At 40.4% G+C, this 230,686-nt stretch carries 170 protein-coding genes, 3 tRNA genes and 1 other RNA gene (2 of these 174 cut by a window edge); 105 read left to right on the top strand and 69 right to left on the bottom strand.

Going from position 1 to position 230,686, the window contains the following annotated elements; all coding sequences use genetic code 11:
- Both EHW67_RS11875 and EHW67_RS11870 read left to right on the top strand, forming a co-directional pair.
- A protein-coding gene (locus EHW67_RS11875; protein ID WP_238389910.1) for a glycoside hydrolase family 117 protein crosses the window boundary here: on the top strand, positions 1-552 show its final stretch. It extends 585 nt beyond the left edge of the window; the window shows 552 of its 1,137 coding nt (coding positions 586-1,137); the start codon falls outside the window, past its left edge; it ends in the stop codon at positions 550-552.
- A gap of 340 nt (positions 553-892) precedes the next feature.
- Positions 893-2,710 (top strand): DUF5060 domain-containing protein, encoded by a 1,818-nt coding sequence (locus EHW67_RS11870; RefSeq protein WP_126162582.1) that lies wholly within the window; start codon positions 893-895, stop codon positions 2,708-2,710.
- Between the two features lie 565 nt (positions 2,711-3,275).
- Here the strand turns inward: EHW67_RS11870 and EHW67_RS11865 are convergent.
- From EHW67_RS11865 to mutS, 4 genes are all read right to left on the bottom strand, one after another.
- Positions 3,276-3,713, bottom strand: coding sequence for a GNAT family N-acetyltransferase (locus tag EHW67_RS11865; RefSeq protein WP_126162581.1), 438 nt, complete (start codon positions 3,711-3,713; stop codon positions 3,276-3,278).
- A gap of 483 nt (positions 3,714-4,196) precedes the next feature.
- Positions 4,197-4,281: transfer RNA gene (locus EHW67_RS11860), tRNA-Leu, on the bottom strand.
- 31 nt (positions 4,282-4,312) lie between these two features.
- A tRNA-Gly gene (locus tag EHW67_RS11855) sits at positions 4,313-4,388 on the bottom strand.
- Positions 4,389-4,555: 167 nt separating this feature from the next.
- On the bottom strand, positions 4,556-7,132 hold the full coding sequence (mutS, locus tag EHW67_RS11850; protein ID WP_126162580.1) for a DNA mismatch repair protein MutS: 2,577 nt from the start codon (positions 7,130-7,132) through the stop codon (positions 4,556-4,558).
- A 208-nt stretch (positions 7,133-7,340) separates the two neighbouring features.
- On the opposite strand from mutS, the gene EHW67_RS11845 reads away from it, so the two are divergent.
- Entirely contained in the window at positions 7,341-7,871 is a 531-nt protein-coding gene (locus EHW67_RS11845) for an RNA methyltransferase (protein WP_126162579.1), read from the top strand.
- Between the two features lie 196 nt (positions 7,872-8,067).
- On the opposite strand, the gene folK is transcribed toward EHW67_RS11845, so the two are convergent.
- Positions 8,068-9,213, bottom strand: coding sequence for a 2-amino-4-hydroxy-6-hydroxymethyldihydropteridine diphosphokinase (gene folK, locus EHW67_RS11840; RefSeq protein ID WP_126162578.1), 1,146 nt, complete (start codon positions 9,211-9,213; stop codon positions 8,068-8,070).
- Positions 9,214-9,451: 238 nt separating this feature from the next.
- Between folK and sppA the strand changes: the two genes are divergently transcribed.
- Positions 9,452-11,212, top strand: a complete 1,761-nt coding sequence (sppA, locus tag EHW67_RS11835) for a signal peptide peptidase SppA (RefSeq protein ID WP_126162577.1) — start codon at positions 9,452-9,454, stop codon at positions 11,210-11,212.
- A 67-nt stretch (positions 11,213-11,279) separates the two neighbouring features.
- Here the strand turns inward: sppA and EHW67_RS11830 are convergent, their stop codons facing one another.
- Positions 11,280-13,358 (bottom strand): DUF5723 family protein, encoded by a 2,079-nt coding sequence (locus tag EHW67_RS11830; RefSeq protein ID WP_126162576.1) that lies wholly within the window; start codon positions 13,356-13,358, stop codon positions 11,280-11,282.
- A 135-nt stretch (positions 13,359-13,493) separates the two neighbouring features.
- Between EHW67_RS11830 and EHW67_RS11825 the strand changes: the two genes are divergently transcribed.
- Both EHW67_RS11825 and EHW67_RS11820 read left to right on the top strand, forming a co-directional pair.
- Entirely contained in the window at positions 13,494-14,216 is a 723-nt protein-coding gene (locus tag EHW67_RS11825; protein ID WP_126162624.1) for a queuosine precursor transporter, read from the top strand.
- Between the two features lie 383 nt (positions 14,217-14,599).
- Positions 14,600-17,347 carry an AsmA family protein gene (locus EHW67_RS11820; protein ID WP_126162575.1) on the top strand — a complete coding sequence of 916 codons (2,748 nt, stop codon included), beginning with the start codon at positions 14,600-14,602 and terminating at the stop codon, positions 17,345-17,347.
- A 169-nt stretch (positions 17,348-17,516) separates the two neighbouring features.
- Here EHW67_RS11820 and EHW67_RS11815 read toward each other — a convergent pair whose 3' ends face one another.
- A complete protein-coding gene (locus EHW67_RS11815) occupies positions 17,517-18,392 on the bottom strand; it encodes a MerR family transcriptional regulator (RefSeq protein WP_126162574.1) in 876 nt (291 codons plus the stop codon).
- Positions 18,393-18,544: 152 nt separating this feature from the next.
- On the opposite strand from EHW67_RS11815, the gene EHW67_RS11810 reads away from it, so the two are divergent.
- Positions 18,545-20,575, top strand: a complete 2,031-nt coding sequence (locus EHW67_RS11810; RefSeq protein ID WP_126162573.1) for a fasciclin domain-containing protein — start codon at positions 18,545-18,547, stop codon at positions 20,573-20,575.
- Positions 20,576-20,696: 121 nt separating this feature from the next.
- Complete coding sequence (locus EHW67_RS11805; protein ID WP_126162572.1) at positions 20,697-21,533, top strand: phytoene/squalene synthase family protein; 837 nt, start codon at positions 20,697-20,699, stop codon at positions 21,531-21,533.
- Positions 21,534-21,568: 35 nt separating this feature from the next.
- Here EHW67_RS11805 and EHW67_RS11800 read toward each other — a convergent pair whose 3' ends face one another.
- Complete coding sequence (locus EHW67_RS11800; RefSeq protein WP_126162571.1) at positions 21,569-22,897, bottom strand: cryptochrome/photolyase family protein; 1,329 nt, start codon at positions 22,895-22,897, stop codon at positions 21,569-21,571.
- A 46-nt stretch (positions 22,898-22,943) separates the two neighbouring features.
- On the bottom strand, positions 22,944-23,738 hold the full coding sequence (locus tag EHW67_RS11795) for a DUF2797 domain-containing protein (protein ID WP_126162570.1): 795 nt from the start codon (positions 23,736-23,738) through the stop codon (positions 22,944-22,946).
- A 113-nt stretch (positions 23,739-23,851) separates the two neighbouring features.
- Here EHW67_RS11795 and EHW67_RS11790 point away from each other — a divergent pair, with 113 nt between their 5' ends.
- Positions 23,852-25,366: a GH3 auxin-responsive promoter family protein gene (locus tag EHW67_RS11790; RefSeq protein WP_126162569.1), complete on the top strand. Its 1,515-nt coding sequence runs from the start codon at positions 23,852-23,854 to the stop codon at positions 25,364-25,366.
- Positions 25,367-25,440: 74 nt separating this feature from the next.
- Entirely contained in the window at positions 25,441-25,989 is a 549-nt protein-coding gene (locus EHW67_RS11785; RefSeq protein WP_126162568.1) for a hypothetical protein, read from the top strand.
- 74 nt (positions 25,990-26,063) lie between these two features.
- On the opposite strand, the gene clpX is transcribed toward EHW67_RS11785, so the two are convergent.
- The 6 genes from clpX to EHW67_RS11755 form a co-directional block, all read right to left on the bottom strand.
- A complete protein-coding gene (clpX, locus tag EHW67_RS11780; protein WP_126162567.1) occupies positions 26,064-27,299 on the bottom strand; it encodes an ATP-dependent Clp protease ATP-binding subunit ClpX in 1,236 nt (411 codons plus the stop codon).
- Between the two features lie 98 nt (positions 27,300-27,397).
- The gene (gene clpP / locus EHW67_RS11775) at positions 27,398-28,078 is read right to left on the bottom strand and encodes an ATP-dependent Clp endopeptidase proteolytic subunit ClpP (RefSeq protein WP_126162566.1); all 681 of its coding nucleotides are present in this window, start codon (positions 28,076-28,078) and stop codon (positions 27,398-27,400) included.
- Between the two features lie 140 nt (positions 28,079-28,218).
- The gene (gene tig / locus EHW67_RS11770; RefSeq protein ID WP_126162565.1) at positions 28,219-29,544 is read right to left on the bottom strand and encodes a trigger factor; all 1,326 of its coding nucleotides are present in this window, start codon (positions 29,542-29,544) and stop codon (positions 28,219-28,221) included.
- Between the two features lie 104 nt (positions 29,545-29,648).
- Complete coding sequence (locus EHW67_RS11765) at positions 29,649-29,993, bottom strand: phage holin family protein (RefSeq protein ID WP_126162564.1); 345 nt, start codon at positions 29,991-29,993, stop codon at positions 29,649-29,651.
- Positions 29,994-30,123: 130 nt separating this feature from the next.
- The gene (locus EHW67_RS11760) at positions 30,124-30,891 is read right to left on the bottom strand and encodes an alpha/beta fold hydrolase (protein WP_126162563.1); all 768 of its coding nucleotides are present in this window, start codon (positions 30,889-30,891) and stop codon (positions 30,124-30,126) included.
- On the bottom strand, positions 30,891-31,604 hold the full coding sequence (locus EHW67_RS11755) for a pyridoxine 5'-phosphate synthase (RefSeq protein WP_126162562.1): 714 nt from the start codon (positions 31,602-31,604) through the stop codon (positions 30,891-30,893). The genes EHW67_RS11760 and EHW67_RS11755 overlap by 1 nt, the downstream gene beginning before the upstream one ends.
- A gap of 279 nt (positions 31,605-31,883) precedes the next feature.
- On the opposite strand from EHW67_RS11755, the gene EHW67_RS11750 reads away from it, so the two are divergent.
- From EHW67_RS11750 to EHW67_RS11690, 13 genes are all read left to right on the top strand, one after another.
- Positions 31,884-32,540, top strand: a complete 657-nt coding sequence (locus tag EHW67_RS11750; protein WP_126162561.1) for a CBS domain-containing protein — start codon at positions 31,884-31,886, stop codon at positions 32,538-32,540.
- 5 nt (positions 32,541-32,545) lie between these two features.
- Complete coding sequence (locus EHW67_RS11745; RefSeq protein WP_126162560.1) at positions 32,546-33,427, top strand: NAD kinase; 882 nt, start codon at positions 32,546-32,548, stop codon at positions 33,425-33,427.
- Between the two features lie 118 nt (positions 33,428-33,545).
- Positions 33,546-34,232, top strand: coding sequence for a type IX secretion system protein PorG (gene porG, locus EHW67_RS11740; RefSeq protein WP_126162559.1), 687 nt, complete (start codon positions 33,546-33,548; stop codon positions 34,230-34,232).
- A gap of 31 nt (positions 34,233-34,263) precedes the next feature.
- On the top strand, positions 34,264-34,980 hold the full coding sequence (locus EHW67_RS11735) for an isoprenyl transferase (protein WP_238389909.1): 717 nt from the start codon (positions 34,264-34,266) through the stop codon (positions 34,978-34,980).
- A 4-nt stretch (positions 34,981-34,984) separates the two neighbouring features.
- Entirely contained in the window at positions 34,985-37,564 is a 2,580-nt protein-coding gene (locus tag EHW67_RS11730) for a BamA/OMP85 family outer membrane protein (protein ID WP_126162558.1), read from the top strand.
- A gap of 99 nt (positions 37,565-37,663) precedes the next feature.
- On the top strand, positions 37,664-38,494 hold the full coding sequence (locus EHW67_RS11725; protein WP_126162557.1) for an OmpH family outer membrane protein: 831 nt from the start codon (positions 37,664-37,666) through the stop codon (positions 38,492-38,494).
- A gap of 92 nt (positions 38,495-38,586) precedes the next feature.
- Complete coding sequence (locus EHW67_RS11720) at positions 38,587-39,096, top strand: OmpH family outer membrane protein (RefSeq protein ID WP_126162556.1); 510 nt, start codon at positions 38,587-38,589, stop codon at positions 39,094-39,096.
- Between the two features lie 355 nt (positions 39,097-39,451).
- Complete coding sequence (locus EHW67_RS11715; protein ID WP_126162555.1) at positions 39,452-40,615, top strand: alpha/beta hydrolase family protein; 1,164 nt, start codon at positions 39,452-39,454, stop codon at positions 40,613-40,615.
- Positions 40,616-40,716: 101 nt separating this feature from the next.
- Positions 40,717-41,145 carry a BLUF domain-containing protein gene (locus EHW67_RS11710; protein ID WP_126162554.1) on the top strand — a complete coding sequence of 143 codons (429 nt, stop codon included), beginning with the start codon at positions 40,717-40,719 and terminating at the stop codon, positions 41,143-41,145.
- A 58-nt stretch (positions 41,146-41,203) separates the two neighbouring features.
- Complete coding sequence (gene modA, locus EHW67_RS11705) at positions 41,204-41,977, top strand: molybdate ABC transporter substrate-binding protein (RefSeq protein ID WP_126162553.1); 774 nt, start codon at positions 41,204-41,206, stop codon at positions 41,975-41,977.
- Complete coding sequence (locus EHW67_RS11700) at positions 41,970-42,377, top strand: TOBE domain-containing protein (protein ID WP_126162552.1); 408 nt, start codon at positions 41,970-41,972, stop codon at positions 42,375-42,377. Before modA ends, EHW67_RS11700 begins: the two co-directional genes overlap by 8 nt.
- Positions 42,377-43,048 carry a molybdate ABC transporter permease subunit gene (gene modB, locus EHW67_RS11695; protein WP_126162622.1) on the top strand — a complete coding sequence of 224 codons (672 nt, stop codon included), beginning with the start codon at positions 42,377-42,379 and terminating at the stop codon, positions 43,046-43,048. Before EHW67_RS11700 ends, modB begins: the two co-directional genes overlap by 1 nt.
- The gene (locus tag EHW67_RS11690) at positions 43,045-43,917 is read left to right on the top strand and encodes an ATP-binding cassette domain-containing protein (protein ID WP_126162551.1); all 873 of its coding nucleotides are present in this window, start codon (positions 43,045-43,047) and stop codon (positions 43,915-43,917) included. Before modB ends, EHW67_RS11690 begins: the two co-directional genes overlap by 4 nt.
- Before the next feature lie 29 nt (positions 43,918-43,946).
- Here the strand turns inward: EHW67_RS11690 and gldA are convergent, their stop codons facing one another.
- Positions 43,947-44,840, bottom strand: coding sequence for a gliding motility-associated ABC transporter ATP-binding subunit GldA (gene gldA / locus EHW67_RS11685; RefSeq protein WP_126162550.1), 894 nt, complete (start codon positions 44,838-44,840; stop codon positions 43,947-43,949).
- A 470-nt stretch (positions 44,841-45,310) separates the two neighbouring features.
- On the opposite strand from gldA, the gene EHW67_RS11680 reads away from it, so the two are divergent.
- From EHW67_RS11680 to EHW67_RS11660, 5 genes are all read left to right on the top strand, one after another.
- On the top strand, positions 45,311-46,141 hold the full coding sequence (locus tag EHW67_RS11680; protein ID WP_126162549.1) for a prephenate dehydratase: 831 nt from the start codon (positions 45,311-45,313) through the stop codon (positions 46,139-46,141).
- Positions 46,138-47,280, top strand: coding sequence for a pyridoxal phosphate-dependent aminotransferase (locus EHW67_RS11675; RefSeq protein ID WP_126162548.1), 1,143 nt, complete (start codon positions 46,138-46,140; stop codon positions 47,278-47,280). Before EHW67_RS11680 ends, EHW67_RS11675 begins: the two co-directional genes overlap by 4 nt.
- 81 nt (positions 47,281-47,361) lie before the next feature.
- A complete protein-coding gene (locus tag EHW67_RS11670) occupies positions 47,362-48,222 on the top strand; it encodes a prephenate dehydrogenase (protein WP_126162547.1) in 861 nt (286 codons plus the stop codon).
- 7 nt (positions 48,223-48,229) lie between these two features.
- Positions 48,230-49,312, top strand: a complete 1,083-nt coding sequence (locus EHW67_RS11665; RefSeq protein WP_126162546.1) for a bifunctional 3-deoxy-7-phosphoheptulonate synthase/chorismate mutase type II — start codon at positions 48,230-48,232, stop codon at positions 49,310-49,312.
- A gap of 226 nt (positions 49,313-49,538) precedes the next feature.
- Positions 49,539-50,213 carry a head GIN domain-containing protein gene (locus EHW67_RS11660; protein WP_126162545.1) on the top strand — a complete coding sequence of 225 codons (675 nt, stop codon included), beginning with the start codon at positions 49,539-49,541 and terminating at the stop codon, positions 50,211-50,213.
- A gap of 101 nt (positions 50,214-50,314) precedes the next feature.
- Here the strand turns inward: EHW67_RS11660 and EHW67_RS11655 are convergent, their stop codons facing one another.
- Entirely contained in the window at positions 50,315-50,755 is a 441-nt protein-coding gene (locus EHW67_RS11655; protein WP_126162544.1) for a hypothetical protein, read from the bottom strand.
- A gap of 105 nt (positions 50,756-50,860) precedes the next feature.
- On the opposite strand from EHW67_RS11655, the gene rsgA reads away from it, so the two are divergent.
- The 12 genes from rsgA to EHW67_RS11595 all read left to right on the top strand — a co-directional run bounded on the left by rsgA (position 50,861) and on the right by EHW67_RS11595 (position 63,980).
- Positions 50,861-51,811, top strand: coding sequence for a ribosome small subunit-dependent GTPase A (gene rsgA / locus EHW67_RS11650; RefSeq protein WP_126162543.1), 951 nt, complete (start codon positions 50,861-50,863; stop codon positions 51,809-51,811).
- Positions 51,811-52,263 (top strand): D-aminoacyl-tRNA deacylase, encoded by a 453-nt coding sequence (gene dtd / locus EHW67_RS11645; protein WP_126162542.1) that lies wholly within the window; start codon positions 51,811-51,813, stop codon positions 52,261-52,263. Before rsgA ends, dtd begins: the two co-directional genes overlap by 1 nt.
- A gap of 82 nt (positions 52,264-52,345) precedes the next feature.
- Positions 52,346-54,262, top strand: coding sequence for a DUF3857 domain-containing protein (locus tag EHW67_RS11640; RefSeq protein ID WP_126162541.1), 1,917 nt, complete (start codon positions 52,346-52,348; stop codon positions 54,260-54,262).
- A 4-nt stretch (positions 54,263-54,266) separates the two neighbouring features.
- Entirely contained in the window at positions 54,267-56,285 is a 2,019-nt protein-coding gene (locus EHW67_RS11635) for a DUF3857 domain-containing protein (protein WP_126162540.1), read from the top strand.
- Positions 56,285-56,611 (top strand): nucleotide pyrophosphohydrolase, encoded by a 327-nt coding sequence (locus tag EHW67_RS11630; RefSeq protein WP_126162539.1) that lies wholly within the window; start codon positions 56,285-56,287, stop codon positions 56,609-56,611. The genes EHW67_RS11635 and EHW67_RS11630 overlap by 1 nt, the downstream gene beginning before the upstream one ends.
- Positions 56,612-56,686: 75 nt before the next feature.
- Positions 56,687-57,916, top strand: a complete 1,230-nt coding sequence (locus EHW67_RS11625) for a 3-phosphoshikimate 1-carboxyvinyltransferase (protein ID WP_126162538.1) — start codon at positions 56,687-56,689, stop codon at positions 57,914-57,916.
- Between the two features lie 95 nt (positions 57,917-58,011).
- On the top strand, positions 58,012-59,061 hold the full coding sequence (gene queA, locus EHW67_RS11620) for a tRNA preQ1(34) S-adenosylmethionine ribosyltransferase-isomerase QueA (protein ID WP_126162537.1): 1,050 nt from the start codon (positions 58,012-58,014) through the stop codon (positions 59,059-59,061).
- 89 nt (positions 59,062-59,150) lie between these two features.
- Positions 59,151-60,197 carry a 23S rRNA (adenine(2503)-C(2))-methyltransferase RlmN gene (gene rlmN, locus EHW67_RS11615; RefSeq protein WP_126162536.1) on the top strand — a complete coding sequence of 349 codons (1,047 nt, stop codon included), beginning with the start codon at positions 59,151-59,153 and terminating at the stop codon, positions 60,195-60,197.
- Between the two features lie 157 nt (positions 60,198-60,354).
- Positions 60,355-61,332 carry a polyprenyl synthetase family protein gene (locus EHW67_RS11610; protein WP_126162535.1) on the top strand — a complete coding sequence of 326 codons (978 nt, stop codon included), beginning with the start codon at positions 60,355-60,357 and terminating at the stop codon, positions 61,330-61,332.
- Positions 61,333-61,448: 116 nt separating this feature from the next.
- Entirely contained in the window at positions 61,449-62,021 is a 573-nt protein-coding gene (locus tag EHW67_RS11605) for an RNA polymerase sigma factor (RefSeq protein ID WP_126162534.1), read from the top strand.
- Positions 62,022-62,052: 31 nt separating this feature from the next.
- The gene (locus EHW67_RS11600; protein ID WP_126162533.1) at positions 62,053-62,835 is read left to right on the top strand and encodes a hypothetical protein; all 783 of its coding nucleotides are present in this window, start codon (positions 62,053-62,055) and stop codon (positions 62,833-62,835) included.
- A gap of 86 nt (positions 62,836-62,921) precedes the next feature.
- Positions 62,922-63,980, top strand: coding sequence for a hypothetical protein (locus EHW67_RS11595; protein ID WP_126162532.1), 1,059 nt, complete (start codon positions 62,922-62,924; stop codon positions 63,978-63,980).
- Between the two features lie 60 nt (positions 63,981-64,040).
- Here EHW67_RS11595 and EHW67_RS11590 read toward each other — a convergent pair whose 3' ends face one another.
- Positions 64,041-64,310, bottom strand: coding sequence for a zinc-ribbon domain-containing protein (locus EHW67_RS11590; protein ID WP_126162531.1), 270 nt, complete (start codon positions 64,308-64,310; stop codon positions 64,041-64,043).
- A 128-nt stretch (positions 64,311-64,438) separates the two neighbouring features.
- On the opposite strand from EHW67_RS11590, the gene dnaG reads away from it, so the two are divergent.
- Positions 64,439-66,418, top strand: coding sequence for a DNA primase (gene dnaG / locus EHW67_RS11585; RefSeq protein ID WP_126162530.1), 1,980 nt, complete (start codon positions 64,439-64,441; stop codon positions 66,416-66,418).
- Between the two features lie 83 nt (positions 66,419-66,501).
- Here the strand turns inward: dnaG and EHW67_RS11580 are convergent, their stop codons facing one another.
- Positions 66,502-67,131: a response regulator gene (locus EHW67_RS11580; protein WP_126162529.1), complete on the bottom strand. Its 630-nt coding sequence runs from the start codon at positions 67,129-67,131 to the stop codon at positions 66,502-66,504.
- 168 nt (positions 67,132-67,299) lie between these two features.
- Entirely contained in the window at positions 67,300-68,088 is a 789-nt protein-coding gene (nadE, locus tag EHW67_RS11575; RefSeq protein WP_126162528.1) for an NAD(+) synthase, read from the bottom strand.
- Between the two features lie 93 nt (positions 68,089-68,181).
- Between nadE and gldB the strand changes: the two genes are divergently transcribed.
- From gldB to EHW67_RS11560, 3 genes are all read left to right on the top strand, one after another.
- Positions 68,182-69,147 (top strand): gliding motility lipoprotein GldB, encoded by a 966-nt coding sequence (gene gldB, locus EHW67_RS11570; protein ID WP_126162527.1) that lies wholly within the window; start codon positions 68,182-68,184, stop codon positions 69,145-69,147.
- A 29-nt stretch (positions 69,148-69,176) separates the two neighbouring features.
- Entirely contained in the window at positions 69,177-69,512 is a 336-nt protein-coding gene (gene gldC, locus EHW67_RS11565; protein WP_126162526.1) for a gliding motility protein GldC, read from the top strand.
- Between the two features lie 106 nt (positions 69,513-69,618).
- Positions 69,619-70,026, top strand: a complete 408-nt coding sequence (locus EHW67_RS11560; RefSeq protein WP_126162525.1) for a GTPase — start codon at positions 69,619-69,621, stop codon at positions 70,024-70,026.
- A 25-nt stretch (positions 70,027-70,051) separates the two neighbouring features.
- On the opposite strand, the gene yihA is transcribed toward EHW67_RS11560, so the two are convergent.
- Positions 70,052-70,666: a ribosome biogenesis GTP-binding protein YihA/YsxC gene (gene yihA / locus EHW67_RS11555; RefSeq protein WP_126162524.1), complete on the bottom strand. Its 615-nt coding sequence runs from the start codon at positions 70,664-70,666 to the stop codon at positions 70,052-70,054.
- A 37-nt stretch (positions 70,667-70,703) separates the two neighbouring features.
- Positions 70,704-71,468, bottom strand: a complete 765-nt coding sequence (locus EHW67_RS11550) for an alpha/beta fold hydrolase (RefSeq protein WP_126162523.1) — start codon at positions 71,466-71,468, stop codon at positions 70,704-70,706.
- A gap of 265 nt (positions 71,469-71,733) precedes the next feature.
- Between EHW67_RS11550 and mraZ the strand changes: the two genes are divergently transcribed.
- From mraZ to EHW67_RS11470, 16 genes are all read left to right on the top strand, one after another.
- Positions 71,734-72,198, top strand: coding sequence for a division/cell wall cluster transcriptional repressor MraZ (mraZ, locus tag EHW67_RS11545; RefSeq protein ID WP_126162522.1), 465 nt, complete (start codon positions 71,734-71,736; stop codon positions 72,196-72,198).
- Entirely contained in the window at positions 72,185-73,081 is an 897-nt protein-coding gene (gene rsmH / locus EHW67_RS11540; RefSeq protein ID WP_126162521.1) for a 16S rRNA (cytosine(1402)-N(4))-methyltransferase RsmH, read from the top strand. The genes mraZ and rsmH overlap by 14 nt, the downstream gene beginning before the upstream one ends.
- Before the next feature lie 61 nt (positions 73,082-73,142).
- Positions 73,143-73,457, top strand: coding sequence for an FtsL-like putative cell division protein (locus EHW67_RS11535; RefSeq protein WP_126162520.1), 315 nt, complete (start codon positions 73,143-73,145; stop codon positions 73,455-73,457).
- Between the two features lie 7 nt (positions 73,458-73,464).
- On the top strand, positions 73,465-75,471 hold the full coding sequence (locus EHW67_RS11530) for a penicillin-binding protein (protein ID WP_126162519.1): 2,007 nt from the start codon (positions 73,465-73,467) through the stop codon (positions 75,469-75,471).
- Positions 75,468-76,931 (top strand): UDP-N-acetylmuramoyl-L-alanyl-D-glutamate--2,6-diaminopimelate ligase, encoded by a 1,464-nt coding sequence (locus EHW67_RS11525; RefSeq protein WP_126162518.1) that lies wholly within the window; start codon positions 75,468-75,470, stop codon positions 76,929-76,931. Before EHW67_RS11530 ends, EHW67_RS11525 begins: the two co-directional genes overlap by 4 nt.
- Before the next feature lie 51 nt (positions 76,932-76,982).
- Complete coding sequence (mraY, locus tag EHW67_RS11520; protein WP_126162517.1) at positions 76,983-78,206, top strand: phospho-N-acetylmuramoyl-pentapeptide-transferase; 1,224 nt, start codon at positions 76,983-76,985, stop codon at positions 78,204-78,206.
- A gap of 1 nt (position 78,207) precedes the next feature.
- Positions 78,208-79,542 (top strand): UDP-N-acetylmuramoyl-L-alanine--D-glutamate ligase, encoded by a 1,335-nt coding sequence (gene murD / locus EHW67_RS11515; RefSeq protein ID WP_126162516.1) that lies wholly within the window; start codon positions 78,208-78,210, stop codon positions 79,540-79,542.
- A gap of 3 nt (positions 79,543-79,545) precedes the next feature.
- Positions 79,546-80,739 (top strand): FtsW/RodA/SpoVE family cell cycle protein, encoded by a 1,194-nt coding sequence (locus EHW67_RS11510; RefSeq protein ID WP_126162515.1) that lies wholly within the window; start codon positions 79,546-79,548, stop codon positions 80,737-80,739.
- Entirely contained in the window at positions 80,726-81,814 is a 1,089-nt protein-coding gene (murG, locus tag EHW67_RS11505) for an undecaprenyldiphospho-muramoylpentapeptide beta-N-acetylglucosaminyltransferase (RefSeq protein ID WP_126162514.1), read from the top strand. Before EHW67_RS11510 ends, murG begins: the two co-directional genes overlap by 14 nt.
- Positions 81,815-81,824: 10 nt before the next feature.
- On the top strand, positions 81,825-83,168 hold the full coding sequence (murC, locus tag EHW67_RS11500) for a UDP-N-acetylmuramate--L-alanine ligase (protein WP_126162513.1): 1,344 nt from the start codon (positions 81,825-81,827) through the stop codon (positions 83,166-83,168).
- A gap of 81 nt (positions 83,169-83,249) precedes the next feature.
- Positions 83,250-83,969 carry a cell division protein FtsQ/DivIB gene (locus tag EHW67_RS11495; protein WP_126162512.1) on the top strand — a complete coding sequence of 240 codons (720 nt, stop codon included), beginning with the start codon at positions 83,250-83,252 and terminating at the stop codon, positions 83,967-83,969.
- Positions 83,970-83,972: 3 nt separating this feature from the next.
- Positions 83,973-85,301 carry a cell division protein FtsA gene (gene ftsA, locus EHW67_RS11490; RefSeq protein ID WP_126162511.1) on the top strand — a complete coding sequence of 443 codons (1,329 nt, stop codon included), beginning with the start codon at positions 83,973-83,975 and terminating at the stop codon, positions 85,299-85,301.
- Positions 85,302-85,347: 46 nt separating this feature from the next.
- Positions 85,348-87,273, top strand: a complete 1,926-nt coding sequence (ftsZ, locus tag EHW67_RS11485; protein WP_126162510.1) for a cell division protein FtsZ — start codon at positions 85,348-85,350, stop codon at positions 87,271-87,273.
- 92 nt (positions 87,274-87,365) lie between these two features.
- Positions 87,366-87,818: a GatB/YqeY domain-containing protein gene (locus EHW67_RS11480; protein WP_126162509.1), complete on the top strand. Its 453-nt coding sequence runs from the start codon at positions 87,366-87,368 to the stop codon at positions 87,816-87,818.
- Positions 87,819-87,851: 33 nt separating this feature from the next.
- Positions 87,852-87,925 (top strand) — tRNA-Arg (locus EHW67_RS11475).
- 339 nt (positions 87,926-88,264) lie between these two features.
- Entirely contained in the window at positions 88,265-90,061 is a 1,797-nt protein-coding gene (locus EHW67_RS11470) for an arylsulfatase (protein WP_126162508.1), read from the top strand.
- A gap of 250 nt (positions 90,062-90,311) precedes the next feature.
- On the opposite strand, the gene EHW67_RS11465 is transcribed toward EHW67_RS11470, so the two are convergent.
- The 3 genes from EHW67_RS11465 to EHW67_RS11455 all read right to left on the bottom strand — a co-directional run bounded on the left by EHW67_RS11465 (position 90,312) and on the right by EHW67_RS11455 (position 92,738).
- Entirely contained in the window at positions 90,312-90,776 is a 465-nt protein-coding gene (locus EHW67_RS11465; RefSeq protein WP_126162507.1) for a hypothetical protein, read from the bottom strand.
- Positions 90,777-91,001: 225 nt separating this feature from the next.
- Positions 91,002-92,207, bottom strand: coding sequence for a DUF3089 domain-containing protein (locus EHW67_RS11460; protein ID WP_126162506.1), 1,206 nt, complete (start codon positions 92,205-92,207; stop codon positions 91,002-91,004).
- Positions 92,208-92,309: 102 nt separating this feature from the next.
- Positions 92,310-92,738: a hypothetical protein gene (locus tag EHW67_RS11455; protein WP_126162505.1), complete on the bottom strand. Its 429-nt coding sequence runs from the start codon at positions 92,736-92,738 to the stop codon at positions 92,310-92,312.
- Positions 92,739-93,143: 405 nt separating this feature from the next.
- Between EHW67_RS11455 and EHW67_RS11450 the strand changes: the two genes are divergently transcribed.
- Complete coding sequence (locus tag EHW67_RS11450; RefSeq protein ID WP_126162504.1) at positions 93,144-94,370, top strand: APC family permease; 1,227 nt, start codon at positions 93,144-93,146, stop codon at positions 94,368-94,370.
- Positions 94,371-94,461: 91 nt separating this feature from the next.
- Here the strand turns inward: EHW67_RS11450 and EHW67_RS11445 are convergent, their stop codons facing one another.
- From EHW67_RS11445 to EHW67_RS11420, 6 genes are all read right to left on the bottom strand, one after another.
- Positions 94,462-95,118, bottom strand: coding sequence for a hypothetical protein (locus tag EHW67_RS11445; protein WP_126162503.1), 657 nt, complete (start codon positions 95,116-95,118; stop codon positions 94,462-94,464).
- A complete protein-coding gene (locus EHW67_RS11440; RefSeq protein ID WP_238389905.1) occupies positions 95,105-96,196 on the bottom strand; it encodes a YHYH protein in 1,092 nt (363 codons plus the stop codon). Before EHW67_RS11440 ends, EHW67_RS11445 begins: the two co-directional genes overlap by 14 nt.
- A 193-nt stretch (positions 96,197-96,389) precedes the next feature.
- Positions 96,390-97,928 carry a pyruvate kinase gene (locus EHW67_RS11435; RefSeq protein ID WP_126162502.1) on the bottom strand — a complete coding sequence of 513 codons (1,539 nt, stop codon included), beginning with the start codon at positions 97,926-97,928 and terminating at the stop codon, positions 96,390-96,392.
- A gap of 275 nt (positions 97,929-98,203) precedes the next feature.
- Complete coding sequence (locus EHW67_RS11430) at positions 98,204-99,196, bottom strand: YpdA family putative bacillithiol disulfide reductase (protein WP_126162501.1); 993 nt, start codon at positions 99,194-99,196, stop codon at positions 98,204-98,206.
- Complete coding sequence (gene rpe / locus EHW67_RS11425) at positions 99,196-99,855, bottom strand: ribulose-phosphate 3-epimerase (RefSeq protein WP_126162500.1); 660 nt, start codon at positions 99,853-99,855, stop codon at positions 99,196-99,198. The genes EHW67_RS11430 and rpe overlap by 1 nt, the downstream gene beginning before the upstream one ends.
- Positions 99,856-99,964: 109 nt before the next feature.
- The gene (locus EHW67_RS11420) at positions 99,965-101,200 is read right to left on the bottom strand and encodes a DEAD/DEAH box helicase (protein ID WP_126162620.1); all 1,236 of its coding nucleotides are present in this window, start codon (positions 101,198-101,200) and stop codon (positions 99,965-99,967) included.
- A gap of 512 nt (positions 101,201-101,712) precedes the next feature.
- Between EHW67_RS11420 and EHW67_RS11415 the strand changes: the two genes are divergently transcribed.
- On the top strand, positions 101,713-102,687 hold the full coding sequence (locus EHW67_RS11415; protein WP_126162499.1) for an NmrA/HSCARG family protein: 975 nt from the start codon (positions 101,713-101,715) through the stop codon (positions 102,685-102,687).
- Between the two features lie 68 nt (positions 102,688-102,755).
- Here EHW67_RS11415 and EHW67_RS11410 read toward each other — a convergent pair whose 3' ends face one another.
- From EHW67_RS11410 to rpsO, 4 genes are all read right to left on the bottom strand, one after another.
- Positions 102,756-104,957 (bottom strand): B12-binding domain-containing radical SAM protein, encoded by a 2,202-nt coding sequence (locus tag EHW67_RS11410; protein WP_126162498.1) that lies wholly within the window; start codon positions 104,955-104,957, stop codon positions 102,756-102,758.
- A 360-nt stretch (positions 104,958-105,317) separates the two neighbouring features.
- Positions 105,318-106,181, bottom strand: coding sequence for a sigma-70 family RNA polymerase sigma factor (locus EHW67_RS11405; protein WP_126162497.1), 864 nt, complete (start codon positions 106,179-106,181; stop codon positions 105,318-105,320).
- Positions 106,182-106,369: 188 nt separating this feature from the next.
- The gene (locus tag EHW67_RS11400; RefSeq protein ID WP_126162496.1) at positions 106,370-108,592 is read right to left on the bottom strand and encodes a polyribonucleotide nucleotidyltransferase; all 2,223 of its coding nucleotides are present in this window, start codon (positions 108,590-108,592) and stop codon (positions 106,370-106,372) included.
- Positions 108,593-108,825: 233 nt separating this feature from the next.
- Positions 108,826-109,095 carry a 30S ribosomal protein S15 gene (gene rpsO / locus EHW67_RS11395; RefSeq protein WP_126162495.1) on the bottom strand — a complete coding sequence of 90 codons (270 nt, stop codon included), beginning with the start codon at positions 109,093-109,095 and terminating at the stop codon, positions 108,826-108,828.
- Between the two features lie 254 nt (positions 109,096-109,349).
- On the opposite strand from rpsO, the gene EHW67_RS11390 reads away from it, so the two are divergent.
- Entirely contained in the window at positions 109,350-110,210 is an 861-nt protein-coding gene (locus EHW67_RS11390; protein ID WP_126162494.1) for a hypothetical protein, read from the top strand.
- A gap of 43 nt (positions 110,211-110,253) precedes the next feature.
- On the opposite strand, the gene accD is transcribed toward EHW67_RS11390, so the two are convergent.
- Genes accD through tamL form a run of 3 tightly spaced genes read right to left on the bottom strand, consistent with a single transcriptional unit; the run spans position 110,254 to position 114,807 of the window.
- Complete coding sequence (accD, locus tag EHW67_RS11385) at positions 110,254-111,114, bottom strand: acetyl-CoA carboxylase, carboxyltransferase subunit beta (protein WP_126162493.1); 861 nt, start codon at positions 111,112-111,114, stop codon at positions 110,254-110,256.
- Between the two features lie 24 nt (positions 111,115-111,138).
- Positions 111,139-112,206, bottom strand: a complete 1,068-nt coding sequence (gene fbaA, locus EHW67_RS11380) for a class II fructose-bisphosphate aldolase (protein ID WP_126162492.1) — start codon at positions 112,204-112,206, stop codon at positions 111,139-111,141.
- Between the two features lie 57 nt (positions 112,207-112,263).
- The gene (gene tamL, locus EHW67_RS11375) at positions 112,264-114,807 is read right to left on the bottom strand and encodes a translocation and assembly module lipoprotein TamL (protein ID WP_317126869.1); all 2,544 of its coding nucleotides are present in this window, start codon (positions 114,805-114,807) and stop codon (positions 112,264-112,266) included.
- Positions 114,808-114,882: 75 nt separating this feature from the next.
- Between tamL and EHW67_RS11370 the strand changes: the two genes are divergently transcribed.
- Positions 114,883-115,605, top strand: a complete 723-nt coding sequence (locus tag EHW67_RS11370) for a TrmH family RNA methyltransferase (protein WP_126162491.1) — start codon at positions 114,883-114,885, stop codon at positions 115,603-115,605.
- A 4-nt stretch (positions 115,606-115,609) separates the two neighbouring features.
- On the opposite strand, the gene porT is transcribed toward EHW67_RS11370, so the two are convergent.
- Both porT and ubiE read right to left on the bottom strand, forming a co-directional pair.
- Entirely contained in the window at positions 115,610-116,305 is a 696-nt protein-coding gene (gene porT / locus EHW67_RS11365) for a type IX secretion/gliding motility protein PorT/SprT (RefSeq protein ID WP_126162490.1), read from the bottom strand.
- Between the two features lie 3 nt (positions 116,306-116,308).
- Positions 116,309-117,037: a bifunctional demethylmenaquinone methyltransferase/2-methoxy-6-polyprenyl-1,4-benzoquinol methylase UbiE gene (gene ubiE / locus EHW67_RS11360; RefSeq protein WP_126162489.1), complete on the bottom strand. Its 729-nt coding sequence runs from the start codon at positions 117,035-117,037 to the stop codon at positions 116,309-116,311.
- 356 nt (positions 117,038-117,393) lie between these two features.
- Here ubiE and trkA point away from each other — a divergent pair, with 356 nt between their 5' ends.
- The gene (gene trkA, locus EHW67_RS11355) at positions 117,394-118,743 is read left to right on the top strand and encodes a Trk system potassium transporter TrkA (protein ID WP_126162488.1); all 1,350 of its coding nucleotides are present in this window, start codon (positions 117,394-117,396) and stop codon (positions 118,741-118,743) included.
- A 1-nt stretch (position 118,744) separates the two neighbouring features.
- Complete coding sequence (locus EHW67_RS11350) at positions 118,745-120,235, top strand: TrkH family potassium uptake protein (protein WP_126162487.1); 1,491 nt, start codon at positions 118,745-118,747, stop codon at positions 120,233-120,235.
- Positions 120,236-120,361: 126 nt separating this feature from the next.
- On the opposite strand, the gene EHW67_RS11345 is transcribed toward EHW67_RS11350, so the two are convergent.
- Together EHW67_RS11345 and EHW67_RS11340 are read right to left on the bottom strand one after the other, a co-directional pair.
- Positions 120,362-121,546 carry a pyridoxal phosphate-dependent aminotransferase gene (locus tag EHW67_RS11345; protein WP_126162486.1) on the bottom strand — a complete coding sequence of 395 codons (1,185 nt, stop codon included), beginning with the start codon at positions 121,544-121,546 and terminating at the stop codon, positions 120,362-120,364.
- Positions 121,547-121,560: 14 nt separating this feature from the next.
- Positions 121,561-122,664: a fatty acid desaturase family protein gene (locus EHW67_RS11340; RefSeq protein ID WP_126162485.1), complete on the bottom strand. Its 1,104-nt coding sequence runs from the start codon at positions 122,662-122,664 to the stop codon at positions 121,561-121,563.
- A 126-nt stretch (positions 122,665-122,790) separates the two neighbouring features.
- On the opposite strand from EHW67_RS11340, the gene rsmG reads away from it, so the two are divergent.
- A complete protein-coding gene (gene rsmG / locus EHW67_RS11335; RefSeq protein ID WP_126162484.1) occupies positions 122,791-123,426 on the top strand; it encodes a 16S rRNA (guanine(527)-N(7))-methyltransferase RsmG in 636 nt (211 codons plus the stop codon).
- A gap of 3 nt (positions 123,427-123,429) precedes the next feature.
- Here the strand turns inward: rsmG and EHW67_RS20860 are convergent, their stop codons facing one another.
- From EHW67_RS20860 to apaG, 3 genes are all read right to left on the bottom strand, one after another.
- Positions 123,430-123,558, bottom strand: a complete 129-nt coding sequence (locus EHW67_RS20860) for a hypothetical protein (protein WP_262707165.1) — start codon at positions 123,556-123,558, stop codon at positions 123,430-123,432.
- Between the two features lie 401 nt (positions 123,559-123,959).
- Positions 123,960-125,588: an L-glutamate gamma-semialdehyde dehydrogenase gene (gene pruA, locus EHW67_RS11330; protein WP_126162483.1), complete on the bottom strand. Its 1,629-nt coding sequence runs from the start codon at positions 125,586-125,588 to the stop codon at positions 123,960-123,962.
- 446 nt (positions 125,589-126,034) lie between these two features.
- Positions 126,035-126,421 (bottom strand): Co2+/Mg2+ efflux protein ApaG, encoded by a 387-nt coding sequence (gene apaG, locus EHW67_RS11325; protein WP_126162482.1) that lies wholly within the window; start codon positions 126,419-126,421, stop codon positions 126,035-126,037.
- A gap of 547 nt (positions 126,422-126,968) precedes the next feature.
- Here apaG and EHW67_RS11320 point away from each other — a divergent pair.
- Positions 126,969-129,350 carry a transglycosylase domain-containing protein gene (locus EHW67_RS11320; protein WP_126162481.1) on the top strand — a complete coding sequence of 794 codons (2,382 nt, stop codon included), beginning with the start codon at positions 126,969-126,971 and terminating at the stop codon, positions 129,348-129,350.
- A gap of 338 nt (positions 129,351-129,688) precedes the next feature.
- The gene (locus EHW67_RS11315) at positions 129,689-130,114 is read left to right on the top strand and encodes a response regulator (RefSeq protein WP_126162480.1); all 426 of its coding nucleotides are present in this window, start codon (positions 129,689-129,691) and stop codon (positions 130,112-130,114) included.
- Between the two features lie 174 nt (positions 130,115-130,288).
- Here EHW67_RS11315 and EHW67_RS11310 read toward each other — a convergent pair whose 3' ends face one another.
- Genes EHW67_RS11310 through EHW67_RS11300 form a run of 3 tightly spaced genes read right to left on the bottom strand, consistent with a single transcriptional unit; the run spans position 130,289 to position 136,121 of the window.
- A complete protein-coding gene (locus EHW67_RS11310; protein ID WP_126162479.1) occupies positions 130,289-133,462 on the bottom strand; it encodes an efflux RND transporter permease subunit in 3,174 nt (1,057 codons plus the stop codon).
- A 7-nt stretch (positions 133,463-133,469) separates the two neighbouring features.
- The gene (locus tag EHW67_RS11305; RefSeq protein ID WP_126162478.1) at positions 133,470-134,678 is read right to left on the bottom strand and encodes an efflux RND transporter periplasmic adaptor subunit; all 1,209 of its coding nucleotides are present in this window, start codon (positions 134,676-134,678) and stop codon (positions 133,470-133,472) included.
- A 12-nt stretch (positions 134,679-134,690) separates the two neighbouring features.
- Positions 134,691-136,121, bottom strand: a complete 1,431-nt coding sequence (locus tag EHW67_RS11300) for an efflux transporter outer membrane subunit (protein ID WP_238389904.1) — start codon at positions 136,119-136,121, stop codon at positions 134,691-134,693.
- A gap of 462 nt (positions 136,122-136,583) precedes the next feature.
- Here EHW67_RS11300 and EHW67_RS11295 point away from each other — a divergent pair, with 462 nt between their 5' ends.
- The 3 genes from EHW67_RS11295 to EHW67_RS11285 all read left to right on the top strand — a co-directional run bounded on the left by EHW67_RS11295 (position 136,584) and on the right by EHW67_RS11285 (position 141,274).
- Positions 136,584-137,444 carry a phosphoenolpyruvate hydrolase family protein gene (locus EHW67_RS11295; protein ID WP_126162477.1) on the top strand — a complete coding sequence of 287 codons (861 nt, stop codon included), beginning with the start codon at positions 136,584-136,586 and terminating at the stop codon, positions 137,442-137,444.
- 7 nt (positions 137,445-137,451) lie between these two features.
- The gene (locus EHW67_RS11290) at positions 137,452-137,862 is read left to right on the top strand and encodes a cupin domain-containing protein (RefSeq protein WP_126162476.1); all 411 of its coding nucleotides are present in this window, start codon (positions 137,452-137,454) and stop codon (positions 137,860-137,862) included.
- A 79-nt stretch (positions 137,863-137,941) separates the two neighbouring features.
- The gene (locus EHW67_RS11285; protein ID WP_126162475.1) at positions 137,942-141,274 is read left to right on the top strand and encodes a PVC-type heme-binding CxxCH protein; all 3,333 of its coding nucleotides are present in this window, start codon (positions 137,942-137,944) and stop codon (positions 141,272-141,274) included.
- Positions 141,275-141,322: 48 nt separating this feature from the next.
- On the opposite strand, the gene EHW67_RS11280 is transcribed toward EHW67_RS11285, so the two are convergent.
- The 3 genes from EHW67_RS11280 to EHW67_RS11270 form a co-directional block, all read right to left on the bottom strand.
- Positions 141,323-142,192 (bottom strand): AraC family transcriptional regulator, encoded by an 870-nt coding sequence (locus EHW67_RS11280; protein WP_126162474.1) that lies wholly within the window; start codon positions 142,190-142,192, stop codon positions 141,323-141,325.
- A gap of 440 nt (positions 142,193-142,632) precedes the next feature.
- Entirely contained in the window at positions 142,633-144,204 is a 1,572-nt protein-coding gene (locus tag EHW67_RS11275; RefSeq protein WP_238389902.1) for a M81 family metallopeptidase, read from the bottom strand.
- 394 nt (positions 144,205-144,598) lie between these two features.
- Positions 144,599-144,883: a DUF2188 domain-containing protein gene (locus EHW67_RS11270; RefSeq protein ID WP_126162472.1), complete on the bottom strand. Its 285-nt coding sequence runs from the start codon at positions 144,881-144,883 to the stop codon at positions 144,599-144,601.
- Between the two features lie 73 nt (positions 144,884-144,956).
- On the opposite strand from EHW67_RS11270, the gene EHW67_RS20380 reads away from it, so the two are divergent.
- A complete protein-coding gene (locus EHW67_RS20380) occupies positions 144,957-145,100 on the top strand; it encodes a hypothetical protein (RefSeq protein ID WP_158285121.1) in 144 nt (47 codons plus the stop codon).
- A gap of 163 nt (positions 145,101-145,263) precedes the next feature.
- Here EHW67_RS20380 and EHW67_RS11265 read toward each other — a convergent pair whose 3' ends face one another.
- Entirely contained in the window at positions 145,264-149,352 is a 4,089-nt protein-coding gene (locus tag EHW67_RS11265; protein ID WP_126162471.1) for a hybrid sensor histidine kinase/response regulator transcription factor, read from the bottom strand.
- Positions 149,353-149,692: 340 nt separating this feature from the next.
- On the opposite strand from EHW67_RS11265, the gene EHW67_RS11260 reads away from it, so the two are divergent.
- From EHW67_RS11260 to EHW67_RS11165, 21 genes are all read left to right on the top strand, one after another.
- On the top strand, positions 149,693-152,704 hold the full coding sequence (locus EHW67_RS11260; protein ID WP_202911963.1) for a SusC/RagA family TonB-linked outer membrane protein: 3,012 nt from the start codon (positions 149,693-149,695) through the stop codon (positions 152,702-152,704).
- A gap of 36 nt (positions 152,705-152,740) precedes the next feature.
- Positions 152,741-154,351, top strand: a complete 1,611-nt coding sequence (locus EHW67_RS11255) for a RagB/SusD family nutrient uptake outer membrane protein (RefSeq protein ID WP_126162470.1) — start codon at positions 152,741-152,743, stop codon at positions 154,349-154,351.
- 202 nt (positions 154,352-154,553) lie between these two features.
- Positions 154,554-156,650, top strand: coding sequence for an alpha-L-fucosidase (locus EHW67_RS11250; RefSeq protein ID WP_126162469.1), 2,097 nt, complete (start codon positions 154,554-154,556; stop codon positions 156,648-156,650).
- A gap of 137 nt (positions 156,651-156,787) precedes the next feature.
- A complete protein-coding gene (locus tag EHW67_RS11245; protein WP_126162468.1) occupies positions 156,788-159,091 on the top strand; it encodes a beta-N-acetylhexosaminidase in 2,304 nt (767 codons plus the stop codon).
- Positions 159,092-159,246: 155 nt separating this feature from the next.
- Positions 159,247-160,128, top strand: coding sequence for an endonuclease/exonuclease/phosphatase family protein (locus tag EHW67_RS11240; protein WP_126162467.1), 882 nt, complete (start codon positions 159,247-159,249; stop codon positions 160,126-160,128).
- Between the two features lie 72 nt (positions 160,129-160,200).
- On the top strand, positions 160,201-161,895 hold the full coding sequence (locus tag EHW67_RS11235; RefSeq protein ID WP_126162466.1) for a beta-N-acetylhexosaminidase: 1,695 nt from the start codon (positions 160,201-160,203) through the stop codon (positions 161,893-161,895).
- A gap of 67 nt (positions 161,896-161,962) precedes the next feature.
- Positions 161,963-162,256, top strand: coding sequence for a hypothetical protein (locus EHW67_RS20500; RefSeq protein WP_202911962.1), 294 nt, complete (start codon positions 161,963-161,965; stop codon positions 162,254-162,256).
- Positions 162,234-162,896 (top strand): metallophosphoesterase family protein, encoded by a 663-nt coding sequence (locus EHW67_RS11230; protein WP_202911961.1) that lies wholly within the window; start codon positions 162,234-162,236, stop codon positions 162,894-162,896. Before EHW67_RS20500 ends, EHW67_RS11230 begins: the two co-directional genes overlap by 23 nt.
- Before the next feature lie 98 nt (positions 162,897-162,994).
- Positions 162,995-163,981, top strand: a complete 987-nt coding sequence (locus tag EHW67_RS11225; RefSeq protein ID WP_126162465.1) for a metallophosphoesterase family protein — start codon at positions 162,995-162,997, stop codon at positions 163,979-163,981.
- A gap of 419 nt (positions 163,982-164,400) precedes the next feature.
- Positions 164,401-167,202, top strand: a complete 2,802-nt coding sequence (locus EHW67_RS11220; protein WP_202911960.1) for an NPCBM/NEW2 domain-containing protein — start codon at positions 164,401-164,403, stop codon at positions 167,200-167,202.
- 136 nt (positions 167,203-167,338) lie between these two features.
- A complete protein-coding gene (locus tag EHW67_RS11215) occupies positions 167,339-170,218 on the top strand; it encodes a two-component regulator propeller domain-containing protein (protein ID WP_158285120.1) in 2,880 nt (959 codons plus the stop codon).
- A 197-nt stretch (positions 170,219-170,415) separates the two neighbouring features.
- Complete coding sequence (locus tag EHW67_RS11210) at positions 170,416-173,343, top strand: hypothetical protein (RefSeq protein WP_126162463.1); 2,928 nt, start codon at positions 170,416-170,418, stop codon at positions 173,341-173,343.
- 208 nt (positions 173,344-173,551) lie between these two features.
- On the top strand, positions 173,552-174,166 hold the full coding sequence (locus tag EHW67_RS11205) for a hypothetical protein (RefSeq protein WP_126162462.1): 615 nt from the start codon (positions 173,552-173,554) through the stop codon (positions 174,164-174,166).
- A 2-nt stretch (positions 174,167-174,168) separates the two neighbouring features.
- Positions 174,169-174,363: a hypothetical protein gene (locus tag EHW67_RS11200; protein ID WP_126162461.1), complete on the top strand. Its 195-nt coding sequence runs from the start codon at positions 174,169-174,171 to the stop codon at positions 174,361-174,363.
- A 943-nt stretch (positions 174,364-175,306) separates the two neighbouring features.
- The gene (locus EHW67_RS11195) at positions 175,307-178,513 is read left to right on the top strand and encodes a SusC/RagA family TonB-linked outer membrane protein (RefSeq protein ID WP_126162460.1); all 3,207 of its coding nucleotides are present in this window, start codon (positions 175,307-175,309) and stop codon (positions 178,511-178,513) included.
- Between the two features lie 8 nt (positions 178,514-178,521).
- On the top strand, positions 178,522-180,336 hold the full coding sequence (locus EHW67_RS11190) for a RagB/SusD family nutrient uptake outer membrane protein (RefSeq protein ID WP_126162459.1): 1,815 nt from the start codon (positions 178,522-178,524) through the stop codon (positions 180,334-180,336).
- A gap of 273 nt (positions 180,337-180,609) precedes the next feature.
- The gene (locus tag EHW67_RS11185; protein WP_126162458.1) at positions 180,610-183,069 is read left to right on the top strand and encodes a hypothetical protein; all 2,460 of its coding nucleotides are present in this window, start codon (positions 180,610-180,612) and stop codon (positions 183,067-183,069) included.
- A 300-nt stretch (positions 183,070-183,369) separates the two neighbouring features.
- Positions 183,370-186,726, top strand: a complete 3,357-nt coding sequence (locus tag EHW67_RS11180) for a VCBS repeat-containing protein (protein ID WP_126162457.1) — start codon at positions 183,370-183,372, stop codon at positions 186,724-186,726.
- A 312-nt stretch (positions 186,727-187,038) separates the two neighbouring features.
- Positions 187,039-189,135, top strand: coding sequence for a glycoside hydrolase family 172 protein (locus tag EHW67_RS11175; RefSeq protein WP_126162456.1), 2,097 nt, complete (start codon positions 187,039-187,041; stop codon positions 189,133-189,135).
- A gap of 18 nt (positions 189,136-189,153) precedes the next feature.
- A complete protein-coding gene (locus EHW67_RS11170) occupies positions 189,154-191,226 on the top strand; it encodes an alpha-galactosidase (RefSeq protein ID WP_126162455.1) in 2,073 nt (690 codons plus the stop codon).
- A gap of 28 nt (positions 191,227-191,254) precedes the next feature.
- The gene (locus tag EHW67_RS11165) at positions 191,255-193,690 is read left to right on the top strand and encodes a hypothetical protein (protein ID WP_126162454.1); all 2,436 of its coding nucleotides are present in this window, start codon (positions 191,255-191,257) and stop codon (positions 193,688-193,690) included.
- 493 nt (positions 193,691-194,183) lie between these two features.
- On the opposite strand, the gene ssrA is transcribed toward EHW67_RS11165, so the two are convergent.
- Positions 194,184-194,582, bottom strand: a transfer-messenger RNA (tmRNA) gene (ssrA, locus tag EHW67_RS11160).
- Positions 194,583-194,967: 385 nt separating this feature from the next.
- Between ssrA and EHW67_RS11155 the strand changes: the two genes are divergently transcribed.
- On the top strand, positions 194,968-196,191 hold the full coding sequence (locus tag EHW67_RS11155; protein ID WP_126162453.1) for an NAD(P)-dependent oxidoreductase: 1,224 nt from the start codon (positions 194,968-194,970) through the stop codon (positions 196,189-196,191).
- Between the two features lie 45 nt (positions 196,192-196,236).
- Here EHW67_RS11155 and EHW67_RS11150 read toward each other — a convergent pair whose 3' ends face one another.
- The 3 genes from EHW67_RS11150 to kdsA all read right to left on the bottom strand — a co-directional run bounded on the left by EHW67_RS11150 (position 196,237) and on the right by kdsA (position 200,334).
- Positions 196,237-197,841, bottom strand: coding sequence for a sulfatase family protein (locus EHW67_RS11150; RefSeq protein WP_126162452.1), 1,605 nt, complete (start codon positions 197,839-197,841; stop codon positions 196,237-196,239).
- 73 nt (positions 197,842-197,914) lie between these two features.
- Positions 197,915-199,228, bottom strand: coding sequence for a sulfatase-like hydrolase/transferase (locus EHW67_RS11145; RefSeq protein ID WP_126162451.1), 1,314 nt, complete (start codon positions 199,226-199,228; stop codon positions 197,915-197,917).
- A gap of 287 nt (positions 199,229-199,515) precedes the next feature.
- Positions 199,516-200,334 carry a 3-deoxy-8-phosphooctulonate synthase gene (kdsA, locus tag EHW67_RS11140; RefSeq protein ID WP_126162450.1) on the bottom strand — a complete coding sequence of 273 codons (819 nt, stop codon included), beginning with the start codon at positions 200,332-200,334 and terminating at the stop codon, positions 199,516-199,518.
- Positions 200,335-200,509: 175 nt separating this feature from the next.
- On the opposite strand from kdsA, the gene EHW67_RS11135 reads away from it, so the two are divergent.
- From EHW67_RS11135 to EHW67_RS11125, 3 genes are all read left to right on the top strand, one after another.
- On the top strand, positions 200,510-200,998 hold the full coding sequence (locus tag EHW67_RS11135) for a DinB family protein (protein WP_126162449.1): 489 nt from the start codon (positions 200,510-200,512) through the stop codon (positions 200,996-200,998).
- 193 nt (positions 200,999-201,191) lie between these two features.
- A complete protein-coding gene (typA, locus tag EHW67_RS11130; RefSeq protein ID WP_126162448.1) occupies positions 201,192-202,991 on the top strand; it encodes a translational GTPase TypA in 1,800 nt (599 codons plus the stop codon).
- Positions 202,992-203,111: 120 nt separating this feature from the next.
- Positions 203,112-204,017: a hypothetical protein gene (locus tag EHW67_RS11125; RefSeq protein WP_126162447.1), complete on the top strand. Its 906-nt coding sequence runs from the start codon at positions 203,112-203,114 to the stop codon at positions 204,015-204,017.
- Positions 204,018-204,138: 121 nt separating this feature from the next.
- On the opposite strand, the gene ppgK is transcribed toward EHW67_RS11125, so the two are convergent.
- The 3 genes from ppgK to EHW67_RS11110 all read right to left on the bottom strand — a co-directional run bounded on the left by ppgK (position 204,139) and on the right by EHW67_RS11110 (position 207,384).
- The gene (gene ppgK / locus EHW67_RS11120; RefSeq protein WP_126162446.1) at positions 204,139-204,891 is read right to left on the bottom strand and encodes a polyphosphate--glucose phosphotransferase; all 753 of its coding nucleotides are present in this window, start codon (positions 204,889-204,891) and stop codon (positions 204,139-204,141) included.
- 135 nt (positions 204,892-205,026) lie between these two features.
- The gene (locus EHW67_RS11115; protein WP_126162445.1) at positions 205,027-206,514 is read right to left on the bottom strand and encodes a sulfatase; all 1,488 of its coding nucleotides are present in this window, start codon (positions 206,512-206,514) and stop codon (positions 205,027-205,029) included.
- A gap of 54 nt (positions 206,515-206,568) precedes the next feature.
- Entirely contained in the window at positions 206,569-207,384 is an 816-nt protein-coding gene (locus EHW67_RS11110; protein ID WP_126162444.1) for an NUDIX hydrolase, read from the bottom strand.
- 273 nt (positions 207,385-207,657) lie between these two features.
- Between EHW67_RS11110 and EHW67_RS11105 the strand changes: the two genes are divergently transcribed.
- Positions 207,658-210,681 carry a ThuA domain-containing protein gene (locus EHW67_RS11105; RefSeq protein WP_126162443.1) on the top strand — a complete coding sequence of 1,008 codons (3,024 nt, stop codon included), beginning with the start codon at positions 207,658-207,660 and terminating at the stop codon, positions 210,679-210,681.
- A 168-nt stretch (positions 210,682-210,849) separates the two neighbouring features.
- Here EHW67_RS11105 and EHW67_RS11100 read toward each other — a convergent pair whose 3' ends face one another.
- Positions 210,850-211,533 carry a cell division ATP-binding protein FtsE gene (locus EHW67_RS11100; protein ID WP_126162442.1) on the bottom strand — a complete coding sequence of 228 codons (684 nt, stop codon included), beginning with the start codon at positions 211,531-211,533 and terminating at the stop codon, positions 210,850-210,852.
- A gap of 147 nt (positions 211,534-211,680) precedes the next feature.
- On the opposite strand from EHW67_RS11100, the gene EHW67_RS11095 reads away from it, so the two are divergent.
- The 5 genes from EHW67_RS11095 to EHW67_RS11075 all read left to right on the top strand — a co-directional run bounded on the left by EHW67_RS11095 (position 211,681) and on the right by EHW67_RS11075 (position 219,222).
- Entirely contained in the window at positions 211,681-214,704 is a 3,024-nt protein-coding gene (locus EHW67_RS11095; RefSeq protein WP_126162441.1) for a tetratricopeptide repeat protein, read from the top strand.
- Between the two features lie 25 nt (positions 214,705-214,729).
- Positions 214,730-216,481 (top strand): TonB-dependent receptor domain-containing protein, encoded by a 1,752-nt coding sequence (locus EHW67_RS11090; protein ID WP_126162440.1) that lies wholly within the window; start codon positions 214,730-214,732, stop codon positions 216,479-216,481.
- Between the two features lie 217 nt (positions 216,482-216,698).
- Positions 216,699-217,781, top strand: a complete 1,083-nt coding sequence (locus EHW67_RS11085; protein ID WP_238389900.1) for an OmpA family protein — start codon at positions 216,699-216,701, stop codon at positions 217,779-217,781.
- A gap of 109 nt (positions 217,782-217,890) precedes the next feature.
- Positions 217,891-218,082 carry a cold-shock protein gene (locus EHW67_RS11080; RefSeq protein ID WP_126162439.1) on the top strand — a complete coding sequence of 64 codons (192 nt, stop codon included), beginning with the start codon at positions 217,891-217,893 and terminating at the stop codon, positions 218,080-218,082.
- Positions 218,083-218,505: 423 nt separating this feature from the next.
- On the top strand, positions 218,506-219,222 hold the full coding sequence (locus EHW67_RS11075) for a sugar isomerase domain-containing protein (protein WP_126162438.1): 717 nt from the start codon (positions 218,506-218,508) through the stop codon (positions 219,220-219,222).
- A gap of 11 nt (positions 219,223-219,233) precedes the next feature.
- On the opposite strand, the gene EHW67_RS11070 is transcribed toward EHW67_RS11075, so the two are convergent.
- The 7 genes from EHW67_RS11070 to EHW67_RS21005 all read right to left on the bottom strand — a co-directional run bounded on the left by EHW67_RS11070 (position 219,234) and on the right by EHW67_RS21005 (position 229,286).
- On the bottom strand, positions 219,234-220,511 hold the full coding sequence (locus tag EHW67_RS11070) for an Nramp family divalent metal transporter (RefSeq protein ID WP_126162437.1): 1,278 nt from the start codon (positions 220,509-220,511) through the stop codon (positions 219,234-219,236).
- A 470-nt stretch (positions 220,512-220,981) separates the two neighbouring features.
- Positions 220,982-221,746, bottom strand: a complete 765-nt coding sequence (locus tag EHW67_RS11065) for an SDR family NAD(P)-dependent oxidoreductase (RefSeq protein WP_126162436.1) — start codon at positions 221,744-221,746, stop codon at positions 220,982-220,984.
- Between the two features lie 30 nt (positions 221,747-221,776).
- Positions 221,777-223,060, bottom strand: a complete 1,284-nt coding sequence (locus EHW67_RS11060) for an MFS transporter (protein ID WP_126162435.1) — start codon at positions 223,058-223,060, stop codon at positions 221,777-221,779.
- Positions 223,061-223,301: 241 nt separating this feature from the next.
- On the bottom strand, positions 223,302-224,009 hold the full coding sequence (locus EHW67_RS11055) for a FadR/GntR family transcriptional regulator (RefSeq protein WP_126162434.1): 708 nt from the start codon (positions 224,007-224,009) through the stop codon (positions 223,302-223,304).
- A 206-nt stretch (positions 224,010-224,215) separates the two neighbouring features.
- Entirely contained in the window at positions 224,216-225,541 is a 1,326-nt protein-coding gene (locus tag EHW67_RS11050) for a RagB/SusD family nutrient uptake outer membrane protein (RefSeq protein ID WP_126162614.1), read from the bottom strand.
- Positions 225,542-225,560: 19 nt separating this feature from the next.
- Positions 225,561-228,743, bottom strand: a complete 3,183-nt coding sequence (locus tag EHW67_RS11045) for a SusC/RagA family TonB-linked outer membrane protein (RefSeq protein ID WP_126162433.1) — start codon at positions 228,741-228,743, stop codon at positions 225,561-225,563.
- Between the two features lie 465 nt (positions 228,744-229,208).
- Positions 229,209-229,286, bottom strand: a complete 78-nt coding sequence (locus tag EHW67_RS21005) for a hypothetical protein (protein ID WP_394343590.1) — start codon at positions 229,284-229,286, stop codon at positions 229,209-229,211.
- On the opposite strand from EHW67_RS21005, the gene EHW67_RS20490 reads away from it, so the two are divergent.
- Positions 229,255-229,719: a hypothetical protein gene (locus EHW67_RS20490; protein ID WP_238389899.1), complete on the top strand. Its 465-nt coding sequence runs from the start codon at positions 229,255-229,257 to the stop codon at positions 229,717-229,719. The two genes, EHW67_RS21005 and EHW67_RS20490, sit on opposite strands and share 32 nt — an antisense overlap.
- 168 nt (positions 229,720-229,887) lie before the next feature.
- On the opposite strand, the gene EHW67_RS11035 is transcribed toward EHW67_RS20490, so the two are convergent.
- Positions 229,888-230,262 (bottom strand): cupin domain-containing protein, encoded by a 375-nt coding sequence (locus EHW67_RS11035; RefSeq protein WP_126162432.1) that lies wholly within the window; start codon positions 230,260-230,262, stop codon positions 229,888-229,890.
- A gap of 71 nt (positions 230,263-230,333) precedes the next feature.
- Positions 230,334-230,686 carry the 3' portion of a polysaccharide lyase family 7 protein gene (locus tag EHW67_RS20900; protein WP_126162431.1) on the bottom strand. The gene runs 1,702 nt beyond the window's last position, so the window shows 353 of its 2,055 coding nt (coding positions 1,703-2,055); its start codon lies off the right edge, out of view; the stop codon is at positions 230,334-230,336.

Raw genomic sequence — 230,686 nt, 5'->3', positions numbered from 1 at the left:
GATAACGGTGTCTGGAAAGGGGAGGAGCAGAACCGTTTCCTAGTAGAGAAGAAAGGTGATTTTGACAGTCATAAAGTCCATGATCCCTGTATACTTCCTTATAATGGAAAATTCTATCTGTATTACAAAGGAGAGCAGATGGGCGAGGAGATTACCTTTGGAGGGCGTCAAATTAGACATGGGGTCGCCATTGCGGACAACCCCAAAGGGCCTTATGTAAAATCGCCATATAACCCTATAAGTAATAGTGGGCATGAAATATGCGTATGGCCGTACAACGGTGGTATTGCTTCTTTGATCACTACAGACGGACCGGAGAAAAATACCATCCAATGGGCGGCAGACGGTATTAATTTTGAAATTATGTCGGTCATTCCCGGAGTAAGGGCCCATGCCATAGGACTTAATAGGGATGCCGATACCGAAAAGGAACCTACAGAAATCCTAAGATGGGGACTTTCCCATATCTATAACAACGGAGATTATCAGAGTATTATGCGCTTCTCTTCCAGAAGAAAAACAACGCATACGGCAAAAGGGGAATCAAAATAAAAAAGAAATCAAAAAAAACTAAGGCAACAGTATAGCAAGAAAATAAGACTTTATGCTGTGGTTGCAAAAAAATAGTGCAGCCGGCAGCGAAGTGGCAGTGTATTAAAATAGACTATTTAGGCATCTTTAGCACACCCATTGCTCATTTTCAGGGGATAAAGGGCAAAGGGGACAAAATCCCCCAAATAATTGGTCTTGGGATGTATGGTACTATGGACAGTGTTGGTAAGGGGTTGCTGATCAACGTTTTTTAAACCAAAAATTTTATTGCGGACAATGAATCCTATAGCAGTTTTATCCCTATATTCAATACCTAAACCAAAAACCACCAATCTGTTTTATGAAACTTAAGAGATCCTTCCTTATTTTAACTACAGTTCTAATTTTCTTATTCCAAAATATAGCTATCGGACAAAAAGTTTCCGGAGAGCTAAAAAAATGGCACAAGCTAAGTCTTCAATTTGAAGGGCCCAATACCTCCGAAGGGGCAGCGTACAACCCTTTTCTGAATTATCGTTTAAATGTAGTGTTTAAGCATACTAGTACTGGGAAAACATACCTTATTCCCGGGTATTATGCTTCTGATGGCAATGCAGGGAACAGCGGGGCTACGGCAGGGAATATTTGGAAAGTACATTTTGCCCCTGATGAAATTGGGGAATGGACCTATGAGGTGGACTTTAAGAAAGGGAAATGGGCGGCCGTAAGAAATTCTACCAAATTGCACAGTGCAGAATATATGGACGGAGCAAGGGGTACCATTAGAATAGCCGAGTCCGATAAGAGCGGTCGCGATTTTAGGGGAAAGGGCCGATTGCAATATGTAGGTGAGCGCTATCTTAAATTTGCCGGAACGGGGGAATACTTTCTAAAATGTGGTTCCGATGCCCCGGAAAACCTATTGGCCTATGATCAGTTTGATGGAACCTTCCACAACGACGGGCATAAGGATGATTTGGTAAAAACATGGGAGGCCCATCGGCAAGATTGGAAAGAAGGCGACCCTAGCTGGAAAGGAGGAAAGGGCAAGGAGTTGGTAGGAGCCATCAACTACTTGGCGTCAAAGGGCATGAATGCATTTTCCTTTCTTACCATGAACATTGCAGGCGATGATCAGAACGTATTCCCCTATGTAGATTATGATACCTATGATCGCTTTGATACCTCAAAATTGGATCAGTGGGAAATCCTTTTTGAACATGCCGATAAATTGGGGATGTTCCTGCATTTTAAAACTTTGGAACACGAAAATCAAGGCTTGTTGGACAATGGTGGTACCGGTTTATATACCAAGCTCTACTATAGGGAGCTTATTGCACGTTTTGGCCATCACCTTGCACTTAACTGGAATCTGGCCGAGGAAACGGGTGATTGGACCGCAACGCCACCTACTTTTCCCCTTGATTTGGAGGAACGTATACGTCTCGCCGAATATGTAAGTTCTGTTGATGCGTATAAACATCACATCGTAATACATAATGGAGAATGGTTTGATGGGCTGTACGGTCCCGATTCCAAATTTACCGGAGCTTCCTTGCAAACGAACAAGGCCGATTTTAGCAATGTTCATAAATCGGTCCTTAGAATTTTACATGCTTCCAAGGAAGCAGGAAAAGTTTGGGCGGTGGCCTGTGATGAACCGGGAGATGCCCAGCATTCCCTCATTACGGATGAGGAGGATCCAGAACACAATGATGCAAGAAAAAATGGTCTATGGGGAGCCATGATGGCCGGGGCCTGGGGAACGGAGTGGTATTTTGGATATAAACACCCTCATTCAGATCTCAGTTGTCAGGACTTTCGTTCCCGAGACCTTTTTTGGGACCAAGGTCGTTTTTGTTTGGAATTCTTTATAAACAATAAGATTCCGGTTTGGGAAATGCAATCCAACGATTCCCTTATTTCCTCTGAGGGCGACTATGTACTGGCTAATTCAGGAAATACCTATGTAGTATATCTTAAAAATGGAGGGGAATCCACTTTGGACTTGGGCCAGAACGGGGTGACCTATGAGCTTAAATGGTATAACCCTAGAAAAGGAGGAAAGCTGAAACAGACCAAGATAAAGACTATCTCAGGGAATGGGAAACAATCCTTGGGGCTGCCACCAAAAGAAAAAAGCCAAGACTGGGTGGCGCTTTTGACGAAGAAGATCTAGGGTGAGCGCTGAATTTTAAGCACTTGGGTGTTTAGTTGATAGTAATATAAATTACTGCAAAACCAGTTGTTAGATAAGATTTTTTTACTTGGGGCGGCAATTAATTCACTACGTTTGGTGAGTCCCCATCTAACATTTCGATAGTGGAAAAGCTTGTCAAACACTCCGCTTAGATTTTGACTGGCAAAGGCTAAATATCTGTGGTTTATCCCTGCAATCTAAGTGCAAGGTATTGATACAACTTTTATCTTTAGCCTAAGCTGCCATAATATTTGGTACCATGAAAAATGCAAAACCTAAAATGAGCAGGATGGAAAGACTAAAACTCCAAGCGTTCAAAAACCACTTGGAGAAAAAGAACAATAGCGTAGAATTAAATTCAGTACCACCCACAGGGATGGCACCAAAGCCTTAGAGAAGTTATTTTTTGTTGTTACCTTAGGTAGTATAGAAATAATTAGACCGTAAAAGTGGGAAGACGATTACTGAAATATAAAGTCCACTTAGAGTTTTTTTTGTTTAATAAGTTCTCAAGTGTATCTCTATGTTTTAGCCTAACCAAATATCATTTTTTCAATCGCATTTCCAAATAGGGATTGGTAAATCCCAATTTTTCATAAAGTTGCCTCGCCGGATTCCCAGCTTCTACATGTAAGGAAATATCCCCTGAGGCATAATCAATTACTTTTTGCGTCAGTTTTTTACCCAGTCCTTGACCTCTGTAGTCTTTGTGCGTGGCTAAGTATACCAGTATATTTTCAGGGATATAGCCTTGCATACCTGTTTTATTGACAACGGTAGCCCCAATGATTTTTTTATTTTCTGTGATTAACATAGTAAAGCCTCCAAATGAAATAAAGTCTTTGACGGAATATTCAATTGCTTTCTCAATATCCTTCTTAGGGTCTCCATACTCCTCGAGGTGGGTATGGAGGAAATCTACAATCTCTTTTTTTTCGGTATCCAATGGTTTGTTATGGGGGTCGAATATTTTTATATTCATTATAAATTAATTATTCTGTTATTGATTTAAAGATGGATGGGGACCCATCCAGTACCATAGTCTTTTCGCATGAAACACTTAGAATACTAGACCACCAAACTAAGCCTCTTAAGGGTTTTATGCAATTGTATACGAGGCTACATTTACCTCACTTCATTCAATGAATCATAACTGAAGCTGTTCATAGTGGAAAAGTAGGCATATTATGCTGCATTTTTGTTTTGCCTCTTATGCTCATATAAATTTGGCTCAGCGCTGAAAACAAAAAAGCCCCGATCTAAGGATCAGGGCTCTTCCACTCATTTGTACTCGAGGCGGGAATTACCTCACTTCGTTCGGTGTGTCCCATTCGAAAATTTTGATAAGAAAAGACCAGTCCTTATAGGACTACAATTTTTGTTCCTTGCATTTTTACTCATATAATTTTGGCAAAAATTAAGGCACAAAAAAACCAAAGCTTTCACTTTGGTCTTTCTTCATTTGTACTCGAGGCGGGACTTGAACCCGCACGGCCATAATGGCCATTGGATTTTAAGTCCAACGTGTCTACCAATTCCACCACTCGAGCCTAGCTGCTCAAGGCAGTAGACATGTTACCATGGAGCGAAAAACGGGATTCGAACCCGCGACCTCCACCTTGGCAAGGTGGCGCTCTACCAACTGAGCTATTTTCGCATTATTTGTAATGAACATAACATCCTTTTCAGATGCGGGAGCAAATTTAATATAATTCTATAAAAAGCAAAGAACTTTTTTCTAAAAAGAATTAAAATAATTCTAATGTGCGCAAAGTGAATAATTTAGGGGACGCCTTTTATGATTCATTTGATATGGTGACTGCCCTAGGCATTTTTCTTTTTTGAGAGCAATCGCTTTATTTCATTCAGTTTCATTAATGCCTCTACTGGGGTTAAGGTGTTGATATCCAAATGGATAATTTCTTCCTTTATCTGTTCCAATAGTGGGTCGTCCAAATTAAAAAAGCTGAGTTGCATTTCGTTTTGTACCAATTGCAATTTATCGGACAACTCTTCGCTAGAATGCGATTTTTCCAGTTTCTTAAGGATTTTGTTCGCCTTGAGTATTACCTGTTGTGGCATGCCGGCCATTTTGGCTACATGTATACCAAAACTGTGCTCACTGCCCCCAGGGGTCAATTTTCGCAAAAAGAGCACATTGTCCTTAAGCTCCCTGACCGATACATTAAAGTTTTTAATACGCTCAAAAGTGCTGGTCATCTCATTTAGTTCATGATAATGCGTAGCAAACAGCGTCTTGGCCTTGGCAGGGTGCTCATGCAGGTATTCTGATATGGCCCAGGCAATGGATATGCCGTCATAGGTGCTGGTACCTCGACCAATTTCATCCAACAACACCAAACTCCTGTCTGAAAGGTTATTGAGGATAGAGGCCGTTTCATTCATCTCCACCATAAAGGTAGATTCGCCCATGGAAATATTGTCACTGGCACCTACACGTGTGAAAATTTTGTCTACATAACCAATTTTGGCCGAACTGGCCGGTACAAAACTGCCCATTTGGGCCAGTAGTACAATCAAGGCTGTTTGTCTTAATATGGCCGATTTACCACTCATGTTGGGTCCGGTGATCATAATGATCTGTTGCTCGTCCCTGTTTAGGGTAACGTCATTTGCTATATAGGCCTCGCCCAATGGCAATTGTTTTTCTATTACGGGATGCCTGCCCCCTATAATTGAAATTTCAGTGGAATCGTCCAACTCTGGGGAAGTATAATTGTTGTCCTCAGCCAGTTGGGTAAAGCCACAAAGGCAGTCTAGTTGGGCTATTTGATTGGCATTGTTTTGGACAGGGGCTATGTACTCCTGCATCCATACCACTAGTTGGGAGAAGAGCTGCTGCTCCAAGATTAGAATGCGCTCCTCGGCACCCAATATTTTGGATTCGTACTCCTTAAGCTCTTCGGTGATATAGCGCTCTGCATTCACCAAAGTCTGCTTTCGTATCCATTCTTCCGGAACCTTGTCCCTATGGGTGTTCCTAACCTCTATATAATAGCCAAATACGTTGTTGGAAGCAATCTTTAGGGAGCTGATACCTGTACGTTGCATCTCACGCTCCAGCATTTTGTCCAAATAATCCTTGCCCGAAAAGGCAAGTTTGCGTAGTTCGTCCAGTTCCTCAGAATAACCATCAGCAATTGTTTTGCCCTTTAGAATGTTTACAGGGGCCTCTTCGCAGAGCATCTCCTTGATCTTGGTACGGAGCATGTCGCAGGTATGCAATTGATCGCCGAGAAGGTTAAGGGCTTCATTCTTGCTTTTTATGGTAATTTGTTTAATGGGAACGATGGCCTCTAGGGAATTTTTGAGCTGCACTACCTCTTTGGGATTGATCTTTCCAGTGGCTACCTTGGAGATCAATCGCTCCAGATCACCCATCATTTTTATATTGTGCTGTAATTTTTGCAGTACCTGTTTATTCTGGGATAAATGGGAAATGACCTGATGCCTTCTTTTTATCTTTTCTACGTTTTTTAAAGGAAGGGCCAGCCACCTTTTTAGCATCCTCCCACCCATAGGTGAAATGGTCTTGTCTATTACATCCAATAGCGTAACAGCATTCTGATTGGTGCTGTGGTACAGTTCCAGGTTTCTTATGGTAAACCTGTCCATCCAGATGTATTCTTCCTCGGCTATGCGTTGTAACGTATTAATGTGCTGTAATTGCCGGTGTTGGGTATCCGAAAGGTAATGCAATACCACCCCTGAGGCTACAATTCCGTAGCTTAAATGGTCTACCCCAAACCCTTTAAGGCTTTTGGTCTTAAAATGGCCGGTAAGCGTCTCTAGGGCATAGTCATCCTGAAAAATCCAATCTTCGGTAAAAAAAGTGTGGTAATTTTGGCCAAAAACCCTTAAAAACTCCTTTTTTTGGGTTTTGGATACCAATACCTCGTTGGGGGAGAAATTTTGGAGCAATTTATCTATCTGTTCCTCGTTGCCTTCTGAAGTAAGGAATTCCCCGGTTGAGATATCAACAAAGGAGATGCCCAGTCTTTTACGTCCAAAATGGACGGCACATAAAAAATTGTTGGTCTTGGCAGATAAAATATCGTCATTCATGGCAACCCCAGGGGTTACCAATTCTGTAACGCCACGCTTTACTATGGTTTTGGTAAGTTTGGGGTCCTCTAGCTGATCGCAGATGGCGACCCGTTGCCCGGCTTTTACCAACTTTGGCAAATAGGTGTTTAAGGAATGGTGCGGAAAACCTGCCAATTCCGTACGGTCGCCCCCATTGTTACGATGGGTAAGTATAATACCCAAGATCTTGGAGGTCTTAACGGCATCTTCCCCGAAGGTTTCATAAAAATCCCCAACACGGAACAATAACAAGGCATCAGGATATTTCACCTTAATGGTATTGTACTGTTTCATTAAAGGGGTTACCTTTTTTGTTTTTCCTTTGTCAGCCAAAAGCGATTATATTAACTTATTTTTGCAATCCTTTGTAAAACAACGAAAGTAAGGTTTATCTACTGGAAAGTACAGTATTGTTGATATTTTGGGGATAACTTTATATGTCTCTCGCCTTATTTTGAAGGGCTTTGTAACTGTTGTGGAAATAAAAATTAATTGGTATCAAATGCGTAAATTAGAGAATAGTGAATTGGGACGTCTCAATGTGGAAGAGTTTAAGCAGGTAGAGAAAACGCCTATTTGTATTGTGTTGGACAATGTACGGAGTCTAAACAATATAGGGTCTGTGTTTAGAACGGCAGATGCCTTTTTAATAAAGCGCATTTATTTGTGTGGTATAACAGCGACACCTCCCCATAAAGATATTCATAAGACGGCTTTGGGCGCAACAGAGAGTGTGGAATGGGAGTATAGGGAGGATACGGTACAATTGCTAAAAGAATTAAAAGAATCGGGATATATCGCCCTGTCCGTTGAACAGGCCGAAAATGCCCATATGTTAAACGATTTTCGGGTAGAATCAAACGCAAAATACGCTCTGGTCTTTGGCAATGAGGTAAAAGGAGTTTCACAGAACGTAGTGTCTATGAGTGATGGGGTTTTGGAAATTCCCCAATACGGTACTAAACACTCCCTGAATATTTCGGTAAGCGTTGGGGTGGTGGTCTGGGATCTATGGGCCAAAATGCAATCCTAAATTGCGGATAGAGTACTTCAACGAATAAACCCAACCGTTGTGGTTGGGTTTGGCAAATATAGTTTGAGTTAGTTAGTTGAAACTATAAAGTCCTTTGTGTGTAATTTCTAATTCTAGATATAACTCAAAAGGACTTTGTTGCATGCGCAAGTAAATAAAATGATTTGTTCTGTGCAAATAAAATGTGAAAATTATCTTAAAATGAAAGCCCAACGGCAAACTCCTGAATCTTGTGCAGTATTACTTCATAATCGTCACTGCTGGCCACAAAATCCAGTTCGCTAATATCTAGAACCAGGTTGTTTTGTTGGGGGAAACTCTTAATGTAATCCAAATACCCCTTATTAATGTTTTCCAGATATTTGGTTTCTATGTTCTGCTCGTAACTTCTTCCTCTTTTCTTTATATTTTGCAGTAAACGCTCTGTATTTTGGTATAGGTAGACATACATCTTTGGTTTTTTTACCTCTTTGTACATAAGGCCAAAAAGCTTTCGATATAATCTAAATTCCTCTTCCTGCAAGGTTACTTTGGCAAATATCAAGGATTTGTTGATATCGTAATCGCTCACCATAAAATTCTTGAAAAGGTCAAATTGTGAGGTGTCGTCCATAAATTGCTGGTATCTATCAGCTAAAAAGGACATTTCCAAAGGAAAGGCATAGCGGTTTTTATCTTCATAAAATTTTGGCAGGAAGGGGTTATCGGCAAAGCGTTCCAAAACCAATTTTGCATTAAAATCCTGCCCTATTTTATGGGCCAAGGTTGTCTTTCCTGCACCTATGTTCCCTTCTATGGCGATATAATGTAATTGGGAAAAGAGTTGTAGTCTTGTAGCGTATAATTTATATTTGGTCCGCGTAATAGCGCTAGTGTCCTTGCATTCTTGTAGTAGATTTCTCGTGTCTTTGTTTAGGATTGGATGATAGAACTGTGGTGCTATGTCTGCCAAGGGCCTTAGAACAAATCTCCGCAATTGTAAATGCGGATGGGGTAGGGTAAGTGAATCGGTATTTAATACTTCCCTATCGTAGTACAATATGTCAATGTCCACTGTACGGGAGGCATAACCTTTTGAAGTGTTGCGTTCCCGGCCCAAAGTTGTTTCCAGTTCCAGCAATTTTTCCAATAGGGCCTCTGGTGAAAGGGATGTTTTTACTGCTATACAGGCATTGTAAAAATCCTCGCCATCAAATCCCCAAGCCGGGGTTTCATAGATATGTGATATCTTCTCCACCCGTCCAATTTTGGATTGTATTAAAAATACAACCTCCTGTAGGTGGTTAAGTTTATCCCCAAGATTACTTCCTAGGGAAAGATATGTGGTTACCGTCTTATTCATAAGAGCGGGCAAAGTAAATAAAAGAAATCAAATACATAAAGGAAAAACTTAAAACACTGGCCAATTAATATTAACTGTAGTTTGGCTTGTAGTAAAGCTTATATGTTAGCCGTTTTGAAGGGGGAATTCTTGTTCTTCCCTATAGTGGCCAGTTAAGGACAGTATATTAATAAATAATTACGAGTTCATGACTTGGACAATCCTTATCTTTGTGAGTTATAAGTAATATGTATTTGGAATGAAATTTTTAAGAAATTTATTGGCGGCAATTATAGGTTGTCTAATTGCCTTTGGGATCATGTTTGTGATGTTTCTCATATTTGCTGCCCTGATCGGAAGTGGTGAGGAGACTGTGGTGGTGAAGGATAATACTGTTTTGGAGCTGCAGTTGCAAACGCCTATCCAAGATTATATGGGAATGGATGATTCCAATCCGTTTGCCGGACTTTTTAATGTAAATCAAGGATTGGACGATATTCTACATGCTATAAGGATTGCTAAGGAGGATGACAGAATAAAAGGGATAAGTCTAAAAAACAATATTCTTATGGCCGGTTTATCCCAAACGCAGGCTATTCGTGAAGCATTGTTGGAATTTGCCGAAAGCGGTAAATTTATTTACGCTTTTGGGGATTATTATACCCAAAAAGATTATTATCTGGCCAGTGTGGCCAATAAGGTATTCCTTAACCCTGTTGGTGCCCTGGATTTTAAGGGGCTTTCTACCGAAGTCCTTTTCTTTAAAGACCTACAGGAGAAGTCGGGAATTAAGATGGAGGTAATACGTCATGGTAAATATAAGAGTGCGGTAGAACCGTTTTTGGCCAATGAAATGAGTGACGCCAACAGGGAGCAGATTAAGGAATTATTGGAGAATTTATGGGGTTCCATGCTCACCGATATTTCTAAAAGCAGGGACATCCCTGTTGATAATTTGAACCAAATAGCCGATACCTTGGGTACTAGAACCAGTAAATACGCAACCTTGTCCGGTTTGGTGGATGAAGCTCTATATTTTGATGAATATGAAGCCTTGATAAAGGAAACCCTTGGGGTAGAACAGGATCAGGAAATAAACTATGTGCCTATTTTAGATTATATAGGGACTTCCAAAAGAAAGAAGGTCTATAGTGGAAGGGATAAGATTGCCGTAATCTATGCTCAGGGGGAGATATGGTACGGTGAAGGCGGCCCCAATATTATTGGTCAGGGAATAATTAATAATGCCCTAAAAAAAGCGAGGGAGGATGAGGAGGTAAAGGCTATTGTGGTCAGGGTAAATTCCCCGGGGGGCAGTGCCTTGACTTCGGATATTATTTGGCGTGAAATAGAAATTACAAAAAAGAGTAAACCAGTGGTGGTTTCCATGGGCGATGTAGCGGCTTCGGGAGGCTATTACATTGCGGCGGGAGCCGATAAGATTTTTGCAGAGCCCACTACCATTACCGGATCTATTGGGGTTTTTGGAACCATTCCCAATATTAGCCAATTGGCGGAGAATATAGGAATCAATGCAGAACAGGTGGGGACCAATAAGAATGCCGTGGAATATTCACTTTTTGAGCCTATGAAGGATAACTTTAGAACTAATGTAAAGGAAGGAATAGAGGAGACCTATCGTATCTTTTTGGAAAGGGTAGCCCAAGGAAGAGGAATAACCATGGTCCAGGCCGACAGCCTTGCCCAAGGTAGGGTATGGAGTGGGGTAGACGCCAAGCGTTTGGGCTTGGTAGATGAGTTGGGTGGCTTGGATGACGCCATTGCTGGGGCAGCTAATTTGGCAGGCTTGGAGAATTACGGACTTAAAAAATTGCCCAAATATAAGTCAGATTTTGAGCAGCTGATGGAAGATCTGGGTGGGGCTAGCGCCAAAAGTAAGCAGGCCATTATTGAGCAGGAGATTGGTTTTGAGGCCTATACAATTTTAAAAGAGATTAAAACCGCTATGGAAAACAAAGGGGTTCAGGCCAGAATGCCCTTTACGCTAAGAATCAAATAAAACTTGGACATAAAAAAAGAGACTGCCCAAAATAGCAGTCTCTTTTTTTATCCAGAACTTAGGATGTTTACTTCACCAAGTTGATCTCTACCCTTCTGTTTTGGGCGCGACCATCTTTATACATATTGGTGGCAATTGGTTTACTTTCCCCGTAGCCAATAGATGTTAACCTTTCGGGGTCTATCCCTTTTTTAATAAGGAAATTCTTTACGGCCAAGGCTCTTTCCTCGGATAGCTTCTGATTTGCAGGAACGCTACCTATACTATCTGTATGTCCTTCTACGGTGAATTTGGCATTGGGATATTCGTTAAGTATGCTAATGATATCTACCAATACATTTGTGGAAGCAGTTTGTATGGTGGACTTTCCAAAATTGAACAAAATGGTTTTGGCGTATTCGTTCAATGTTTTTTGAACCTCTATGGTCACCTCGGGGCAACCGTTGTTGGCAACTGTTCCTACAATTTCTACACATTCATCCTCCTTGTCCAAAACTCCGTCACCATCTGTATCGGGCCAGGGGCAGCCATTGTTTTCTACCGCTCCGGCTTCTTCAGGGCAGTTGTCATCCTTGTCCAGGATACTGTCCTTGTCCGTATCTTCCCAAGGACATCCTTTATTTTCTATAACACCAGCTTCCTCTGGGCAATTGTCGTCCTTGTCCAAAACCTGATCCCCATCGGTATCGGGCCATGGGCAGCCATTGTTTTCGGCAGGACCCACAACATCCGGGCAGGCATCTACCTTGTCCATAACACCATCACCATCCTTGTCTTTGGGCCTGTTCTGGTAAATAGGGATTTTTAATCCGGCATATACATCCGCCCCTTTAGATTCATCACTGGTCAATACCGTAATAATGGATCCTGAACCTATGTATAACGGTCCGGCCCTAAGGCCTGCGCCCCATTGTACACCTATGTTTTCAATGTAGCTAATTGGAGAATAGAAACTAAACCATTTGCTCTCGAACCTTGGGGTAAGAGAAACAATATTGGCTATGCTGTTGGTGTTGGTCTTACTTTTGGAAGTTAGTGAAAGGTCAGTGTTGAGGTTGGCATAAAAATGATTGTTAATATTCCAATCCGCATTAAAATGCAAGGCTGTTGGCAATACCGCCTTGGCCGAGTTGCCAGACCTGATCTGAGTATACAAGTTGTTTAGCTTGTCCTCAAAACCCTCTTCGTTTTCAAAATCGTCCTGGTTTATGGAATTGGTTATGTCATATGCTTCCTCAGAGCCGTTTTTATAGTTAAGACTGCCCAAGTCGGTCAAGGATAGGCCAAACTTAAGTTTATATTTGTTAATGTCCTTTGGGGCATAAGTGTTGCCATCTGCATCGGTTGTGGTATAATCTGCATAATTAGGACGCCACTCGTATACAAAACCTAGATCGGCTCCAAAGCCATCCGCACTTTTTTCAAACTCATAGTTCTCAAAATCATTGGTTATATTGGAGCTGTTACCATAGGATATTTCCCCTGTAGATTCAATACTACCTGTGGTTCCGGAACCATCGGCATCGTAATCTATAGTAATGTTTTTTCCGCTAGAGTAGGCATTGCCATACCCCATAAGGTATTTAAGGGTAAGTCCTCCCTTTATAAAGTGCTGATCTTTGTTCAAAAGAACGGTAGCAAAGGTAATTCCCGTTTCGGCCCAAGCGTGACTACTAAGTTCATAGTCGCCCTCGTTTACATTAAAATCCACATTCTCGTCAAACTCGTCCGATATATTCTCATAGGTTTCCCCATTAATGTCATTGGCATTAAAAAACACCCTTGCCCTTGTAAAAACTGCCAGGGAGCTGCGGGGGCTAACATTGAACATAAAAGACGGACCAAGGATATCGGCGTTTCCATAAGCGTTATTGGAATTCTTGGGCGATTTTAAACCGTCATCGTCAAAACTAAAATCTTCTTCAAAGATATCCTCTAATTTAGCTCCGTAATAGTCGTTGCCAATGATGGCACTGGCCCCAATAAGGTTTATGTCGGTTTTAAATCTGGAATCCGCAATGTTGGCCGGATTGTATAGTAGTCCGTGAACCCCGTTGTAGTTGTCGCTATGGTACCCTATATAGGATTGGGCATTAACGGCGGCGGCCATTAAAATTAGAAATGCTGCTAAAGTAGTTTTCTTCATTTTTAAGTTAAGTTTTCAATTTTGTTGTTATTCAATTCTTGTTCCCTAAATTTGATGCCTTTTAAACGCATGCGTTTAAGAAACGATATAAAAGAGTTTAAAGTATACAATGTTAAAATTTTTAATGAAAAATTAATGTACAAGGTTTTAAAGGAAGAGGATAAAAAGTTGGCGTTTAAAATCTATCTCTATTTGGGCGGACTTTTTATTACCTCCTTGGTGGTGTCCAACCTTATTTTTCAAAAATTTTTCTATTGGAAACCTTTCGGGGATATTGAAGTTTTTGGAGCTCCATTATTCGAAATTTCCGTGGGTATTTTGCCCTACCCTCTTACCTTCCTTATCACAGACCTTATATCGGAGATCTTTGGGAGGAAAAAGGCAAACCAAATTGTAACCGCTGGAATATTTGCTTCATTTTTTTCTATGGGAATAGTATTGTTGGCCAATGAAGTGCCTGCAATACCTACTTCGCCAGTCAATGATGAGGTGTTTAACCATGTTTTTGCGCTTTCGCCCATTGCCGTTTTTGCTTCTATGTTGGCCTATCTTTTTGCCCAGTACGTAGATATTGGGATTTACCATTTTTGGAAAAAACTGACCAATGGGAAACAACTGTGGTTGCGTAATAATTTCTCTACCTTCCTTTCACAGTTTATAGATACGTTTACTGTTGTAGGGCTACTATGTATTTTTCAAATTTTGCCCTGGGAGATGTTCTATGGTTTGGTTATAAGCGGATTTGTCTTTAAAGTGATTGTGGCGTTTTTGGATACCCCCTTGCTCTATTTTTTCGTATATCTTTTTAGAAGGCGATTTAATTTAAAAGTGAATCAGGAAATTGATCTTGTGGCATAATAATACATTTTTTACTGTTCTTTTTCAAGAAGCCAAGCGCTATGCTGAATTTTAAAGTTATTGGGTTAGGCACCAGCTGTTAAGCAATACTTGTCTACTGTGTTAAATATTGTTTAAACTCGGTGTGAATTTTATTTTGGCTAGCCTATTTATCGTAGAATTGCGTCAAGATTTTAATGTATAAGTTCAATAAACATAGCTGGTTTTAAGTATTATTGGGCAAATAGTGGTCACCCCAGAATTATTGACTTGGGGAATGACCAGGGTTAATGGCCAATGATCAAGTGGAATGTATAAAAAAGTTTGGGAGCAAAATACGGATATGTGGTGTCCCTATAAGGTTAATTTGGCCGGTGGGAATTAAAACATTTAAATAATAAGAGATGAAAAAAAGAATTCTAAAGATTTTTGGCGGTGTTTTTTTAGTAATAGTATTGGTATTGATTGCTGCCCCTTTTTTTCTAAAAGGTAAGATATCGGACATTATCAAGAACAAGGTGAATAGTAGTATTAAAGCCGAATTCGATTTTTCCGAGGCCAGTCTTGGCTTTTTCAGCAGTTTTCCAAATGCAACGGTTACCCTGGAGGGGATAAGCTTAATAAACAAGGCCCCCTTTGAAGGGGATACTCTTTTTGCAGCAGATAAGATAGCTCTAAACATGTCTGTAATGGAACTTTTTAAGGATGCTTCCCAACCCATAGCTATTAAAAGTTTGGAGGTAGACAGACCACTTGTAAATATAACTGTGGATAAAGAGGGCAATGCCAATTATGATATTGCTGCGGAAGGGGATAGTGCTACTTCGGAAAACACCGATACAGCCTCTTCACAAGGGGAGTTTACCCTTTCTATGGAATCCTATGGTATAGTTGATGGAAGTGTTGTTTATGACGACCTTTCAACTGGTATGTCTTTCACTCTTGCCGAAATGAACCACATGGGAAAAGGTGACCTGTCCTTGGAAAACTCTGAATTGGATACTGAGACTTCTGCTTTGGTATCCTTTGTAATGGACAGTACGGATTATCTGAAAAGGAACCCGGTGAAATTGAAGGCCCTTATAGGGGTGGACCTAAAGGAAAATAAATATTCTTTTTTAAAGAACGAGGCCATGGTAAACCAACTGGCGTTGGTTTTTGATGGGTTTGTAAAAATAAATGAGGATAATCAAGAGGTAAACATTAGCTTTAAGACGCCTTCATCCGACTTCAAGAATTTCTTGGCGGTAATCCCGGAAACCTATTCCAAAAATATAGAGCAGGTAAGTACAACGGGTAATTTCACCGTTTCAGGGGAGTTTTCCGGTATTGTGGATGATACCCATATTCCTAAATTTAAAATAGATATCAATTCCGATAATGCTTCTTTTAAATACCCAGACCTGCCAAAGTCGGTTAGAAACGTATTTATAGATACTGAAATCTCCAATAATACGGGTATTACGGAGGATACTTATGTAGATATTCGTAAGCTGTCTTTTATGATAGAGGAGGACAAGTTTAATATGGTTGCAAAAATAACCGAGCTCCTAGGCAATACCAAGGTCGTGGCCGAAGTGGATGGACAGATGAACCTAGCCAATATCTCCCAGGCCTATCCAGTGCCTGCCGATTTGGATTTAAAGGGATTATTGAGTGCGGATATTAGTAGTAGCTTTGATATGGCCTCCATAGAAAATAAAAGATATGAAAATACCAAGACCAGTGGTACGTTAAACCTAAGGGAATTTGAATACAAAACCGATGAAATTCCCAATCCTGTTATTTTAAAATCCACTGCAGTAACCTTTAATCCTACAACGGTGACCTTAAGCCAACTTCAGGGTGCTACGGGTGAAACGGATTTTGATGCCAAAGGAACTATAAACAATCTCCTAGGGTTTATGTTCAACGATGAAAAAATAGAGGGGAACTTTAATTTAAATTCCAACACTTTTGCCGTGAATGATTTTATGGTGGCAGAAGAAACACCCGAGGAGGGAACAGCTAATAAAGAGCAAGACAATGGGGGGGCTGTAGCGGAAAAAATTAAGATTCCATCCTTTTTGGACTGTACCATAAATGCTTATGCCAATACGGTAATCTATGACAACCTTACCCTTAAGGACGTTAAGGGAAGCCTGCGTATTAAGGATGAAAAGGCAATTTTGTCCAATATGACATCTTCTATCTTTGACGGTAAATTGGCATTTAATGGGGAAGTGTCCACTAAAGAGGCCAGCCCTACCTTTGCCATGAAGTTGGGGATGGAAAGTTTAAAGATTGCTGAGACCTTTCAGGCTTTGGAAATGTTCCGGACATTGGCTCCTATTGCTAAAATTTTGCAAGGTACCTTAAATTCCGATGTGGTGGTGTCAGGGAATTTGAATGATGACTTTACCCCAGATTTAAATACTATTTCAGGGAATATATTGGCCCAACTCTTAACAAATAAAATTGATGTAAACAGTGCTCCCTTACTATCTGAATTGGACAGTAAATTAAATTTTTTGGATTTGGAGAAATTAAGCCTAAAAGACTTGCAGACGGTGTTGGCCTTTGAAAATGGTATGGTCCAGGTTAAACCATTTACCGTGAACTATCAGGATATTGCTATAAATGTGGCGGGTAGCCATACCTTTGATCAGAAACTGAATTATACCGCTACCATAGAAGTTCCTGCCAAATATCTGGGCTCTGATGTAAATAATTTAATTGCCAGAATAGATGAGCAATCCTTGGAGAACTTAACTATTCCGGTAACCGCCAACATTGGAGGGGCATATACCAGTCCTACCGTTACTACCGACCTAACATCAGGTATTAAAAATGTAACGGCAGAGCTAGTGGAAATTGAAAAGCAGAAGCTTCTCAATAAAGGCAAGGATAAGGCTAAGGACTTCATTGGGGAACTGATTACCAAAAACCAAAAGGCTACTGACTCTACCAAACAAGAGAACCAAGAAACTACTAAAGGTGTTATTGGCGGTTTGCTTGGAGGAGGAAGCAAAAAAATGGACTCAACAGGGGGAGCAGATTCTGCCGATCTAAGTAAAAAAGAAACACAGAAAGAAGTGGCCAAGAAAATTTTGGGTGGATTGTTTGGGAAAAAACAAGAGGAAGAGACAACAAAAGAAGATAGTATTCAATAAAAGTAGCTGCTAAATTTTATAGCGAAACTGGAATTAAGGGGAGTATTTTGTGGTTCTTCCTATATAACTTTAGGGGATAAGATATAATTAAAGTTCCCATATTTACCACCGGCTGTACGAAAGCAATGAGATGACCAAATTAGGGAGGTCTTTAATATATGGCGTACAGTTAATTGTTTGTATTTTCTAATATCGAGATCAAATCCTTTGGGGTCTCTAGCTGGGTCACACGCTTTTGTAGTTCTTTTAAATCAATGCTGCTGCTACTTCCCGAGAATAGAAGATGTGCATCGGATTGAGAAATTATTTTGTTTATTCTTTCTTTTACAGAGGAGGAGGTTGTGGTGATAAAGAAAGTTAAGATATATGTAGGTCTTAGTAACTCTACCATGGTATGCAAATTGTCATGCGGTACATTTTGCCCTAAGTAAAATACCCTCCATCCTAGTTTTTTTGCAATAAAAGAAGCTAATAGCAGTCCAATTTCATGATTTTCCCCTTCACTTAAAAACATTATAATTTTAGGAGCATCCTTTGGGGCTATGGGTAATAGATCAATGGCGCTGCATATTTTTTGCCGTATAAGGTTGGAGACAAAATGCTCCTGTGCCGGCATAATCTTGTTTATACCCCATAGTACCCCCACTTTGTGAAGAAATGGATAGACAACCTCTGTAAAGGTTGTTAGAATGCCATTCTTGATTATGTGTGATTTTAGAATGTCGTCAAATTCCTGCTCATCTAAATTTATCATACTTATAACCAAGGCCTTAATTTCGCTTTCTTGATCAGAATTGGTCAAAACCTGGGAAACCAGCTGATGGATTTCTTTGTCCGACATTTTGTCAATGGCCGATAAACGATGTCCTTGTTCTCTTAAAATACTAATGTTCAATAGCTTTTTAAGTTGACTGTCCGTATAAAATCTAATGTTGGTTTCGGTTCTTTCTGGAACCAAAAAGTCATACCTGCTCTCCCATTTTCTTAGGGTGTGGGAACTGATACCGGTTAAGGAAACAATTTGTGCCATACTATATCTGCTCATGGTCTACGTCTAATTAATTATGGTTTAAAGTTATACAAAAATATGTAAATCTGTAGTGTGTAAATTTATTTTGTCCAACTTTAACATACTAAAAGTTGGACGAAATAAAATATTGTCTATATTTGTCTAAGAATTAATTTAAAAACTTAGACATGGGAAAAATTGGCATTTATTTTTTAGCACTAATTAGTACTCTGTTATTTATGGTATCATGTAATAATGATGATGATAACATTGTAATTGACGAACCCACTTTATCTACTATTGTGGAGACGGCTCAGAGTAATGATCTATTAAGTAGCTTAGTCGCTGCTTTGACCAAGGCGGATGAGAACGAGAACTCGGATTTGATAGGAGCCTTGAATGGTGAGGGCACCTTCACTGTATTTGCTCCCACCAACTCCGCTTTTACGGCCTTATTGGCTAGTTTGGATGGTTTTGACGATTTGGATGATTTTGATACCCCTGAAAAACGGGAAATTCTGGCCGACATACTCAAATATCATGTTGTAGTGGGAGCGGCGGCCACTTCCAGTGACCTGTCGGATGGGGATGAATTTACTACCCTACAGGGTGAAAAGATTGCAATTAAGATTGATGCTGATGTTTATGTTCAGGATGCTACGGAGGAAGATGCCAAAGTGGGTCCGGCAGATATTAGGGCATCAAACGGAATTGTACACGTAATAGATAAGGTGTTGTTGCCGCAGGCGGTTATTGATGCCCTAACACCAGAACCTACCCCCAACATTGTGGAACTGGCCACGGACACGGAAATTTTGTCCACCTTGGTGAGTGCTTTGGTGCAGGTTGATGCCGAGGCTGGGTTTGTAGCTTTATTGCAAACTGAAGGTCCATTTACGGTATTTGCACCAACCAATCAGGCCTTTGCCGATTTATTGGATACATTGGGACCTGATTATACTGGCTTGGATAGTTTTGATACCGCTGAGGAACAGGCTATGCTGATCAAGATTTTGAGTTATCATGTTGTGAGCGGCACAGCTGCCTACTCCACTGATTTGAGTGATGGTCAGGAAGTACCCACGGCACTGGAAGGTGAGTCGGTAACGGTAAGCATAAATGGTGGTGTCTTTATTCAGGATGATACGGATGTGGATGCACAGGTAGACCCGGCCGATATAGCCGCCAGTAACGGTGTAGTTCACGTAATAGATAAGGTATTGTTGCCTCAGGAGGCATTGGACTTTTTCTTCCCTCAGCCTAATATTGTAGAATTGGCTATGGCTACCGAAACCTTATCTGTTCTGGTAGATGCTTTGGTAGCAGTTGATGCTGAAGCTGGATTTGTAGCATTATTGCAGACCGATGGTCCTTTCACGGTATTTGCGCCTACTAACCAGGCATTTCTTGATCTGTTGGACGTTCTAGGTCCAGATTATACAGGTTTGGATAGTTTTGATACCGCTGAGGAACAGGCTATGCTGATCAAGATATTAAGTTACCACGTGGTGAGCGGCACAGCTGCCTACTCCACTGATTTGAGTGACGGTCAGGAAGTGCCCACGGCACTGGAAGGGGAGTCGGTTACGGTGAGCCTTAATGGAGGTGTCTTTATACAGGATGATACCGATGTGGATGCAGCAGTAGGACCTGCTGATGTTGCTGCCAGTAATGGTGTAGTCCACGTTGTAGATAAAGTATTGTTGCCTCAGGAGGCGCTGGACTTTTTCTTCCCGCAACCTAATATTGTTGAGTTGGCATCGGATACCGAAACCTTATCTGTGCTGGTAGAGGCATTGGTGGCGGTAGAGGCCGAGGCCGGATTTGTGGCCTTGTTGCAAACAGAAGGTCCATTCACGGTTTTTGCTCCAACCAATCAAGCTTTTGTTGAGTTGTTGGAAGCATTGGGGCCAGATTATACGGGAGTAGATAGTTTTGATACTCCAGAAGAAAAAGCCTTGTTGATCAAGATATTAAGTTATCACGTGGTGAGTGGTACAGCTGCCTACTCCACTGATTTGAGTGATGGTCAGGAAGTGCCAACGGCTCTTGAGGGGGAATCCCTGACTATTAGTATAAATGAGGGAGTCTTTATTCAGGATGATACCGATGTGGATGCCCAAGTGGGGCCAGCTGATGTTGCTGCCAGTAATGGAGTGGTACATGTTATAGACAAGGTATTGCTGCCGCAGGAGGTACTAGATGCCCTTGGGCACTGATATGAAACCATTGATTGTGTTTTAATATGTTTTTTCTGGGAAACTGACGGCCAACTAGTGGCCGTTGGTTTTCTCAGTTTTATCCTTCTCGTTTCATTCCCTAATTTCTCAACAACATATAATGAAAGCGCTTTTTGACTCCTCTAGCTTAAAATGCAGTAAATTGGTAACCCATTCCTATAGTACTTCATTTTCTTTGGGGATAAGACTATTTGGACCTAAGATTAGACCCGCAATATATGCTATCTACGGCTTTGTAAGATACGCTGATGAGATTGTGGATTCCTTTGGTGAATATGATCAGGAGATACTTCTTAATGAATTTGAACGGGATTATAAACTATCACTTAAAAGGCAGATCAGTCTAAATCCTATTATTAATTCCTTTCAGGAAGTGGTGCACAAGTATGTACTTTATGACTATGTTGATGATTTTCTGGAACGCATGCGTTATGATTTGAAGGTATCGGATTATAAAACCAAAGAAGCCTATGAAAATTATATTTATGGTTCGGCTGATGTGGTTGGGTTAATGTGCCTGAGGGTATTTGTAAATAATGATGAGGAAAAATTCAAAGCTCTAAAGCCTTCGGCGACCAGTTTGGGTTCTGCATTCCAAAAAGTAAACTTTTTAAGGGATATAAGGCAGGATTTTGACACCTTGGGCAGATCGTATTTTCCAAAGGTACATAAGCGCGAATTGACCCAAGAAGTAAGGAATGAGATCGTAAGGGAAATTGAAGAAGATTTTTTAAAAGCCTATAAGGGTTTGGTGCAATTGCCTGTAGAAAGTAGACTTGGCGTCTACGTTGCTTATAAATATTACCTTAAACTGTTGAAGAAACTTAAGAAGTGCAAGCCGGAAAGTATTCTTCAAGAAAGAATACGCATTTCCAATCCCATGAAAATATTTATTCTGGTAAAAGGATATCTAAGGATTAAACTGAATGCTTATTAGATTTTAACTTCAGAAACGAGCTTCCCGTATAAATATTAGTCGTTTTGGATGCCACTTTTATAGGCTTCTAAAGCTCTTTCCCTAGCCATTTTGTGGTCTACCATTGGGGCCGGATATTCCAATGAATCAAACTCTGGGATCCATTTTCTTATATAATGGAAGTCTTTGTCAAATTTTTTAAGCTGTGAGTGCGGATTAAAGATTCTGAAATAAGGGGCTGCATCGCAGCCGGTTCCAGCCGCCCACTGCCAATTGCCATTATTGGAAGATAATTCGTAGTCCAGTAATTTTTCGGCAAAATAGGTTTCGCCCCAGCGCCAATCTATCAATAAATGTTTACACAAAAACCCTGCAGTGACCATCCTTACCCGATTGTGCATATAACCTGTTTTGTTAAGTTGCCGCATACCCGCATCTACCATGGGGTAGCCAGTTTTTCCCTGGCACCATAGGTTAAAATCCTCCTTATTGTTCCGCCACTGAATGCCATTGTATTTGGGTCTGAAATTTTCCGTCACTACATGCGGAAAATGATACAGTATTTGCATAAAAAACTCCCTCCATATCAATTCACTTAGAAACACCGCATCCTCTTCTTTAGTCTCTTGGATCAACTGTCTAATCCCTATGGTCCCAAATCGCAAATGTGGCCCTAAATAACTTCCCACGTCTGCAGAAGGAAAATCCCTTTTGGATCCATACTGTGATAATTGGGAAAGATTATAATCCTTTACCGCTATGCTAGATTCCTTAAAACCAATATCTTCTAGGGAAAGGGATGGAAATGTAAGTTTTATTAGGTTGTTTAAATTGGGGTTGGCAATTGTTAGCGGTGCCAAATCTTTAAAAGTGTCCAGCCATTTGTTTTTGTAGGGAGTGAATACCGTATAGGGCTCTTTATTCCCTTTCAGAATATCGTTTTCCTCAAAGATTACCTGATCTTTGTAGCCATGGAACGCTATATTGTTCTCCTTTAACAGTTCCTTTATTTTTCGGTCTCTGTCAATAGCGTAGGGTTCGTAATCCTTATTGGTAAAAACCGATTTAATTGTGTAGTGTTCCATCAACTTGGGCCAAATTACAAGGGGGTCGCCTTTAATGCACAAAATATCCGAACCACTATCCATAAGACTCTTTTTAAGCTGTAAAATGGTCTTGTGGATAAAACTTACCCTAGCATCGTTTTCAGGGAGTTCGTTCAGAATACAGCTGTCAAATATGAATATAGGAAGTATGGTTTGCTTGCTGCGCAATGCCTCGGTAAAAGCTGTGTTGTCTTCTATTCGCAAATCCCTTCTGAACCAAAAAATTGAAATATCCCCGGAGTACTTAGGTATTTCACTAAAATCTGTTTCTATGTCCATTTTTATAGGTTTTATGATTTGCAAATTGGGGCTTACCGGTCATTACTTATTGTACTTCCAGTCCAACCACATATCCTTCATTTCCGCGTACATTAAATACGGTATTGTCTTCAAAAATGAGGTATTGCCCTTTAATGCCTTTTAGTCTGCCTTTGTAATGTGGTGTTTTGTCCAAATTTAAGCTTTTCACCTTTTCAGGGTATTGTATTACCGGAAAGATCATATGGGTTTCCTCATTGTTTTCAATGTAGTAGTCCAAGGCTTCGTTAGGGATATAGTTTTTTAATTTGTTTCTGTAAGCTATTAGATCCTCGTCATCCACATCATTGGTGAGCATTTTGCGCCAATTGGTCTTATCGCCAATATGATCCTTTAGGGCTACCTCGGTAATACCGGCCAAATATCGATTGGGTACTTCAACAATTTCAATGGCTTCATGGGCACCTTGATCTATCCACCTTGTAGGGACTTGCGACTTTCGGGTTACGCCTACCTTTATATTGCTAGAATTGGCAAGGTATACGATATGGGGCTGTAATTGTACCTTTTTTTCGTATTCAAGATCACGGTCTTCCTTATCCAAATGGGCCGTACTTAGCTCGGGCCTCATAATCCAATCTCCAGCCGTGGGGATCTCGTAAAAGCAGCTTCGGCAAAAGCCTTGCCTGAAAATAGGACGTTCTTCCCCACAATTTAGACATTGGAACTTAATAAAGGTTATGGATAGCTCCTTGTTGAGAACCTGGTTGAGGTTTAAAAAATCCCCGTCAAAGAGGAGGTAATATTGAATGGGGTCACCAATTTCAGTTTGCATTTTTCTTAAAACACCTTGATACTGCATAAATTTTATTTCTTGTAGTAAATTCTATTTGAATATGAATTCAATTAAAGTTATTTTTAGCTTATTTAACTAAACCCAAGCCCAATACTATATTGGGATAAAGATACCTAAAAATGCCAATACCATTATTTAATTCCATAGCTTCTTGGTTGCTTAAAAAGCGTTATCATCAGATAGAGCTTTTTTTAAAATATCCGGAGGAGGTACAGGATGAGGTATTACACCAATTGTTGTCCATAGCGGAAGATACCGAAATAGGAAGGAAGTATGATTTTGAATCTATAAACAGTTATGAAACCTTTGTAGAAAGGGTGCCCATAGTATGCTATGAAGAAATAGAGCCTATGATAGAGCGCTCTAGAAGAGGGGAGCAGAATATATATTGGCCAACCACTATTAAATGGTTTGCCAAAAGCAGCGGTACCACAAATGCCAAAAGCAAGTTTATTCCGGTAAGTTCAGAGGCTCTGGAAGATTGCCATTACAAATCCAGTAAGGATTTATTGTGCTTATATCTCAATAATAATGAAAACTCCCAATTGTTTACCGGTAAGAGTTTGCGGTTGGGAGGGAGCAAGGAACTGTATCAAGATAACGGTACTTTCTTTGGGGACCTGTCCGCAATATTGATAGACAATATGCCCTTTTGGGCCGAGTTGAGCAGCACGCCCAGTAATAAGGTGTCTTTGATGAGCGAATGGGAATCCAAGTTGCAGGCCATTATAAAGGAGAGCGTTCAGGAGAACGTAACCAGTCTTGCCGGGGTCCCCTCCTGGATGTTGGTGTTGTTGAACAAGGTCCTGGAAGAAACAGGAAAGGAGCATCTTTTTCAAATTTGGGAGAATTTGGAAGTGTACTTTCACGGAGGGGTGAATTTTAGTCCCTACAAGGATCAATATGCCCATTTACTGCCTAGGAAAAATTTTAATTATTACGAAATATATAATGCCTCCGAAGGTTTTTTTGCCATTCAGGATAGGAATAATGAGGAGGATTTATTGTTGATGTTGGACTACGGTATTTTTTATGAGTTTATACCTATGGAAACCTATGGCACGACAGAGCAGATAACCCTGCCTCTGTGGAAGGTGAAGGTTAATAAAAATTATGCCGTGGTGATCACTACCAATGCCGGTTTATGGCGGTATAGGATAGGGGATACGGTCCGATTTACCTCTGTAGACCCCTATAGGATAAAAATTACAGGACGAACCAAGCACCATATCAATGTCTTCGGGGAGGAATTGATAATAGAAAATGCCGAAGAGGCCCTAAAATCTATTTGTAAAAAAACAGGTTCGGAGATTATGGATTATACGGTGGCACCTATTTTTATGGAGGGTAAGGAAAAAGGTGCCCATGAATGGATAATAGAATTTAGAAAGCCCCCCCAAGAACTGGCCTATTTTACCGAATTTCTTGACAATGCCCTAAAATCCCTGAACTCGGATTATGAGGCCAAACGCTATAATAACATCACCTTAAAGCCACCTAAAGTGCACATTGCTAGGGAAAACCTTTTCTATGATTGGCTAAAATCCAAGGATAAATTAGGCGGACAACACAAAATACCGAGATTGTCCAATAAAAGGGACTACATCGAAGAATTGCTTCACATGAACAAATAAATATGGAGATTTAGGATATTATTTCCAATTTGCTATTAATAAATGACCCCCTTTAACTTTAAAACTTGAAGATTATGGCAAATAGATTAGTAATAATTTCGGATATGTGGGGGGCTAAAAAAGGTCAGTGGATTACTTCGTATTTAGGGTATTTACAGCAGTACTATAAAATTACATTTTATGACTGTCAGCAACTGGCCGATTTAAATTTAACCGTTGAAAGCCCAGAAAATTTGCAAAAAGCATTTATGGAAGAGGGTGTAGATACAGCGGTGGCCCATCTACTAAAAAAAGAACATAAACGCAGTCATTATTTAGCTTTTGGTATTGGCGGTACCATTGCCTGGAAAGCGGCCCAAAAGGGGTTGCCAGTGAAATCGCTTTATGCTATTTCCAGTGCCGGACTGCGAGGAGAGGACCAAAGACCTAAAAAAGTTGATATTAAATTGCTTTACGGTAGTAATGATGAATTTAAGCCTTCTGAAAATTGGTCACACGAAATTGGTGTGGAAATGGAAACGGTCAAAAATTTTGGGCATAGCCTCTATACCGATGAGAAAATAATTGGTAAGGTTAGCCTGGAGCTGTTAGGTAAGATAATGAAAAAGAAATCTGTAGCCTAAAAGACCGAAACTAATAATGCGCCTTGGCGTGAAATTAAAAATTAACATAAGGGATTAAAAAACTAAAAGCAGTCTTAAGAGACTGCTTTTAGTTTTTTAATGGTTTCGAAAGACAATTTCTCTTCCGCATAAGGCTTGGTAACCTTAAATTCTGTTTGTCCTGAACTGGGGAACTCAAACATGGCATCGGTAAAAATAGCCTCGCACAAAGATCTTAGTCCCCTTGCGCCCAATTTATATTCTATGGCCTTATCAACTATATAGTCCAATGCCTGATCCGTTATCTTAAAAGTGATATCGTCCATTTTAAACAATTTCTCGTATTGCTTTATGATGGCATTTTTGGGTTCGGTTAAAATGGCCCTTAAAGTCTTTTTGTCCAAAGGATTCATATGGGTTAGCACAGGAAGCCTACCAATAATCTCTGGGATTAATCCAAACTCCTTTAAGTCCTTGGGTACAATGTATTGTAAAATATTTTCGTTGTCTACCTTTTCCTCGGCTTTGGATGCGCTATAGCCTACGGCCTGCATGTTTAGCCTTTTGGTAATGTGTCTTTCAATTCCGTCAAAGGCTCCTCCTGCGATAAACAGTATATTCTCTGTATTCACTTCAATGAACTTTTGATCGGGATGCTTACGGCCTCCTTTGGGCGGCACATTTACAACCGTACCTTCCAATAGTTTCAATAACCCCTGCTGTACCCCTTCGCCAGAAACGTCTCTGGTAATGGAAGGGTTATCGCTCTTACGGGCAATTTTATCAATCTCATCAATAAAAACAATACCGCGTTCCGCCTTTTCCAAATTATAGTCAGCGGCCTGAAGTAGACGGGTTAGTATGCTTTCTACGTCCTCACCAACATAACCGGCTTCGGTAAGTACCGTGGCATCAACAATGGCCAAAGGCACGTTTAGCATTTTTGCTATGGTTTTTGCCATCAAGGTTTTACCTGTCCCTGTTTGGCCTACCATTACAATATTACTCTTTTGGATTTCTATATCATCTTCCTTTCCCTTTGGTTGAAGAAGCCTTTTATAGTGGTTGTATACCGCTACGGACATTACTTTCTTTGTGCGGTCCTGACCAATGATAAAGGTATCCAGGAAGTCCTTTATTTCCAATGGTTTTTTTAGGGTAAGTTCAGAGGAAAGGTCGTTGTTTTTTGTTTGTTTGGATTCCTCTGCCACAATTCCATGGGCCTGCTCTATACAACGGTCACATATATGTGCATCAAGGCCGGCGATCAATAAATTGGTCTCCGGTTTCTTTCTTCCACAAAAAGAGCATTCTAAATTTTCTTTTGCCATATCATTTTATCACTTTCAATAATTCTTATGAAATAATCCACTATATGGTCTCTTTATAGAGGTAGCAAACAGGAATATTTCAAATCTTTTAGTCGGGCTTAGTCTCTTTCCCTTACTAGGATTTCGTCTATCATTCCATAATCCTTGGCTTCGTTGGCCCTCATCCAATAATCCCTATCACTGTCCTCGCTAACTTTTTCAATAGTCTGTTCGGAGTGTTTTGCAATTATCTGGTAAAGCTCGTCCTTCAGTTTAAGGATTTCCCTTGCGGTTATCTCTATATCACTGGCCTGTCCTTGGGCACCCCCCAAAGGCTGATGGATCATTACCCTGGAGTGGGTAAGGCCACTGCGCTTTCCTTTTTCACCAGCACACAATAAAACAGCTCCCATTGAGGCTGCAATCCCTGTACATATTGTGGCTACATCGGGCTTAATGAACTGCATGGTGTCATAGATCCCCAAGCCTGCATAAACACTACCACCAGGGGAATTAATGTATATTTGAATGTCTTTGGAGGCATCCGTGCTTTCCAAAAACAACAGCTGTGCCTGTACTATATTGGCCACCTGATCATTGATTCCTGTTCCCAGAAAAATAATTCTATCCATCATTAGTCGGGAAAAAACATCCATTGCTACAGCATTGAGTTGTCTTTCTTCAATAATGTTCGGAGTAAGGTTGGTAGGGTACATACTACTTAATATGTTATCGTAATACATGCTATTGATACCCTGGTCTTTAATAGCGAAGTTTTTGAATTCTTTCCCGTAATCCATATTTTAAATCAATGTTTTTATAAGATAAAAAAAGTGTCGAAAGAAAATCGATCGACACTGTAAATATACTTATTTTTGGTGAAACAACGTTTTTATAGCTGCATAGGAAGCTTAATTAAAAAGTATTGTTTTACTGTTTTTTACGAGCCGTATACTTCTTTTACGAAGTCTTCGTATGTAACTTCCTTCTCTTTTAAATTGGCTTTTTCCTTATAAAGGGTCAATAGCTTCTGGCTCATCAATTGCTCGGACAATCTTTTAACCTCGTCTTGGTTAGAAAGTACCCTTGCTGCAATACTGTCCAATTCTTCCTCCTTAGGGTCTAATTGTCCAAACTGGGCCATTTGCTGCTTTATGAAACCTTTTGCAAAGTCTTTAAGCTCCTCAAATTGAATCTCAATACCGTTTTCCTGTATGATCTTACCTTCTATTAACTGGTAGCGCAAACCTTTTTCAGATTTTTCAAATTCTTCATTGGCCTCTTCGTCGGTCAATGGCTTTTCACCTGTGGTTTGAATCCATTTTGTAAGGAACTCGGTAGGTAGTTCAAACTTGGTGTTCTCAATAAAATGCTCGGTTACGTCATTTAATAGCTTCTGATCGGATTGTTGTTCAAATTGTTTTTCAGAGTCCTCCTTAATCCTTTCTTTGAGCTCTTTTTCGGAAGTAACCACGTCTGCTCCAAAAAGTTTGTCATAAAGCTCTTGGTTTAATTCAGCAGGCTCTTTTTCGTTTATCTCCTCAATAGTGAAAGTAACCTCTATATCCAGCTTATCCGATTTCTCGGAATCAATGCCCAAGGCACTGCCCAATAAGTGATCTTCTTTAAAAAGACCTTTGGTGTTAAGGGTTACTTCGTCACCAACCTTTTTGCCCAATAGGCTATCCAAAGCTTTCTTGCTCTTGATTTTTTCAATCTCGATAACGGTCTTGTTGTCTATTTCCTCAGCCTCATTCTTGAAGACACCGTTAACTTCGTCTTTTTTGCTAACCTCAGTTTTACTGATAAGTTTTCCGTACTGCTTTTGAATACGCTCCACTTGCTCATCAATCATTTTGTCATCGGCAACGATCTTGTAGTGGGTTATAGCTTTTTTAGACTTGAGGTCTACCGTAAAACTAGGGGCAAGTCCCAATTCGAACTCAAAGGAAAATTCCTCTGAATCCCAATCAAAGTTATCCTGTTGTTTAGGTAGTGGATTCCCTAGAACATCTAACTTTTCTTCTGTAAGATATTTGTTGAGATTGTCCTGTAAAAGTTTATTGACCTCATCGACCAAAACAGCTTTTCCGTATTGCTTCTTTATCAATCCCATAGGAACCTGTCCTTTTCTGAAACCTGGGATGTTAGCTTGTTTTCTGTAGTCCTTTAAGATAGTCTCTACCTTATCTTGGTAATCCTCTTTGGTAACCGCAACTTTTACTACTGCATTTAATTCGTCAATCTGCTCTTTAGTGATGTTCATTTCTATATCTAATTTTACTAAAATAAAATGGGATGCAAAAGTACTACATTTTCTTATCCCCAACAAGTTTTTAAATTACTGAATGTCAAAAAGGTAACTTGGTTTTATTTGTCGTCATTTAGAAATGAATACAATATGGATTGTAGAAACGACAGCAATAGGCTAAAAAGGAGTGCCCACCAAATGTTGGTGACCTGAAAACCATCTACCAAGCTGTCTGCTAAAAGTATTATTATAGCGTTGATAATCAGTAGGAACAGTCCTAGGGTGAGAATAGTGACCGGTAAGGTAAGGATAACCAGTATAGGTTTAACAATAAAATTCAATAAGCTTAGAACCATGGCTACGATGATGGCGGTGGTGTAGGAGTCTACCCCAACGCCGGGTAAAATTTTTGCCAGTACAACCACCGCTAAGGCGCTGAGGAGTATTCGTAAAATTAAATTCATAGGATTAAATTTAAGGGTTATAATCGTTAAGGGATTGATCTTCCTACTTTAAAAGTAAACAAATATTTTATGCCCTAAAAGGCATTTTTATGCAAGCACTTTTCGTAGTGGTCTGTAGCTAGTTTTTTTCTCACCGTATAAACTCAGCCGATTTTTCAAAAAATTGCACCGGGTTTTCTGCGTGCAACCAGTGTCCTGCATTGTCAATGGTTTCAATGGAGGCAAGAGGGAAATGCCGCTTTATGGCCGGAAAGTCCTCGGCAGTGATATATTCCGATTTATCTCCCCTCAAAAAAAGAGTAGGGCCATTGTAGCTGTCCGTTGATCCAATATTCTCGCCTACTTCCTCCATTTTTTCACTTAATACAGCAAGATTAAATCTAAAATCGAGCACCCCTTTTTCTTTCCAGTAAAGGTTTTTTAGTAAAAACTGCCGTATACCCAGATTGGGAAGGTAGCGGGATAACTGTTTGTCCGCTTCAGATCTACTTTTAATGGTGTCTATGTCTATGGCGTTAAGTCCATTTATAATATCTTGATGGTGTGGGGGGTAGAATTTTGGGGCGATATCGGCCACCAGGAGTTTATGCGTCAGATGGGGGTAGCGACAGGCAAAGAGCATGGCTGTTTTTCCGCCCATGGAGTGCCCTAGGATTGTTGCTGCTGGCAGTTGATGCTCCTCTAAGTAATGTTTTAGGTCCTCTGACAAAAGTTCGTAATTGAAATTGGTAGAATGGAAGCTTTTGCCGTGGTTTCGGAGATCAAGCATGTGTACCTGAAAACCGAGGTCCGCATATTTAAGCCCCATGGATTTCCAATTATCGGACATCCCCAAAAAACCATGTAAAATTATCAAGGGCTTGCCTTCCCCTATAATATTGGAGTGTAGTTGCTGCATTACTTTAATTTGTTTAGATACATGTTTATGACATTTTCCAAACCTAAATAAAGCGACTCGCAAATAAGGGCGTGTCCAATGGAGACCTCCAATAAGTGGGGAACATTCTCTTTGAAAAATTTTATGTTTTCCAGGCTAAGGTCGTGGCCTGCGTTAAGGCCCAGTCCCAATTTATGGGCTGCTTCGGCGGCATCCGTGAAGGCTTTTACCCCTTCTTTGTTTCCTTTTGCAAATTCCATGGCATAGCTTTCCGTGTAGAGCTCTACTCTATCGGTACCGGTCTGTGCGGCTCCTTCTATCATCTTGATGTCGGCATCCACAAAAATAGACGTTCTAATGCCATTGCTTTGGAAAGTGCTTATTACTTCCTGTAAAAATGATTTGTTGTTTATGGTGTCCCAACCGGCATTGGAAGTTATGGCATCAATGGCATCGGGTACAAGGGTGACCTGGGTGGGTCTTACCTCCAATACTAGATCCATGAATTTTTTTATGGGGTTTCCCTCTATGTTGAATTCGGTTTTTACAATCCTTTTTAAATCCCTTGCGTCTTGGTACCTTATGTGTCTTTCATCTGGTCTGGGGTGTATGGTTATGCCCTGTGCTCCAAAATCCTCAATGTCTTTGGCTGTTTTTAACAGGTCCGGAACGTTACCTCCACGCGAATTTCTTAATGTTGCAATTTTATTTACATTAACGCTAAGCTTTGTCATAGGACTTTAATATGTTTATAAGGGCAAAAATACAAATTAGGCATGCCTTTTGCAGTTTTTATAGTAAAGAATTCATTTTTCAGCCCCTGTTTTGTTTTTGGGATGGTAAAAAGAAATTAGCCTGTTGGTGTTATGGATCCAAAATGGGTTTTAGAGTATTGATAAATTAGCTGGACAGATTTTTGGCAGACCGTAAAAGATGCCGCCTTTGGTAATAATACTTTGGAAGATTGGGGTTCTTAGAAATTTTTATTAGTATTTTGCGTTATAATTAAAGTTATGAATATTCAAAACAACATAATAAGCACATTGCCGATTTTTAAAGTGGAGGATTCTTTGGGAAAAGTGGTCCAATTCTTTGAGGGCTCTACCTATTCTCATATAGCAGTTGTGGAGAAGGGGGTTTTTGTTGGTGTTTTGGGTAAGGATGACCTGGATAATTTTGAGACGGATAAGAAAATTGAGGACCTCCGCTATAGCTTGGATACTTTTTTTGTGCTCAGGGAAACATCATGGTTAGATGTGTTGGAGGTGTTTTCCAGTAACGATGCCAATCTTTTGCCTGTACTGGGCGATGAGGGTAGAGTACTGGGTTATTATGATTTGATTGATATTGTAGATCGATTTATAGACACCCCATTTTTCACGGAACCTGGAGGTATCTTGGTTTTGGCCAAAGGGGTGAAGGATTACTCCTTTAGTGAGATCGCTCAAATTGTGGAGAGTAATAATGTGAAATTGTTAGGAGGTTTTATTACCGATATGAGAAATGATTTGGTTCAGGTTACCATTAAGATAGGGACTTCCCACTTAAACGAGATAGTACAGTCTTTTAGGAGGTACAACTACACTATATTGTTCGGAAACAACGATGATCAGTTTTTGGAGGATTTGAAGCAGAGGTCCGATTATTTGGATAAATACCTAAACGTATAACTCCTATGAAGGTTGCCATTTACGGATTAACTTGCCAGAACAACACGCTGGAATACATTCTGGAACTACTGGATGAACTGCACAAGGAAAGGGCAGAAATATACTTCGAAAAGGATTTTTACCAACTTATTTTAGACGAACAGAATGTGGGAGATTTTCCTACTTTTACGGAGTCCAGTGGTCTGGATACCTCTTTTGATATGTTCGTTAGTTTCGGGGGTGATGGTACTATCTTAAGGGCCACTACCTTTGTTAGGGATTTAAATATTCCTATAGTAGGGGTGAACACCGGAAGGCTAGGATTCTTGTCTACTTTTAAAAAGGAAGATGTCAGGAAGGTGGTGAAGGAATTTGTTGCCGGGGCTTATGCCATTGTAGAAAGGAGTTTAGTGGAGGTGAGCTCGGATTCCCATATTCCTGAATTTGAAACTTTAAATTTTGCTCTTAACGAGATTACCGTAAGTAGAAAGGATACCACTTCCATGATTACGGTGGAGACCCATCTAAACGGCGAGTATCTTACTTCTTATTGGGCAGATGGCTTAATTGTGGCCACGCCAACTGGCTCTACTGGCTACTCCCTTAGTTGCGGGGGGCCTGTTATAGCACCGTTGGCCAAGTCATTGATACTTACTCCAATAGCGCCACATAACCTCAACGCCAGACCCTTGGTGATTTCGGATGAAACGGTAATTAAACTCAAAGTATCGGGTAGGGAGGATAACCATTTGGTGTCCTTGGATTCAAGGATTGCTACGGTGGAAAATGGTAAGGAAATTTTTGTTAGAAAAGCTCCCTTTACCATTAAGATGATAGAATATACTTCTGAAAGTTTTCTAAAAACGCTTCGCAATAAATTATTATGGGGCGAAGATAGGCGCAATTGATAGTTTTTCAATAAAACAATAAAAGGGAACAAAAGCTGTTTATCAATTGGAAACATGAATGTAATAATTATTTAGTCTAAACTATTGAAATTGTTATATTTGCAAACTTTTATAAATAATGAGGTTATTTTTCGCGGCAATTCTTATTTTCATGTTTGGTGAAATAAAGGCTCAAACTTATGAAGTTGGGCTTTTTGCAGGAGGTGCCAATAATATTGGGGATGTTGGAAGAACCAATTTTATCTTGCCTTCCGGTCCGGCATTCGGTGGATTGTTTAAGTGGAATAAGAGTAAGCGATATGCGTGGAGGGGTAGTATAATTTATGGTGAGTTTACGGCAGATGATGCCAAATCCGACATTCCTTCCAGGCAAAAGCGAAATCTAATAATGGATAACAGTGTGTTGGAGGTGTCCGCTGGATTGGAATTTAATTTTGTGGAGTATAACCTGCATCAATTGGGACCTGCATTTACACCGTATTTATATACGGGGTTTACCTATTTTAGGTTTGGGTATCATTATTTTGATGCAGCACAGTTGCAGGATGTGGGGCAAAAGGACGGTTCTTTTTCCATACCTATGACGGTAGGGGCAAAATTAAGGCTTAACCAGTTCCTTATTGTTGGTGCCGAGATTGGGGCCAGATATACCTTTACGGATAATTTGGATGCCAGTAATCCGGAAGGGTCAAATTATGAGGAATTTAGGTTTGGAAATATTTTTAGTGATGATTGGTACGTGTTTTCTGGTATTACATTAACGTATACTTTTGGTAGAAAACCGTGTCAAGACTGCTTTCAGTAGTGTAAAAATAGATAGTTTGGAAGATGTAAAAATGAAGGCCTTGCCAAAGCACACCGCTATTATTATGGATGGCAATGGGCGATGGGCAAAAGAGAAAGGTAAATTAAGGGTTTTTGGCCATGAGCAAGGGGTCAAGACCGTAAGAAGAACGGTGGAAGACTGTGCTAGGTTGGGATTGGAATACCTAACACTGTATACTTTTTCTACAGAAAATTGGAATAGGCCCAAATTTGAGGTGGAGACCCTAATGCGTTTGTTAATGTCCTCCCTTAAAAAGGAATTGGTGACCTTGAACCAGAACAATATAAAACTCAATACCATTGGTGACATTGCTTCCCTGCCCAAAACGGCACATAAGGAATTGTTGGATGTGATGGATAAAACAAAGAACAATACGGGGATGACCCTGACCTTGGCACTGAGTTATGGGGCTCGGGACGAGATTAAAAATGCTGTTCAACAGATAAGTGCCAAAGTTAAAAATAATATAATTTCTCCCGAAAATATTGACGAAACCATTATTAATAACCATCTTTACACGCATAATTTGCCAGATGTGGACCTGCTGATAAGAACAAGTGGGGAGCATAGAATAAGTAATTTTTTACTTTGGCAGATAGCATATGCGGAATTATATTTTATTGATGTATTTTGGCCCGATTTTTCGGAGCATCATTTATTGGAAGCCATTAAAAATTACCAGAACAGAGAACGACGATTTGGAAAAACTAGCGAACAACTCACCTAGCGGCATGAAAAAGTTCATGTCACTTGAACTTTTTATCACACTTTTATTCTTAATTTTTACTACCCTGGCCAATGCTCAGGACACTTCCTATGAGGATGGTAAACAATATATACTTGGGGGGCTGGAGGTTACTGGTCTGCAGAGTTATAATGAACAGACCGTTAAGACCTACACCGGTCTAAGGGTAGGTCAGCCCATTACGGTTCCAGGAGATGAAATAAGTGCAGTCATCAATAAGTTATGGGGGCTGGAGCTTTTTACCGACATAAGCTTTTACATTACCAATATAGAAGGGGAGAATGTTTTTCTGGAACTTAATATTCTGGAACGTCCCACCTTGGCCAATGTTAAGGTTTATGGTGTTAAGAAGAACAAAGTAGATGAGATTCTTAAGGATACCGATCTAAAAAAGGGCAAAAAGATAACAGAGAGTCTAATTGCCAATACAAAGAATTACCTTCAGAACAAATACAAGAAGAAAGGGTATCTAAATACCAAGGTCACCATTGCAACGGCAAAAGATACTACGGCTGCCAATACCCAGAGTATGGTAATCAATGTTAAAAAAGGGGATAAGGTAAAGATCAACAATATTGTTTTTGAAGGCAATGAGCAGTTGTCCGATAAAAAACTGGCCAAGGCCCTTAAAAAGACCAAGAAGAAAAAGTTTTACCGATTTTGGAAGAAGTCCAAGTATATAGAAGAGGATTATAAGGAGGATCTTGTATCTCTGGTAGATAAATACGCCGAAAAAGGATTTAGGGATGCACGGGTAATATCGGATACCTTTGTCAAGGTTTCCGATGATTTGATCGATTTAAAAATAAAGGTCGAGGAAGGAAACAAGTATTATTTTGGGGATATAGACTTTGTGGGCAATACAGTATATACAGATCGCCAGCTTTCCCAGGTATTAGGGGTTAAGACCGGAGATACGTATAATGGGGTACTGCTAAGAAAACGTATTGCGGATGATACCAAGCCAGACGGAGAGGATCTTACCAACTTGTACCAAAACAACGGATATTTATTTTCAAGTATCAATCCGGTTGAGATCTCTGCAGAGAACGATACCATTGATTTTGAGATTAGGATCATAGAAGGTAAGGAGACCTTTTTGGACCATGTTACGGTAGTGGGCAACGATAAGACCAATGACCATGTAATTTTTAGGGAGTTGCGTACCCGGCCAGGTCAGCGATATAACAAATCGGATATTATACGTAGTATTAGGGAGTTGGGTCAATTGGGCTTCTTTGATGCGGAGCAGATAACCCCGGATATCCAAAACCCGGATCCCAACGCAGGGACAGTGGACATTGCCTATAGCCTGGTGGAAGCCGGTTCTAGCCAAATTGAGCTCCAAGGGGGCTACGGAGGAGGTGGTTTTATTGGAACCCTAGGGTTGTCTTTTAGTAACTTCTCCATGAAAAACTTGTTTAACGGAGAAGCCTATAAGCCGGTGCCCATGGGTGACGGACAAACCTTTGCACTGCGTTTGCAGGCAAGTAGAACCTATAGGGTATACAGTCTTAACTTTTCAGAACCTTGGTTGGGGGGTAAAAAGCCTGTACGCTTTAATATGTCCTTGTCCAGAACTCAGCAATTTTATTACAACCCCTATGTAAGTAGCAAACCTGACAAGAGCAAGCAGTTTTCCATTACAGGGATAACTGCAGGTTTGGCCAAAAGGGTGCAGTGGCCCGATGATTTCTTTACAGTATCCCACTCTTTGGGCTACCAATTGTACAACTTTCAAGACTACAACCTAGGACTATTTAATTTTGGAAACGGAAAATCCAATTCCATAGCATATACCTTGGGTATTTCAAGAAATGCAACCGGTGGGGGGCGTATTTACCCTAGGAATGGATCTAATTTTGAGCTTACTGCCAAGTTTACACCCCCATTTTCCTTGTTTAATAATATAGATTATGAGCAGTTGAACGAGGATATGGAAACTGCCGTTGAAGAGCAGGATAGTGAAGAGGTAGAGCGTATAGATCAGGAGCGCTTCAAATGGCTTGAATTTTATAAGGTAAACTTTAAGGGTGATTGGTATACTACCCTTGTAGATAAGTTGGTTTTAAGGACCAATGCAGAATTTGGATTTTTGGGCAGCTATAATGAAGAGGTAGGTAAGGTTCCATTTGAGAGATTTTATGTAGGTGGTGATGGTATGGGGACCTATACATTGGATGGTAGGGACGTAATAGCCTTAAGAGGTTACGAAAACCAATCCTTAACACCTTATAGCACAGATCTTTTAAGTGGAGGTCAGGTGCAGGACGGTGGTATTGTTTATAATAAATACTCTTTAGAGCTCAGATATCCTCTTACTTTGAAACCATCGGCTTCCATCTACGGACAAGTATTTTTGGAGGCGGGGAATGCCTTCAACAATTTTCAGGACTTTAATCCGTTTGAATTAAAAAGATCGGCCGGGGTGGGACTGCGAATTTTTATGCCGGCATTCGGATTGCTGGGAATCGATTTTGGATATGGGTTTGATCAAGATTACAATCCTAATTCTGTCGGACCTAGTGGTTGGCAGACCCACTTCATCATTGGACAGCAGTTTTAATGTATAGAATTTTGCAATAGTTTTATGTGTTGAACAGTTCATTCTAAAATATTTGGTTATTTTGGCACGATATTTTCTATACAATAAAAAGAAGATAGCATGAGAGTAAAAGTAAAAGTACTTATGTTGCTGGCGATGGCCTTATTTGCAACGAGTATTTCGGCCCAAAGAAGTATTAGGATTGGCTATGTGGACATGGAGTATATCCTTGAGAATGTAGAGGAGTACAGGGAAGCTAATGAGCAGTTGGCCAATAAGGTGCAGAAATGGAAGCTGGAATTGGAGCAGGAGAAAGCCGAAATAGATCGGATGAAAAAGGATTTGATGGCCGAGAAGGTGCTGTTGACCGAGGAGTTGATTTCTGAACGCGAGGAGGAAATTCAAATTCTGGAAAAGGAAATGTTCGATTATCAACAGGATAGATTTGGTCCGGAGGGCGATTTGGTATTGCAAAAAAGAAGGCTGATACAGCCAATACAGGATCAGGTCTTTAATGAGGTGCAGAAAATAGGGGCCAATAAAAAATATGATTTTATTTTTGATAAATCTGCAGATGTTGTAATGTTGTATTCCGAGAAAAGGCACGATATTAGCGACTTGGTCTTAAGGGGTATATCCAGAACAAGGAGGATCAGTGCTCCCAAGAAGAGGCAGGAGGGTAGAAGTAGCTTGAACAACTTTGAGGATGCTGAGGCAGAAGAAGAAGTGAGCGATGCCATCATAGAAAGAAAGGAAAGAGCCAAACAGGCAGAGGAAGCCAGGGCCAAGACGGCAGAGGAAAAAAGGGCGGCTCAGCTAAAGATTCGAGAAGAACGCAAAAAGGCGTATGAGGAGAGAAGAAGAAAATTATTGGAAGAAAGAGAAGCCAAAAGAAAGAAGGAACTAGAAGAAAGAAATGGTGGGGAAGACAATGAGGAAAAGGAAGAGTAACACTCAAATAGAAGGACAATAAATAATTATAGAACCAAATTAAATTTATTTAACTAAATCTTTAAATTAACACTCAAATATTAATTAGAATCATGAAGCAGATTAAAAAAATAGCAGTAGCCATAGTTTTGTTCGTAGCAGCAAGTAGTTTTGTAAATGCACAGGCGAAGATTGCACACATAGACGTACAAAAACTATTATCTGAAATGCCGGAGATGAAAGCAGCAGATGCCGAACTTAAAAAATTACAGGAAACATATAGGGCCGATATAGAGAGTTCTATGACAGAGCTTAAGAACAAATATACCCAATACTCCAATGAGTCTGCTTCCAAGTCGGAAGAAGAAAATCAGAAAAGGGCTTTGGAACTACAAGGGTTTGAAAAGAACATAGGGGAGGCCCAGCAGACTGCACAGCAGGAATTGCAGAAAAAACAAGCCGAACTATTGGGGCCTATTACGGCCAAGGCCAAGAAAGCCATAGAATCTGTAGCCGCAGCACAAGGAATAGATTACGTAATGGATGCTACACAAGGTGGCGGATTAATAGTTGCTAAGGGTAAGGATCTATTGCCAGATGTTAAGAAGGAATTGGGTTTCTAATCTAACGAACAAGATATATTAGGTAAAAGCCATGCGAAAGCATGGCTTTTTTTGTTGGTGAAATATTGTTTTTAAAAGTTGCTGTACAGCTTATTTAAAATCCTAGGTTTAACTAATTCCACTTTTCAGCGGAATAGACTTGAGTGCAAAACTGTAAATGCAGTATTTTAGATTATGGAACTGTTTGATGGCTACGAAAATTTTTAATTTTTAATACATGTTAGGTTACAAACAGTAACAATGGGTAATATAAGTTTTTACGAATAAAGACTGGAAGTTGGTCTTCTGTAGGGACAGATTGCTTTTTTTGGTAAATTGTTCCAAGTTTCCGATACAGAGATTAAAATCCACACTTATGAAAAATATTTGCTGTTTTGTTATTGTTGCCCTTTACGGGTTAGTAGTGCATTCCCAAGACCCTATGTTATGTGTAGGTAGCTATTGGACCGAGGACCAGGCCAATACTGTTATGAAGCAATTTGCCAATGAATGGAGTGATTTGGAATCCTGGGAAGAAAGGGCGTTGACCATTAAGAAAGGTATTATAGAGGGAATGCAGCTGGATAAGATGCCCAAAATAAAGGGTAATTTTAATCCTATAATAAGAAAGACTAGGGTTATGGATGGGTATATTGTTGAAAATATAGCTATAGAAAGTTTTCCTGGCTTTTATATTACCGGAAACCTGTATAGACCTGTGGAAACAGAGGGCTCTTATGCGGCCATCTTAAGTCCGCACGGTCATATGACGGATAAGCGGTATACCAATTATATTCAATGGCGGTGTGCAACATTGGCGCGAATGGGTGCAGTGGTTTTTGCCTATGATATGATAGGCTATGCAGAAAGTAATCAGGTAAACCATAAAATGCCAATAGCCCTACTATTGCAAACGTGGAACAGTAGGCGGGTATTGGACTACCTTTTGTCCAGACCGGATGTGGATCCTGAGCGTATTGGGATGACCGGGGCTTCTGGCGGGGGTACCCAGACCTTTTTGTTGACAGCGATTGATAATAGGGTGAAAGTAGCGGCTCCTGTGGTACAAGTGTCTGCCCATTTTTTTGGGGGATGTGTATGTGAGAGCGGAATGCCAATACATAAAAGTAAGGAGCATCAGACCAACAATGTGGAGATTGCCGCCCTCTGTGCGCCAAGGCCTTTGCTGTTAATATCGGATGGGGCAGATTGGACCAGAAATACCCCTAGGGTGGAGTATCCCTATATACAAAAAGTATATAGTCTTTATAATGCCGAACACAAAGTAGAAAATGTACACCTGCCGTCTGAACGACATGATTACGGATATTCCAAAAGAACGGCAGCCTATAATTTTTTTGATCACTATCTGGATTTGGATTCCGGTAATATTCCCTATGAGGAAGGCTATGAGGAGCATTTTGTCACCATTTTGTCTCCCGGCGACTTGAAGGTATTTGATGAGGAAAATCCTAGGCCTGATAATGCTTTAAAGGGAGACGAGGCTGTGATGGCGTATCTAAAGATCCCGTACAAATAGAAATTACGGTATTTAATTTACTTCATTGGCCACAGGCTAGGGGCGGCACACAATATACCCTTAGGAGTGATTATTTTTGTACTTTGGTCTAAATTATTTCTATGTACCAACTTACGTATTGCTCCAAGGCTTCCATTGATGTAAATGAGGAGGCTATTGAAGACATTTTAGAAACGGCGCGCAAGCGCAATGAGACCTTGGGGGTTACAGGTTGTCTGGTTTTTCACAAGCAGGCCTTTGTTCAAATAATAGAGGGCGAAAAAGAACACATCCAATTATTATATCAACATATAAAACAGGATGCACGGCATCGTGAGGTGGTATTGCTGTGGGAAGGGGTAAATGATTCCCGGAATTTTAATGATTGGAATATGGCATTTTACTCCGCTGTTGACAGCCAAGGGAAAAGTGGAGGATTACTGAATTTTGAGAGAAATTTATTATTGTTGGCCGAGCTGGCCAACAGTACTACCTCCGCCATGAATATGTTCTGGATTAGTGTACGCAAACTGCTTACGGAGGAGCATTGAGAATATGTAATACTTTGGTGTTTGGAAAATGTTTTAAGAAGAAATAAACCGTAAAGAAATGGTTGGGGTAAGGCAGGTTTTGTGTTTGTGTATATTTATAGGCTTTGTCTGCCTTTTTGGGGGCTGCCGTGGGGACGGTTCAAAAAAAGTTACCATTGCTACTGCCGCCAATATGCGCACTGCCATGCAAGCCTTGGTAGAGGCCTATGAGGAAAAATCAGGGGTAGCTTGCCAAGTAATCCTGGGATCCTCCGGAAAGTTGACAGCCCAGATATTGGAGGGGGCGCCTTTTGACGTTTTTGTAGCGGCCAATATGAGCTATCCTGAGGAGGTTTATAGATCGGGAAAGGCCTTGGGGCGCCCTAAGGAATACGCTTACGGGAAATTGGTGTTGTGGACCATGGAGGAACAAGTGCCGGTATCTATTGGGGCCTTGTCCCAAGATAGGGTAAGGCATATAGCCATGGCAAATCCTAAAACAGCACCATATGGCGTTGCTGCCAAAGAAGTGCTACAGCACTACGGATTGTACGAAACTTTGTCCAATAAACTGGTGTATGGGGAAAGTGTGGCGCAGACCGATCAATTTATAACTACCCGCTCTGCACAAATTGGTTTTACGGCCCTTTCTTCGGTATTTTCCGGGGCGATGAAGGATAAGGGACATTGGATGACCATTGATACTACCTTATACTCCAATATTGGTCAAGGGGTGGTTCTTGTTAAACACAAAGAGGGAAGTAGGAGTGAGGCGCAAGACTTCTATGATTTTCTTTTTACCTTCAAAGCCAAGCAGATATTAAAAGAATTTGGATATTTGATAAATGAATAGTTTTCCAGGTAGTATTGTGGATATCCAAACCAGTGGAAGTATTTCCATAGTGGGCGTTAGGGTTGGAGGGTGTGCCGATTTTTTTTCCGTGGTAATCGATACCCCGGAGACCGCTCCTTACTTAGTGGTAGGGAGGCAGGTGCAGCTGTTGTTCAAGGAGACAGAAGTGGTATTGGCCACGGATAAAGAAGGTGTCAGTAACATTAGTATTGAAAATAGAATTTTGGGCACAATTTTGATCATAAAGAGAGGGGTGTTGCTATCTAGGCTTGTCCTTTCTACCCAACTGGGCGAGGTAGTGGCCATACTAAGTGAAAAAAGTGTTGCCCAGCTTGGGCTTAAGGAAAATATGGAAGTTGCTGTTTTAATTAAATTGAATGAGATAATATTGGCACCGTGATGGATTGGGAACCCTTGGTACTTACTTTTAAACTTGCTTTGATTACCACGGCAATATTGTTGGTGGTCGCTATCCCTATCGCCAATTGGCTAGCACATTCCCGATCTAAATTAAAACCGGTTGTGGAAACCTTGGTCAGTATGCCGCTAGTGCTACCACCAACAGTGCTTGGCTTTTATATGTTGGTAGCCTTCAGTCCTGAAAATGCTTTTGGGGGTTGGTTGAACCAGCACCTTGGAATTAAACTGATATTTTCTTTTGGAGGCCTAGTAGTGGCGTCGGTTATATATAGCCTACCTTTTATGGTGCAGCCTATCCAGGCCGGATTGTCATCACTTGCAACCACCCTTAGGGAGGCGTCCTATAGCATGGGAAAATCAAAGATCACCACCCTTTTTAAAGTGTTGCTGCCTAATATTAAGCCATCCTTGTTAACCGGGGTAGTGCTTTCTTTTGCCCATACCGTAGGAGAGTTTGGGGTTGTGTTAATGATAGGGGGCAATATGCCCGGTAAAACAAAAGTGGCATCCATAGCCATTTATGACGAAGTGGAAGCATTGAATTATGGGGCGGCCAATTCCTATTCCCTCATCCTATTTGCCATAACCTTTGCGATACTTCTTTTGGTGTATATGGCCAATGGGGGGTATTTAAAACGACTTAACCGATGATATCTTTGGACGTACATAAAAAACTGGGATCGGAAGGGGGGTGTATGTCCTTGGATGTGCAACTAAGTGTGGACAAGAGGCAATTTGTGAGCTTTTATGGAGAATCTGGCGCTGGAAAGACATCTACCCTTAGAATGTTGGGCGGCATGTTGAAACCGGATAGCGGAAGGATAGTGGTGAACGGGGAAACTTGGTTTGATAGCGAAAAGAGAATAAATCTAAGGCCACAACAACGTAAGTTGGGGTATGTTTTTCAGGATTATGCGCTTTTTCCAAATATGACCGTTGAACAAAACTTGGAGTTTGCCCTTTTTAAAAATCAGGATAAAAAAGTAATACATGAGTTAATTGATTTTATGGCTCTAGGAGAGTTGCGGTATAGAAAGCCCGAGTCTTTGTCCGGCGGGCAAAAGCAACGAGTGGCTTTGGCCAGGGCCATGGTACCACGACCTGATATATTGGTATTGGATGAGCCTTTGTCTGCGTTGGATGTGCGTATGCGAACAAAATTACAGGAATATTTGCTGCTCATACACAAGGAATTTAAGCTTACAACACTTCTGGTAAGTCATGATATTGGAGAAATAGTAAGGCTCTCGGATATGGTTTTTGAACTTCATAATGGGCAGGTTGTTAGAAAAGGTGCAACAGACGAATTCTTTGGTCTTAATAAAACCAGTGCCAAGTTTAGGTTTTCAGGGGAAGTTTTAAAGATACAACAAGAAGATGTTTTTAATGTGGTCTCGGTCTTAATAGGTAATGATATTATTAGGGTGGTGGTTGATCCCAATGAGGCCAATAATTTAAGGGTGGGCGATAGGGTTCTGGTGGCATCCAAAGCCTTTAATCCAATTGTTCAAAAACTCTAAAAGTTGTGGAAATCTGGGCGTAATAGAGGTTAGAGGGTTAATTCGCTAAACAGACTTTCCAAGTTTTTGTTCTTTCGGCTCAGTTGCAGTGTTTTTAGTTTGTTGTCATGGGCAAAATCAAATACGGCCGGCCGCATATCCTTTGTAGTGTTAAAGGTAATCTCGTAAACAAAACCACCGGTGTTTTGTACCTGTGTAACCTCGGGCAGTTTTTTTAGAAAGGCTTCCTCTACCCTGAAATCAAATTCTACTATTAATACTTGATCTTCTTCTTCCCGCAATTCGGAGAGTTTTTTATCGGCTACAAGTCTTCCCTTGTTAATAATGAGAACCCGGTCGCATACCGCTTCTACCTCTTTCATTATATGGGTAGACAAAAGAATGGTTTTTTCCTTTCCTATCTCCTTTATCAATTTTCTAATTTCCAACAATTGGTTGGGGTCCAGTCCAGTTGTGGGTTCATCCAAAATTAGTACTTCAGGGTCGTGCAACAAGGCTGCAGCTAAGCCTACCCTTTGTCTATATCCCTTGGAGAGTTGCCCTATTTTTTTGTTGGCTTCAGGGCTTAGTCCGGTCTGTTCAATAACCAGTTTTATCCTATCCTTGTTTACTTGGTATACATTGGCATTGAACCCAAGGTATTCCTTAACATACATGTCCAGATATAAGGGGTTGTGTTCAGGAAGGTAGCCAATGCTCTTTTGTACATTTTTCTTTTCCTCCAAAACGTCAAACATATTTACCACAGCCTGTCCCTCATCTGCAGTGTGATAGGTGGTAAGTATTTTCATCATTGTTGACTTTCCGGCACCATTGGGGCCTAGGAAACCTACAATTTCACCTTTTTCTATGGAGAAAGAAACATCCTGTAGTGCTGTCTGCGTCCCAAAGGTTTTGGTAATGTTTTTTACGATAATGGACATGCGTATTCTTTTTTATCAAAAATAAGGTAAATAAGTGAATGCTTGATTTAAAAGGAAGCTGTTTGAAATAATGAATGTAAATACCAAATTGTATTTGAAGGAATAGAATTAACTTTTGCTTAGCTATTTATAATTCTCAAATTTTGGTTGCATTAAGGAGTTTATCCCTAATTTTTTGGCTTTTAACCAAAATAAATAAAAAAATATCGTCATAAGGGTAGAGTTATGAATTTAATTGTTACTTTAGCGCAAGATTTACAAAAAAATGACAAAGCAATATTTCTGGAATGGTTTTTACTTTTACTTCTTTTTTAAGGGAGGAAGGGGACTATTCTAGTATATTACAAGATGTATATATTTAAAAGTCCCGTGAAAACTGGGACTTTTTTTTTGGGTTCAACTTTCTAGGTAAGAGGGGTTTAAAATGGATTGGGCATTGATTGTCATAGTTTGGAGGAAATAATATTAGAGTGGAATTAAAAATTGCAATACAGGGTATAAAGGGGTCTAATCACCATCAGGTGGCCAAGGATTATTTTGGGGACAATGTTACGTTTGTAGAATGCTCATCTTTTGATATTTTGGTGGAGCATTTACTAAATAAGACAGCAGACAAAGCGGTAATGGCCATAGAGAATTCTATCGCCGGATCCATAATTCCAAATTACGCACTGGTCTTTCACAAGAACCTTCATATAATAGGTGAACAGTATTTAAGTATTCATCACAACCTAATGGCTTTGAGAGGGCAGACTATAAATGATATAAAGGAGGTGCGTTCCCATCCTATGGCGCTGTTGCAGTGCAACGAGTTTTTTAAGGAATACCGGCACATTAAATTGGTAGAGGATGTTGATACGGCGGAGACGGCAAAAAGAATTCAGGAAAACCAATTAAAGGGTATTGCGGCCATAGCGCCTAAAGTAGCTGCGGAATTGTACGATTTGGAAATTATTCAGTCGGAAATACAGACCATAAAGGAAAATTCCACTAGGTTTATCATTGTTAAGACGAAGAATAAGGTCTTGCCGGAGCATGAAATAAATAAGGCGTCCGTGCGTTTTATCACTGACCATAAGCGGGGTAGCTTGGCTACAATATTGAATGTGATGAGCGATTGTAACCTTAACCTTACAAAGATCCAGTCGCTACCGGTTATAGAGATGCCGTGGAAATATTCATTTTTTGTGGATGTTACCTTTGAAAAATATGAACACTTTGTAAAAGCGAAAGCTTTATTGGAAATAATGTCTGAAGAATTTAGAGTCTTGGGCGAATATAAAAATGCCAGAACAATATGATTACGGCGAATAGGTTAAATACGGTTGAGGAATACTACTTCTCCAAAAAATTGCGGGAAGTCAGGGGATTAATGGCCCAAGGCAGGCCAATTATAAATATGGGTATTGGGAGTCCGGATTTGGAGCCCTCTGCCGAGGTGGTGAACGCCATTAAGGATGCCGTGGCACATGATGGGGCGCATCAGTACCAGAGCTATCAGGGTTTGCCCGAATTACGGGAATCCTTTGCTTCTTTTTATAAGAAGAGGTTTGGTGTTGCCGTAGATCCTCAGTCCCAGGTATTGCCTTTAATGGGGTCTAAAGAAGGGATAATGCATATTAGTCTTGCCTTTTTGAACCCAGGTGATGAAGTGTTGATTCCCAATCCAGGGTACCCTACCTATACCTCTGTGACCAATTTGGTTGGAGCTAAACCACTATATTATGATTTAACGGATAATAATGGCTGGTTTCCGGATTTGGACGTCCTGGGAGAAAGGGACCTGTCCAAGGTAAAGGTGATGTGGACCAGTTATCCGCATATGCCTACCGGGGCTATTGCGAGTAGGGAACAGTTGCAAAGGCTGGTGGATTTTGCCAAAGAAAATGATATTTTATTGGTGAATGACAACCCGTATAGCTTTGTCTTGAACGAGGAACCTATTAGTATTTTGGAATTGGAAGGAGCACAGGAGGTAGCTTTGGAATTAAACTCCTTGAGTAAGACCTTTAACATGGCGGGCTGGCGTGTAGGATTGGTTTTAGGGAGTAGTGAACATATCAATGCTGTTCTTAAGGTGAAAAGCAATATGGATTCCGGAATGTTTTATGGTATTCAGAAAGGTGCCATTGCCGCCCTTAATAGTAGTGATGCTTGGTTTAAGCAATTGAATACCGTATATAATGAACGTCGGGAATTGGTTTATGAACTGGCCAACAAACTCAACTGTACCTATGATAAAAAATCGGTGGGTATGTTCGTATGGGCAAAGTTGCCATCGGGAATACCATCTGCCGAAGAATTTATAGATAAGGTACTCTATGATAAGAATATTTTTATTACCCCGGGAACCATATTTGGGTCTAACGGAGAGGGTTATATTAGATTTTCACTATGTGTTTCTGCAGCTAAGATAGCAGAAGCCATAAGTAGGTTTTAAAGTAAAAAATGAATAAGGGCAATCTGTAGGGTGATTGGGGTTGCCGGTATTGTTCTTCTTAGGAACTAATGCAGAATTAATATGAATGTATTTGTAATCGGTATCGGACTAATTGGAGGGTCTTTGGCCAGGGATATCAAGCGTTCCCGGCCCGATACAAGAATTTTTGGAATTGACGCCAATGAGCTTCATTTGGACGAGGCCTTGGCCCTGTCCTTGATTGATGAAAAGGCAGATTACGGAAAGCTCCATGAGGCCGATATGGTCATTGTTAGTATACCTGTAGATGTTATGGTGCGGGAATTGCCCATAATTTTGGATGCTGTTAATGACGATGCAGTGGTGTTTGATGCAGGCTCTACCAAGGCACTAATATGTAAAACCTTGGAAGACCACCCCAAAAGAAGAAATTTTTTGGCCTGTCACCCAATTGCAGGAACGGAGTTTTCAGGGCCTTCCGCGGCTATTGAGGGCTTGTATATAGGGAAGACCAATATTATTTGTGAAATAGAAAAAACAGCCTTTAAGCTACAGGAAAGGGCATTGCAGTTATTTCATGAATTGGGGATGCGGATCAGATATATGAATCCGGAAGCTCATGATAAGCATATTGCCTATGTTTCACACCTGTCCCATATAAGTTCTTTTATGTTGGGGAAGACGGTGATAGAAAAGGAAAAAAATGAAAGGGATATATTTGATATGGCAGGCAGTGGATTTGAGAGCACCGTGCGTTTGGCCAAAAGTTCACCAGCCATGTGGACCCCCATTTTTGAACAAAATAAGGCCAATGTTGTGGAAACCTTAGGGGAATATATAGAAAACCTAAAGGAATTTGAAAAAATGTTGATCAGTGATGATTATGAGGGCATTTATAACGAAATGAATAATACGAATAAAATAAAGGAAATATTAAACGGAATACCACTTAACAAAAAATAGAGTAAAAATGGAAAATTCAAAACAAATGAGAACATGGTTGGACGATATGAAATTGGACCATCCACTAGTAATTGCCGGGCCTTGTAGTGCGGAAACAGAAGAGCAAGTGCTCCAAATTGCCAATGAGTTAAAAGATACCGATGTAAACTATTTTCGTGCTGGTATCTGGAAGCCAAGAACACGTCCCGGAATGTTTGAAGGGGTAGGAGCTTTAGGTTTAAAGTGGTTGCAGAAAGTGAAGGCAGAGACCGGTATGAAAACTTGTACCGAAGTGGCTAATGCCGCCCATGTTAAGTTGGCATTGGAGCATGACATTGATTTGTTGTGGATAGGGGCCCGTTCAACAGTGAGTCCGTTTATCATGCAGGAGATTGCTGATGCCTTGGAGGGGACAGATAAAATAGTATTGGTGAAGAATCCGGTAAATCCAGATTTGGCTTTATGGCTTGGTGGTATTGAAAGGTTGCATTCTGCCGGGATTAAAAATTTAGGTGCCATACACAGAGGGTTCTCTACCTACGAGAAAACTAAATATAGGAATATTCCGGAATGGCAATTGGCGATAGAATTTCAAAATAAATTCCCTGATTTGCCTTTGATCAACGATCCTTCCCACATTACTGGGAATAGGGAAATGATCTTTGATGTCTCCCAGACTGCCTTGGACCTTAATTTTGATGGCTTAATGATTGAAACCCATTTTGATCCTGAGAATGCATGGAGTGATGCCGCACAACAGGTGACGCCTACCAAATTGATCCAGATCATGAGAGATTTGAAAATCAGAAAAGAGTCAGATCCGGAAGCAGCATATAACAGTGAGCTAAGTGGTCTAAGGGCACAAATAGATGTTCTGGATAACCAGTTGATAGACATGCTTGGAAAAAGAATGAAAGTTTCCGATAGCATCGGTGCTTTGAAAAAGCAGAAAAACGTTGCGGTATTGCAAAGCAACCGTTGGAACGCTATTTTAGGTAATATGATCTTGGAAGGTGAGTCAAAAGGATTGAGCGAGGAGTTTGTTTTGAAAATGTTCAAGGCCATTCATCAGGAATCCATAAATCACCAGGAAAAAATAATCAACTCTTAGATTATTTTTTTGGTAAACCGTTTAAACCCGCTTTTTGCGGGTTTTTTTGTTTGTAAGGATTTCTTAAACATGGCGTTCGTTTCAATGTTTCAAAAAATGTTAATTGTTTCTTTAAACAAGTGTAACAAATTCTATTTTGTTTCATCTTTACACAGAATAATAGAAGGCAAAAATCTTTGGGACCGCTTGGGTCCTAGAATAAAACCTATGAATAAAAATGATAAAAATGAGTAAGTTGTTGGTTTTGGGGTGTTTATTGGTGTCCTTTATAGGGGTCTCACAGCGGACTGTGGAAAAATCGGTGGGCGATTTTAAAACCATAAAGGTGTACGATCTAATTGCTGTAAACCTTATTGAATCCAATGAAAATAAAGTTCTGGTAAAAGGAGACAATGTAGATGACATCCAAATTGTAAACAAAAACGGAACCTTAAAGATTAGAATGGCCTTGGATAAAATTTTCCATGGAGAGGATACTTTTGTTGAGGTGTATTATAAAGATATAGCGGTTATAGACGGTAATGAAGGGGCCAAGATTACGGTAAGCCAAACCTTGGATCAGGATAAAATTGAATTAAGGACGCAAGAAGGGGCTAAGATTAAGGTTGGTTTGGCAGTGCAGGATGTGGTGGTGAGATGTGTTACCGGAGGCATTGTAGAGGCTGCAGGGAAGACCAACACCCAAGAGGTGGTGTTAAATACAGGAGGCGTCTTTGTGGGAAAACCTTTGGTGAGTAAGCGCGGCACTGTTAAGATAACAGCCGGAGGGGAGGCTGAGATGCATACATCGGACGCGATTGATATCACTATTAGGGCAGGTGGAGATGTCGTGGTTTATGGCAACCCCAAGGAAGTGAACAAGAATACTTTTGCCGGTGGTCGGGTTCAAATAAAGGACTAGGGCAAGATTTTTCTGTAGGCTGCTTTAAGCCCATATGGAGACTGACTAAAACAAAAAAACCGGCCATAGGACCGGGTTTTTTGTTTTGTATTCTTGGATCGTTATTTTTTAAAAATGTATCGGGTAATAAAAATGCCCTGTCCGTCTCCCTTGCCACCTTCACTTTCAACCGCACTGGTTACAAAGGCCAATTCCCATCCCTCAGCTACCATAGCGTTGATCTTTGAGGTGATTAGGGCATCATTGGCTGCAATATTTTGAAACCGGATGCCTCCAATATTATAGAAGTTTAAAAGTTTGGTCTCTTCAAAATTCTTTACCCTTATCTCGTCGCGCTTCGATTTGTTTCTGCTGTTGTCGTCCTCTGTTTGTACGCTGGTAAACTCTTTGTAGTCCTTGTCTTCATTGGCGCTTATTATTCTAGAGCGACCAAGTCCATTGGGAACAATAGATTCTACACTGGTTATCACTTTAAATTGTTGGGCATTTAGCTCTAGTGATCCGGCCATTACAATAAAGGCAATGAATAATAGTTTTTTCATGTTTTGGTTGTTTATATGTTGATACAGCATTATCAACGCTCAATTTTAAAGGCTAGTATAAAACTAAAGTTGTTTCTTTGTAAATAAATATGTTAGAACACCTTAATGGAAGGAACTGTATATAAATCTACCGGTAGTTGGTATACCGTTAAAACGGAGGAGGGTATTTTTTACGAATGCAGGATAAAAGGAAAATTTCGCCTTAAGGGGATAAAGAGTACCAATCCTGTTTCCGTAGGAGATGTGGTGGTCTTTGAACAGGATAGTTCTGAAGATACGCCTCAAGGTATCATCACCGAAATTAAGGACAGGAAAAACTATATCATTAGAAAATCGGTCAACCTGTCCAAACAAACACATATCATCGCGGCCAATTTGGATCAGGTATTTTTATTGGTAACCTTGAACAATCCGCCAACCTTTACCAGTTTTATCGACCGGTTTTTGGTGACTTCCGAAGCCTATGGTATTCCTGCTATTTTGCTTTTTAATAAGATCGACACCTATACTGAAGAGGAGTTGGATGAAATTAGATATTTGGCAGAATTGTATAGGGAGATAGGGTATACCTGTATAGGGATCTCTGCCAAAACCACTAAGAATGTAGATAAGGTTAAGGAGTTGATGATGGGGAAAACAAGTATGTTTTCCGGACATTCGGGAGTGGGGAAATCTACCTTGGTAAATGCCATTGAGCCCCAACTGGACCTAAAGACCAAAAGCATATCCTCACAACATATGCAGGGACAGCACACCACTACTTTTGCGGAAATGTTCGACCTGGATTTCGGAGCCAAAATAATAGATACGCCCGGGATAAAAGGATTTGGGATAGTGGATATGGAAAAGGAGGAGATAGGAGATTATTTTCCTGAATTCTTTAAGTTGAAATCCGATTGTAAGTTCAATAATTGTTTGCATGTAGATGAGCCGCATTGCGCAGTAAAACAAGCCCTGGACAATAATGAAGTGGCCTGGAGCAGGTATAAAAGTTATGTGCAGATGTTAAATGGGGAACAAGAGAATTATAGAATTGATATCTACGGGGAAAAATAATGCGAGTAACCATACAAAGAGTAACCACCGCAAGTGTAACGGTAGAACAGCGGGTTGTTTCGGAAATTTCTAACGGACTGCTTTTGTTTTTGGGTATAGAGGAAGCGGATACGGAGGAAGATATAAAATGGCTTTGCAAAAAGGTGGCCAATCTAAGGATTTTTAATGACGCCCAGGGGGTCATGAATCTATCACTGCTTCAGATTAATGGGGAAGCCTTGGTAATTAGTCAGTTTACGCTTCACGCCTCAACCAAGAAAGGCAATAGACCCAGTTATATAAAAGCGGCAAGACCAGAGGTGGCCGTTCCGCTCTACGAGCAATTTGTGTCCCAATTGGAAAAAGACCTTGGAAAGAAGGTAGGCACTGGAATATTTGGAGCCGATATGAAAGTGGCGCTTCTGAATGACGGACCGGTAACAATACAAATAGATTCCAAAAACAGGGAATAATGACGTTAAACGATTTTTTTTGAAGCAGTCGTACGAATAGTACTATATTTCATCGCTATAAATATTTACATTTTTATTGTTGATGCGATTTTATTTTTCTCTCCTATTTTGTGTATTCTTCTTTGTAGTAAAGGCACAAAAAAAAGAATACCAAGCCATATTACTTGATGCTAAATTAGTCGCAAACGCTGATGCCGTTGTAAGGTTAAATGCGACCACTATTGAAATTGCAGGTCTGGAAAGTCTAAAGCAAACCCATAAGAGAGTGGTGACCATTTTAAACAGTAAGGGAAATGACCATTTAGACCTTAAAGTTTATTACGACGATAAAATTAAGGTGAAAAACTTGGGCGCCATTGCTTATGACAAATTTGGCAAGCAACTAAAAAAGTTTAAAAGTGGTGATTTTAAGGATATGGCGGCGGTTAGCAGCTTTTCTTTATATGAAGACAGTAGGGTAAAATACCTTAGCTACATTCCTAATAGCTATCCCTATACCATTGAGTTTTATTACGAAACTACGACCTCCAATACCACTTGGATTCCCTTTTGGCGACCTTTACAAGGTTACAACATAAGCACGGAAAAAAGTACTTATGATATTGTTTACGATAGTGCTCTCGGATTAAGCAAAAAAGAGAAGAATTTTACGGGATATAACATATTGGACCAAAGTAAAAATGGAGTTGTAAGTTATATAGCAGAAAACTTAGAGGCTATTGAACCCGAAGAACTAAGTCCAGATTTTAGGAGTATTGCCCCCGTACTTCTAATTGCTCCCCTACGCTCGCATTATGAGGGCTTCGAAATTGAAGCTGGGGATTGGGAGACCATGGGTAAATGGATTTACGATAATTTGTTGAGCGGGAGTACGGACCTTTCTGAGGAAACCAAGAAAAAAGTGCTTGGGCTCGTTGAAGGAATAAATAGCCCCCTGGAAAAGGCCCGAGTAATATATAATTATGTACAGAACAACACTAGATATGTTAGTGTGCAAGTAGGTATTGGCGGGATTAGGCCAATACCTGCATCGGAAGTGGACAGGGTTAAATACGGTGATTGTAAGGGGTTGACCAACTATACCAGGGCCTTGCTGGAAGTGGTAGGGGTAACATCATACTATACAGAAGTGTATGCGTCTGCCAACAATCAGATTGATATGGATAAAAGTTTCCCTTCCTTGTTAGGTCAGGCTAATCACGTTATATTAAACATTCCGATCCAAAATAATAAATCTGTCTGGTTAGAGTGTACAAGTCAATCTTTGCCCTTTAATTTTTTGGGAGATTTTACCGATAATAGAAATGTTTTGGCTATTTCTCCGGAGGGTGGCAAAATAATACGCACTCCAAAATATGATCCTTTAGAAAATAGTCAGGTAGTAAAGGCCAATTTAAAAATACTGGATGATAGGAGTGTCGTTGTCAATGCTAAGGTTATATCTGAAGGGCTGCGATATAATAAAAGGTATTACCTAGAGAAGGAGACGCTGCTAGAAAAGGAAAAGTTTATAAAAAGTCAATGGGGCCATATGGGTGACATGGATATAGATCGTATGGATTTCCATAATGATAAAGAGTCGGTATCATTTACCCAGGAGATAGACTTTAGAGCGGGCAATTTTTCTTCTGTGTCGGGCTCCTTATTGCTTATCCCTGTCAATACGCTAAACAAAACTATTCATCTACCGCAAAGGTACCGAAACCGCAAAATGCCATTGGAAATAGAAAGGGGTTTTTCTGATAATGCTGAATATGACATCCATTTGCCAAAGGGATATAAATTGGAATCAACTCCCGATAACCTATTCATTGAGAATAAATTCGGAAAATATAGTGCAGACATTGAGAAGGTGTCGGAGAGCAGACTAAAATATACCCGACAATTCGTGGTTTACGAAGGGGTATATCCTAAGGAGGAATATGCAGACTATAGAAGTTTTATAAAAGAAGTTTCCAAGAACGATAACGCTAAAATTATATTGACGAAAAATAACTAACCACATGAAAAAATTAATGCTTGTCTGCATCCTACTCAATCTTCAATTTGTTATAGCCCAAAATTTTAACTTTGGTAAGGTATCCAAAGAAGAGTTGAAAGAGCGCTTCAATGTGGCGGATTCCTCCGCTTCAGCTTCCTATTTATATAAATATAGGAAAACATCTGTAGAGTATTTTGAAAATGAAGGTTTTCAATTGATCACAGAAGTCCATGAGAGAATAAAATTGTACAATAAGGACGGCTTTGAATATGCTACCAAAAAGATAAATCTCTATAAGGATGCTAGAAAGAGGGAAAAAGTAAGTGAGTTAAAAGCTTATACTTATAACTTGGTAGATGATAAGATAGAGGATAGCAAACTTAAGGGCGATGGTGAGTTTGATATTGAACTATCCCAGTATTATAATCAAAAGACATTTACTATGCCAAATGTCAAGGAAGGGTCTGTAATTGAGTATAAGTACAAGGTGAAATCTCCTTTTGTATCTATCGTTGACGAATTTAAGTTGCAGCATAGTATCCCTGTTAAAAAGTTGATCGCAATCTTTATGTCCCCCGAGTATTTTAACTACAAATTGAATATGAAGGGTTTTTTACCAATATCCGCTAAGCAGGAAGTAATTGCTGGTGATATAAATTTTCATACCAAAACCAGGAGTTCTGGGTCTGGGTTTTCTTCAGTCAAGACAAATTTTAACACTTCAAAACTAAGGTTTGATATAAATAAGAATTCTTATGAATTAACAGATGTACCAGCCTTAAAAAATGAGCCCTATGTGAACAATATAGATAACTACAGGTCTTGCGTAAAGTACGAATTATCCTTTACTAAGTTTCCCAATAGTATTTTGGAGCATTATTCAACCACATGGGAAGACGTGGTGAAAACAATATATAAAAGACCTGAATTTGGAGGTGAGTTGAATAGGACAGGGTACTATCAAAAGGATTTGGACGCTCTTTTGACAGATAGTACTGATCCCTTAGAGAAAATTGCAAAAATTTTTGATAAAGTAAAATCTCAGGTTAAATGGAATGGGTATTATGGTAAATATGCAACAAATGGGGTAAGGCAAGCATATAAGGAGCGTACCGGGAATGTTGGAGATATTAACCTCATGCTTACTTCCATGCTGAGAAGTGCGGGATTTAATTCCAATCCAATACTGGTAAGCACTCGTGATAATGGTATTCCAGTATTTCCAACACGTGAAGGTTATAATTATGTAATTTCGGGAGTTGTGGTGGATAATGATACCATTTTGCTGGATGCTACCAATACCTACAGTTCCTTAAATGTATTACCTTTAAGGGCTTTGAATTGGGAAGGTAGGATGGTTAATAAAGACGGTAGTTCCGTGATGGTTGATTTGTATCCTAAGAATATTGCCCAGGAAACAGTCTACCTTAATGTGGGATTAGGGAAAAATGGTGATATAGAGGGAATGATTAGGAGGACTAAGACCGGTCATGATGCAATGGGTTACCGTAAGCAATTTAATAGTGAAAAAGAAGATGTTTATATTGAAAAATTGGAGAATAAATATGGAGAGATGATGGTTTCGGATTTTGAAGTGAAGAACAATGTAGACTTGGCCCATCCGGTCATGGAATCTTATAAGTTCGTTACAGAGAATCACATGGAAATGATTGGTGATCGTATCTATTTTTCTCCCATGTTTTTTTTAGGGACAAAAGAAAATCCTTTTAAATTGGAAAAGAGGGAGTTTCCTGTAGATTTTGGGTATCCTTCCAGTACAAAGTATAGAATTGGTATAGCTATCCCTGAAGGTTATATTGTAGAGTCCTTGCCCGAGTCTACACGTTTGAAGTTGCCAGATGAATTGGGAAGCTTTTTATTTAATGTTGCAGCCCAATCAAATCAGATCAATGTCTTGGTCAATACAAGAGTAAACCAATCTGTAATAGCGCCATTATATTATAGTGCATTGAGGGAGTACTTTAAGCTGGTGGTAGATAAAATGAGCGAAAAAATAGTTTTGACTAAAAGTAAAGAATAATGAATATAGAAAATGCACAGCAAGCTGTAGATGAATGGATCAATAACCATGGAGTGCGTTATTTTAACGAGCTTACCAATATGGCCCAACTTACCGAAGAAGTAGGGGAAGTGGCCCGTATAATTGCCAGAAGGTACGGGGAGCAGAGTGAAAAGGAATCGGACAAAAACAAAGACTTGGGAGAGGAATTGGCCGATGTACTCTTTGTGGTCCTCTGTCTGGCAAACCAAACGGGAATAAACCTACAGCAGGCCTTTGATAAGAAGCTTGATTTAAAGGCTCAACGCGATCATGACCGACATCATAACAATAAAAAGTTGAAATAGTAGTATATTTGTCGTTTTGCAAATTGTAAGATTGCGTAAAAAACAACGCAATACACCTTAAAAATTCCATAGAAATTGAAGCTACATTTATCTGCCCCATCGGAGACCCTAATTAAATCTGACATAGCGATTACGGGATCCAAAAGTGAAACCAATAGGCTGTTGTTGTTACAAGCCTTGTTTCCAGCCATTAAAATTGAAAATCTGTCCAATTCGGATGATGCCCAAGTAATGCAAGAAGGACTGCAGATCAGCAGTGGAACGGTAGATATTCACCACGCAGGTACAGCCATGCGCTTTTTAACTGCCTATTTTGCTTCACAGGAAAATAAGGAGGTTACCCTAACTGGTTCTAAAAGGATGACCGAAAGACCTATAAAAGTACTGGTAGATGCATTGCGGAGCCTAGGTGCGGAAATAAGCTACAAAAAGGACGAAGGATACCCGCCTATTGCCATAAAGGGTAAAAAGCTGACCAAGACCCAGGTGAGCCTGCCCGCCAATATCAGTAGCCAATATATATCCGCACTGCTTTTGATAGCGCCAAGTTTACAGAACGGTCTGGAATTGGAGTTGGTGGGTAAAATCACTTCTGTGCCCTATATTAAAATGACCTTGGGCCTACTCTCCCAAATAGGGGTAGAGAGTTCTTTTGAAGGCAATACAATCAGAGTTTCTCCAAAATCCGAGGTTGTAGCCAGTACTCAGGTGGTAGAATCCGATTGGAGCTCTGCCTCATACTTTTACAGTATTGTGTCACTATGTGAGGTGGGTACGGAGATATCCCTATCGGCCTATCACAAAGACAGCCTTCAGGGAGATAGCGTACTCCAGGAAATTTATACCCATTTTGGGGTAGAAACTACCTTTGAGGGGCATCGTATAGTACTAAAAAAAGTAGGCAACCCCAAAGACAGTAGTTTTACTTTTGATTTGGCCAATGCGCCAGATATAGCACAAACTATAGCGGTTAGTTGTTATGGCCTGGGCGTGGCCTGTTATATGACCGGATTGCATACCCTAAAAATAAAGGAGACCGATAGATTGGAAGCCCTAAAAGCTGAATTGACCAAATTGGGGGCGTCTATTTCCGTAACCGATAAAACCTTGACATTGGAGGCGTCACAGGATTTTGTTAAGGATGTGGCAATTGATACCTATAACGATCATAGAATGGCCATGGCTTTTGCCCCACTGGCCCTAAAAACGTCTCTTTATTTTAACGATGCCGAGGTGGTGTCCAAGTCTTATCCCGATTTTTGGCGGGATATGGAAAAATTAAAATTTCAGGTTAAAACCGTCTGATTTTGATTTAAATGCGGATTTACTTGACATCGCCCCATGCATCATCGTATATTTGCAGCCGCAAAACATTAATCTAATATTAAGGAATATACTAAATGAAATTATCGCACTTCAATTTTGAACTTCCAAAGGAGTTATTGGCAGAGTATCCAGCAGAGAATAGGGATGAGTCCAAATTAATGGTAGTTCATAGGGACACTGGCAAAATTGAGCACAGAATGTTTAAGGATCTTATCGATTATTTTGATGAGGGCGATGTTATGGTGCTTAACAATACCAAAGTGTTTCCTGCTAGGTTGTACGGTAACAAAGAAAAGACGGGGGCAAGAATTGAGGTCTTTTTGTTGAGGGAGTTAAATGAGGAACAACGTCTATGGGATGTTTTGGTAGATCCGGCACGTAAGATACGAATTGGAAACAAGCTATATTTTGGGGATGATGAAACCCTGGTGGCTGAGGTAATAGACAATACTACATCCAGAGGAAGGACTTTACGTTTCTTATACGATGGGTCTTATACCGATTTTAGAAGAAAATTAAAAGAATTAGGTGAAACACCCTTGCCCAAATATATTAAGCGTGATGTAGAGGCCGAGGATGAAAAAAGATACCAGACTATTTATGCCAAGCACGAAGGAGCCGTGGCTGCACCAACTGCAGGCCTCCACTTTTCCAAGCATTTGTTGAAAAGGTTGGAGATTAAAGGTATAGATTTTGCAGAGGTAACCTTGCACGTTGGACTGGGGACCTTTAATCCTGTTGAGGTAGAGGACCTTTCTAAGCACAAAATGGATAGCGAGGAGCTGATCATTGATGAGAAAGCAACAGATATTGTGAACACGGCCAAGCTTAATAAGCGCAAGGTGTGTGCTGTAGGTACCACTGCCATGAGAGCTTTGGAAAGTGCGGTGTCTTCACAACAAACCTTGAATACCTTTGAGGGTTGGACCAACAAATTTGTCTTTCCTCCATATGACTTTAGTATTGCCAATGCCATGGTAACTAATTTTCACCTTCCAAAATCTACCCTGTTAATGATGGTATCTGCGTTTATGGGGCATGACCTAATGAAGAAGGCCTATAAGGAGGCAATTTTGGAACAGTATAAGTTTTATTCTTACGGTGATGCTATGTTGATATTGTAAGCATCCAAATTAATATTAAAATCCCGTCAGAATCAGAGATATATCTGGGTTGACGGGATTTTTTTTATAGAATCATTTATCTTTAAGAAGTGGAAGTCGCAAAAAAGAAAAGAGATATTAGGGCATTTACCAAGGAACAACTACGGTCGTTCTTTGAATCGCAGGGAGACAAGGCCTTTAGGGGAAACCAGGTCTATGAATGGCTGTGGCAAAAATCGGCCCATAGCTTTGAGGATATGACCAATATTTCTAAGGCAACCAGAAAAATGCTGGAGGAAAATTTTGTGATCAACCATATCAAAGTAGATCAGATGCAACGCAGTAGCGATGGAACCATAAAGAATGCGGTTCGGCTACATGACGACCTTATTGTGGAATCGGTCCTGATTCCTACCAAAACCAGAACTACAGCCTGTGTATCCAGCCAGGTAGGCTGTAGTTTGGATTGTAAATTTTGCGCTACGGCGCGACTTAAACGGATGCGGAATTTAAATCCTGATGAGATTTACGATCAGGTGGTGGCAATTGACAATGAGAGTAGGTTGTATTTTGATAGGCCTTTGAGCAATATTGTTTTTATGGGAATGGGAGAACCTCTCATGAACTACAACAACGTACTCAAGGCAATAGACAAGATAACCTCTGAAGAAGGATTGGGGATGTCGCCAAGACGAATTACCGTTTCTACCTCCGGTGTTCCCAAAATGATTCGTAAGATGGCAGATGAGGCCGTTAAATTTAAATTGGCAGTATCCCTGCATTCGGCCATTGATGAGACGCGTACCTCTATAATGCCGTTTAACGCCACATTTACCTTGGCAGACTTAAGGGAAGCCCTTGAGTATTGGTATCAAAAAACAAAAAGTAGGATCACCTATGAATATGTGGTATGGGACGGTATCAACGATACCCAAAAAGATGTGAATGCCTTGGTAGATTTTTGTAGGTTTGCCCCTTCCAAAGTAAACCTTATAGAATACAACCCCATAGATGACGGTGAATTTCAACAGGCCAATAGAGCAGCTATAGACATGTATGTGGATACTTTGGAAAAAAATGGCATTACGGTAACCGTAAGACGGTCCAGGGGTAAAGATATTGATGCGGCTTGTGGGCAATTGGCCAACAAATCCTAGAAAGGAAAAGGGCTTTTATGGAATTATTGGACCCTATTTTGCTGAAAAGGACAAATAACTTTCACATTACCGTTATGGGCGGGGTATTACTATATTTTTTTGCCTAATTTTACACCAAGGATCAAACCGACAAAATAAAACAGTCTAGACTTACCGCTTGAAAATTGTATCCCAAATAAAGGAGCCCATTAATAAGGAAATGGAACTTTTTGAGAAAAAGTTCTACGAGTCCATGTCCTCCAAAGTAGCCCTGTTAAATAGGATTACCTACTATATTGTAAATAGAAAAGGGAAGCAAATGCGGCCCATGTTCGTTTTTCTTACCGCAAAGTTATTGAACAATGGGGAAGTGAATGAGCGAACCTATAGAGGAGCTTCGGTCATAGAATTGATACATACCGCTACCTTGGTCCATGATGATGTAGTTGATGATAGTAATAAGCGGAGAGGTTTTTTTTCTGTAAACGCACTGTGGAAAAATAAGATAGCTGTCCTGGTTGGGGATTATTTACTGTCCAAAGGCTTGCTGTTGTCCATAGATCATGGAGATTTTGACCTGCTCAAGATTATTTCGGTGGCAGTGCGGGAAATGAGTGAAGGAGAGCTGTTACAGATAGAGAAGGCAAGGCGTTTGGATATTACCGAAGAGGTATACTACGACATTATACGACAAAAGACGGCAACCTTGATTGCTGCTTGTTGTAGCCTAGGTGCCTGTTCTGTTAAGCCCGATTCTGAGGATGTGGAAAAGTTTAGAAAATTTGGGGAACTTATTGGAATGGCTTTTCAGATTAAGGACGATTTATTTGATTACGGTGAAGAGCGAATCGGGAAACCTACCGGTATTGATATAAAGGAACAGAAAATGACCCTGCCACTTATATTTGTACTGAACAAGTGTACCAAAGCCGAAAGAAAATGGCTGATCAATTCCATTAAAAATCACAACAAGGACAAAAAACGGGTAAAAGAGGTTATTGCTTTTGTTAAGAATAACGGTGGATTGGACTATGCCGTAAAAAAGATGCTTGCCTACAAGGAAGAAGCATTGTCCTTATTGGATACCTACCCTGATTCCGATTATAAAAGTTCACTGAAACTTATGGTGAACTACGTGGTGGACAGAAAAAAATAACGTCTATTGTTCTGTTTTTCAGTGTAATAATCTACATTCATTAATATTTTTATGCTTCCAGGCAACCTTTTGCCCGGCTATGTCGTCTATCTTTATAGCAAACAAACTTAAGGCAGTTGAAAATTATTTCTTTGTACCATAACGAAAAGTTACTTGTAAAGAAAGCCACGGCTGGAAACAGAGAGGCCCAAAAGTTTTTGTATGACAAATACTCTCCTAAGATGTTAAGTGTTTGCAGGCAATACATAAAGGACCTTCACTTTGCCGAAGATGTTATGGTCAGTGGTTTTGTCAAGGTGTTTAAAAATATGGGCCACTTTAGGCATGAGGGTAGCTTTGAAGGGTGGATAAGAAAAATAATGGTCAGGGAGTGTATTACCTACCTAAGAAAATCCAAACCAGTGATTTTTGATGATGAGGTGTGTGAAAGGGCAAGCATTCATGTAAATACAGATATTTCCCTACTGGATATGGAGGAAATACAATTGCTTATAGATGCATTACCGTCAGGGTATAAAATGGTCTTTGTTTTATATGCTTTGGAAGGGTACAAACATAATGAGATTGGTAGCATGTTGGGTATATCTGAAAGTACCTCCAAATCACAATTGTTTAAGGCTCGTAAAATGTTGCAACAGCAGTTACAGCTGTTGGGCATAAGCAAAGGGGCAAAAATAGGCATGAAGTAAAAGTAGGCTTACGTAGTAAATAACAATGGATATGGCACCAATGAAATTTGAGGAATATATAAAGGAGACCCTGGATAAGCGCGAAATTATCCCTTCGGACAGGGCTTGGGATAGCTTATCCCGGCAATTGGGTCCTAATAAGAAGAAGGGGAAAGGAGCTTTCTTTTGGTGGGCAGTAGCTGCCTGCTTGGGGCTGTTGGTGGCTTCTACGTTTTATGTTGGTACCAATGATAAACAGCCAGCGGGTGAACCTGGTATTGTGGCGGTTCCCAGTGTTGAAACAGCTGGGGCATTAGCAAAAGACAAAATAGTATTGCCTGGCCAAGAAAAGATAATAAAGTCTATAGAAGCCAAATCTACCGAAATAGTGACAATTGATGATAATGAGGAACCCCGCAAAGGTAATGCGGAAACCCTGGGGCAAATACAGGAAAAACAATTCTTGGACAACCAAATAGCGGCTATTAATGGGGAGGTTATGGATACTTCTGAGGTTGTAAGCGCGGATAAGCCCCTAGTTGCATCTACAGCGGATATAGAGACAAAAATAGTGGAGGTAGTAGCCCAAATAGGGATAATGGAGCAAAATCAACAAACCCTTACCGAGGCCGAAGTGGACTCCCTTTTGTGGCAGGCCCAAAGGGAATTGTTTTCGGAAAAAATAAAGGGTGATGGCTACAAAGTAGATGCCAAAGCCTTATTGGCAGATGTAGAAGGGGAACTGGACAAATCATACCGACAACAATTGTTCCAAGCCCTTAAAGAAGGATATCTAAAAGTTAAGACGGCCGTCGTCGCCTCAAGAAATAACTAATAAAATTCATCAATCATTAATTAAATCTCTTGGCCCTGCTCCTTCGTGGAGCGATAGGGCAGGGGATTGCTAAATCAACATTTATTATGGGAAAAGTGGTCAATTATCTTATGTTTTTCATACTGTGTCTTATTGCAGAGGATATATGTGCACAGGAACAGCTGGCCAAGGAACAACAAATAGCATGGTTGGAAAAAAGTAGGGAAAATGTTAAAACTTCTGAGCGGGAAGGACTTAAAAAAGAAGTGATGCGCATAAATGCCCGGGAAGAAAGGGGTGAGATAACCCACTTGCAAGCTGAAGAGCTTAAGAAATTGGCTGCAGAAAAGCACGCAAGAAATATCGAGAACAGGTTGGCAATAATAGAAAATAGAATAGCGCTGTTACACCGTAACAACTATGAGCTGGTGAATGATACCCTTATGGAAAACAGGTTTTCTGTACTAATAGGAGCCGGAAAAAAAGGTATAAAAATAAAGGGTAAAAATGAGCCTGTTAAATATGATAGACGAACGGGTAATCAAATGTTGTTTGCTTTTGGCTTTAATAATGCTATTAGGGAGGAGGGTAGTTTAGAGGATACACCTTATAAGGTTGGGGGGTCTGGCTTTATTGAGCTGGGCTGGAATTGGAATACGCGGCTATTAAAGAATTCAAATTTCTGGAGGCTCAAGTACGGCTTTTCCATGCAATGGAATAAGTTAAATCTGAAGGATAATCAGTATTTTGTGAAAGATGGGGCTACCGTTGCCTTGGAGCAATTCCCATTTTCCCTAAAGAAGGCGAATTTTAGGACAACCTATTTGGTCTTGCCTGTATATCTGGAATTTGGTCCTTCCAAAAGGATGGAAAAAGATGACAGGATAAGATATTTGAACAATGACCAATTTAAAATGGGTATAGGTGGCTTTGCCGGGGTAAATTTAGGGACTATGCAAAAGCTAAAATATAAGGAGGATGGAAAAAAAGTAAAGGATAAGTCCAAACAAGACTTTGGGACCAACGATTTTGTTTATGGTCTGGGGGCTTATGTTGGGATTGGAGATATAAGTGTTTATGCTAAATACAATTTGTCTACTATTTTCAAAAATCAGTATCCAAAACAGAATAATATTTCCTTGGGGCTACGGTTAGACTTGGATTGATCTATTAATTCATAGTCCTTTTGTTTCTAGTGGTCTCCGGGTTTGTTTAATTCTTATCCGTTAAAACTGTTCATCTTTTTTGTTTTGGGCAGACAGTAGTTCTTGTTGCATTTCCTCGGTAAATTCATCCTTAAAATAGGTTCTTTTGCAATGGGAACAGCTTATAACGGTATGGCTGCCTACCCTAAAGAGGGATATCCAGAACAAGTGAAAATAGGTTGTGCTACTCACCGCGGTGAGGGTTCCTTTGTTCTCACAATAGGGGCAGGCAAGATTGGGGAGCAATTGCGAAATGGTTTTGCCGGGTTTGGTCCCTAAGAATAAAATCATTGTATAACTGTTTTTTGTCCTTGAATGGTATTGGGAAGGACTAATTTATAAATTATATGAATGCCTTTTCTTTTTTTCAACTTTCATGAATGTAGTATCTTTAGCCTTCCAAAAAAAGAAAGAAAAAATTGATTTCAAAATCCACAATAGACAAAGTATATGAGACGGCCCGTTTAGAGGAGGTGATAGGGGATTTTGTACAATTAAAAAAATCCGGATCCAACTTTAAGGGCTTAAGTCCGTTTACCGATGAGCGCAGCCCCAGTTTTATGGTCTCGCCGGTAAAACAGATCTGGAAAGACTTTAGTAGCGGCAAGGGCGGCAACGTTGTGGCCTTTTTAATGGAGCACGAACATTTCTCCTATCCCGAGGCTATAAAATACCTGGCCCGGAAATACAATATTGAAATAGAAGAAACAGAGCAGAGCAATGAGCAAAAGGAACAATCCAATGAGCGCGAGAGCATGTACCTGGTTTCTGAATATGCCCAGAAGTATTTTTCTGAGATTTTGTGGGAACGGGAGCAGGGAAAAGCCATTGGGCTGAGTTATTTTAAGGAGCGCGGCTTCACCGATGAAACCATTAAAAAGTTTGAACTGGGCTATTGCTTGGATCAATGGGATGCCTTTACCAAGGCGGCCCTGGATAAAAAGTACCAATTAAGCTACCTAGAGAAAACGGGGCTTAGCATTGTTAAGCAGGATCAGTCCAACCCCGAAAAAAAACGGACATTTGACCGGTTTAAGGGTCGGGTTATGTTTCCAATTCATAGCATGAGTGGCCGGGTTTTGGGTTTTGGGGGTAGGATCCTTACCAATGATAAAAAAGCGGCCAAATACCTAAACTCCCCAGAGAGCGATATTTACCATAAGAGTAAGGTGCTGTATGGTATTTATTTTGCCAAGCAGGCGATTGCCAAGGAGGATAATTGTTATCTGGTAGAGGGGTATACCGATGTGATACAGTTTTATCAGAGGGGAATTCAAAATGTGGTAGCCTCCAGTGGAACCGCCTTGACCTCGGATCAAATACGGTTGATAAACCGTCTTACCAAGAATATTACCGTCTTGTTTGATGGGGATGCTGCCGGTTTACGGGCATCTTTGCGCGGTATAGATCTTATACTGGAACAAGGAATGAACGTTAAGGTATGTACTTTTCCGGAAGGGGAGGACCCTGATAGCTTTGCCAAGAACAACGATTATGAGGAGGTGGTACGGTACCTCAAAGAGAATTCCAAAGATTTTATCCAGTTTAAAGCGTCCTTATTAATGAAGGAGGCGGCCAATGATCCTATAAAAAGGGCAGATACGGTACGGGACATTGTTAATAGTATTGGAAAAATCCCCGATCGTATCAAAAAGGAGATATATATTCAGGAGTGTGCCCAGATCATGAATGTTTCAGAATCCGTTCTGTTCAATACCTTGGCGCAGATTGGTAAAAAAGATGCTGCCGAGGCCAATAAAAAAAGTAAACCCGATCAGCAGGCTTTTAATGTGGTGAAAAATGAGCCACAGCAACAAAAGGTAGACGTGCAGTATGAATTGGAACGGCAAATTATAGAGTTATTACTGCTTTATGGGGATAAGGACGAGGAGTTTGAGGATCTGGTACTCAAGGAAAATGAGAAGGGGGACCTGGAATTAGAGCCCGAGTCTATGGAGGCGAAAGTGTTTGAAAAGATTTATTTAGACCTTCAGGAAGACGAAATAGAACTTACACATAACCTGTTTCGGGATATCTATTATAGGATAATGGAGGAGCTAAATGAGAAGGAGAATTTTTCCATCAACAGATTTATTGCCGATTTGGACCAGGATCTGGCCATAGAAATATCTTCCATATTAATGGATGAAGAGAAATATATGCTACATCAATGGGAGAGAAAGGATATTTATCCAAAAGACAAGAAAATAGGGATCTCACAATTGGTTAGCGAGACTATTTTGACGCTTAGGTGCTACCTGATTAAAAAGAGAATAGGATCGCTGCAGGAGCGTACACTGGAATCTGAGGGGGGGAACTCGGAGACTTTGGAAGAAATCATGAATTACATTCAGCTTAATATGCTGCTGAATAAAAAATTGAACAGGGTGCTATCCTAATGTACTGTTGGTTCAAATTTTAATAAGAGACCGCATTCCTAAATAAGACCAGGAACGCGGTCTTTTTTTTGTTTTGGCGTAGTTTAATACAGTTCCAAGGCCTTGGCCTGCTGTAAAAGATCTACAAGGTTGTCTACGTTTAACTTACGCATTAATCGTGCTTTGTAGGTACTAACTGTTTTTTCGTTCAGATTTAGTCCTTGGGCCACTTCTTTGTTTCGCTTGCCACTTGCCAAGAGCTTAAGGACCTCTACTTCCCTAGTGGAAAGCTTTCTAAAGAACCTTCTTGGTTTTTGTGTTCCTTCGTCAAAAGCAAGGCGTTGTGCCAATTCGTTGGTGATAAACATGTTACCTTCACTTACCTTTCTAATGGCACTGATTATGTAATCAATTTCAGAAGTTTTGGATAGGTAACCAAAAGCTCCGGCACGGATGGTGCTCAAAGCGTACACGTCTTCAGATTGCCCGCTGTAGATTAATACCCGAATATTGGGGTACTGTTTTTTCATTTTTCTCAAGGTGGCAATACCATTGATTTCAGGAATGTCCATTTCCAGAAGAATAACGTCCGGGGTAAAGATTTCCAACTTGTCAAATAATTCCGTTGTAGTAGATGCATCGGCAATCACCTGAATATCCGAAACAGGCTCTAACACTTGTTTTACACCCATTCGAACAATAGGATGATTGTCAGCAATTAAAATTTTGATCATTTCGAGTTATTTTTCTAGATTTCAACATCAATAACCATGTCTAATAATACTGACATGCAATGTAGGGTTAAATTATCTAATTCGTTAGGCAAAGCTTCATTTTTTTATCTAAAATTAAAAATTTTAACCTGTTTTTTCGATTTAATCACTTGGTTCTTAGGTGAGAGGTTATTTTAGGTCACTGGGAATCTCACAAATGGGTATAGGAACCATCTTATGTTTGTTGGCGATATTGAATCTTTGGTATATAAGGAATACCTCTTTTTCTCTATCGGAAAAATCCTTGGAGGTTTTGCCTTCGTCGGCCATTTGCATGGCCCATTCCAATTCCGGATAGGAGGCACCTATCTGGTCTTCATCGGTTCTGTCATCTCCCCAAAGACCATCTGTTGGCGCTGCTTTTATGATCTCCTCGTTGATGCCCAAAACCTTGGCAATCTCATATACCTCTGTTTTTAGTAGGTCGGCAATGGGGCTAAGGTCTACCCCGCCGTCACCGTACTTGGTGTAAAAACCTACTCCGAAATCTTCTACCTTATTGCCGGTTCCGGCAACCAATAGCCCGTCTAAGGCTGCAAAGTAGTACAAAGTGGTCATTCTCAATCTGGCCCTGGTATTGGCCAAGGACATAAATCGGTCTTCCTCCTTTTCAACGGCAGGAAGGGCCTGTACCAAACTGTCAAAAGTAGGGGTGAGGTTCACAAGCTGCCTGTTTACAGCCTTGTATTGGCCCATGAGCCAATCTATATGGTTGGAAGCCCTAGTGATCTGATTTTCGGCCTGATGTATGGGCATTTCCAAACACAATAACTGCAACCCTGTCCTAGCACATAAGGTGGAGGTTACGGCAGAATCTATACCTCCGGAAATTCCTATTACATATCCTTTGATGTTGGCTTTGTTGGCATAGTCCTTTAACCAGTCCACAATATGGTCTATTACTTTTTCGGTTTGCATCAGAATGATTTATATGGTTTAAAAACTTAACTTTGCATGGTAAAAATAAAGCCTACAAGTTAAAATTTAAAACAATAATAGAATTACTTTAGAATGTACAAGGCCTTTTTCCTGATTTTTCTTCCGATTGTTACATTATGTAGTTGTGCCCGCACCGGTAAGGTGGCCGAAGAGGTGGCCAAAATAGGGGTAGATCTGGAAGTTGCCAGGTTTGATCGTGAATTTGCAGGGGCACAGCCATTGAATATCCCTGTCTTAAAGAAGGCGTATCCCTATCTTTTTCCGGCCAGTTATGCAGATAGTGTCTGGGTGGCCAAACTGCAGGATAGCCTACAGATAGAGGTGTTTAATGAGGTTGAAAAATCTTTTCCCAGCTTTGAAACGGAAGAGGAAGATCTGGAATTGTTGTTTAAACACATTAAATATTATTTTCCCAACTATAAAGTGCCTAAGGTGGTTACGGTTACCACCGATGTGGACTATAATAATAGGGTTATCCTAACTGATAGTTTGCTGCTCATAGGTCTGGATAATTACTTGGGGGCTTCGCATAAATTCTATCAGGGTATTTCAAAATATATTGCCAACGACCTGGATCCACGGTATTTGACCCGGGATGTGGCAAGTGCCTTTGCTAAAAGGGTGGTTCCTTCGCCCAGAGATCGTACCTTCCTGTCCCAACTTGTTTATTACGGTAAGGAATTGTATCTCATGGAGCGTTTAATGCCCTTAAAAGAGGAAGCTACCATTTTGGGCTATCTTCCGGAAAAATTGGATTGGGCAGTTGCCAATGAAGAACAGATATGGCGGTATTTTATAGAAAGGGAACTGCTTTATAGTACCAACAGTAAATTGGGACCGCGGTTTTTGGATCCTGCCCCCTTTTCTAAATTTGAGTTGGAATTGGACAATGAATCGCCGGGAAAAATTGGGAGGTATATGGGCTATCGCATAGTTAAGGCCTTTATGGAAAACAATAAGATTACTTTGCAGGAAATGTTGACCGTGCCTGGGGGGGAGTTGTTTAAGAAATCTAAATATAAACCAAAGAAGTTCTAAGAGGTCACAAATTATCAAAAAGTGAAATTATGGCAAAAGTGCATACATCGGAAATTACGTTAAAGGTTGGATTGGATGAAAATAGGGTTCCAGAGGAGCTTTCATGGTCAGCCCAAGACGGAGGTATAAACAATGAAGAGGCCAAGGCAATGTTATTGTCTGTTTGGGACAGCAAGAATCAGGAGTCCTTAAAAATCGATTTATGGACCAAGGATATGCCCGTAGATGAGATGAAGGTGTTCTTTCATCAGACCTTGGTGTCCTTGTCGGATACTTTTATGAAGGCTACGCAAGATGAAAAAATGACGGCAACCATGAAGGATTTTTGCGATTATTTTGCAGAAAAACTGGAGTTGAAGAAATAGTCCTAAATTTAGCGATAGGCGGGGGCTAAGAAAACTATTGTACCCCTTTTTGTTTAGTTTTGCCAAGGGTTCCGACTAAAATAGGGTAGAACTTACAAACGGACTATTGGATAATACAGTGGTAGAAGGTTTGGTATTTGTGTACAATGCCCAGTCTGGCATTGCCAATGCCTTGTTGGACAGTGCCCATAAAATGTTAAGTCCCAAAACCTATGATTGTGGGTTATGTGCCATTACCCATGGGGTGATGGGCGAAAATAGGAAATGGAAAGACTTTAGGAGATCCTGGGGTGTTTCCATGGAATTCTTGCATAGTGACGAGTTTTCCAAGAAATACCCGGATTATATAGCAAGCCAAAACAAATGGCCCAAGGTCTTTGTGTCTATGAATGGTGCATTGTTCAGTTTTTTGGATAGGGATGAGATAGTCCAAATGCAGGGTCAGGAAGATCTTATTCTGGCCATACGTCAAAAATACCAAGTCATCACGGCAGAAGGCGGTCCAACTGTTTAACTTAAATAAAATGGGTAAGATGCTGCTACTTTATTTCTTTAAAGTAGTTGATATTGATGTCCTCAATAAACGCCAGTAATTCTTCTTTGCCCAGTCCGTTGGAGGAGGAGGTTACAAAATATTTGGGAGCTTCTTCCCAAACGCCTTCCAATAAGGCTTTAAGGTATGTGTTTACGTGGTTTTCTATGGCTTTGGGCTTTAATTTGTCTGCTTTGGTGAAAATAAGACAGAAGGGTATCTGGTTTTCGCCCATCCATTCCATAAATTCCAGATCTACCTTTTGTGGTTCGTGCCTAATATCGACCAAAACAAAGGCGCATACCAGTTGTTGACGTTCCAGAAAGTAGTCAGTGATATATTTCTGAAAGGTCTTTTTGTCTTTTTTGGATACACGGGCATAGCCGTAGCCCGGTAAATCTACCAAGAACCAATTTTCGTTTATTTTAAAGTGGTTTATTAACTGAGTTTTACCTGGTCTGCCCGAGGTTTTGGCCAGACTTTTCCGTTGGGTAAGCATATTGATCAATGAAGATTTTCCTACATTGGAGCGCCCAATAAAGGCATATTCGGGCAGGAGTTCCTTTGGGCATTTTGCCACATTGGAGTTGCTCATAACAAAGTTGGCCGACTTTATTTTCATAAGGCGAAATAAACGTTTTATTGCTTCTGACTAATAATTAAAAATTACGCTTCTGCAACCAAGCGTCAAGGACCTTATTAAACTCCTCCGGATGCTCCATCATAGGAGCATGGCCACATTTGTCTATCCAAAATAAATCGGAATCGGGAAGGAGTTCGTGGAACTCTTTGGCTACATTGGGAGGGGTGACCGTATCGTTTTTGCCCCATATGATGCATGTGGGAGTCAACATATGTGGTAAATCCTTGGACATATTGTGTCTTATGGCACTCTTGGCAATGGACAAGGTTTTTACCAATTTCATCCTATCGTTCACCGTCGCAAAAACTTCGTCAACAATTTCTTTGGTAGCTACCTCTGGATCGTGAAAAACATCTTGGGCCTTTTTCTTTATAAACTCATAATCGCCCCTTTTGGGGTAGCCGTCGCCCATGGCGCTTTCATATAGTCCGGAACTGCCGGTTATAACCAGTGCCTTAACCATTTTTGGGTAAAGTTTGGTGTGTAATAGACCTATGTGACCGCCTAAGGAATTTCCTAAAAGAATTACATCTTTAAGACCCTTGTGCTCTATAAACTGCTCTAGGAAAGTGGCAAAGCTCTTAACGTTGGTTTTTAGCAGGGGCATATCGTAAATAGGAAGTTCGGGGACCAATACTTTGTAGCCCTTAGGCGGGAAATGTTCCATGACACCCCGGAAATTGCTCAATCCTCCCATAAGACCGTGCAATATGATAATGGGTGTTCCCTCACCAATTTCAATATATCGGAATTTCCCCTCGCTAATTATCTTTTTTTCCATTAAGGATTGCTTGTATTCTTAGTTGGCAAATATAGGCATTTCATTATTATACAAGTATAATCAAGTTTTCGGAACCCTAATATTTAAATTATTTTTTTTATATAAAAAATTTTTTTGGCCCTGAATGAGAAACTCTTTTTAAGGTTGTCATTGGTGTATTTGGTCGATAAAGTGTGGAATTTATTAACAAAGTGGTATTTTGTGGTAAATTGTGGTAATAATTTCTATATCTTTGAGTTATCAAATTAAAAACCAGCTACTTTAAGTGATAAATTTCATTGGAACATATGATTGTAAGGCTGATAGCAAAGGAAGGGTAATGCTTCCTGTGGCGCTTAAGAATCAAATGTCCCCGGTGATCAATGAAGGCTTTGTAATAAAGCGATCTGTTTTTCAGCCGTGTTTGGAACTGTATCCCATGGCAGAGTGGAATTTGTTGATGCAGAAAATGAACAAAAAGAACCGGTTTAAGAAGAAAAACAACGATTTCATAAGAAGGTTTTCCGCTGGTGTAAAGGTAGTAGAAATAGATGCCACGGGACGATTGTTGATTCCAAAAAATTTGGTGGAAGTAGCGGGGATTGCCAAGGAGGTTGTCTTGAGTTCGGCTATAAATATTGTAGAGATTTGGGACAAAGGGAATTACGAAAAAGTATTGGAAGAAACGGCCGAGGACTTTGCGAGCTTGGCAGAAGAAGTAATGGGGGGTGACGAAGATGAGTTATCATAATCCGGTATTGTTGAAGGAGTCTGTTGATGGGCTCAATATTAGGCCAGATGGCATTTATGTGGATGTGACCTTTGGTGGTGGTGGCCACTCCCGGGAGATTATGAAGCGGTTGGGGGATGATGGTAGGTTGTTGGCTTTTGATCAGGATGAGGATGCGCTACAAAATGTAATTGAGGATGATCGCTTTCAGTTGATCAATGAGAATTTTAGATATATAAAGCAGTTTTTAAAGTTCTATGGCATTAAGAAGGTAGATGGGATTTTGGCCGATTTTGGTGTGTCGTCCCATCAATTCGATCAGGCGGAACGAGGATTTTCTACTCGGTTCGATGCTGATCTGGATATGAGGATGAGCAAAAAAAATGCGATCTCTGCCTTTGATGTGGTTAATGAATATGATTATGATGCCTTAAGACGGGTGTTGTTTCAGTATGGCGATTTGCGCAACGCCAATGCCATGGCCAATGCTATTATAGCGCATAGGACTGCTGGACCTATAAAGACCACAGATCAATTAAAAGAGGTTTTGGGGAGTTTTCTTCCAAAGCATAGGGAGCATAAGATATTGGCGCAGATTTATCAAGCCATACGGATAGAGGTGAACCAAGAGATACAGGTGATCAGGGAGTTCTTGGAGCAGGTGCCGGAGTTGTTGGATGTAGGAGGGAGATTGAGTGTGATAAGTTATCATTCCTTGGAAGATAGATTGGTGAAGCGGTTTATAAGAGCAGGGCAGTTTGAAGGGGAGCCGGAAAAGGATTTTTATGGTAACATAGAGGTGCCTTTAAAGAAGGTAGGGGGCTTGATTGTTCCTTCAAAGGAAGAGATAAAGATCAATAATAGGGCTAGAAGTGCCAAATTAAGGATAGCGGAGCGGATTTAGAGCGAAAGCTGTTTAATATTTTATAAGTGTATATATAAGGTAGGTTTTTTTTGTGATGGTTATGAGAAAGGGATTGTTGAACATACTAAGAGGGAAGTTTTTGGTTAGTGGTGGAGCCCCCAAGAATTGGATGTTTATCATTTATGTGTCCTTTTTGGCTACGGTAATGATAGCCAGTTCGCACAGTGCCGATGGCAAGGTGCATAGAATAGCTGCCCTGGACGAGGAGGTAAGGGAGTTGAGGAGTGAGTTTGTGGATATGCGTTCCGATATGCAGGAATTGAGGTTGGAGTCTACTGTAATGGGTATTGTGGAAAAAGAAGGCTTGTTTCCGTCAGAAACACCACCAAAAAAAATAAAGGTTAAAAACAAGTAAGGTAATAGTGCCAATAACAGAGAAAAACATATTGACCAGGTTGTACGTTGTGGCGGGATTTCTATTCCTGTTTGCGATGGCCGTGTTGGTTAAGCTGGTGAGCATACAGCTGGTTGAAGGGGATAAGTACCGGAAGCTGGCCATGGCCCGCACAGAGAAGATGTTTACCATAGCCCCCAAGAGGGGCAATTTGTATTCTGATGATGGAAGTTTGTTGGCTACTTCGGTTTCGCGCTATACTATTCGCTTTGATGCGGAAACGGTTTCCAACAAGGATTTTGAGGAAAATGTAAAGGCTCTGTCCGATTCCTTGGCGAAATTATTTGGGAAGACAACTTCCCATTATCAGCAATTATTGAGAAAGGCAAAGGTAAATAAGAATAGATATGCCTTGGTGGCACGTAATTTGGATTATTCCGATTATATAGCAGTAAAACAATTTCCTCTTTTTAATAAAGGTCCCTACAAGGGAGGTTTAATTATTGAGCAAAAGATTGTACGTGAGCATCCCTTAGGGAAAATTGCAGAGCGCAGTGTAGGTTATGAAAGGGTAGATGAGAATGGGTACTATACCAGGGTTGGTCTGGAAGGGGCCTTCGGGGAATATTTGAGAGGGGTTGAAGGAAAGAGGCTGAAGCAAAAAATAGCTAAAGGTCAGTGGAAGCCCATAGGATGGGATAATATAGTTGAGCCTAAAGATGGCTATGATGTGGTATCTACCATTGATATCAATATTCAGGATATAGCCCATCATGCCTTATTGCGGCAGTTGGAAAAATACAATGCAGAACACGGTTGTGTAATTGTGATGGAGACCAAGACCGGAGAGGTAAAGGCAATTTCCAATTTAGGGAGAACCACGGGGGGCAAATATTACGAAAGGTTAAATTATGCCATTGGGGAGTCACATGAACCGGGTTCTACCTTTAAGCTTATGTCCATGGTGGTGGCCTTGGAAGATAAGGTTATAGATACCAGTACCGTAGTGGATACGGAAAAGGGTACTTATAAGGTATACAATAGGACAGTAAGGGATTCTAAATATGGGGGCTATGGTAAAATTACAGCCGCCAAGGCATTCGAGGTTTCTTCCAATACGGCCTTTGCTAAGATTATAAACACCAATTATAAGGATAAGCCAGAAAAATTTGTGAACCGCTTAATGAATATGGGATTGCATAGAGAGCTGGGGCTGCCTATAAAAGGAGAGGGGAAACCGGTAATTCGCTATCCAGGGGATAAGGGTTGGTCTGGGGTTTCCCTAGCGTGGATGTCCTACGGGTACGAGGTCTCATTAACCCCTTTGCAGACCTTAACGTTTTACAATGCCATTGCCAATGACGGTGAAATGTTAAGGCCAAGGTTGATAAAAGAGGTTAAGGAGTGGGATAAGACTATCATAAAATTTGAAAAGGAGGTAATAAACCCATCCATATGTTCCAAGGAAACTGCAGCCAAGGCAAAACAGCTGTTGAAGAATGTGGTGGAAAAGAAGCATGGAACTGGCCATCGCTTGTATTCTCCCAACTTCTCCATGGCAGGTAAAACGGGGACTACCCAAAAAAATTACGTTTCCAAAGATCCTGAGGTGATGAAGTATATATCAACTTTTGCGGGATACTTCCCAGCTGAAAATCCTAAATATTCCTGTATCGTCGTAATACATGAGCCAGATAAAAGTGTGGGGTATTACGGGGCCGATGTGTCGGGGCCGGTGTTTAAGTCCGTGGCGCAAAAGATTTATGCCAGTTCTCCCAAGATAGATGAAGTGGATGTGGATGAGGTGGACAGTAAAGAGTTGGATGAGGCATATCAGCGTTATTATGCGGATGCCAATAAAAAATATAAACAGGTGCCCAATGTGGAAGGTATGAGTGGTATGGATGCCATTTCTATCTTGGAAAATTTAGGAATAGAGGTAGAGGTAAAGGGCAACGGAAAAGTTAGGAAACAATCTATTTCCAAGGGAACTGATTTAAAAAAGGTAAATAAAATAGTATTGGAGCTATCATGAAGTCGCTAAAAGACATATTGTACGGGGTTAGCCTATCGGCGGTAAGTGGAACTACTTCGGTGATGGTGAACAATATCTGTTTCGATTCCAGAAAGGTGGGGACAGACGATGTTTTTGTGGCCATTAAAGGGCTGGTTGCAGATGGCCATCAATTTATAGAACAGACGGTAGCTTCGGGTGCCAGGGCTGTAATATGTGAGGAGTTACCACGGCAAATGGAGGATGAGGTAACCTATGTGGCGGTAGATAACGCAAATAGTGCCTTGGCTATTATGGCTTCCAATTTCTATGATAACCCCTCGAAGAATTTAAAATTGGTGGGTATTACAGGGACCAATGGAAAGACAACGATAAGTAGTTTGTTGTATCAGCTGTTTACGAAGGCTGGGTACAAGGTGGGGCTCATTTCTACTATTAAAATAATGGTGGATAAAGTGGAGTACGCTACTACGCATACCACCCCAGATGCACTGACTATTAATAAATATTTGGGGTTGATGAGCGAAGCAGGAGTGGAGTACTGCTTTATGGAAGTGAGTTCGCATGGTATTAGCCAGAAAAGAACCGAAGGTCTAACCTTTGAAGGGGCTATTTTTACGAATCTTTCCCATGACCATTTGGATTACCATAAAACTTTTGCAGAGTACAGGGATACCAAGAAGATATTGTTCGATGCACTTTCTAAACGGGCCTTTGCGCTGACTAATGTGGACGATAAAAACGGCTTGGTGATGCTGCAAAATACCAAGGCGAGGAAATATACCTATGCCCTGAAGTCCTATGCGGATTACAGGGGGCAAATTCTAGAAAAACAGTTTAACGGACAGTTGTTGAAAATTGATGACAATGAGGTGTGGTCCAAGTTGATCGGGGATTTTAATGCATATAATATGTTGGCCATTTTTGGGGCGGCTGATTTGCTGGGATTGGAAAAACTGGAAACCTTACGTCTTCTAAGTGAATTGGAAAATGTGGACGGAAGGTTTCAATATTATATATCAAAAGAAAATATTACAGCTATTGTTGATTATGCCCATACACCGGATGCCTTGAAAAATGTACTTGAAACTATCGGTACATTGAGGACTGGAAATGAAAACGTCATCACCGTCGTGGGGTGTGGTGGTGACAGAGACAAGTCTAAGCGTCCGGTTATGGGTCATATCGCATCCTCCTTAAGCAATAAAGTTATTTTCACCTCGGATAACCCTAGGTCCGAGTCGCCCACGGTAATTATGGAGGAGATGGAGGCCGGTGTGGAGCCTCAGCATGTTCAGAAAATTTTGTCCATAGAAAATAGGAAACAGGCCATTAAAACGGCCTGCCAATTGGCTGCGGCCAAGGATATCATTTTAGTAGCAGGGAAAGGTCATGAAACCTATCAGGAGACTAAAGGGATACGAGAGGATTTTGATGATTATAAAATGGTGAAGGAGCTGTTGGAGAGCTTGGGAAAATAGTTCTAATGCCAATAGCAGATTAAAAAAAACGATAAACACAAAAAACCAGGAATGTTTTACTACCTATTCGAATATTTGGAAAATCAATACCAACTGCCAGGGGCGGGGCTTTTTCAGTTTATTACGTTTAGGGCAGCTCTGGCGGTGATGTTATCACTTCTCTTGGCTACGGTCTATGGAAAGCGGATAATACTCTTCCTTCAGCGCCAACAAATAGGGGAAACCGTAAGGGATCTTGGCCTGGAAGGGCAATCGCAGAAGGCAGGAACCCCAACCATGGGCGGTTTGATCATTATACTGTCTACAATGATTCCAGTATTGTTGTTTGCCCGCTTCCTGGATAATATTTATATCATTCTTTTGATCGTTACTACCATTTGGATGGGGATTATAGGTTTTGTGGATGATTATATAAAAATATTTAAAAAGGACAAGGAGGGACTAAAGGGCCGATTTAAGGTAATGGGACAGGTAGTACTTGGCCTAATGGTGGGGGCGGTGCTGTATTTTCACCCTGATGTTACCATGAAGGAGCACGGAAAAACCGTGATTACCCAGAGTTATACCCTTGAGGAGGTTCCTGGGAAAGAAATTAAGTCTACCATGACCACTCTGCCATTTATTAAAAATAATGAGTTGGATTACGCCCGATTTATAAGTTGGATGGGAGATGGAATGGAAAATTATGCCTGGTTGGTGTTTATTCCGATCATCATAATAATTGTAACGGCAGTTTCCAATGGGGCCAACCTTACAGATGGTATAGACGGATTGGCCGCAGGGACTTCGGCAATCATAGTGTTTACCCTTGGGATTTTCACCCTTGTTTCCGGGAATATTATTTTTTCCGATTACTTGGATATCATGTTTATTCCCAGGGTAGGTGAAGTGGTGGTCTTTATTGCTGCATTTGTAGGTGCCTTGGTAGGTTTTCTCTGGTATAATGCTTATCCCGCAACAGTCTTTATGGGCGATACGGGAAGCCTGACCATAGGAGGGATCATTGCTGTAATTGCAATTATCATTAGAAAGGAATTGTTGATTCCGGTTTTATGCGGAATCTTTTTTGCGGAGTCCATCTCTGTAATGTTGCAGGTTGGTTACTTTAAATATAGCAAGAAGAGGTTTGGAGAGGGAAAACGAATTTTCTTAATGGCCCCCTTGCATCACCATTACCAGAAAAAAGGGTATCACGAGAGTAAGATAGTAACCAGGTTTTGGGTGGTAGGAATACTATTGGCCGTGATTACAATCGTAACCTTAAAGGTGAGATAGTATGAAGCGTTTGGTGGTTCTCGGTGGAGGTGAAAGTGGCGTAGGTACTGCCATTTTGGGTATAAAGGAAGGTTTTCAGGTTTTTGTAAGTGACAAAGGCCCTGTAAAGGAAGAATATAAAGAAGTTCTTAAACATTATAAGATAGAGTGGGAGGAGTTGCAACATACCGAGGATAAGATTTTAAATGCGGATGTGGTAATGAAAAGTCCAGGAATCCCGGATTCGGTTCCTTTGGTGGTAACCTTGAAAGAGACTGGAGTGCCCGTTATTTCGGAAATTGAATTTGCTTCGCGTTATACCAAGGCTATAATTATTGGGATAACCGGTAGCAACGGAAAAACAACCACTACCATGCTAACCGGCCACATTTTTAAAGAGGCTGGCTTAGGGGTGGGGATAGCAGGGAATATTGGTGATAGTTACGCCAAAATGGTGGCAGAAAGGGATCATGATTACTACGTGCTGGAGATAAGTAGTTTTCAGTTGGATGGCATAGTGGACTTTAAACCGCACATAGCCGTGCTAACGAATATTACTCCGGACCATCTGGATAGATATGATTACGAATTTGACAAGTATATAGCGTCCAAGTTTAGGATTGCAATGAATCAGACCAAGGATGATTATTTAATATATGACGCAGATGATGAAGTAATTGTTGACTGGTTGAAGAAGAACCCTGTGAGATCAAAATTACTGCCCTTTTCGTTAGAAAGGAAATTGGAAGAAGGGGCATTTATAGAAGACGATAAAATTATTATTAAAATAGAAAATAACACTACGGAAATGAGTAGAGATGCTTTGGCTTTGGAAGGTAAACACAATGTGAAAAATACTATGGCGGCTACCACTGCGGCCAAATTGATCAGTATTAGAAAAGAAACTATACGGAGAAGTATAGAGAGTTTTCAAGGTGCGGAACACAGGTTGGAAAAGGTGTTGAAAATACATCATGTTCAATATGTGAACGATTCCAAGGCTACCAATGTTAACGCTACCTATTACGCCTTGGACAGTATGAAAACGCCAACAGTTTGGATCGTAGGGGGCGTGGACAAAGGGAATGACTATAGGGAGTTGATGCCTTTGGTACGTGAGAAAGTGAAGGCTATTATTTGTTTGGGCAAGGATAATTCAAAGATTATAGATGCTTTTGGTAATGTGGTAGATCTAATGGTGGAAACATTTGCCATGGACCAGGCAGTGAAGGTAGCCTATAAGATTGCAGAACGGGGAGATACTGTATTGTTGTCTCCGGCTTGTGCCAGTTTTGACCTGTTTGAGAATTACATGGATAGAGGAAATCAATTTAAGGCAGCAATAAAAAAATTATAATCTGTGTTTGGATTTTTAAACAAAATAAATGGAGATAAGGCTATTTGGGCAGTGGTTGCCCTTTTGGCATTGTTCTCCTTTTTGCCTGTTTATAGTGCAAGTAGTAACCTGGTGTACGTGGTGGGTAACGGGACTACCATTGGCTATCTTCTTAAGCATGCCATATTACTGCTCATGGGGTTTGGAATTATTTACGGGGTGCACCGTATCCCTACCCACTTCTTTAAGGGATTGTCCTTGATAGCAATGCCTGTGGTGTTGCTTTTGTTGCTTTATACCTTGGCTCAAGGGCAGGTTATAGATGGTGCCAATGCCAGTAGATGGATCAGAATTCCTATTGTTGGGTTTACTTTTCAGACCTCTAACCTAGCCTCGGTCGTATTAATGATATATGTGGCGAGGTATCTGACCAAGATCAAGGATAAGACCATTACCTTCAAGGAGAGTATCCTTCCCTTGTGGTTGCCGGTGTTTTTGGTGGTGATCTTAATCTTGCCGGCAAACTTTTCAACGGCAGGTATAATATTCTCTATGGTGTTGCTGCTCTGCTTTTTAGGGGGTTACCCTTTTAAATATTTGTTGGGGATAGTAGGTGCCGGTCTGTTAGGGTTGACCTTATTTATTTTAACGGCCAAGGCAGTACCGGATTTGTTTCCCAATCGGGTAGATACCTGGATGAGTAGGATAGAAAGCTTTGCCAACCCAGAAGATACTGAGGCCGATTATCAAATTGAAAAGGCCAAGATTGCTATTGCTTCTGGTGGAATTGTAGGTAATGGAGCGGGAAAAAGTGTTATGAAGAATTTCCTTCCACAAAGTTCCTCAGATTTTATCTACGCCATAATAGTAGAGGAATACGGATTATTGGGAGGCTTTATTTTAATGTTCTTCTATTTGCTGTTGCTTTTTAGAATAGTAGTGGTTGCCAATGGCAATGAAACCATATTTGGAAAATTATTGGTATTGGGCGTAGGGCTGCCCATTGTATTTCAGGCCTTGATAAATATGGCGGTGGCCGTAGAGCTTTTTCCGGTAACAGGACAGACCCTTCCTTTGATAAGTAGTGGAGGGACCTCTAGTTGGATGACCTGTTTGGCCATAGGGATAATCCTAAGTGCAAGTAATAAGAAAGTGCAGGAAGTACCAGAGGAAATAGATGAAAATAACCCTTTAGAAGTGTTAAGTGGGCAGTTATAGATTTATATTATCAGGAGGAGGAACAGGGGGGCATATTTACCCTGCCATTGCTATAGCCAATGAGTTAAAGCAGAGGTATCCTGATGCCGAATTTTTATTTGTAGGGGCCAAGGACAGAATGGAAATGGAGAAGGTGCCCCAGGCTGGATATAGGATAGAGGGACTATGGATAAGCGGATTGCAGCGAAAACTGACCCTGAAAAATTTAATGTTTCCATTTAAGGTAATCAGCAGCTTGATAAAATCGGTAAAAATAGTGAGAAGGTTTAAGCCCCATGCAGTAGTGGGTACTGGTGGGTTTGCCAGTGGGCCTTTGTTGAAGGTAGCTTCAAGGAAGGGGATTCCCTGTGTGCTGCAGGAGCAAAACTCCTACGCTGGGATAACCAATAAGCTTTTGGCCAATAAGGTTGCCAAAATTTGTGTGGCCTATGACGGAATGGAGAAATTTTTTCCGGAATCAAAAATCGTAAAAACGGGCAATCCGGTACGTGGAGATCTGGTAGCCTTGACCAGTGATAAGGCAAGTGCCTTAAAATTCTTTGGGCTGCAGCCAAATAAACCTACTCTGCTGGTTTTGGGCGGTAGCTTGGGGGCAAGAAGGGTGAATGAACTATTAGAGGAAAAATTGTCCTTTTTTAAAACGTTTGGGATTCAGATAATCTGGCAATGTGGTAAACTGTATCATGAAGAGTACAAAAAATATGAAAACGAAGAGGTAAAGGTATTTGCTTTTATAAATCGGATGGATTTGGCGTATAGGGCCGCGGATATAATTATTTCAAGGGCAGGAGCAGGTTCCGTATCGGAATTGTGTATAGTGGGAAAACCTGTGATTTTTATTCCTTCCCCCAATGTGGCGGAAGACCATCAAACCAAAAATGCGATGGCCCTTGTTGAAAAGGAGGCGGCTATCATGGTAAGGGAAGCAGATTTGGACACCGAGTTTGAATCGTCTTTTTCTGATGTGATGCTGACCAAAAGTTTGCAGGAAAAATTAGGTAGCAATATTAAAAAGCTTGCCTTGCCCAATGCAACAAAGGAAATTGTGGACGAAATAGAAAATTTATTGCGGTAGTTGTTGAATAATGAATAGTAAAGATATACATAACGTCTATTTTATAGGTATCGGAGGTATAGGTATGTCTGCGCTTGCCCGATATTTTAATTTTATTGGCAAGAAGGTGTCTGGCTATGATAAGACTCCAACTCCACTTACAAGGGAGTTGGAGTCGGTGGGGATTACTGTGCATAATGAGGATGATGTAGATTTAATAGAGGAGGCGTATAAGAACCCTAAAACCACTTTGGTGGTTTACACCCCAGCGGTACCTTCTAGTCACTTGGAATATAATTATTTTAAGGATCAGGGATTTCAGATTAAAAAACGTTCTGAAGTTTTGGGGCTTATAACGGAGGATACCTTCTGCTTTGCTGTGGCGGGAACCCATGGTAAGACCACTACTTCCTGTATTTTGGCACATTTGTTAAGAGAGACAGGGACTCTGATAACTGCATTTTTAGGAGGTATTTCAGAGGATTTTAATAGCAATTTTTTATTGGAAGGAACCAACTACTCCGTGGTGGAGGCCGATGAGTTTGATCGCTCATTTCTTAGGCTCTCCCCCAATGTGGCTTGCATTACCTCAATGGATGCAGATCATTTGGATATTTACGGATCTGGAGAGGAGCTCAATAGATCCTTTGAAGAGTTCACAGGACGAATTAAGCCCAATGGAAAGCTGTTTGTGCGCAAAGGTCTGCCTATAGAGGGTATAACCTATGGTATTGAGGATGATGCTGACTACTGTATAAAGAATGTTAGAGTGGAGCAAGGTGCATATGTTTTTGATATAGCGTCGCCTGAAGCCAATTTAAAGGGGGTGAGATTCCATAAACCGGGAAGGCATAATTTGTTAAACGGATTGGTAGCTTATGCCATGGCTGTTCAGGCCGGTTCTGCACCAGAAAGTTTGGCAGGGGCATTAGCCTCTTTCAAGGGGGTGCAGCGGCGCTTTTCCTATCAATTGAGGAGGGACGATTTTGTCTTTATAGACGATTATGCCCACCATCCGACGGAAATTGATGCGGCATATCAGGCTGTATCGGAAATGCATCCTGGGAAACGTGTTTTGGCAGTATTTCAACCACATTTATATTCCAGGACAAGGGATTTTGTAGATGATTTTGCACGTAGTCTCTCTAATTTTCCAAATCTGTTGATGCTGGATATATATCCAGCACGGGAAGAGCCCATAGAAGGAGTGAGTTCTCAGTGGTTGTTGGATAAGGTTGAAAGTCCCTATAAAAAGCTGGTCAATAAATCGGACTTAATACCACAAATAAAGGCTTGTGATCCTCAGGTATTGATAACCATGGGTGCAGGAGATATAGGATTGGAAGTGTTGAAAATAAGAAAGGAATTGGAATAATCTTTACCTGGTGTTGGGCCATGGGGCCAGGGATTATGACAGGAAATTTATAAAGTATATAATAGTAGAAAAAGGAAAAAAATGAAGGTGAATTGGAATTTCATAAAATTAGGCGGCCTGTTGCTTTTGGTGACCGGACTCTATGCATTTTCCAATAGCAGGAATAAGCAAAAAGGAATAGAAAAAATAGATATAAAGTTCGTAGGGGATCAAAATCTATACGTAACCCATGAAGCGGTTAATAAATTGTTAATACAAAATTTGGGCGACCTTAAAAACGTGCCCAAAGAAGATATAGTTTTGAATACTATAGAAAAAGCTATAGTAGCTAATGAAATGGTGAAAAATGCCCAAGTTTATCTCACGGTAGACGGGGGCTTAGAGGCAAAAGTTGTGCAGCGTAAACCTATCGGTAGAGTAGAAGGAGGTGCAAAGTTTTATATTGATGAAGATGGAAAACGCATGCCATTTTCCAAATATCATTCTGCAAGGGTACCAATTATTACCGGAGTAATAACCAAAATAACCATTAAGGAAGTGCATGAGATTTTAACTTATATAAATTCGGACGAATTTTTAAGGAAGAATATCATAGGGGTTCATGTTACCGATGATCAGAAATATCAATTAAAGTTTAGGATGGAGAACTTTGTTGTGGACTTGGGTAATAAGGAAGAATTGGAGAAAAAGTTCAGCAATTTCAAAGCATTTTATACCAAAGCAAATAAAGACGAAACGTTGGACGATTATAGTAAAGTGAGCTTAGAATTTAGTAACCAAGTAGTGTGCACCAAAATATAAGATATGGAACAAGGTAATTATTCGGTTGGGTTGGATATAGGGACCACCAAGATTGTAGCCATCATTGGTAAGGAAAATGAATATGGTAAGATTGAGGTTTTGGGTATTGGTAGGTCCAAGAGTTTAGGTGTGCATCGTGGTGTGGTAAATAATATTACGCAAACCATTAAGTCTATTCAACAGGCTGTTGAACAGGCAGAAGCCAATTCCGGACTAAAGATAGGTTCGGTGGTTGTAGGTATTGCAGGACAGCATATAAGAAGTTTGCAACATAGTGATTATATAACCAGGGCTAAATCGGAAGAGGTAATCAACGAGGACGATGTAGATAAGCTTTGTAACCAGGTGTACAAACTAGTGATGCTTCCAGGTGAAGAGATTATTCATGTATTGCCACAGGAATTTAAAATAGATGGGCAAGGAGAGATTAAACAGCCCATGGGAATGTACGGTGGTAGATTGGAGGCCAACTTTCATGTGGTGGTAGGACAGGTGTCCTCAATACGTAATGTGGGAAGATGTATTAAGAGTGCCGGTTTGGATTTGGGTAATATAACCTTAGAACCATTGGCTTCCGCGAATGCAGTATTGAGCCAGGAGGAAAAAGAGGCCGGTGTGGCGCTGATTGACATAGGAGGGGGTACAACCGATCTGGCCATTTTCAAAGACGGTATTATAAGGCATACAGCTGTTATTCCTTTTGGAGGAAATGTTATCACCGAGGATATCAAAGAAGGATGCTCCATTATTGAAAAACAGGCCGAGCTTTTAAAGATAAAATTTGGTTCGGCATGGCCGGGAGAAAACAAGGATAATGAAATAGTTTCCATTCCTGGCTTAAGGGGAAGGGAACCAAAGGAAATTACCTTGAAAAATCTTTCCAAGATAATCCATGCGCGGGTAGTGGAAATTGTAGAACAGGTGTATGTAGAGATCAAGAACTACGGACATGAGGAGCAGAAGAAAAAGTTAATAGCAGGTATAGTTCTTACCGGTGGAGGAAGCCAATTAAAGCATTTAAAGCAGTTGGTAGAGTACATCACAGGAATGGATACCAGGATAGGATATCCCAATGAACATTTGGCCGGTGATTCGGATGAGGAGATTGCCAGTCCCTTATATGCAACTGCGGTAGGATTGTTGATGAATGCCGTACAGAACAAGCCAAAGATTAAGGAGGTGCCCCAAGACGCCGTAGAAAAGGAAGGTGGGCAAGATAGCTATGGGATGGAGGGCAGTTCCCAAGCCCAAACGGCCCTTAAAAAAGAACGGAAATCTATTTTTGATAAGTGGTCCGAAAAGTTGAAAGATTTTTTGGATAACGCAGAATAGATTATAGAATAAGAACACAGTATAGTAAACCAGTAAATTAGAAAATATGAGCAAGAACACGGAATTTGAAAGTATATCCTTTGATTTGCCCAAAAATCAAAGTAATGTCATTAAAGTCATAGGTGTTGGCGGAGGAGGTAGCAACGCAATAAATCACATGTTCCAGGCCGGAATTAATGGGGTGGATTTTGTGATTTGTAATACCGATTCGCAAGCCCTGCAAAACAGTCCTGTACCCAACAAGATTCAATTGGGTGTATCGTTAACCGAAGGGTTGGGTGCTGGTGCCAATCCAGAAATTGGGGAACAGGCGGCTATTGAAAGTATGGAGGATATCAAGCAGATGCTCGATACAACTACTAAAATGATATTTATTACTGCTGGAATGGGTGGGGGAACAGGTACTGGTGCTGCTCCCGTTATTGCTAAAATGGCAAAGGAAATGGATGTTCTTACCGTTGGGATCGTTACCATGCCTTTTCAGTTTGAGGGTAAAATGCGTTGCCAACAGGCTCAGTTGGGAATTGAAAAATTACGCGCAAATGTAGATTCCTTAATTGTTATCAATAATAACAAATTAAGGGAAGTGTATGGTAATTTGGGTTTTAAAGCTGGTTTTTCCAAAGCGGATGAAGTTTTGGCCACTGCAGCTCGTGGTATTGCAGAGGTTATAACACATCACTATACACAGAATATAGATTTAAGGGACGCTAAAACGGTATTGAGTAGTAGTGGGACAGCCATAATGGGATCGGCAATTTCCTCTGGTTCCTCTAGGGCACATGAGGCTATTATGAAGGCCTTGGACTCTCCCTTGCTCAATGATAATAAAATTACCGGGGCCAAGAATGTTCTTTTGTTGATCGTTTCTGGTTCACAGGAAATAACCATAGACGAAATAGGTGAAATTAATGACCATATCCAAAATGAGGCCGGTTTTGGTGCCAATATCATTATGGGGGTCGGTGAAGATGAGGGACTGGGCGAGGCTATCGCAGTTACGGTTATTGCCACGGGTTTTAATGTAGATCAACAGGATGATATTGTAAATACCGAATCCAAAAAAATCATTCATACGTTAGAAGATGAACAGCGTGCGGAGCAGAATTTGACTCCTAAAAATGTTGTTCACCAGTTGGTCGAAGAAGAAGAGGAAACGGCACCAACACCTGCCAAAAGCCCTCAGGCGAAACAGGAGCCAGAAATGGATTTGATTCCTACAAATAATTACATAAAGAACTTTAATGTGTTCTATGAGGAGGTGGTTGCGGATCAGGTGAAGGACGATTTCATCATAGTAAATGCCTCGGACGAAATTAAGGATATGGAGGTGGTAGAGCCTAAGGTAGTGTCTAGCAAGGCCCCTGAAGAGGATCAATTTGAATTTAGTTTTGATATGCCCCTGGCCAAAAAGCCGGTAGAAGAAGAGGAGGTTCAGAATACCATCACCTTTGATTTGGATGAAGAGGTACGGGACCTGGAGGTAAAAGACCATGTAGAGGTGGTACCAGTGTTGGAATACAACAAGAATGGAGAAAAGCGATATAGTCTGGATGATTATATGGATCTGGAAAAGAAACTTACCGGTGCCAAGTCCAAGGCAGAGGAGTTTGATCCCCGCATTGTTGAGGACGAATTGGTATTTGAGAAAAGGACAGTTGAAAATAAGGAAGAAAAGCCAAATAGAGTGGTGGTAGAGGAAGAGGACCCCATCAATACACCAATAGAAGTGCTCTTAAAGGAAAGAGCCGATGAACGCCGTAGGAAGTTGAAGGATTTTAATTATAAATTCCAGAACAGCCTTAGCAACCTGGATGAAATTTCAAAACAGCCAGCCTATAAAAGACAGGGGGTAGATTTAAATGATAGCCCAAGGGAAAACAAAATTTCCAGGACTACACTTAGTGAGGATGGCAATGATGATATTCAACTGCGTTCCAATAACTCCTATTTGCATGACAATGTAGATTAATCCTTGTTAGGAATTTTTATCATAAAGTTTAGACCCGAAAATAGCATATATTTTCGGGTTTATTTTTATCTTCGCAGGGCTAAAATAGAGATATGGGTTTACAGCAAAGAGTAATGGAAGAAATGAAGGCGGCAATGAGGGCTAAGGATAGCGTTGCATTGGAGTCGTTACGGGCCATAAAATCTGCTTTATTATTGGCACAGACCGAGACAGGTACAGGAAAGGAATTGTCCGAGGAAGATGAGGTTAAGCTGGTTCAAAAGTTGGTAAAACAGCGCAAGGATAGTGCTGCCATATATCAGGAGCAAGGCCGTGATGATCTTGCCCAACCGGAATTGGCCCAGGTTGCAGTTATAGAAAAGTTCTTGCCAGAGCAATTAACGGAAGAAGAGATAGAGAAGGTGGTGGTACAGACCATTGATGCCGTTGGGGCTTCTGGGATGAAGGATATGGGAAAAGTTATGGGGATGGTGTCCAAAGAATTGGCCGGACAGGCTGATGGCAAGACCATTTCCAATATAGTAAAGGCAAAATTGGCAAATTAGAAAATATTAGCTGACCTTGATAGGTCATCTTACGGCCACGTAGCTCAGCTGAATAGAGCACTGGATTTCGGCTCCAGCGGTCGGGGGTTTGAATCCCTCCGTGGTCACGAATAAACCACAAAAAAGTGGTTGTACAAGCGAGCTTCAAAAATGAAGCTCGCTTCTTTTTTGGAGTATAGTGCAGTACAACTTTTTGTGGTTTTCAAAGCGGAGCTTTGTAGGGATGGGCGGAGCCAATCCCTAAGATCAGCTCTGTTTGGAATTGCTTCTTGAGGGTATAGCTTATGCGGAGCTTTGTAGGGATGGGCGGAGCCAATCCCTAAGATCAGTTCTGATTGGAGATGGTTCATGGAGCCTAGATAACTCAGGTAGCTGATAAAAGGCACAGGAGTTAATATATTTCTTATCTTAAACTTCTAAATACCATACTTTTAAATAACTATCCAATGAGGTGCTTCTTTTTTAAGTGCGCAGTTATCTCCCTTCTGGGAATACAGTTTTCCTGTGGGGAAAAGCTGAAATCAGAACCCACGACCCATTCACAGTACAATGAAAAGCCCAACATAGTGCTTATCTTGGCTGATGATCAGGGTTGGGGCGATTTGGGGATCACTGGTAATACCAACCTTAGTACCCCCAACATAGATGCCTTGGCCAAGAAAGGAGTGAGTTTTGATCATTTTTATGTAAGTCCGGTATGCTCACCCACTAGGGCAGAACTTTTGACAGGTAGATATTTTCCCAGAGTAGGGGTATATTCCACCTCTTCGGGAGGAGAGCGCCTAAATCTTGACGAAACTACCATAGCCCAAGTCTTTAAGGAAGTGGGATATGCTACAGCTGCTTATGGTAAATGGCACAACGGTATGCAAGCTCCCTATCATCCCAATGCTCGTGGTTTTGATGATTTTTATGGGTTCGCTTCCGGACATTGGGGCAATTATTTTAGTCCCATGTTGGAACATAATGGGGCAATAGTGAAGGGAGACGGATTTATTATTGACGATCTTACCAATAAGGGATTGGAGTTTATGGCCCGAAACAGCAACACCCCTTTCTTTTTATACTTGCCTTATAATACCCCCCATAGCCCTATGCAGGTACCCAATAAATATTGGAATAGGTTTAAGGATAAGGAACTGCTGCTCAAGTATCATGGTGAAGAAGTTGAGAATGATAATTTTAGCAGAGCCGCATTGGCTATGGTAGAGAATATTGATTATAATGTTGGGCGTGTAATGCAGCGGTTGACAGATCTTGAGTTGGAAGATAATACCATTGTATTGTACCTATCGGACAACGGCCCCAATGGATGGCGATGGAATGGGGGAATGCGTGGTAAAAAGGGATCTACAGACGAGGGAGGGGTGCGTTCACCATTGATCATACAATGGAAGAATAAGTTGCCAGAGGGAAAACGGATTGCAGAGATAGCAAGTACCATAGATCTATTGCCCACCTTGACCGATTTGGCAAAAATACCCCTCAATACCCTTAAACCCTTGGATGGAAAAAGCCTAAAACCCTTGTTATTCGAAGAAGATATCAATTGGCAGCCAAGAGTGGTCTATAACCATTGGCGTAGTAGTACCAGTATCAGAACTCAGGAATACCGATTGGATAGTGAGGATAGACTTTATGATATGACCAAGGATATTGGGCAGACCAAAGATCTATCCAGTCAATTTCCACAGCTTGCAGATTCTTTGAAACAGTTGAAAAGAGATTGGTTGCAAGAAGTAATGCCAAAATCCAAAGGGGCAGAGGACCGTCCCTTTACCTTGGGCCATCCTGATTATGTGTACACCCAGATTCCAGCTAGGGATGGAGTGGCACATGGTAATATTGTAAGGAGCAACAAACACCCAAACTGTACTTTCTTTACTAACTGGATAAGTACATCGGATTATATTAGTTGGGATGTGGAGGTCTTGGCCGATGGTGAATTTGAGGTTGAATTGTATTATACGGCCAAGGAACAGAATCTAGGAGCTGAAATTGAATTGCGTTTTGGAGAAAGTACCCTAGTAGGTGTTCTGGATAAAGCCCATGACCCACCTTTGGTAGGGGCTGAAAGAGATCGTGATCCCAGGATTGAATCCTATACTAAGGATTTTATTCCCATGCACTTGGGTCGCATAAGCTTAAAGAAGGCTAAGGGAGATCTAACACTAAGGGCGCTTAATATCCCTGGGGATGAGGTTATGGACTTTCGTTTGCTGTTGTTTAAAAGAGTAAACTAAAGTTTTGGAAAATAGCATTGACTGTTACCAACTTTCAATTTTGTTCAATATACAAAGGGTAATCGTCTTGATAGCCTTGTTTTGCAGCAGCAGGACTCCCTCGGGGGGAATGGTCAGGTATAGAACTGGGTATTCAGGTTTTTAATTTTTTAATTGCCACCAAATTGATCCAAAGGATTACCGATAATTTAGCCCTTATGCGCCTTTTTGAAAGTTTAAATATGTCATATCCCTTTTTTAAAATTTGCAACTAAAATGCTCTAAAATAGGGGCGACTTGTTAACGGGGAAAATTGCCAGGGAATAGAACTTAATATTATGAGTAGTCCGGCTGTAAACCAGATTGCCATGGTCTTAAATTTTTCGGTGTCGGTTGATTTACGTTTGGCCTTGACCGAGCCAATAGTGATCACAACGATTGCGATAAACATCATCAGGCTGTGCTCCATGCCAAAAAAACGTATTTCCCTAAGGTGGACAGCTTCTTGGGGGTTATTCATAAAGTAGTCTGTTATAGGGCTAACAAAATATAACCAAAGGCCAATAACTAGCTGTATATGTGCTATGGTAGCTGTCCAATGTCGGACCATATTATCAAATCCTAGAAATTCCTTGTTGGAAAACCAGCCATTATAAGAACGGTAAATAGCAAAAAGTAAACTTATCAATACCATCCAACGTACTAAAGAATGCAGGGGTAAAAGGGTTGAATACATTATTTGCTCTCAGTTTAATAGGGGGTGAAATCAATATTACCCTTACCAATTATTTTACACTGTAAAGAAACTGTTTTATTGACTTTTTACCAATTAATGTCATCTAGAATATAGGCTATGCAAGGCAAAATAGATGGTCATGGGTACAGTTGTGGGTATGATATATGGTAGCTTATATTACTGACTTTATGACCCTATGAAGAATCACTTTAGCGATTGACCGTATTATTTGCAATTTTGAAGTTTTAAATCAATCTGTTCCAATAATGCCCATAAATATATGTTATAGTCTTTTCTGTGATAGCCCCAGTAGTCATAATTGGGGTGGTTTAATTCATCAGCTAAATCATTCGGCCTTTGATCATTTGTACTTGGAGTTAATTCAACATTTAGTCCTACTTTAAAAGGCCCCTCTCTTGCGAACCTTACGTTGTAAAGCTTGTCGAAGGCAATAAAATTGGCATCTTCACTAAGGTTGTATTGTTGGTTTGGAACAATATAGTACCGCAAAGGCTGTACATCAGAGCCGTAGTATTCAGAATCCTGCACAAACCAATCCTGATTTTGATCAACGGTTCTGTATATTAAACCCTGGTCTATTAAATGAGGGTTGAATTCTGGCAGGCCTGTATTTATTTCCGGTAGTGATTGCCCCTCATCAAAACTCCTCCAATTGTGAATGCATCCGCATTGCTCCATGGCAGTACATAAAGGTATGTTTTTCCACCACCCCCCTTCATAACTATCTTGGGCTGCATAGACATATCCTATCCCGCCCAATGCGGCGGTGACCAATTTACTTTTTAAGTCTTCATTATTGTCAAAAACATCCCTTAACAGCATGGCCAATAAGAATGATCCCTGTGAATGACCGGCCAATATAATTTTATTGCCGTTATTGTAGTTGGTTAGATAATTTATAAAAGCTGCTTTGACGTCATTATAGGAAACCGTGATTATTGATGCTTGTAATTCCTTGGAAGTAGTAGTTCTATAGGTGGTACCGGTTGATTGTCTATATCTAGGGGCGAAAAACCTGCCATATTTGGCCATTAGCCCAGCTTGGGCCAAGATTGTTGCAGAAACCATAAACTCCGATTGCTCTTCTAGGACAATGTTTTGTGGCGGGTCGTTAATTTGGGATAAAACGGTGGGGTGAACAAAGAATACGTCTACCCCAGTGTCTGTTGATGAGTTGTTGGGTATGGATATTATGCTATCGGTTTGTAGGTTTTCATTTATTACCGCTACGTCTAGATTGTAATGGTTCAATAAGGTTCCATTTTTTTCAGGGTGAAAAGCCCAATTTTCCATATTGGAATAGTTGAGGTGATCCGATACGGTTACTGGGTCTTTTGTTGTCTCATTGTTTTTTGAACAGCTATATGAAGTCCATATTAGTGCAATTGTCAGGGTATATAGATATTTCATGGTGATGAAAGGTTCATATTAAACAACAATATAGTATACATCGGCCCTCTTATGGGTTAAAGTTAGATAATGTCATATGGCCAATTTTGTGTAAGATCCCAACTAATCCCCTTCACTTAAAGAAAAGCTGCCATCTCCATTAAATTCAGTCAAGATTATGGTTACTGTCCAAGTGCCAGCTGTTCCGGAAGATGTTACACCTGAAAAACTATCCGGTTCCTTATTCCCAGATAGGGAGCGATCCAAAACTGTGTTCTCATCGGCGTCCCTGATTATCATTTGGAATATCCCTCCATTTGATGCTGTTATATCTGCATTATATTCCGCCCGAGAAAGGCTATTTTGATATTCAAAGGTTTCGGAGGTGTTGCCTCCATTTCCTATAAAATCGCCTCCGATATCACCAATCGGCCCCTCATTTATAGTTACCTCCGCATATTTGTTATCATCGTTGTCTGTACTGCAGCTAATTAATAAAGCTGCGGTTGAAAATATTGTTAGGACGATTATTCTAGAAAATAGTTTCCTCATGAAGATCAAAAATATAGAGTTATGTTTCTGGTTATATTATACTTATAACGTCTAATTTTTGATTATTATTACCGCAATAGTTCGGATATTTTAATTGGACATATTTTTTCTCACTCTTGAGATTGGCAATTCTTTTATAAAAATAAAAGACATTTCATAAGGGGTCACCTTATCTTTTTTTTTGTAGTGCAAGGGTATATTAAATGGGAGGTTTGTAGGAGACAGCTGGGGTTGTCGAAGGCGCTTTCTTTGCATCTGGGTATTAATAAGAGTGGATGGTAGACAGCTAGCACATTCTGTAAAAGTAATTAGAACTGCAGTGGGGCTATTGCCATATGGAAAAAAAATGTCCCTTTTGTATTCTAAGTGTTTCAATCCCTTAACTTTATAAGAAATCTTTAAGGTATGAAGGATGAACAGGAAGTATTAGGGCTAAAGAAGCAACTGGGGACCATTCAAATTTTATTGTATGGTGTGGGAACCATGTTGGGTGCAGGCATTTATGTATTGGTGGGCAAGGTAGCGGGCTATTCTGGAACCTTGGCTCCACTTTCATTTCTACTTGCTGGGGTTTTGGCAGGTTTAACCGCTTACTCCTATTCTTTACTAACCCCTCGATTTCCGAAAAGTGGGGGTGAAATAGTCTATGTAAATAAGGCTTTCAATTCAAAACAATTGGCTTCCTTGGTTGGGTGGGGCGTAATTTTTACAGGCTTCATTTCCGCCGCGGCAATTCTCAAAGGTTTTGTTGGGTATTTGGACGTGTTTGTTGAAATAACCGATGCATGGGTAATCATAGTGAGTATGACACTTTTGTGTTTATTGGCCATATGGGGTATAGGTGAATCCTTAAATGTTATTGGATTGGTAACCCTAATTGAAGTTGGAGGGCTCATTTTTGTGATCTTTGTAGCTGGCATCGATATGGAGAAATTTACTGCCCAATTTTCGCAAATGTTCCTTAAGGCACCTGGCTATGATATATTTGCGGTGTTTCAAGGGGCCTTCTTGGCATTCTATGCCTTTGTAGGCTTTGAAGATTTGGCAAATGTGGCCGAAGAGGCCAAAAACCCTAAAAAGAGCATGCCTATTGCTATTATGGGGAGTTTGTTCATCGCTTTATTTCTTTATATCGCCGTAGCTGTGGTGGCGGTGGTGTCCTTGCCCCTGGATGAACTGTCTTCCACCAATGCTCCAATGGCCGACATAGTGGCAAGTAAAGGGCAACAATATGCTTATAGTATAAGCCTTATTAGTTTGGTAGCTGTTTTAAACGGGGTGTTGGCACAGCTTATCATGGGATCTAGGGTCCTATATGGAATGGCCGGGCAGAACAATGCCCCAAAATTATTTCATAAAGTACACAAAAAATACCGTACCCCTATACTGGCCACCCTCACCATAGCCTTGGGGATTACGGTCCTAGCTATTTTTGTACCTATTGTGCAACTGGCCAATACTACCAGTTACGTCATTATAAGTGTTTTTACCTTGGTTAATCTGTCGCAGTCGAAGTTGGCAGTTAAAGATTATGGTAAGAAATGTTGGGGGAACAGAAAGTTTTTACTTCCATTGATCGCGGCCTTTCTGTGTATTGTATTTCTGTCTTATAAGGTACTGTCCGTAATTTAGAGGCACTTCATAAATCTCCCATGGGGGAGGGTTTTTGCTGCTTTAAACTTATGCTTGAAAAAAGTTGATAGATCGTTGAGAAACATTGAATTTAGCTGCCATTAGTTGTATAGTTTGTAGGCTTCAGCTTTTTTTTATACCCAAGGACCACAATGATCAATAATATGACCGTTAGACCAGCAACAAACCATGCATATTTGATTTTAGATTCTTGAGTAGGCCCAAAGATTCTATAATTGTTTCCATCGGCCACTAATCGAATTTCGAAATTATTGTGCCGGTTCAGTGTAAACTGGTTTTTATCTATCCCTTTTTTTACAACAAATAAAACGTTCTTACTATTGGCAATATTTCTGAACGATTCATTTCTAAAAATAAAGCTGTCTAGTTGTTCAGGGCCTTTAAATTGGTATACCACAAGGGTTTCGTGTCCGAGCTTTATTTGCGGTTTTTTTAAGGCTATGTGGGGGGAGTTTTCAAAGGATAAGGATAGGTCCTTTTGTAATATTTCGGCTACCAGGTTTTTAAATTCCTCAGGTGTTTTGTAGCTGTCCGCTGAAAATCTGGTATGGACCTCTTGTTCCAAAGCGGTGAGTGCCGACCGTATTTGCAGCATCCACATTCCGTTTTCTCCTTCAATCAGCAGCGAGCTGGAGTTGGAAGGGGAGTGGGCAAAAACAAAGGAATAGGATATTATGGCTAAAATGCATGGGATCAGTTTTTTTGCCAAGCCATTAATCCACTGCATAAGCACCTTTTAAACCGTTAATGAAGTTGTTGTTTCCCGAAGCGTCTACGTGGTAATGGTAACCTCTAGTCTTATCATAATGACCTCTTGCTTCGTCCAAATCGGCAGGTTCAATGTTGTTTTTGTCCAATCGTTCGTATATACCATGTCCATCCATTGCGTATCCAATCAAGCCGCTATGACCATCATTTTGAGCAATGGTCCTGTTCATTCCAGTGGTAGTGTGGTAATGGTATCCTTGGTGTACATTTATATGTCCACCGGCATCGTCAAAAGGGGCCAGGGTGTAGGCGCTCAAAATATTGTTGACCGGGGCGGGAGCGGAAAATTCCACACCATTCAATGCAATTCCCCTGGTGGAAGGAATTGGATTTTGGTTGCCATTTGGTCTGCCGGGAGGGCCATCATCACCACGACCTCCAGGTCTATCACCGCCATTATGATCTCCAGGACCCCTTGGCGGACCTGCGCCATCCGGAGGGCTGGGTCCATCAGCACCGGGACCACCTCCTCTGGGCCCTCTGGAAAATAAGGTAAGTTCATCTTGCGGTACTGGTCTTATTGGGATTAAATAACTTTGCGTTACATTGGTGATATATGCCGGAATACATTCCACACAAAAATTTTTGTACTCCTCACCTACATTTGGATTGGCAGCATTATTGCAATCTTCTTTGGTATCCGTGATGTAAATATTTCCTTCTTCATCATACATTTCCCAGGTGGTGTCATTATAGAATTCAGCAAGGTTTTGTACAAAAGCACCATCAACGTCGTATACCTCACCGTCACTGAGCCATATACCCCCTTCCTTCGCACTGTCGGTTATGTGGTCTGGACACCATGGACCCATTTGATGGTCTGTTGGGGTACTGTTGGTTGCTATTTGGTAGCATTCGGTTTTTGTGCCATCGGAAAGTGTACAGGGAACCTTTGTTATGGTAACATCATCATTAAAATTTGCTTTAGAAACATTAACCGTAACCAGATCATTGCGGTTGGTTTTTTGACTGTTGCGGCAGGAAGTTGATAAGGAAATTGTTGTGAATAAAACCAAGTAAAATTGCAAATATTTCATTTTATATGGATTAAAAGGGGGACTATAATGGCTAACTAAGCAATTTGGGCTATTGGTAATTTTCTTTATATAATTTCTAATAGAACAAAACTTTTTTGTTTGTGGTATTGTAAGATAAAGCCGTTAGCTAAATTAGATTAACAGGACCTGGGTGTAAGGTATGCGTGGCCTTTCCAGTATAGACGGTTTTTTGTTATACAGCATATTCCTTGTGAATATTTTTTAAGCCTGTTTTTGCTACTTTCAGGGCACGCAGGGTGTTCTTGGATTTTTGGGAATGCGCTTCCATACGCCTTAACACATTTCTTAGGGTTTTAGTAGCTTCCAAAATATAACGTCCTTTATTGAGCATTACACATTCGGCTTGTGCGCTAATAGTGGCATCTGAAATTTCGGCCCTGGTGGCCATGCCCTTTTTGGCTAGGCTGTCTAATACTTGGGTGGCCCATATAACGGGGATTTGTGCAGCCTCACATAGCCAAAGTATCTCGTTCTGAACCTCGGAGATACGCTCAAAACCAACCTCTACCGCTAAGTCGCCCCTAGCAATCATCACCCCAACCTTTGGTCTTTGCATGGCTTTTAACAAGATGGAGGGCAAATTTTCAAAAGCCTTACTGTTTTCGATCTTGAAAATGACCCCTGTATCCTGATCTCCAATTTTATTTAGCTCCTCATACAATTGCGCAACGTCTTCTGCGGTCTGTACAAATGAATACCCCATTAATTGGGCGTTGGCTTTTATAAAGGGAAGGAGTTCCAAATCCTCCTTTGTTAGGGAGGGAAGCTCTAGATTGGTTTGTGGTAAATTAATGCCTTTACTGGGGCGTAACTTCTTTTTGCGAGATTTTTTAACTAACAGCAATGCGGCAACATTGGAGGAGGAAACCACTTCGGCTTCAATAGCTCCATCATCAAAGAATACTGAGTGCCCTTCTTGTAAGCCCTTAATAATTTGTGGTAGTGAGACCTCAACTAAAATTTGGGCAACACTAAGTTGTGGGTTTTTGTCCTCTAGGGACATTGCTACAGAGGGGTGTTTAATCAGCAGTATATGGGTGCCCTTGCCAATTTTTACATACGGAAGGGTCTCTAAATCTGTCCCTTTGCCCGTTTTATGATAAATGGTGTCTATCCTAATTTTTGGACCTGGGAGATCCATATAAACTTGGGTGGGCCGGTATCCTGCTGGGGTGGCAACATGGATTTTGTGGAGTATCTTTTTCCAGATCTTTGGGTCTCCGTGACTAAGGTTTATTCTGGCAATACCCATACCGGCCATAGCTAATTTTCTGATTTGTTTCTTGCTATTGTTCAGTTCGTCCTGCATGGTAACCATGATTTCCGTGTCGCGGACGAGGCTTTCTGTATTGAAAAGTAAATTGGCATGTCGTACTAAAAGTGCCTTGCTATCACTAAAACTTAAAGTTTCTATCTGCTTATTGGCTTTCCATCTCTTGCCATTTATTAGCTTTACAAGCTTTAGGGCGGCAAATACATTTGAGTATACATACCCGGCCCCAGTCCCTAGAGAAGATATGCCCAACTCGGATAGGGCATTCTGGGTTTTTCTTATGTCCTTGCTCCGTAAAAGTAAATAACGATATAGGTTTTTGGCACTGTTGATATATAGTGGATGTACGGATGCACCAATCCTAACGGCAACCGACTCCTTCTTTATCAATGTTGCGTGAATTTTTTCCAACTCTCTTTCCAGTTTTTCAGTTTCCATAAGAATCTCTTGAACTGTTATTATGAGGTTGGCCTTCCAATATTAAAAATACGAATATATTGGATGGTTAAAGATGATGTAATAGAAGAAGTTAGTTAATATTTGTTAAAGAGGTATCAACCCTGGAGGGGAATTGGTCAATACATTATCATATAAAAGAAAGCGGGATGCCAATACCTACTTTTAATTTTTACTGTCCCAATACAATTGGGGTATTGCCCGCTATTTCATTCTTTTTATTTCCATATTAGGCACGCCTCACCAACTTTTTCATTTTAACTATTGGAAAAACTGAGCTTGGAGGACAACTTCTTTTTAATATTATCCATAATCATAGAGGCATGGATACGCGAATTTTCAATAAACCATTTATGGGTTTCCATTCCGCCACATATTACCCCTGCCAAATATAAATTCTCAATATTGGTCTCCATAGTCTCAGGATTATATTGCGGGAGTTTTTTTTCATCCTGGGACAAGTGGATGCCCATTTTTTCCAAAAATCCAAAATTGGGCATATATCCCGTTAGGGCCAGTACATAATCGTTTTCAAGGCTGGTTGTTCCTTGGGGCGATTTTATTGTAATATGATTCTCTGTAATCTCCTTAACAGTACTATTGTAGTAGGCTTTAATACTGCCTTCCTCAATCCTGTTGATTATATCGGGTCTTACCCAGTATTTTACCCGTTTCCCAACCTCAGGACCTCTAATTATTAGGGATACTTCGGCACCTTTACGGTAGCACTCCAAAGCAGCATCTATGGCAGAATTACTAGCCCCGATAACGGCCAATTTTTGACTGGAATAAAAATGTGGATCCTTGTAATAATGGGATACCTTTTTTAAATCCTCACCAGGGACGTTCATCTTATTGGGTAGGTCATAAAAGCCCGTAGCTACAATTACGTTCTTGGCAAGGTACTTATTCTTATCCGATGTGATTTGGAAATTTCCATCTGTTTTGGTAACGGAGTTTACTTTTTCAAATAGGGATATGTTGAGGTCATTGGAAGTAACAATGCGTCTATAATACTCCAAGGCTTCGTTTCTTTTTGGTTTAGCCTCAATACTGATAAAGGGAATACCATCTATTTCCAGTTTTTCGGACGATGAAAAGAACTGCATGTTTTGAGGGTAGTTATAGAGAGAATTAACAATACATCCCTTTTCCAGGATAATATAAGACAATCCCAGTTTTTTGGCTTCCAGGCCACAGGCAATACCAATGGGTCCTCCACCTACTATCACTATATCCCAAATCTTCATTATGCTATTAAGTTTTTAAGTTCTTTTATGGTCTGCGCAGGTTGCTCACTTTTAAATATAAAACTTCCGGCTACCAGTACGTTGGCTCCAGCGTCTACCAGTTGCCTGGCATTTTCCGAGCTAACCCCGCCGTCTATTTCAATAAGGGTCTTGGCTCCTTTCCTTTCTATTAGGGCTTTTAGGGCTTTAACCTTGTCATAGGTGTTGTCTATAAACGATTGCCCTCCAAAGCCTGGGTTAACGCTCATTACACATACCAGATCTATGTCGTTGATAGTATCCTCAAGGAGACTCACATTGGTGTGTGGGTTTAAAGCTACTCCGGCCATCATTCCTTCTGCTTTAATGGCTTGCAAGGTACGGTGCAGGTGGGGACAGGCTTCATAGTGTACGGTAAGCCTGTCAGCTCCCAGTTTGGCAAAGGTTTTTATATAGCGATCTGGATCAACGATCATTAGATGCACATCCAAAGTTTTGTTGGCGTGTGCAGAAATTGCCTTGAGGACAGGCATACCAAAGGAAATATTAGGAACAAAAACACCATCCATAATATCAATATGGTGCCAGTCCGCCTCGCTCTGGTTCACCATTTCTATGTCGCGCTGTAAGTTGGCAAAGTCGGCTGCCAGTAGGGAAGGGGCAATAATCTTTTTATCCATATGTATCTACTAGTATTGATTTGCAAAGGTAATGAATTGATGTGGTTTCAAATAATGGGGCCCTGCCCGATAATGGGCGACACAATATTTTTCTAGCGCACTTTTTAATTTAATACCAGCGTTTCTTTTTCTTTTTGGAAGCTGCAGATTTCCTGCCTTTTTTGTATTTGCTGCCTTTTCTTTTGTGTACCTGGGGCTTGGCCTTTGGGTCTAAAGGGTAGGGGTGGTCTTCTATCACCTCCAATTGTTTTTGCATCAGTTTTTGTATACTGGCCAAATACCCCTTTTCGTCTGCCGAGCACAGCGCATAGGCTGTTCCTGTGTTGCCGGCCCTTCCCGTTCTTCCAATACGGTGTACATAGGTTTCAGGAATGTTGGGCAGGTCAAAGTTTATAACCGCGTCCAATTCATCTATATCCAGTCCTCGTGCGGCCACATCCGTGGCTACAAGAATATTGGTTTCCTTATTCTTAAATTTCCGCAAGGCTTCCTGTCGCTCTGCCTGGGATTTATCACCGTGTAAGGTTTCAACCTTAAAATTATTTTTAAGCAGCGTTTTTTCCAATTTGTCTACCCCGTATTTGGTACGCCTAAAGATGAGAATATTACCTTTAATGGTATTTCTGAGTAGGTATAGACATAATTCAATTTTGTTGGGTTTGGGTGTATAGCACAGGAATTGCATCACTGTGGCCGCAGCAGAGGAGGTGGGTGATACGGCTACTTTTTCCGGATCTTTCAAAATAGTGTCTGCCAACTGTACTACCTTGAAGGGCATGGTGGCGGAAAAGAGCAGGGTTTGTTTTTCCGATGGGCACAAACGTTCTATTTTTTTTACATCGTCTATAAACCCCATATCCAACATTAAATCGGCTTCATCCAATACCAATGTTTCCACATGGTCCAAGTGAACCATATCCTGCTTATGAAGGTCCAATAGCCTGCCTGGCGTGGCGACCAAGATATCGATCCCTTTTTTGAGCATGGTTAGCTGTGGTTCTATGCCCGTTCCTCCGTATACCACACCCGATTTTAGGGGGGTAAATTGCCCGTATGCCGTAAAGCTTTCATGTATTTGTTGGGCCAGTTCCCTGGTGGGACTAACTATAAGGGCCCTTATCCTTTTTTTCTTCGCCGAAGCCCCTTGTTTATTCAACAACAGTTGAAGTATTGGAAGGGAAAAGGCCGCAGTTTTACCGGTTCCGGTTTCGGCAGAGGCAATTACATCCCTATTTTTTAGTACCAAGGGAATGGCCATTTCCTGTATTGGGGTGGGGGATTCGTAATTTCTTTTGGCAATAGCTTTTAATAGCTGTGTGCTTAGCTTTAGTTCATTGAAACTCATATGGGTACTGATTTTGTCAGTCTTCATTGCAAAGGTACGCTAAATTCGCTGTCAACGGTATAAATTGGTCAAGTCAGGGGACAAGGCCAAATACAAATGGCATTGAACCCTAAACCATGGTCTGTTCCAAGCCATTAACATAATTATTCAAAATTGGCTTAACCTTAACTCTGAATCCTTTATGGACTTGATAAATTTATTTAAATTTAATATCCGTTTTGATCTTCGTATCCTATAAATAAGGGTATGACTGCCGCAATTCGGAACACAATACTCTCCCCAGTACCTTGGTTATGGTAATAACCAGGTGTCCCATAGCGGTTATGAACCCGCTAGCTATATGAGCTATTAAAAACTTATCGGATATAAAAAGACAGGCAAAGGTCCCTTCTGGACTATGGCAATTGCCCATGGTGATGTTGTTGGAAACCTCTTTCCAATGCTGTTAAAAATGGTATGATCTATGGTTTTTAATAGATTGGATGAATTGGTTAATCAAAATAGTTAATATCATGGAAAAGAGAAAAATTATTGCTGTTGTAGGTGCCACTGGTGCCCAGGGTGGCGGACTGGTCCGTGCAATTTTAAACGACGGTAAAGGTGAATTTGGGGTAAGGGCCATTACCAGAAATCCGAATTCCAAAAAAGCAATGGAGTTAGAGCAATTGGGGGCGAAGGTGGTCTATGCAGACTTGGATGATAGGGTAAGTGTTGTAAAAGCTTTTAAAGGGGCCTATGGGGCCTATTGTGTTACATTTTTTTGGGAGCACTTTTCTCCAGGGAAAGAGATGGAACATGCTAAAAATATGGCAGAAGCTGCTAAAGAAGCGGGGTTGAAGCATGTTATTTGGTCTACCTTGGAGGATACCCGTAAATGGGTGCCCTTGGACGATCAACGAATGCCTACATTGATGGAGCATTATAAAGTACCACATTTTGATGCCAAAGGAGCTTCCAATGTTTATTTTAAAGAGAGCGGGATTCCTTATACCTTGTTGCTTACATCATTTTATTGGGAGAACTTTATTTATTTTGGATCCGGACCCGCTAGGGGTGCTGATGGAAAATGGGCTATAACCATGCCCATGGGGAACAAAAAACTTCCGGGAATTGCCGTAGGGGATATTGGTAAATGTGCCCTGAATATTTTTAAGGCGGGAACCAAATATTGGAACAAAACCGTTGGAATAGCAGGGGAGCAGCTGACAGGTGAGCAAATGGCCAATGCCTTTAGCAAATTGTTGGATATGGAAATAGGATATAAGGATGTTTCGGCAGATGCTTATAGAAAATTTGATTTCCCTGGGGCAGAAGACCTAGGGAATATGTTTCAGTTTAAGAAAGAATTTGAGGACTATTACTGCATGGCAAGGGATGTACAATTTACCAAGGAATTATATCCGGAATTGATGGACTTTAGTACCTGGTTAGCCAAAAACAAGGGGCTTTTAGAATCGGGAATACACGGTGAGGCGGCCATGGCCTAAAAGATACAGGGAACAACCACTACTTAATTTAGGAAAAGAGCATTGGAAAATCAATGTTCTTTTCTGTGTTAAAGGGTCAACAGACCTTTTGTGCGTATTATCTGCATGGGCTTGGAATACCAAAATAATTCAAAATCTTGAAAATGGGATTCAAAATCGGTTTTAAGCTGTGTAAAGGTAAGGGGAGTCCTGGGGTGTATAGATAGCTTGTTCAAAAGATCTACTAGCCATTCCCCTTCCTGCTTATTAAGGGTGGCCGTTACACTGTCTGCTATATCGTGAAATCCTAACTTAAGCATTTCCCAGCTTTGTCCCTTTTTGGTTTTTTTTATTGTAGTCACTGTTGGTTGCCCCCCTAGCCATAGTATTTTGGCATTTGGTTTAGTAGTTAGGGGAGGTGGTTCGTTCAGCGCATTTTGAATAAAATTGGGTGATATGGTAGTATTGGGTATCTTAAAATCGAACCATTCTTGTAAGGGAAAATCCAAACAGATACCATGCATAAAATTATAGATCGATTTTTTTAACCCAAATCGGAACTGCTCGTGGTCTATTCCTGTGGTATCCTTAAATTGGATGTCGTTATTGGCAAAAGTTATGGGTTGATACTCAGGTATAATATGGTAGTCATCCGGATTGCGTCCTACCGGACTATGGGCCGTAAGGGCAAATTGATGCCAAAAGCCAGATTGAAGGATTCCTGCTTGGAACATTTGACGTACCATTTCCAGACTATCTATGGTCTCTTGTACTGTTTGGGTGGGATAGCCGTACATTAGGTAGCAGTGTACCAATATGCCTGCTTCGGTAAAATTTCGGGTTACCCTTGCAACCTGTTCTACGCTTACCCCTTTTTGGATAAGTTGCAACAAGCGGTCCGAGGCCACCTCTAGCCCACCGGAAACGGCAATACAGCCTGATGCCTTTAGCAACTTGCACAGGTCAAGGCCAAAGCTCTTTTCAAATCTAATATTGGTCCACCAGCTTACAGTAATTCCACGGTTGATGATTTCTAGGGCCAGGGCTCGCATTAACGCGGGTGGGGCGGCCTCATCAACAAAATGAAACCCACTTTCGCCGGTCTCTTCCATAAGCTCCTCCATGCGGTCTACCAAAAGTTTGGCAGCTATTGGCTCATACACCTTAATATAGTCTAGGGAAATATCGCAAAAAGTGCACCTGCCCCAATAGCAGCCGTGGGCCATAGTAAGTTTGTTCCATCTACCATCACTCCATAAGCTGTGCATAGGATTGGCAATTTCTATGACCGATATGTATTGGCTTAGCGGTAGATCTTTATAGCTAGGGGTACCCAATTCACTTTGTTTATAATCTTGTCGGGAACATAGGTTGTTGTAAAATACGGCGCCATCCTTGAGTAAAAACGTTCTTTTTAGTTGTACATTGTTATCGTTCTTATTGGGATTAGTGCAATGTTGTGCCAGTAATTCCATGGGTAGCTCCCCATCATCCAAGGTAATGTAGTCAAAATAGTCAAAGACACGGGGGTCCGATACGGACCGCAATTCGGTGTTGGGAAAGCCTCCACCCATGGCTATTTTTATGTCAGGGTATTTGGCTTTGATATGTTGGGCACTTCTAAAGGCACTGTAAAGATTTCCCGGAAAGGGAACAGAAAAACAAACCAGCTTAGGCTGTACCTTTTTTATGCTATCATCTAATAGTTCTAGGGTCAACTGGTCTATATAGGTGGTTTTGTCTTGCAAGTGGGCATGTAATTCATCAAAGGAATTGGCACTCCTGCCAAGTCGCTCCGCATAACGACTAAAACCAAAATTTTCATCAATGCATTCCACTATAAAGTCGGATAAATCTTCTAGGTAAAGGGTAGCCAAATGTTTGGCCATATCTTGATTGCCCATGGAGCCAAAGGCCCATTCCAAATCTTCCAATTGGTCAAATCTGGAAGCCTGTGGGAGAAAGTTAAAAGTACATATTTGTCGGGCAAGAGTTGGGTTTTGTCCCTGTAAAAAAAGAATGACCGAATCAATTGTGCGTATATAATGGTCCTTTAAAGCGTATATCCGTGAACTATTATCAGTGGCAATTGTTTTATTGCTATGCGCATGGTCAAAGATATTTTGTAAGCCATCTTTGGAGAAGAGCCTTAAGATGACTTCAATTCCTAAATCCATTTGAAAGTCGCTAATGTCCTTTGTGTTCAAAAAGCCCTTTAAATAGGCCGTGGCCGGGTAAGGAGTGTTTAATTGAGTGAAAGGCGGGGTAATTAGTAAAAGGTCTTTCGACATGGCAATAGTATATATAATTGCAAAGATAGGAGTGTTTGGGGTAAAAGGTACCTTAAACCCCTATTGCAAAATGGAAATTTCTGTTTAGAGTAGGGCTAATTGAACACCCCTGATTAGGAAAATAATGTCAAGAAGTGTATTAACTGCCTATGAATTTAATTAAAACACTGGAATTGAAGGATTAAATGGTGGTTAACGGGCCGTAAAAATGGAAAAACTCCGGTAATCAGCCGGAGTTTATTCATCAATCAAAAAACGAACAGTCATGATAACTGTTGTTATTGTTTACAAATTACAATTTTAAATACAGCTTTCCAATGCGGGAAAGGATTGCGTTAAAATTTTAATTGTATGGATCAACTATCCAAGATATGTTTTAAGAATCTTACTTCTTGAAGTGTGTTTTAGTCTTCTGATAGCCTTTTCCTTTATCTGACGGACCCTTTCCCTGGTGAGGTCAAAAGTTTCTCCTATCTCTTCCAAGGTCATGGAGTGTTGTCCTGCCAAGCCAAAGTACAAACGGATGACATCTGCTTCCCTAGGTGTTAAGGTCTCAAGGGCTCTTTCTATTTCTGTTCTAAGGGATTCGTGCAATAGCTCCTTATCCGGGTTAGGAGATTCACCACTACGCAGTACATCGTAAAGGTTAGAATCTTCACCGTCTATCAATGGGGCATCCATGGATACATGGCGACCAGAATTTTTAAGGGACTGCTTAACATCTTCAACAGTCATGTCCAATTCCTTGGCAATTTCCTCTGCTGAAGGTTGTCTTTCATGCGCTTGCTCCAAAAAGGCAAAGGTCTTATTTATTTTGTTGATGGAACCAATCTTGTTAAGGGGCAATCTTACAATACGCGACTGTTCTGCCAAAGCCTGTAAGATAGACTGGCGAATCCACCAAACCGCATAGGAGATAAATTTAAATCCACGGGTTTCGTCAAAACGCTGTGCCGCTTTAATAAGACCAAGATTACCTTCGTTGATCAAATCAGGTAGGGTAAGTCCTTGGTTTTGGTATTGCTTGGCAACAGATACCACAAATCTAAGGTTGGCTTTGGTCAGCTTCTCAAGGGCAATTTGGTCTCCGGCCTTGATGCGCTGTGCCAATTCTACTTCCTCATCGGCGGTAATCAAATCAACCTTGCCTATTTCTTGTAAGTATTTATCCAAGGAAGCGGTTTCCCTATTGGTAACCTGTTTTGTTATTTTAAGCTGTCTCATCGAAATATTTTCTTTCTAAAGTTAAGTTCACTAAGCATAAGCTGTATAAGGTTATACGTAAATAAATATGAAATGTTACAACAAGTCTGCTTTATTTTACTTTTTTGGATAAAATGCATAAAAAAAGGCCGCCTTATTACCATTTTTTGGTAAAGGCGGCCTTGAGTATTAAGAGTTGTAGTTACAAACTAATCCCTTCTGGGCTTGCGGTCCCTGTCTCTACCTCTATCGTTTCTTCCTCTGTCATTGCGTCCACGATCTTCTCTTGGAGGTCTTTCTTTAAAACCTTCAGGTTTTGGCAATAAAGCCTTACGTGAAACTTTTTCCTTTCTTGTTCTTGGGTCTGTGCCAAAATACTTAACATCAAAAACATCGCCCATGTTTACAACATCGGAAACATTTTCTGTACGTTCCCAAGCCAATTCGGATACGTGAAGCAACACTTCGTTACCTGGAGCCTCGGTATATTCTACCACAGCACCAAAATCCAACATTTTAATAACCTTCACTTCGTAGACACTACCTACTTCTGGCTTAAACAATAATGAATCTATTTTAGCAAGAACCATATCAATCCCTTCTTGAGAGGTCCCAAGAATTTCTACGATACCTTCTTCAGTAACAGGGTCTTCATTGATAACGATGGTAGTGTTGGTAGCTTTTTGTAATTCTTGGATTACTTTGCCACCAGGTCCTATCAAGGCTCCAATAAATTCGCCAGGAATAACTCTGGTAACCATTTTCGGTGCATGTGCTTTTACATCTGCATTTGGTGTAGCTATGGTTTCAACCAATTTATCCAAAATGTGCAAACGACCAGCAGAGGCTTGTTTAAGGGCATTTACCAATATTTCATAGGATAGTCCCTTTACCTTAATATCCATTTGACAGGCCGTAATACCATCTGCGGTACCCGTTACTTTAAAGTCCATATCCCCTAAGTGGTCTTCATCTCCCAAGATATCGGACAATACTGCATAGTTTCCAGATTCGCTATCGGAAATCAATCCCATGGCAATACCTGAAACCGGCTTTTTTAATTGTACACCGGCATCCATCAAGGCCATAGTACCGGAACATACGGTAGCCATGGAAGAGGAACCGTTAGATTCCAATACCTCGGATACTACACGAACGGTATAAGGGCAATCCTCAGGAACCATACCTTTTAAGGCACGTTGTGCTAAGTTACCGTGTCCTACTTCCCTACGTGAAGTTCCTCTGATAGGCCTTGCTTCCCCAGTTGAGAATGGAGGGAAGTTATAGTGTAAATAGAAAGTTTCCTCTCCTTCATAAGAAGGCATATCTATTTGGTTGGCTTCCCTGGAGGTACCTAAGGTAACCGTTGCCAAGGCCTGGGTTTCCCCACGGGTAAAAATTGCGGAACCATGGGTAGAAGGCAAGTAGTCAACTTCACACCATATAGGTCTGATCTCATCGGTTTTTCTACCATCAAGACGAAGCCCTTCATTTAAGGTTAGGTCTCTTACGGCTGCTTTTTCAGCCTTGTAATAGTATTTGGAAATCAAGTCTCCTATATCGGCCAATTCCTCTTCGGAAAAAGTAGCCTTTATTTCTTCTTTTATTGCGTCAAATGCCGCACTTCTTTCATGTTTGGAAGATCCGGCTTTGGCAATGGCATAAACCTTATCATAGGCCATGTCATGGATTTTTTTGGCCAATTCCTCATCTTCTCTTTCCGGCTCGTATTCACGAACTTCTTTCTTGCCAAATGCTTCGGCAAGTTTTATCTGTGCCGCACACTGTACTTTAATGGCTTCATGGGCAAATTTAATGGCTTCTACCATCTCCTCTTCAGAAATCTCTTTCATCTCCCCTTCTACCATCATTACAGAATCGGCAGAAGCACCAATAACCATATCAATATCGGATACCGCTAATTGTGCCCTGGTTGGGTTAATGATAAATTTACCATCAACACGTCCCACACGTACCTCTGAAATGGCACATTCAAATGGGAAGTCAGATAATTGGATAGCAGCAGATGCGGCCAATCCTGCCATGGCATCTGGCATAACATCCTCGTCATGGGACATCAACTGTATCATTACCTGTGTCTCAGCATGGTAATCCTTTGGGAAAAGAGGACGTAAAACACGGTCTACCAATCTCATGGTCAATACTTCGCCATCACTTGGTCTTGCTTCTCTTTTAAAGAAACCTCCAGGGTAACGCCCGGAAGCTGCAAATTTCTCACGGTAATCTACCGTCAATGGAAGGAAATCCACATCACTTTGTTTGTAATTGGAAACTACTGTACATAACAACATACATTTTCCTGATTGTACAACAACAGAACCATGGGCCTGTTTTGCCAATTTTCCGGTTTCGATAGAAATCTCCCTACCGTCACCAAGGTCAATGACCTCTTTAAATACTTTTGGTATCATAAATACGAATTAAAACCTGCCTTATTACAGGTTTGTTAAACAATGGTCTTTCGTCTAGTAAAGACGACGTTGTTGTGTTGTAGTTGTGTGTTGCGGACCAATGAAAAACTATGTGCAAGCTTTTTGATTGTGCCCAAAGGTAAGCCTTTGGGGCTTTGCGGTAAAATTAAAAAAAAATTGTACCGGTATTGTAAAAAAAAAGGGAAAGTTAGACTTCCCCCTTTTTTGATAAATTATTTTCTAATTCCTAATTCTTTAATGATTTCACGATATCTAACGATATCTTTCTTTATTAAATAATCAAGAAGAGATCTTCTTTTTCCTACCAATTTAACCAATGAACGCTCAGTGTTGAAATCTTTACGATTGTTCTTTAAGTGTTCTGTCAAGTGGTTGATTCTGTGAGTAAACAAAGCGATCTGCCCTTCAGCGGAACCTGTGTTTTTTGCTTCTCCGCCGTGTTTTTTGAAAATCTCGGCTTTTACTTCTTTAGTTAAATACATTCCAATATTACTTTAATGATTTTTATGTACATGATTGATTTTCAATCAGGCCGCAAAGATAGACTATTTTTTAGAATCCCCGTCCAATCCGGCTTTTTTTTATCATGGATTAAACTTTTTTATTTAAACGCGGTCATATATTAAACGTTAAAAAAATGTTATAATGCAGTAGGCGGTAAACGATCGTAATGTTAGGCTAGCCATATACCCGCTAATTGCTTGTAACAATTGTTCAACAATTAAATCTAAAAAAGATGAAAGAGAAATTTAAAATAACAAACGGAACGGGGTGGTTGCTTATTGTATTATTGGTAATGGGTTCCTGTAGTAATGAGGATTCCACGGTCAATGAAGAAGATTCTGCTTTTGAAGTGGCCCAGTTAGTGTCCAGTGATGAGGCAGAATCAATATCTGAGGAAATTGCCACCATTGGTGAGGATGTTATGGCCACCGAGGCTATCAATGCTACCGGCAAGTCCTTATACAGATCCAATTATTTGCCAGATTGTGTCACCATTACTAAGGTTGTTACGGATACCACTAGGGAAACCACTATAGATTTTGGGGAAGGCTGTGAGCTGCCCAATGGAAATCTACTGAGCGGAATACTTTTTTTAAGTCGCTCCAGAGACGCCGATGCGGCGACGGCAACAGTGAATTTTTCATTGGAAAATTTCAGCTTTAATGGGGTGGCCGTGGAAGGCGGGGGTACCTTGGTAAGGACTGCTTCCAATGAAAATGGCAATCCCCAATCAGACGCTGTGGCCAGTTATAATGGCGTATGGCCCGATGGAAGCACTGCTAGTTTTGAAGGCAATAGGACCCGTGAATGGATAGAGGGATATGGCAGTGGTTATTGGGCAGACAATGTGTTCCTTATAACAGGAAAGGGTACGTATAATGGGAAACTGGGAAATGTGCACAGCAGGGAAATCACAACTCCTTTGCGTCGTGAGCTTTCCTGTAGGTTTATTGTTAGTGGAGTTGTGGAGGTAAGCAGAAACGATGCCTCTGTAAGCCTCGATTTTGGTGATGGCAGTTGTGATGCCAAAGGGGAACTAACGTATCCCGACGGATCCACGGAAGAAATTTTCCTGAGAAGGTTCAACAAATAAGAGTAAAAAAAAGGCCCTGATCTAATTTCAGGGCCTTTTGTCTTTATTGTCTAACCGGATTGTTTTCTATCAAATCTATATAGAGGTTGATTTTCTTTTTAAGGTCCCTTCTATGGACTATAAAATCTAAAAATCCGTGTTCCTGTAAAAATTCGGCTGTCTGGAATCCTTCCGGAAGCTCCTTGCCCGTAGCCTCCTTAACTACACGGGGCCCGGCGAAACCTATCAATGCCCCTGGTTCGGAAATATTGATATCCCCCAACATGGCGTACGAGGCGGTTGTACCTCCTGTAGTAGGATCTGTACACAAAGAGATATAGGGAATTCCGGCTTCTGCCAACTGTGCTAGTTTGGCCGATGTTTTGGCCAGTTGCATTAGTGATAGCGCAGCTTCCATCATACGCGCTCCCCCAGATTTGGAAATCATCACAAAAGGAAGCTTCTTTTTAATGGCATGGTCTATTCCCCTCGCTATTTTCTCACCAACAACACTTCCCATAGAGCCTCCTATAAAGCTAAAATCCATACAGCAAATAACTACGTTCTTGCCCATAGATTTTCCCACAGCAGTCCTTACCGCATCCTTTAATCCGGTTTTGGCCTCAGCTGCCTTTAAGCGGTCTACATACTTTTTGGTGTCCTCAAATTTTAAAGGGTCCTTGGAGGAAAGTTTAACATCCAGTTCGGTAAACTTGTTATCATCAAAAAGAATCTCAAAATACTCTTTACTGCCTATTCTTACATGATAATCATCCTCTGGGCTAACATAAAAATTCTTTGCCAATTCATCAGATTCAACAATTTTCCCGGTTGGGGACTTGTACCAGAGCCCTTTTGGGGTGTCTTTTTTCTGATCCGTGGCGGTCTGTATTCCTTTTTCCTTTCTTTTAAACCAAGATGACATACGTTTTCTTTTAGGGTTTGAGGATTATAGGGTATTCACGTTATTAAGATCTTCAAAAGCCTTTTTTAGACGTGTTATAAATGTTTTTTCTCCTTCTCTTAACCAAACACGTGGGTCGTAGTGTTTTTTATTGGGTTCGTCCGCTCCGTTAGGGTTTCCGATCTGGGACTGAAGATAGTCTTTTTTACCTTGTACATAATCCCTTATCCCTTCTAGGAAGGCATACTGTAGGTCTGTGTCTATATTCATTTTAATAACCCCGTACCCAATTGCTTCGCGAATTTCTTCTACGGTTGAACCAGATCCACCGTGAAAAACGAAATCTATATGGTTGTGTTCTACCCCGTATTTTTCAGAGATAAATTCTTGTGAATTCTTCAAGATCTTAGGGGTCAATTTTACATTTCCAGGTTTGTATACCCCATGTACATTTCCAAATGCCGCAGCAATGGTAAACCTATGGCTTACTTTGGAAAGTTCCTCATAGGCATAAGCAACTTCCTCTGGCTGGGTATATAATTTGGAATCGTCTACATCTGTGTTGTCCACACCATCTTCTTCCCCTCCTGTGATTCCCAATTCAATTTCCAAGGTCATGCCCATTTTGCTCATTCTGGCAAGGTATTGCTTGCATATTTCAATGTTCTCCTCCAAAGGTTCTTCGGAAAGGTCTATCATATGTGAGCTGTACAATGGTTTACCGGTTTCAGCAAAATGTTTCTCACTGGCATCCAAAAGTCCGTCTATCCAAGGCAATAGTTTCTTGGCACAGTGGTCTGTATGTAGAATTACAGTGGCGCCGTAGGCCTCAGCCATTTGGTGTATATGCTTTGCTCCTGCAGTAGCCCCTAAGATAGCAGCTTGTTGTCCTTCATTGGACAAGCCTTTTCCTGCATTGAATTGAGCACCTCCATTGGAAAATTGTATAATTACGGGAGCATTTAAACTGGCAGCAGTTTCCAAAACTCCGTTCATAGTATTTGATCCTATAACATTAACGGCTGGAAGAGCAAAACCCTTTTCTTTGGCATAATTGAAAATTTCCTGAACTTCATCACCGGTAGCAACTCCTGGTTTAATATTGTGAGCCATAATCTTACTTTATTGAGTTAATTAAAAGATGGGACAAAAGTAATAAAATATTTAGCTCTAAAAAGGATAATTTATACCTATGTTAAATACTCCATTGGATAAATTGTAGTCCCGAAACCATCTTTTAGAGGATTCTTCGGCCGGATTATAGGTTTTAAACCCCATATCTAGCCTAAAAACAAAATAGGTAAAATCATAACGCAATCCAAATCCTGTTCCCAAGGCTATGTCCCCAAGGTCCGCTAAACTGTCAAAGGTGGCATTCTCATCTTTAACATTGTCCAATACGTTCCAAATATTACCGGCATCGGCAAAAAGAGCCCCTTTTATATCCCCTACAATAGGAAACCTGTATTCCAGGTTAAAGGCCAATTTTAGATTGGCTTCGTTAAAATCGTTCACATCTTCGGTCTTTCCAGGGCCTAGGGAATACGGTAGCCAAGCCCGGTTGTCGTTGGATCCACCGGCAAAATAACTTCTCACAAATGGTATGTTGTCCGAATTGCCGTAAGGTACCGCAATTCCAAAGAAACTTCTAAAGGCCAATACATTGGTTCCGGAGAAACTCCAGTGTTTTATAAAATCGAACTCGGTTTTTACGTATTGGGAAAAGGGAACGTTAAAGACCAATAGCTTATCGTCCTCGTTTTTGTTGAAGGGGATAAAGGAGGATATACCGCTGAGCAGGTTTCCGGCACTTTCCAGTTTCCACCTAAACTTATAAAAACTATTGTCGGTAATACCTTGTTTGTTGTTTTTGTTGAAGGTAAAATTACTGGCAAAAATCAAATTGTTTTCCGTTAGCCTTTTTCGTCTTTCCTCAATACTACTTATGTCGTCATAATCATCTTCGGAAGCGGATACTTCCTCATTAAGAATGGCATTGATAAATCCTGTGGTACCCTCAGGGATAATCAATGTGGGGTCTGTTTCATCCGATGTGGTCTCGTAGTAATCGGCCAGGGAAGCTTCGGTCTCGTAATTATCGGCTATTTCGTCCAGGTTTTCAAAGGTGTTCTCGTATACCGAGAAAAACCTATCGGGATTTACATTGCGCACAAATTGTACGTTGATCAGTTCGGCAGTGAGCTTTTTGAAATCTGTGGGTGACCAATTGTAACCCAATACTGTATTGAAGGTTTGCTTGTCCAAGCCAATATTTTGCTGAAAGCTGGTTCCAATAGATATATTGGTCTTGGGGAGCATATAGTTGGGAATGATCCTGGAGGTGTTCACAAATGGAAACCATAAACGAGGGAGGTTCAGGTTGATGTCACCTCCAAATTCCAGCAAATTAAAAAAACGGTTGTCTACAATATCCGGATCCTTGGAAGCACCTAGGTTTATTCTTCCCGATATGCTTAGGTTTTCTGCTCCCTTGAATAAATTTCTTGCTTGTAAGGAAGGGCTAAATGCCAAACCCAGGAATTGGATGTTGGAATGGGTTACATCAAAATCGGTTCCCAATGAATATCTTGGTTTAGGGGAAAGGTAGATGTTGGTAGTCAATTCTGACTGGGTACTATCTTCCACAAATTCTATATTGGGATACTTAAAAGTGTTTAAGTTGGTGATTTGCCTATAGGTGCGTATTCTGTCAATTTCCCTATAAATACTGTCCTTACTAAGGAAAACGGCGTCGGTAAGCGTTTTTGGCTTGAACCGTAATTTACGGTGGTAGTAGATGGTATAGTCTTTATAATCTACCTTTTTTAGGCTATCCTGTCCATTGTTGAACAGGTAGTTTGTGTAAATATTAATTTTTTTAAAGGTATGTACCTTGTATTCGGAGGTTGTAAGGTTGTTGTCGGTTCTTTTTTTAAGGTTTTCAATATTTAAAAGAATATCCAACTTTTGATTGTTCCCTATTTTGGTAGTGTCCCCAATTAAATCATAGGAAATGGAGCTTTCTTGAAAATTATGGATACCGTTGTTTCTAAAGAGGTTGGTCAGTCTTTCCCGTTCGCTATTGAAATTTTCCAGATCAATTCGTTGCCCTGGTTTGATAAAGGTGTTGTCATTGTTCTTTTTTTGGATGGAATCCAAAGCTGGGGAGGCTATCTGGGTAGATATGGAGTCTATTAAATAAGGCTTGCCCAAGTCTAGCCTGTAGTTCATAATAGCCCGTTTACTTCTGGCGCTACTGTCTAGTTCGTAGGTGGTGGAATTGTTAAAATAGCCCTTGCTCTTATAGTAGGCATTCAAGCGCTGTAGCGACCTTCTTGCCTTAGTGGTATCTACTATGGTTGGTGCTTCTCCTATATTTTTTAACCAAACGCTGGCGCCCTTTACCAAGAAGGATTCGCCCAATCGGTCCACCTGCTTTTTAGAGAGTATACTTGTAAGTCGTTTTTCCCTTTTTTCTTTCTTGTGGAGCCATGCCTGGAAAGAGGAGTCGGGGTTTTTCTTGGCCAGGTTATAGAGGTTTAATCGTAGCGGGTATCCCAATAAGGTACTATTGGGTTTTTGAAAGATAAGGCTGTGGATATCTTCATTGGTAACCTTTACACTATCCGCGTAAATAAAGTTTTTGGTAAGTAGTAGCTCATCTTCACCAACTCTTTTTACGGCATTACATGAGGTAATTGCAATAACTAGCAATAATAATCTTACTTTCGTACTGTTTAAATCCATAAACGATCGCATCCTCATAGAGGTCAAAAATACGTTATTTGTATGGTTGTTAAAAGCCAAATAAAATTTATAAAAAATTTACAGCAGAAAAAGTATCGAAGCCAAAATAGGCTCTTTGTTGTAGAAGGGGTAAAGACTGTTAAAGAGCTTTTGGATTCCAATTTGAAGGTCTATAAAATCTATGTAACGGACAGCAGTGTACTTGGGGATGACCATGATTTTTTGGAATTGGTCACCCAGCAAGAATTGAAAAAGATGAGTGGTTTGGCAACTCCCAATAAGGTCTTGGGGGTTTTTCATATGCCGGAGCCTGGGCCAATAGATTTTTCTGACTGGGTCATTGCATTGGACGATGTTCGTGATCCGGGGAATCTGGGTACTATTGTCCGCTTGTGTGATTGGTTTGGAATTTCCTCTTTAATTTGCTCGCCCAATACGGTAGATTGTTATAACCCGAAGACTTTGCAGGCTACCATGGGGTCTATTAGTAGGGTCAATATTGTCTATGCCGATCTGATACAGCTATTGGGGGAATTGGAACTTCCTATATATGGGGCATTTATGGATGGAAAGGTGGTCTATACAGAGCAAATGCCCAAAAAAGGGGTGTTGGTGATGGGGAATGAGGCTAATGGTGTCTCTACGGCTATAGCGGATTTAGTTGATAAAAAAATTAGTATCCCCCAATTTGGCGATAAGACTGCCGAAAGTTTAAACGTGGCGACAGCTACTGCCATTCTGCTGAATGAGGTAAGAAGAGGGTAGTTTTTTACTCAAAGGTGAAATTGATGAACAGGCCCCTTGTCATCATGGCTTCAATATTGCCGGTCCACGGACTGTTGGGGTCATTGTCCCTCACCAATTCATCATTAATAGCAAATACCCCGCGGATAGAAGGGGTAAACTTAAAGTATTCCAAATAAAAATCAATTCCAAAACCCATTTCGTAATAATAGGTTCTCTTTTTCATTCGGAATGTAGCGCTACTATTGTCATCCAGACTCTGTTCATTACTACCCAAGTTTAGGGAGGTTGAGGCACCACCGATAAGGAACGGTTTCCAGTTTCCCAGTCTTTTTGTACTGACTTTAAGGAGGAGGGGAAAGTTGATGTAGGTTGATTTTACCTCCCTTATGGCGTCTCTTTCATTGTCAAAACCGGGAAAACCCAAATTTCTTTGGTTGTAATGTAGTCCTGGTTCAAAACGTAAATCCAAAAAATTGTTTAGACGTAATTCACCTATTAGCCCCACATTGAAGCCAAACGTTTTTTCTACCAATATGTCCGGAAGGTCTTCTTTGTATCCAAATTTAAAGTCGTATTGATTAAGGCCTAAAAAATACCCCCAATTTAGAAGTGGTTTGTCCTCGTTTTCCAGGTTTATGACGGGATTTTCATTAAACTGGGCGCTAGTGGTCTTGCACAGTAGTAAAAAGCCAATAAAAAGAATAAGGATGTTTTTCATACTTTACTTTGTAGCGATGTAAATAGAGGCCACACCAAATGTTTGGGGTTTATTCTCTATACCTATAAACCCAATTTTATCCAAAATATTGTTGAACTGTTCCCCGTGGGGGAAAGCTGCTGCCGATTCGGATAAGTAAGCATAGGCGCTACGGTCTTTGGAGAAAAGCTTCCCTATGGCAGGAAGAATGTATTTTGTGTAGAATGTATATCCTTGTTTAAAAGGGGTTCGGGTGGGTACAGAGGTTTCCAATACAACAAAAGTCCCTCCCGGTTTTAGGACCCTGTAAATTTCCTTTAGTCCTTTTTTAAGATCTTCAAAGTTTCTTACACCAAATGCAACCGTAATGGCATCAAATGTATTGTCTTCAAAGGGGAGGTTCTCACTATCGCCTACTACCATTTTGATGATATTCCCCAGTTTTTTGTCCTCAATTTTTTTCTGGCCTACTTCCAGCATGCCAGGGGAAATGTCCAGTCCAATGATTTCCTTGGCTCCGGTAGTAGCCATATTTATGGCCAGGTCTCCTGTACCTGTGGCAATGTCCAGAATTTTGGTAGGTTTGTTTTTGGAGACTATGGATACAACTCTTTTTCTCCACTTTATATCAATGCCAAAAGAGATGACCCTGTTTAGACCGTCATAGTTTTCTGATATGGTATTGAACATTTTTGTTACCTGCTCCTTTTTTCCAAGGTTTGAATCTTTGTATGGGGTAACCTTCTTATCCATTGTCTTCAAATTTTTGGTAAATATACTATATCGTATAAAGTTATAGTTCTAAATTTTCACAATAAACAGTAGGGCCTATATGTTTTAACTTCAATATTTTGGAACACAACCCAATTTAATTATGTAATTTTGTGGCGCTCTATATTCAAAGTTTAAAAGAAAAGGACATAGGGAATCCCCTTGTTCTTATGGGGCTAATATAAATTCCCTTACTGAACTGGGCCTGCCCATAACAAGGTATGGCAAAAAAATAAATGGTGTTTTGGGCAGGGGTAACGAAATTCATAATGCCGATGAGGTATACAGCTAATGGTTTTGAATACTCATAGGTCAATGATAAAGATTTTACAATACAGATGAAAATTATTATTGCAGGAGCAGGTGAAGTAGGTTTTCATTTAGCCAAATTATTGTCCTATGAATCTCAGGATATTACGTTAATAGATTGTAATAAAGATAGTCTGTCCTACGCCGATACACATTTGGATATTAGGGTGCTACGTGGTGATGCTACCTCTATCTCGGTTCTAAAGGATGCACAGGTTGAAAAATCGGATTTGGTTATTGGGGTTACGGCTTCAGAGACCACCAATATAACATTGTGTATGTTGGCGAAGCAATTGGGCTGTAAAAGAACCATTGCCCGTATTTCCAATGCGGAATTTATCCGTAATAAGGAGGCTATAAAGTTTTCGGATTTGGGGATAGATGAACTTATTTCCCCTGAGGCACTCGCAGCTACCGAAATACAACTTCTATTAAATCAATCCGCTTTTAACAATACCTATGAGTTTGAGGAGGGATTACTGATCATGGTGGGGGTTTCCCTTCCCAAATCGGCCCCATTTGTTGGAAAGTCGGTAAAGGAAGCTGCCAAAGTATTTCCTGAACTTCATTTTATGCCCATTGCTATACAGCGGATGGGAACCCAATATACCATAGTTCCCAGAGGAGATACGGTTTTTAAGGAAAATGATCAAGTGTACTTTATTACCTCAAGGGAGGGCTTGGATGAATTGTATAAACTTACGGGGAAAGAGAAAAAGGAGATAAAAAGTGTGATGATTTTAGGGGGTAGTAAGGTTGGCTTTAAGACTGCCCGTGACCTTTGTAAGAAAAAGTTCAACGTTAAACTTATAGAGAAAAATAAGGAAAAGGCCTTTGATCTTGCCGATGAATTGCCCAGTGCTCTTATAATAAATGGCGATGGGCGCAATGTGGAATTGTTGGAGGAGGAAAACATGGAGGCCATGGATGCTTTTGTAGCGGTTACCGGTAATTCTGAAACCAATATCATGTCCTGTTTGGTAGCTAAGTCCAAAAACGTTAAGAAAACAATTGCCTTGGTGGAGAATATGGATTATTTTCAACTATCGCATTCCATTGGTATTGATACCTTGCTGAACAAGAAACTTTTGGCCGCCAATAATATTTTTAGGCATATTAGAAAGGGTGAGATCGTGGCCATGACAAGATTGAACAACCTCAATGCCGAGATATTGGAATTTATAGTAAAACCTACATCCCAGGTGAACGGGCAAATTGTTAGGGAGCTTAATTTTCCGAGGGAGGCTACCATAGGAGGGGTAATCCGTGATGATGAGGGAATAATTGCCTTAGGGGGATTTAAAATTACTGAAGGGGATAGGGTAGTGGTATGTTGTTTGCCCAGCGCTATACCAAAAATTGAAAAGCTTTTCCTATAGTATGGGTCTAAATTCCAAAATAATCTTTCACTTAATGGGATTGCTGTTACTGTGTAATGGCTTTTTTATGATATTGGCAGCAGTGGTCAGCGGTATTTATGACGATGGTGCCACCTTGGATATTACCCTGGCGGCTATCGTTACTATGTTGGTAGGCGTTTTGGGCATGTTCTATACCAGAAACCATAAGAAACAGGTAAAACGAAAGGAGGGGTATATTATTGTTACTTTCGGATGGTTGGTAATGTCAGCCTCCGGTATGTTGCCTTACCTCTTTTCCGGAACCATACCCGATCTTACCAATGCGTTTTTTGAAACCATTTCTGGCTATACTACCACCGGAGCTTCCGTGGTAGATGATATAGAGGCCTTGCCCGAAGGTATTCTTCTTTGGAGGAGTCTTACCCATTGGATTGGTGGAATGGGGATTATAGTCCTTGCCATAGCTATTTTGCCATTATTGGGGATAGGGGGAATGCAGTTGTTTGCGGCAGAGGCCCCGGGGCCCAGTAGTGATAAATTGCACCCTAGGATTACCGATACGGCGAAGAGGTTGTGGTTAATATATTTTAGTTATACGGTTGCGGAAACTATTTTGTTAAAACTGGCAGGAATGAGCTTTTTTGATGCTGTGAATCATTCCTTGGCAACTCTTTCTACTGGCGGGTTCTCTACCAAAAACGCTAGTATGGCCTATTGGAACGATGAGCCGTTAATACAATATATCGTTATACTGTTTATGTTTTTGGCAGGTAGTAATTTTGTACTTAGCTACTACGCCTTTAAGGGAAAGGTGCAGAAAGTGATTATGGATGAGGAATTTAAATTCTATTCTATTTTTGTGCTCTGTTTTACTGTTGTGGCTGGCTTGGTGGTTTATTTTCAAGGAAATGTACCTGTTTCGGATTTTCATCCCATGATTTTTGGTGAGGCAGAAAGTACCTTTAGGCATACCTTGTTCCAGGTAATTTCTGTAATTACTACTACTGGGTTTGTGACAGCAGATTTTACTTCTTGGACGCCCTTTTTAACAGTATTCTTTTTTGGACTTATGTTTTTGGGAGGGTCTGCAGGTTCTACCGCTGGAGGTATCAAAGTAATGAGGCATTTGATTATTATCAAAAATGGTTTGTTGGAGTTTAAACGTACCCTGCATACCAATGCTATTATACCCGTGAGATATAACAACAAAACGGTGCAAGAAAATATAGTTTACAATATAATTGCATTTTTTGTACTCTATATGTTGTTGTTTATAATTGGATCCTTGGTGTTGGGAGGCCTGGGTTTGGATTTTGAAAGTGCTATTGGCGGAGCAGCCTCTTCCCTGGGCAATGTAGGTCCGGCTTTGGGATCCTTGTACCCATTGACCAATTTTAACAGCCTTCCAGCCTTGGGAAAATGGTGGTGTGGGTTTTTAATGCTATTGGGAAGGTTGGAGCTTTTTACAGTTCTTATATTGCTTTCACCTTATTTTTGGAAACGCATTTAAAGATCCTAACTAAACTTACTGGTTGCAGTATTTTTTGATTTGTATATGGAGGGATTGTATTGATATAAAAAAAAATGGACATCGGTGAGGATGTCCATTTTTTTTATGTTGAGCTTGTAGTAATTGTTATACTACCGCTTTTATTCTAGAAATAGCTTCCCTCAACTCCTTTTCTGATGCAGCGTAGGAAATACGTATGCAATTGGGGTTTCCAAAAGCTTCTCCGGTAACAGTGGCTACATTGGCGTTTTCCAATAGGTACAAAGCAAAATCCGAGGCATTGTTGATCAATGTGCCTTTAAGGGTTTTGCCAAAGAAGCTGGAAATGTCTGGGAATACATAAAATGCACCCTCTGGTACGTTAAGGTTAAATCCTTCAATTTCACCCAACAATTCCAAGATAAGATCACGTCTTTTGTGAAATTCATCTATCATGAATTTGATGGAGGATACAGGAGCTTCCAGGGCAGCGATAGTGGAGCGTTGGGCTATGGCGTTGGCACCACTGGTGATCTGTCCTTGGAATTTGGTACATGCCTTGGCAATCCATTCCGGTCCACCAATATATCCTATACGCCATCCGGTCATGGCAAATGCCTTGGAAACACCATTTACCGTGATGGTACGGTCATACATACCTTCAACATTGGCAATACTTACATGTCCGCCCCTAAAATTAATATGCTCATAGATCTCGTCTGATACCACAAATATATTAGGGTGATTTTTTAGAACTGCTGCCAAGCCTTCCAATTCCTCTTTGTTGTATACGGATCCACTGGGGTTACAAGGAGAACTGAACCACATCATTTTGGTTTTTGGTGTTATCGCCTTTTCCAATTGGTCCGGTGTCATTTTAAAATCCGTATCAATGCTTGTAGGCACTTCAACGGGAACACCTCCGGCCAATTTTACAATATCGCTATAACTCACCCAATACGGAGCTGGTAAAATAACTTCATCTCCGGCGTTTAACATGATCATGGCGATATTGGCCAAAGACTGTTTTGCACCTGTAGAGACCACAATCTGGTTAAGACCGTAGGTTAGTCCGTTGTCTCTCTTAAATTTATTGGCAATGGCCTGCTTTAGGTCGGCATATCCATCAACTGGGGAATAGCTGCTGTAATTTTGGTCTATAGCCTCTTTTGCAGCGTCTTTTATAAAATCGGGAATATTAAAGTCTGGTTCCCCTAAACTGAGGCCTATAATGTCTTTGCCCTCGCTTTTTAATTCCCTTGCTTTGGCGGCCATGGCCAATGTGGCCGAAGTGGACATGGAATTGATCCTATCGGATAAATGGTTTTTCATTGTATTATTATAATTTACTGATACTGAAAATTGGGTTTCTTGCCCAGTTCTTTTAGATGTTTGAAATGCGAAATTATAGCTTTTCTTGTAGTTTTATATTCGTTGTAGGGTAAATTAAATTCATTAGCGGTCTCTTTAACAATTTTGGCAATTTTTGTGTAATGAATATGGCTAATGTTAGGGAATATATGATGCTCTACCTGATGGTTTAAGCCACCTGTAAACCAATTGACGATACGGTTTTTGGTGCCAAAATTAACCGTAGTAAACAATTGATGTATGGCCCAGGTATTTTTCATAGTTCCATCTGTTTCCGGAAGTGGTGTTTCTGCCTCATCTACCACATGTGCCAATTGAAATACCACACTTAGAATAACCCCGGCAACATAATGCATAATAAAAAAGCCCAAAAGGATTTTCCACCAAGCAATGTCCAAGAACAACATAGGCAATATGATCCATATTGTTAAATAGATCATTTTAGTGATCACCAACATACTCCAGTTCATAATAGGGTTTGGAAATTTTCCATAGGCCAATTTTCTTTTTGTGTAGCGATACATTTGTTGAAAATCGGTGGTGATGGCCCAGTTAAAGGTCAGTAGTCCGTAAAGAAATATGGAATAATAATGCTGAAACTTATGGAACCTGTGCCATTTGGCATGTTTTGAAAACCTTAAGATTCTTCCTGCCTCAAGATCCTCGTCATGTTCATGGATATTGGTATAGGTATGGTGAAGTACATTGTGCTGTACCTGCCAGTTGTAAACATTCCCAGCAAGTATGTAAATACTGCCCCCCATAATTTTATTTACCCACTTTTTATTGGAGTAGGAGCCGTGATTGCCATCGTGCATAACGTTCATGCCCACACCTGCCATACCAACGCCCATGGTTATGGTCAATAATAAATTGGCCCAATTAGGTAGGCCAAGGGTTAATATCAGAAAATACGGGGCCAGAAACAGCGCAAACATTACAGCTGTCTTGAGGTGCAATTTCCAATTGCCGGTTTTTTTTAGGTTGTTTTCCTTAAAATAGTCATTAACCCGCTTGTTGAGGGTTTTGAAAAATTGTGCAGAGTCTTTTCGAGAAAATCGAATGGGATTCTTGTCCATGATTTAATTTTTTGTAAATATACGGTAATTCGTGCCCAAATTAAATATAACTGATTTATTAAAACTTAGGCGATGGCCATTAATATACTATTTTTGCCATTAATTTAATAAACTTACGGACTTAAAATGGACTTAAAAATCATATATAAATATTTTCCCGATCTAACAGCATCCCAGAAACATCAGTTTGAATTATTACAAGATTTGTACAAAGATTGGAATATGAAAATTAACGTAGTATCCCGCAAGGACATAGATGAGTTGTATGTGCGCCACGTGCTGCATTCCTTGGGAATTGCTAAAATTCAGCAGTTTAATCCGGGGGCTGCTGTGTTGGATGTTGGTACTGGAGGTGGATTTCCAGGAATTCCACTGGCCATATTGTTTCCGGATACCCATTTTACCTTGGTAGATGCCATAGGAAAAAAAATTAAAGTGGTGCAAGAGGTGGTCGATGGCTTACAAATTAAAAACGTTTCGGCCATACATTCCAGAGTGGAGGATATTGAAGGGCAATTTGATTTTATTGTGAGCAGGGCAGTGGCAGCCATGCCAACCTTTGTGCACTGGGTGAAAGGGAAAATAAAAAAGAATTCCGATCACTCGCGCAAAAATGGCATCCTATACTTAAAAGGTGGGGATCTGGAAGAAGAATTAAAGGAATACCGTACCGTACAGATTTATAATCTTGCGGAAATATTTGAAGAGGAATTCTTTGAAACCAAAAAAATGGTCTATTTGCCCATGAAATATAAGGGCTAATTACTACAGGCTTAACATGTGATAATAAGATTCCCTGCAGGTTTTTGCGTAATCCTTAATAAACTTGGGGATATTTCTCAAAGAGAACCCTTTTGTCTTTTCTGTAGCGTTTTTTTCTAGTCTTTCTTTCATGACATTCTATTTTAGTTAACACTATATTTATGGTAAGTTTACAATTACTTAACGTTAAATTTACATTAATATTGTGAAATACGTATGTAAAGGAATGTTAAAACTGTTGATAGGCAGTAATTTGCCAAGGCTGTCTTTTAAATTTTTTCAACGATATGCATGAATTTCTGGAGTAGAAGTCCTCTTGAAGTAGAGGGGATGAACAGTAGTAAAACAAGCTGTTTGGATATATTGCTAAACTGTTAAGATCCTTGTTGCGACTCTAAATTTTAATTGTTAAGCTCATTACAAACCCAATGTTCCTGTTGTGTAATACCAGCTGTATATTTAGGTTGGTTAAAAAAAAGAGCCCGTATAGCAATTGCATATACGGGCTTAATTTATCTTATATAAATTGGGTGTTATCCTAAAAAGGGATAACGATAATCCACTGGTGTTACAAAGGTTTCTTTGATCAATCTAGGGGAAACCCACCTAAGTAGGTTTTGGGCAGATCCGGCCTTGTCATTGGTTCCAGACGCTCGGGCTCCACCAAAAGGTTGCTGGCCTACTACGGCTCCAGTTGGTTTGTCATTGATATAAAAGTTACCGGCACAGTTCTCCAATACTTTGGTGGCTTCGTCAATGGCATAGCGATCCCCAGAAATTACAGCTCCTGTAAGGGCATATTCAGAGGTGCTGTCTATCAATTCAAGAGTTTGGGACCAATCCTGGTCATCATATACATAGATAGTGACTACTGGGCCAAAAAGCTCGGTTTCCATGGTGGTGTATTTTGGGTCCGTGGTTACAATCACGGTAGGCTCTACAAAATACCCCTTGGATTTGTCATAGTTTCCTCCTGCATAAATGGTAGCATCATGGTCCTTTTTAGCCTGATCTATATATTTTGCCAATTTGTCAAATGAGGCTTCATGAATAACGGCAGTGATAAAATTGCTCATGTCTTCTGGAGATCCTGGCTTGTTAAAAGACTGCAGATCAGTTTTAACATGTTCCAATATTTCCTCGGAAATAGATTTGGGTAGGTATACCCTGGATGCGGCACTACATTTTTGACCTTGGAATTCAAAGGCACCTCTAACTATAGCTGTGGCCACTTGTTTTGGGTTGGCTGTTGGGTGTGCTACTATAAAATCCTTTCCTCCTGTTTCACCTACAATTCTAGGGTAGGTTTTGTACTTATGGATGTTGTTGCCGATCTGTTTCCATAAATCCTTAAAAACCTGAGTGGATCCCGTATAGTGGATACCTGTAAAATCTGGGTTTTCCAAAGCTATTTTAGTAATCATGACGGGGTCTCCGTACACTACATTGATTACTCCATCAGGGAGTCCGGCTTCCTTAAAGATATCAATAATTACTTTGGCCGAATAGATCTGATGGTCACTTGGTTTCCAAAGTACCACATTTCCCATCATAGCGGCACTAGCTGGCAAGTTGCCGGCGATAGCGGTAAAATTAAAGGGGGTTATGGCATAGACAAATCCTTCCAATGGGCGGTACTCTACCCGGTTCCAAAGGCCTTCGGCAGAATCTGGTTGTTCTTCATAGATTTGGGACATGTACTCAACGTTGAAACGAAGGAAATCTATGAGTTCGCAGGCCGAATCAATTTCTGCCTGATGTATTGTTTTGGATTGGGCCATCATGGTAGCTGCATTGATCTTGGCCCGGTAAGGCCCGGAAATAAGATCGGCGGCCTTTAGGAAGACTGCGGCACGCTGCTCCCATGGTAATTCTGCCCATTTTTTTCTTGCTGCCAAGGCGTTGGATATGGCATCGGATACCAATTCTTCATTGGCTAAATGGTACTGCCCTACAATATGCTGGTGATCATGTGGTGGTGAAATGGATCTGGTATTGGCTGTTCTTATATCCTTTCCACCAATAAACATTGGAATGTCTATTGTGCTATTGTAATAAGCCTTGTATTGTTCCAATACTTCTGCCCGCTCTGCTGAGCCTGGGGCATAACTTTTAATTGGTTCGTTAATCGCCGTAGGGACTTGAAAAAATCCTTTGCCCATAATAGTTAGTTTTTAAAGTTAAAATACTAACAAAGGTACTAAATGCATGTTCCATTAAAAAACGAATTAACAGCTGAATTAACAGTTAAAAGTTAAAGGGGCGGATGGAGAAAAATGCAGGATGAAGCCGTCAATAAAAGGCCCGTACTATAGAGGGTGACAGCGGTTTAATGGTCTTTTAAAGCTCTTCATTGTATTTTATCCAACAGAGTGTAATACTGGTTAGTCTTGGCTGTAGATATTTTAAGGCAGTTTAGGAAAGATAAGAGGCACTTGGATCCAAAAAGAAAAACCATCTTAAACAACAAGTTGTTATCCTATTAGCACCGGTGGATTGTTTGGTGCACATGCAACTCTGGTAATTTTTGAGACTTTCCTTTCGGAAATGTAAAATTGTGCTCCCTGTTTAAAATATGGCTATTGGCACAGCCCTATTTTTGGAAGGCTTAGTTTAGAGTGAACGGGGCACTGAATTTAAACGTTGGGATGTATACCCTGAATTTCTCGGAATTATTGATACTAACCATATTGTAATGGCCTTTCATGGCCCCAACGGTAGATGCCAATAAACATCCCGAGCTGTAGGTATGCGATTCACCAGGTAAAATAACAGGTTTTTTCCCAATTACACCTTCGCCATCCAAAACTTCCAACTCGTTCAGGGAATCATAGATTCGCCAATGCCTGGAAGTCAATTGTACCGAATCCTTGCTCTGGTTTTCTATGGTAATGGTATAACCAAAAGCAAAGTGCATTTTGTAGTTCTTAAAGAATGTTCCTTCAAAACTTGTATTTACCGAAATCTTTATTCCTCTTGTTACCTGTGTGATCATAAAATTGGATTCAATAAAATGTACATAAACTTCTTTGTCCTATCAGTTCGGTCGCCTGTGCCTAAACTAAAAATACATTGCCAAAATAGCTGTTTCTAGCTTTCTATCAGGCCACTTTATCTGCCAAAGTTTTTACTGGGATATTGCAAAGATAAACATCAAAAATCAAAATTATCTTAAAATTCCAGTAGGTTTGGTTGCCAACGGGATGATCTCTAATTGGCAATTAATCAGCAAGATAAAGAACAAGAACGAAATTTTGAATTTAAGGACACCAATTTCGTTGTAATTATACATTTTTCTGATGTATATCATGGAAGGCATAATTAGAGGTATTCAGGATGGGTGAAAATCTATGTTTGATATTCAATATTCCTATCATTCCCTTAAAATTTCAATTGTTGGCAGTATGATTTTTTGATCTTGTTGTGTTCAATACTTATGTAGTTTAGGATTGTGGCTATTTCAATTAAAAAAATGGTCGTTTGTTGTTGCAATAGTATTTATTTTTATTTTATTCTATTATGGAAATATGTAAAACAGCCTGATGACAGTCAAAGTTTTAGGGGCCATATGGACTGGACTAAGAAATTGGTCGAGAAAGCTACTTGCTTTTATATGGAATCATCCATATAAGGCTATTTTGTATGTTTTTGTGGCAGGTATCTTTGGTTTGTTTTTACTGTTTCTTAGCATTTACCTAGGTGCCTTTGGGAAATTGCCTTCAAGCTCGTATTTAAAAAAATTGAAAAATCCTGTTACCTCCACTATATATGCCAGCAATAATGAGCCTGTAGGGTATTATTATCTCCAAAATAGGTCTAATGTAGATAGTTCACAAATTACCCCAACTTTAAGAAACGCCTTGGTGGCCACGGAGGATTCCCGTTTTTATGATCATGATGGTATAGACTATAGGAGTTATTTACGGGTTTTGGTCAAATCTATTATTTTACAACAGAATGCCGGTGGAGGAAGTACTATTACCCAACAAGTGGCGAAGAATTTATTTGGTAGGGAAAAACAGTTTTTTCTGTCGACCCCGATCAATAAAATAAGGGAATTGTTCATTGCAAAAAGGTTAGAGGCTATTTATGACAAATCGGAAATAATACTACTATACTTCAATACGGTTTCCTTTGGGGAGAATCTATACGGAATTGAAAAGGCTGCCCATCGGTTTTTTAATAAGTTGCCAGAGGAATTATCCCTACAGGAAAGTGCAACCTTGGTAGGCTTGCTCAAGGCTCCTTCCTATTATAACCCGAGGAGAAACCCGGAGCGGGCCGAACATAGAAGGAATGTGGTGCTGTCGCAAATGAGAAAGTACAACTATATTGGAAAAGATACCTATGATGCAGCTAAATCCCCTTTGAAGATCAACTATCAACCCCCAAGAAAAATATCTTCCCTCTCCACCTATTTTAAAGATTATGTGGCAACTGAATTTTCAAAATGGGCCGGTAATAACCCTGCTCCGGACGGACATATTTACGATCTGGAATCTGATGGGCTGAGTATTTATACCACCCTGAATGCCAATATCCAAAAATATGCGGAATCGGCATTGCAAAATCAGTTGGAGGGACTTCAAAAACTAATGCATGACCATTGGGCGGCCCTCACCACAGAGGGAGGAAAACAAGCCTTATTGAGAAAAATTGTTGACGGCAGTAAGGAAGTGGTTCAAATGCGTCAAAACGGGAGGTCGGAGGCAGAAATTGATTCCTTTGTACAAGAAAGGCGCAATAGGGAATACTGGGTCATCGGCAAAGGGTATGAAGATCGTATGCTAAGCCTCGAGGATTCTATCGCACAGAGTATTAATAGGCTTCATGCCGGAGTTGTAGTGTTAAGTAGTAGGTCTGGAGGAATTTTGGGTTATGTTGGGGGAATCGACTATGGATTTAGTCAGATAGACAATATTAGAAGCCAAAGACAAGTAGGCTCTACTTTTAAGCCTATTACCTATTTGGCAGCCCTAGAATCTGGAGAGGACCCCTGTGACTATTATAATAATAAACAACTTACTTATAAGGAGTATGACAATTGGAGTCCCCGTAATTCCAATAATAACTATGGTGGTAGCTATAGTATGCACGGGGCTTTGGCGCATTCTATAAATACGGTGTCCGTGGCCTTACAATTTAAAACAGGTATGGAAAAAGTGTTGGACCAGGCAAAATTAATGGGGATAAAATCTGAATTACCAGCTGTTCCCTCCTTGGTCCTGGGAACCGCGGATATAAGTTTGTTGGAAATGGCAACCGCATACGCCAGTATTTCCAATGGGGGCAATGGGGTGCAACCATACGCTATAGAGCGAATTGAAGATGAAATGGGTAACCTTCTCTATGAGGCTAAACCTAAGTATACAGCAAGGGTGGCCACTGTAGAAAACATTAAAACCCTTCAAAAAATGATGGAAGAGGTGGTTGAGGAAGGGACAGGCGCTAGGCTAAAGAGCTACGAAATTCCTTATAATTTAATAGGTAAGACGGGTACCACACAAAATAATGGGGATGGCTGGTTCATAGGTTGTTCCCCTGAGCTAGTTGTTGGTTCATGGGTGGGAACCTTAGATAAAAGGGTTCAGTTTGCAACAACAAGACTGGGCTCTGGGGCCAATACGGCCCTGCCTATTGTAGCTTCCATATTTAAGAATTTAAGTTATTGGAAAAGGCCGCTGCTAACTAATTTTGAGTATAATTTTGACTATTTCCCATGTATGCCCTATAGTGAATTAAGTGCCAAAGAGGCCTATGAATTTGCAAAACAGGATACCACATATCTCATGCAATTGCGGATAAGGGATACATTGGAGCAGTTAATAGATAAGCCTATTGGCATTGATAGCGTGCAAGGGATTGTGCCTGGGTCAATTAGCTTGGATTCTATAGTAATGGATAGCTTAAACCTAAATTTATAACGTTTTCCACTGTCGTTTCCGTGTCAGGATGTTTGTTGTTTTTTAACTAATTGACTTCTAGAAGGGCAAGTAAATTAACCTTCTTTTTTGGTTAAGAATCATTGTAGCGATAACATCTATATGGCATCACTTCGTTTTACGATTATTTTCTTACATTTGTAAAAAAAAATTGATATAGGAAAAATAGTACTTTGTTATCCACATAAACTTACCCAAATTAGGACCACTGGAATTATAATGTTGTTACGTTCGCTAATATAGTTTATGCGTCAATTTTATTGCGCTATTCATAAATAGTTGAGGGTGGTTAACTTGTTTTATTTTACAATTTTTAGCGTATGAAGATCCAGACAATATGTATTATTGATGATGACCCCATTTTTGTTTATGGCACTAAGGTGTTATTGAACTACAATTGTAGCTTTGGTTCTACCATAATGGTCCATGAAGACGGAAAAGAAGCATTGGACAGTTTGGTCGCCATGGTGAACTCTGGGGAAGAGCTGCCAGATATTCTGTTTTTGGATTTAAATATGCCCGTAATGGATGGATGGCAATTTTTGGATGAATTTACCAAGTTGTCCTTAGACAAATATCCCATGATTTATATTGTTAGTTCCTCAATAGATTCCAACGATTTAGAAAAGGCCAGTGAGTATTCTATGGTAAAGGATTTTATAGCCAAACCTTTATCAGACAAAGTACTCGTTGATTTGTTTGCGGAAATTGAGGCGGAAGATGCCAGTAATTCTTCTGCTAAATAAACAGCCTGGGCATGTACTGTTTAAGGGAGATCTAGGGTTAAGAGTATGGTACGGACTTTTTCTTTTAAAATGGCTTAAGGGGCTATATTCACCGTGTAGAATTAATATAGGCCCTATTGTATTTTTTTATTAAGGGGTTTAAGTTTTTCTTTGGTATTTTACCCACATTTTGTTCTATTTATCAACAAGTACCGGATCCTCATTTTTTGGAGTTTTGGATACATCCATTTGTTTTACGGTCCTACCTTTATTTACCAGTAGCTTTATATCTTCCAAGGCAAGGTATAGACAGGGAACAATAACCAATATAATGGCTGTAGCAAATACAATTCCAAATCCCAAGGAAATGGCCATGGGAATTAAATAATAGGCCTGACTGGAAGTTTCCAGGATAATAGGTGCTAGGCCACCAAAGGTTGTCATAGTCGTTAGGATAATTGGGCGAAACCTTCTTATTCCCGCCTCATGGATGGAAGTATAAATAGGATTTCCTTCCTTCCTTCGTTTATTGGCATAATCTATCATAATCAAAGAATCGTTCACAACAACACCGGATAGGGCTATTACGCCCATTAAACTTACCAGGGACAGGTCGTATCCCAACAAGATATGTCCTATTACGGCCCCAACTATGCCAAAAGGAATGGCGGTCATGACAATCAAGGGTTGTGTATAACTGCTAAAGGCTATGGCCAGTAAGACATATATAAGGCCCATGGCTATGGTAAAGCCAGCCCTAAGGGTGTTGGTGCTTTCTCTCATATCGGCCTGACTGCCTTCAAAGCTCCATGTAATACCCGGAAAATCGGCACGTAATTGGGGGAGGGTTTCTTCCTGTACCATGTTGATGACCCTGGTAACCGTATTGGCGGGTTCTACATCCATACCAACATTGACAATTCTCCTGCCATCCCTCCGGTTGATGCTGGTGAAGGCTTCCCGTTGGGTTACTTCAACAACATCCATTAAGGGAACTTCAATTCCATCAGGGGTACGAATAAGAAAATTTTCCAAATTTTGTATGTCCTTACGTTCATCAAGTGGCAATTTTACCCGAACTTCTATTTCGTTCATTCCCCTTAGTTGTCTCATTGCCAGGGCCCCAAAAAAACCATCACGTACCTGTCGGCCCACCTCGTCTGAGGTGAGCCCCAAATTTCTGCCTTGGGGCAACAATGTAAAGTCGAACTGCATTTTTCCCTTGTTGTAATTATCGGTTACATCCCGGGTGTTGGAAAAAGCCTTCATTCGTTCTACGAAGGCCGAGCTGGCCTTTTCCAGTACATTGATGTCCGAATGGCTGAGGTCAATGCTTATAGCCTGTCTAGCACCACCAGGTCCTCTTTCTGCCTCAAATGTAATTTGATCCACTCCTTCAATATCCCCAATATTATCACGCCACAAAGCGATAACTTCTCCAGCTGTGATGTCTCGTTGATCTGGGGGCAACATCACAATTTCGACGTCTATAAAGTTCTGTCCCCGTACGTTGGTTTTGATTCCTTCGGCAACTTCATAAAGATTGTGCTCCTCGAACATACGTTGTGTAGAACTGGAAATGGCATGTGCTACCTTGGCAGCCTGATCTGGTGTAGTGCCTACCGGAAGACGTACACCGGCCTCTATTTCGTCCGCCGCTACTTCTGGCATCATGATCATTCCCATATGGCCACTATAGCCAAAGCCCCCAACAATGAGCAAAAGTGCCACCGCCGCACTGAGGGTTATATATCGGTATTGTAAACACAAGTCGAGCAGTGGGCGATAATGATTTTCAACAAAACGATCAAAACTTTTGGCAAAAGAACGTTGCCAACCCTCAAGTTTAAGGACCCATTTATTTTTATTTGTTTCTTTTTTAAGATGTGCCAAATGGGAGGGAAGAATAAATAAGGCTTCCAAAAGGGAGACAGCCAAAATAACAATTACAACTGCCGGCAAGGGCTGCCAGAATTTACCTGTTTCCCCGGGCATAAATAGCAGGGGTACAAAAGCTATGATGGTAGTCATGATACTAAAGACCACCGGTAGGGAAACGTCTTTTGTGCCTGCAATAGCAGCTTTTATGGGGCTTAACCCCTTTTGACGGTATTCGTACACATTCTCTCCCACCACAATGGCATCATCAACTACAATACCCAATACCACCAAAAAACCAAACATGGAAATCATATTTACACTTATTCCGATAATTGGCAGCAATATCATTCCTCCAACAAAGGAGACCGTCATACCCATCATTACCCAAAAGGCCAAACGGTACTCCAAGAAAAGCGTTAGGATGATGAGTACAATAATAATGGCCAGAATACCATTTTCGGTCAATAGCGATAGTCGTTCACGATAATCTGCGGCTCTATTACTGTCTGTACGGTAATTGATGCCTGGCGGAAGTTGGAAATCTTCCATAATATGCTCCACGGCATCTGCAATCTCCAAAGGGGATTGGTCCCCTATACGGAAGATCCTCAATTCCACATAGTTTTCTTGATTAAATTGCCCGTGAAATCCGGTTTCTTCAAAACCATCGGTTATGGTAGCAATATCCTTTAAGGCTAGGTTGGCACCTGATGGTGAGGAGACAACGGTGATATTTCCATATTCATCTGCCCATTGTTTACGCTCCTGCATCCGGAGTAATATTTCCCCGCTTTGGGTTTGTACTGCCCCTGCCGGCACGTCATTGCTGCTCTGTTCAATAATATCTGCCACCTGTCCCAGTGTAAGATTGTATTTTTGCAGGGTGTGGCGCGGAATCTCAATACGGGTTTCATAATCCGGAACATTTCCTAATTCCACCTGTGTAATTTTAGGGTTGTTTAGCAGTATAGTGCGCAACCTTTCGGCAAGTTGACGTAAGGTCCAAATGTCAGCCTTGCCATAAAGCCCTATTTGAAGTACATCTCGCTGGCGCGATTGAAGGCTTACAACGGGTTGTTCAATATCGTCGGGGAAGGTACGTATGCGATTAATGGCCTGATCTATATCCTGAAAGGCTTTCATGCGCTCTGATCCTGCAACAAGTTCAATGCTGATCTGTCCCGATCCCTCGTTGGCCTCGGAAACAATTTCCTTAATGCCTTGTACGGCCCGGACAGCCTCCTCCACGGGTTGCAGAATACCCTGTTCCACTTCAGCAGGGGAAGCACCAGGGTAGGCCACGGAAACCTCTACAAAATCCAGTTGAAATTCCGGAAAGACTTCCTTCTGTATGTTGAACATTGTAAAAATACCACCGCCCAAAAGAACCAACATTAGGAGATTGGTAGCTATGGAGTTTTTGGCCATATAGGCTATAGCCCCGTCCCTTCTAGGTTTATTATTGTCTTTTATTTTCCTCTGTTCCATGGCTTTGCTATTCTTTCATTTCGTTCTCGGTTCCCGCAGAACGGGTCCTAAGCCCAATGCCATTGCTCACCGTACTCAAATCTGTGATAACGACCTGTTCACCTTCATTTAGGCCACTCTGAATATAAGCGTACTCATTATCGGTCAACTCAATATCTACATTGCGAATTTCCAATTTCCCATCTTTCATTACCCAAACTGTGTTATTGCTTCGCACATAATCTCTTTTAAGTCGCACTACATTTTTTATGGGGTTTGCTTGGATGTTGACCTCTACAAAAGTGCCTATCATAAGCTTTGGTTTTTCTTTAAGAGGGGTGCTTTTGGAGAGGGGGTCCGCTACTTTGATCAGTATACGTGCCAAGCGTGTTTGTCCGTCCAACGCCCCTATCTGTTTGTCCAGATAGCCTTCTCGATAAAGACCTTGCGGCCAATCTGTACTATTGGTAATATGGACCATTGCTCCCTTTTCCGTGTCATTATTGGGAAAACGTAACCATTGCAGTTTGGAGACCGGTACCGTTGCAGTAACCCAGTAATAGTCCGTTCCCACAAGTCGGCCCAAATTATCCCCTTGGCCAACTTGTGATCCCCGGGTAACATTTTGACTCAGGATATGGGCATCAAAAGGAGCGCGAATGGTAGTTCGTTCCAAATTTAGTTGAGCTTGTTCCATTGAGGCCTTGGCACCTAGGATGGTAGCCTTAACAGCATTGAGTTGTGGCTGCCTCAACACCAGTTGACGCTCACTTTCAGATAGCGGGTCGCTTCCAAAAAGGGAATCGTTCGTTATAAGTTTTAAGTCTTGTTCCGCAATTTGTTGACGGCCCATTTCAGTGTCCAAGGTAGTCTGTGATTGCAGTAATTCACTCTTTCTTAGTTCTAGGGTGTTTTTGTAATCGGAGGGGTCTATCTGTAAGAGTACTTGGTTTTTTCTTACAAAACCACCTGGGCTAAAGGCAGGATCCCTTCTGATAATCTGTCCAGAAACCAACGGACTTAATATAACATCTTCCACGGGCTGTACATTGCCTGTAGCCACTATTATTGGTTTGTAAGTGCCACTTTGTACCCTTATTACGTCTACTAACATTGCCGTTTCAATACTTGCCCCTTCGGTTTGTGCTTCAGGTTCTGTAGAGAAAATTAAGGTGGTAATGGCAATGCCTCCAAGTAGAATTGCCAAACATATCCACAGTATTTTTTTATTGCTCATAAAGTCGTTTTTCTATTGGTTGCTAAATTCCCTTTCGGTTTCAAAACTTCCCGCCAAAGCCCTGTATAGCCCAATCCGTATCTGAATGCGTTGCCTTTGGGCCTGTATATAATCCCTTCGTAATTGCTGTTCCGCATCCAAACCGATGAGTACATCCAAATAGGGACTAAAACCATTTAAAAATTCTATTCGCAACTGCCGGTTGCTTTTTTCGGCAAGCTGTAATTGCCGGGCAATATTTTCTACCCGTTGCTTTTGCATTACATCCTGTACCAAACCATTTTCAACTTCCTGAAATGCCTCCAAAGTGATCTGTCCGTACTCCAAAAGGCGCTGTTGTTTTAGAGCTTTGGTTCTATTTACCTCCGCACTTAGCTGTCCGCCATAAAACAGAGGGGCCAAAATATTTCCGGCCAGGGTATAGGCCCAATTATCAAAGAGGTTTTTAAAACTATTGGATCGTAATTGCCCCCTTCCGCTTACCGATAATCTTGGGTATTTACTGCGTACGGCCGAAGCCATATCCCTATCAGTAGCCAATAATTGGGCATAGGATTGTTGTATGTCCGGTCTACGCCTAATAAGTTCCAAGGGCATACCGGTTGCCGGTAATGCTGGAAGAACGGGTAATTGGGTGGTTTTGAACACTATACTGGACTGCGGCTGCTTACCTATAAGTACAGCCAATTGATTTTCCAGAAGAGCCACATTGGTTTCAAAGATTATTTCCTGTTCTTTGGTACTTTCCAAGAGTTGGGCTTGCCTTAGAATATCTACGGCCCTAATTTGGCCGCCCACAAACCGGGACCTTATTAGTTTTATAATGTCCTCGTTCGTGGCAATTTGGTCCCTCGTAATCTGCAATTGCTTTTTTGCAGCTATGAGTTGGTACCAAGTTGAAGCAATTTCAGCAGAGAGGGAAATAGCTGCAGTACGGTAATCATACAGGCTTGCATCTGCTCTTAATTTCTCGGCTTGCACAGCAGTGCCTATGCGGCCCCATAAATCAATTTCATAATTGGCGGAGAGACCCAATTGCGTATTTTCACCACCCACAAAATCGGGTTCCGGTAAATTTATGGCCGATTGCGCCGAGGCTTCTATCTGCGGCCATTTATTGGAGGCTTCCCGGGCCACTACGGCCTTGGCCGATAAAAATTGCTGCCAGGTAGCGGCTAAGTTTAGGTTGGACTGTAATGCTGAATCAATTAGGATATTCAGTTGTTCATCATTAAAGGCAGTCCACCACTTATCTTCCAAAATACCATTACCACTATTTGAAAATTCTTTTATTACTCCAATGGGCGGGGTTATGTGGGATAATTTGGGGGAACAGCCAAAAAAGGCCAGAGCGGTTATGGAAAAACAAATTAGAAGGGACTTATATATTCCTTTTAGTTTGAATTGCGGTTTTAACTTTAAGGAAGTGTTTGAAATCTGCAATGGTGGGTGGTGTTTAGGTTTTTTCTAAAGTACCGTTTTTAGGGCTAATTTTATATTAACGAAATCTTAATTGTTAAAAATCCCTAAAGTAATAGGTAGGATTCTAGTCCTTTCAATACAAGCAGTAGGCTTGATTAGTTCTAAACCACTCTTGATTATGCTGTTTATATACTTGTTTTATGAATAATATGGTTTTAAACAGTCAGTTTTGGGTGAAATGCAGATTTCTTTTATAGAGATTAATTACAACATTTGTTATGGAATTGGCAGTTAATCGGTCAATATGTAAAATCGTGTCCTTTTGGTGGCAATAAGTTTTGATTGCCTCAAAACAATAGACGGTTTTAATATGGTGCGCGAAATTGGGAGTAAAGGTCCATTTCAAATTACTTCAATTGCAAATAAAACAACTGCTAGAAATCAATTTTAACCAAAAATCAGTTAATCATAAAATAAAAGAATATGCCGAATCCATGGACAGGGAAAGGAAACCCTTATACGAAAAAGGAGGTGAGAGACAGGTTGCAAAAAGTGATAGATCAAAAAAAAGCAATTATTGCCGCAGGTGCAGGAACGGGAATTAGCGCTAAATTTATAGAAAAGGGAGGTGCGGATTTGATCATTATTTACAATTCTGGTAGGTTTAGAATGTCCGGGCACGGTTCTACGGCCGGTATGATGGCCTATGGCGATGCCAATGCGGTGGCCATGGAGATTGGAGAGTTTGAAGTGCTTCCGGTGGTAGAGGAGGTTCCGGTGATATGTGGTGTACACGGTAGCGACCCAAGGAGAAGGATGTGGCATTTCCTTGGAAAAGTAAAGGACATGGGGTTCTCCGGGGTAAATAATTTTCCTACCCATTCCATTATTGATGGTCACTTTAGAAACGTATTGGAAGAGACAGGAATGAGCTTTCAAAAAGAAGTGCAAATGGTAGATCTGGCCACCAAAATGGACCTCTTCTCAGTAGTTTATGTGGGGAAGCCCGAAGAGGCCGTACAAATGGCCGATGTGGGTGCGGATGCTATAATTGCCCATGTGGGGACAACAGTAGGTGGATCTATTGGGGTTACAAACGCTACTGCCTCAATGGATGATGCCCTGGAGCGTACCCAAAAAATTGTGGACGCCGTAAAGAAGGCAAATCCCAATGCATTTTTGTTGGCCCATGGCGGTCCGATCAATACCCCTGCCGATGTAAAATACGTTCTGGAACATTGCAAGGGCCTGCACGGTTTTGTGGGGGCCTCTTCCTTGGAAAGAATGGGGGTAGAACAGTCATTGACCAATTTGACCAAGGAATTTAAGGCATTGACCCTATAGTTAACCCATGGAAAGGAATTGGAAATTTGTAAGGGAGAAGGGCCTAATGTTGGAAAAGATTATTGGGAGAGTACATCATTGGCACTATCATCCCGATATTATAGAACAGGCAGACTCCTATATGGTGAAGGTGGTGGTGCCCAAAGGAGGTGGCCATAATTTTCACCTGCATCCGGCAATGCATGAAATTCTTTATATACTTAAAGGCACCGCCGAACAGTGGGTAGAAGGAGAGATGCAGCTACTTGAAGCGGGTGACTCTGTTTATATAGGTGCAAATGTTGCCCACGGTACCTTCAATGCGGGAGATGAAGAATTGGAATTTTTGGCAATTTTATCCCCTCCCAATGGGTGGGAGGCCGGAACAATAGATGTAAGTGAAAAAGTTCCCTATTGCCAGTATCGTCCGAGAATTTGAGCGACTAAAAAATTAACCCTTTCATTAAGCGATCCAATTGGGTTTGATTAGAGTAATTATAGAATTAAAAGAGAAAACAATGAAAATTATAACTGCCTACATTTTACCACTATGTTGTGGTATGGTCTTCATGTTTAGTTGTTCTGGGGAAAAAGAGCCGCCTCCGCCATTGACATATACAGGTGAAACCCCACGGGTACAAAACCCTTTGAGTCCGGAGGATTCCCAAAAACACATTCAACTTCCAGAAGGATTCAAGGCAGAGCTATATGCCGCTGAGCCCAATATCATTAATCCTATAGCCTTTACTTGGGATGAAAGGGGAAGACTATGGGTAGTACAGTCCAAAGATTATCCACATGGATTGGCCAATGATGTTGGGGGTGATAGAATTACCATTTGTGAGGATACCAATGGCGATGGGAAGGCAGATACCTTTACTGATTTTGCAACCGAGCAAAATTTAACAACGGGCATTACCTTGGTAAAAGGAGGTGCCATTGTAGCACAGGCTCCAAATATGGTTTTCTTGGAGGATACGGATGGGGACGACAAAATGGACAAAACCACCGTTCTGTTTGATGGGTTCGGAACTTGGGACACTCATGCGGGACCATCAAATTTGCACTATGGATTGGATAATATGATCTGGGGTGCCGTAGGCTATTCCGGTTTTGAGAATCAGTTCCAAGGAAAACCTGTGGAATTTAAAATGGGGGTCTACAAATTTACCAAAGACGGTTCTTACTTTGAACCTGTGGGACAATTTAACAACAATACTTGGGGATTGGGTTTTAATGAAAACTTTGAAGTATTTGGATCTACCGCCAACAATAACCACTGTTGTTTTGTAGGCATTCCATTAAAGCATTACAACTACTTAAATAAACTACCCTCATGGGCCGTTAATGCAGATTTTATTCAAGGGCATTACGAAATAAGTCCGGTAGATACCATTCCCTTGCAACAGGTTGATGTGCGTGGGGGGTATACAGCGGCTTCAGGAGCCAATTTTTATACCGCAAGAAACTATCCTAAAGAATATTGGAACCAAATGTATGTTTGTGAGCCTACAGGTCATTTGGTACATATAGCAAAAATTGTAAGGGATGGGGCAGGGTATAAAGAGGTTGATGGAGGAAATATTTTTGCCAGTACCGATGCCTGGACCGCACCGGTTTTTACAGAAACAGGTCCTGACGGCAATTTGTGGGTCGCAGACTGGTACAACCCGGTAATTCAGCACAACCCGGATAAACGGGGTATGGAAAACCAAATATGGAATGCGGAAAAAGGAGAAGGCAATGCCCATAAAAACAAGTTGCGCGATTATGGACATGGTAGAATATACAGAATTACCCATGAGGATGCGGAAGACCCTGATATTGGCTCCTTGAACCCTAAGGATGATAAAAAACTTCTAGAAGCTCTTAAGAGCGACAATATGTTTTGGAGGACCACAGCTCAGCGTTTGATAGTGGAAAATAAGAAAGTATCCCTTATACCAGATCTAATAGAATTAGCTGCGGACAATAACAATAAAAGTGGACTTAACGCCTCGGCTTTACATGCCCTATGGACCTTAAAAGGGTTGGGCGCGTTGAGTGGCTCCAATGATGAGGCTAACCAATTGGCTGTTGGCGCATTGAACAGTAGTTCCTATGCCGTGCAACGTGCTGCTCTCGCTTTATTGCCGACCACCCGGGAAAGTAGTAAGATCCTGGCCCAATCGGGCGTATTGAACAGTCCGGATGCACAGATAAAGCTCGCTGCCATTTTACGGGCGGGGGAATTGCCAGAATCCAACGCCTTGTACACCGAAATAGAAAAGTTGGCCAAGGATCCAGCTATTACTTCGGACAAATGGCTCAATGCCGCTATAAAGATTTATTTCAGGGAATTGAACTTTGAGGAAGTGGACCCTTCTTCCGTGGTTATGACAGTGCCTTCGGCAGAAGAAAAAAAATCTATCTGGAACTATACTACTGTAAAGCCTACAGCTGATTGGACGAAATGGGAATTCGATGATTCTAATTGGAAAAAAGGGGCTGCCAAGTTTGGTGGTGATAATATGAAACAGGTGAACACCCCATGGAGCAGCAATGATATTTGGATGCGGAAAGAGGTGGTTATCCATGATGATATGACGGAGCCTGTAATAAAAATAGCCCATGATGACGATTATGAAATTTATATTAACGGACAGCTTTTAATATCAGAAACCGGCTCTAGTGAGACTTATAAATACATAAAACTGGACAAGGAGAAAGGTAAATTGTTTACTAAAGGCAAGAATCTAATTGCCGTTCACTGTGTTAATACGGGAGGTAATCAGCATATAGATATGGGTATAGGCAAAGTTGGTAAGGTGAAGGCCGATGTTACCTTTGTTCTTAATACCGTGAATCAAGAGATGGCTTTTGATAAGAAAACCCTCCGCGCCACGGCTGGTCAGACCGTAGAAATTGTTTTGAACAACAGGGATCAAATGTCCCATAATTTGGTGGTTATTCAACCAGGTAGCCTAGATGCTTTTGGAGCTATGGTAGATGGATTCCTAAAAAATCCTGAAGCCGAAAAATATGGATATGTCCCCAAATCAAGATACGTATTGGGAGCTACGGATATGTTGACTCCGGGAGCTAAGGGGTCTGTTGTATTAAAACTACCGGATACTCCTGGTATCTACCCCTATGTATGTACTTTTCCGGGTCATTGGCGAATGATGCAAGGCGTTATCATAGTAACGGCTCCCGGATCGTACATTTCAGAAAATAAAGATGCCCCAAAAATTACTGTAATGGGAGGCGGTGGCTCCCATGACTTTCTTAAGTATTTTGGTATCGCCGATGGTAAGGTGCTCAGTGAAGGAGGCAAGAATACTGTGATTTACACTGAGAACCCTAGGGAACTGGGAGCCCTGATACCGTCTACCGATATTCTTTTTCTTAGCAATAACAAGCCCTTGGATATTAATACCAAAAATGCTGTTATGACCAGGGTAAATCAGGGTAAGATGAATATGCTGATCTATCACCCAAGTACTTGGTACAATTGGGAAGATTGGCCAGAATATAACAAAACACTTGTTGGCGGAGGATCTAGATCCCATGAGAAACTTCAAGAATTTGAGGTAAAAGTTATAAAACCTAATCACCCTTTAATGAAAGGGGTTCCTTCGACTTTTAGGATCACTGATGAACTTTATAGATGGGAAAAAGACCCTGATGCTGAAATAGAAGTTTTGGCAGTAGGCAGGGGGTTACAATCTGGAAAAGAGTACCCAGTAGTATGGGTGGTAAAGCATCCCAAGGCTAAAATTATTGGAAATACCTTGGGGCATGATGAAAGGGCCCATGGATTAAAAGCGTATCGGACAATCCTTAAAAATAGTGTCGTTTGGATAAAATAACGGTAACCCTGGAATTATGCGTTTGTAAGTTGCACCATTAATTGAAGATCAAAGAATTTGTAGATAATTCTTTCTGTACATTTTTGGGGTTGTACCTGTAATCTCCTTAAATTTCTTGTTAAAATTGGAAAGGGTTTTATAACCACATTCGTATGCAATCTGAATAACGGATTGATTGTTTGATTTTAATAATTTACAAGCCATGCTTATCCTTAGCTCCGCTATAAAATCGGTAAAAGATTTATTGGTCCTGGACTTAAAATAGCGACTGAACGAATTGGGGGCCATATTCGCCAGTTTAGCAATCTCCTCCAATCTAATTTCTGTTTTATAATGATTTAGAATATAATTATGCACCAGCTGCATCCTTGTGGAATCCGAATCGGAAACCCTGTTTACATAACCTTGTTTGTTTATCATGCGCAAATCGTTGGAGGTAGACAGTATATGCAAAATGTGCAAAAGGGACAGGACTTCTTCAAAACCTTCTTGCCGGTACATTTTTTGGACTATTTTACGAATCTTTTTTTTTGTATTGCCAACGATCTCTATACCTCTATCAGCAGAAATTAGTAGTTGTTTAATTCTAGCCATCTCATCCTTGTTTAAGAAAATATCGCCCATAAAATCAGGAGAAAAGTAGGTTACTATAACTTTTGTACTTAATCCCTTATTCTCAAAGTATTTGTCATCACTTCTCCAAACATGGGGTAGGTTGGCGCCTGTCAAGACCATATCATCTGAATCAAATTGGCTGATATCATCACCTACATAGCGGGTCCCAGTTCCTTGGAACACACAGGCAAGTTGAAATTCCGGGTGGAAATGCCAAGTAGGATCAAAGTGGGGCTCAACAAGTTGCTTTACCTTTAGGCATTTTGTATTGGGGATAGGAAATTTACGGATGGCCGATTTCATAATGTTACAAGAATAGTGATTTTTTGATAATAATAAAATGGTATATGGCCTATGTTCACCTATGCCCATTGGGGATTCATTATTCTAAAAGCCGTTTCGGGTACCTAAAAGGAAATAGGGGGGGATAATGACTGGGTAGTTGTAGCATTGCTAAAAACTGACCCGGGGTCAATTGTTGGGTTTGTATAGCGATGGTTCTAAATACAGTTTAGTTGGGGTAATTGTGAGCTACTATATGATTATGTAATACTCAAATACCAGTACCCCCAGAAGAATATTCTTAAAAGACAAATAACATGGTAAAATCCAGTGACACAGAAATTCTGAAATTAGCTGTCGAAATAAGTCAGAATTGGAACAACTAGATTGTAATAAAAACTAGTTTAGGTATCACAGGGAGTTGTAGCCTTTAAACGGTTTTAGAATTAGCTGGTCTATAATTATTCGGTTGCGTTGGAGGCGGGAATAAATTGAGCTTTCAAGTCTGGTTGTGCCATGGTGCTATCTAAGGGAAACATAGGTCTCTTGATACGTTTGTAGCCAAGTCGGTTAATATCCTGATCAACCCCACCAGGGGTCAATGCCATGACCCAATCTCCGCGCATGTCATAAAGTTCTGGGACCAAATACCCTATTTTCACCACAATTATGTCGGTCTTTTTGGGATGTAAGCCAAGGTTGGTAAAATCGCTCAGGTGGTGGTAGGGTTTCCTTTTTTTGGTAACGATTACCATTATACTCCCAATTTTAACGACGACTTCGGTTTCTGCATTCCGATCACCTGATTTGATTGCTTCTATGGTACCTTCCAGTTCCAAGGGCCCGGCAAAACGACTGTCCACTGTAGCTCCTGCAGTGGCTTTTATTTTTCCGCCTACACCTATTTCAATGGCTTTTTCAACAAATTTTGGACCAGGGATAGAGGCATAGATCAGGGAGGGGCCGTTGTCCGATTTAAATTCGGGTCTTTCCAACAATTGTTCCAAGGTCCAGGTAACATCCCCCGCACCACCAGCAGTGGGGTTATCTCCCATATCACTGATTATGAATGGATGCTTGTTACTGGCCAGTGCCAACTTTAGGCTTTCTTCCAAGCTGGTCGTTGGGGCAACAAATTCAAATTGATTTCGTACATCCCAAAAGCTTTGAGCCAAGGTTTCGGCTCCGTCTTTAACTTTTTCCCTGTCGTCTCCCGTAACCATAACTACGGCATGGTTGCGGGGTTCGTCTGCCCAAGCATAGCCAATCCAGATAGCAGCATCTATAACCCCTTCTTTATTGGCCACATTGGGCACTTTTGCATAAAGGCTTTTCCCTGGTTCAATTCGGGTACTGGTTTTCTCCCCTGGCAACAATATGGGTACAGGGATCCAAGCTTTATATTTGGGCTTGCCCATACCATTTTCAAGTCGGTCCAAAAGGTTGGTAACGGCCCTTTTTTTGGACTGTATGGCATCCTCGTGGGGAGCCATTCTATAACAAGTTATTAAATCGGTATGTTTAGCTAATTTCTTGGATACGTTTCCATGTAGGTCCATGGAGGTGGATATGAGGACATTGGTCCCGACGACTTCCCTAATTCGTTCTATGAGATCACCCTCGGGGTCATCCATCCCTACCACACTCATAGCTCCGTGAATATCAAAAAAAAGTCCGTCAAAAGGACCATTTTCCTTTAATAATTTTAAGGTCTTGGAGACCAAGGACTCGTAGGCTTCCTTGGTAACCGTACCCCCTGGCAAAGATTTCCCGACCAAGGTAGGTACCCATTGCGCCCTTTTTCTATTTAAGGAATCTACTTGGAGAAATGGGTATTTGGAAAATATAGAATCACCTATTTTGGCATGAAAGGCGTCCTCATGGGTCAGGGCAGGAGAAAAGGTGCTGCTTTCTATACCCAAACCGGCAATGGCGATTTTAGGCAGATTTTCTGATTCATGTTGTTTTTTGTCTTGTTTGCAAGAAGCTAGGAGGACTAGGAGTAAGATATAGCAATGGATAAGCGGTTTCAATATTCTTTGGTTTTAAAGTTACTCCGCTACATGGCAGTATGCCAAGAGCGATAATCAGTCTTCAAAATCTGATTAATAAGTCCGAATATAAGAAAATTAACCTTGAGTTTTTTAATTAGGAAGTGAAGAATATTGGTGGTTCAAGAACCATTTACATCCTTTAGAATTAAGTATTTACCAATGAGAACTCCAGAAATACTGATAATTCATTTTAGACCAATAATTTTAAAAATCATGTAAAACTTCTGGGATCTGTTTGATGATTTTATATCAATGGCCAACTGACTTTTTGTGGACAGATTAATTTTTAATATGGGCATGTAAAAAAACTCTTCTTAATAACTCGGATTGTCTTTTTTTTAGACCCAATGGTATTCTTTTATGAATTTATTTTTTAATCATCATAGCTAATCCGGTCACGTATACCACCACTCGCTCTGTGGATAATGACATCGGCCTTGTATTTTTTAGCTAAACTTTTGGCCTTACGTATGGCCGTGCTCTGTTTTCTATGTTTACTGCTTATACGTTGGTTGCCCTCGCGGCGCACAGCCCAGCCTTCCTTATAGGGCACAACATGTTGGTGCCAAGTTCTGCCGCGTTTACTTTGATGCGAGCTGTTTAAAAAGACTTCCAAAAGGTCAATGAGGGTTCGTAACCAAGATTTGACGTTCGACATATTCCATTATTGTTGTCCCGAAGATACCATTATTTCTAGTTTTAAGATGGATGAACATGAATAGGTGCAGCTTTTGGAAAAAGTTAAAGTGTATATTGTGGTGATGAAGCAAGATGGAGTGTTGTCTTTTGAATCTAGGGAGGGAACTACAGAAACTACCGTTGGAATACTCTGTGTATGGGGGTGGGGACGTTTGTTTTACATGCTGCCCAAATAGGTGGCTTTAATGAAGGATGAGTATTATCTTATTCATTCTCAGTTAAAATAAAGGTTGTGATGACAGTTTCTAAAACTGCCTATTGGTTAAGTATGCTGTACATTTTTCTCCTTAAAAAGTTTATCCGCAAGCGTCCTAAAAAAAAGGACATTGGAACAGGCGATCAGGATACCTTTATTCTCTTTTCCCTATAACTTGAAGGTGTTTCCCCAAACTGTTTTTTAAAGGTTGATCGAAAGTATTTAGCGGACAAAAACCCAACTTCAAAACTTATCTCCGATATATTCATTTCAGTTTTCAATAGAAGCTGCGCAGCATGCCGCAAACGGACAATTTTTAAAAATTCGTTCGGGGTCAAATTGGTCAGGCTTTTGATCTTTTTAAAGAAAGGAGTTCTGCTCATGCCCAATTCAACAACCAATTTATCTATAGTGAAGTTGGGCTCCGAAATATTGTTATGTATTATTTTTACGGTCTGTTCCAAGAAGTCCTTGTCTGGTGTGGATTGTGCCAACTCCTTTGGTTTCATTACCGTCTCTATCTGATATCTTTGTGAGCTTAGCTTTCTATTTTCTATAATCGACCTAATTTTAAAGAATAGGGCATTTATGCTAAATGGTTTGGTTATATAGTCTTCCGCTCCCTCTTTTAAGCCTTGTACCTGACTTTCTTCATCAGATAAGGCGGTTAATAGAATAATAGGGATATGACTGGTTTGTAGGTTGTTCTTAAGGCTCTTGCAAAGTTCCAGTCCTGTTGTCTTTGGCATCAAAACATCGGAGAGCACTAAGTCTGGTATTGCTTCAATTGCTTTTTGAATCCCTTCCTGGCCATTATTAGCGGTCAACACCTTAAAGTAATCAGACATTTCGTTCGCTATAAATTCACGTATATCATCCTCGTCTTCTACGATTAAAACGGTGTAATCGGATGCTGAGTTAAATTCTTTAATAGTGTCTAAGTTGGGGAAAACTTCTTTTTGAAGATCTTGTTTTTGCGTTGAGGTTATTGGTATGTGGTGGTTGGTAGTATTGGATAATTGCTCATCAGTAAAATGTGCGGTACCCAAAGGTAAAATTACCGTAAAGGTGCTACCCTTTCCGGGGACAGAGGTAAGTTTTAATTTTCCATGATGGGCCTCCACCAACTCTTTGGAAAGCGCAAGCCCAATACCAGTCCCGACAGACGGATTTTCGCCCAGTGTTTGGAAGCGTTCAAATATCAGTTTTTGTTCTTCAGATGAAATCCCTACCCCTTCGTCCTCAATTATTAAAAAAGCATGTGGCTTTCCGTTTACCTTCTGTGCGGATGCTCCTACTTCTACTGCAATGTTACTCCCTTCACCAGAATATTTAATGGCATTGGAAATAAGGTTGGATATTACTTTTTGAATGGCACTTGGGTCAAAATAGCAATTAATGGAAGGCGAATGGGAGGTGTATTTTATGGATATAGCTTTGTCATGCGCTAGCTCTTTAAAGGATTCTATAATAGTCTCAGCAAATTGAACCAAGTCCAGTTCTACGGCCTTGATGATAGGTTGTGTTGAGGTAGTTTTGCGGTAATCTAACCATTCGTTGATCAATTTTAGGAGGTTGTGGGCATTTCTTTGAATGGATAATAATTGTTTTTTAGATTCTGGTCCTTTGACTTCGGTAGCAATCAATTTGTCCAAGGGACTCAAAATCATGGTTAAGGGAGTTCTTAATTCATGGGTAAGGTTAGTAAATAGCTTGGTCTTGAATTCATTTAACTGAATCTGGTTGTTCTTTTCCAAGCGTTCAATTTTCAGGGCATTCTTTAGTTTTATCTGCTTCAAGATATAGGTATTGGCCAAGATAATAGATCCAATAGCCACTAAAGCGAATAGAGCCCTGGCCCACCAGGTATGCCACCAAGGGGGGAGTATGGTAATAGTTATCGATTTGGCAGTAGGAGTCCATACACCATCATTATTACTGGCCTTTACCATAAAAGTGTATTCTCCGGGAGGAATATTCGTATAAGTGGCCATTCTCCCATTCTGGGTAAAAACCCAATCCTTGTCAAAACCTAAAAGTTTGTATTTGTACTGATTTTTGTTTGGATTTGTAAAATTTAAGGCTGTAAAGTGGAGGTTAAAGAAATTTTGGTTATGGTTTAAATAGATTTTTTTTACTTGGTTGACGGGCTTATGTTGCGTGATAGTATTTTGGGATATATTACTGTTGTCTGAAGTAACTTTAAAATTGGTCAGAACTATTTCGGGCGGATTGGGATTGTTTTTTATTTGGTTGGGATGGAAGAAATATACTCCGTTAGTGTTGCCGAAATACAAAGTGCCGTCACTTCCTTTCAGTTTGGCGTTTTCATTAAATTCAAGTCCATCAACACCATCTTCACGTCCAAAATTTCGAAATTCCTTAGAAATTGGATTAAATTGAGATAGACCTTTGTCTGTTCCCAACCATAAGAATTTTGAGGAATCAACCAAAAGGGAATTGACTACATTGCTGGGCAAGCCTTGTTTCTCTGTATAAAGTGTTGTTTTATTGTATTTTCTATTTATATTATATAATCCGGTTTTGGTGCCTAACCATAAATTGTCCCCATCCAATTCCTCAATGGAGATAACCTGTTTAAAGTGGGATCCTTTTTCAGGAAAGAATTCTTTTAAAGAATCATCTTTTGGGTTATAAACGTACAGGCCGGAGTAACATCCAAACCAGATTTTGGAATCCGAGCTTTGATAAATACAATAGGGTTGTGAGTATTGAACAAGGGGATTATTTTCCTTAAACTTTTTTATCGTTCCGTTTTTATAGTCGAAAAGGTAGATTCCTCCAGTAACGGTACCAATCCAAATGTTGTTTTGCTTGTCCCGAAGAAAGGATTTAACAGAAATGTTTTCAATTTCTTTGGGTATTGTAAGGGTCAGTGGCTCTAGGAAGTTGGAGGAGGAAAGTCGGGAAACATGGTATCCATGATTGAAGGTTCCGGCCCAAATACGATTATTTTTATCTTGGATTACCGTGTTAACCACCCTTTTTTCCTCTGAATTTTTGAAATAATGTTCAAATTTTCTGGAGTTAGGATCAAATATAGTAATGCCGCCTCCATCCATTGCCAAGACTATTTTTCCATTGCTGTCCTCCGTCAATCCTAAAACAGAATTACTACTTAAGCCTGTTTTATTGCCTTTTTCAAAAGCCCAATGGTTAAACTGACTTTTATAGGGGTTGACTATTTTTAGTCCTTGATTGGTAGTTCCTATCCATATGGAATTATCCCTGGCCTTGAACATGGAGGTGACGGAGAAGGAAGGGGATAGCCCTTCGAAATGTAATGGCTCCAGTTTTCCAGATGCAATAGTATAATCAAGTATACCATGACCGTCCGTACCTAGCCATATATGTTTCTTATTTGCCGCCAATAGACTAATAACTGAATTTAGGGCATTGGCATTCGTTGGGCTTTTCAATTTTTGAACTTCCAAGGGGTTAACCCCATGTTTATAAAGGAATACTCCTTTGGGGGTAACGACAAGGAAAGTTTCTGGTTTGATCTCAATTAAAGTATTGATCCCGGTTCCACCTATCTTTTCATATCCTTTCGGGACAGAGAATTTTTCATTTTTTATAGAGAAGGTTAACAGTCCACCGTATTTGAAACCAACCAATAAGGAGTTGGTGTTTGTCATTCCAATATTGGAAATGTTCTTAAATCCGGGGTGGTTGTACGTCTTTATTTCATTATTGGCTATGTTGTATGATAAGAGCTGTCCTTCGCCAGTACCTATCCAGATGTTTTTTTTGTCTTGCTGAAAAAAAGTCGTAATGCTTTTTGCCAGGGCACCATTCTCCAAGAATAGGGGGGTAATGTCTCCGCTGTGGTAGTCATAAAGTACCGGGCCTTGATTGGTACCTATCCATAAATTTTGGTCATTTCCCCTATATAGACAGTTGATATGATTGTTCTCAATTCCCTTTTCTTTTAGATTTATTTGTTCAAAATGGTAGCCATCATATTTATAAAGACCATTTCGTGTGCCGATCCAAATAAACCCCTCAAAGTCCTGAGCACTACATGTAATATAATTTTGTGAAAGCCCATCTTTTACATTCAAGGTAAAGAAAGGAATGTTGTTGAACGCCTGTTGTCCAAAAATGATGTTGCAACAAAATGCTATCAGTATAAAAAAATAATTCCGTGCTGTGACTTTTACCTTCAATCTTTCTGGGGGTACTGAAAATAAACTAATTCTAATGGACATGATCCAAATATACAATTATGGGGTTTAACTGGGAAGAGCTAAAATTTTACCTATAGTTAAAATTTTAGATTAATGTGCTTTATGTGATAGTAATCATCTTATAATCAATCCTTTATGTGATAGTTTAAGTTAAGCAAAGTATAAATGAGCCCTATAAAAAGTTAGTTTGCAGGTGGTATAATGTACAATTGTATGCCTAAGGAAACCAGTTATCCCCCCGTAGTTATACCCATAGCCCAATAGTTTTGATGGACCGCTTTTTTATACCCATGCGTAATGTATAAGACATGGCAAAGAGGGGAGTATTGAATAAATAATTAACCATCAAATTATTATGAGTATGAATCAAAAATTACGGAAGAGGACCGCTTCCAAATTAAAAGGGACATGTAAAAAACTATTTCTCCTGTTAATGGTGATGAGTTTTCAGGTGACGCTATGTTATGCAGGAAACAATAAGCCAACAATTAATAGCGAAGTAAGTTCGGAACAGGATTTGTTAACTATACAAGGAAGGGTTTTTGACTCCAATGAACCTCCAGAGGCTTTACCTTTCGTGACCGTATCCATAAAGGATAGTAATAAGGGGGTAATTACCGATGATAATGGGTATTTTACCATAGAGGCTGCAAAAGGAGATTTATTGGTTTTCTCTTTTATAGGGTATACTACCAAAGAATTCAAAGTTGAGAAGGCTTATTCTAATTTAATTATCTCCTTAGAAGAGGAGGTAGGCAAATTGGAAGAAGTGGTAGTTACAGGATATGGCGAGGAAAGAAAGCTTAATATGATCAGTTCTATCGCAACCTTGGATGTTGCGAAGAATGTAGCCAATAAACCAATTACCTCCCTATCCCAAGCGCTTCAGGGTGGTATTACCGGCCTTACGGTAACTCAAGGTACCGGATTACCTGGAGGAGATGCCGCTTCTATAAAAATTAGGGGGATTTCTACTTTGGGGTATTCGGACCCATTGGTTCTGGTTGACGGGATCCCTATGAATATGAACGATCTTGATCCCAATACTATTGAAAGTGTCACGGTATTAAAAGATGCCTCGGCGGCTGCAATATATGGAGCAAGAGCTGCAAATGGGGTTGTTGTCATCAAGACCAAGAGAGGGAAAGTTGGTCAAGTAAGTGTAAGTTATAATTCTTATATAGGAGTACAAAATGCGACCTATCTTCCAGATTTTATGGATGGGGCCGATTATATGGATATGGTAAATTTAGCCTATTCCAACAACGGTGGAAACCCAATTTATTCCCAAGAAACAATTAGTTTAACAAGGAATAAAACTGACCTTATAAACTACCCCAATACTAATTGGCTTGATGAGACCTGGCAAAAGAACGCCCTTTTGACCAATCATTCAGTGGGGGTTCAAGGAGGAAATAGCATAGCTAGATTTGCCCTTACAGTAAACTATTTGGATCAGGAAGGGTTTATTGAAAATGTAGGTTTTGAGAGGTTTAATATACGCGCCAATACCACTGTAAACCTTACTGATAACGTTACGGTAAATATGGACTTTAATTCCATAAGAAAAGATCAGATAGAAACAAACCTAAGAGATGGTGAAACTGATTATGTATTGAATTACATATATAGGGCCCCTCCAAATTTAGTGCCCAAATACCCTACTAAGGATGGGACGGATTTTTACGGAATTTTCTTTGAAATGAGAAACCCTAGAGCCATGTTGGACCGTGGGGGTATTACTCAGAGGCTTAATGATAATATGAGTATCAATATACAGCCCAAATGGGAGATTTTACCTGATCTTAACTTGAATGGACAATATAGTTATAGGATCAATAGTGGTGCAACCAATCAAAGGAGAGACCCTTTTAATTTTTTTGAATATGATACCGGTGTATTAAACTATACTTGGGATAACGTTCGGTCTGCCTCAACGGACAGGTCTAGTTATTATTTTATAGGAGGAAATGTTGACTATACTTATCTAAATGATAAACATAGGCTTTTTGCTTTTGGAGGATACAACCAGGAGTTGACAAATTCTGGAAATTGGGATCAATGGTCTATGCAGTCTTTTTTCGGAAAAACAAATTACACATATAATGATAAGTACTTGGCCGAGGTGACATTTAGGGCTGATGGCTCTTCACGATTTGGTAAGGATAACAAGTACGGCTATTTTCCCTCTTATTCATTGGGTTGGAACATGCATAAAGAGGAGTTCCTGAATAATTTATCTTGGTTGCAAAACCTGAAGGCTAGAGTATCCTACGGTGAGTTGGGAAATGAGAATATTGGTCTTTATCAATATCAAAACCTTATTAATGCATCAAATGGTGTTGAAACGGTTTTTGGAAATCCAAACATAACATGGGAAACTGTTAATATGCTTAATTATGGATTTGATCTAACAGTGTTCAAGGATATGGACGTTACTTTTGACTCCTACGATAAGTTGACGAAGGATATTATTCTTTCACCACCTATATCCTATATCGGCGGTACATCTTCAGCAAAAATTAATGCTGGAGAGGTAAGGAACAAAGGTTTTGAATTGGGTATAAATTATGCTAAAAATTTCACTGATGGTTATTTCACAATACATGGAGGTGTGTCTCGAAATAAAAATAAAATAGAAAATCTACCTGGAGGACCCTATATCAGTGGGTCAACAATTCATAAAGAAGGTTATGCTTTGGGATCCCATTATAGGTTTGTTACCGATGGGCTATTGCAAGAATCTGATTTTTCTAAAGATGGCGAAGGAAACCTTGTGCCCAATGAGGGCGTTACCCTATGGGGGAACCAAAAGCCAGGGGACATCCGCTTCATAGATGCAAATAATGATGGGAGTTTTGACGATGAAGATAGGGTGATAGCCGGCGATGGGCAGCCCGATTTTAATTATTTTACAAATTTTTCATTTGGATATAAAAATTGGGATTTTGAGTTACTGTTACAAGGAGTAGAAGGTGTTGATGCATTTTATAACGGGGTCCATGCGATTCCTTTAAACTTGAACGGTGATTCAGGCAGCACCCCACAAAAATTCCACTCGGATTATTGGACCCCTGAAAATCCTGATGCATATTATCCAAGACCTACACCAGAACCAGGTAATAATCTGCAACCTTCCGATTATTGGAGTTTTGATGCTTCTTATTTAAGAGTAAAATATGTGCAGTTGGGATATACTTTAAAGGAGGGATTCCTTGATCCAATAGGTATTCAGAAATGCCGGATCTATGCGAATGCACAGAACCCTTTAACCTTTACTTCCCAAGATATAACAGATCCTGAGAACTTGGGAGGGTCAGGTACTTACCCATTGATAAAAGTATTTACCGTTGGGGTGAATGTTAAGTTTTAGAACAGGTCGAAGCATTAAATTATTAAATAAAACAAGATGAAACACATAAAATATATAATATTAATTTTTGTTTTTTGCACGAGTTGCTCGGATGAATTTTTAACGCGAGATCATCCAACTGGTATAACCGATGAAAATTTTTGGAAGACAACCAATGATGCGGTAAATGCACTAAATAGCTGTTATGGTGGGCTTCCTCATGGAGGATATCACTATTCGGCACCTTATGTTTCCAATGTAGCCTTAGAAGGTATGACGGATAATATGTATCATTCTGGAAACTACCTTGGTGATGTTAAGACTATAGGAAGTGGGACCAACAATTCCCTGAATTGGCATCCCAGACAAATGTGGCAGTCTTATTACGAGTACATTAGGAGGTGTAGTAGGTTTCTTGAAAATATTGAAACACCTTATTTCACCAGTGAGGAAGAAAGGGATAGAATGATAGGTGAAGCACACATACTACGGGCTTATTACCATATGTTGCTCTATTTCTATTTTGGAGGAAATGAAGGAATACCTATTGTTGACCACCCTTTGAATCCGGAGGAAATTTTTGCTTCAAGAGCATCTAAAACTGAAACGGAAGATTTTATCCTGTCCGAATTAGATTTGGCTATCAATAACCCATACCTGCCAAATAAGTATACGGAAGATAAAAGCTGGAGAGTTTCCAAGGCGGTAGCCTATTCCCTAAAAGCTATTGTAGGGCTTCAAGCCAAGCGCTACGAAGTAGCCAAGGAGGCCGCCCTCAAGGTTATTAATATGCAGGAATTTGATCTTTTTTATACCTCGGACCCGGAACAATTGCATTATAGAGATCTGTTCAGATATGTTGGACAAATCAATAATGAAAGAATTATGTACACTAGAAGGGGCTTTTCTGAGTCATGGTTTAGGTCCATGCCTAAGTCTATGGGTGGACAAGGAGCTTCAAACCCAACGGCTTCTATAGTAAATGCCTACGAAACACTTGAAGGGAAAACTATTGATGAGTATACGGACAACCGAGAAGAGTTTATAAAAGATCCTAATTTCATGGCTCGAGATCCTAGGTTGGACGCCTCTATTTGGCTCCCTGGAGAAGAATTTTTAGGGCATACCTTAAATCCTTTTGATCAAAATAGTGACGACGCTATTTCCCAGAGTGGGGCTTCAAAAACAGGATTTGCCTTATCAAAATTCATAGACCCCGAGGATGTTAGCAAGACCTATTCTGGTAACTTGGACTATATGATTATTCGATATGCCGAAATATTGTTGGTATATGTGGAGTCACTGATAGAATTGGGGGATTACAATAATCCAGATGTGGTAATATATTTAAATAAGATCAGGAATAGGGCTGGAATGCCCAATGTAGATGAAACGGTCTACAATACTCAGGAGAAACTACGTGAGCTTCTTCGAAGGGAGAGAAGGGTAGAATTAGCTTTTGAAGGCCAAAGGTATTTTGACTTAAGGAGATGGCAAATAGCGGAACAACAAATGGAGGGGACACTTGAAGGAGCCTATGATCCAGACAATGAAAGTCCTATTGTGGTTGAGACAAGAGTTTATTCTTCTCCCAAGAATGACTATTTACCAATTCCGCAAGCAGAAATAGACGCAAACGAAAATATGAAGCAGAATAGTGGTTGGTAAGAATCAGCCTCCTTTATATATAATTGATTATAAAAATTAAAATAGAGTTTAATTGGTTTGTTTTTATTAATTAGTTGAGTTGTTAAGGAGAGACTTTTATTAGTCTCTCCTTTATTCTTGCTTTATTATGAAAATGCCATTACTTTGAGAACTAGCCTTATCCATAGGACTTATAATAAGTAAGAATTGTAAATTTTTGTACATGAGTAAATTTTATCTAAATATTGTACTGTTAGCAGTACTAAATTTCTATCTGTCCAATGCGCAGTATAATGATGCACCGGAACCTTACGGACCTTTGCCTTCAGAGCGTCAATTGGCATGGCACAATATGGAGTATTATGGGTTTATTCATTTCAATATGAATACCTTCACCAATATGGAATGGGGCATGGGGAGTGAAAAACCATCACAATTCAACCCAACAGATTTGGATGCCAGACAATGGGCGAAAACTATAAAAGAAGCCGGTATGAAAGGGGTTATAATAACTGCCAAGCACCATGACGGATTCTGTTTATGGCCCTCAAAATACACAGAACATTCCGTAAAAAACTCTCCTTGGAAAAATGGTAAAGGTGATGTGTTAAAGGATTTATCTGAAGCTTGCGCAGAGTTCGGTTTAAAAATGGGGGTGTATCTTTCTCCATGGGACAGAAACCATGCGGACTACGGCAAACCGGAGTACGTGACCTATTTTCATAATCAATTACGGGAATTGCTTACCAATTACGGGGAGATATTTGAGGTCTGGTTCGATGGGGCCAATGGAGGGTCCGGTTATTATGGAGGGGCTAATGAAACACGGAAAATTGATAACAAAACCTATTATCAATGGGATAAGGCCATTGCAATAATAAGGGAACTACAGCCCAATGCAGTGATTTTTGGTGATGGTGGTCCTGGAGTCCGTTGGGTAGGCAATGAGGAAGGATGGGCCAATGAAACCAATTGGAGTTTGTTGGAAAGAAACAAAGTTTATCCAGGCTATTCCAAGTATAAGGAATTACGTTCCGGACATGAGAACGGTACGCATTGGGTACCGGCCGAATGCGATGTATCTATACGACCAGGCTGGTACTACCACCCTTCCGAGGATTCGCAAGTGAAATCCCTGGAACATTTGGTAAAGATTTACTATGAATCGGTGGGAAGGAATGCCTCATTGTTGCTTAATCTACCCGTAGATGATAGAGGGCTTGTACATGAGAGGGATTCGGTTCAACTAATGGCGCTAAAGGAACAAATAAAGAAGGATTTTGCAAATAACATTGCTAAAACCGCTGAGGTTGGTGCCACAAATGTTAGGGGTAATCATTCCAAATTTGGAGCTGGGAATGTTATTGATGGGGACAACAACACCTATTGGACAACCGATGAGGGGGTCACAACAGCTTCCCTTACCCTAAACTTCGATTCACCAACAGAAGTTAACAGAATTCTACTTCAAGAATATATTGCCTTGGGACAACGTATTTATGGATTTAACGTAGAGGCTAGGATAGACGGAAATTGGAAACTTCTAGATACGCAAACTACCATAGGAGTGAAAAGAATCTTACGATTTGATACCGTTGAAGCTACAGCCGTCAGAATAAATATTACCGCATCAAAAGCGGTACCCGTTATTTCGAATATCGAGTTGTACCGTGCTCCCAATTTACTGACACAACCTATTATCAAAAGAGATAAAAGTGGTGTGGTAAGCATGGAGGTAAGCGATAAAAATATAGATATCCATTACACCTTGGATGGTTCGGAGCCATCAGAAAAATCTCCCAAATACCAATCAGGTTTCAGGATAGATAAACCTACAACTATTAAGGCCTTGGCCTATAATCCGGAAAACAGGGAGAAAACCTCGGTCAAGGAAATGTATTTTGACATTAGCAAAAAAGATTGGAAGGTGCTAAAGGTAAGTGCCGGAAAGCTTGGAGACGCCCATAGGATTATTGACGACAATCCAAACACTACTTGGGCTAGCGCGGCAAGCGATACAGCTGTTGAAGTCGTTGTTGATTTAGGAGAAGTACAGCGGTTACAAGGATTTACCTATATGCCCGTTCGGGGAAGATGGCCGGTGGGAATTGTTTCAAAGTATGAGTTTTCAATTAGTAGGGATAATAAAACATGGTCTGTGGCAGCTACTGGGGAGTTTGCCAATATCAAAAACAACCCTATTGAACAAACCGTAAGCTTTAAAACAACGAAAGCACGATTTATAAAATTGAAAGGAGTTAAAATAATTGACGATGATAAAAGATTATCAGTTGGGGAAATAGGAGTTATCACCAAATAGGAATTGAATTATAATTCCAGCGGAGGTAGGAACTAATTGCCATGAGACGAGCTTTTAAAGAATCATATTTAAACAAACTCTCCTAGCTAGGTATGGCTGTGATCAGTAGAAAATGAATACGAATAATAAACGAATCAATGATGAATAAATACAGCATAATACTTTTTTTGGTAGCACTGACCCATGTTTCCTGTGTTCAGAAAAAAGTAGAAATAGGGAAGGTGGCCATTATTCCACTTCCAGAAAAGCAGCTAGTGGGAACGGGGCATTTTGAAATCAATGAAGGTACAAGCGTTACAGTTGAAACCGATGCCCAAATGGCTTTGGCCAATTTGTTTTTTGATGAATTTACCACGGTGTCCGGATGGATGCCAAAAGTAAATATTGGAGGCGATGGCGATATCGTTTTTATAACGGAACCAACTATGGCTGCAGAGGCCTATAATTTAGAGGTCACTCCTGAAAATATTAAAATAATCGCTGGTTCGGAAGCCGGATTCTTTTACGCACTTCAGAGTTTAAAGCAATTATTGCCGGTATCCTTTTACAGTGGCAAGTTGCAACCCAATATAGTCTGGGGGATACCTTCGGTGCGTATTCAGGACAAGCCCGCTTTTGAGTGGAGAGGTTATATGTTGGATGTGTCACGTCATTTTTTTGATAAGCAACAAGTAAAGAAGGTGTTGGATTTTATGGCAGAATCCAAACTGAACCGCTTTCATTGGCATCTGGCCGATGATCAGGGTTGGCGGGTAGAAATTAAAAGCTATCCCAAGCTTACCGAGGTAGGGGCTTGGCGTATGGACTACAATACTACGGACGAGCGTATTTCCAATTGGTTTGGAAGGCCCGTTCAAAAACCAGGGGAAAAACCTACCTACGGGGGCTATTATACCCAAGATGATATCAAGGAAATTGTAGCGTATGCCAAAGAACGTTTTATAGAGGTGGTTCCCGAAATTGACATGCCTGGTCACGCCCAGGCCATGGTAGCTTCCTACCCCGAAATTGGCTGCGTTAATTCCGAAAAATATGTGGCTACTGGGGGAGTGGTTAAAAATAATACATTGAACCCAGGAAAAGAGGAGACTTTTGTATTTGCCGAAAAAATGTTGAATGAGGTGATGGACCTATTTCCTTTTAATTATATGCATATTGGAGGGGACGAATGCAACAAAAGTCAGTGGTTAAAAGATCCCGATGCACAACGTAGAATAAAGGAAGAGGGGCTAAAGGATGTTTACGAACTACAAAGCTATTTTATAAAGCGAATTGAAAAAATCATCAACGCCCGTGGCAAAATCATGATTGGTTGGGATGAAATATTGGAAGGTGGTCTGGCTCCCAATGCCACGGTTATGAGCTGGAGGGGCGAAGAGGGCGGTATAGAAGCCGCCAAAATGGGACATGAAGTAATTATGACCCCCAGTAACTATTGTTATATAGATTTAAAGCAGGGACACGACGACTTAGAGCCAAATTTAGGTTATTCCCAATTATTATTATCCACTGCCTATAGCTGTGATGTTATTCCCAAAGGTATTTCAGAAGAGGAAGCTGGCCTAATAAAAGGGATTCAAGCCAATATGTGGACGGAGTCTATAAGCGATTGGAGTAAACTTACCTATATGACTTTCCCAAGATTGTACGCCATAGCCGAGAGTGGCTGGACCTCTCCTCGGGTAAAAGACTGGGACAACTTTACAAATCGCCTTCAAACCCAATTTTTACGATTGGATAAGCAAGGTGTTCGGTATGCCGTAAGCGCATATAGCCCTTGGATAGATCATACGGGCCAGGGAGATAATATAGAAATTGCTTTAAAAACAGAAGTGAACAATTTGGATATTTACTATACGTTGGACGGCTCTGAACCTACAATGAAGTCGGAACAATATAGCGGCAACTTCAAACTAAACAAGTCGGCCACCATCAAAGCAAGGGCATTTAAGGATGGCCAAGCTGTAGGCTATACATCATCCATGGATTTTTATGTACATAAGGCTGCCGGAGTGCTAAATGAATCTCCTGATTTGCAAAAGTTGACGGATCTCAACTATGGTAAATTGAACAGAAGTGACCCTAACTGGGTGTCTTTTAAAAATGGTATGGATGTAACCATTAAGTTTGATACCCTGACGGCTGTAAAGGAGGTTAAGTTTGATGCCTTACGCTTTACGATTGCAGGGATCTACCCACCCAGAAATGTAGAGGTCCATGGGTCTGTGAACGGAATGGATTTTTATAAATTGGGAACGGTGGACAAGTTTGAAATTAGTAGTGTGCAGGGAAGAAACGAAATACCTTATGAGGTAGCGTTTGATCCGGTTAAGGTTAACTATCTAAGGTTCATTGGAAAACAAATTAATCCCATTCCTAAGGGGCATCATATGTCCGGGGCCAACGCAATTATTCTAGTTGATGAATTAGTAGTAGAATAAAAATATCCAAATGAAGACCAACCATTCGCCGAAAACAGTGTAGTGGGAATATTTAATATCCCTGACCTTGGTCGGGGTAGATTTTGAAGGTGAACTAAGTAAGAACTGATAAAGTAATACGCAGCATAAGAAATTAATTATAACACATATATCAAATGATCAATAAAATAAAGCCCTTTGTACTTTTAATGCTAACTTTTGGAGTTTCTTCAAATGGGTTAAGGTCGCAAGAGAAATTAAAAGTGATGACCTATAATATCTGGAACGGATTTGATTGGGGCAAGGACAGCGAACGCCAAGTGGCCACTATTGAATGGATCAAGTCCCAAAATCCAGATGTAATGGCCTTACAGGAACTTTGCGGCTATGATGAGGAAAAGCTAAAGAGAGATGCATCCAAGTGGGGACATCCTTTTGTCATGATCCTCAAGACCGAGGGATATCCGGTAGGGCTTACTTCCAAAAAGCCAATAGTTTTAAAAGAACGAATATTGGATGGCATGTCTCATGGCTCCTTGCATTGCCAAACATTTGGAATCGATTTTTTTGTTGTGCACCTCTCCCCATCCGATTGTAATATTAGGCTCAAGGAAGCCGGTATTATAGCAGAAAAGGTGAGAAAGAGCAAAAGTGAAAAGTATATTTTGCTCGGTGATTTTAACTCACATTCTCCCTTTGATGAATATTTTTTAGAAGAAAAAGAGGTACTCAGAACGGCGTTTGAAAACCAGAAATTGGGAGCGGGACGTTCCAACTTACGATTTGGAGAGTTTGATTATTCGGTAATATCATCCTTTTTGGCCTTACCGGCCATTGATGTTTGTCTAGATTTTACAGGGCCAGACAATAGGTATACCTACCCATGCCCTGCTTCCAAAGAAGTAAACAATAGAAATGAACGCATAGACTTTATTTTGGCCAGTCCGGAATTGGCAAAATCATGTACCAAGGCCGAAATCTTTAATAAGGAGGAAACCAGCTTGCTTTCGGACCACTACCCGGTCATGGCCGAGTTTGATTATACATCCCTGGATTAATGAAACCCCGCTATTATATAATTGGAGGGTGCCATAAACAAATTTTAAAACTTAAATTATAATTAATAAATAATGAGAATACTTATTTTTTTCTTGATCGGATTATTGACCATTTCCTGTGCAGACCAAAACAAAAACACGGAGAATCCGGAACAAGCATATCAAATCATTCCCAAGCCTATGTCCTTGGTGGGCTCAAAGGGTTCGTTTTTGGTCAATGGAAATACCTACATATCAAATCCTGAGGCCTTGAGGACAGAGGCCGAATACCTTTCGGAAATGTTGGGTAGTGCAATTGGTACCCAGCTTCCAATGGAATCGAGTAAAACTGGTGAAGGTGGTATAACACTTAAACTGGACGGAAATATTGAAAATGAAGAAGGATATGAATTGGTAGTGGAGTACAACAGCATTACAATTTCAGGAAAAACGGCCAAAGGCGTGTTCTACGGTATTCAAACATTAAGACAGCTCATGCCGCCCACAATAGAATCGGGTAGAAGATTGGAAAGCGAATTGTCCGTTCCGGCAGTGGTTATTAAAGATGAGCCCAGATTTGCCTATAGGGGGATGATGCTGGACGTAAGCCGTCATTTTTTTCCGGTATCCTTTGTCAAGAAGTATATAGACCTTATTGCCCTGCATAAAATGAATACCCTTCATTGGCATTTAACAGAAGACCAAGCTTGGCGTATAGAAATAAAAAAGTATCCTAGATTGACCAAGGTAGGAGCCTACCGAAACGGAACCATTATTGGTCACCACCCGGGCACCGCAAACGATCAGGAGGTGTACGGAGGCTTTTACACCCAAGAAGATGTAAAGGATATTGTGGCATATGCCGCTAAGCAACATGTTACCATTATTCCGGAGATAGAGATGCCCGGGCACGGGGCGGCAGCTATTGCGGCCTATCCCTATTTGAGCTGTTTCCCGGAAGAACCAACGACGGTGTTCAATGATATGATGTCCAACAAGAGCAGGGAGTTGCAAAAGTCCGGTATCCATAAGATTGTGCAAGAAACATGGGGCGTAATGGATGACGTATTTTGTGGTGGAAAGGAAAGTACTTTTGAATTTCTTCAAGATGTACTGGATGAGGTTATACCGCTTTTTCCATCAAAGTATGTCCATATAGGGGGGGATGAAAGCCCAAAGGCCCATTGGGAACGTTGCCCAAACTGTCAGAACAGGATCAAGAAGGAAAACCTAAGTGACGAGCATGAACTGCAGAGTTATTTTGTTCAGCGAATGGAGAAATATATAAACGGAAAGGGGAAACAAATTATAGGATGGGATGAGATTTTGGAAGGCGGATTGGCCCCTAATGCAACAGTGATGTCCTGGCGAGGCGAAAAAGGAGGGATTGAAGCGGCAAAACAACATCACGATGTTATCATGACACCTACCACCTATAACTATTTCGATTATTACCAATCAGAGGATACGGAGAATGAACCCTTGGCTATAGGCGGATTTCTACCCTTGGAAAAAGTCTATTCCTATAATCCTATTCCGAAAGAACTGGATGCAGACGAACAAAAATTTGTCCTGGGAGCACAGGGTAACGTGTGGACCGAATATATGAAAACGGAGGATCAGGTAGAATATATGACCTTTCCCCGAATGACAGCCTTGTCCGAGGTGGTATGGTCTCCTCAAGAATCTAGGTCTTGGGAAGATTTTAAAGGTAGATTGGAACACCTTGCCAAAAGATATGATGTTTTGGACATTGATTATGCAACACATTTTTTGGAAAAAAAATAGTATCCAGGTCCGTTCTCTAGTGAAAGGAATTAGTTAGAATTAGGAGTTGATATTTAGATGTAAGGAAATGAAACGTAGAAAGTTTATTCATCAAATAGGAATTGGAGCTGCTGCAGCTATTACTCCGCCAACTATGCTGTCGTTTATTCCCAGCATAGACGGGGTAAACAAATCCAATGAGTTGAATTTTGGAGTTGTTACCGATGTCCATAAGGATTTAATGCCAGATGCGGACAGGCGTTTGGAGACCTTTATACATGAAGCGCAAGAAAGAAAAGTCGATTTTATTATTCAAATGGGGGATTTCTGCTTTTCGGACAAAAAAAAACAAGGGCTTTTTGAATATCTGGGAAACCTATAAAGGACCTAAATATCATATTTTGGGAAATCACGATATGGACAAACATTCCAAAGAAGAGGTATTGGATTTCTGGGGAATGCCTAAACCGTATTACTCCTTTGATATGGGAGGTTATCATTTCATTGTGTTGGATGCCAATTTTCTATATGATGAAGGTAAATTTATCCATTACGATAAAGCCAATTTTTATGTAGATAGCAAGATTAGAACTTTCATCAATAAAGAGCAAATAGAATGGTTCAAGGGTGATTTGGAGGAAACTACATTGCCCACCCTTATATTTTCCCATCAAAGCTTGTGGCATGGCGTTAAAAACCGATTGACATTACAAAGGATTATGGAGGAGCATAAACAAAAGGTTATCTGCTCCCTAAATGGGCATAACCATACCGATTATCATTTTAAAAAAAATGACATTGATTATATAGGGATCAACAGCATGTCCTATCAGTGGGTTTCCGGTAAATACGAAAGCACAGAAAGATTTTCTAAAGAATTATATAAGCTGTATGGAAACTTACACCACATTGCGGGCTATAAAGACCCTCTCTATGCTTTTGTATCCTTAAAATCTAGAGGTCTTATGAAATTTGAAGGGGTGAAAAGTAAATGGATGTCCCCCTCACCTTATGAACTGTGAATGTCCAAAGGAACCGATTCTAGTGACTACACTCCAATTATTTCAGATTACAATATAAAATTTTAATCCCTCTGGGGTCAATAGTAAATTATAGTATCATGGACAAGACCCGAAAAAATATCGATAGGAGATTATTTATGAAGACCACTGCCTTGGCAGGAACGACATTGATCTTACCGTTGGATGTCTTGTCCAGCCCCATTGGGAAAGAAACCATCGTATTTGGGCTAATAGCGGACGTGCACAAGGATGTTATGCACGACGCCGATGAGCGTTTACAGGAATTTATAGATGTGGCCAGTAAAAAAGACCTGGACTTTATTATGCAACTTGGAGACTTCTGTAGGCCCTATGGATACAACCAAGAATTCCTTAATATCTTTGACGGTTATAATGGAGACAAATATCATGTTTTGGGGAACCATGATATGGATGGTGGGTTTTCCCGTGACCAAACTAGGATGTTTTGGAACATGCCCAAAAATTATTATTCCTTTGATAAAAAAGGCATTCATTTCATTGTATTGGATGGTAATGACCCTAACCCTAGCCCATGGTCGGGTTACAATAGATATATCGGAGACGCACAAAAGGAATGGCTTATAAAGGATTTGGAACAGACCAATAATCCTACAATTATTTTCAGCCATCAGTCATTGGAGTTGGAATATGACGGAATTGCCAATATGAAGGAGATCAGGGGAATATTGGAAAGGACAAATGAAAAAGCGGGATTTAAAAAAGTGCTATGCTGTATAAATGGACACACCCACACTGATTATGCTAACCAAATTAATGATATATACTATGTGCAGATCAACAGTGCTTCTTATAGATGGGTTGGCGGGGATCACAAAGTTGTTAGATATAGTAAAGAAATTGATGAAAAGTTTGAATGGATAAAGTACACTATTCCTTATAGGGATCCACTATATACTTTTGTAAAAATAAAACATAATAAAATTATTATAGAACCCAAAATAACTGAGTTTGTTGGTCCAGGACCCCGTGAGATGAATTTACACGAATCCTTGCCTAATGACCCCATCGTTCCTACCATTTCCAAGTATAACTTAAAGGTATAAAGTATGGCACAATGAGTTGGGTGAATTGCAGTTGGTGATTAGACTACGTACCTATATGCATGGCTTTTTCTAATTCATGAAAGAATAAAAAATATTGTATTGAAGCATTTATTAAAATGTGTTCTTATTTCATATTAGGGTAGCACGGGTCATTGATGTTTTGATCTCTTAAACCTTCATGCATTGTTTAACCCTGTTTCTTATAATCATTTGGAAGTGTCTCAGACATTAGGTGTTAGCGGAATAAAAAGAAAGTCCTAATGATAATTGGGACAGTAAAAAACAGTAATAATTCTCCTATTTTATTATATGGGTCGATTGACCTAACTCAATGTACTATACTTGTTGTGTTTGTTTGTCAAAATTGAGTCAGACTAAAAACTTAATAATTATTCTTGATTAGTATAACGGGACAAAAGATGATGGTACAAAATATAAGGGTGACTTACTTAACGGTTTTATTGTTTAATTGCATCTGGGTGTTTTCGGTAAAGGCCCAAAATGTGGCCCATGTTGCCGATATGCAAATTTCACTAGGGCTACAGACCTACAGTGCCCCAGTTAAAAACCGGGCAGTGACCGGGGGAGCATTATCCATTGCGGGAGTAAGCTATGGAATTGGTATCGGGGTCCATTCTAGATCTAGCTTAAAGATCAAAGTTAGCGATAGCCGAAAATTTACTGCCAAGATTGGAGTTAATGATTCGGAGGTGGATCTTCAGTCCAAATCGCTAACCACTATTCCACTAACCGATGGGAAGCGTTTGTTTTATGAAATTTCGGATTCTAGAAAACAGTTTGTTGGTTTGGAAGGGGAAGATGGAAAGATAGATCAGGGAGGTGTAGTTTTTATGTTGGTAAATAATGGAAAGGAGATTTATAATAGTGGTGTTATGTATGCTGGGGACCGAGCCAAGGAGGTGGAGATTGAAATTGATAGAGGGATATTGGAAATGATTGTCGAAGATGGGGGTGACGGAAAAAGTGGAGACCATGCCGTTTGGATCGATCCAAAAATTGATTACTTTGAAATCCCCCCGATTATGGTTGCCTATGATTACACGGGTGAAAAATTGGAACAATCCAAAGAAGTTGACAAAAAGCTTAAGGGGCTATTGGGCAAACTGCCTAAAATTGAGACACCGTTGAAACAACCCGAAGTTGATTGGCTAATAGATAATAGCCATGCCAAAGCCAATGTCTATCGTAGTGATAACGGCAAGGATGTTATTCTAACAAATGGCCTTGTTGCCAGGGTGTTTAGGTTGTTTCCCAATTTGGCGACTGTAGATTTTATGAACCAAATGACAGGGGAGAGTTTATTGCGAAGTGTTTCCAATGAGGGGGTGTTAACAATAGATGGCAAGGAAATAGCTATTGGAGGCCTTACAGGGCAACCAGAATATGCCTATACTCTAATGGAATGGATAGATGATCTGGGTATTGATCCAAATTCCTTTCTAATAAAGGATTTTGAGGTTAAAAATTTGAGCGACCGTTTGGAGTGGAAACGTGTTCGTTGGGCTTCCAATCCGCAGATGCCAACAGGTAAGGAAATTGTGTTTACCTTGACAAAGGATGATATTTTGGTAAAAGTCCACTATGCCTTATACGATGGGCTTCCAACACTAAGCAAATGGATAGAGGTTACCAATAACGGAGATCTAATGGTGCAGTTGAATAGGTTTAAATTGGAACAATTGGCCATGGTGGAGGGTGAAAGCCTAGTGGATGTCCCTGTACATTTTGAAAAGCCCAATATTCACGTTGAAACGGATTATGCTTTTGGTGCCATGCAACAGAAGACGTCGGATAAAACTACCTTTTGGGAAACCGATCCCAGATATACTTCCCAGACCAATTACGCCATGCAATTACCGGCCATTTTGGAGGTAAGACCTCCTTTGGGGCCTAATGTGGGAATCGCTCCAGGTGAATCCTTTACGAGCTTCAGGGTTTGGGAGACCCCATTTGACAGCTATGATAAGGAACGTAAGGGGTTGTTCATCAGAAAAATGTATAGGACTATTTCTCCGTGGACCACGGAAAACCCTATATTTCTGCATTTGACAACCACAGATCCCGTTAAGATCAAAAAGGCTATAGATCAATGTGCCGAGGTAGGTTATGAAATGATAATCCTAAGTTTCGGGAGCGGTTTAAATATGGAGAAGGAGTCTCCTGAATATTATGCGAAATTTAGGGATTTGGTAAATTATGGAAAATCCAAGGGTGTTGAATTGGGTGGCTATTCTTTGTTGTCCAGTAGGTGGATTAGTGAAGATGTAGATGTTATTAATCCCAAAACAGGCAAGCGGGGCGGAATGATCTTTGGTTCTTCACCCTGCCTATGTTCGGATTGGGGGTATGATTATTTTAGAAAGATCAAATCCTTTTTCAAGGAAACAGGTATGAGTGTTTTTGAAAATGATGGCTCATATCCTGGTAATGTCTGCGCATCAACTTTACATACCTATCACAATGGTTTGGAGGATTCCCAATGGAAACAATACGCTCAGATACAAGGGCTTTATAAGTGGATGAGGTCTGAGGGTATATATATGAACGTTCCGGATTTTTATGTTAATTCAGGCACCAATAAAACGGGAATTGGTTATAGGGAGGTCAATTGGTCCCTGCCTAGGGAGCGGCAACTGGTTTTGGGTAGACAAAATATTTACGACGGACTGTGGAAAACTATACCGAGCATGTCCTGGACTTTTGTGCCCCTTACCGAATATCATGGAGGGGGTAAGGCAGCTACACTGGAGCCATTGAGCGAACACTTGGACGATTATGAAGGTCATATGATGCAGAATTATGGAGCCGGAGTACAGGCTTGTTACAGGGGGCCAAGGTTGTATGATACCCCTAAAACGAAGGCTGTAGTGGCCAATGTGATCAACTGGTACAAAAAATACAGGGAAATACTTAACAGTGATGTTCTGCACCTTAGAAGGCCATCTGGCAGAGATTGGGACGGCATTATGCACGTTAATCCCAACCTGAAGGAAAAGGGCTTGGTAATGGTTTTCAATCCGCTGGGGGAAGATATGGAAAGGGAGTTGGAATTGCCCTTGTACTATACAGGCTTAACCAGTTTTGCCATGGTGAGGGAAAAAGAAGGGGCTTCCAAAAGGTATAAATTGGATAGGGATTATTCCATAAAGGTCAAGGTCCGTATTCCAGCTAACTCCTATTCCTGGTTGGTTATTGAATAAAGAACAATTACTTATTGACCTATAGTGTTGTGCACATGGGATTGTAAAGCTGTTGTCGCTGGTGTTCCTATCATCCTATAGTTTATCTTGAAAATGTAATACAATTTGTATATTGTTTTCAAAAGTAAATATGAAGATGCGAAAATATTATGCTGTTCTGATTATTATTTTTTTGATAAACCTATCTGTTGGTTGGTCCCAAGAATATGAATTTCAGCACATTACTACTGTAAATGGTCTTTCCCATAATGAGGTTCGTAAGATTGTTAAGGATAATCAGGGATTCTTGTGGTTTGGAACTCAAAACGGTCTTAATCGCTTCGATGGTTATCGCTTTAAAGTATTCAAAAATGTTCCCAATGATAGCAGCAGTATTATTGGGGATAAAATTTATTCCTTAGCAGTCTCCAAGGATAAGTTATGGGTAGGGACAATAACCGGTTTGAGTGTTATCAATACAGTTACATTGGAGGTAATCCCCACACCAAATATTTTTAATTTTATTGGTAAAAATGGTGTTCTTCAACTGTTCTGCGATGGATCCAATGTGGTCTGGGCTTCTACAGAGGGTGAAAATTTTATTATTGACGCTGCCTCACTTGAAGTTGAGAGGGTTTTAAAAGACTATAAGATTGCTGCTGTAGCCAAAGGTTTTGACAACAACTACTGGATTGGTACCAACAAGGGTTTGCTGCAATACGATTACAAAACCAAAACGATTATAAAAAATTACGAACTCGGGGCCTTTAATGCGTATGGTTTGGATGAAATTTATACCAATTCCTATGGAGAGGTATGGATTACAAAATCACATGGCATTTATAGATACCAATCAGAAAGGGATAGGTTCATTGAAGTTTTTAATGGATCCAAGACCTTCAATGCCATATCAGAAAATGATGAAGGAGATATTTTTTTTGGTACCTACGGCGATGGTCTACTAAAATACTCTAGAGCCACAGGCTTATATGAGCCACTATTGGCAAACCCGGAAAACCACTTGTCCATTAGCAGTAATGATGTATATGATGTTTTTGTTGATGATGAAAACATTATTTGGGTAGGAACGCAAGAAGGATTGGATTACTATGATTATACCAGGCATAGGTTTAACAGTCTGGTGCATTTGCCCGAAAACAATAATAGTCTACGAAGTAGTTTTGTGCAAACCATTTTTCAGGATACGGATGGGTTATTTTGGATAGGGACACGTGAGGGAATAGACCAGGTGGTTTTTGATGAGGGGTATACGAATCCCAAAATATCCCATAAGAATATGAACAACACGCTTTTTGAGCCCTTAAACAATAGCTATGTGTCTAGCATATTTAGGGATTCCAAAGATAGAATGTGGATTTCAACAATGGGTGATGGATTGTTTCTGATCCATGAGGGCCAAAATTTGATGAGACGTTTCACCCATAATAGTGAAGACCCCAATAGCATTGCATCATCTTCGGTACGGGCCATAATTGAGGATCATTTAGGGAGAATGTGGTTTGGGACAGGTGGAGGCCTATCCCTTTTGTCGGAGGATGGAAAGGGTGAGTATGCCTTTGAGAATTTAGGGTTTTCTACCTTGAATACTACGTCTATGCCTTATAACGATATTTATTCCGTTTTTGAAGATAGTAAGCAAAGAATTTGGATTGGAACGAACAAAGGAGGACTTAGTTTGTTAGTGGAAAAAGGGGGCGGTAAGAGCTTTCTCAGGTTTAATCATCTTCCTTCAGATCCTAAATCTATAAGTGACGATGAAGTTTTTGTAATTTATGAAGATGTTGACAATCGAGTTTGGTTTGGTACCTCGGGCGCTGGCTTAAATCTTTTGAAAGAGGACGGTAGATCCGATATTAATAATGGTTACTATTTTCAGAGTTACACAGAGAATGATGGGTTATCGGATAATGAAATCAATGCGATCTTGGAAGACCATGAGGGTGATTTATGGATTGCCACAAATACAGGTTTTTCCGAATTTAATATTGATACGGAAACATTTACCAACTATTCCACTTATGATGGGGTTCTGAAAGGAAAGTTTAGGAAAAATGCTAAATGGAAAACCAAGGATGGGACACTCTTCTTCGGTGGTGCTGCTGGGATAAATTACTTCAATCCGAATAACTTCAAGATCAATAACAATGTTCCGAATCCCGTTTTTCTAGATTTGTTGATAGATGGTAAGGTAGTGGAAGTCGGACAATCGCTGGACAATACTGTTGTAATTAGTCAACCGTTAAGTTCTGGTTCTATGGTAAAGCTGCCTGCAAATGATAATAGATTTGAAATAAAATTTACCGCGCTGTCTTTTGCGTCTTCAATGAGGAATACATATGCCTTTAAGTTGGAAGGGATAGATCGGGATTGGCAATATACAGGGGGTATAGATCCAAGCGCCAATTATTCCAAACTTAAGGCAGGAAGCTACCGTTTTTATTTGAAAGCTTCGAACAATGATGGAGTATGGAACAACGAACCCATTTTCATGGATATCTCAGTAAGTCCCAATCTGATGGATTGGAAAATAGTAAAAATTGGCATAGGCGTTTTACTTTTGTTGACCTTGGTCTTGGGAATATTAGCCTTTAGGAAATATAAAGGTCGCTCACTGGTTCGGGATCCAAATCTTAAGAGTAAAAAGCCCATAAGGGTTATTGACCCTGAACTGAATAAAGAGAATTTAGAAAAAGTTAAGGAATTGTATCTTTTGATGGAAACAGAAAAAGTTTATTTGGACTCTGAACTTGGACTAACTCAGTTGGCCGAAAAAATAGATGTCTCCACCAATCATTTGTCTATGCTATTGAATGACTATATAGGCAAAAATTTTTATGACTACGTCAATTATTTTAGAGTCGAGGAGGTAAAACGTAGGCTCAAGGACCCCTATTATCAGAGACAAACTTTATCCTCTATTGGTGGTGATTGTGGTTTTAATTCTAAGTCGGCTTACAATAGAATATTCAAAAAATTTACGGGAAAAACGCCTAGCCAGTACCAGAAAGAAATTTAGCACAATTTTAATGGCCAATCTACTAGGGGAGTGAGCTAGAAGCTTGCGTGAGTTTTAGGTGTTATATGTCCTTATGCTCATTGGTACCATAACTAGATATTATCAATGTCCCTTTCCTCCTATTGGGTCGATTGGAAAATCAATAAGACCTATAATTGTGGTTACTTCTGTACTAGATAATCTTTAATCATGAACAAATGAATAGAAATGTAATTGGAATAGCACGACTTGGCCTTTTTTTTGGTTTTATAAATATCGTTATTGGTCAACAACATGTTGCGAATGTACATAACTTATCCATATGGTCCGAGAAACAGAAAGAAGGAGCGTTGGTAGATTGGCTTGTGTCTGAGGTTAAGGACACGGCAGCCGTGTATCGGAATAAGGAATCCAATGAGTTAATCCTTTCCAATGGGCTGCTATCAAGGACTTTTCGCATTACACCAAATAGCACAACAATCGGCTTAAAATTGCTTGGGAACCAACAGGAACTGATACGCGCTGTTAAACCAGAAGCTGTTGTAAATATCGATGGTTTCACAATAAATGTAGGGGGGCTAAAAGGGCAACCAAACCTTGCCTTTCTTTATCCCGATTGGATTGATGGTCTGGAGGCTGATCCTTTGTCCTTTAAATTTTCAGGATTCAAGATTGGGAAACCTGAAAAACACATGGAATGGAAAAGGGTTAGGCACCATGCTCCAGATGTAGAATGGCCTCCCAAAGGGGTGAAACTACAAATGGATTACAAAATGGATAATTTGTTGGTAGAGGATATATTGGCAATGTCACAAGAAAGTAGGCTAGGCCGAAAAGTGATGTACTTTGATGATTTTTCAACCTTATCTCCCGAATTGAGAGTTAGGACGAGCCCAATCAACGAGAGAAGTTCGTTTATAAATGAAGGTAAACCTGGAGAGATCTATACCCCAAACAATTCAGCTGTTTATGCGGAGTATAAATTGGCACCTGGGGTGGGATTGGTGGAGACATCAATAGATCTTGGGACTGATCTTAGTGGTATGTGGGGACCGGGAATAGCATTGCTTTGGAAAGACAGGACAATAAAGTTTAATATGCGACCTGGAAATGAATCGGGGGTTCAAAACAATGAGGCTTGGAGATTTACGGTTTATGATGGGGAAAGGGAAAATACAAGAGCTGGAGGAAAGGAAAATGTCGACTTTAGTAAGACTTGGTTTTTGCGTATGAGGATTGAAGGGAATAAGGTGTATTGCGAGGCCAGACCTAAAGGTGGTGTTTGGAAAACGTATGAGGCTATAGACTTTGGAAAGGAAGTCGAAGATCCAATGGCGGTAAGAATCGGAAAGCTTGGTAGGCATGCAGAAGGTGTGGATCATGAGGTTCCTGGCCAACTAGTGCGCCTTAAAATAAATGAATTTGGCGTTTATGGAAAAACAAATTCCAGCGAACTGGAGAAAATCAAGGCAAAGTTCAAGGAATTGCAAAAGGTGGTGATATCTGTCAACTACGAATTGTATGATAAGGTGCCGGTGATGTCTAAATGGGTTACAATTCATAATGGGTCGGGAACACCAATAAAGGTGGACAATATTGTATCAGAATTTTTAGGTATCGCTGACCATGACCCATACAGTGGTTATCGTGGTCGTGAAGATTTAAAGGTTAAGCCCAATATTCATTTTGAGACAGATTATGCATTCTCTTCTGGGAAGGTGACTGTCGCCAATGGCCAAACAGTACATTGGGAGGCCGACCAGGATTATGTTACCCAGATATCATGGGTTCAGGATATTCCCAATACCATGAAAATATATCCGGATCAGGGATATCATTATCTGGTTGATGCAGAGGAATCTTTCGAATCAATACGAACTTTTATTCTTCCATATGATTCATATGACAAGGAAAGAAATGGTCTTGCTTTAAGAAAAATGTACCGTACTATTGCGCCTTGGGTAACTGAAAACCCAATGATGTTCCATTTAACCAAATCGGGATGGGATGAGTTTAAAATGGGGATAGATCAGTGTGCGGAGGTGGGTTATGAAATGCTCAATTTTTCCTTTGGTAGTGGATTTAATCCAGAAAACGAGAGCGAGGAGAACTATAGGCAAATGAAAAAATATGTGGAATATGCAGATAGTAAGGGGATTAAAATAGGCACATATTCCTTACTTGCCTCAAGGAGCATAAGTGAAAAGGATGATGTAATTAATCCCAAAACAGGCAAAAGGGGAGGGTTTGCCATCTTCGGCAATTCTCCATGTTTGGGCAGTGAATGGGGGCAGGATTATTTTAGAAGAATGTATAGAATGTTTAGCGAAACTGGATTCATGACCTTTACGCATGACGGTAGTTACCCTGGTGATGTATGTGCCTCTGAAGATCACCCTGGACATACCAGTCTAGGGGATTCACAGTTTAAGCAGTGGAAAATGATTTCCGATTTTTACAAATGGTGCAAAGCCCAAGGAGTATATTTACGCGTCCCTGATTATTATTACCTGTCGGGGTCCAATCAAAGCGGGGTAGGTTACCGGGAAAATAATTGGTCTTTACCCAGAAGGCACCAGTTAATCCATACAAGGCAGAATATTTTTGACGGCACATGGGAAAGTATTCCGACCATGCGTTGGAGCTTTATTCCTTTGGCGCAATATCACGGTGGTGGCGCAGCGGCTACTATTGAACCATTAAATGAACATTTGGATCATTATGAAATGATGCTTGTTAGCAATATTGGGATGGGTATACAATCGGCCTTAAGAGGCCCCCGATTGTACGATACCCAGGAAACCAAGAATATGGTAAAGGGCGTGGTTGATTGGTATAAGGGCTATCGTGATATATTGGAAAGTGATATACTGCACTTACGCCGTTCAGATGGACGGGATCTGGATTATATGATGCATGTTAATCCTCAACTTAAAGAAAAAGGATTCTTGTTGGTTTTCAATCCTACGAACAATATTATCAAGAAGAAAATAACCGTACCCTTGTATTATACAGGTATTACACATGTTGCCAATATTCGTGAACAGGAGGGGAAGAGCAGCCCTATGAAGTTAAACCGCAATTATGAAATAGAACTTGAGGTAGAGGTTGCTCCTAATTGGTATAATTGGTACGTGGTTGAATAAGAGGTTAATTTTTTTATGATGGAAGTTTACCGGAGAATTGGGGAAGCCAATATAGTAATTTATGGTTGGTGAATCTATTGTAGGGAGTGGACCCCAAAGCTAGCACCATGGATGGATTTACCAAAGTCCATTGTAATGAACGTTTATCTAAAATGAACAACTTTTTTATTATCCAATAAAGTAATTTGAATATGAAAAAAAGATATTGGTGCTGTTCTTAACATCAGTTTTGATTTACAGCTGTAACAAAACAGAAAAAGTCAATCTGTCATTTGACGGGGAGTTATTGGCAAAAAATGTTATAAGTTTACAAGGGGAGATTCCGGAGCCCAGTGAAAAGCCTGAATATTCTTGGTATATATCCACAACTAAAGATGGTGAATGGAAAGAATTGCATGGAATATGGACTAACAAAATTGTTTTACTCACTTCATATGCGGATCATTTTTTAAAGTGTGAGATTTCTTATAAGCCCCCAAAAGGCGATTTATTAAAAACAGTTTCGGTAATATCATCCGAGCCTATTGTATTTAATGAAAATACCAATACTGATTGGTTTCAGGAGGCTGGTTTTGGGGTAATGGTACATTATCTAAAAAATGCTATGGTCCCTGATGGAGGAACAGAGGAGTGGAATAAGGTGGTCAATAGTTTCAATGTGGAAAATTTTGCAAGTCAGGTCCACGAGGCAGGAGCTGGGTATGTAATGTTTACCTTGGGTCAGAACTCTGGTTATTACTGTTCACCCAATACCACTTTTGATAAGGCAGTTGGGGTAGAACCGGGGAACTATGTTCAAAAAGGGATTTGCCAAAGGCTTTGATTATGGCCTTGGGAAAGTATAACATTCCATTGATTTTGTACTTGCCGAGTAACCCGCCCATAAACAATAAATATGTTTCCGAGAAATTAAGATATACGTTCCAAAAGGATTCAGCCACGAGCCAATTTAATCAACCCATATTGGAAAATATGATTGAGGAGTTGAGTTTGCGCTATGGTGATGGAGTCCAAGGATAGTGGTTTGATGGATTATATTCTTGGAACGATATTAGAAGTACGCGTATGAAGATGTCCCTAAACATAATACAAGTACCCATACCCTTTCTGCAAAGGCGGGAAACAAAAATAGTATTGTAACATATAACAGTGGCTTTGGGAAGATTCATGGGAATACTCTATATGATGATTATACTTCTGGTGAAAAATTCACTATCGACGAATATCCGTCAAGTAGATGGGCGGAAGATGGTATTCAATGGTTTTTATTTACCTATCTAGGTTAAAAATGGGGTGGTCATGGACAACAATTTGTTACTGATTCCTTATTACACCAAGCAGTGAAAATTGTAGAAAATAAAGGTATCTTGTGTCTTGAGGTAGTAACCAATTCCGAGGGGGATATTCTCCCTGGTCATTTGGAACAAATAAAAGCAGTTGGTAGAAAGCTGGGAAAAAATAGGTAATTCAATTGCCTTGCCGGCATAATATTTTTTGATAGACCCATTTCCTTTTAGGGAATGGGTCTTTTATTTGAAATATGACACAGTATATAAAACTCCTGTACCCTTGGTTTTTTGCTATAGTTAATTTTAAAACCTGATTTTCAGGTGTTTAGAGGTGTTTGTTCTATAAAGTTAATTTACGGTGGTTTACGTTGCCAGAGCACAATATTTCCGATGTCCCAATGCTTATTGGGACTTTTTTATGTTTTCAATTCTAGTCCCAATACTCCTTTCAGGTCGATTTAAGGTTAATTGTTTGTTAATGTTGTGAGGGTTCTTAGATACCCTTCATCTGGATGGGTTTCCAGGGTCCGATTAATATAATGTTTAACCAAATAAAAGCGCGTATTATGAAAAAGAAGTAGTTGTCCCGTATAGGGATTAGTGAAACCAATAGTTCCGGGATGGTAAATGGCATGATCATCCCAAAATAATAAGTAACAATCAAAACCTTAAGAATGAAATTAAGAAACTTAAAGAAGCACAAAAAAAGGAGTGTTAGTTGGGTAAATGTATTGCCCATACTTCTTTTGACCATTACATTCATAAATGTTAGGGGCGCCGAGGTAATGACTCCTTTGGAAGTCATCCAACAGACCATAACAGGAACGATCACGGATGCGACTGGGACTCCACTTCCCGGGGTAAACGTACTTTTGATGGGTACTACTATTGGTACCCAGTCCGATTTTGACGGAAATTTTAGTATAACCGCAAATCAAGGGGATATTCTTCGGTTCTCCTATCTAGGGCTAAAGACCAAGGATGTTGAAGTAGGAAACACTTCTATTCTGAATGTCGCAATGGAGGAAGATGTTAATTCACTGGAGGAGGTGGTAGTAGTAGGGTATGGTACTACAATAAAAAGGAACCTAACAAGTTCTGTAGCGGCAGTTACTACAGAGGAGATCCAAGAGATTCCAGCAACTTCATTGAGTAATGCGGTAGCCGGTAGGTTTGCCGGGGTTAATATTAGTCAGGCAGGAGGTAAGCCGGGTAGAAGTTCCGATATTGTTATTAGGGGTGCTACTTCAGGACAGTTTGCCGGTAATAATCAGCCCTTATACGTAATAGATAATATTATATCTTCCAAAGAACTCTTTGATGCTCTGGATGTAAGTGAGGTAGAATCAGTATCCATATTAAAGGATGCAGCATCTGCCGGAGTTTATGGGTCCCGGGCTGCCAATGGGGTTGTGTTGGTAAAAACAAAATCGGGAAAAACAGGCAGTCCCACAATTAACTTTACCTCTACGATCGGTACTACCGAGCCTACCAATGTACCCCCCATGACCAGTGCCTATGAGCAAGCCTTGATCATGGGACAGGTTCAGGATTTTAACAATGTACCTGCCGATGACCCCAATAGGTTCAATCAAACCGAATTGGACTATTTGAAAAACTTGAATATAGGTTCTTTTTTAGACCAGGCCGAAGAAACCCCGGTCCTAAACAGACATGCTGTGACCGTTAATGGGGGTACGGACAATGTAAGGTATTTTATGTCCGGGTCCTACATCAAGGAAACAGGTGCCTTTAGCAATCTGTCTTATCAAAAAACAAACTTCAGGGCGAAGGTGGACGTTGATATAACAGACGACCTTAACGTATCCTTAAACCTTAATACCAATAACGATCAGCGAGAGGAATTTTATTGGAGATGGAACGGGAGTGATGAAGATTTTGGTGATTTCTATAGAACGGCCAATAGAACAGGTCGCTGGGGGCCAGCTGTTCACAATGGGGAATATGTTGCCAATTTTAATGGATGGAACCCTGTTCATTTGGCAGAAGAAGGTGCGGGCTCCAATGATAGAAGCGCCAGGAATATAGGGGCGATAGTCGACGTAAATTATAAATTTCCGTTCCTGGAAGGATTAACGGCAGGATTAACCTATAATAAGTTGAATATCCGGAACGATAGAACCCTCCAAAGAAATATAGTGGAGGACATTACTTTTGGGGTGGACCCCAATAACCGTTTTGTCTTAACCGATGAAATTCTGGGAACTAGACTTCGTAGTGATGATGGCGCCAATTCCAATAGCTTGCAAGAGTCTACTGCGGAGACCAATTCTTATCAATTAAATGCACGCCTAGGATATGAAAATACATTTGGAGACCATTCCGTAAGCGCATTGTTCAACTACGAACAGTATGAGCGGGATGATAAGTCTTTCTACGCCCTTCGTAGAGGCTTGCTCACCCCACTGGTTTCGCAGCTTTTTGCAACCAATCCGGCGGTGGAGAATCAGTTTGCGAATGGAAATGCAGGGGAAACGGGTAGGCAATCCTATATCGGGACCATGGGATACAATTTCAAAAATAAGTACTTCCTAAACTCGACCTTTAGGTATGATGGTTCCGTACAATTTTCGGAGGACGAGCGATGGGGGTTCTTTCCTTCCGTATCCGCGGCCTGGATAATAAGTGAGGAAGGGTTTTTTAAGGATAATTTGGGCTTTTTTGATTTTTTTAAGCTCAGATATTCTATTGGGAACACCGGGAACGATGATGTAACGGGTCAAGGATCTACAATTTTCCCTTATATACAAAACTACAATGTAGGGGGAAGTGGTCCAATATTCGGTACCAATAATGCAATTTCCAGTGCAACTTCCATTGGTGCGGAACCTGACTTGTTTATCACATGGGAAAAACAAACTTCGTATAACTTTGGACTGGACTTTCAGGTATTGGACGATAAATTGTCGACCACCATTGATTTCTTTAAAAATAAGAAAACCGATCTATACGGGAGCAGACAGGTCTTTATCCCTTCATCCTCGGGGCTTACCTTGGGGCCGGTTAACTATGGCGCCATAGATATAAAAGGTGTGGAGGGCTTGGTAACCTATAAGGACAATATTACCACTGATTTTAATTATGAGGTTGGTTTTAATATAGGGTATTCCAAGGCCGTCTATGTAACCCTGGACGAACCGGAAACCAGAAGGCCATACCAGTTGTTGTCCGGCGAGGAAACCAGCAGGATAATGGGGCTCCAAGCAGAGGGTATTATCAGGACTCAGGAACAGTTGGACGACTTAATTGCCAATGGTTATAAAATATACGGACAAGACCCCCAAATTGGAGCATTGTATTTTAGGGATATACGGGGGGCAGCTGCAGTGGACCCAGAAGGCAATACGCCAGACGGAGTAATTGATGATAACGATAGGGATTATATAGGAGCTAGAAGTAACCCTTCTGTAAATTATGGTATACGGTTAAATTTGAGATATAAAAGATTTAGTCTCCTGGCCTTTGGACAAGGATTTGCAGGACATCAAAGATATCAACCGGCCAACAATAGGTTTCAGTTCGCCTCCATAGGCCAATCTTCCCATACCCAGTGGCTCAATGCTTGGACACCGGATAACCCAAATAATTCATTTCCAAGATTTGGTTCCCCTTTTAGTAGCAACGATTCCACTTTTTGGTTGGAGGATGCCGACTTTTTAAGGTTGAAAAATTTGAATGTTGGTTATGATATCCCAGTTTCCCTAGCGAGCAAAGTAGGGGCCGAAAGGATAAATCTTTTTGCCAACGGAACCAATTTGTTCATGATCTACAGTAAGATCAAGGCCTTTGACCCTGAAACCTCGGGAAGGGGTATTCCGGTGAATAGGAGTTATAGCTTGGGAATAAACGTTACATTTTAAAATAAGGTATGATGAACATAAGAAATATAAACAAATTAATGATCCTTTGCTTTTTGGCCCTTACCCAATGTAGTGAAGATCCATTGGATAAGAGACCACTGGGGGCTATCAGTGAAGAGGTAGTATGGAACGATGAGAGTTTGGCCCTAGGATTTTTGAACAATATCTACAGTAGGGCCCTTCCGGGCTGGGCAACTACCGCCTCTCAACTATCGGATGACGCCCATGGCGAAAACGGCTATATGTACGGTGAGGCTCAACCGGGTTCAATGAATATATATTCCGGAAGTTATACAACCATTAAGGATATAAATTTACTCTTGGCCAACATTGGTACGGGTACCATAGACACCGAAGTGCAGAACCTGATGTCTGGCCAAGCCCTGTTTTTTAGAGCCCATTTATATTTTAGGTTGGTTTCCACATATGGTGGGGTACCCATGGTATTGGAGGCGAGGGATAAATCGGACATAGAGGCCTTGCAGGTGCCGAGAAACAAAACATCCGAATGTATTGCGCAAATTTTGAGCGACTTGGATGAGGCGGCAGAACTGTTGCCAATTGCCTATCCCAATGCGGCAGCGGATTACGGAAGAATAACCAAAGGTGCAGCCTTGGCCTATAAAGGTAGGGTGTTGCTGCATTATGCCAGTGAACAGTTTGACCCTTCCCAGGATAAAGGGCGATGGCAAGCGGCCTACGATGCAAACAAGGCTGCGATAAACTTGCTTTCCGCTAATGGAAAAGGGCTGCATCCAAGCTATGAAAATCTTTGGTTCGATGAAAGTGAAACCAATCCGGAGGCAATAATGGTCAAAAGATATACATTAGATCAATCCCACAATAGGGACGCAGGTTGTAGACCTTTTATAGTTGGTACCAATGGGGAATCTTTTGATAAACCAACCAAAAGTCTGGTGGATGCCTTCCCTATGAAAGATGGAAAGGCCATAGATGATCCTAGCTCGTCCTATACCTATGATCCAACGGCCCTTTGGGTGGACAGGGATCCGAGATTTTCCGCTACCATTGCTTGGAACGGTGCCGTTTGGCCGTTGAACAATCCTGCTCCAAATAGGACCAGTGATTTGGAGTGGACTTTTCAGGAAAGTGCCATTGAAGGGCAGGCAGATAGCCGTATTACCCCCACTAGTTTTAATTGTAGAAAGGCTATAGATGGATCCATTGAAGGAGGAGCGGCTAGCTTGTCCTCCCCTACGGATTGGATCGAAATTAGATATGCCGAGGTACTTTTGAACCTGGCCGAGGCTGCAAATGAGGTTGGATTGTCCGCAGAGGCCTACGACATCCTTATCCAAATCAGGGAGCGGGCTGGGATAGAACCCGGTTTGGATGGTTCGTATGGACTTGCAGCGGGAATGGACCAAGATCAATTGAGAAACGCTATAATGCACGAAAGAAGGCTAGAGTTGGTTTTTGAAGGTAAGCGTTCCTCAGACCTTAGAAGAAGAAGAATGTACGAGACCATAAATGGCACCTATCGTCAAGGCTATAGAATTACCAAAACTGCTTCTTTTGATGCCCTTGATCCTTCCGAAGAGATTTTGGACGATCGTATAGCTTTGGAAGAGGGGATAAATAATGGAAGCATAGACCTTAACGACCCAAGTGTATACAACACCTATTTCAATACAGAGTTGAGAAGTGTTGAAAGATTTGGAAATATTGATGACGATGGTAGTGCGATCAACTATTTGGATAGCTATTACTTTTTTGATATCCCCCAGGATGAGCTTAACAAAAATCCAAACCTTGAACAGACCAATGGCTGGCCAGGTGGGACTTTCGATCCTTTACAATAAAATTGTAAAAACTCTTGAGTTGATCATTGTGTTAAATTAGTTTTGAGTTAGTTGTTTATAAAAGGGGCTGAAATTCCTCAGCCTCTTTTTACAATTCAAGACATTTTCTGCCCAAGTTGATAAATGGAAAAGAGCAAATCAAATTAGAATATGGATCGGCTGAAAGCGGTGTTTTCTTAACCAATTAAAAGAAAGTCTTGGTTTTGTGAGCAACATAGTGTTATAGGTTAAAGAATGTAATCAATGAAATTCCCATAAGTACAATATAAAATTATGACTAAATTATTTTGGATATTATTATCTGCAATATGTATAACCGCATGCGTTAATTCTCAGGACAAGAATTTTCTAGAAAATGTTAATTTCAAATTAGCACTGGACAGCCAAGGTAAATTAATGGAGTTAATAGAGAAGGGAACAGGTGAAAACTTATTAATTCCAGGTCACAGTACATCTCTATTAACCGTTCAGTCCGAAGGGGTAAATTATCCCATTACTAGCTGGAAACATGAAGGTGAATTTTTGAAATTGAAGTTCAATAAACCTGGAGCCGAAATTAGCGTTAAAGTTAAGAGTAAAAGTAACTATCTAACTTTTGAAATAGTTGAAGTGAAAACGGATGAATTGATTGATAAAGTTATTTGGGGGCCTTTTAAGGTGCTGCCTTCGGAAAAAATAGGTCAATCAATAGGGATTGCCTATAATGATAGTATAGCCATAGGTTTAATGGGATTAAATCTGAAGAGTCGAGGCGGATTTGAAATTGCAACGAGGGAAAGATTTGGAAATGCTGCTAAGAAAATTGAAGGAGGAGCAAGCTTGACCGGTTTTGTACGTGATCGCTCAAGATTCCAAACTGTGGATAATTGGGAGCAGAAGTTAGGACAGGCAGTTCCTGTCAATGATAGCGATGCTGAAATAGTAGGTGGCAAATTTGCTTTCTATTGTGTGCCTTCCAGTACATTAATTGAGGTTGTGGAGGAAATCGTTTTAAACGAAGAGCTACCCTACATTAAGACCAAAAATGTTTGGAATAAGGTTTCAAAATATTCCAGTTCGTCTAAACTAATTATGTCTTATAATGTTGATAACATTGAAGCTTGTATAGACGTTGCCAAAAAAGCTGGTATTTCATCTGTCTATCACGGAGGCATTTTTAAAACTTGGGGAACTTTTTTACTGGATGAAAAGGACTTTCCCAATGGTTATAAATCGGTTAGGGAATGCTCGGATAAAGCCGATAAACACGGAATAAATTTAGGAGCGCATACTTTAACAAATTTTATCACGACCAATGATCCTTTGGTTACTCCTAAACCTCATCCGGGCCTCGTTTTGGCCGGAATCACAAAACTTGGAAAAAGCATCTCTGCCAATGATAATGAATTGTCATTGCAGGATGAGGAGGTACGCCCGGCATACCATGAACCAAATATAGAAAAAGTAAACCCCAGATGGCGTGAGCATACAGCGGTTAAAATTGGGGATGAAATTATAGTGTACTCTTTTGCAACTGCCCAAGGGGAATTGGTGTTAAAAGAATGTAAACGTGGTGCCTTTGGTACAAAGGCTGTAGAACACAAAAAAGGTGAAAAGGTAAGTCGCCTAATGTCCCATGGTTATAAGGTGTTTTTTCCAGATATTAACTTACAAGATCAAATGGCAAAAAACCTAGCAACGTTCTTTAATGAGGCAAATCTGAAAAGAATTAGTTTTGATGGTATTGAAGGAGGTCTGGCTTCTGGACATGGTAGGTATGGAAGTGATCGTTTTGTAAAGGTCTTCTTTGACCATTTAAAGGATCCACATATTGTTGCCAATTCATCGGATGTAACCCATTTTGGGTGGCATTATTTGGCTAATGAAAGTTGGGGCGAACCTTGGACCTCCGACAATTTCAGGGAAGCACATTTAGAGCATAGATTGAGTGTGCAACAGGCCTTAAAAGAAGACTTGCTACCACGGAAAATGGGGCAATTTAGCATCAATGCAAAAACTACAAAAAAGGATATTGAATGGGTAATGGGACTATGTGCCGGTTATGATGCCGGTGTAGATTTTTACATTAGCCCCAATTTTGAAGAAATTAACAAAGAAGCCGATGCTATCCTATCAGAAATTAATAAATGGGAAAAAGCAAGAATGGAAGGTCTTTTTACAGAAGCACAAAAAGAAAAACTACGGGATCCATATACTTTCTACGGTCTTGAGCAAGATGAAGAAGGCGTGCGATTGGTTTTTATAGAATCATGGGCTCCAGAAGGGGCTACCAACAAGATAGGGGATAATCAAAACAGTCTGCCATCGACGATATTGGAAAACAGGCCGGAAACCCCGGTGTCCAAGGATTATAAGCACAGGAATATGACAACGGAACCAGGACAGCCAACGGCCGCCATTTGGGAGTATCTATGTGCGGTATCCAAGCAAAAATTACAATTTGTAATTCGGCTCCCTAAAGCATCCAATGAAAGTGTAAAGGGTATCTATTTAAAGGCAGGAGCAAAAAAAGTTGAAATACCGTTTATATTGGAACCAGGCGACTTTGTTGTTAATAAAGGCAGCAATACGTATAAACATTTTTCCGAAGACCTAAAAGTTAAGGATGAAGTTATAATAGATAACGGTTATTTATCGGTAACAGAAGGCCTAAACGTCATAGAGTTTGATTACCAGGGAAAAGGAAGGGTGGCAGGTCCTGAAATGATAGTAAATTTCCGTACTATAAAATAGTTGACTAGTCTGCTTATCTCCTTTTGTTTTACCATAGAATAGGAGGAGATACATGGAATAAGGAAAATGCCGGTAACCAAGGATTGGCATATGAATGACCCTAGTTGTGTTGTAAAGAATCAATACTGTAAAGGCCAATAGACTTAAGGCTGAAGGAGGTGGAAGTGTAAAGAGATTCCACTCCAAGGCGGTAAATTATTCTTAAAGGACGAAAGGACCGGTATATACCTAACGGTTAAATTTGAACATTCCATAGGGTTTTCGCCCAGTGCGCCCAAAAACAAAAATAAAATACCTAATATGAAAAGAGGAAATAACATACTCCTAGTAATTTGGACTTTGGTCATTACATTGCAGTCTTATTCACAAAATGATGGATCTCATAGGGCCGAAGTACTTTTTACCCAACTAGATCCTTCGGGAACCAATATCAATTTTAAGAATCTACTTCATCAAACCAATCAGGATAACATATTTGTTTATAAAGGTTTTTATAAGGGCGGTGGAGTAGCTATTGGCGATATTAATAATGACGGACTTCTTGATATATATTTTACGGGAAATCAGGTAGGAGATAAACTGTACCTCAATAAGGGAGATTTAAAATTTGAGGATATTACCCTGGCAGCGGGGATATTGGACAAAGGGGGCTGGTCTACCCATGTCAGTATGGTGGATATTAATAATGACGGATTTAAAGATATCTACGTTTGCAAAAGCCTCTATGATGACAGGGAAGAATTACGTCAGAATGAATTATATATCAATAACGGTGACCTAACTTTTGTGGAAGCTGCAGCAGACTTTAACCTTGATGATAGAAATAGGACTACAGAGGCCAATTTTTTTGATTTTGACAGGGACGGGGATTTTGATGTTTTTTTGATCAATCAACCCAAAAACTCTTCATTTTTGGCACCTGCAAACAATGAAGAAAAAATATCTCCGACCCAAAATTATAGGTTGTTGGAGAACAAAGACCATAAATTTTATGAAATCTCCAATAACGGGGGTGTTAGCAATTTTGGTTATGGATTAAGTTCAAGTATAGGGGATTTCAATATGGACGGATGGCAGGATATTTACGTGGCAAACGATTATTTGGGCCCTGATTTTTTTTATATCAACAATGGAAATGGAACCTTTACCAATAAAATTTATGAGAATATAAAGCATACCTCTTATTTCAGTATGGGTACCGATTTAGGGGATATCAATAATGATGGTTGGTTAGATTTCGTTGTTCTAGATATGGTGGCCGAGGATAATTATAGGCTCAAAAGTAATATGAGCTCCATGAACCCCTCAGAGTTTTGGAACAATGTTAGTAGAGGTGGACATTATCAATATATGTTCAATACATTACAGCTTAACAACGGAGTGGACGTACATGGGAACATGCTTTTTAGTGAAATATCCCAAATGGCAGGTGTTTCCAACACGGATTGGAGTTGGTCCCCCCTATTGGCCGATTTTGATAATGATGGACGCCTTGATCTTTTCGTGACCAATGGGATTAGACATGAGATTGGAAATACCGATGCCTTAAAGAAATTGGACCAGTACATAGGGGATATTGATACAAACTACAATAATGAGGGCAACAAAAATTTTGACGTTTGGAAGTATGCCGATTTGGATAAGTTATTGTCTTTTTTTCCTTCCAATAAAATTCTAAACTATATGTATAGGAATGTCAATGGGATGAAATTTGAAAAAGTTTCTGAACAATGGGGTTTATCCCAAAAGACATTTTCAACAGGTGCAGCCTATGGAGATTTGGACAATGACGGGGACTTGGATTTGGTAGTTAATAATATAGATGAGGTGGCCTATGTATATAGGAACAACACCTCCGAGAAGAAAAAGAATAATTACTTGAGGATACATTTCAAAAAGGGCAAGTTAGGTCAAAGCTTTTTTGGGACTAAGGTTACCTTGTTTCATAAGAATGGGGTACAAATCTCACAATTGACCAATGCCAGAGGAATTAATTCCAGTAGTGAGGAAGTAGTACATTTTGGATTAAATCAAATCAACACTATAGACAGTTTAAGAATAGATTGGTTCAATGGTCAGTCCTCAATTTATAAAAAAATCAAGGTAAACCGAACATTGGCGTATGATCTTAATGATGCTAAAAATAGCCAAGCACCCCCTAATAAAATGGATTTAGTATTATTTGAAGATGTTTCCGATGCGGCGAATATAAATTATGTACATAAAGAAAATAAGTATGATGATTTTGGGCGTGAGATATTGTTGCCCCATCGCATGTCTACCTTAGGATCGGGAATTGCGGTTGCGGATATAGACGGCAATGGATTGGAGGATTTTTACATTGGTGGACCCAACGAAGGCTTAGGTAAACTGTATTTGCAACAAAATTCTGGTTCCTTTAGGGAAAGTCCCTTAAAGCTTATTCCTGACCTAAACAGGGAAGATATGGGGGCTGTTTTTTTTGATGCCGATAATGACGGGGATCAAGATCTTTTTGTGGTTTCAGGTGGTAATGAGTTTGAACTGGATTCGGAAAACTATCAGGACAGATTGTATCTGAACGATGGCAAAGGAAATTTTCAGCTAGCAGTAAACAAGCTGCCCTTGATTAAGGCAAGTGGATCTAGGGTAAAGGTTGCCGATTATGACAATGACGGGGATATGGATCTGTTCGTTGGCGGACGGCAAGTTCCAGGACGTTATCCCGAACCGGCGGATAGTTATTTGTTAGAAAATCAGCTCGTGGAAACTGGGGCCTTGGGTTTTGTAAAAACCAATACCAATGTATTGGATAAGTTGGGTATGGTGACCGATGCAGTTTGGACCGATTTTGATAGTGATGGGGATTTGGATTTATTGGTTACTGGAATGTGGATGCCAATCTCCATATTGGAGAATATAGGGGGGGATTTTGTTAATAGCACTGAAAAATTCAATTTGCAAAACACAACGGGATGGTGGTCTAGTATTTCAAGTGAGGATATGGATGGTGATGGAGATGCTGATTATGTTGTTGGAAATTTAGGATTGAATTATAAATACAAGGCAAAAGAAAATGAACCATTTTCCGTTCATTATGGTGATTTTGATGAAAACGGAAAAAATGATATCGTATTAAGTTACTATAATTACGGAACCCAATACCCCCTACGAGGCAGGTCTTGTTCCTCCCAACAAATACCGGAAATAAAAAAGAAATTCGCAACCTACAATGAGTTTGCATCATCAACCCTGCAGGATATTTACGGTGATTCCAACTTGAATAATGCCCTGCATTATGAGGCCAAGACTTTTGAAAGTGTCAGCATGGAAAATTTGGGGAATGGTAAATTCAATATTAGACCATTGCCCAATATGGCCCAAGTTTCCAACATTAATAGTTCCGTAATGTATGATTTTGATAAGGATGGTATAAAAGATATTGTTATAGCCGGTAATCTTTATGGCTCTGAAATAGAGACCACAAGAAATGATGCTAGCTTGGGTCTGTTTTTAAAAGGCCATGGCCAGTTTGTTTTTGAGCCCATACCTATGGGGAAATCGGGTTTGAATATTTCACAGGATGTAAAAGAGATGAAGCTTATTGTTTATAAAAACCATAAGGCCTTGGTAGTAGCGGTCAATAATGGTAGGGCACAATTGATAAAAGTGAATTGATTCAAGAGAGCCAATAATTTTTGGTTGACCAATGGCCAATATTAATCCAGTTTGATAAATGAATGGATTTTGATAAATAATGTGAATGGAAAAATCAAAACTTGCGAATAAAAGGTAGTTGGTTATTTATTTGGTTCTCTATTGGAATTTTGAAAACTGTTATGTTCCTCTGGATAGTGTCCCAATGCTCATTGGGTTGTTTTTTCAGGGATTTGTTTGTCCCAATCTGTACCAAAAGACCAAATTATTGGATTTGTTATTTATACTTGTTCGTGAAATAATTAACGGGTCGTTAAATCTAAATTTTAATTTTTGAAAAAGAGTACAATTTCCTTAAGGACACTTTTAATGATATTTTTTATATCCTCAATTATGGGGATATATGCCCAGGAAAAGGAAGTGAATATTACCAGCCTATTGAAGGAAATGGTGGATCGCGAGAAGATTACGCAGTTTCCATCTTCCAATTATCAATCCAAACAGGCAAGCAGCTATAATAGGGAATCGGTTTCTCCAGATCTGCCAGGTTGGTTTGCAGATAGTGATGGGGTGTCATTTGTTCGCAAGGAGGAAAACAAAGGAAAAAAAGAATGGGTGCTAATGGAGGATGTTGGGCCGGGTGTAATTACCAAAATCTGGGCAGTGTGCTTTTATTATGGGTTGGACAATACAGAGGGAGCAAATATTAATATATACTTGGACGACAATCCAAATCCCGTAATTTCCACTAATTTCTTCAACCTTGTACAAGGGAAAGATTTTATAAAACCTCCCTTTGCAGATGTATCGGCTAGGGCAGGGAATCTTTATTTTCCCATTCCATATGCCAAGAGCTGTAAAATTACCATGGATAAGAAAGCTTTTTATAATATCATTAATTTCAGAAAATACCCAATAGGTACCAAGGTGAGAACTTTTACTATGGAAGATTTTGATAAGGCTTCCAAGCTGAGAGACAAAGTGGGGACAATGTTAACTGAATACACACTTGCTAGTGGAGTCGTAAAGGAACAAGAAAAGTCTATTGGTCCTTCGGAGTCTATAATTTTTGACCTTCCAAAAGGAAATAATTCCGTTCAGGAATTTCAGATCAAGCTTACGGCTACTTCCAATATGGCCCAAGCCTTGCGCTCCCTGGTACTAAAGTCCAACTTTGATGATGAGGAAACAATATGGGCCCCTGTGGGCGACTTTTTTAACAATGTGGGTAAAATGCAACCTTATGATATGTGGGAGAGATCGGTTACCAAAGACGGCAATATGATTTGCCGTTGGGTAATGCCATATAAGAATAGCGGTCAGCTGGTTGTTGAGAATCTTGGAAAAGAAAAAGTGAAGGTTAAAATGTCCGTCACGACCAAGGAAATGAAATGGACCTCCAATACCATGCACTTTTACGCCACCTGGCAAACTGATGCACCTACCCCCACCTTCCCGCTATACGATTATAATTTTTTGAGCGCAACTGGCAAAGGAGTGGTGGTAGGTGATGAATGGTCTGTTCTTAACCCTATTGAAGGCTGGTGGGGAGAAGGGGATGAGAAAATATATATAGATGATGATTTGCAGGCCAACTTTCCATCTCATTTTGGAACAGGGACCGAAGACTATTACGGATGGGCTGGTGGTGTAGTGCCTACACCCAAAGATGAGTTTTCAAAACCATTTTTGGGAAATATTATTGTTGGTCAAAAATCGAAGGGGTACAATGTATGTACAAGAACCCGTGTATTGGATGCAATACCATTTAAAAACCAAATTAAATTTGATGTGGAATCGTCTTGTGGCAAACGCAGTAAATCCCATTTTCTTCAATATGCACAAACAACTTTTTGGTATGGTGTTCCGGGTGTGGTTCACAATAAGCCACCATTGCCAACGTACGCTGCGGCCAATCTACCCACTATATTGGACCTGGAAAGGGTGATGGAAAAAGCCAAAGGCACACAATATATTGTGGACAATGCTTTGGAAGCGGAACTGCTGCCCTTGGCCAGAGTAAGTAATGGTGTAATAGAAAATCTTCATGAAATTCCTATGTGGGGAGAAATAAGTTCTGGCGCTATGAAGAATTTGTGGTTCGAGAAACCTGGCGACTACGTCGAAATTAAGATAAGCGAGCAATTTGAAGCCTCCCGAATTTTTCTTTGCGCCGCTGTGGGACCTACTAGTGGAAGATTCGATATTGTTGTAAATGGGGTCAAGAAAATAGATCAAGACCTCTATTCACAACATGCCGGGGTCATAAATCCCTATTTGGACCTGGGAAAGTGCAACCCGAACGATAATTCGTTTGTGGTGCGTATTACATTCATCGGCCATAACCCGGATTCGGAAGGGATTGGCAATAAGTTTGCTTTGGGATTAGATTTCTTTCTGATTAAAAATAACTTCCTTAATAAAAAATAATAGCGATACAATATATTTATGAATTCTATATTAAAATCATTTATACTATTTACTCTATTGGTAAACATTGGTTGTGATACCAAAAAAGAATACGTTATTGAAACCGGATCGGTAACAAGGGTTATTGGTATAAATGAAGATGGCCAATTAAGTACCCTAGAGATACAAAATAACATAACGGGCAAGAATATGGTGCCAAAGAACAGAGAAGAATTTAGGCTCCGTATTTCGGAAGGGACCCATATTGAGGGCTCTGATAAGATCTTGAGCTCAGAGGACTTTGAAGTGATCAAGGTGCTACCGATGGACAATTCCTCCCTTGGTTTCCTCTTGGAGAATAAAGAACATGGATTGGAAGTTGAGGTTGTATATGAAGGTGAAAGGGGCGATTTTTATATCTATAAATACCTTAATATAAGATCGGAAGAGGCGGTTATTATAGAAAGGTTGGATGTGGAGACCATTGCTTTGGAAGATATGCATCAACCATATCAAATTAAAAAAATAACCTCACGGGGTATGGCCCAATGGAAACCTGGACTGGGCCAACCTCTTTATGCCGTGAAATCGGCTATGTTTTTTGGAGTGGAATTCCCAGCATCATCCAATTTTGTCGAGGATGGATCGGGATATTGTGGTTATCTATATGGTAAAGAATTAACAGCTGGGGAAACGTATACCACTTACAAAGGAGTTATCGGGGTAGGGGACGATCCTGCATATATTCAGGATACATTTTATGACTATATAGACAGGGTTCGTGCACGACCGTTAAGACTGCAGATTCAATACAACAGCTGGTTTGATTTTTATAGTGGGGTGGATAAGGAAAAATTTGGAATTAGTTTGTCAAAGGTCCATCAGGAATTGGTGGAGGAAAGAGGCGTGGATCCACTTAGTGCCTTTGTAATAGATGATGGATGGCAAGATGTACAGGCAGATTGGTCCAATAAATCATGGACGGTGAACGGGAAATTTGATCCAGACTTCAACACCAGTTTTAATAATGTAGCGGCTGTTCGGTCCAAACTTGGGTTGTGGATGAGCCCGGGCTGTCTTTTTGGGGCAGAACCTGCGGCGCAGAAACTTAAAGAGCAGGGGTTTGAAACCATGGGCAAATGGATGTCCATGGCCGGTCCTAAATATATGGATTTGTTGGAAGATAGAATACTGGAACTAACAAAACAGGGGGTGAATTATTTTAAATTGGATGGCGTGTTCGGACACCTTAATACTAGGGAATTTGAACTCCATGGTGATAAATACGGAATACCTTATATGCCGCAATTGGGAACAAAAGGATTATCGGCATCAGATGCACTACTAAACGATTCGAAATTTGATGAATTAAAAACTTATTATCTCGTTGCCGGAACAGAGCGGTTGATGGATCTGTTCAAGAAACAACATGAAGTAGACCCTACTGTGTATGTGGTGATATCCAATGGGGCGTATCTAAGCCCTTGGTGGCTAATGTACATAGATGCCGTGTGGATGATCAATGCTGGGGATGCAGCTGGCGGAAGCAATAGAACAGAGGAATTGGTCTACCGGGATGGAGTGTATTATGATACATGGAAAAAGGAAAATACACAGTTCCCATTAAATTCGGTCTTTAATCATGAACCCAAAAAAGTGGGAACCGGAGAAAGTCGGGAGGCATTTTCACAATATTTATGGATGAATCTGTCGCGGGGAACGGGTTTTATAGAACTGTATATTAAAACCCAAGAACTTTCACAGGATGATTGGGATGTTTTGGCAGATGGCCTGAAGTGGACGAAGTCTGTGTTTCCATATTTTAAAAGAGCAAGAATGCATGGTGGGGACCCAAAGGAAGCCCAGGTATATGGGTATACGGGCTGGAATGAAAACGGAGGGTATATATCTTTCCATAATCCTTCAGGAGATCAACGGACTTATTCGGTAATTTTAGACCGGAAATTAGGTCTTGTCAAGGGAAAGGATCACTTTCAGGTATCATCCCCATTGGCCAATAGCCCAGAATTTGTCAATAAAGGTTATAAGTATGGGGAAGAATTAAGAATTGTCCTAAAACCAGGAGAAGTAAAGATTTTGGAATTCCATTAATAACACATTAATATATAAGCTATTTACTATGAAAATAAATATCCTCAAATTGTTGATTTTGGCAATTTTGGTAATGTTGGCTTCCTGTACCGATAACAAACAGAATATGTATTCGGCAGGTGATCTTGATATTGGATTTGACCAATATGGGGCTATCAAGACTTTGGATGATTCCCAAAGTGGAAAGAATTACTTATATCAGGGTATGGACCCCAAATCCATTTTGGCAATCAGGGTTAACGGAGAATTGGAATATCCAGCATCTTGTGATATTAAGGAACTGGAGGATACTATTATGTTAAGCTATCCAAAAAATGGCATAGAAGCAGAGGTTGCTCTGAAAGAAAAAGAAGGGTACCTTACTTTGGAGCTTATGTCGATTACCAAAGAAAACGAAATTGAATTGGTTTTGTGGGGACCTTTTGAGACATCCATTAAAGAAACCATTGGAGAAACTGTAGGGGTGGTCCGCAACAAGGAATTTGCTATTGGAATTCAAGCCTTGAACAAAAGAACACTGGGCGGGTACCCTTCTGCCGAGGACGACTCAACACCCTCTTTTGATATTTTCGGAACTACTAGTTTGGTAGATATTTCAGATTCCCTAAACATACTTTATAGAGGACATACGGCTATGCCCAAAGATTATGGGAGTTCTTTACAGGCGTACACCAGAAATAGGAATCAGGAAAGGGTCATCCCTGCCATGGACCATGAGCAGTATGTGGCTCCGGCATTCGAGGACAAGGGTATAGTAGGCTCTAAAATCGCCTTGTTCGGGTGTAGCCCAGAAGAAGTGCTCAATACCCTTGAAGCAATAGAATTGGCAGAAGGCTTACCACATCCAACCATAGATGGGGTTTGGAGTAAAAGGGCTAAAACAGCTACTGCCGCCTATTTAATCCAAGACTTTGGGACAACAAATATTGATGATGCCATAGCCCTGACCAAAAAGGCAGGCCTGCAATACCTGTACCACCCCGGGCCATTTGTAAATTGGGGACATTTCGAATTACATAAAGAAGCATTTCCCAATAATTGGGATAGCATGAAAGAATGTGTAGAAAAGGCAGAACAGGAGGGAATTAAATTAGGTGCCCACACCTTGTCCAACTTTATAACCACCAATGACCCCTACGTAACACCTGTTCCAGATAAAAGATTGGCAAAGGTAGGGTCCAGTTTTCTTGTCAATGATATAGATGTAGAGGATAAAAATATCGAAATTAAAGATCCATCCTTTTTTAACCAAATGAGCAACAACAACCTTCACGCAGTGGTAGTTGGTGATGAAATAATTAGATACGAAAGTGTCACGGAAACGACTCCTTGGGTGTTGTTAAATTGTCAACGGGGAGCCTTTGGGACACAGGCTATTGGTCATAACCAGGGCGATAAAATTTCAAAATTGGCAGACCACGGTTATAAGACGCTTTTGGCCAATATGGAACTTGGGGTGGAAATGTCAACGATAATAGCGGATCTATATAATAAAACGGGTTTAAAACAAATATCCTTCGATGGTTTGGAAGGGAACTATTCAACAGGAATGGGCGCATACGGAGAGTTGTTATTTGTGGATGCATGGTATAGTAATTTGGAACCCGAGGTAAAGAATAATTATATTATGGATGCTAGTAGACCAGGCCATTATTTTTGGCACATGTTTACTCGTATGAACTGGGGAGAACCATGGTACGCCGGTTTTAGGGAAAGTCAGACTTCATATCGCTTATTGAATCAGGATTATTTTAGGAGAAATTTTATTCCCTGTATGTTGGGCTGGTTTAGCATGCGGGACAATACCAGCTTGGAAGACATAGAATGGATGTTGGCCAGGAGTGCTGCATTTGACGCCGGCTATGCGCTGGTCACCTCTGTGGATCTTGTTAAAAAGAACGGGTTTGGGGATGAGATATTGGAGAAAATAAAACAGTGGGAAAAGGCGCGACTCGCCGGAGCTTTTACCGAGGAACAAAAGAAGAGGATGGAAAATATCAATGATGAGTTCTCTTTGGAAACGGTATCGGAAAATAGTTGGAATTTAACCCCATATTCCGTTCAGCGCTTTGAGCACCAGCTGAAGATTAGACAACCTGGAGAGCCGGTTTGGTCAGAGTTCCAGTATAAAAATATATATTCCCAGCAGCCAATTAAATTTATTTTGACTACAAAGAATACCAAGGTATCCGGCATAACCATTGAGTTGGATGATTTCAAAAAAGTTAAATTGGATATCACTATAGACAAAGGAGAGAATCTGAAGTACGACGGTGGTAATGAGGTTGTGCTGTACGATAAATCCTGGAATAGAATAAAAAGCATCCCGATAGACCCAGAAAAACTTAATATCAGTAGTGGAGGTCATAAAATTAAGGTTGATTGTACCTTTTCGGCGCAAGAAGAGGCTAGTCTGAAGTTGGAAATCAAAACGGCTGGAAATCCAGAGAAAGTCGGGATATAATAATCTGGTTTTGATAAAATAGCAATCTATTTTTGAGCACAAAAAAGAGGAAAGGGTTGGGCTACAATTTGGGCCAACCCTTTCTGATATTTTTATATAGTTGGGCAGTATTCCAAAACCTCTGCCCATGGACCTCCATAACATGCCGGCCAAAGCGCATCGTAGAAAAGTCTAGGACAAAAGCTCATTTCTTAAAAGGTATACGGCTTAAATCTATAATAAACCTTAATTTGATGTTGTGTTTTCTTTATTTTCTGGAGGCTAATTTTTCGTAAAAGATCATCAGTAGGGGTGCAGGCTGGCGTGTTGGCCTTCGAATCCTGTAGGCGAAACTTACTTATTTAGAGGGATTACCTTTGGTTTTCCCTAATGGCCCCCGTCCCGTAAATGCAACTGGCTGTCCTTGTGGTCCAGACGCTTTAAAACAGCAAAGCCCGATCAAGTAAACTTGTCGGGCTTTTAATGTTGTAAATCGCAAACCAGTTGCGCTTAATCGTGGAGCCGGAGGGATTCGAACCCTCGTCCAAACAAGCAATTACAATGCCTTCTACATGCTTAGTTCCTAATTGGTTTTCGATGTGCACCTGACTAGAAACAGCCTAATACACACTTAGCTTCTTAAGTTTTGGTGATAGTGCCGAAGCTTCACTACCCTTGTGTTGACTTTGATGGTGCTTCTGAAAGGGACGCCGTCAACAAGGGCTTCCCAGAAACATCTCGCTTTCCCGCCTTGCGGGAACGAGGCTAAATCCTACTATGATTCAGATTAAGCGGCAAGAGCGTAATTATTTTCGCCAATTAAAAAGTGTGGAAAATGAGATTAACGAGCTGTAGCCCAGCGCTCGGCATGCTTACATTCCAATTGATCTCGCTGTCAAAACCAGTCGGCCCCTTCAATGAGATAGGTACGCTTTGCGTATCGTAATCCAACCTGCCTAATCCTAGGATACAGCCAGGTTTATTCCACTATACGCAGAAATATTCTCTCATCTTTTTTATCAATGAACTTTGTAACCATTTTTTGGGCGTTCCCTTTTTTTCTCCTGCAAGGTTTTCAAAACCTTGTAGGTGTCAAAAAAAAGGTCGGGCTATCGGCTATATTTTTTTGATCTTCACCCAAACATTGTCAAAGGAAAATCAAAAAAGATGCCGCCTCTATCCCTAACGAGGTCGCCAAAGATACTTCAAAAAGTATTCCAAAAAAAATTTTGCTAGTCAAGTTGTCATATGTTACATTTACAACTATTGGGTTTAATAAAGTTATAAATTTATTATTTATGAAGTTTGGGATAATTAGGGAACGCAAAAATCCGCCCGATCGCAGGGTGGTTCTAACACCTGAGGCCTGTGAGAGTGCAATGGGTACATTTAAGAAGGCAGAATTTATGGTAGAACCGTCTCCAATACGGGCCTTCCCTGATGAGGCATACCGGGAAAAGGGAATCCCTGTATCAACGAAAATGGATGCCTGTGATGTGCTTATAGGGGTCAAGGAAGTACCAATATCCAATTTGTTGCCCAATAAAAAATACTTCTTCTTTTCGCATACCATTAAAAAACAGCCCTATAATCAAGATTTGCTCAGGGCCGTTTTGGAAAAGAATATCGAATTGTACGACCATGAGGTCATTACCAATTCTAATGGAGAGCGTCTTGTGGCTTTTGGCAGGTATGCCGGAATAGTTGGGGCTTATAACGGAGTTAGGGCATACGGATTAAAATATGAAAGGTTTCAGCTGCCCAAGGCCGAGACCCTAACCGATCAACGGGCGTTGATAGCTGAATTGCGTAAGGTTGATCTTCCCAATATAAAAATAGTTTTAACCGGCAAGGGAAGGGTTGGAAATGGCGCAAAGGAAATGCTGGATGCCATGGGTGTTAAAGGTGTTGGCGTTCAGGATTATCTGGATAAAGATTTTGATGAACCCATATATTGTCAGATAGATGTACTGGATTACAATCGGCACAAGGACGGACTTCAAAAAGATATAGCTCACTTTTTTGCCCATCCAGAGGAATACCGTTCTAATTTTATGCGCTTTGCCGAAGTAAGTGATATGTATATAGCCGGACATTTCTACGGTGATGGGGCGCCTTACCTTTTTACCCGGGAAGATGCCAAACAAAAAAAATTTAAAATAAAGGTGGTTGCCGATATCAGTTGTGATATTGACGGTCCCGTGGCAACGACCATACGCTCCAGTACCATTGCTGATCCCGTTTATGGTTATGATCCTATTTCAGAATCAGAGGTAGACGTAAAGGATTCTCGGGCGGTTGCAGTAATGGCCGTTGATAATTTACCCTGCGAGTTACCTAGGGATGCCAGTATTGGTTTTGGCGAAGCCTTTGTTAAAAATGTAATCCCTGCCTTTTTTAATGGGGATAAGGACGGTGTTCTGGAAAGAGCCAGGATGACCAAAGATGGAAAACTTACGGATAGATATTCCTATTTACAGGACTATGTTGAAGGCAAAGGCATAGTAAACAGTAAACAGTAAACAGTAAACAGTATAGACTGCTCACTGTTTACTGTACCCTGTTCACTATTCTATCAATCCTTTATCCTTGTAAAGCTGTATGTATTGATTGCCCAAGGCATCGGAATCCTTGTATTTTTTTCGCAACTCAGTTAGTTTTTCCTTCATTTCAGAAACCACCTCGGCATAAGCTGGATCATTGTAGACGTTGTTGAGTTCCTGTGGGTCTTTTTCTCGATCGTAGAGTTCCCAAACATCTACATCGTAATAGAAATGTATCAGTTTATATTCTTTAGTGGCTATGCCATAATGTCTTTTTACGGCGTGTTCTGCAGGATATTCATAATAGTGATAGTATACGGCATCCCTATCCCATTTTTCTTTTTCGCCCTTAAGCAATGGCACTAGACTTTTTCCTTGCATATCTTCAGGAGCTGTTACACCGGCCACTTCCAAGAAGGTCTGTGCAAAATCCAAGTTCTGTACCATTTCATCTTCTGTGGTGCCAGGAGTAATTATATTGGGCCATTTTATAAGTAGCGGTGTCTTAAAGGATTCATTGTACATAAACCGCTTGTCGAACCAACCATGCTCCCCTAAATAAAAACCTTGATCGGAGGTATACACCACTAGGGTGTTTTCGGCAAGCCCTTCCTGGTCCAAATAATCCAAAACCCGACCAACGTTTTCATCAACTGCGGCAATGGTCCCTAAATAGTCCTGCATATAGCGTTGGTATTTCCATACCATTAGGGTAGAATCGTTCATGTTGGCATACTCCTTTTTAAAGGCCTCGTTAATGGGGCCGTACACTTTGTCCCATTCCGCTCTTTGTTCAGGATTAAATTTTCTAAGGCCTCCAATACCCAAATGTTCCTTAATATTTAATTCCTCCAGCACCTCATCTGTTATTTTTAAGTCATAGCGCAGGGTCATATGTTTTAGGATATTCATTTCTGCAGGTCCGGCCGTAGTTTCTCGGGAAGCATAATCGTCGAACAAAGTACTGGGTAGAGGATATGTATTCTTTGTAAATTCCTTGTAATGTCTAGGTGCAGGCATCCATGATCTATGTGGCGCTTTGTGCAAATACATCAACATAAAGGGCTTGTTGGGCTTTCGTCTTTTCTTTAGCCAATCCAAGGTGAGGTCTGTGGTAATATCGGTCACATAACCAGTAACGGTGGTGTCTCCAGTAGCTGTAATGAAACGGGGGTTGTAATAATCTCCCTGTCCTGGAAGTATTTTAAACTCGTCAAATCCTTTTGGATTATTGCCAAAATGCAGTTTCCCAAACATAGCCGTTTGGTAACCTGCCTTCTGTAATAGCTGTGGAAAGGTGACATTTGTGGTGTCAAATGGGGATATGTTATCTATTTTTCCGTTCATATGGCTGTGTTTTCCAGTTAGGATCACAGCCCTAGAGGGGGCGCAGATAGAGTTGGTAACGCTGGCATTGGTGAAAAGCATCCCTTCCTTTGCTATTCGGTCTATATTTGGAGTTGTAATAAGTCGGTCGTCATAGGCGCTAATGGCTTGGTATGCATGATCATCGGACATTATGAAAACAATATTCGGTTTTTGAGGGGCCTGCTCCTTGGCTTCTTCCTTACAGCTAGATACAATTAGGAATAATCCTGCGAAAATGATAGTTAATAATGAGGGTTTCATATGGCTTGTAATAAGATCTAAAATTAGAGGGTAAAAATAATATTTTGTTTTTGTATTACCAGTAATAAATTAACTAATTGTATTGGTTTAAAACCGCTTTAAAGGTCTTTATGAGCGCTTGCTGTTCCCTTGGGTAATTATCTGGCTGTATCGGGAATTTTTCTGCATTATCCCTATCCAAATTATAAAGTTCGCCATTGCCATATAATTTCCATGATTTGTTCTGAACGTATCGCCTGTTCCTAAACTTTCCCCAATTGGGTTCGTAATGGCAAAATATCCAATCCCGTTTTACGGTATTGTTCCCCAATAGCTGAGGGTAAAAGCTTAGACCGTCCAGTGTCATGTTTGATGATTTTTTGGTTCCGGCTATATCCAGTAAGGTGGGGAGGAAATCAGTAAAGTCAATTAAATTGTTGTTGGTGCTATTGGGGGCAACCTTGCCTTTCCATTGTACTATAAAAGGGACATGTGTCCCGGCCTCAGTAGTATGGCCTTTGTCGCCCCTAAGCGGATGGCCGTTTAGGGTAGATACAACATCCCTATCCGTTCCATTATCGCCAACAAAGAGAATGAGCGTATTCTCTAGAATTCCCAATTCTTCTGTTTTTTTCACTATCTGTCCTACGAGGGAGTCCATATAATGGACCATCTCCCCAAAGTAGGCAGGGTCATTGACCTTTGATCCTGGGGCAAAATCGGTAAATTTTTTGTTCTTTGGAGTCGGAACAAAAGGGTCATGGGTCAACACCATAGGGTAGTAGACGAAAAAAGGGCTTTCTTTATGCTTTTCCATAAAGTTGGTTATGTTTTTCAGAAAAATATCAGGGCCATATTCACCCGGGTATGTTTTTGTTCCGTCTTTTTTGCTACTTAATGTAGGATTTTTGTAACGTGAGCCCAATGTATCTATTTGCCAGAGGCAATAATCGTCAAATCCGGCCTTGTCTGGCCAGGTTCCTATTCTATTGCCGGCCAATTGTTGTTGACGGGCATTTCCCAGCAATTGCCATTTTCCGGCAACATAGGTAGTATATCCTGCTTCCTGCATATAATGACCGAAGGTCTTTTCATTGGGGTCCAACAAACCAAAGCCAATATAATTGCGAAAACTATACTTGGCAGTCATGATCTGAACACGGGAAGGAGTGCATAAGGGAGTGGCGTAGCAATGTGTGAATCGCATGCCCCCTTTGGCCAGTTGATCCAGGTTAGGGGTTTTATAACTACTGCCTCCATATGACCCTAAAGTTTCAATTCCCAAATCATCGGCCATGATGAGTATAATATTGGGTTTCTTTTTTTCTGTTTCCTTGACAGAATTTTTACAGGATATTAGATGTAAAAGGCCGATGGTCAAAAAGAGAAAAAAGAGATTGCGGTTCATAGGGGATCAATTTGGTTGGTTTGCAACCCTGTTCTCCATTTAGTGGTAGCAGTGGTTGTCAAAAGCAAATATATATCAATGTTGGAATAAGGCAAACCGCGCTTAATCCTAAAAACTGTTTCCCAGGTTTGTTGTGCCTTGCTGTCCCATAGCTTGGATAGGGACATGTTTCTTAGAAACCTCTAACATCATTTGCTTTTCTAACCAAACCGGAATAAAAAAATGCCGCATTTAAGCTGCGGCATTTTATAAAGTCCTTCTTATGTCTTAAAAATGTTTTCTAGGTCTTACAGGGAATTGACGGTTTTGCGGATAGCAACCAAATTGGTCAATAATTTTTCCAGGTAATCCAAGTGCAGCATATTGGCCCCATCACTTTTGGCATTGGAAGGGTCAAAATGGGTCTCCATAAAAATGCCGTCCGCACCTGTAACTATTCCGGCGCGGGCAATAGTTTCTATCATATCTGGCCGTCCTCCCGTTACCCCTGAGGACTGATTGGGCTGTTGTAGGGAATGGGTAACATCCAACACTACCGGAGCATATTGCTTCATGGTAGGGATGCCACGGAAATCTACAATCATGTCCTGGTAGCCAAACATGGTGCCCCTATCGGTTACCAATACCTGCTGGTTGTTTGAATCTAGGACTTTTTGCACTGCATGCTTCATACTTTCCGGGCTCATAAACTGTCCTTTCTTTAGGTTTACCACCTTGCCAGTTTCGGCGGCAGCCACCACCAAATCCGTTTGCCGGACCAAAAAGGCCGGTATTTGTAACACATCTACGTATTCCGCAGCCTTTTGGGCATCAGATACGTCATGGATATCCGTAATGGTGGGAACTTTAAAAGTTTCGGAAACTTTTCTAAGGATCTTTAAGGCTTTTTGGTCTCCAATGCCTGTAAACGAATCGACCCTACTTCGGTTTGCTTTTTTAAAGCTCCCCTTAAAAACATAGGGAATGTTCAATTTATCGGTAATAGAAACCACTCTCTCGGCGATTCGCATTGCCATATCTTCCCCCTCAATGGCGCAAGGGCCACAGAGCAGGAAAAAGTTATTGCTTTGGGTGTGTTTTATCTGGGGTACTAGTTCTAGTTTCATCCTTATTCTAATTTGTGGCAAAGATAAGGAATAGATATAAGCAAATTGTGGGCAAATGCTCCCTAAGTATCAACTGGGACATTGAGGTTATTACTAATGTGTTTTAGGTTTTTAACTAATCATTTATTGGGATAATTGTCGTAAATTATAAGGTCTAATCTAAAAACGCAACGTCATGGAAATTAAAGACTTATTGATCCCGGAACTAGAACAGGAAATAGCAATCACTGAAAAATTTTTGAAGCGTATTCCTAAAGATAAATTGGATTGGAGACCACATGAGAAATCAATGACCCTAAAGCAATTGGGGAGCCATTTGGCAGAATTGCCCAGTTGGATCGTAGGAACAATGACCCAGGACGGAATGACCATGGATGATTATAAACCGCCAATAAACGAAAATGTGGATGAAATGCTTCACACCCTAACATCATCGGCAAAGGAAGCTGTGAATTCCTTAAAGGTTCCAAACAATGAGTATCACAAAACTTGGAAGATGGAAAAAGGTGGGCAGACTCTTATGGAAATGCCTAAATACAATGTGCTACGGGGTATGGTGTTTAACCAGATTCCACATCATAGGGCACAGTTGGGAGTATATCTTAGGTTGTTAGACCAGTCTGTTCCCGCAACCTATGGTCCATCTGCCGATGAACAGGTTTAGGGAGAGGGCTTTAGCTGTACCCAATGGGAGGTTCAAGGACAGATTTTCAATTTAATGTAGGATTATGGAGTAGATTGTAAAACAGCTTCACAATCAGTGAGATAAGAAAAATTGGGCTTTTGTAGTTGGGGTGAAAAAAATGAGTATCTTTGCGCCCGCATTTAGGCTGCTTAGATGCGTTTAAAAATTAAATATGGGAGTAACAAAAAACATAGCTATTATAGCTCACGTTGACCACGGTAAAACAACCTTGGTAGATAAAATAATGTATCATTGTCAACTGTTCAGGGAAAATCAGAACACTGGTGACCTAATTTTGGACAACAATGATCTGGAGAGGGAAAGAGGTATTACCATTACCTCCAAGAACGTTTCGGTAGTATACAAGGATACGAAGATCAATATTATTGATACCCCTGGTCACGCCGATTTTGGTGGTGAGGTAGAGCGTGTACTAAATATGGCAGACGGAGTACTTTTATTGGTGGATGCCTTTGAAGGACCTATGCCACAAACGCGTTTTGTGCTTCAAAAAGCTATTGACCTTGGTTTAAAGCCATGTGTGGTGGTCAATAAGGTGGATAAGGAAAACTGTACTCCCGAGGAAGTACATGAAAAGGTTTTTGACCTTATGTTCGAATTGGGTGCTGAAGAGTGGCAATTGGATTTTCCAACCGTTTATGGTTCTGCCAAGAACAATTGGATGAGCGAGGATTGGAAAAATCAAACAGAAAACATAGAGCCCTTATTGGATATGGTTATAGAACATATCCCAACTTTTGAGCCTCAGGAGGGTAATACCCAAATGTTGATCACTTCTTTGGACTATTCCTCCTTTACAGGAAGGATCGCTATTGGAAGATTGCAGAGAGGGACATTAAAGGAAGGGCAGCAGGTTTCTTTGATAAAAAGAGATGGAAGCATAGTAAAATCCAAAATAAAGGAATTATATACTTTTGAAGGCTTGGGGCGTTTAAAGGTAGAGGAAGTGAGCACAGGGGATATTTGTGCTATCGTAGGTTTGGAAGGCTTTGAGATCGGGGATACCGTAGCGGATATAGAAAACCCGGAACAATTGAAGACCATTGCTATTGATGAGCCTACCATGAGTATGTTGTTCACCATTAACGATAGTCCGTTTTTTGGAAAGGACGGTAAATTTGTAACCTCAAGACATATCAATGACCGTTTACAAAGGGAGTTGGAGAAGAATTTGGCATTAAGGGTACATGAAACCGATAGTGCGGATAAATTTTTGGTTTTTGGTCGTGGGGTATTGCACCTTTCGGTACTTATTGAAACCATGAGAAGGGAAGGTTATGAATTGCAGATTGGACAGCCACAGGTAATCATTAAGGAAATTGATGGTGTAAAATGTGAGCCAATTGAGCAACTTACAATCGATTTGCCAGAAGAAGTTTCTGGAAAGGCCGTTGAAATGGTATCTATCCGTAAAGGGGAAATGACCAGCATGGAAGCCAAAGGAAATCGTATGGTCTGTGAGTTTTTAATTCCTTCACGTGGTATTATCGGTCTTAGAAACCAATTATTGACAGCCACTGCGGGAGAAGCTATTATGGCTCATAGATTTTTGGAATACCAGCCTATGAAAGGGGATATTCCCCAAAGACAAAATGGGTCCTTGGTATCTATGGAAACCGGGAAGTCCATTCCTTATTCTATTGATAAGTTACAGGATAGAGGTAAGTTTTTTGTAGATCCTGGTGAGGATATCTACGAAGGTCAGGTTATTGGCGAAAACTCAAGGGGAGATGATATGACGGTTAATATTACCAAAACCAAGAAATTGTCCAACGTGCGTTCTTCAGGGGCCGATGATAAGGCCAAGATTGTTCCGGCCATCAAGTTTTCTTTGGAAGAGGCTTTGGAATATATACAGAAAGATGAATATGTAGAGGTTACTCCAAAACATTTGCGTCTCAGAAAAATACACTTAACAGAGAATGAGCGCAAGCGTAATAAAATAGCCTAAGTGAATGGTTAAGTTAATATTAAAATCCCAGGTGTAAAATCTTGGGATTTTTTTTTAATTGGTTTGAAAGGATTGAGAGGTAATACCGACAAAGCAGATTTAAATTTAAAATTTAGGAGTATGGGAAAAGGTTTTTTAACGATATGTATGGCAGCTATCTTATTGTTGTCCAATGGTTGCAAGGAGCAACATAAGAAAGCCGATAAGACTGAAGTTTTCCCTGCAGAAGAGGGTTATCATATACCAGAGTCGTGGATTCAGAAACGTGTAGAGAAGGCCAATAAACGCTTGAATGCCAGTGAGGCAGGTAAAGTGATATGGGAGTCCATGGAAGCTCACGGAGGATTGGAGAAGTGGTTTGGTAACGGATATTTGTCTTTTAGGTTTAATTATCAGCCGTTGGACGGTTCTGTTCCCCGTGATACCTATCAAACAATTGATACTTGGAGCAACAAAGCAAGGCATTATAGCACAACCGACAGTACGGCAACTTATGGATGGGATGGGGAAAATGCCTGGGTGAAGACCAAGGATAGTACTGCTTTTAAGTATAATTTACGTTTTTGGGCACTTACCCCGTTATATTTGGCCGCACAACCACTAGTTTTGGATGGGGAAGGGGTAAATTTGGAACTTTTGCCCAAAGTAGTGTACAAGGACAAACCCCAAGAGGTGGTAAAAGTAACCTTCGATTCCGGTACTGGGGATGCTCCGGATGATTACTATATCTTGTATATGGACCAGGAGACACATCTTTTAACCGCACTTCGGTATATAGTTTCCTACCCAGGGTATTTTCCCGACGGAGGAAATAATCCGGAAAAATTTATGGAGCTGGTCAGTCTTAAAACGGTTGAGGGAATTGCTTTTCCTACAAAATTTTATACTTATTGGTCCACAGACAATGGTCATCCAAAGGGCGAGCCCATCACCAGTATTGAAATAAGTGATATCAAATTTCAAAAGCAATTGGAAGAAGGGTTCTTTGAGCGCCCTGAAGGAGGAGAACTTTTAAAAGGGCTCTAAATGATGCCATAAAAAAGGTGATTTGCCAATAGTGGAAATCACCTTTTTTTTGCTTTCTTATTGTAACCCAATATATATGAATACAGGGGGGCGCTTTACATGGTGGTTTAAAAGCTTGTCGCTAATGTACCAAGGCTTTTTTATTGTAGGCCGCCGCTGCCGCACCAATTATCCCGGCATGATTTTGTAGTTTAGCAGGGATTACGGGAGTTTCTATGTTGATATAATCCTTAAACTGTTTCCAATTTTTGGAGGTTCCACCTCCTAGAATAATAAGGTCCGGAGAGATGATCAATTCTACCAATTCCAAAAAAACATTGAAGCGTTTGCCCCATTTTTTATAGCTGAGGTCTTCTCTTTCTTTGGCGGAGGCTGCAGCCCATAATTCTATCTTATCGTATTTTTTGTAAGGTATTTGTCCCAATTCATAATTTGGTAACAATTCACCATTAAAAAATACGCCACTGCCCAGGCCTGTTCCTATGGTAATCATGGCAACTAGCCCATCCTTGCCTTTTCCTACTCCATAGTTCATGGAAGCATAGCCTGCCGCATCGGCATCGTTGACTACGGTAACCGGTAGGCCGGTAGCTTCACTAAAGAGCTCGTTTACATTAACGCCGGCCCATTTTTTATGTAGATTTCCAGGTGTTTTACAGATTCCCTTTTTAATAACGGTTGGAAATCCACAACCAATAGGCCCCTTGTAGTTAAAGTGCTCCGCAATTTTGGCAACTACTTCGGCCATAGGCTTTGGTTTGCGCGATTTTGGAGTGGGTATTCTAAACCGTTCCGTAATCATTTCTCCGGTTTCCATATTCACTATAGCTCCTTTTATGCCTGAGCCACCGACATCAATTCCGAGGATTTCCATGTATTAATTTGTAATTATTGCGAACAAAGTAACAAAAAACTTTTTTAGTTAAGGAATCTTTATATTTTTTTGAGTCGTTCCAGTAAGGGTGTTTGGTAGCTTTTGTAAACTTAAATTCGCTGTTGTTGTTACTATTTATTTTGAGGTATAAAGACCTTTATTGCCTTTTTCAAGTTTTGGCAAAAGCTCTGCCACTAGGTTTGGCCTATCATGGGCTATGTTTACCGTCTCGTTGGGATCTTTTAAATGATCGTATAGTTCTATCATGGGGTTTTCGGATCTATAGTATTTGGTTAAGCGGTATCGTTCTGTGCGTAGGCTAATACCATTTCTGTAATAGCTATAGGCCATTGGAGCTACAGTAGGTTGATTCCCGTCCAAAATTGCTTTATAACTCTCACCGTCAACCTTGTTTTTAGGTTTAAGGTTGCACAATTCCAACAAAGTGGGGTAGATGTCCACTGTTTCCATAACGGTATTTACTTTTTTGGCTTGATGGGATGCATATGGCGACCTTATAATAAGTGCGCTTTTTAGGGCGTTTTCAAATAGGGTGTGCTTGCCCCAAACCCGTTGGTCGCCCAAATGCCAACCGTGGTCTCCCCAGATAACAATAATGGTGTTCTTGTCCATTTCCAAGGTCTTTAATTCTTTCCAGAGTTCACCAATCTGTGCGTCTATATAGCTAATAGAGGCATAGTAGGCGTGCCGTAATTTTTTGGCGTACTCTTGGGAAGCCTGCTTGGTCAAATTTGGATGTTCTTCACCTAGAGCATACTGATTGAACTCTCCACTGTTATGCAGGCTATTTAGGTTGATGTTTTTTGGTATTTCTGGATTGGGTGATAGTGGAATATCGTCCCGTTTATAGAGGTCCCAATACTTTTTTGGGGCATTGAAGGGCAGATGCGGCTTAAAAAAACCTACGCCCATAAAAAATGGCTGTTTTTGCTTTTTAAGTTCCCGAAGCTTGGCAACGGCAAGTTGTGTAGTAAGTCCGTCCGGGTAGCCATCATCATTCACTTCACCTGCTTCGTAAGGCTTCACCTGTTTTTTTAGGCTTTGCCGGTTCTCTCCGTTGGCATAGGCAAAAAAAGCATTCCATCCTGTTTCCCATTTGCCAGGGTTGAACAGCAATTCGTTCCAACTATGGGGCAATTCTTTTTGGGAAGATACTTCCTCTTCATAACCGTATACGTAACCATCGGCAGAGTGACTAATTTTCCCAATACCTACAGTGTAATAGCCGTTTTGTTTTAGCTGGTGTATAAAACTCTCGGGAGTTTTGCCTTCTGGTTTATGGGTCAATTCCTTTTCAATGGCATCATTCCGAAGGTGAAGGGGTTTGGTGGGCCGCATACCGGTCAATAGGGCGTATCGGGAGGCCCCGCAGGTGGGAACCTGTACAAAATGATTGGTAAACAATGCCCCTTCTGAAGCCAATGCATCCATGTTGGGAGATTGCACTATGGGATTGCCGTAGGCACCTAATTCTGTTCGTAGGTCGTCCACGGCAATAAACAATACATTGGGTGCTTTAGGCTCTTGGGCGCAACTGCTGCTAATTGTTAAAAGGAGGGTTAAAGCGAAAAGGAAGGGTGTTTTTTTTAATCGGTTTGGCATGGATTATTATAGTTTTAGTGTTTGTAATGGATTAAAATACAACGTTTGGTTGGGTTAGGCCAGTCGCCCTGATTTCTTAAGGAAATCGAAAATCAATTTATCAACCCTAGAAACCTTATCACGGTCTTTATATTGTAACCAGACTATCTGGTCGGTTTCTGCGAAAGCTGTGGGAACACCCGAAAAACTGGCACTATAGGCAGTGGTTCTTGTTAAAATCCCTGGTTTGTATTCCTCAGCTTCGGCTTCAAAAATACCAATAAATTGAAAAGTGGTGATATCCAACTCTATTTGTAGGACATCGGCAATTCGTTTTTGTAATGTCATGGCATCAGAGGTTCCTTTTTGCTTTTTTCCTCCAGGAAAGGAATAATATGGCTGCTCCTTGCTTCCTAGCAATAGGACACGTTGGTTTATAATATATATCCACGCCAGCTTGTCAATAACATCGGCCGATGGTTCTATGTAATAGTCTATGGAGTTGAGGGAGTGGTTTTTATCAATTAAATTAAGGAATTTATCCATTGTTTTTCCAAAGTAGCTGAGGGTGCCCAGCTTGTTATTCCTGCCTAGGGCACTGGAAATTGTCTCGTCCCGATTGCCAAATTTATATCCGTTCTTTTTTATCCATAACAGGTTTAATAGATGCTGCATGGTTACATTGCCCAACTGGTCAATGGAGATGGCAATGTTTAGGAGGTACTCACCAATCCCAACAATCCCTTTTTTGAAAAATTTGTAAAACAGCCCATAGACAAAGCCCAAGGGGATGGTGATGATAAAGAGAAATATGGAAATAAAGAATAGAATAATTCCTATAAGCGGGGTTACTTTTTTATCGGCACGAAATACTTGTTTTTTAAAAATCATTGGCCCTGGTTGGTTTTTAAAGGTAAAAAATATTTCTGCAGAAAAAAATACTGTTTACCCTATGATGAAGGTGCTTCGTAAAAGAACATGCATATAATCTATGATGTGCCAATAAGAGTGTTAAATAAATATTATATTTGAATAAAAATATTCTTATTGGGATGTTCTCACAATTAATTTCTGATTATATAATGTTGGCATTCCGCGTAATCCATTCCTATCTTGTTCCCCGTGTGTAATCCTGTTGTTTCTAACCCTTAAAAAACTCTGTCAATGAAAAATTACATTGCGCTTACCCTTGGTATGTTTATTTTAATCCTTATGTCCTGTAATAGCAATAAAAGGGAGGGACAAGCCCAGGTTTTGGTCTTTTCTAAAACTATGGGGTATAAACATGCTTCCATTCCAACAGGATTGGAGGCTATTCAAAAATTGGGATCGGAAAATGGTTTTTTAGTGGATACCACCAAAAATGCAGCGGTTTTTAACGATGAAGACCTAAAGAAGTATTCTGCTATAATTTTCCTAAGTACCACAGGTAATATCTTGGATGCCAAGCAAGAGGCGGCTTTTGAAAGGTATATTCAATCTGGAGGTGGATTTGTTGGGGTACATGCTGCCACAGATACCGAATATGATTGGGGTTGGTACGGAAAGTTGGTAGGGGCCTATTTTGACAGTCACCCAGCTGGAACCCCGGAAGCAGATTTTGTGATTAAGGAAAAGAATTTTGCAGCTACAAATATGTTCACCGATTCTATTTGGCACCGGGCGGATGAGCTTTATAATTTTAAAAAGCTTAACCCAGATGTGAAGGTGTTGATGACTGTGGATGAGAGCACTTATAAGGGAGGAAAAAATGGAGAGCACCACCCTATGAGTTGGTACCATGAATACGATGGGGGTCGTGCTTTTTATACGGCTCTGGGCCATACGAAAGAGAGTTTTTCCGAGGAATTGTTCTTAAAACACTTGTTAGGAGGAATTCAGTATGCCATTGGCGATAATGAAGTTCTTGACTATAGTAAGGTTATTAGTCAAATTCCACCAGATTCGGATCGTTTTACCAAGGTGCCTTTGAGTGTAGGAGGGTTTTTTGAACCAACCGAAATGGCTATACTCCCAAATAATGATATCCTAATTTCGCAGAGAAGGGGTGAGATTATGCTGTATAAGGCCGCAACGGAAGAGTTGTCCCAAGTAGGTTTTTTGGATGTTTACCATAAAACCTTAAATACCCCTAATGTAAATGCTGAGGAAGGATTGATGGGGTTGCAAAGAGATCCCGATTTTGAAAAAAATCATTGGATCTATGTGTATTATAGTCCTACCGGTGATAAGTGGGTAAATAGGCTATCCCGTTTTAAGTTTGAGAGTGATGTTTTTGATATGGCCTCGGAGCAGATCATATTGGAGGTAGACAGTCAGCGGGAAATATGTTGCCACACTGCTGGCTCCATAGCTTTTGGTCCGGATAATATGTTGTATTTGTCTACTGGTGATAACAGTACTCCATTTAATGAAAAAGGAGCAAAGTATACCAATAAGGGCTATGCTCCCTTGAACGATTTGGAAGGAAAAGAGCAATATGATGCCCGTAGGTCTTCTGGGAATACCAATGATCTAAGGGGTAAGATATTGCGTATAAAAGTAAACGAGGACGGAAGTTATAGCATCCCGGAGGGTAATTTGTTCCCTGAGGGTACGGCAAAGACCCGTCCAGAAATATTTACCATGGGTCATCGGAATCCATATAGAATTTCGGTAGACCCCAAAAAGGGGTATGTATATTGGGGGGATGTTGGTCCGGATGCAAGAATAGACAGTATGGAAACCAGGGGTCCCAGAGGTTATGATGAGATGAACCAGGCCAGGGAAGCCGGAAACTTTGGCTGGCCCTTATTTGTTGCCGACAACAAGCCGTACCGCAGTTATAATTATGCTACAGGCGAAAGTGGAGAAGCTTTTGATCCTGAAAAGCCTATAAACGATTCAAGAAATAATACGGGACTTAGGGTGCTTCCCAAGGCCATGCCGGCATATGGGTTTTATCCCTATGTGGCATCACAGGAATTTCCACAAATTGGAACAGGTGGTAGAAATGCCATGGCAGGACCTGTGTATTATTCAGATCTATACAACGGACCCAATGCTCTGCCGGAGTATTATGATGGAAAGGTATTGGTATATGATTGGATAAGGGGCTGGATGATGGCTGTTAGCTTGTTTCCCAACGGGGAATTTAATAAGATGGAACCTTTTGCAGATGAAATAAAGCTGAACAACCTCATAGATATGGAGGTAGGTACGGATGGTAGGGTCTATCTATTGGAATACGGTAGCGGCTGGTTCTCTAAAAATGATGACGCTGCCCTAAGTTATATTGAATATAATGGGGGTAATAGACCTCCGCTTATTGAAAAGCTAGTAGTGGATAAGACTTCCGGTCCCTTGCCTCTTGCCGTTAAGGCACGGGTCTTGGCAAAGGACCGCGAGCAGGATGCCATGCACTATGTGTGGGATTTGGGGAATGGGGAAACCAAAGAGACTACCAAGCCTGAAATCGCTTATACCTATGAAGAGCCCGGGGATTATTTTATTTCGGTTTCGGTTGTAGATAAAAAAGAGGCTTCTGCAAAAAGCGAGGCCGTGAACCTGGTAGTAGGGAACTCCAGACCACAGCTGTCTATTGAGATCAGTGGTGGAGATGAAAAATTGTTTACTCCAGGGGTGCCAGTAAAATACTCGGTATCGGTTACTGACCCGGATACTTCGGACATTGATGAGAACAATATTTTTGTTTCGGTTGATTATTTAGAAAGTTTGGACGAGGCTTCCATGTCATTGGGGCATCAGGAAGTGTCCGCTGCCGTTACCGGTAAGGCGTTGACCATGGCTTTGGATTGTAAAACCTGTCACAAGGAAAAGGAAAAGTCGGTAGGCCCCATGTATAAGGATGTTGCCGAAAAGTATAAAAATGACAAAAAGGCCATGAATTACCTGCAGAAAAAGATAATATCTGGCGGTAGTGGCGTTTGGGGTGAGGTTACCATGCCAGCACATCCCAATTTGACCAAAGATGAGGCTCGACAAATTTCGGCCTATATACTGTCCTTGGCCAATACCGGGATGAAAAAGAAGTCTTTGCCGGCTTCAGGAAGTATTGACCCCAATCCTCCTAAAGGGAATACTGTAATGGTGATCACTGCCAGTTATACCGATAATGGGGAAGTAAATGTAAAACCTTTGACGGGCTCCAAGTCCGTTGTGCTAAAAGCTAAGGCCAAGTCCAAATAGTAGGTTGTTTTATTCTGGATTTTCTAAGTAAAACAGGGCCCTAAAAATCGTATAATATGTACGATTTTTAGGGTTTTTTATTTTGGGTTGGGCCAACAGCTATTTGATAAACAATAGTTTTGGCCGGCCAATTGTTTTTAACTTGGTCTAAGTGTTTTGTTGATAGTATTAAATAGCCCGTTGAATGACTTCAAATACCTTGTTTCCGTTACATTTTAGGGTTTTGGAAGGGTATTTTAGGATAAGGGCATAGTCATGGGTGGCCATGAGAATGGTCCTTCCCGTTTTGTTGATGTCCTGAAGTACTTTCATAACTTCCACGCTTGTCTGTGGGTCCAAGTTGCCCGTAGGTTCGTCGGCCAAAATTAAATCAGGGTCGTTTAGAAGGGCACGTGCAATAGCAATGCGTTGTTGTTCCCCGCCAGAAAGTTCATGTGGAAATTTAAAGCCCTTGGTTTTCATGCCTACTTTTTCCAGCACATCCTCGATCTTGGCGTTCATTTTGCTCTGATCTTTCCATCCTGTGGCCTTTAGTACAAAAATGAGATTGTTGTTGATATTGCGATCGGGCAATAGTTTAAAATCCTGAAAAACCACACCCAGTTTCCTTCTTAAATAGGGGATTTGGTGTTCCTTTAAGGTTTTTAGATCAAAGTCAACAATTTGTCCGGTTCCCTGCTTCAAAGGAAGATCACCATAGAGGGTCTTCATAAAACTACTTTTTCCGCTACCGGTCTTTCCGATCAAGTAAACAAATTCACCTTTTTTTATCTCTAGGCTTATATCGTTCAATACCAAGTTTTCTCCTTGAAATACGGCTACATCCTTTAGCTGCAATATGCTTTCGCTCATAGTTCCTAATGTTGATATAAATGTAATAAGTTCCTGTTGAAATAAACCAAATCTTCTTAAAAAATCTTTTTCTTTATCATATACTTGAGGACAATATTTATCGTTATATAATTTAAATACGGTAATTCTTAACTGTTAGAGAACATTATGCTAAGAAAAAAAACCGCTGTATTACTGTGCTTTGTTGGGTCCGTATTTTTTGTATCGGCCCAGGAAACCAAGATTTATACGCATGACCAGAAGGACTATCAAGAGGCCTTGGCATTGTATAATAATAAGCAGTATCAAGCAGCCCAAACAATCTTTGAGAAAGTAAAAAACAACACTAGGGATGAAGAGACCCAGGCCAATAGTGCTTATTACGCCGCCAATGCGGCCATTCGCCTAAATCAGTTGGGGGCAGATAGGATGATGGAAGATTTTGTGGAGCACTATCCAACCTCTACCAAACGCAATTCTGCCTATTTGGATGTGGCCGACTATTATTTTGAAACCGGTAAATACCCCTATGCCTTAAAATGGTACAAAAAGGTAGACCAAAGTTCCATGTCCAGAAAGGATAAGGAGCGGTTTAATTTTAATAACGGGTATGCCTTATTCTCATCTAACAAGCCCAAGGAGGCAGAACGATACCTTAACCAGGTAACCACATCTACAACCTATGGCTCCCAAGCCAAATATTATCTGGGTTATATTGCTTACCAGCAAGATGACTATGCCCAGGCCAATCAGCGTTTTGATCAAATTGCCGATCAAGAGTTGTTAGAGGAAAAGTTGTCCTACTATCAGGCAGATATGAATTTTAAACTGGGGAAGTTTGAAGAAGCCATAGCACTGGCCAAAAAACAACTGCCCAAGTCTGATCGTTATGAAATATCGGAACTCAATAAAATTATTGGCGAAAGCTATTTCAATTTAAAACAATATGCCAATGCCATTCCTTACTTAAAGGAATATAAGGGTAAAAGAGGAAAATGGAGCAACACGGATTATTATCTATTGGGCTATTCCTATTATATGCAAGGCGATTATGCCAATGGGGTACAACAGTTTAATAAAATAATAGATGGCAATAACAGTGTTTCCCAAAATGCCTATTATCATTTAGCGGAATGTTACCTTAAATTAGATAAAAAACAGGAGGCCTTAAATGCCTTTAGAAACGCATCCCAAATGGATTTTAATACGGAAATTCAAAAAGATGCCTATCTAAATTATGCACGTCTAAGCTATGAAATAGGCAATGCCTACGAACCTGTACCACAGGTGATGACCAACTATTTGGAACGATATCCCAATGACGATCATAAAGAGGAGATCCAGAATCTCTTGGTAGATTCCTATATTACTTCCAAGAATTTTGCCGGAGCCATGACGCTATTGGAGAATAACAAAAATTTTGCCTCTAAGGCCACCTACCAAAAGGTAGCGTTCTACAGAGGAGTGGAATTGTTCTTGGAAGCAAATTATGAGGAGGCTTCCAATGTTTTTCAAAAATCCTTGAACAATGCCGAAGATTCTTTCTTTGAGGCAAGAGCCAGTTATTGGAAGGCAGAGGCAGATTACGCCCTGAACCATTTTGAGGAGGCGGTAGCCGGTTACCTTCAGTTTAAAGGAAATCCAAGAGCTAGGGCTACCACAGAATTCAAGGAATTGTATTACAACTTGGCCTACGCTTATTTCAAATTAAAAGATTATTCCAATGCCATATCTTCCTTTGCCAGTTATTTGGAAAGCGGTAGCAGCGATGCAGTGAAATTGGATGATGCCTACTTGCGTTTGGGCGATAGTTATTTTGTAAGCAGAAAATATTGGCCAGCTATAGAGACCTATAACAAGGCTATAGCCCGTAAAAGCCCCGATAGCGATTATGCAGCCTATCAAAAGGCCATGAGTTATGGATTTGTAGATCGTAGTGCCACCAAGATCGAGGAGCTTTCCAATTTTGTGTCCAGATACCCAAAATCTACGCTTAAGGATGATGCCTTGTTTGAGCTGGCTAATTCCTATGTGAAGGCCAATAACACGGAACGGGGATTGCAGTTGTACGATGAATTGATACAAAGCTATAGAGGTAGTTCCTTGGTGCCCCAAGCCATGATGCGTCAAGGCCTGGTACATTACAATGCCAATAGGAACGAACAGGCCCTGGGCAAATTTAAGACTGTGGTGAGGGACTATCCCAACTCACAGGAGGCCATGCAGGCCGTTACCACTGCCAAACTTATTTATGTAGACCTTGGAAGGGTCAACGAGTATGCACAGTGGGTAAAAGGTTTGGATTTTGTGGAGGTCACTGATACCGAACTGGATAACGCCACCTACGAGTCGGCCGATAAACAATATATTGAAGGTAATTCCGAGGCTGCCATAAGGGGGTATGAACGTTATCTGAAAGAATTCCCCAACGGGATGAATGCCCTACAGGCCAACTTTAATTTGGCGCAGCTGTATTTTGCTAAAGACCAGAAAGAAAAGGCCTTGCCCTATTTTAAAAATGTGGCTTCCAAAGGGAATAATGAATATGCCGAACAGGCCCTTACAAGGGTTTGTGAGATTTATGTAGGTAAAAACAATTATGTAGCAGCCATTCCCTATTTGGAAGAATTGGAGTCCAAAGCGGAAATTCAACAGAACATCACCTTTGCACAATCTAACCTTATGAAGGGGTATTATGAGCAGTCCAATTATGCTAGGACCATTGAATATGCGGGTAAGGTGCTGTCTTCACCTAAAATAGACAACCGTATAAAGAGTGATGCCCACATTATGATTGCCAGATCGGCCATAAAAACCAATGATGAAAATAGGGCAGAGAAGGCTTATGCCGAAGTTTTAAAAATTGCCACAGGCGAATTGGCGGCCGAAGCCCTTTATTACGACGCCTATTTTAAAAACAAGGCAAATAATTATGAGGCTTCCAACACTTCGGTCCAAAAATTGGCCAAGGATTATGCCGGGTACAAGGAATGGAGTGCCAAGGGCCTTATTATTATGGCCAAAAACTTTTATGCCTTGGGAGATGCTTTTCAGGCCACCTATATCTTGGATAGTGTAATAGCTAATTTTGGAGATTATCCCGGTATTGTTGAACAGGCCAAACAGGAATCGGCCATAATAAAGGCAAAAGAAGCTCAGAGCAATTCCTCTATTAATCCAGAAGGAAATTAAAAATACCTTGCAAAAAGAACATTATATGCACAAGTACATCACAGTATTCATATTCGCTATTGTTGGTTTTGTACAGACCACAACAGCACAGGACGATAAAAAAGATATTGGTACGGAAACCGTCACGGTAGTTAAGGCCTATAGCCCAACCATATCGGATGCCTTTAAGGTGAAGTCCCTTCCTAGCCTTAATGATTCCATAGTATTGCAAAAAAAGCCAATAACCTACAGTATATTTTCTGTGCCGGTAGCCTCCACATTTACCCCTGCAAAGGGCAAGGCTTCAGGGGTAGAAAAAACACCTCCGGCAAAATTGTACAATACCTATGCATCGGTAGGGTTGGGCAACTATAACAATGCCTTGGTAGATTTTTACACCAGTAGCGCTATCAATAGGGATGAGCGACTGGATATTAGCCTAAATCACCATTCTTCGAGAGGGGAAATAGATGGGACTGCCTTGGACAACGTATTCTACAATACGAAATTGGAGGCGAATTACTCCAAAAAGGATAGGGATTTAAGTTGGGGAGCCCATATTGGGGGACAGCATCAATTGTATAATTGGTACGGGATTCCCAATGGATACTATACAGAGGAAGTGGTAAACGGTATAGATGAAAAACAGAATTATTTTAATGCCTATGCAGGCGCTTTTATAAGTCTGGAGGATTCTTTTTTTAAAGGAGCCAACCTCTTGTTTAGGCGATTTTGGGATGCAACTAAATCTGGAGAGAACAGGGCAGTGTTGGAACCTACTATTGAGGTTCCCCTGTCCGATGAGCTGTTGACAGTGAAGACCAAGATAGACTATCTTGGGGGGCAGTTTAAAAACAGTGAGGTGAGCAATGAATCCAATTTGCCAGGAATAGACTATGCACACCTACAGGCGGGAATTAACCCCAATATTAAAATTTTAAGGGATAATCTAAGCCTTAATCTAGGGGTGAATTTGGTCTATGGCATGGATTTAGAGAATAGTGAGGGCAACTTCTATATTTACCCCAAGGTAACGGCATCCTATCGTTTGTTAGACGAGGTAGCTGTTGCCTATGGGGGAATTGAAGGGGAGTTGAAACAAAATTCGTTCTACAGTTTTGTAGAGGAGAATCCGTATGTGTCACCCACCTTGGACCTTCAGCCTACAGATCAGCAATACGATGGTTATATTGGATTAAAAGGGCAATTACTGCCAAATCTGAGCTACAATGTTAAAGGATCTTATAAGGCCGAGAATAGAAAACCACTCTTTATGCTTAATCCGGAAAACACTACAAGAACAGATGACAAAGGATATTACTACGGCAATAGTTTTCAGGTTTTTTATGATGACGTAAAAACCTTGGGTGTTTTTGGGGAAATTAATATAGACATAAATCGCAATTTTAGTTTGGGTGTCAATGCCCAGGTGTACGATTACGACACGGAAACCGATAACCCTGCTTGGAATTTGCCGGGACTTACCGCTTCTACCTTCTTGGATTATCAAATTGGGGAGCAATGGTTTATGGGAGCTAATCTTTTTTATGTAGGTGAGCGCGATGATTTGGAAACAATTGCTTCGCCGGGGACATTACCAGAAGATTTTACAATGACCCCAGTAACTTTAAAAAGTTATTTTGATGCCAATGCACATATTGGTTACCGATTTGACGATCAACTATCCATTTTTGCAAGAGCTAATAATATAGCCAACCAGAACTATATGAAATGGAACAATTATAGGGTTCAGGGCTTTCAGGTTTTGGCCGGAGTTACCTATAAATTTGATCTGTAAGAGGTTTATAATACTAAGGGTAGTTTAGGTCCCAAGTAGGCGATGCATAGTAGGGCAGGGGTCAGTATTGGGCCAGACCCAATATAGATTACTTTATTGTACTGTAGTCCACTTCATAGTACGCCATTAGGTTTTCTGTACCTACTTTGGTAATGGAGCTTTGTCTCATTATTGCTATGGGTAGAATTCTGTATTTTAGGGATTTAAAAACCTTTATATGGTTTCAATGCATACCATTAGGCATATTATTTGTTTTATCTTCTTGGGCTGTACCATGATAAGTGTATCCCAAAACTTGGTGGAAAACCCAAGTTTTGAGTCTTTTTTGGAATGTCCCGCTCAGCTTGGGAATTTTGGAGAAGACCTTACCTATTGGTCTGCTCCCACCAAGGGTACTACAGATTATTTTAATACTTGTAGCCTTTCTATGGGCGTGCCCCAGAATTTTATGGGAAATCAGGGGTCAAAATTTGGCAACGGATATGTAGGGTTTTATATGTACGCCCCTGCCGATTATAGGGAATATGTTCAGGGCGAGCTTAAATGGCCTTTGGAAAAGGACCTTAATTATACCCTGTCTTTTTACATAAGCCTAGCTGAGAATTCTGACTATGCCATACGGGATTTTGATGTGCTACTGTCCGCAAAACCCCTGGACTTAAGAATAAAAAAAGCACTTACAAAATACCAGCTTTCCAAGGTTAAGGAAAATGCGGTTACTTACATTCCCATAGAAGGGGATGGGTTTATAACCAATGAAGACGCTTGGGTCAAGATTTCAACCACCTTTATAGCCAAAGGAGGTGAGCAATTTATAACCATTGGCAATTTTAAGAATAATGCAGCCACCAGAAGACAAAAATTGGTTAAAGAAAGAGTCATTAAGGGAGCCTACTATTTTTTGGATATGGTTTATGTTGGAGAAGGTACCCAAACCTTTACTCTGAACGAAACCCACGTTTTTGAGAATGTGCTTTTTAATTTTGATGAGTTTTATATAGACAGTAAAGGGTTAAGGGAGATAGCCCGGGTCTATAAATACCTGAAATTGGATAGTAATTTAAAGATTGAGATAAATGGCTATACGGATGGCTTGGGAACAACCACATATAATAAAAATCTTTCCGTAAAAAGAGCAAAGGCCGTAGCCGACCAGCTCATAAAATTGGGAATGCCCAAAGATAGGGTACTGTATAACGGTTACGCAGATATGATGCCCATTGCCAACAATAAGGAAGCAACGGGAAGGGCCCAAAATAGGCGTGTAGAATTTGTAATTTCTAAAATGGAAATAAAATGATCATAATGACATTATGGTTAAATCCGAAAAAAAATGTTTACTTTAAGTAATTGTGTTTCAAACTTTTGGGGCTATATTTGATTTGTAATCATTAATTTAAATTTTAGTAATGGGTAAAGGAACAGTAAAATTTTTCAACGATGCCAAAGGATTTGGATTCATCATCGAAGAAGGTTCAGAGAAGGAACATTTTGTGCACATCTCCGGTTTAATCGACGAAATTCGTGAAGGCGATGAGGTCGAATTTGAACTTAAAGAAGGAAAAAAAGGATTAAACGCCGTGAACGTGAAAGTTATTTAATATATACTTTTAAAATTCTTATGACCTGGGGCCTATCAATTGATAGGTCCTTTTTTTATGTTCGTGAGACCCGTATTTCAAAAGCCGTAGGCGCATTGAAATACGATGGACGAACGAACCCCGCCTTTTGGCGGGGTTTCCGGTTCAATGCCCTGGCCATGGGGAGGTTCAATGCCTTGGCCTTAGGTTAGGTTGCTTGTAGAAGGCAGTATTTGCTTTAGGTTTTAATGTTATTCATTAAGTTTTATAGTTAGAAATTATGGCTCAACAATGTGCCCATGTAGTTTTATATCTTCACGGGGCTATGATTTTATTCTTTATATTGGATTTTGGAAACATTGGTGGGCATTGTTGTTAGACGTGCTAGCACATGCATATAGTAATGCGTAGGGTTTCCTTCATTAACTAAATGCAATAGTTTCTATGTTTGAATATCTAGATAAAATAAAGTTGTTGATAAACAAGATGGCCACAGATCAGGAGGATCAATTGCTAAGGGCCTCGGGAATGCTGGCAGAGGTCATGAAGAACGATGGTATAATTCACACCATGGGTACCGGCCATTCCCAAATGATAGGAATGGAATTATTTGGACGGGCTGCCAATCCTGCGAATGTTAATGCCATCATGGATGATATGGTACTCATGGCCGGTGGTGCCAGGCGTTCGGCGGAAATAGAACAACTAAACGGACTTGCCGAAGTACTATGGAACAAATATGAGTTTAGGCCCTCAGACGTATTGATCGTAGTTTCAAACTCGGGTAGGAATGCCCTGCCATTGGAAATGGCCATGAAGGCCAAAAAAGAGGGTATAAAGACTATAGCCATCACATCCCTTGAACAATCCAAAAAATATGCATCCAGACATGAAAGCGGCAAGAAATTGTTTGAAATAGCAGATTTGGTTATAGATAACTGCGTGCCATCCGGTGATGGGATAATTGAGGCGAATAAGCTTATGATAGGTCCGGCTTCTTCGGTACTGGGAATGATAATTGTTAACATCATTTCAACCGAAGCCATTAAAAAATGTAATGAGCAGGGGATAGAAGTTTCAGTTTTCCAAAGTCAGAATATAGATGAGGCAGATAATGATGCCTTGTATAAAAAATATGAATCTAGGGTGAAACACCTATAGCGTTATAAGTGCTAACCAAAAAAGTCCAATAAGGCTATTATCCCATTATAGGAAATTACACATGAAAAGAAGAAGGCTGTTATGAGGCCTATATTGAGCCAAAGACTGGCCTTGTATTTTCCCACCAATTCTTTGTTATTAATAAGCAAGATAATCCCTATAATGACCAATGGTAGGACAAACACATTAAAAACCTGGGACAAAATTTGCATTTCAATGGGGTTGGCGCCAAAAATTGGGACAATCAAAGCAAATAAACAGGCTAGGGCTGTTATGATCTTAAATTGTTTGGAGGTGGTATCCAATTCCCCGGATTGGTAGTCTGCCAGTAAAATAGGGGCAATTAATAAACATGGGAATATAGAGGAAAGTCCGGCACTCAAGGTTCCAAAAAAGAATAGTGTCAAGGCAAACTTTCCTGCAACCGGTTCCAATGTATTTACCATATCCAAAACCTTTGTAACGGGTTGACCTTGGTGAAAAAGGGCCCCACTTGCAACCGCCATTACCGATGCACTGATGATAAATACCAAACAGGCAGCCGTGATGGCATCCTTTTTTTGTTGATTTAGATTATTTATACTCCAACCTTTTCCTTTTACAAATAGCGGCCTAGAGAGAAAGGTGGCGGCGGCCATGGTGGTTCCTACAAACGCCGCGACCATCATATTTCCTCCTTTCACTTGGGGTATGGAAGGGATAAGCCCTTTTGCCACCTCAATTGGCAGTGGATATACCATAAATAGTGAGATGATGAACGATAGCCCCATAATGGTTACAAAAACCACCAAGATCTTTTCAAAGAAAGTATATTTTCCAACCCACAATAGGGCGTACATAATGCCAATGACCACAATGGCTACAATAAGTACCGTTTCATATTTGTAGCCCTGAATCTGGGGAAAATAGATCAGGAAGATTTCGTAGATAATATTGGCAGAAATCCCTAAGATACCCATCAAGGAATTCCATTGCCCAAAGGAAACGCCCAATACTATTAGAATGGCAATTGTTTTCCCCCATTTTAGGTGTTTTTTAAACGCATACAATGCAGTTTCCCCGGTGACCAAGGCGTATTGCCCATAAGTAAACATCAAAATGCCGGAGAACACACAGCTTAATAGTAAAACCCATAGCAACTGCATGCCATAAGTGCTGCCAGCCACTATCATGGAGGTTACACTGCCCGTTCCTATGGTGTATCCAATGGCAAATATTCCTGGGCCAAATGCCAGTATCAAGGCTAAAATCTTTTTAAAAAATGATTTTTTAGTGCTTATACTTTCCATGAATGCTGTTTTTGGTTTTTAACCGGAGCCTGAATTTTTGTAAAAGGTATCTTTTATTTAATAGGACCTAGTAAGGTAATAGGTTATTAGCCCTCTATTTGAGAGAGTTCCAATACATTATATTGCAGTACCACTGGCCCGAGCTTTTGGACTGTAATGCCCAAAGTTTGCCATTTTTATGTAGTATTGTGTTAAACAATTTTACCAAGTCTTTTAGCTAATCGTACTATAAGGGGTAAATACCTGTTTTCCTTTATATGCTGCCATATACATTTATTGGTTGTTTAAGGGCTTTGTAGGGTAACATTCGGTTGAATTTGATGAGTAGCCGATCTATTTACACTGTAGGTCCCTAATACAATATGGAAGTATGTGTGTTGTAAGTACAAATAGATCCGGAAAGGTCCCTTTCGGGGGAGGCGGGATTTCCCGGAATCTATTTGCTATGTCACATACAGTTATCTGTGTTATTATATTCCCAAACCTTGTCCGCCTCCAATTTGGATGGTTTCGGCAGTAAGGAAAGCCGCATCTTTACCTGCTAGGAACGAAATAACAGAGGCAACTTCCTCCGGTTGTCCCAACCTGCCCAATAAAATGTTGTTTTTCCATGAAGCAAATACTTCTGGTTTTGTCGATTTTATCTGGGCGTGGAAAGGTGTGTCAATGGTACCAGGAGATACGGCGTTTACCCTAATCCCATATTCGGCAAGATCTTTTGCCAGTGCCCTGGTAATGGCATGCACCCCTGCTTTGGAGGTGCCATAGATCCCTGCTCCGGGACCTCCGGCATTCCAACCCGCAATTGAAGTATAATTAATAATAGTAGGAAGCTCCCCTTTTTTTAGAAAAGGAATAGCGGCTCTTGATGCGAAAAAAACAGAATCAAGGTTTAATGCCATCACAAAGCGGTAAAAGTCCGTTGTCATTTCTTCAAACCTGGACCTTCCGCCCAATCCACCGGCATTATTGACAAGAACATCAATTTTTCCATACTTTTCCCCTATAGCGGTGATGTTTTTAGTGACTTCTTCTTCTTTTGTCACGTCAAATCCATAATATTCGGCATTGATCCCATCTGCGGTAAGCTCTTTTATCCTTTTAACTCCTGCTTCGTTATCAATACCATTTAATACTACTGTATACCCGTCTTTACCCAATCTTTTTGCTACTTCAAAACCTATACCTCCGGTAGCTCCGGTTATTATTGCTACTTTACCGTTTGAATTACTCATATTTCTAATTTTAATTATATTATTATTTAATTATTCTACTGACTTAATATTTTTTGCGAAATAGTATATAGACCCAACTCCCAATGGCACAAATATGGCAATGGCTATAAAAATTGGTGTGTAGGAAACTTTTGCAATTACAGGAACCAAGAAGTTCATGATAATTACAGAAAACACGCCTACCATACCCCCTAAGCCGGCCAATGATCCAACAGACTTGCCACTAAATAGGTCGCTAGGAAGTGTTTGGATATTTCCTATTGCAAACTGAAAACCGAACAACACTATAAATACAATTGCAACAAATTTTTCCGGGGTGTCCGCAAATAATATAGTTGAGATAAGGCCTAAGACCATAATGAGACCTCCTATGAAAATTGTGGTTTTCCTCCCCTTGTTTATCGAATTTGTTTTTGCAATGATAACACCGGACACATAGCCTCCTGCAATGCTCCCAATAGCCGCACCTACATACGGGACCCAAGCAAACATACCTACCTCTTTTACATTAAAACCATATACATCAAAAAGATATATGGGCATCCAGCCAACAAATAACCACCAAATGGGCTCCAAGAAAAATCTACTTGCTACAATGGACCAGGACTCTTTATAGGAAAGTATTTCTTTTAGGCTTAGGCCTTTCTGGTCTTCCGTAGCATTTTGATCTGCCTTACTTTGTCCTTCCAAAATAAAATTTTGCTCTTCTTCCTTAATCCACGGGTGCTTTTTGGGACCTGTTTTATTAATTATAAGCCAAGGGATAATCCATAAAAGCCCTAAGCCCCCAACTATTATAAAGGTTACCTCCCAGCCATAGGCTACAAAAAGAAGGGCAATTAAGAGTGGGGCAATGACCGAGCCAATGGAAGCGCCTGCATTAAAAAGTCCCTGGGCAATGGCGCGCTCCTTTATTGGAAACCATTCCGCATTACTTTTTACAGCTCCTGGCCAGTTACCGGCTTCGGATAAACCCAAGGTGGTTCTAAAAAATGCTAATGACAAAAAACCTCTAACAGTGGCGTGCATGACGGTAGATAAACTCCAAATACCTATACTTATCACGTATCCAATTCTAGTACCCACCTTATCGAACAATTTACCCGAGAATAATTGTCCCAGCGCATATGCGACCATAAAAATGTTTAGGATATAGCTGTAGTGATCCTTGGTTAGACCCAATGAATGCGATATGGAGCCTTCTACATTTTCATTGCCCCACATAATAGACAAAGCACTCCTATCTATATAATTGATAACAGTTGCTATAAAGATCAGCCCTATTATCCACCATCTTAAACCTTTGACTTTCATACTGTATATTTTTGGTTAATTATTAATCGCTGTTTCTTTATTCTAGGCAATAGATGCCTTGCAGGCCTTATGCCCGTGTTTATTAATATACTTTAACTGGATCTATAAATTACTAGGAGTACCTAAAACCGAAGTTTAAATACATTGTAATTTTATGATAGTGTTCCAAGCATTATTTCCCTTCAGATATTTATTCTTAAAGTGACAAAAGTGTGCGATTCCATCACTTGTTTTATTTCAGTTAATCATTAATGTTATAGCAGTATTGATATAACAATTTAAAGTGTATTTTCATTTTTTCCTTGGCCAATTGGGGGTCTTTTTTCTTTATTGCTTCATAAACATCCCTATGTTCTTGTATTCCGGTAAAAGCTACATTCTTGTCACATACATGGTATTTGGCAAAATTGGTTATGATCTCCGGGGTGATGGTTAACATAAAGGTGTTAATGGTACTATTACCAGCTGCTTTTGCTATAGCTAGGTGGAACAATAGATCTTCCTGAACAGCATCTTCCCCTTTCATTACCTTTTCGGCATAGGCCTCTAGGGCCTCCTCTATTTCTTTAAGATCCTCCTCGGTTCTTCTTAAAGCTGCCAGCCTCACTGTCTTTAATTCCAAAAGTATCCTTGTCTCTACCAGGGTCTTAAAATCGGGTTCCTCCAGGCGCAAAATGTCATTGATCATTCCGTTCATGGCTACGGGGCCAATGTCGGCAATGAAGGTGCCACTTTGGGGCTTGGAGTATAATAGTCCGTAGGACTCCAAGGTTTGTATAGCTTCCCTTACATTGCCCCTGCTTACCTCAAATTTTTCGGAAAGCTTTCTTTCCGAGGGTAATTTGTCTCCTGGCTCAAGGTTTTTAAAATTAATATAATCCCTGATCTTGGATATAATCTCTTTCTGAATAGAGTCGTTTTCGTTTTTTGGGAGAATTTCTGTTGTCATAATAAAGTATTTCTAAAACTGGTTTACCAAATTGGTTTGTCAAAACTACATAAAAACAATAGCCGAAAGAAATATTAATAATCTAGGATTTTAAAATATAAGTCTTATCCATCCAGTTTTAAGAAAATTACCGGCCAGACCTTAGGCCGGTAAACTCCAATTATTAACTAACTCTACTTACTAGTATTTATAACCTTCTCTAAATTTTAGTAACCATCATTTTGGGTTATTACCCCATCACTGGCAAGTATTTCCGAGTTCGGTATTGGAAATACATAATAATTATTATTAATCGTTTCACCCATTTCAGCATCAACGGTACCCGTTCTTACCAAATCAAACCATCTGTGTCCTTCAAAGGCCAATTCCAATCTTCTTTCGTCATAGATCGCTTGTCTCACGTCGGCCTGCGAACTTATAGTTCCACTTAAACTATTTAAACCCGCTCTCGTTCTTATAGGATCCAATAACGGAAGTACAGTGGCTGCAGCGGAGCCAGTTTCATTCAGAGCTTCGGCGTACATTAGAATAACATCGGATAATCTTAATTCTATATAATCCTGTTCAAGTCCGCCAGTATATTTCCTACTACCATTCATATTATCGGTATCAATAGTAAGTGCCTTTCTTAAATCCGTACCTCCACCACTAGCACTACTGGCATCAAAAGCGGCAATTAAGCTTGGGTCTAGGGGGGTAAGGGATTTTGTATCGGCCCCGCTGACCCATCCTACGAAGGTGGTGGCGGATCCATATGCATTTGGAACCGAAGTTGATAATTGGGTTGCAAAAATGACTTCTGAACTACCGTCTACTACAACGTTGGCAAAGTCGCTTTCCAAACTAATCCCTGCATCGGCAGCACTGTTAACTACAGTTCCGAGCGTTGTGGCAGCTTCGGAAAAATTACCTCTGTGTAGATATACTTTGCCGAGAAAGGCCTGGGCAGCGATGTTGGATGCGCGTCCACTGGCCAATCCAGAATTGTCTAAACCGGCTATTGCGGCTTGAAAGTCCGGAATAATCACGTTATTGTACACGTCGGCAGCCGGTTGTCTTGTTAAAATGGACAAATCCGATGGGCTAGGGGAAGGAGATAAATTCACTGTGACATCTCCAAAAACCATCACCAATTTAAAGTAAGACAATGCTCTTAAGAATTTGGCTTCAGCAATCTCAGTGGCGTCAGTTGAATTATCAATTACATTATTGGCACTTAAGATGGCCTTGTACATATTGCTATAGAGGGGTCTAAAAAATTGCTCAACCAAATCCAAGCCTCCCAAATCTGCGTTGTAGGTGTCAAAAGCCGTATATGGGCTTTCTAACATCAGCATATTGTCGGCCCTAAAGTCGCCCATCACACCCATTGGTGTTGCACCGCCGGTCTGATAGTAATACGCTGCATTTAATACGGGTCCAAATTCCTCCAAACCACTGGATTCAAGTAATAAGGGTGGCGTTTGATCCAAATCGTTATCACATGATGTTATCAACAACAGGGATACTATTACTAAATATATAGATTTCATATTTTTCATGATTTCTGAATTAAAAATTTACATTTATACCCAAAGTAAAACTTCTTACAATCGGACTCGCACCTTCTTGGTATCCGTAAGTGGTTGGACCTGCATAACCACTATTTTCGATCTCTACACCTTCAGGGTTAAATGAGGTATAATCATCTGCCATTATATATAACAAATTGGTAGCTGCAACATAAATCCTCATTGAACTTAAGCCAATTTTATCGGTTAAATCCGGATTAAGGGTATACCCTAAAGTTAGGTTTCTCAAGGCTGTATAAGAAGCATCTTGAATTCCTGAGCCATGGGCATTTCTGGTCTCTTGATAGAACTTCCCACTGGCATCAGCTATACCATCATCATTCGCGTCAAAACTAGACTTTAATCTACCGCCAAATTGTGATTTCCAGTAAATTGGGTCTATATTGTAAAGTTCTGCTCCTTGGGAGCCTTGGAATTGGAACGACAGATCAAAATCCTTGAAATTCATAGAACTTGAAAGTCCCCAATAAAAATCCGGTGTGGCCGACCCTAGCTTTACGTAATCACCTTCATAGGTAATTTCACCATCACCGTTTTGATCAACAACATACCACTCTGAGCTGCCAAATCCAACGCCCCTGGAAGGATCTGACATATGTATTGTTTCCACCTCACCAGTTACTTCATATCCCCACATTTCACCAATTTCACCTCCTACATAGTTTCTAAATTCAGGGCCTCTACCACTGGGTCCACCGTAAATTTGCCTGGGCAGCTCGTCCAAATCACCAAGATTGGTAATTTCTGAATTGGCAGTTGATAAATTGGCGTTGACACTCCAAGAGAAGTTTGGATTGGTAACTATTTTTGTACTAAGTTCAAATTCCAATCCAGAACTGGTAACATCACCGCGATTTAGTTTTATAGCAGGGGTCCCAAGAACCTCAGATACACTTTGATTGATCAACATATCTTGGACATCGGACGTATAATAATCTACACTAAATCTAATTCGGTTACTAGCAAAACCTAAATCAACACCGTAGTTGGTTTCTTTATTGGTCTGCCAGGTTAAATCTGGGTTGGCTATATCTTCAGGAATAAGAAATCCTGTCCCGAAAGCTGTTGGGGAGGTGCCCAAAATACTTAATGAGTTATATGTACCCAAGAAAGAGGCAGTTCCTAAAGATCCGGTGCTAAACCTAAGTTTAAATAGGCTAAACGCATCAGCATTTCCGAAAAAAGATTCATTGTGAATATTCCATCCCAAAGATAGAGCAGGGAATACTGCATATTTTTTATTTGCTCCAAATCGTGAATCACCATCTCTTCTTATTGATGCCGATAAAAGATAACGATCATCAAAGGCATAAGCAATTCTTCCAAAAAAGCCATTTCTGGACTGAGTTTCATCTATCTCGTTGGTAATTACATCTGCAGGGTCAAAAAAATCATAGTTCAAAGGTAGACCATATGGTACGTTCGATCCATTATTCACAATTCCCTTATAATAGGTATTTACAAATTCCATCCCAGCCACGGCAGAGATGTCATGCTTCTCAGCAATGATTTTTGCAAAACTCAAAGTGGTTGTACTTAATACAGTAGATTTTTTTATATTGGATATATCCAACTCAGTTTGATTGGAACGTTGTCGGCCGTCCGACAATATTCCCTCATATACGTAAGTCTGGGTGTCTTCCAAATCTGCTCCGAAAACGGTTTTTATATTTAGACCATCTAGAATTTCATATTGCAAATAAGAACTTAGGTTTCCAAAATATGTCTTTTTCCATCTTCTGGAATTGTCAAACTTAGCGGCTACACCTGCATCCCCTGTTCCTCCAATACCATTTTGATTTCTGCCGTATTGCCAATCGTGAACTACATCGCCTGGTTGCAAATCATATATACTGGTTGGATCTAACCCTATACCTCTATAATCTTGGTCAAAAGATCTACCGATATTATTTCCTGTAAAACCAGTATCCGCTAATGCCTGTCTCTTACGATCCAATTCTTGAACGAAATCTATTGAGGCTTGCGTATGGTATATAGGACTAATGCTATATGCTCTCAATAGATCTCTCATTTCCCAAGGAACAATATCTTGTTTGCCATAATAACCATTCATACTCAATCCGGCCTTTAATTTGGAACTCAAGTTGGCATCGAGATTCATACGACCGTTATACCTTTCATAACCTTGTCCTTTTACGATACCATCGGTATTCAAATAACCAAGCGAAGCAAAGGCCTTTAAGTTTTCTGATCCACCGCTCACACTAAAATCATGATTGGTGGTACTCCCATTTTTGAATAGCCAATCTTCTACGCTAATGACATCGGGGGCATTGGCGTATGCATCTAGTCTATAAGCCAATAAACCTGGGTCGGTTTCGGAAAGATCATAGGCACCGGTTTGTAATTCTTTGGCCCATTCTCCTGCTGTCTTCAGCATTTCTATGTCCTTTATATACTTACTTGAAGTACTTGCATATGAATTATAATTAAAATTAACTTTTCCTGCTTTTCCTTTTTTGGTGGTAACCAAAATAACACCATTGGCACCCAAAGAACCATAGATAGCAGCAGATGCCGCATCTTTTAAAACCTCTAAACTTTCAATATCGTTGGGGTTTACCGTTGCCAAATTACCTGAAATTGGATATCCATCCACTACAATTAATGGTCCAGAGTCACCTGAAACAGATGATGCCGCCCTAATTTGGATTTTGGGATCCGCACCGGGTTCTCCACTTTGATTTTGAATCCGTACCCCGGATAACTTACCTGCAAGGGCATCATCTACACGAGCCACTTGAACAGCGGCAACTTCATCTCCACCTACTTTTGCGACCGCTCCAGTAAGATGTGATTTTTTTCTGGTACCATAACCAACTACAACTACCTCATCTAGTTGACTGGAGTCTTCGGCCAAGGTTATATTTAGCTGTTCTTGGCCTGCTATCGTAATTGATTGGGTTACAAATCCCAAGGATGAAAACTGTAATACATCCCCGTTTTTTACCGTAATTTGGTAATTTCCGTCGAAGTCTGTTGCCGTTCCTGTAGTTGTATTGGCGATAATCACATTAACTCCGGGTACTGGAACGTTTGCAGCGTCCGTTACCGTTCCGGACAGTATATAACCATCTTGGGCGAACAAGGCGACATTAATGAGCAATAACGCTCCTAAAATGAGTTTCTTTCTTAAATTCATTGCTGTTTGTATTGAGTTAGAATTATCAATTTCCAATTTCGATAATCGAAATCAGCTTGTAAATGTGCTTGTGCATACACATTTTTCCCGCTATATACCAAATCGCCCAATCGGTTTAAAGTCAATGTTTTTATTATATTTGCACTTGGCGTAAAATGGTATATTATTTTATGTCCGAGTTATTACTTCCCTTCAGAATGAAGTAATCTTTTTTATAAAGGATGGGTGTGCGCCCGTCCTTTTTTTGTCAAATTCTATGGTCTATTTTTAAATATTTTTCTTTTAACATGGCTGGTGTTATTAATTTCGTCTGGTAAACCAAAGTGGTTTACCAGTTTGGTTTACCAAATATATATTATTTATTCGTTAATCAAAAATTTTTTTACAAGTATTGTTCGGTTTTTTTAAAGATCTGCTAAATTGGTTCCGTGGTCATTGTTAAATTAACAGTGCTAAGCTTAATGTTTACGAAAAAGCAAGTCCGCCGTTTATGTAGAAGTTGGCTCCTGTAATGAATGAAGTTTCGGACGAAGCGTGGCAGATTAGTGTATTGGCAATTTCTTTAACTCTTCCTACTTGGCGAAGAGGAGTCAAACCTGTTACTTTTTACCATCTCATCTGTGATGAAGATGTCCTGAAAGGCGGTGGCTATCATTTTAGGGCAAAGGCTATGTTACCGAATATTTTTTGGGCCAACTGCTTTCTCCAGACCGCCTGTGATGGTCATGATGGTTCCTTGTGGTGTTGCCTGGGCTACGGATCCAACGCCCCCGCCATCCCTGCCGGCCTGGGGGCAATGTTTATGACGGAGGGTGCGGATTTCATTGGTGGCAATGCCGCTTGTGTAAAAAGGAAAGTAGAATTGAGATTTAATTATATCAACTTATCAAAAAAAGCTTCATCCATCTTGGCTACCGTCTTTCTGGCAACCAAGTTACCGGCCTTGTTTATCCGAAGATTTTTGGTGTCACCATAGTTGCTACAATAATTTACTACAACCTGTGCGCCTTCCTTGGCCAATATTATGGAAATGGCCTTTCCAATATCTCTGGTTCCTCCAGTAACAATGGCTATTTATCCTATTTAATTCATATATGTTGTTTATGAATTAAAGTCTTCCCATAAAGAGCCGCTTGTCCTATTATTACTCTTTATCTCCAAAATAGGATACCTCTCCACCGCTTAGGAAATCTTCTCTTACGGGACTAAATGTGTCAATTAGTATCCCTTCTTCCAAACAAACGGCACTATGCAATAGATTTGGTTCAATATAAACGCCATCTCCTGCTTCTACAATTTTCTTTTCTCCGTTAATTTCGAATTCAAATTTACCTGAAGCGCAATAAGTAGCTTGCGTGTGAAAATGTTGATGAGGGGCACCCAATGCTCCTTTCTCAAATTTCACCTTTACCATCATGATTTGGTTATCGTAACCCAAAAACTGTCTTGATACTCCTCCTCCAAGTTTTTCCCATTTCATTTCTTTTGAGATGAGGTATTTTTCACTAAATCGTTTCATTTTTTTATGATTTTAATATGTATTTACTCTTTAATAATAGGAGTCAACTCTTCAATCTGAACCCATTTAATTTACTCGGGTGGAGTACCCATACCTACTGTTGCTTCCCTAAACCATACTTCAGTATAACAGCCATTTTCATATTGTTTGGCGATATCACCTCCATAGGTTTCTGCACCTGCAAACCAAACCATATTGGTTTCCGGACTTTTTCCATTTGTCTGGTTGTACGCCCCCTGTTTAAAATAATTCAACTCTCCACTATAAGCGTTGGCACGTTCAGTCCCATCTTGCCCTATGGGGACAAATAATTTCTTCATCTGCGCAGGAAAGTCCGATCTTTCTACATATTCAGATGAGATTAGATTTTTGGTAAATGTTTTAGTTTCGTGATCTGGACTTCTAAAGGTCAGATACATTATTC

The organism is Arenibacter aquaticus (assembly GCF_003957295.1).
GTDB lineage: Bacteria > Bacteroidota > Bacteroidia > Flavobacteriales > Flavobacteriaceae > Arenibacter > Arenibacter aquaticus.
This window is presented reverse-complemented; position numbering and strand designations above follow the sequence as displayed.

Excerpts from the sequence above, each read along its gene's own strand:
- EHW67_RS11145 (WP_126162451.1), bottom strand. The coding sequence starts at position 199,228 with ATGAACCGCAATCTCTTTTTTCTCTTTTTGACCATCGGCCTTTTACAT.
- EHW67_RS11210 (WP_126162463.1), top strand. The coding sequence starts at position 170,416 with ATGAATAGAAATGTAATTGGAATAGCACGACTTGGCCTTTTTTTTGGT.
- EHW67_RS11095 (WP_126162441.1), top strand. The coding sequence starts at position 211,681 with ATGCTAAGAAAAAAAACCGCTGTATTACTGTGCTTTGTTGGGTCCGTA.
- EHW67_RS11115 (WP_126162445.1), bottom strand. The coding sequence starts at position 206,514 with ATGCCAAACCGATTAAAAAAAACACCCTTCCTTTTCGCTTTAACCCTC.
- EHW67_RS11790 (WP_126162569.1), top strand. The coding sequence starts at position 23,852 with ATGCCAATACCATTATTTAATTCCATAGCTTCTTGGTTGCTTAAAAAG.
- EHW67_RS11525 (WP_126162518.1), top strand. The coding sequence starts at position 75,468 with ATGAAGTCGCTAAAAGACATATTGTACGGGGTTAGCCTATCGGCGGTA.
- EHW67_RS11640 (WP_126162541.1), top strand. The coding sequence starts at position 52,346 with ATGCGATTTTATTTTTCTCTCCTATTTTGTGTATTCTTCTTTGTAGTA.
- EHW67_RS11165 (WP_126162454.1), top strand. The coding sequence starts at position 191,255 with ATGAAAATAAATATCCTCAAATTGTTGATTTTGGCAATTTTGGTAATG.
- EHW67_RS11075 (WP_126162438.1), top strand. The coding sequence starts at position 218,506 with ATGTTTGAATATCTAGATAAAATAAAGTTGTTGATAAACAAGATGGCC.
- EHW67_RS11845 (WP_126162579.1), top strand. The coding sequence starts at position 7,341 with ATGCGTAAATTAGAGAATAGTGAATTGGGACGTCTCAATGTGGAAGAG.
- rsmG (WP_126162484.1), top strand. The coding sequence starts at position 122,791 with ATGGACTTAAAAATCATATATAAATATTTTCCCGATCTAACAGCATCC.
- EHW67_RS11450 (WP_126162504.1), top strand. The coding sequence starts at position 93,144 with ATGAAGGATGAACAGGAAGTATTAGGGCTAAAGAAGCAACTGGGGACC.
- EHW67_RS11225 (WP_126162465.1), top strand. The coding sequence starts at position 162,995 with ATGGACAAGACCCGAAAAAATATCGATAGGAGATTATTTATGAAGACC.
- kdsA (WP_126162450.1), bottom strand. The coding sequence starts at position 200,334 with ATGAAACTAGAACTAGTACCCCAGATAAAACACACCCAAAGCAATAAC.
- EHW67_RS11405 (WP_126162497.1), bottom strand. The coding sequence starts at position 106,181 with ATGAGACAGCTTAAAATAACAAAACAGGTTACCAATAGGGAAACCGCT.
- EHW67_RS11830 (WP_126162576.1), bottom strand. The coding sequence starts at position 13,358 with ATGAAGAAAACTACTTTAGCAGCATTTCTAATTTTAATGGCCGCCGCC.
- EHW67_RS11105 (WP_126162443.1), top strand. The coding sequence starts at position 207,658 with ATGAAAAATTACATTGCGCTTACCCTTGGTATGTTTATTTTAATCCTT.
- EHW67_RS11655 (WP_126162544.1), bottom strand. The coding sequence starts at position 50,755 with ATGAAAAAACTATTATTCATTGCCTTTATTGTAATGGCCGGATCACTA.
- pruA (WP_126162483.1), bottom strand. The coding sequence starts at position 125,588 with ATGGGCAAAGGATTTTTTCAAGTCCCTACGGCGATTAACGAACCAATT.
- EHW67_RS11600 (WP_126162533.1), top strand. The coding sequence starts at position 62,053 with ATGGCACCAATGAAATTTGAGGAATATATAAAGGAGACCCTGGATAAG.
- EHW67_RS11045 (WP_126162433.1), bottom strand. The coding sequence starts at position 228,743 with ATGAATTTAAGAAAGAAACTCATTTTAGGAGCGTTATTGCTCATTAAT.
- modB (WP_126162622.1), top strand. The coding sequence starts at position 42,377 with ATGGATTGGGAACCCTTGGTACTTACTTTTAAACTTGCTTTGATTACC.
- EHW67_RS11455 (WP_126162505.1), bottom strand. The coding sequence starts at position 92,738 with ATGAGGAAACTATTTTCTAGAATAATCGTCCTAACAATATTTTCAACC.
- EHW67_RS11430 (WP_126162501.1), bottom strand. The coding sequence starts at position 99,196 with ATGAAGATTTGGGATATAGTGATAGTAGGTGGAGGACCCATTGGTATT.
- EHW67_RS11060 (WP_126162435.1), bottom strand. The coding sequence starts at position 223,060 with ATGAAAGTCAAAGGTTTAAGATGGTGGATAATAGGGCTGATCTTTATA.
- EHW67_RS11435 (WP_126162502.1), bottom strand. The coding sequence starts at position 97,928 with ATGGAAACTGAAAAACTGGAAAGAGAGTTGGAAAAAATTCACGCAACA.
- EHW67_RS11235 (WP_126162466.1), top strand. The coding sequence starts at position 160,201 with ATGAGAATACTTATTTTTTTCTTGATCGGATTATTGACCATTTCCTGT.
- EHW67_RS11480 (WP_126162509.1), top strand. The coding sequence starts at position 87,366 with ATGGGTTTACAGCAAAGAGTAATGGAAGAAATGAAGGCGGCAATGAGG.
- EHW67_RS11710 (WP_126162554.1), top strand. The coding sequence starts at position 40,717 with ATGTACCAACTTACGTATTGCTCCAAGGCTTCCATTGATGTAAATGAG.
- EHW67_RS11725 (WP_126162557.1), top strand. The coding sequence starts at position 37,664 with ATGAGAGTAAAAGTAAAAGTACTTATGTTGCTGGCGATGGCCTTATTT.
- EHW67_RS11350 (WP_126162487.1), top strand. The coding sequence starts at position 118,745 with ATGGGTCTAAATTCCAAAATAATCTTTCACTTAATGGGATTGCTGTTA.
- EHW67_RS11660 (WP_126162545.1), top strand. The coding sequence starts at position 49,539 with ATGAGTAAGTTGTTGGTTTTGGGGTGTTTATTGGTGTCCTTTATAGGG.
- tig (WP_126162565.1), bottom strand. The coding sequence starts at position 29,544 with ATGAACATCACTAAAGAGCAGATTGACGAATTAAATGCAGTAGTAAAA.
- accD (WP_126162493.1), bottom strand. The coding sequence starts at position 111,114 with ATGTCATCTTGGTTTAAAAGAAAGGAAAAAGGAATACAGACCGCCACG.
- EHW67_RS11865 (WP_126162581.1), bottom strand. The coding sequence starts at position 3,713 with ATGAATATAAAAATATTCGACCCCCATAACAAACCATTGGATACCGAA.
- nadE (WP_126162528.1), bottom strand. The coding sequence starts at position 68,088 with ATGCAAACCGAAAAAGTAATAGACCATATTGTGGACTGGTTAAAGGAC.
- gldA (WP_126162550.1), bottom strand. The coding sequence starts at position 44,840 with ATGTCCATTATCGTAAAAAACATTACCAAAACCTTTGGGACGCAGACA.
- EHW67_RS11370 (WP_126162491.1), top strand. The coding sequence starts at position 114,883 with ATGGTTGTTAAAAGCCAAATAAAATTTATAAAAAATTTACAGCAGAAA.
- murC (WP_126162513.1), top strand. The coding sequence starts at position 81,825 with ATGAATAGTAAAGATATACATAACGTCTATTTTATAGGTATCGGAGGT.
- EHW67_RS11590 (WP_126162531.1), bottom strand. The coding sequence starts at position 64,310 with ATGATTTTATTCTTAGGGACCAAACCCGGCAAAACCATTTCGCAATTG.
- EHW67_RS11735 (WP_238389909.1), top strand. The coding sequence starts at position 34,264 with ATGAAGGCCTTGCCAAAGCACACCGCTATTATTATGGATGGCAATGGG.
- EHW67_RS11800 (WP_126162571.1), bottom strand. The coding sequence starts at position 22,897 with ATGGACATAGAAACAGATTTTAGTGAAATACCTAAGTACTCCGGGGAT.
- EHW67_RS11285 (WP_126162475.1), top strand. The coding sequence starts at position 137,942 with ATGAAAATTATAACTGCCTACATTTTACCACTATGTTGTGGTATGGTC.
- EHW67_RS11670 (WP_126162547.1), top strand. The coding sequence starts at position 47,362 with ATGAATGTATTTGTAATCGGTATCGGACTAATTGGAGGGTCTTTGGCC.
- EHW67_RS11050 (WP_126162614.1), bottom strand. The coding sequence starts at position 225,541 with ATGAAATCTATATATTTAGTAATAGTATCCCTGTTGTTGATAACATCA.
- mraY (WP_126162517.1), top strand. The coding sequence starts at position 76,983 with ATGTTTTACTACCTATTCGAATATTTGGAAAATCAATACCAACTGCCA.
- EHW67_RS11535 (WP_126162520.1), top strand. The coding sequence starts at position 73,143 with ATGAGAAAGGGATTGTTGAACATACTAAGAGGGAAGTTTTTGGTTAGT.
- rsgA (WP_126162543.1), top strand. The coding sequence starts at position 50,861 with ATGGAAGGAACTGTATATAAATCTACCGGTAGTTGGTATACCGTTAAA.
- EHW67_RS11690 (WP_126162551.1), top strand. The coding sequence starts at position 43,045 with ATGATATCTTTGGACGTACATAAAAAACTGGGATCGGAAGGGGGGTGT.
- EHW67_RS11390 (WP_126162494.1), top strand. The coding sequence starts at position 109,350 with ATGAAAGAGAAATTTAAAATAACAAACGGAACGGGGTGGTTGCTTATT.
- EHW67_RS11765 (WP_126162564.1), bottom strand. The coding sequence starts at position 29,993 with ATGAATTTAATTTTACGAATACTCCTCAGCGCCTTAGCGGTGGTTGTA.
- EHW67_RS11090 (WP_126162440.1), top strand. The coding sequence starts at position 214,730 with ATGCACAAGTACATCACAGTATTCATATTCGCTATTGTTGGTTTTGTA.
- EHW67_RS20490 (WP_238389899.1), top strand. The coding sequence starts at position 229,255 with ATGAATGAAGTTTCGGACGAAGCGTGGCAGATTAGTGTATTGGCAATT.
- apaG (WP_126162482.1), bottom strand. The coding sequence starts at position 126,421 with ATGATCACACAGGTAACAAGAGGAATAAAGATTTCGGTAAATACAAGT.
- EHW67_RS11665 (WP_126162546.1), top strand. The coding sequence starts at position 48,230 with ATGGAAAATTCAAAACAAATGAGAACATGGTTGGACGATATGAAATTG.
- EHW67_RS11825 (WP_126162624.1), top strand. The coding sequence starts at position 13,494 with ATGTACAAGGTTTTAAAGGAAGAGGATAAAAAGTTGGCGTTTAAAATC.
- EHW67_RS11250 (WP_126162469.1), top strand. The coding sequence starts at position 154,554 with ATGAGTAAATTTTATCTAAATATTGTACTGTTAGCAGTACTAAATTTC.
- EHW67_RS11465 (WP_126162507.1), bottom strand. The coding sequence starts at position 90,776 with ATGTATTCAACCCTTTTACCCCTGCATTCTTTAGTACGTTGGATGGTA.
- EHW67_RS11440 (WP_238389905.1), bottom strand. The coding sequence starts at position 96,196 with ATGAAATATTTGCAATTTTACTTGGTTTTATTCACAACAATTTCCTTA.
- EHW67_RS11280 (WP_126162474.1), bottom strand. The coding sequence starts at position 142,192 with ATGAAATCGGCCATCCGTAAATTTCCTATCCCCAATACAAAATGCCTA.
- EHW67_RS11720 (WP_126162556.1), top strand. The coding sequence starts at position 38,587 with ATGAAGCAGATTAAAAAAATAGCAGTAGCCATAGTTTTGTTCGTAGCA.
- gldB (WP_126162527.1), top strand. The coding sequence starts at position 68,182 with ATGTACAAGGCCTTTTTCCTGATTTTTCTTCCGATTGTTACATTATGT.
- EHW67_RS11295 (WP_126162477.1), top strand. The coding sequence starts at position 136,584 with ATGCCGAATCCATGGACAGGGAAAGGAAACCCTTATACGAAAAAGGAG.
- EHW67_RS11420 (WP_126162620.1), bottom strand. The coding sequence starts at position 101,200 with ATGAGTTTCAATGAACTAAAGCTAAGCACACAGCTATTAAAAGCTATT.
- EHW67_RS11185 (WP_126162458.1), top strand. The coding sequence starts at position 180,610 with ATGACTAAATTATTTTGGATATTATTATCTGCAATATGTATAACCGCA.
- EHW67_RS11635 (WP_126162540.1), top strand. The coding sequence starts at position 54,267 with ATGAAAAAATTAATGCTTGTCTGCATCCTACTCAATCTTCAATTTGTT.
- EHW67_RS11870 (WP_126162582.1), top strand. The coding sequence starts at position 893 with ATGAAACTTAAGAGATCCTTCCTTATTTTAACTACAGTTCTAATTTTC.
- EHW67_RS11400 (WP_126162496.1), bottom strand. The coding sequence starts at position 108,592 with ATGATACCAAAAGTATTTAAAGAGGTCATTGACCTTGGTGACGGTAGG.
- EHW67_RS11345 (WP_126162486.1), bottom strand. The coding sequence starts at position 121,546 with ATGAAAAACCATTTATCCGATAGGATCAATTCCATGTCCACTTCGGCC.
- EHW67_RS11750 (WP_126162561.1), top strand. The coding sequence starts at position 31,884 with ATGAATATTCAAAACAACATAATAAGCACATTGCCGATTTTTAAAGTG.
- EHW67_RS11320 (WP_126162481.1), top strand. The coding sequence starts at position 126,969 with ATGACAGTCAAAGTTTTAGGGGCCATATGGACTGGACTAAGAAATTGG.
- EHW67_RS11190 (WP_126162459.1), top strand. The coding sequence starts at position 178,522 with ATGATGAACATAAGAAATATAAACAAATTAATGATCCTTTGCTTTTTG.
- porT (WP_126162490.1), bottom strand. The coding sequence starts at position 116,305 with ATGAAAAACATCCTTATTCTTTTTATTGGCTTTTTACTACTGTGCAAG.
- EHW67_RS11410 (WP_126162498.1), bottom strand. The coding sequence starts at position 104,957 with ATGTCGAAAGACCTTTTACTAATTACCCCGCCTTTCACTCAATTAAAC.
- typA (WP_126162448.1), top strand. The coding sequence starts at position 201,192 with ATGGGAGTAACAAAAAACATAGCTATTATAGCTCACGTTGACCACGGT.
- EHW67_RS11085 (WP_238389900.1), top strand. The coding sequence starts at position 216,699 with ATGGTTTCAATGCATACCATTAGGCATATTATTTGTTTTATCTTCTTG.
- EHW67_RS11100 (WP_126162442.1), bottom strand. The coding sequence starts at position 211,533 with ATGAGCGAAAGCATATTGCAGCTAAAGGATGTAGCCGTATTTCAAGGA.
- EHW67_RS11200 (WP_126162461.1), top strand. The coding sequence starts at position 174,169 with ATGGCCTTGGGAAAGTATAACATTCCATTGATTTTGTACTTGCCGAGT.
- EHW67_RS11715 (WP_126162555.1), top strand. The coding sequence starts at position 39,452 with ATGAAAAATATTTGCTGTTTTGTTATTGTTGCCCTTTACGGGTTAGTA.
- ppgK (WP_126162446.1), bottom strand. The coding sequence starts at position 204,891 with ATGGAAATCCTCGGAATTGATGTCGGTGGCTCAGGCATAAAAGGAGCT.
- EHW67_RS11260 (WP_202911963.1), top strand. The coding sequence starts at position 149,693 with ATGAATCAAAAATTACGGAAGAGGACCGCTTCCAAATTAAAAGGGACA.
- mutS (WP_126162580.1), bottom strand. The coding sequence starts at position 7,132 with ATGAAACAGTACAATACCATTAAGGTGAAATATCCTGATGCCTTGTTA.
- sppA (WP_126162577.1), top strand. The coding sequence starts at position 9,452 with ATGAAATTTTTAAGAAATTTATTGGCGGCAATTATAGGTTGTCTAATT.
- clpX (WP_126162567.1), bottom strand. The coding sequence starts at position 27,299 with ATGGCAAAAGAAAATTTAGAATGCTCTTTTTGTGGAAGAAAGAAACCG.
- EHW67_RS11110 (WP_126162444.1), bottom strand. The coding sequence starts at position 207,384 with ATGATTTTTAAAAAACAAGTATTTCGTGCCGATAAAAAAGTAACCCCG.
- EHW67_RS11315 (WP_126162480.1), top strand. The coding sequence starts at position 129,689 with ATGAAGATCCAGACAATATGTATTATTGATGATGACCCCATTTTTGTT.
- ftsA (WP_126162511.1), top strand. The coding sequence starts at position 83,973 with ATGGAACAAGGTAATTATTCGGTTGGGTTGGATATAGGGACCACCAAG.
- trkA (WP_126162488.1), top strand. The coding sequence starts at position 117,394 with ATGAAAATTATTATTGCAGGAGCAGGTGAAGTAGGTTTTCATTTAGCC.
- EHW67_RS11445 (WP_126162503.1), bottom strand. The coding sequence starts at position 95,118 with ATGCAGTGGATTAATGGCTTGGCAAAAAAACTGATCCCATGCATTTTA.
- EHW67_RS11070 (WP_126162437.1), bottom strand. The coding sequence starts at position 220,511 with ATGGAAAGTATAAGCACTAAAAAATCATTTTTTAAAAAGATTTTAGCC.
- folK (WP_126162578.1), bottom strand. The coding sequence starts at position 9,213 with ATGAATAAGACGGTAACCACATATCTTTCCCTAGGAAGTAATCTTGGG.
- EHW67_RS11730 (WP_126162558.1), top strand. The coding sequence starts at position 34,985 with ATGAAAAAGTTCATGTCACTTGAACTTTTTATCACACTTTTATTCTTA.
- modA (WP_126162553.1), top strand. The coding sequence starts at position 41,204 with ATGGTTGGGGTAAGGCAGGTTTTGTGTTTGTGTATATTTATAGGCTTT.
- dtd (WP_126162542.1), top strand. The coding sequence starts at position 51,811 with ATGCGAGTAACCATACAAAGAGTAACCACCGCAAGTGTAACGGTAGAA.
- EHW67_RS20500 (WP_202911962.1), top strand. The coding sequence starts at position 161,963 with ATGAAACGTAGAAAGTTTATTCATCAAATAGGAATTGGAGCTGCTGCA.
- clpP (WP_126162566.1), bottom strand. The coding sequence starts at position 28,078 with ATGGATTACGGGAAAGAATTCAAAAACTTCGCTATTAAAGACCAGGGT.
- EHW67_RS11290 (WP_126162476.1), top strand. The coding sequence starts at position 137,452 with ATGGAAAGGAATTGGAAATTTGTAAGGGAGAAGGGCCTAATGTTGGAA.
- EHW67_RS11595 (WP_126162532.1), top strand. The coding sequence starts at position 62,922 with ATGGGAAAAGTGGTCAATTATCTTATGTTTTTCATACTGTGTCTTATT.
- EHW67_RS11245 (WP_126162468.1), top strand. The coding sequence starts at position 156,788 with ATGATGAATAAATACAGCATAATACTTTTTTTGGTAGCACTGACCCAT.
- murD (WP_126162516.1), top strand. The coding sequence starts at position 78,208 with ATGAAGCGTTTGGTGGTTCTCGGTGGAGGTGAAAGTGGCGTAGGTACT.
- EHW67_RS11815 (WP_126162574.1), bottom strand. The coding sequence starts at position 18,392 with ATGAGCAGATATAGTATGGCACAAATTGTTTCCTTAACCGGTATCAGT.
- EHW67_RS11135 (WP_126162449.1), top strand. The coding sequence starts at position 200,510 with ATGGAAATTAAAGACTTATTGATCCCGGAACTAGAACAGGAAATAGCA.
- EHW67_RS11630 (WP_126162539.1), top strand. The coding sequence starts at position 56,285 with ATGAATATAGAAAATGCACAGCAAGCTGTAGATGAATGGATCAATAAC.
- rsmH (WP_126162521.1), top strand. The coding sequence starts at position 72,185 with ATGAGTTATCATAATCCGGTATTGTTGAAGGAGTCTGTTGATGGGCTC.
- gldC (WP_126162526.1), top strand. The coding sequence starts at position 69,177 with ATGGCAAAAGTGCATACATCGGAAATTACGTTAAAGGTTGGATTGGAT.
- EHW67_RS11265 (WP_126162471.1), bottom strand. The coding sequence starts at position 149,352 with ATGTCCATTAGAATTAGTTTATTTTCAGTACCCCCAGAAAGATTGAAG.
- EHW67_RS11785 (WP_126162568.1), top strand. The coding sequence starts at position 25,441 with ATGGCAAATAGATTAGTAATAATTTCGGATATGTGGGGGGCTAAAAAA.
- rpsO (WP_126162495.1), bottom strand. The coding sequence starts at position 109,095 with ATGTATTTAACTAAAGAAGTAAAAGCCGAGATTTTCAAAAAACACGGC.
- EHW67_RS11675 (WP_126162548.1), top strand. The coding sequence starts at position 46,138 with ATGATTACGGCGAATAGGTTAAATACGGTTGAGGAATACTACTTCTCC.
- EHW67_RS11810 (WP_126162573.1), top strand. The coding sequence starts at position 18,545 with ATGGGAAAAATTGGCATTTATTTTTTAGCACTAATTAGTACTCTGTTA.
- EHW67_RS11795 (WP_126162570.1), bottom strand. The coding sequence starts at position 23,738 with ATGCAGTATCAAGGTGTTTTAAGAAAAATGCAAACTGAAATTGGTGAC.
- rpe (WP_126162500.1), bottom strand. The coding sequence starts at position 99,855 with ATGGATAAAAAGATTATTGCCCCTTCCCTACTGGCAGCCGACTTTGCC.
- EHW67_RS11035 (WP_126162432.1), bottom strand. The coding sequence starts at position 230,262 with ATGAAACGATTTAGTGAAAAATACCTCATCTCAAAAGAAATGAAATGG.
- porG (WP_126162559.1), top strand. The coding sequence starts at position 33,546 with ATGAGGTTATTTTTCGCGGCAATTCTTATTTTCATGTTTGGTGAAATA.
- EHW67_RS11150 (WP_126162452.1), bottom strand. The coding sequence starts at position 197,841 with ATGAAACCCTCATTATTAACTATCATTTTCGCAGGATTATTCCTAATT.
- EHW67_RS11155 (WP_126162453.1), top strand. The coding sequence starts at position 194,968 with ATGAAGTTTGGGATAATTAGGGAACGCAAAAATCCGCCCGATCGCAGG.
- EHW67_RS11760 (WP_126162563.1), bottom strand. The coding sequence starts at position 30,891 with ATGCAGCAACTACACTCCAATATTATAGGGGAAGGCAAGCCCTTGATA.
- queA (WP_126162537.1), top strand. The coding sequence starts at position 58,012 with ATGAAATTATCGCACTTCAATTTTGAACTTCCAAAGGAGTTATTGGCA.
- ubiE (WP_126162489.1), bottom strand. The coding sequence starts at position 117,037 with ATGGATAAGAAGGTTACCCCATACAAAGATTCAAACCTTGGAAAAAAG.
- EHW67_RS11700 (WP_126162552.1), top strand. The coding sequence starts at position 41,970 with ATGAATAGTTTTCCAGGTAGTATTGTGGATATCCAAACCAGTGGAAGT.
- EHW67_RS11310 (WP_126162479.1), bottom strand. The coding sequence starts at position 133,462 with ATGGAACAGAGGAAAATAAAAGACAATAATAAACCTAGAAGGGACGGG.
- EHW67_RS11820 (WP_126162575.1), top strand. The coding sequence starts at position 14,600 with ATGAAAAAAAGAATTCTAAAGATTTTTGGCGGTGTTTTTTTAGTAATA.
- EHW67_RS11080 (WP_126162439.1), top strand. The coding sequence starts at position 217,891 with ATGGGTAAAGGAACAGTAAAATTTTTCAACGATGCCAAAGGATTTGGA.
- EHW67_RS11255 (WP_126162470.1), top strand. The coding sequence starts at position 152,741 with ATGAAACACATAAAATATATAATATTAATTTTTGTTTTTTGCACGAGT.
- EHW67_RS11195 (WP_126162460.1), top strand. The coding sequence starts at position 175,307 with ATGAAATTAAGAAACTTAAAGAAGCACAAAAAAAGGAGTGTTAGTTGG.
- EHW67_RS11550 (WP_126162523.1), bottom strand. The coding sequence starts at position 71,468 with ATGGAAAAAAAGATAATTAGCGAGGGGAAATTCCGATATATTGAAATT.
- EHW67_RS11240 (WP_126162467.1), top strand. The coding sequence starts at position 159,247 with ATGATCAATAAAATAAAGCCCTTTGTACTTTTAATGCTAACTTTTGGA.
- EHW67_RS11470 (WP_126162508.1), top strand. The coding sequence starts at position 88,265 with ATGAGGTGCTTCTTTTTTAAGTGCGCAGTTATCTCCCTTCTGGGAATA.
- EHW67_RS11460 (WP_126162506.1), bottom strand. The coding sequence starts at position 92,207 with ATGAAATATCTATATACCCTGACAATTGCACTAATATGGACTTCATAT.
- EHW67_RS11745 (WP_126162560.1), top strand. The coding sequence starts at position 32,546 with ATGAAGGTTGCCATTTACGGATTAACTTGCCAGAACAACACGCTGGAA.
- EHW67_RS11215 (WP_158285120.1), top strand. The coding sequence starts at position 167,339 with ATGCGAAAATATTATGCTGTTCTGATTATTATTTTTTTGATAAACCTA.
- EHW67_RS11125 (WP_126162447.1), top strand. The coding sequence starts at position 203,112 with ATGGGAAAAGGTTTTTTAACGATATGTATGGCAGCTATCTTATTGTTG.
- EHW67_RS11065 (WP_126162436.1), bottom strand. The coding sequence starts at position 221,746 with ATGAGTAATTCAAACGGTAAAGTAGCAATAATAACCGGAGCTACCGGA.
- EHW67_RS11180 (WP_126162457.1), top strand. The coding sequence starts at position 183,370 with ATGAAAAGAGGAAATAACATACTCCTAGTAATTTGGACTTTGGTCATT.
- ftsZ (WP_126162510.1), top strand. The coding sequence starts at position 85,348 with ATGAGCAAGAACACGGAATTTGAAAGTATATCCTTTGATTTGCCCAAA.
- EHW67_RS11340 (WP_126162485.1), bottom strand. The coding sequence starts at position 122,664 with ATGGACAAGAATCCCATTCGATTTTCTCGAAAAGACTCTGCACAATTT.
- EHW67_RS11305 (WP_126162478.1), bottom strand. The coding sequence starts at position 134,678 with ATGAGCAATAAAAAAATACTGTGGATATGTTTGGCAATTCTACTTGGA.
- yihA (WP_126162524.1), bottom strand. The coding sequence starts at position 70,666 with ATGAAAATAAAGTCGGCCAACTTTGTTATGAGCAACTCCAATGTGGCA.
- EHW67_RS11755 (WP_126162562.1), bottom strand. The coding sequence starts at position 31,604 with ATGACAAAGCTTAGCGTTAATGTAAATAAAATTGCAACATTAAGAAAT.
- EHW67_RS11805 (WP_126162572.1), top strand. The coding sequence starts at position 20,697 with ATGAAAGCGCTTTTTGACTCCTCTAGCTTAAAATGCAGTAAATTGGTA.
- EHW67_RS11170 (WP_126162455.1), top strand. The coding sequence starts at position 189,154 with ATGAATTCTATATTAAAATCATTTATACTATTTACTCTATTGGTAAAC.
- EHW67_RS11580 (WP_126162529.1), bottom strand. The coding sequence starts at position 67,131 with ATGATCAAAATTTTAATTGCTGACAATCATCCTATTGTTCGAATGGGT.
- EHW67_RS11055 (WP_126162434.1), bottom strand. The coding sequence starts at position 224,009 with ATGACAACAGAAATTCTCCCAAAAAACGAAAACGACTCTATTCAGAAA.
- fbaA (WP_126162492.1), bottom strand. The coding sequence starts at position 112,206 with ATGGCTCACAATATTAAACCAGGAGTTGCTACCGGTGATGAAGTTCAG.
- EHW67_RS11220 (WP_202911960.1), top strand. The coding sequence starts at position 164,401 with ATGATGGTACAAAATATAAGGGTGACTTACTTAACGGTTTTATTGTTT.
- EHW67_RS11415 (WP_126162499.1), top strand. The coding sequence starts at position 101,713 with ATGGAAAAGAGAAAAATTATTGCTGTTGTAGGTGCCACTGGTGCCCAG.
- EHW67_RS11270 (WP_126162472.1), bottom strand. The coding sequence starts at position 144,883 with ATGTCGAACGTCAAATCTTGGTTACGAACCCTCATTGACCTTTTGGAA.
- EHW67_RS11495 (WP_126162512.1), top strand. The coding sequence starts at position 83,250 with ATGAAGGTGAATTGGAATTTCATAAAATTAGGCGGCCTGTTGCTTTTG.
- EHW67_RS20860 (WP_262707165.1), bottom strand. The coding sequence starts at position 123,558 with ATGAAAGAAAGACTAGAAAAAAACGCTACAGAAAAGACAAAAGGGTTC.